The organism is Paenibacillus riograndensis SBR5, from assembly GCF_000981585.1.
In the GTDB taxonomy this organism is placed as follows: Bacteria; Bacillota; Bacilli; order Paenibacillales; family Paenibacillaceae; genus Paenibacillus_AQ; species Paenibacillus_AQ riograndensis.
In genome coordinates this window covers 7,684,173-7,914,858 of the sequence record NZ_LN831776.1, presented here as the reverse complement: position 1 = coordinate 7,914,858, position 230,686 = coordinate 7,684,173, and the positions used below count along the sequence as shown (strand labels likewise).

Sequence of the window (230,686 nt, the reverse complement as noted above, 5' to 3'; positions counted from 1 at the left end):
GAGGTATCACATATGAGTTATGATGGAGGCAGCTATGACGTAGTGGTCATTGGCGCAGGCCATGCCGGCTGCGAGGCAGCCCTTGCCGCAGCACGGATGGGCTGCCGTACGCTGATGATTACAATTAACCTGGATATGGTGGCCTTCATGCCTTGCAATCCGTCCATTGGCGGTCCTGCCAAAGGGCATGTGGTGCGCGAAATTGATGCGCTGGGCGGCGAAATGGGCCGCAATATTGATAAAACCTTTATTCAGCTGCGGATGCTTAATACGGGCAAAGGTCCAGCTGTACATGCATTGCGTGCACAAGCCGACAAATTCCTGTATCAGCATGCGATGAAGGAAACGATGGAGAACACACCGAATCTGACCCTTCGTCAGGGAATGGTGGAAGAGCTGATTGTAGAGAATGGCAGATGTGCGGGTGTAATTACGAAGACAGGTACAGTGTACCACAGTAAAACGGTCATCCTGACAACAGGAACCTATTTGCGCGGCAAAGTAATCATGGGTGAGCTGACTTATGAGAGCGGCCCGAACAATCAGCAGCCTTCGGTGAGACTTTCCGAGAATCTGCGTGAGCTTGGTTTTGACCTTGTACGTTTTAAGACAGGCACACCGCCACGGGTGCATAAGGATACCATTGATTTCTCCAAGACCGAGATCCAGCCGGGGGACGAGAAACCGAAGTTCTTTTCTTTTGAAACCAAATCATCCGATAATGAACAGCTTCCCTGCTGGCTGACTTATACTTCCGAGGTTACCCATCAGATTATAAATGACAACCTGCACCGGGCTCCGATGTTCACAGGTATTATTGAAGGAACAGGTCCAAGATATTGTCCTTCTATTGAAGATAAGGTGGTCCGTTTCAGCGATAAATCACAGCATCAGATATTCCTGGAGCCGGAAGGAAAAAACACTGCGGAATATTACGTCCAAGGGTTGTCCACCAGTCTTCCGGAAGATGTTCAATTAGCCATCCTACGCTCTATTCCGGGAATGGAAAAGGTTGAAATGATGCGCAATGGTTATGCTATTGAATATGATGCAATGGTTCCAACCCAGCTCTGGCCTTCACTGGAAACCAAACGTCTGCCCGGGCTGTTCACAGCTGGACAGATCAATGGTACCTCCGGTTATGAGGAAGCGGCAGGACAAGGTATAATCGCCGGGATTAATGCGGCACGCAAGGTTCAGGAGAAGGAGCCTGTTGTGCTTGACCGCTCGCAAGGGTACATTGGCGTACTGATTGATGATCTGGTTACCAAAGGAACCAATGAGCCATATCGTCTGCTGACCTCACGTGCGGAATACCGCTTACTGCTTCGCCATGACAATGCGGATCTGCGCTTGACACCTATTGGTTATGAAATCGGTCTAATTCCCAAACAGCGTTATGAAGCTTTTCTGGATAAAAAAGAACGGGTTGAGCGTGAAATTGTACGTCTCCGGGAGACAAAGGTCAAACCTGTGGAGGTTAATGCCGCACTTGCCGAATATGAATCTGCACCTATTGTGGATGGAAGCAACTTACTGACCCTAATGCGGCGTCCGGAAGTTGCCTATAGCTTTGTTGACCTTGTTTCTCCTTCTCCTGAAGGACTTGATGAGGAGATGAAGGAACAAGTGGAGATCCAGATTAAATATGCTGGTTACATCGAAAAACAGCTACTGCATGTTGAGAAGCTGCAGAAGATGGAAAAAAAGAAGATTCCAGATGATATCAACTATAACGAGATTCACGGATTGGCAATGGAAGCACGGCAAAAGCTGACCAAAATCGCGCCTATATCAATCGGCCAGGCATCGCGCATTGCCGGTGTAACACCGGCGGATATTTCCATTCTTCTTGTGCATTTGGAGCACTATAACCGTGTAACGGCAGCGAAAGGATAATCTATGGATAACACTGCAGTGCAGTTTACCGCTTTATTGCAAGCACAAGGAATCACATTATCACCAAAGCAGCTGGAGCAGTTCGAGCTATACTTTTCAGAGCTTGTTTCATGGAATGAAAAAATGAATCTGACAGGCATAACCGAACGCGAGCAGGTGTACATGAAACATTTTTATGATTCACTTTCCCTGGCGTTCTTCATGAATATGGGGGAGGTCAACACACTGGCAGATATCGGCTCCGGTGCCGGATTTCCCGGAATTCCCTTAAAAATCTGTTTTCCGCATTTAAAGCTAACGATCGTGGATTCTCTCAGCAAACGCATTTCTTTTTTACAGCATGTCTGTGACACGCTGCAATTAAAGAATGTGCAGTTGATCCATGGCAGGGCAGAGGATGTTGCACGCCAGTTCATTCACCGCGATGCTTATGACTTGGTTACAGCGCGTGCAGTTGCACGCCTGGCGCTGCTGAATGAATTTTGTCTTCCGTTCACACGTAAAGATGGCTTGTTTGCGGCGATGAAGGGTAATGATCCGTCGGAGGAGTTAACAGAAGCTAAGCGCAGCTTCAAAGAGTTGCGTGCTGAATTACAGAAGGTGGAGTCATTCACACTTCCTGTTGAAGAGTCGGCAAGGCATATTGTTTTCATCCGTAAGACAGGAGCTACACCGGCAAAATATCCGCGCAAAGCAGGAACGCCTGCCAAAGCTCCGCTGATCTGATGTTTCACGTGAAACATTTACCATTCATATCTGGTGTCTACAAAATCAAGCTTCCCATCCTTGGGGGCTTGTTTTTTTGTTTTTCCACCTATATAAATTGAACTTGAAAACATTACAATGAAGGGAAAAGTGGCGGAGGAGAAGTTTGGAACTGTAGGAGCGGTAGCGTCCGCCTTTGTCTGCAGATTTCCACCGTTAATAACGGAATACAATCAAGAAATCTGTAGACAACAGCGGCCGGAAGTCCAAACATTCTCTGGAGTCACGACCAATCCCAATTAGAAAAATCACAAGTTCAATTTATATAGTTGAAATGTAAACAACAGAAAATGCAGGAAAAATAGGTCTCTTTGGAGAATAGGATTATGGACTAAAAAGTGATAGAATAATATAGTAAGACTTTTCATGCGAAGGTGAATGAAGCGCTGGAGAATCTCCAACATACCTGAGGCGATACGGGTATCGCTGCTTCGGAAGCATATGCTCCTTTTGAGGACGGCATAGCCGTTTCTACTTGCTGTACGATAAGCTTTTCGCTAGGCAAGGTCAAGAAGATCGTACTATAACGAAATTAGGTGGTTATGAACGGAATGAAAGAACAATTCACCAAGCTTTTTGGATTTACCGAGCGGAGCAGCGGAGAAGAGGTCAAACAGATCCCGGTTCATGAGGTCATCAGCAGTCCATATCAGCCAAGGACGATTTTTGATGACGAAAAGATAGACGAGTTATGTCAGACTATCAAAACTCATGGGGTTATTCAGCCAATAGTTGTTCGCGTGCGTGATTCCCTGTATGAGATTATTGCCGGAGAACGCCGTTGGCGGGCAGTTAAAAAGCTGGGCATGGAAACAATCCCGGCCATTGTTCGTGAGTTCAATGATTCCCAGGCTGCTTCTATTGCTCTAATCGAAAATTTGCAGCGTGAGGGTTTGACCTCAATCGAAGAGGCTATCGCTTATCAAAAGTTAATCGATCTTCATCAGTTGACTCAAGAAAGCCTGGCACAGCGGCTTGGCAAAAGCCAATCAACGATTGCCAACAAAATTCGCTTGCTGCAGCTCCCTGAACAAGTGAAAACAGCATTGATGGAAAGACAAATCACGGAACGGCATGCGCGTTCACTGTTGTCGCTGGACAGTGTAGAAATGCAACTGAAGGTGCTGGGTGAAATCATTGCCAAAGGGCTGAATGTGAAACAGACAGAAGCCCGCATTGCCTTTTATAAAGAAGTTTCAAAGACTAAAAAGTCAAAACGGGTTTCCTACACGAAGGATGTTCGTCTCGCTCTTAATACAATTCGCCAATCCATAGATATGGTTACTGGTTCGGGAATGGAGATTAAAACCTCCGAAAATGACCGCGGCGACCATTACGAGATTGTTATTCAAATTCCAAAGAGATAAATGGTTTAAAAAGCTGAAGGCGGCCCTGAGGTGATTGGCCGCCTTTTCTGTGACCTGAACCGGCGCCTCTTGCCAAAAGATCAAACATGAAGCTAATCCTGTAAATTTGCCTATATTTCTCGTAAATTGATGCCACAATTCAACAGGCGATTGCGCCGTTACAACTCATGACCTACAAGATGATTCTTTCTAACAATTCGAGGTGAAATTAGTGTCCAAGATTATTGCCATAGCAAATCAAAAAGGTGGTGTCGGTAAAACAACGACCTCTGTCAACCTGGGTGCCGGAATGGCTACCTTAGGAAAAAGAGTGCTTCTGGTTGATATCGATCCACAAGGAAACACTACTAGCGGCGTTGGCATCAACAAAGCGGATGTAGCAAATTGCATTTATGATATTCTTATTAATGAAGCAAATCCACAGGAAACGATATTGGAGACCCAGATCGAAGGTCTGCATATTATTCCGGCAACGATTCAATTGGCAGGTGCAGAGATTGAATTGGTGTCTACCATTTCCAGAGAGCTGAAGCTGAAGAAAGCATTGAATGCGGTCAAGTCGAATTACGATTATATTATTATCGATTGTCCACCTTCATTGGGCATTCTTACCATTAATTCACTTACAGCTGCAGATTCTGTGATTATTCCAATTCAATGTGAGTATTACGCCCTGGAGGGTCTAAGTCAACTATTGAATACTGTACGGCTGGTTCAGAAAAATCTCAATCCTCATCTGAAGATAGAGGGAGTTCTATTGACGATGCTGGATGCCAGAACGAATCTGGGGATTCAAGTTATCGAAGAAGTGAAAAAGTATTTCCAGGAGAAGGTCTATAGAACGATTATTCCTCGTAATGTGAGATTAAGTGAAGCCCCATCACATGGACAATCGATAATTACGTATGACAATCGCTCTAAAGGAGCGGAAGTGTACCTAGAGTTGGCAAAGGAAGTGATCTCTTATGAGTAAGCGTTTAGGGAAAGGTCTAGATGCATTAATACCATCCTTGTCAATCAACGAAGATGATAAGGTTGTGGAGATACCTTTAGGGCAGTTGCGGGCGAACCCCTATCAACCGCGGAAGGATTTCAATGAGGATGCGATCCAAGAGCTGGCTGAATCGATAAGACAACATGGAGTGATCCAGCCGATCATCGTCCGGAGTGTTCTGAAGGGTTATGAAATTATCGCCGGTGAACGCAGATTCAGGGCATCGCAGTATTGTGGAAAAGCAACAATTCCTGCTGTTGTACGAAGTCTCAGCGATCAGCAGGTTATGGAAATCGCACTAATTGAGAACCTGCAGCGCGAAAATCTTAATGCGATGGAAATTGCCGTAGCTTATCAAGGGCTGATGGATCAATTTGCGCTTACCCAGGAAGAGCTTTCACTAAAGGTGGGAAAATCCAGATCGCATATTGCTAACTTTTTACGTCTGCTGTCCTTGCCAGAAGAAGTGAAGGAATATGTTTCACGTGGAACAATTTCTATGGGGCATGCTAGAGCTATTGTAGCGCTGAAAGATCCTGAAACGGTTAAACAACTGGCAGAGCAATGCGTGGAACAACAATGGAGTGTTAGAGAACTGGAAGAGGTTGTGAAGAACCTTGACCGCAAACCCGCCGGAGCGATTAAAGCGAAAGTTGTGAAACGTGATCCATACATTGATAATGTAGAAGAACAATTGCGTGAAAGATTTAAGACGACAGTAAAAATAAAACAGGGCAAGGAAAAAGGGAAAATTGAATTGAACTATTACAGTGCCCAAGACCTGGAAAGGCTGTTGGAGTTATTGGGTAATTGATATGGATATCTTTGTCTGAAAAACATATCCTGAGATATCCCTTAAAACGGATATGGAGGGGTATGTTTTTTAAAATTATAAGGTAAGGGTGAGGAGATGGAGGAGCTCGTTTATTTGGATCATGCGGCAACATCATGGCCGAAACCGCCTGAAGTTGCCGCGGCCATGATGGATGCGTTGCAAAACTCCGGTGCAAATGCCGGACGTGGAAATCATTCGCTGGCGATTGGGGCAGGACGGGTGATGGTGAGAGCGCGGAACAAACTCGCTGAACTATTTTCTGTCTCCAATGCCCAGGATATTGCCTTTACCCAAAACACCACAATGGGGCTAAATATGGCTATACAGGGTACACTTCAACCAGGGGATCACGTGATTACTACAATGACGGAACATAACTCCGTGCGCAGGCCTTTAGAATTTTTACGCCAGACGTTGGGCATTTCTATTGATTATGTGCAGGTAGACCCTGAAGGGCAGGTGGACCTGCTTGAACTGCAGAGAACCTTTAGAGCTAACACCAAAATGATGATATGCAATCATAGTTCAAATCTGCTGGGGAGTATTCTGCCAATTGGGGAGATCGGTGATATTGCCCAATCTAAGGGTGCCTTGTTTCTGGTGGATGCGGCTCAAAGCGCCGGTTCTTTAACCATTGATGTAAAAAAAATGAATATAGATCTGCTTGCCTTTCCTGGGCATAAAGGTCTGCTGGGTCCGCAGGGGACAGGAGGACTGTACATCGCGCCTGAACTGGATTTGATCCCGCTGATGCAGGGAGGAACCGGGAGCCAGTCGGAAAATAGCGGACAGCCCACTGTCCGTCCTGACCGCTATGAGGCTGGGACCCAAAACGGGGTGGGCATAGCCGGACTGCTGGCGGGAGTGACCAAAATAATGTCGCTCGGACCGGAAAATATTCACCGCCAAGAATGGGAGTTAACTCAGAAATTGATGGAGGGACTGTCCGTTATTCCTGGAATCCGGCTGCTCGGGCCTAAAATGGGTTCAGAGCGGAGCGGGATCGTATCCTTCGTGGTTGAGGGGCAGGATTCGGCTGATATCGCTCACCGTCTGGACCGTAGATATAATATTGCGGTGCGGGCAGGCATGCATTGTACTCCGCTAGCTCATAAAGCCGCATATACATTAGAAAGTGGAGCCGTGAGAGCAAGTGTGGGCGTTACTTCGACAGAAGAGGAAGTTGACCGGATGATAGCTGCCATGCTGGAAATGTACGGCCACACAAGTGTAAGATGAGATGCAGTGGAAAACTGGACTGTCCTTTGTTAAGAAAAGTAAAGCATTATTATTAAATAGAAGATGGATGATGTAGTGCGTGCAAACAGGTGGGTTCTTATATCTATACAGAAGGATGGTTCAACCATGTCGGAGTTAAATGAAATTATTAGTGAGCAGCTGTCAATGTTTATCATGGGTTTTGCGCTGATCATCGTCGTGCTGGCAATTGTATTGATGATACAGGGAACGAAGATCCGCAAAATGCGGCGGAAATATGAAGCTATGATGAACGGCAATGGAATTGAAAATCTGGAGAGTTTATTGATCGATCTCAAAAATCAGGGGGATATGCTGGAAGAAGTTCAACGCGAGCAAAAAACAATAATCGAGGCAGCACAGGTCAAACTCCGCGGCATGAAGTCAAAGGTTGCGGTGAAACGGTACAATGCTTTTGGAGAGCGGGGGAATGACCTGAGCTTCTCGCTTGCTATCATTGACGACAACCGCAGCGGTGTAGTCTTGACCAGTCTGCATAACCGCGAAAATTCGTATATCTACTCTAAACCGCTGGAGGGCGGGGAATCGCAGTACCCGCTGTCACCCGAGGAAAAGGAAGTTATCGCTCTTGCGTCGCAGCAGAACTAGCATGGAGATTCCATTGTTTTAAGGCGGAATAGAGACTGGAAGCAATGATATCCGACAATCGCATGACCAGACTTAACCTTGTATTCTGCAGGACGAAGTACTCCATAAACCCGCCGACATTTACAATTCCGGTGAGATGAATATCTCCGACAGGGGGAAGCTGCTTATTCACCCCGGCTCCGGGCCTCAGCGGACCATCAACTACCTGAATGCAGCCGACACTGGCGGAATGGCCCAGGCAGGCATCGATGCCGATGATGAATGGGTTGTTGTGCTTTTCGTGAATAAGGGTAAGGGTTTCTTCTAAATTTACAGCGTGCACAGGCTCGTCTAATGTCCCGTATAAATGAAATAGGGGGCTGTGGAAGCGGGCCAGTGCAGTCCCGACAAGGGGCCCGAGCGAATCGCCTGTAGAACGGTCTGTGCCCACACAGACGATAATGATGGGTGTGTCCGCATTGGTGCGGGAGAAATGAAACAGCAGCCGGTGCGTAATGGCGGAATAGATATTGGGATCAGCATGTGATATTTTTAAGCAAGACGGTTCCGGCAAAGGGACAGCTTTCGAAGAAGAATTCATATATGATCTTCCTTTCTAGGCGGAGCAGATGTAAAAATACCAGCAAGGTTAGCAATTGGCCTATCAGCTTGATAGCCTGCTAATGTTCCTAGTATATGGATGAAAAATGTTTTTTATACTTCGCGGAAAAGAGATAGGACGATAAACCCAGAAGGAGACTTGCACATGGATGAGGAACTCCTGATTGCTTTTGACTCGACCCAGCAGGCGCTGCGCGCAGAGATGCTGCTTGAATACGCAGAGATCGAAATTGATATTTTTCCTACTCCGAAGGAGATTACGGCCGGGTGTGCAATGTCGATCCAATTTTTTCGCGGAGCACTGGGAGAGGTCCGGAAGATTGTAGCAGAGCAGCATGTTGAAATCCGCGGAATATTTAGAGAGGCGGAAGAAGGCGGATACGCATTAATTGGGGAAAAGGAGGGGTTAGATGAATAGGTGGATGCTTGAGACCTTGACTGCCGGTGATGCGGTAAAAGAAGCGGTGCGGTTCAAGGATAGGGTATGGAACTGGGTAACAGATGCTGAAATGTGGGCGGATGTACTATTTGCAGGACTGCGTATTCTTTTAATCTTTATTTTGACCCGGATCATTATAAAGGTCGTATATAAGGTGATTGACCGTTCAATGGAAAAGGAGAGCCGTGGAAGACTATTGGGAGATAGCCGCAGATTCTCAACTGTTGGCGGGCTGCTGAAAAATGTGGTTACGTTCATTTGCAACTTTGTAATGATCATGCTGGTTCTTTCTGAGTTCCATTTCGATTTGGGACCCTTATTGGCGGGAGCCGGAGTAGTCGGACTTGCCATCGGGTTTGGCGCGCAAAGTTTGGTCAAAGATGTCATTACAGGCTTTTTTATTATCTTTGAGGATCAGTTCGCAGTTGGCGATGTGATTCAGACCGGGACCTACAAAGGGACGGTAGAAATGATTGGCCTCAGAACGACGAGACTGCTCAGCAGCACCGGTGAGGTGCATATTATCCCCAATGGCACCATTATCAACGTAACAAATTATTCGCTGGCCAATGCGCTCGCGGTAGTGGATGTTCCTGTAAAGATCGAACGGGGGCTGGAGGCTACGCTCGCTCTGATCGGAGAAGCGCTAAAGGGGATAGAAGAGCGGAACTCAAATGTCATAGCCTATCCGAATATTCTGGGGATTCAGTCGATGAGCACCTCGGAATATGTGATTCGCGTAGCGGCTAATTGTCTCCCGAATGCCAGGGATGCAGCAGAGCGGCAAATTCAGAGCGATATCAAGCGGGCATTGGAGAAACAGACGGCGCTGGAGGCGGCTAAGGCCGAGCAGGAGGCGCGTGAACAAGCGGAACAGGCTGAAAGGGCCGCGAGGGAAATGGAGGCCTTGGAGGCGTCGCAGAGCGGGCGCGAATCATCGGGGGTCAGACCTGACAGACAGGTTGCCGCCACGCATGAGGGTGAAAAGGGGGAGAAGTAATGGAACGGAAGATTTTTGGGCTTGGCGATATTGTTCTCATGAAAAAGCCGCATCCTTGCGGCACCAATGAAATGGAGATCATCCGGATGGGGATGGATATCCGGATTAAATGTACCGGCTGTCATCACAGTGTGCTCATTCCCCGGGCTAAGTTCGAAAAAAATATGAAAAAAGTGCTGCGTTCCGCCGGGGGTGAAAACCACGAATAATTAACCTTGCAAAAGTAAAACTGGCATGGTACAATAAATCTTGCTGCGGAGAGGTACCCAAGAGGCCCAAGGGGGCTGACTCGAAATCAGTTAGGCGTGTCACAGCGTGCGTGGGTTCGAATCCCACCCTCTCCGCCATTTCAGTTCTACATACATTCACTTATGAATCCTTCGTTGAAATTACGGAGGATTTTTTTATTGTTGAGGAAATTATGCAATGTAAAATTTAAGAAAAAACAAAAGAGGGACCTTTTCGGGTCCCCCTTAAGAGGCAGTACATCAATGATGTTCGGATTTTATCTGTCTATAGCCGCTAAAGTGATGCAGGTTTTGCCAGGCTTAACCCTTTTTTAAGGGGCAGCCTTTACTCTCCCCGACTTACAATAGATGCTGATTCAGAATCCTTGTGATTGTGTTCGTCTACGACGTCCAACGGAACCACACCTCTCTTTTGTACTGCCTGGGAATAGTATGTGCCATGATGCTTTTTTTATACATGCAGCGTAAAAAAATTAATGAACCCGCGCCTTTTCAGCTTTTTTCCACTTGCGGTTTTTGTTAGAGGTTTCGGGGAAGGTGTCACCCTTCTTCATTTCAATTCGTTTGGGGTGCTGAATTTGGGTGTGAAAGCTGCGTGCTTCGCCTACCTCCGTATAGATGCCAGGATTGGGGGCTTTGTCGCCTTTTTCGTATTCGGTTTGCTCGCCCATCGAACCATTCCTCCTTAACAAAAGTGAGTATTGCTGTGTTATTGTGTGCGTGCGGCCCGCTCTTCATGTAACCAAAAAGTACCCGTGAAGCTTTCTTCATAAATACTACTTGCACTCTTCTGGACAATTTGGTATATTATTTTGGTGCGAGTCTATGTTTGTGCTCGTTCCTTGCTCCTGACGTGATCAGGGGCCGCAGACCATAAGGAGGTGAAAATTATGCGCAAATATGAAGTCATGTACATTATTCGTCCTGACATTGAACAAGAAGCCGTTCAAGCAGCAGTCGAAAAATTCCAAGGCATCATCTCCAACGGCGGAGAAATTACAAAGCACGAAGTGCAAGGTAAACGCCGTCTTGCGTATGAGATCAAGAAATTCCGTGATGGCGTTTATGTTTTGGTTAACTTCACTGCAGAACCTGCAGTAGTTACTGAATTGGAACGTATCATGAAGATTTCCGACGAAGTCATTCGTTATCTCATTACGAACGACGTTGCCTAAGATCTGAACAAGCTTTGTAGCGAATCGCTTATAAGGAGGGGACAGAATTGTTGAACCGTATCATTCTGATCGGTCGGTTGACCCGTGACCCGGAACTTCGTTATACTCCTGCTGGTGTTGCTGTAACGCAGTTTACGCTCGCCGTAGACCGCAACTTTACGGGCCAGAACGGTGAACGCGAAGCGGACTTCATCCCGGTGGTAACCTGGAGACAGCTGGCTGAGACCTGTGCCAATTACTTGCGCAAAGGACGTCTGACAGCGGTGGAAGGCCGCATCCAAGTACGGAATTACGAGAATAACGAAGGCAAACGTGTATACGTTACTGAAGTTATTGCCGATAATGTCCGTTTTCTGGAATCCTCGCAGAATCGTGAAGGCGGCAATGCGCCAAGCAGCGGGAATGTACCTGAAGAACCATCTTATGGTGGCGGCGGTAACAGTGGACGCGGAAATAACAATAATTTCTCGCGTAACAACAATAATCAAGATCCTTTTTCGGGCGATGGAAAACCGATCGATATATCGGACGATGATTTGCCATTTTAATTAGGAAAGGACTGAACTGACATGGCTTTCAAACAAAGAGAAGGCGGAGAAAACGACAAAAGACCGGCACGTCGTGGTGGACGCAACAAGCGCAAAAAAGTGTGCTACTTCACTGTGAACAAGATTACTCACATTGATTACAAAGACACTGAGCTTCTGAAGAAGTTCATCAGCGAACGCGGAAAGATCTTGCCGCGTCGTGTAACAGGTACAAGTGCAAAATACCAACGCGCTCTGACCATTGCTGTAAAACGCTCGCGTCAAATCGCGCTGCTGCCTTACACAACGGAATAGGACGTTTTACGAAGCAGCCGACCACTCGGCTGCTTTTTTAAATTTCAGAAATCTGCAGTTTGCAGATCAGACATTTGACGCAGACAGCGGAATGTAGTAAATTACAGGTATCCTATAACTAAAGGGGAAATTTTGATGTTGGTGAGCGTTCTTAACTAAGCAATTTCATATCGTCTGACCCGTAAGCTGCACAGGGCTCGCTTTATCCACAAGGCGGGTTGTGTTTGGGTATGTCCGGCAGGATGTATTCCAGTTTCGGCAGGATGGATGAATTAGTTAAGGACACACGCGAAGCGTCATATGGCCTCTTTACGGCTGTTGTTCTCTTTGTGAATTTAACCGTGCTCTTGCAGCACGGTTTTTTCTGTTTTCAGGCTGAATTTCCCCTAAGTGGAAACTGACTGAAACACAAAGAGAATGGCAGCAGCAGATTGAGGGCAAGGACCGCCGTAGTGGCAGTCTTTGCCCTTTTTGCGTTGGGGCAGAACAGAAGCCCGCCCTGGGAGCCAGGCGGGGTATAAGGAGGAAAGGTACCCATGAATACAGACAGCCAAATCACACTGCAATACGAGGAAATGAAGCAGGATCTTGGACGTTATGCAGTATCTTATGAGGGGAGGAAGGCGGTGAGCGGACTTGCGCCTATGACCTATCTGCCAGCGGTTCACCGGGCGCTGGATGAAACGGCTGAGGCAAAAGAGCTTCTGGAGAAAGGGGCAAGCGTACCGATTCCTTCTCTGGAGGGAATGGAGTGGCTGATGTCTCTGCTGGGAACCGGGTATTTGTACAGCGAGAAGGATTTTATGGCGGTCTCAGTGTTTCTGCAAAGCTGCAGCCAGCTCCGTAAATACATGCAGGCCAAAGAGCAGAGTGCCCCGCGAATTGCATCCTATGCGGCGTCTCTGGTGGAGCTGAGCGGAGTGCGGGAGGAGATTGAACGCTGCATCCGGTTAGGGACCATTGACGACCACGCCAGCAAGGGGCTGGAACGGGTCCGGAAACGGTTGACTGTGGCTAAGGACCGGCTGCAGCGAAAGATTGAAGCTGTAATGGCCAAACACCAGGGAATCCTGCAGGAGAATCTGGTTAGTATGCGTGGCGGGCGGTATGTGATTCCAGTGAAACGGGAATATCACAAGCAGGTAAAAGGAGCGGTGCTGGATCAGTCCACCAGCGGGCAAACTGTTTTTGTAGAGCCTTATGAGATAGCTTCGCTGCAAGGGGAGCTTGAATCGCTGGCTGCTGAAGAGGCCAGGGAGGAGATGCTGATTCTAAGCATGCTGACTGGCCTGCTGGAGCAGGAACAGGCGGCGCTGCGGCTGAATATTGAGATCACGGGCAATTACGATTTTATCTTTGCCAAAGCCAAATACGCCCGGACGATGGGGGCGAGAAGTGTGGCTCTGAACGACCGCGGCTATCTGAGAATGAATGGGGGCAGGCATCCCAAGCTGGAGGGAATGATCCCCATCAGTCTGGAGTTCGGCAACGGATACAAATCACTAATAGTCACCGGCCCCAATACAGGCGGCAAAACCGTTGTGCTCAAGACGCTGGGACTATTAACCTTGATGGTGCAGTCCGGTCTGCTGGTGCCTGTAGAGGAAGGCAGCGACTTTACAGTGTTCACGGATGTAATCAGTGTAATCGGCGACGGGCAGAGCCTGACTCAGTCCCTGAGCACCTTTTCGGCACAGATGAGGAGTATTGAGGGAATGCTTAGAGATGCGGGCAGGGGCGTACTGCTGCTGATCGATGAGCTGGCGGCGGGTACGGACCCGGGGGAGGGTTTTGCGCTATCCATTGCCATACTTGAGGAATTGAACCGTAAAGGCGCAAATATCATAGTGACTACCCATTTTAATGAGCTTAAGGTTTTTGCAGCCTCTACCAGCGGATTCCAAAATGCACGGATGGAGTTTGACAAGGACACCCTGCAGCCATTGTACCGGTTGACGATTGGGGAAGCAGGTGAAAGCTATGCACTTCAGATTGCCGAAAAGCTGGGTATTCCGGAGACCGTTATCCGGCGCTCGCAGCAGCTTGTAGAGCAGCAGCGCGAAATGGATGGGGACAGAAGTCACTGGAACAGCCTGAACCGTACAGGACACCACAGACCCGGTGAAAGAGCCAAGCAGGAGATGCAGCGTACAGAAAGGCACCCAACCGAAGCAGCAGGGCCGGTCAAAGCTCCAGCAGCTGAACAGAGGCCTGCCGAAGAAGAAGGTGATGGCAAGGCGCCGAAAAAGGATTTTGAAATCGGTGATGCTGTGTATGTGAATCCGCTGGACAGGATGGGGATTGTCTACGAGACAAGGGATGCAGTGGGAATGGTAGGTGTCATGGTCCAAAAGCAAAAAATGAGATTCAACCACAAGCGCCTTAAGCCATACCTCTCGAAGGAGGAGCTGTACCCTGAAGAATACGATTTTGACATCATTTTCGAAAGCAAGGAAACACGGAAAAAGCGCAAGCTGATGCGGAAAAGGCATGTGGAGGGACTAAGCATTATCCACGAGGAAGAAGAAAAATAATGGCTGCGAAAAAGCTTGAGGCCTGCCTGTAAGGGCGGGCTTTTTTCTCTAAAAGCTTCACTTTAGGACGAAAATTGTATATTCTCAATAATGTAGTCTTAAATATTATGACAATGAAACTTTAAGAATATAAAGAAAACTTTTTTGGATAACGCTTACATGGTGGAAGGGAAGAATAATATGATGAAGCGCAGATATTGCGGGCTGGTGCTGGCGATGGCGTTAATGCTATCGGCTTGCAGCGGGATAGGCTCGGAGCGGCTTTCCTATGGAGTTCTTTCGAATAAGGAGGCGGAGGTGCCTGCAGCTGGAGGAACGGTTACATACGGATATTCCTCTCCGTTTCAAGGGCTGTTTGAACCTGCTTTTTATGAAGGCGAGGATGACTACCAGGTACTGGAGTTCATTACAGAAGCTATGTTTCGGGTAAAAGATGACTTAACCACGGTTCCGGGCATCGCTTCCTGGCAGGAGTCAGACGATCATACCGTGTTCACGTTCAGAATAAGGCCAGGCGTCCGGTGGCACAATGGCGATGAATTAACGGTAGAGGATTGGAAATTCGCGCTAGAAACCATTGCCAGTCCAGAGTATACAGGGTCACGGTATTATAGTGTAGAAATGATTTCAGGCGCCGAAGCCTTCCATAAGGGAAAAGCCAAGGAAATCAGCGGTATTAAGGTAATCGATCCCTACACCCTGAGAATAACCATGAATAGTGTAAGGGTAAATGCGCTGGATAATCTTTGGCCGTACCCGATGAACAAAAGGGTGTACAGCGGGATCGCGGTTAAGGATATGCCGGACAGTGATCCGGTGAGAAAGCATCCCATCGGCATTGGCCCGTTTGAGGTGACCAATATCCAGCCTGGACAGCTGGTGGAGATGAAGGCCTTTGAGGATTACTATCAGGGAAAACCGCTTTTGGACGGTGTGACGTATAAAGTGTTCGATGATAAGGACATCGTGAATCTTCTCGATGAGAATGTCATTGATATGGCTACTGCCCCGCGTGATGCGTATGCCTCGCTGAAGCAGCTGGACCAGGTGAATATTCTGCAATCGCCAGAGCTGTCTTATGAATACATAGGATTTAAATTTGGATCTTGGGATCATGAGTCCCAGAAGATTGTCATGGATAACCCGAAATTCGCGGATAAACGTCTGCGGCAGGCTATGTATTATGCGCTGGATCGTGAAGGGATCATTAACCAATATTCCTACGGTCTCGGCAGTCTGATTGAAACACCGGTCCCCAGCTCAAGCTGGGCGAAGATTCCTGATTCAGAAATCAATACATATCCCTACAGTCCGGAGAGGGCTAAGGCGCTGCTGAATGAAGCGGGATATGTGGACAGGGATGGCGACGGATTGCGGGAGGACCCGAAAGGCGCTCCATTTGTTATTCATTATGATGCAATGACGGGAAGCACAACTGCAGAAGCACGGACGCGCGCTATTCTGCAGAATTGGCGTGATGTTGGACTGGATGTACGGTTAAATGGCGGGCAGCTTAAGGATCTTAATACTTTTTATGAAGCTGTAGAGAATGATGATCCCTCAGTCGAGCTTTTCAACGGAGTATGGGGGCTGGCCAGCGACCCGGACCCGTCCGGGTTATGGAGGGAAATTGATCTGTGGAATTATCCGCGCTTCAGTTCAAAACGCAATGAAGAATTGATCCGGGAAGGCGTGGGAATCAAATCTTATGATAAAGAGCACCGCAAGCAGGTCTATTACGAATGGCAAAAATTAGTGAATGAGGAAGTGCCGATGATCTTTTTTGCTGAGCGCATAAATATAACGGCCGTCAACAAACGTCTGCAGAACGTAAAGGTTAATTCGATGAGCAACATTATTGACCCGCAGACATGGTGGATACAGGAAGAAAATTAACAACAGCGAAGCTCTGGAGCCGCCGCCTGGTGCAGGCGGATACTGCAGCTTTGCTGTTTTTTTTGCAAAATACGAATCAAAATCAAGTTTTGTGCGTCATATACTTTATAGAATACAAGTAGCTCCAGTACTAAACTTGTCGTTATTTGTTGTTTCTTTTTGGGCGCCAAGTGATTACAATAGAAATATTGTTTATGTGTCAAAGGGGTGTTTCCAAGTTTATTCTACAATTAGAATGACCCGAATTCCTGAAAGGGGGGAATCATAACACTGAATCGGGGCAACCCATAACAGCCAAGAAAAGCCCAACCATGACTGCCTGGAACCCTCCCGGCAAGCATTGAAAATAGATCGCGAGCAATCATATATACATTCCACCATAAAGAAGGAATCAAAAATCATGAAAAAATTCAAAAAAATGAAAAAAAGATATATCATCCTGATTGCTGCGCTGGTGGTAATCATTGGCGGCGGCTTCCTGTTCCAAAAACCGCTGGCCGTACTGGCCTTTGATCTTTTTCTGTCGGATCGGGTCGAGGATAAGCTGAAGCAGGAATCCTACCAGCCTCTCGTTAATGACGGCACTACTACGGTCAAACCCGAACCGGTTGTTTACAAAAGCGACCCGTTCTCTCTAATGCTGCTGGGGACAGACCAGCGCGAGAATGAGACTGCCCGTTCGGATACGATGATCTACGCGGTTATTCGTCCGGAGGATTACAAGATTCTGCTCATCTCCATACCGCGGGATACCTACACCGAGATCATTGGCCATGACGACAATAAAAAGGATAAAATTACGCATGCCTATGCTTTTGGCGGGCAGCAGATGGCCAAGGACACTCTGGAAAACCTGCTCGGACACGATATTCAATATTATGCCACCATTAATTTTCAAGGCTTGAAAGATGCGGTGGATGCAATTGGCGGCGTTCCGCTGCCGATCAAAAAAGATATTGTGAACAAAGGCAAGGATCATGAAAAATTCACCATCAAAGGCGGCAAGTCCAACTATAATGGGGAAGAGGCGCTTAATTATACCCGTTACCGTGAGGACAGCGACTTCAACCGCACCAAACGGCAGCAGGTTTTCATTGATGTCGTTGCGAACAAAATGCTGTCCATCAGCCAAATTGGAAACATCCCGGAGCTGCTGGACATTATGGGCGATAACTTTAAGACGGACATTCAGCCATCGATGATTATCAGCCTGGCCAAAAAGTTTATGGGCGGCAAGGATATGGACATCTCCAGCTTCACTGTGATGGGTGAGGGCGAACGTATCGGCGGAATTTATTATGATATTGTAGATGAAGAGGACCTCACTGAAGCTAAGGCCATGATTGACAATTGGATGAACGCCAGCACGCCGGTAGACCAATTAATCGAGCCGGGAAAAGCGCAAAACGCGCTGGAGCCTGCGGCTACAGCCGCAGCACAGTAATCCCCCCTAAAAAGAATAAGCAGGAACTGCAGCAGCCATATACAATCTTAATGGCTGCTGCTTGCTGTTCTCATGGTATAATGGATTGGAACGGATAAATTGGCTAAGACGTATAAGTACGGATGAATAATAATGCCTTCGGAACTCTTTGAGGAGGATCAAGAGATGAATATTGCGTTTTTTTTACTTCCGAAACAAGAGGTCGCCTGCGTAACCCTGGATTCAACGCTGCGCCAGACTCTCGAACGGATGGAATTTCACCGCTATACGGCAGTACCGATTCTGAACCGGAATGGAGAATATGCCGGGACGGTAACGGAAGGCGATCTGCTGTGGTATATGAAGGATTCAGGTGGAGCGGTGACTTTCGAAAATGCTTCAAAATATCTGTTGAAGGATGTTCCGCTGCGGATGAATAATCTGCCGGTGTCCATTGATGCGGATATGGAGGATTTGATTAATCTGGCCAAGGTGCAGAACTTTGTGCCCGTGGTCGATGACATGAACCGGTTTATCGGCATTGTCCGCCGGAGTCAGATTATTGAGTATTGCGAGAAGGTGGTTTCCCGCCAGTCGCAGGAATCGTTATAAACTTTTATTACCGGCAGTTGAGTAAGATGTACCAAGGCCTGTATTTCCGGCGGTCACGGAATGCGGGCCTTTTTTGAAAGCGCAGCCCTTGAATTTCCGGACGGTGGACGTCCCGTGTAGCTGGGAAATATTTATGCTATAATTGAGAATAATGTTTTTTGCCGGAGGTAGAGAGACTGTGCCCAATGTGCCGAAGGACCTGGATGTGGCGAAACGCGCCAAAGTAATTGAATGGTTGAAGACTGAAGTAATTGATCAAGTCTCACGGTTGTTTAAAGCGCTCTGGGAAGGCAGCACCGCGCGTGTAGGAGACAGTCTGGCCAGCCTGATCATGAGCTCCTACATTCTGGGACGCAGACTGGGCATCCCGTATCGCGAGCTTGACGATCTTCTGATGGAGAAGCTTAGAAAGCACAGGCAGGAAGGGCATCAACTGGAAGAGTGGTACCAGGATATATCTGCATTAGAAGATCATATGCGTAAGAGGTGAATACTGTTGAAATTTCGTTGGACATCGGTGGCATGGAGCATAGCGTATCTTCTGTTGCTGCTCTCGTTATCAACCCCACTGCTCATTATCACTACACTATTTATGATTATACCGGCAGTAGTATTGTTCACTACTCTGAATACAAAGCAGTTTATTATTCATATTCTGCCTGTATTGCTGATTGTCGGTCTGATCACACCCGTCTATGTCTTAATAGCGGTCTATTTCTTAATCCCCGCCTTGGTGATGGGACGGTGGTATAAGAAACGCTCTTCAGCGATGTCCACTCTGCTTGCCGGAATGATTACCATCCTTGGCGAATTCCTGCTGCTGCTGCTGCTCGGGACAGCATTGTTCAATTTTGACCTCACCACCTATGTGAATGATGTGCTGCAAATGGTGAATTCACCGCTATCGGAGCTGGGGGCCGGCAATCCGCTGATGTCCGAATTGAAGCTCTCCTCGGAGGACGTAAGTACAATTAGCCATATGACTGTCCAGATCATTCCAATGACACTGATCATCAGCTCGTTTATGATAGCTGTGATCACGCACTCCATTGTCCGTCCGATTCTGAACAGCATGGAATATGCCGTTCCGCGAATGAAGCCGGCCCGTGAGTGGAGACTGCCGAGATCGTTCATCTGGTATTATCTGCTGGGTGTCGTGCTCAGCCTCGTGTTTGGGGGGGCAGACAGCGGATTCATGCCGATGATATCGGATAATCTGCTGCCGCTGCTAAGGATTGCTTTTATCATTCAGACCATCGGGTTCCTGTTCTTCCTGGTCTATGAGCGGAAATGGAGCAAGGTTGTGGCGCTCCTGCTGGCAATCCCCGTAATTTTGATGCCGGGGCTGTGGATTATCGGTATAGTCGACCTGGCGTTCCCGCTGCGCGAGCTTGTGACGAAATCGAAACGATAGGGTGAGAGCTCATGCCAAAATTTCTGCAAAGACGCTGGCACGGCTATCATACCGTATGGGCGTTTATGCTGCTGCTGCTGCTAATTATAGTAGTCAGTTTCTATAACTGGGTTATTGGTGTCGCCAGTCTGTTTCTGGCCGGGACCCTCTGCTTCTCCATGCTGCAGGCAGAGCTCTCGTTCCGGCGGAATCTGGTGGAATATATCAATGGGCTATCCTTTCGAATTAAGCGGGTTGAGGGTGAAGCGGTCAGTATGCTTCCGCTGGGCATTATCCTGTACAGTGAGGACCGTAAGGTGGAATGGAACAACCGCAGCGCTGGTGATATTTTTTCACGGAAGTCTTTGGTTGGAGAAGAAATTGAGGAACTGCTGCCTGACGTTATGCCTTCCGCGGCTGGACATGTACCGGCCAAACGGGAAGCTTCCAAAGAAAATGCACTGAAGGAGATCCGGAAGGAAATAGCAGTGGATGAAAGCCATTACCAGGTGGTAATCATCCCCAGTGAGCGCCTGCTGTATCTGTATGATATCACTGAGCTTGTAGTGCTGCGCGAACGCTATGAGGAGGAAAGGCTCGCAATCGGCATTGTGATGATGGATAATCTCGATGAAGCGGCCCAAGGCATGGACGATCAGCAGCGCACGTCCCTGATCGCCAAGGTGGCCAGCGAGATTACGGAGTGGAGCAAGCAGTTTGAAGTGTACCTGCGCCGGCTGTCTTCGGAGCGGTATCTCATGCTGCTCAATCACCGCAGCCTGCAGGCGCTCGAAGAAAGCCGGTTCGTGATTCTGGATGAGGTGCGGGAAATGACCGCAGATCTCAAGGTGCCGATGACGCTGTCCATCGGACTCGCCTATGGTTCGGAGTCTGCCAGTGAGCTCGGGGCGCTGGCACAGTCAAGCCTGGATATGGCCCTCGGCCGGGGCGGAGACCAGGCGGCCGTGAAGGCAGGCCAGCGGCTGTCCTTCTATGGCGGCAAGAGCAATGCAGCGGAGAAGCGCACGAGAGTGCGGGCCCGTGTGATTGCGCATGCCCTGCGCGATCTGATGCAGGAAAGCGACCGCGTGCTGATCATGGGCCACCGGACGCCTGATATCGATGCGGTAGGGGCTTCAATCGGTCTGCTGAAGGCGGCTCAGATGTACAATGTGGAAGCTAACATTGTGATGGAGACACCGAATCCGTCCATCACCCGGATGATGGAGCAGATCCGCCGGGATGAGGGGCTGAACAAGTCCTTTATTTCTACGGAACAAGCTCTTCAGGTCATGACGGAGCACACCCTGCTGATTGTGGTGGATACCCATAAGGCATCCATGACAATGGAGCCGCGCCTGGTGCAGTATGCCAGCCGCATTGTTGTCGTTGACCATCACCGCAGAGGTGAGGAATTCATAAATGATGCTGTGCTGGTCTACCTGGAGCCTTATGCCTCGTCTACCTGCGAACTGGTAACAGAGCTGCTGCAGTACATTCATGACAAGATCAAGCTCAGTCCGCTGGAAGCTACGATGCTGCTCGCCGGAATTACAGTGGACACCAAGCATTTTGCGCTCCACACCGGCTCCAGAACCTTTGAAGCCGCAGGGTTTCTGCGCCGGGTCGGGGCGGATACGATTCTGATTCAGCGGATGCTGAAGGAGGATCTGCAAGAGTATATTTCCAAAGCGGAAATTATCAAACATGCCCGGATGGTGTATGATCATATAGCGCTGGTTGTGACGGAGCCGGGGATGAAGATTCCGCAGCTGCTGATTGCCCAGACGGCGGATACACTGCTGGGCATGACGAACGTGGTGGCTTCATTTGTCATCAGCGAGCGGCCTGACGGCCTTATTGGCATCAGCGCCCGGTCGCTGGGACGGATGAACGTGCAGGTTGTTATGGAAAAGCTGGGGGGCGGCGGCCACTTGTCCAATGCTGCCGTACAGCTTGAAGGAACAAGCAAGGAAGCAGAAGCCAGACTGCTTGCAGTGCTGGCCGAAATTGAAGCGAAAGAGGGGCTGTTCGAATGAAGGTCATTTTCATAAAAGATGTTAAGGGTCAAGGAAAAAAAGGACAGGTTAAAGAGGTATCAGAGGGCTATGCATCCAACTTCCTGCTGCCGCGGGGTTTGGTTCGCCCGGCTACTGAAGGCAACGTAAAGACGCTGGAGAATCAGGCGGCTGCAGAAAAGCGCCGCAAGGATCAGGAGAAAGAGGAAGCTGTTCAGCTGGGGAAGAAGCTTGATGAACTGACGCTGACGCTGAAGGCCAAAGCAGGCGAAGGCGGCCGGCTGTTCGGTGCCATTACCAGCAAACAGATCGGTGAAACGCTGACAGCTGCCCACGGCATTACCATTGACAAACGCAAAATCGAACTGAGTGATCCAATCCGCCATGTGGGCACATTTCAGGTAACGGTGAAGCTGCATACTGAAGTAAAGGCTAACCTCACGGTTCAGGTAACGGAGGAGTAAGATGGGTGGAGATCTCTTTTTCGATCGGATTCCCCCGCAGAACCTGGAGGCGGAGCAGGCCGTAATCGGTGCTGTGCTCCTGCAGGATGAAGCGCTGATTACCGCGATGGAGCGGGTGAATACCGAAGACTTCTACGATAAACCGCATCAGATGATATTTGAAGCGATGGTGCAGCTCGGAGAAGAGAGCCAGCCGATTGACCTGGTTACACTGACGTCCAGACTGCAGGACAAGGGACAGCTTGAGGATATCGGCGGAGTGAGCTATCTGGCGAAGCTGGCACATGCGGTACCGACTGCGGCCAACGTCGATTATTATGCCCAGATCATTGAAGAGAAGGCGATGCTGCGCCGTCTCATCCGTACAGCAACTCAGATTGTCAGCGAAGGTTATACCGGCGGGGAAGATGTAGCTAATATGCTGAGCGATGCCGAGCGGCGGATTCTGGAAATCTCCAACCGGCGCAGCGGCAGCGGGTTTATTGCGATCCGTGATGTACTCATGCAGGTGTTTGACCGTGTAGAATTGCTTCATCAGAATAAGGGCGGCACTTCAGGGATCCCTACCGGCTTTGTGGATCTCGATCATATGACCAACGGCTTTCAGCGCAATGATCTGATTATTGTGGCTGCCCGGCCTTCTGTAGGAAAAACAGCGTTTGCGCTGAATATTGCCCAGAATGTAGCGGTGCGGGCCAAAGAGACTGTAGCTATCTTTAGCCTGGAAATGTCGGCGCCGCAGCTGGTACAGCGTATGATCTGCGCTGAAGCCAATCTGGATGCCAATATTATGCGTACCGGTGACTTCAAAAGCGATGATGACTGGTCGAAGCTGACGATGGGCATTCAGTCGTTATCCGAATCAGAAATCTATATTGATGATACTCCCGGTGTTACGGTTACGGATATCCGGGCCAAATGCCGCAGACTGAAGAAGGAAAAGGGCCTCGGCATGATCGTTATCGACTATTTGCAGCTCATTCAAGGGCGCGGCAAGGCCGGCGAGAACCGCCAGCAGGAAGTATCGGAAATCTCCCGTACCTTGAAGCAGATTGCCCGTGAGCTCGATGTTCCGGTCATTGCCCTGTCCCAGCTCAGCCGTGGGGTAGAACAGCGTCAGGATAAACGTCCGATGATGAGTGACCTTCGTGAATCCGGTTCGATCGAGCAGGATGCCGATATCGTGGCCTTCTTATACCGTGACGATTATTATAACCAGGATACCGAGAAGAAAAATATCATCGAAATTATTATTGCCAAACAGCGTAATGGTCCCGTGGGCACCGTAGAGCTTGTGTTTCTGAAAAATTTCAACAAGTTCGTCAACTACGAGCGTGCTCATAACGAACCGTTTGCAGGTTAGGCAGTTTTCGCACAATATCCGAACGATCACACATTTCCTTGTGGGATCGTTCGTTTTTATTTGACTTTAAAAAGTCCCGCTGTTACACTGATTATTGTGCTTTAGCGGGTTAAACCGCTGGGCGTCCGGAGGGCTGCGTACATAAGAAGCACGTACAGAGCCCATATTATGAAAAATAATGGTGCTAAAGCGAGCACCTACGGAGGAATGAACATGTCAACGGTAGTCGTCGTGGGAACACAATGGGGAGACGAAGGCAAAGGCAAGATCACGGATTTTCTGGCAGAGAGCGCAGATGTGGTCGCCCGGTATCAAGGGGGTAACAATGCCGGTCACACGATTCTGATTGACGGGAAGAAATTCAAGCTGAGCTTGATTCCATCAGGCGTATTTTACAAAGAGAAAACTTGTGTCATCGGCAACGGAATGGTTATCAACCCTGAGGCTCTGATTCAAGAAATTAATTATATTCATGAGAATGGCTTTGACACCAAGAATCTGGTGATTAGTGACCGTGCCCATGTCATCATGCCTTATCATATGCTGCTGGATGCACTGGAAGAGGACCGCAAAGGCCCGAACAAGATTGGGACTACCCGAAAAGGGATTGGCCCGGCTTACATGGATAAGGCCGCCCGCAACGGTATCCGTATTTCTGATCTGATGGATGCAGAGGAATTCGAGCTGAGACTGCGCCACTTAATGAAAGAAAAGAACCAGGTGATTACTCAGGTATACGGAGCTGAAGCGCTGGATGTAGAAGAGGTTCTGACCAAATACCTCGAATATGCAGAAGTTCTCCGCAGCTATGTTACGGATACGTCTGTTGTGCTAAACGATGCTATTGATGCCAATTCCAAAGTGCTGTTCGAAGGTGCGCAAGGTGTAATGCTTGATATCGACCAAGGAACGTATCCGTTCGTGACTTCATCCAATCCATCTGCAGGCGGGGTCTGCATCGGTTCCGGCGTAGGTCCGTCCAAGATTCAACAGGTTATCGGTGTCGCCAAGTCCTATACTACCCGTGTTGGCGATGGCCCGTTCCCTACGGAACTGAATGATTCTATCGGCGACTATATCCGTGAGACCGGACATGAGTACGGTACAATCACTGGGCGCGCCCGCCGCGTAGGCTGGTTTGACAGCGTAGTGGTGCGCCATGCCCGCCGTGTCAGCGGAATCACCGGTTTGTCCCTGAACTCGCTGGACGTTCTCAGCGGCTTGGAAACCGTGAAGATCTGCACAGGCTATAAATACCGTGGGGAAGTTATCACTCACTATCCGGCCTCGCTGAAAATGCTGGCGGAATGCGAAGCCGTCTACGAGGAGCTTCCAGGCTGGAGTGAGGATATCACTACGGCGAAGACGCTGGCAGACCTGCCGGTAAATACACGGAAATATGTGGAGAGGGTATCGGAGCTTACTGGCATCCCGATCTCAATTTTCTCCGTAGGCCGTAACCGCGAGCAGACTAATCAAGTACTGCCGATCTATATCTAAGCTTGAATATCCGTTTTATCCTTTGAGGGGCCTCAGTTGAGGCTCCTTTTTCAAAATATATTTTTATGTTTTGGGGAAACTGACTTCCCCTTTAACTGTAATACAGTGTGAAAAAATGTGGATATCTTGGAAGCCTCACAGGAATATCCGCGATGCAGGAGGATAGGGCTCCATCCGCGGACTGCAGCGGACAGAGGAGCCCTTATTTTGCCAAAAATCTTACTTTTTCAGTAGTTACGGACTCAGGAGCCGTTATAACGTTCGATGGAGCCTGGAATAAAGGGGAAAGGGAGAAATAAAGGCATCTCTGTCCGTTAGTCCTGCGGAATAGCCGAATCTTCTCTCCATAAAGGCTCTCCTGTCCGTAACGGCTGCGGATCAATCGCGAAGGAATAGAGCGATCCGTCTTCACCGGCTTCCTCGCAGGTGCTAGTTGGAAAAAGGGAACTTATTTTTCCGAAAATCAAGAAATTCTGAGATTTAAGTGGAAAAAGTAAAACTAATTGGGCCACATTTCTGGTCCAATGGCGAAATGGGCTGAATTAGTGTCCCTTTTTCCACTTCATCTGCCCGAGGATAGGGTACTTCGGCAAATTAGTTAACCTTTTTCCACTTAAAAAGTTGCCGTAGAATTCATGGGGAGTCGTTCTCCCGGTAACGCTAGAACCAAGACGGCTGCGCTGTCCCGTGAGAGGACGCACAGCCGTTTTGGTTATGTTATTCAGACAGTCTCTTTATCCGCCCAGACGTTTCCCAGTCTCTGTTCTAGTCAATACTGGAAGAATAGAAGAACCAAAGGCCTGATTCTCCGGAGATTGGCAATGAACAGAAGAAGCAAGGGAGAGATGAAGATGAAAATCGTAAAACATGCGCTTGCCGTCTGCCTGATTATGGTGCTGGCGAGTGCGCTATCCATTTTGACCACAGCCTTTGTCGTCAATACGTATATTCAATCCGTACTGGCAAGCTTTGATATCAAGCTGGACGGGCCAGAGCCGGGTATCGGCGGATTCATGAAAAGTCTGACTGGGATGAACTCAAAGCCTGCCTCAGACCAAACAGAGGAGCAGAAAGTTACAGCCCCCCGTGATCAAGAGAAGGATACAAGCGGGGCGGACGGTACCGTCAGCAGCGATGTAAACGGCAGCGGCAAGAAAGCAGGGGAGGAAGATGCCCCTGAGGATGCTCTGCCTGTGATGGGGGAAGCGTCCATTAATGAGGAGCAGAGCGGAAGTGCCCTTGATCAGAAATTGGTAATGACACCAGAGGCGATGAAGGACTTGAAGAATAATTTGCCCGCCGATGAAAAAACCAATATTTTCAATATTTTAATGGCAAAGCTGCCGCAGGAGGAAATGCAAAAAATATCCAAGGCAATGGAGGATGGCCTGACGGAGAGTGAAGTCAAGGATCTGCAGCAGGTCATAGCGAAGTACGTAGATCAAGAAGAATACGATACCCTAATGAAAATGCTTACACCGGAAACTGCTGGCCCTTCGCAAAATTAAAACTGTCACTTTTTGGACACGGGCACGCTGTTTAATCGTCATACTTTTGGGAAAAACCCGCTAAATTGGCGGGTTTTGTCGTGTGTGTAAAGTTGAAATATTTCTCCCGGCTGTGGTACAGTAAAAAAGGACTACAAAGGGTTAATTTTTTGTAACCTTTTTCATGTGCCTTACAACTTGATTATTCACACTAACGCAAATAGAAAAATAAATGCTCCAGCATATATAAAAGGGGACGTAAAACAAAGCTTGACCGCTCTTTGCAGTGGGAATGGGCGGACTGAAAGGGAGAGTTTCATGAAGGGATTTAAGTTCATGCGCCAGGTGGGGAAGCTGCGAAACGAGGACGCGCGTTCCGTAGAACCCGGTGCAGCAAGTCAACAGGGCAGCGATGCCGCTAGCGATACTGATGTCTTTCATCAAGAAACCAAACCCCGGAGATTACGGCGCTCCTGGATTGCGGCCTCCGCTGGTCTGGTGCTGCTGGGTGCCTTTCTGGTCGGAGCCGAAAAAAGATATGTGACCGCCAATACGGTAACTTATTACAAGGTTCTGGTGAAGGGCGAGGAAATCGGCAAAATTAGCCAGGAGACTGAGCTCGATCAGCTGTTTGAACAGAAGCGGAAGGAATACCAAGTAAAGTATCCCGAGTCGGTGATGGTACTGCAAACGGACGGGATTACAACAGAAGCGGAAAGAGCTTTTAAACCCCAGATTGACAGCCGTAAAACACTGGATAAGCTGGACGGTATGCTCAAAGCTTATGCTGTAGGCGTCCAATTAACGGTAGACGGTGAGGTGCTTGGAACCGTAAAGGACCAGGAGACTGCAGCGGCGGTATTAAAAGGTGTGAAGGAGCACTATCTGCCGCAAGCTGAAGCATCCACAGGAGCCCGGCTCAAGAAAACGGCGGCTGCAAGTTCGGCCAAGGCATCGAATACAGGCGCTGACACCATAGAATCCGCGGCGATCCGGGAGAAAGTGTCCATTGTGCCGGTCAAAGCCGATCCGAACAAGGTTTTAAGTGTAGATGAAGCGGTCAAGGCGCTTACAGAGGGAAAAGAAGAGCCGTTGACGTATACGGTCCAGGAAGGCGATACGATCTCGGGAATCGCCAAGCTGTACGATACGACACAGGCTGAGATTTTCAAGAACAATCCTACGGTTAAAGAACTGACACTGCAAATTGGGGATACTCTGCAATTGACGGTACCACAGCCCCCCCTTACGGTTGTTACCGTAGAGCAGGTGGCGGAACAGGTGGTGACCGAGCCGGAAGTGATTGTCCGCACGAGCGATCAGCTCACCGCCGGCAAGAGCAAAGTGGTCCGTCCCGGACAGACCGGTCTCAAAACCATGCAATACCGCTTGACCAAAGAAAATGGACAGGTCGTCAAGGAAGAATGGCTGGGGCAGACCGTGGTGCAAGCATCACTGCCGGAAGTGGTGTACCGTGGAACGAAGGTGGTCGGAGAAGGTACAGGGATGTTCGCCTGGCCCGTTAGCGGGGCGACGATTTCCAGTAGCTACGGCGAACGTTGGGGCCGCGTACATAAGGGCGTCGATCTGGTATCCGGCAACCGTACAATCAAAGCAGCCGATGCTGGGACGGTCAGCTTCGCTGGCGTTCAAAACGGGTATGGCAACGTGGTTATTGTGGATCATCATAACGGTTATATCACGTATTATGGACATCTTAGCAGAATTTCAGTCTCTCAGGGACAGCGGCTTGAGCAGGGTTCACCCATCGGAATCATGGGCAGCACCGGACGTTCAACCGGAACACATCTGCATTTTGAAATCCGCAAGAACGGGACCGCGATCAATCCTATGAAGTATCTGCAATAATTCATATCTTAAGCTCAGGGCCGTCCGATTTCGGGCGGCTTTTAAAAATTCAAGCGTTTATATGTTTCACGCCAGGGCAAGATTGCTTATCGTAGGGTGTGACGCCAGGACAGGTATGTTAAAATAGGAGCATCAATGATAAGTTTGGTTAGAAAGGTGAAGCGGAGCATATGCAGATGGGGACGATTCTGGTAGTAGACGATGAACAGCCTATTGCTGATATATTGAAATTCAATTTGGAAAAAGAGGGCTATGAGGTGATCTGCGCCTTTGACGGCAACAGTGCAGTAGAGCTGGCATTGTCCAAACGGCCCGATCTGATGCTGCTCGATCTCATGCTTCCCGGCAAGGACGGCATGGATGTCTGCCGTGAGGTGCGTTCAGCGCATCTGGATATCCCGATTATTATGCTTACCGCCAAAGACGGGGAGATAGACAAAGTACTGGGACTGGAGCTTGGCGCAGATGATTATGTGACCAAGCCGTTCAGCACGCGGGAGCTGCTGGCCAGAGTCAAAGCCCAAATGCGGCGCCAGCATAAGCCGGCTCCCTCGGAAGCTCTCAGTGAACCGCTGGAAAGCAAGCAGGGGATACATCATTTCGGCCTTTTTGTGGATACCGATATGTATATGGTCTACAAGGAGGGCGAACCGCTCGATCTGACACACCGCGAGTATGAGCTGCTCTATTATATGATCCGCCACGCCGGCAAGGTAATGACCCGGGAGCATTTGCTGCAGGCCGTATGGGGCTTCGAGTATTTCGGGGATGTGCGGACCGTCGATGTGACGATTCGCCGTCTGAGAGAGAAGATTGAGGAGAATCCCAGCAAACCGGAGTATATTTTTACCCGGCGCGGACTTGGTTATTTGATGCATAGCCCCAAAAGCGGAGGGCTGTGATGAAGGGACTGTCCTTTTTCCGGACGATACAGGCCAAGCTTATTATTATTTATGTGCTGCTGATTCTGATTGCCATGCAGCTGATCGGTGTGTATTTTGTCAGCTCGATGAAGAATTCACTAACCGATAATTTCACCAAGGATCTGAAGGCACGGGCGGAGATGCTGTCCATTCTGACCGCCGATAAGTTCGGCAGCGAAGCCGGAACGGCAGATGAAGAGACCGCTGTGGAGAGTCTGCGCGGAATGGTCAACAATCTGTATATCAATGGTGCCGAAATTCAGGTGCTGGATGCAAGCGGCAAGATTATCACCACTTCGGTGCCTTCGCAAAATGACTATGTGGGCCAGCGCAATACACAGACGGTAGTCAGCCGTGCCCTGCAGGGAATCAGCGACAACGAGGAATATATTATCGCGGATGATAATGTGCGCAAGAAGGTAGTCGCCAAGCCGGTGCTATCCGGTGACAAGGTGGTTGGGGCGATTTATATTGCTGCCGATATGAAGGATCTGTATGCCACCATCAGCCGGATCAACAGTGTATTTCTCTCCGGGCTGCTGCTGGCGCTGGCGCTGACAGCCGTTCTTGGTGTTATTCTGGCGCATACGATCACCCATCCGATCAAGGAAATGACCCGTCATGCCACCGCTGTGGCGGAAGGACGCTATAACCGCAAGATGCCGGTGTTCGGCAACGACGAGATTGGCCAGCTAAGCCAGGCCTTTAATTATATGACAGGCAGACTGCGGGATGCCCTGTCCCAGAATGAAGAGGAAAAGGAGAAGCTGGCCTCCATCCTTGCCAATATGAGTGACGGCGTTGTTGCCACCGATGAGAGCGGCGGAGTGATTCTGATGAACACCCGGGCAGCACATATGCTGGGTTCGGAGGGTCCGCTTCCCGAAGGCGCTCCCTTGGATGAGCTGCTGGGCCTGGATCATGAGCAGTCCGGCTCGCTTGCCCAGGGCAATGCCCAGTCAGCCATGCTTCATCTGTCCCCAATGGGCGGAGAGGATCCTAACATTGTGCGGGTGACCTTCACGCCGATTCACCGCCGGGAAGGCGGAGGGATTGCGGGGACGATTGCGGTTCTGCAGGATGTTACTGAGCAGGAAAATCTGGAAGAGTCCCGCCGCGAGTTCGTGGCGAATGTGTCCCATGAGTTGCGGACGCCGCTGACGACCATCAAAAGCTATGCTGAAGCCCTGGATGACGGCGCACTTGAAGATCCGCAGCTTGCTGTGCGGTTCGTTGGCGTCATCCGCAATGAAACAGAGCGCATGATCCGTCTTGTGACAGATCTGCTGCATCTCTCACGCCTGGATTCGAAGGAATCCAGCCTGCGCATTCAGCAGACGGATATCTCCGAAATGCTGGAGGATGTGGCCGACCGCTTCTCCTTTCAAATCCGCCAGAAGCGGATTCATATCAGTACCAGAGTCCGTGAGGATGTGGCGAGTGCCTGGCTTGACCGGGATCAAATCGACCAGGTACTGGGCAATCTTGTTTCCAATGCGCTGAAGTATACGCCGGAAGGCGGGATGATTCAATTGGAAGCCTTGAAGAATGAAGAGGGAATGCTGGCGATATCCGTCCGGGATTCCGGTATAGGTATTCCCAAGAAGGATATCGAACGGATCTTTGAGCGGTTTTACCGGGTGGACAAAGCCCGCTCCCGCAATATGGGGGGCACAGGCCTCGGGTTGTCCATTGCCCGGGAAATTGTCAAAGCGCATGGCGGCTCCATATCCCTCCAATCCGAATTGAATGAGGGCTCACTCGTTATCTTTACCTTGCCTTTGAAGCAGGAAGGGGGGAGTGCGTCATGAAAGAAAAAGTAAAATCCTGGATTCTTACACTGCTCGTATTTGGAAGCCTTGTAGAGAGCTATTATCTGATTTACCGGCTGCCGGGCAGTGATTCTGCGGTCATGTCAGAGAATTTGTATGTAAAGACTGACAATATGGGGCCGGAGGAAAAGGTAGAGAACCTGCTATATCCCGACAAAATGATTATTCATATGGGGCAGAGCAAGCATACGCTTTTCTATCCCAATACTACCTTCTATAATCTGATTCTCAACCGCCTGAAAGGCCGGGGCTTTGAGAGCTTCCAACGGCGGTCGGTGCAGGACTTCGACTGGAACAAAATCCGGAATGAAAATCCGGGCATCGAGCTGTCGTTCGGTTCAGGCATTCCCGTAACCCTGCTGCAGCGTGTAATGCAGCTGTCGCCGGATTCGCTGTTTGAAGGGGAGAGCATTGACCGGATTTGGATTTACAATATCAAGAATGATTCCAAAGCGCATGCTGTCTTCTTCAGTACCCGGGGCGATATCGTGTATGAAGCGGCCAAGGCCGATCTCACAGTGCAGGATGTGCAGCAGCATGTGGACTTCGGCAGCGACCTGACGAATTATAAGGCTGTGAACGGTGATTATTATGTGCCGGCAGCGAAGGTATCCATGGTTGAAGTTGAAATGCCGCTGGGCATGTATACCATTCAGCAGATGCAGAGCAATCTTTTTTTTGATGCGGGAAGTACCCGATATATTCCGGAAAAAGACGGCTCTGAGATTTATACGGACAGCAAACGCAGTCTCCAGGTGGACCAAGAGCAGAACTGGATGAGCTACAGCGATCCGGCTGCTCTTCCAGCCGGAGAGAGCACACCGGCCAAGGATGCGCTGGAGGCCGTTGATTTTGTCAATGAGCACGGGGGCTGGAATGGAACCTACCGGCTGGCGGCAACGGAAGAAGGCAGGCAGGAGCGCAAAGTCTCCTTTCAGCAGTTCTATGGCTCTTCACCTTATGGCTCATATCCGATTATCAGCCAGCCGCAGCTGCAGTACGGGGTAATTAATCTGGAACTGCAGCAGGGAACTGTATCCTCTTATGAGCGTTCGCTAATGTTTGTAGATGAGACCAAAGCGGTTAAGAGAATTGTGGACCTGTCGTTTGGAGAAAGGCTGGAGAACCAGTTAGCGCGGCTCAGTCAGGCATCAGTGGTGAAGGAGCTTACCCCAGCCTATGTCCCCGAAGTACAGGGAGAGAAGCTTCGGCTGATTCCGGTATGGCGGGTCACGCTTAACGACGGCACTGTGCTCACGCTGAATTAAGCGTGCAGCTAACAAAAACATTTGAGGAGGACAAGGTATGGACTGGGGAAGAGCAAAAAATGTGCTGATATACGCCTTTCTGGTGCTGAATCTGCTGCTGTGCTACCAGCTCTGGATTGATCTGCGGGATCAGGCCAGCGCCAACCTTGATTTCACCTCCTTGTCCCAGGACACGCAAGCTGTCATGGAACAGAAAGACATCCGGGTTCTGTGTCCCATCCCGGCCGCCACACCGCAGCTGCCGGACATTACGTACCATTATTCTGGTGAGGAGCAGAACGAACCGCCCGTTGAGCTTAAGGAGCCGGTAGACAGCAAGCTGATCTATTCCTCATTCACCGAGCTTAGCACTGCATTGCAGGGACAGATCCCGGACATCGCCAATTACCGCTTCGATTCACAGGAAAGCGAGGTCGGCAAGTTCGTGCTTCATCCGCTGGTAGACAAGAAGTGGTCGCTGTTCAGGGTTAGGCTGGAGCTGATTAACAGTGATCAAAAAATAATCGCCTACCGCTGGCCGAAGATTGAGATTGGAGCCGGCAGCAGTGATAATGTGCAGAAGGTGCTTCCGGCCTCCCAGGCGCTCAGCAGTCTGATTGAGAAATATTTTCCGGAAAATTCAGTGGTGAAGGAAATTGAGCTCGGATATTACGGGGAACTGTTCAATTCCGAGAGCCAGGTAGCTTCGCCCATGTGGCGGTTCATGCTGGAGAATGGCAATGCCTACTACGTAGATGCCATAAGTGCGGACATTATCAGTCCCAAGACAACAGAGTAGAAGGAGCAGGGGAGAGAAATGGGAATATCTTTTACAGTGCTGTCCAGCGGTTCTACCGGGAATGTGACGGTGGTGCGCAACGGCGAAACGACACTAATGATCGACGCAGGCCTCAGCGCGAAGCGGATTGACGAGCTGCTGGCCATGCGCGAGCTGACCGGACAGGATATCGATGGAATTCTGGTTACGCATGAGCATTCGGATCATATTAAGGGACTCGGGGCGATGGCGCGCAAATATGATCTTCCGATCTATGCCAACACGAACACCTGGGGGGCGATTGAGAAGGGAATCGGCAATATTGCCGAGCAGAACCGGGTTGTTCTGGAGACGGGGCAGTATAGGGATTTCGGCAGTCTGCGGGTAGAGTCGTTCGCGATCTCGCATGATGCGGCTGAGCCGGTGGGGTATAACTTTTATGATGGCAAAGAGAAGCTGTGTGTGGCGACAGATCTGGGATATGTGAGCGACAAAGTGCGTACGGCGATCTCGGATGCCGATGTCCTTGTACTTGAAGCCAATCATGATATCGAGATGCTGCGGATGGGACGTTATCCCTGGAACACGAAGCGGCGGATTCTCGGCGATTTGGGCCATCTGTCCAATGAGGCGGCTGGTGCGGCGCTGAGTGAAATCCTTACAGGGCGGACCAAACGCACGTATCTGGCACACCTGAGCCGGGACCACAATATGATGGACTTGGCCAAAATGTCTGTGCGCGGAGCGATGGAAGACCGGGGCTGTTTTTTCAAAGACAGCGAGTTCAGACTCTGCGACACCTACTATGACCGGCCTACGCCATGGGATAAGGTGAGTCAGTCATAAGCTGATCCATATCCGTAATCTTGCGTTCCAGCTCCTGGCGTGAGAAGAAGCCCTTGTCAATCAGCAGCTCGATGATGGCGCTCTGGACAAGAATGAGATGATAGTGCTCATCTTTAAGATCGCCCAGCTTGCCGATAAATTGCACCAGATCCATACTGGCCGAAAAAGATTCCATTAGTACTCCTCCTTAAGCTGTAAACGGGTCAAAGCATGAAATAATTTACATGGATTTTACGTCAGAAAAAATACGGTACGACATCTGTGTGTGATACAATCAAATAGTAAGAATGGGATAGGTGTTCAGCTCCCTCGCTTCTATTATTGTAGTCTTTTAGGCTGCAAAATATTCCTGAAAAACAGTAATAATAAATCGCTAGGTTGCAAGAGTCGGAAGACAGATGTGTTGCTCTACCCCTGTACTTATATGGTGAATAAATAAGATGAAACCTTTTAGCGCTTCCTGGAGTCTAAGAGAAGATGAGGTTAACTCGGGCGTGGTTGCTTGGCGTTCAAGTCTTGAATGCAATAGCAATAGAGGGGAGAGGATGTAACGGTGGGACTGTTTGATGATGATTTCTATTCCACGAAAGTATCACGGCGCAGAAGCAGGATGCATGATGCCTCAAGCGGATCGGGCGGGCATAAATGGCCGCGCAGATCGCGGAGGGGGCTGGCTACATGGCAGGTAGCGATGATCTGTTCTGTAGTCAGTGCAGTGACGGCGGTGCTTCTGTTCAGTCTGGTGACAGGACAGCTGACCCATGAAAAAGCCGAATCACCGGCGGTAATCGGTAAGGTTGCTGCGAGCAGCGGTGATCCCTATGACCGGATTATTCAGGCTGCCGCTCTTGTACGCCCTGCGGTAGTAAGTATCATTAATCATAAGGAAGATAACAAGGAACTTAATATTCTCGATGAATCCGCACTCGGGTCGGGAGTTATCTATAAGAAGGACGACGGCAAGGCATTTATCATTACGAACAACCATGTGATTGAAGGCGCCGGCAAGCTGGAAGTGGTTACGGTCAACGGGGAGACCCGCAAGGCAACCCTTGTTGGGGCGGATAAAGTCAGCGATATTGCAGTACTCTCCATCGATGCGGAAGGCATTAAAACGGTTGCCCAAATCGGTGATTCTTCCAAGCTCCGGCTGGGGGAGACCGTCATTGCCATCGGCAATCCCCTGGGGCTGGGGGATACGCTGACCTCAGGTATCGTCAGTTATACAGAGCGGACGATTCCTGTATCCTTGAACCAGGATGGTGTATATGACTGGGAGCAGGAGGTCATTCAGACTGACGCTGCGATTAACGAAGGCAACAGCGGAGGTGCGCTGGTCGATCTGAATGGCAAGGTGATCGGTATCAATACCATGAAGATATCCGACACTGGCGTGGAAGGGCTAGGTTTCGCAATTCCGGCCAACCATGTGATGGAAACGGCGGATGAGCTGGCAGCCAAAGGCAAAATCGCCCGCTCCTACTTAGGTGTCTATTCGGTTGATCTGAACAATCCTTATGTGCCGCTGGCGGAGGATCAACGCAAGGAGCTGAACCTTCCGGACAGTGTAAAGGACGGAGTCGTTGTACTGGATGCGGTTGGACCAGCGAAGGTTGCCGGTTTACAGTTGAATGATGTAATCACGAAATTCGATAACCAGTCCATTACCTCTACGCTATCCTTGCGCAAGTATCTCTATGATCACACCAAGATCGGGGATGAGCTCAAGATTACCTTTTACCGTAATGGAGAAGTGAAGCAGGTCACGGTAAAACTTCTTGAGAAGCCGGAGGAATAAAAGCCGGTCGGGCAGTATATAATAAAAAGGCAGTCACATAAAGGAAGCGGTCAGGCCGTCCTTATCATTTTAGATTTTTTTAAGGACGGCACCCGTTTCTAAGCTGTGATTATGGGGTAAATGATAACATAGAGATTCAATAATTAAATGTATTTAGTACACTGGCAGCCCTTACATTGGAAAGTTAACCTAATAACTGAAAAAACGGAGATATTCGGATATGACTGCTTGCCTTTGTTATGGAGGTGTGGTAACATGAACTTAATCATATAATTGATACCTAATTCTCGTATTGAAAAGGGCTGTCAAGTGGAGTACAACCTTTTTCAATGTGTGAATTTTTTCTTTGTTTGAAGATAAAAAGAACATATTAATTTAAATTTGTGGAGGTAACACACATGCAAACAGGTACAGTTAAATGGTTCAACGCAGAAAAAGGATTCGGTTTCATCGAAGTTGAAGGCGGAAGCGACGTATTCGTTCACTTCAGCGCTATTACTGGCGACGGCTTCAAAACTTTGGACGAAGGCCAACGCGTTGAATTCAACGTTGTTCAAGGCAACCGTGGACCACAAGCCGAAAACGTTGTAAAACTGTAATAATAGAAGCTACCGTCCCCGCTTGTGAGAGTTGGGACGGTCTTTTTTTACAATATAAGGAATGATATGCCTTGTGCAATAAAGGTCCTTATATTACCCGTGAAACGGTTGCCGTCCTTACTATCAAGGACGGCAATGTCGTTTCTACTTGTCTGGATTCTCTGGCTTGTGACATAAAGGAAGGGAGGAACGGCAATGAACTACCGGAAGAAACCTTTGGAGGAAGTACCGGAGGAAAATACCGCAATTTGGGCCTGTACCAACGATGGATGTAATGGATGGATGAGGGATAATTTTGCATTCGAGCATGCGCCCTCTTGCCGTCTCTGTCACTCCCCCATGGAGCGCAGTATGAAGATGCTGCCGCAGCTGCTCAATTCCAATGGCGATCTGAAATCGCTGAAGAAGGGTATTTCCATTACCTGACCAATGCCTTTATGAGTCAAGACTTCTATAGAACAATGAACACATCCAAGACGGTTAAACCGTCTTATTTTTTTTGCTTTCTGGAGGTAATATTGTGATATTTGTCACAAATTTATTGAATTCTAAGCCCAAATAGGGTGTATAATGTGATAAATATCACACTTTGCCCTTTGGATTTTTGACAGAATAGACATATCGAATGGGAAGAAGGAAGGGGAGAAATATGGATACAGTGATGCTGTCGCGTATACAATTTGCGTCGACGACAATTTTTCATTATTTCTTTGTACCGGTATCAATTGGACTCGCGCTCTTGATTGCAATTATGGAGACGATGTATGTCAGAAAAGGCAATGATGAGTACAAACGAATGGCGCAGTTCTGGGGAAAGCTTTTCCTGATTAACTTCGCTGTGGGCGTAGTAACAGGAATTTTGCAGGAGTTTCAGTTCGGGATGAACTGGTCGGATTACTCGCGTTTTGTCGGTGATGTCTTTGGGGCTCCGCTGGCGATTGAAGCGCTGCTTGCTTTCTTTCTGGAGTCTACATTTATTGGAATCTGGATTTTTGGCTGGGATAAGGTATCCAAACGCGTTCACCTGCTCTCGATCTGGCTGGTAGCGCTCGGAACCATGCTGTCGGCTTTCTGGATTCTGCTGGCTAACTCGTTTATGCAGCATCCGGTAGGTTTTGCTGTCAATAATGGACGGGCGGAAATGAATGATATCTGGGCACTCGTTACGAACGGACAATTGCTGGTCGAGTTCCCCCATACGGTGCTGGCCGCTTACGCGACAGGGGCATTCCTGGTAACGGGAATTAGTGCATATAAATTGCTGAAGAAGCAGGATGTTTCCTTTTTCCGCAAATCGTTTGAGATTGCTGCGATTGTCGGCATCATTTCCTCATTTGGCGTAGCCATTGCAGGTCATGCTCAGGCACAGTATCTGGTTGAGACCCAACCGATGAAGATGGCTGCTTCCGAAGGACTGTGGGACGACAGCGGTGACCCGGCGGCTTGGACGGTTATTGCAAATATTGACCCTGATAATAAGATAAGCACCCATGAAGTGAAAATTCCATATATGCTGAGCTTTCTCTCCTACAGTAAGTTTTCGGGATCTGTTAAAGGCATGAATACGCTGCAGGCTGAATATGAGCAGGCATACGGTCCTGGTGATTATATTCCACCGGTCCGCACGACGTTCTGGAGTTTCCGGATCATGGTTGCTGCAGGCTCGCTGATGATTTTGCTGGGGGTATATGCCATTTACCTGATGTGGCGCAAGAAGATGGAACGTCCGAATACCTGGTTCATGCGCTTTATGTTCTGGGGGCTGCTGCTTCCGCCGATTGCCAATACGTCGGGCTGGATTATGACAGAGATGGGGCGTCAGCCGTGGACGGTATTTGGATTAATGACCACAGAGGATAGTGTATCGCCTAATATTACGAGCGGACAGGTACTGTTCTCGGTGATTTCTTTTACAGCAATCTATGCAATCCTTGGTTTAGTGCTGGTTGGCTTATTTATCAAGGTAATCAAAAAAGGTCCTTACGCCATGGATAACGATCACGGCGAATCCCATGATCCGTATAACAAGGAGGGATCCCATGCTTTCTCTTAATGAATTATGGTTTGTGCTGATTGCCGTGCTGTTTGTCGGTTTCTTCTTCCTTGAAGGCTTTGACTTCGGAGTAGGGATGGAAACCCAGATTCTGGCCAAGAATGATACGGAGCGCCGGGTGCTGATCAACTCGATCGGGCCGTTCTGGGATGCTAACGAAGTATGGCTGATTACAGGCGCCGGGGCGATGTTTGCCGCCTTTCCGCACTGGTACGCTACGCTTTTCAGCGGATTCTATATTCCTTTTGTGTTCGCGCTGCTGGCGCTGATTGCCCGTGGTGTAGCTTTTGAATTCAGAGGCAAAAGGGATTCGCTGGCCTGGCAGAGAACCTGGGATGTCTGCATTTTTGTAGGCAGCTTCCTGCCGCCGTTCCTGCTTGCTGTAGTGTTCGCCAGCTTCATCAAAGGGCTGCCGATCGACGGGGATATGCAGATGTATGCCGGATTCTTCGATGTAGTGAATGTTTACACTGTAGTTGCTGGTATTACAGTAGTGATGCTCTGCCTCGTACACGGCCTGATGTTCACTACGCTTCGTACGGTTGGTGATTTGCAGGAACGTGCACGCAAGCTGGCGCAGAAGCTGTTGTTCCCGCTGGCCGCGCTGCTGGTTGCTTTTGTGGTTATGACGTATTATATGACGGATGTATTTGAACAACGCGGAGGGCTGCTGCTCGTCATCGTTATTCTCGGCATTGCCGCGTATGTACTGTCTGGCTTCTTCATGAGCAAGAAGAAAGACGGGCTGGCCTTCGGAATGACCGGTGCAGTTATGGCCTTGTCGGTAGTTTCTGTCTTTGTCGGACTGTTCCCGCGGGTGATGATCAGCTCGCTGGACCAAGCCTTTAACCTGACGATTACCAACGCCGCTTCCGGCCATTATTCGCTGAAGGTGATGACGATTGTAGCGCTGTCGCTGCTGCCGTTCGTGCTGGGTTATCAGATCTGGAGCTATTTCGTCTTCCATAAACGGGTTCACGAGAAGGAGCATCTTGAATACTAATGGATAAAAATTTGCTTGGGTACAAAGGAGTTAAGCCGGTCTTTCTGATCGTCGGTTTCCTTACCCTGGTGCAAAGCCTGTCCATTCTTCTGCTGGCCAAGTCGCTGGCAGAAGTGGTCTCTGCGCTGTTTGCGGGAGAACCGCTGAAGGAACAAGGGGCGAAATTGCTCTTGTTCCTTCTTGCGTTTCTGGTGCGCCATGCCAGCGCCATGCTGATGAGCCGTGTATCTTACCGCTTCGCGGAGGCAACCGGCAGCAGCATGAGAAGACAAATGATGGATAAGCTGTTCCAGCTGGGGCCAAGGCTGGCAGGCAACCGGGGAACCGGTGATCTGGTCACGCTTGTGCTTGAAGGAGTCACGAAGTTCCGGACCTATCTGGAGCTGATTATCCCCCGGATGGTGGGGATGGCGGTTACACCGGCACTGCTGCTGGTGTATGTCTACACCCAGGATACATCAAGCGGTGTTATTCTTACCTTGACGATGCCGATCATTATTGTCTTTATGATTCTAATCGGGATGACGGCCCGCAAGCAGATGGACCGTCAATTGAAATCGTACCGCACCTTGTCCAATCACTTTGTGGATTCGCTGCGCGGTCTGGAAACGCTGAAGTTCCTCGGCCGCAGCCGCAGCCACAGCGGGAGCATCGCCGCGGTCAGTGACCGCTACCGTTCGGCGACCATGCGTACGCTGCGCGTGGCTTTTCTCTCTTCGTTCGCCATGGACTTCTTCACGATGCTGTCTGTGGCTTCGGTAGCCGTAAGCCTGGGGCTCCGGTTGGTGAATGAACAGATGACTCTGGTTACCGGACTGACGATTCTGATCCTGGCCCCGGAATATTTCCTGCCGGTGCGGCTGGTTGGTGCCGACTTCCATGCTACACTTGACGGCAAGGAAGCAGGAGAAGCGATGAAGAGTATGATTGACCGGGAAACGGTGGAAGCCAAGCTGCTGGATGCTGCTGGAGATGCGGCTGCAGCAACAGATACAGCCAAAGTCAAAGCTGCTGTATTCACCTGGCAGAAGGATAGCGTGCTGGCCCTTCATCAAGTGGGCATAAAATATGAAGCAGACGGAATCGCCTCACTCTCCGGTGTGGATCTGGAGTTTAGAGGGAACGCCAAGATTGGAATCATTGGCGAGAGCGGTGCCGGGAAGTCTACGCTGGTGGATATTCTGGGCGGGTTCCTGCATCCCACCTCCGGCACGATTGAGGTGAACGGCAACAGGGTCACCGCGCTTACAGATGAGGAATGGCGCCGGCAGACCTCTTATATTCCGCAGCGCCCTTATATTTTCAGCGGTACGCTTGCAGATAATGTGCGCTTTTATTATCCTGAAGCCACCACTGAAGCGGTTGCCGGAGTGGTCGCTGCTGCGGGCTTATCCAAGCTGGTGGCAGCACTCCCCGACGGATTGGACGAAAGGATTGGCGGCGGCGGGCGTTCGCTCAGCGGGGGGCAGGAGCAGCGTGTAGCGCTGGCCCGCGCCCTGCTGAGCAGCCGCCCGGTCATGCTGCTGGATGAGCCGACCGCTCATTTGGATATCGAGACGGAGTACGAGCTGAAGGAAACGATGCTGCCGCTTTTTGAGGGGAAGCTGGTATTCCTGGCTACTCACCGGCTGCACTGGATGATCGATATGGATCTCATTGTCGTCATGCAGCAGGGGCAAGTGGCTGAGGTCGGCACACATCAAGAGCTTGTAGCCCGCAAGGGTGCTTATTATGAGCTTATTCAAAGCCAATTGGAGGGAATCCATTGAAACGTGAAGGATGGTTTGCTCCCTATTTCAACTCTTATTTCTGGCGGTTTCTCCTCATTATTGTCTTGGGCGCGCTGACTATTTTCTCCGCCTCTTCCCTGATGTACACCTCGGGGTTCCTGATCTCCAAGGCTTCCATACCGCCGGAAAATATTCTGATGATCTATGTACCGATCGTCGGCGTGCGGACCTTCGGGACCAGCCGGGCGGTGATCCACTATGTGGAACGGCTGGTCTCGCATGATACGATTCTGCGGATTCTCTCGAAGATGCGTATCCGGCTGTACAATATTCTCGAGCCGCAGGCGCTGTTCCTGTCTTCGCGCTTCCGTACCGGGGATATTCTCGGTATGCTCGCTGACGATATTGAATATTTGCAGAATGTATACCTGCGTACCGTATTTCCGAGTATTATCGCGCTTTTGATCTATGCTGCGGCCATCATTTCGCTGGGCACGTTCGATGTGGCGTTTGCGCTGCTGATGGGGCTCTACATGCTGGTGCTTGTAATTGTCCTCCCGCTGATCTCCCTGCTGCTCACGCAGTCGCGGCAGCGGATGGTGAAGCAGGAGCGCAACCGGCTCTATCAAAAGCTGACTGACGCCGTGCTGGGCATGGGCGATTGGATCATCAGCGGACGGCAGAGTCAGTTCGTGGCCAGCTATGAAGCGGACGAGAGACTGGTCGCCCGCACAGACGGAGCCCTCCGCAGATGGGCGCGCGCCCGGATGTTTATCGGGCAGGCCGTTGTGGGGATCGCCGTCGTGTCGATCATCTATTGGGCCGCCGGAGAGTATCAGAGCGGTGCCATCGCCGGAACGCTGATTGCCGCGTTCGTGCTGGTGGTGTTCCCGGTGGCGGATGCCTTCCTTCCGGTCTCGGAGGCGGTAGAGAAGATTCCACAGTACCGTAATTCGCTGGAGCGGCTGAATGGTGTGGAAGAAGCAGAAGGGGCTACGCCGGGAGCCGAGGCCGCAGCTCTTGCAAAGACTGCTGCCGGGAAGATCCAGTCAACCCGGCAGGTGCATATCCAGTTGAAAAACACTGGATACCGCTATGCCTCCGGGGAGGACTGGTCCATTCAGGACCTGAATCTCGATATCCCGCAGGGACGGAAGATTGCCATTATCGGCCGCAGCGGAGCGGGCAAGTCCACGCTGCTGAAGGTGATCCAGGGAGTGATTGCCCCTTCTGTAGGGTCTGCTGTGATTAATGGCATCGCTGCTTCTGCCTACGGGGAGGACATTCCGAAGCTGATTGCCGTCCTTAACCAGAGCCCGCATCTGTTCGACACAACAGTGGCGAACAATATCCGGCTGGGCAAGCCGGATGCTTCGGACGAAGAGGTTAAGCAAGCGGGAAAGCTTGCTCAATTGGATGACCTGATCTCCTCGCTGCCTGAAGGGTACGATACACCGGTGCGTGAGGCCGGACAACGGTTCTCCGGCGGGGAACGCCAGCGGATCGCCCTGGCCCGCATACTGCTGCAGAATACCCCTGCCGTAGTTCTGGATGAGCCTACCGTCGGCCTTGATCCGCGCACAGAACGCGAGCTGCTGGCCACGATGTTCACCGCAATGGCGGATAAGACGCTGATCTGGGTAACCCATCATCTGGTGGGTGCGGAGCAGATGGACGAAGTGATCTTTATGGAGAATGGGACCGTGGAGATGCGAGGCACCCATGCTGAGCTGCTGGCGCGTGAAGCCCGATACCGCAGACTATATGAGCTGGACCGGCCGGCCGGGTTCCTTGCACAGCAGGACGGGAAGTAGAAGGATATTGCACATTTTAGAGAGGCTCCATTCGCCCGGCTTGGGTGGAGGGGGCCTTTTTTCACGGAGCATATCTCACCTTCGCTCCTTGCGGCCGTATATAATTGTTTATAACAGGCGTGATACAATGGAGTAATTACATATATAACCAAAGATGAGGTGGAAGCATGTGAGCTCTGTCTGAGAAATAAGATAAGATCACCATCCCGGAGTCTCAGATGAGGAGAGATCAGAAATATGGAATTAACGTGGGAGCTGGACAGCCTGTACCCGTCTTTTCAGTCGGAGAAATACTGGCAGGACCGAAGGCTTTTGACAGAATATACAGAGCGTTTGATCGAATGGGCGGCAGGACACTTTCAGAACCGAACGCAGAACGAGAAGGAATTGGCACAAGCGATCGAGCAATTTTTAAAACAATATAATGCCTACAAAAGGGTCTACCACTGTCTATTCAGCTATGCGGAGCTAAGGTTCAGCCTGGACAGAAGCGATGCGGAAGCGATGAACAGGATGGATGAGCTGGAGGACGCCGCAGCGGCGGCCGGGGAGGCCCATGCAGGCTTCAGCAAATGGCTGGCAGGTGTAGCAGATCTAAAGGCGGTAATAGCTTCGTCCGCATATCTTGCCGGGCATGAGTTCTATCTGTACGGGCTGCAGCGGCAGTCAGAGCATTTGCTTGGCGAAGAGGCTGAGTCGGTCATTGCCCGTATGCAGAGCACCGGCTCCAAAGCCTGGGAGAGGCTGTATATGCGGACACTATCCATGCTCCGTATGGACGTACAAATCGGGGGACAAGCCCGGAGTTTGTCGCTGGCTGAATTGCAGAATCTGGCCTATGACGGAGACGCAGGGGTAAGGAAGGCTGCCTATGAGGCTGAGCGCGAAGCATGCCGGAGTGTGGAGGAGCAGAGCGCCGCCTGTCTGAATTCCGTAAGTGGAGAAGCGCTTGCAATCTACGGGCTGAGAGGATATGCATCACCGCTGCATAAAGTGCTGAAGGCATCCAGAATGAACCGGAAGACGCTTGAGGTAATGTTGGAAGCCATAGAGGAGAGCCTGCCGTTTTTCCATCAATATTATATGAAAAAAGCAGCGCTGCTCGGTCATTCCGGACCGCTGCCGTTTTATGATGTTTTTGCTCCGTTAGCTGAAGAGAGTTCAGCCAAAATCACCTACCCGGAAGCGGGGGATGTGATTGTCTCCGGCTTCAGCGCATTCAGCCCGGAGCTGGGCGAATTCGCCCGCAAGGTATTCCGGCAGCGCTGGATTGACGCCGAGCCAAGAGAAGGTAAAGGCAATTTCGGGATGTGCGTCGATATTTTTCCGATTGGCGAAAGCCGGATCATCACCAGCTTCACGGGGAATTATATCGATGTCAGTGTGCTGGCTCACGAGATCGGGCATGCCTACCACAGCAGCTGCCTTGCTGGCGAGACTATGGTGAATACGGATTATCCGGTACCCGTTGCCGAGACGGCGTCGATTTTTTGCGAAAGCCTCATTCATGAGGAACTGCTGAACATGGCAGCTGAAAGCGAAGCCTTGGCTATTCGGGAACGTAGTCTGTCTGATGCGGGTTATTACATTGTGGATTTCTACGCCCGTTACCTGTTTGAGAGCCGGCTGTATGAACGAAGACAGTCCGGTCCTCTGTCCGCCCATGAACTGAATGACCTGATGCATGAATCGATGGTGGCTGCATATGGCGGCAGCGTTGACCCTGCGACTTTCCATCCTTATCAGTGGATCAGCAAAGCCGGATATTATATGGCAGGCAATGAATTTCTGAACTTCCCCTATTCATTCGGGCTGCTGTTCTCCAAGGGACTCTATGCGCAGTATAAGAAGCAGGGCGGAGATTTCGCAGAACGTTACAGGTCTTTTCTGGCAGCTACCAGCAAAAATACCATCGCGGATGCCGCAGGACTGATGAATATCGATGTGGATTCGCCACAATTCTGGCGTGATGCGCTGGCGTTGATTGCGGAGGACATTCAGGAGTTTGTGGAGAGTGTGTAAACTCGGCTGCGGGAGTTCCTTTTTGCGGGGAAGTATGGTAGAACAGTAGAAGAAGTATATGCCCGCGGGGCACAGAAAGGGATGCTTGATGGATGTATGTAGTATGTAAGGAACATGTGGAGCTGGCTATCGACAAATTTGTGGACGAATACGAGGATGCACCGGATATTGTGGATCTGAAAGAAACGGAGTTCTCGGATTGGGACCCGCCAGCGAAATGTGCGGAGTGCGATAAGAACGCTGAGGTTCTGGTAGTTTAGAGCTGCCTTACTTCAGGATAATGGGATCAACTATTCAAAAGCGGGCCGTGTCCCTGGATGATCATTCATCCGGCGATATCCGGCCACTCTTGATCAGGCTTGCCCTGCAGCTGTAAAGTGAGCTGCAGGGTATTTTGCATTTTGCCGGAACGGTGTCCGTTCAAGCTTACGCCTCAGCCATTTCTTCAATCCGGCTCCCGCTGCTCCGGCGGTATGCAAAGGCGGAGACAATGGCGATGACGGCAGCAATGGAGAGTCCCCAGTAAATGTTGGAGTAAGCTGCAGACAGGGACAGCCCGTGCTGCCATTCCAGAGCACTGGCGGCCATAGCAACACCGAAGGCACCGCTGAAGAACTGGAGCAGCTGAAATAATCCCATCCCTGAGCCAATCTGCGAGGAAGGCAGAACGCGGGAGATTTCATTGGATACACTGCTGGACAGCGTGGTGAAGGCCAGACTCATAATCATATACACGAACATCACTGCTATCCATGAATGCCCGGCAAATAGAGCAAACAGTACGGTAGCGGTCAGCACCAGCAGCGGCACAAAGCGCAGGATGCCTCCATTGCCGAAGCGGTCAATGATCCGGCCTACCGACCGGGATACAAAGATCGCAAGCAGGGACCCGGGGAAAATGACAAACCCCGCATGGCTTGCAGTGAAGCCGAACCGGTGAACCAGAATCTGCGGCAGCAGGAACAGCGTTGCAAAGCTGCACAGATAGGAGGCGATTCCGACCAAAGAGAGTACCAGGTACGGGCGGTTCTTGAAAAGAGCGGGCATAACAAACGGATCAGAAATGGTGCGGATACGGCTCACGAACAAGAAAATAGCAGCTATTCCGGCAACCAGCGCAATCCACAGCCCGCTGGTCAGGAACAGCAGAAGCCCGGTGGTGCCGATGCCGAGGAAGACCCCTCCAAGTGCGTCAAATGAGCCGCGGCTCGGCAGTTCTTTCGGCAGCAGCACCAGAAACAGCGGCACAAGCAGCAGGATAATAGCGGTAACGGCAAACAGCCAGTTCCAGCCAAAATACTGGGTAATCGCTCCGCCTGCAACAGGACCAAGTCCCAAACCAAGCGAAACAGAGGACATAATCGTCGCCATTGCCTTGCCCCGGCGGCCCAGCGGGACATACCGGGTGAACAGGACAAGTGACAGCGACATAACGGCACCAGCACCGGATGCCTGCACAATCCGTACAATCAGCAGCACAATAAAGTTCGTGCTGAAGAATCCGGCAACCGCCGCGAGGCCGAGTGTCAGCAGGCCAATCGTCAACAGTCTGCGGATTGGCAGAAAGTCGGAAAGTCTGCTGTAGGTAATCGAAGCAATGGAGAACATAATGGAATACCCGGTCACGATCCAGGAAGCGGCGGAGGCTGAGATGCCAAAGGTCTCGGTTACATCAGGCAATGCCAGATTGAACATGGCCGTGTTCATAATAACCAGAACAACCGCAACACTGAATAGAAACGTCAGCAGCCCTTCCCTGGGAAGAGTGGCTTCCACTGAAGAATCTTCTTCCGCAGCAGCGGAGATTGTATTTACTGAGTCCATGTGATGGCCACTCCTTTTTAATGTTTAATAGTTCGATTATGTTCGAACATTTGAAATATAGCATGCGTTGATATAAAATGCAATTAGGAGCACGATAAATTTTTTGCAACCATTTGTATGACAAAAGGGGATATTATCCATGAAGATACTATTTCATCCGGAACGCAAGGACATTCAGCTTGCCTCCGTACTGTATGCACTCAGTGATCCCATTCGCTTATCCATCATTTCAGATATCAGGAACAATGGTGAACAGGCCTGCAACAGCTTCAACGTGCCGGTCGCCAAATCGACGCTGTCCCACCATGCCCGGACACTGCGCGAGGCGGGGGTTGTGCATACCCGTGTTCAAGGCACTCAGCGTATACTGTCCTTGCGTACCGAGGACTTGAATGCCCGGTTTCCGGGCTTGCTGGATTCGGTGCTGAGCGCTTATGAGGCCAATGGGCAGCCTGCGCTGGAGACGGAGGCAGAGGAGAGCAGCAACTGAGGGTTAACTTTTTCATGTTCAGCACATCTGAGTGGAATTTCCACGTGGAACATTTAAATTGCACCAAAAAACCACCTGATTCGACATTCCGAATTAGGTGGTTACATAGGATAGTTTTTTTATAGCTGGCGTGTTATTTCAATTCAATCTGCCCTTGTTCCGTTCCCCAAAAGCCTGTTTGAACATCAATCAGGTTTATTCCCCCTTCACTTCACTCATCAACGCATGAGTATTTCCCTCAGAATCCCGGAAGAACGCCATCCAGGTCTCGGTTTGGCCCATTTTGTTCACCATATGGGGTTCGCCGGTAAAAGCTACTCCCTTACCGATTAACTCTGTATACATTGCCTGAATATCTCCAACTTGAAAATACACAACGGAGCTGGCATTGGCGAACTCTGCTGTCTCCGGAAGGCTCAACAGCAGCCGCAGGCCGCCGAGTTCAAAGAAGGCCATACGGTCCGTCTGAAATAGCAGCGGAAGGCCCAGCAGGTTTTGATAAAAATGTACCGCTCGTCCTATTTCTTTCACAGGTATCCCGATTTGCCCCACCTTGTGGATCCTATTCTTTTCCACACTGCATTGCTCCCTTCTTCATCTCATGACTTCTTTATATAATAATAATTGTTTTTTGAACAATGTCACATTTTCAAGGGATGCTTCGTTGTACAGGTTGAAAGGGGGGAGAGAATTGAATGATGCAGAGCTGCGCCGGATAATAGCTGACGTGCTGGAAGGGAACATCGAAAGGTTTGAGGAGATCATGCGAACCTATCAAAAAGCGATCCTGCTCTATTGTTATCACATGCTGGGGCATTATTCGGAGGCTGAGGACAGCGGGCAGGAGGTGTTTCTGAAGGCCTTTCGTGCTTTGGGCAAATATAACCCGGATATCCCCTTCGGTGCATGGTTGTATACGATTGCCTACAATCAATGTATTGATGTGATCCGCAAGCGGAAATTGACCAAATATCTGCGTCTCTTACACCGGGATGAGCGGGACAATAGACACGTAGATCAACAGATTGAAGGCAAATATCTGGATGAAGCGGTGCAGCAGGCCTTGTCAAAATTATCGATAGAAGAGCGGAATTTGTTGATTTTGCGCTGTGTGGAGGAAATGAGCTATCAGGAGATTAGTCTGATTCTTCATCACAGCACATCCAAGCTGCGTAAAAAATATGAGCGTTCGGCCAAAAAATTCCGGAGGTATTATGCTTATGCGAAAGGAGAAGGAAGCTGTGAGATTCGACAAGGATCAGGATTTGAAGGAACTTCTTCGTAGCCCGCAGTTCAGTGAGACAGACTTGTCCGGAAAAGTGATGAAGAGGTTGTATGCCGGACAGAGCGGAAAGGAGCGATTCCTGGTGAAATATAAGGTCAGCGTGATGGTCATAGCGGGAATGCTGCTGACAGCATCCTCGGGTTTTGCGGCGGTTCAATATCAATCCTTGAAGAACAAACAGGGGGAAGTTACTTATCAGGTCAAGCCTGCCAAGGAAGCTTCTGTTCCTCAGGAAGAAGAATTACAACGTTGGAAAATCAGCCGTGACTTAGGGGATAAACTGCTACAGGAGGGTTCCGCAGCTGTTTTTTATGTCGTTGCCCATAATCCCAACAGGCAAATGGACACCCGGTTTAAGCCGGTGACGTTTACCGACCTCTCTGTACTCCGCAGCAAACTGTCCAGCCAGCCCGTTGTCATTGCAGACAGCTTAACAGGCAACTATGCCTTCAAAAGCGCCAGGGTATTCTTTAAACCGGTTAATATGGTGAATCCGCCTACTCCGGAAGAAGAGGCTGCTACGGCAGAGAAGCTCCGCAAGCAGGCTGAGGCATCCAAGCAGGAATATGCAATGATGCCTGTGGAGTTATCCAATGAGCTTCTCAATATTAGAACGGTCTACGCTCAAGGGAAGAATGAAATAGCTGTGACTATTGTCAAATCCAAAGGTGAGTTTACAGCATACGTAGATGAAAAAGTCGATTTCACCTCGGAAAAAGTGGTTGTAGATGGGGTAGAAATGATATATACCAAATATAAAGGCGGAAATTCTATAGTCTGGACTGCTGAGGTTCCGGGCAGTACAGAACTTTATCAATATCAGATTGACGACATGAGCGGACAATATCTCAGCAAAGCCGACATGATCGAAATCGCCAAGCTATATCTAAGATAAAAGCCGAACGATCCTCCGCAGCCTGCGGTCAGGATCGTTCGGCCGTTTCTTAGGGCAAGGGCGAGGACGGTGAAACGGCCAAGCTCAACGGGGATTCAGTTTCACCTGCGAGCCCTTGCCGCCGGATTGAATTCCGGTGTCTTTGACACCGGCTTCTTTTAGGTCGGCGACCAGCCGCTCAATGACCGCCTTGGCGGCAGCAGCCTCTTTTGCGCCGGAGGCCTTCACGACAAGCTGCACCGGCTTGCCGGAGCGCAGATGCTTGTCCGCCTGCCGCAGCTTGGTGTCGTAATCATGCTCCTCGATATGAGCGGTAAAGCGCAGCTCTTTGACCTTCTCTTTCTTGCCGTGTGCACTTGCTGCCTGAGCGGAACCCGACTTACGCGCAGTCGTTGTCTCCTTCTGTGCAGCCGCTTTGGCTTTGCCCTTCGCCATCAAACTGCAGGGTGGGGGACTGCTCATCAGCGAGGTGCAGACGAGATCTGCGCCTGCCGCCTTGGCCTTGGCCAAAGCTTCCGCTCTGGAGACAACCCCCAGCTGCTCGCCCCGAAGTCCTGTAAGCACCACCTCGGATGCTCTGATCTGCTCATTTAACAATACGGCCATGCCACGCAGCCTCCCTGTACACATTGATAGAACTATCATATACGTAAAAGGGCTTGCGGTTCAAATGTGGGAATTATACCAGGGCTTGAAAAGCATCTGCCATTCGGATGAACCAGAACGGGCAGAGAGCAGCAAAGCCATGAGAGACTGGAGCGGCCGAAAGTCCACATATTCCACGAGTACCGGTTATATCCCCCTAATAAAGATTACATATTCAGTTTATATAAGAGGAGTCTATCTTGCAGCAATGCTGGATCGTTGCGTGTTTTGGACAGGCATGTGATACACTACAAAGGACAGATTCACTGGCGGGCTTCGCAGTGTCCCGAAAGAAATTACAGTATCCATGACGGAAGCAGATAGATGGAGGATTTATGTTCATTCAAATCATTAGCGTAGGCAAACTAAAGGAGAAATATTTGACGCTCGGCATCGCAGAATACGCCAAACGGCTGACGCCTTACCTCAAATTTCAGATGATTGAGGTGGCGGATGAGAAAGCACCGGACAACCTCAGCGAGGCAGAGGTTGTTCAGGTGAAGGTGCGCGAGGGCGAACGCATCCTCGCGCACATTAAGAGCGAGGCGCATGTCATTGCGCTCGCGATCGACGGCAAGCTCTGGAGCTCGGAAGAGCTTGCCGCAGAGCTCGACCGGCTCGGCACCTACGGGACGAGCCATGTCGTCTTCGTCATCGGAGGGAGCCACGGGCTCTCCGATGACGTTATGCGCCGCGCCCAGCAGCGCATGAGCTTCGGGCGCATGACGCTGCCCCACCAGCTCATGCGCCTGGTGCTCACCGAGCAGATTTATCGTGCAGTGAAGATCAATCGGGGGGAACCGTATCATAAATAGAGGCAAGTTTTTTTGAACTAATTAGGATACGTGTAGATAACTTCGCTCGAGCGTCTGTAAACCATCATTGTGCTTTGGGGCGCGAATTGCGTTCATTGATTAAAGCTAAGCTGCGCCGCGGAAGAATACGGCAAATCAGGGTCGTCATATAGTTGATGCGCCCGTCAATGATGTAGCCGCTGTTTCGGTCGACTCCGCGAAATCCGGCTTGGACGACTTTTTCTGGTGTGGACAGTGTGTTGTTCTCCACCATATCCCGGCTGCCAACTGCATCGAAAAATCCAGTATCAGTCGCACCCGGGCATAGGGCCAGTACACGAACACCGCGTTCGCGGGTTTCCGCCCACAGTGCTTCGGAGAAGGATAATACGAATGCCTTGGTAGCCCCGTAAACGGCCAAATAGGCACAAGGTGCAAACGCAGCCATTGAAGCCACATTTACAACGACCCCGTCTTTACGTCCCAGCATGCCCGGCAGGAAAAGATGTGTCAGTTCGACAAGCGCAGCGGTATTCAGCATAATCTGTTCCTGCTCGCGCTCCGGGTTTATATCCTCAAACCGGCCAGTTGTGCCAAATCCTGCGTTATTGATAAGAATATCAACTGTAACGCCGAGTTCAGAGATCGATTTCGCTAGTAGACGCGGGGCCTCTGCCTTGGACAAGTCGATGGGAAGGGCATATGCCTGCACGCCGTGCGTGCGTGTAATTTCACTGGCCAACGCCTCCAGCTTATCTTTGGAGCGTGCCGTCAAAATGACGTGGCAGCCTCGCGCTGCCAGTTCTTTGGCATACACTTCGCCAATTCCAGAGGAAGCGCCAGTGATCAAAGCGACTTTGCCAAGATAGTGATATGAGTTCATATAAGAATCCCCTTTAACGTTGAGTTTTGTTGATTATATCAACGATAAAGGGGCGTTAACCACAGTGTCTCTATACTATTAACAGGACTAACAGGCTAGGACAACTCAGCGGCTTGGGACAGCAGAAGGGAGAGCTTCTCTTCTGTGCCAGAACCAGGCATTGGAACGAAAAAGCACCAGTGCAGCCCGGGATCGTTGTCGATCGCTGCGGCGCAATGGATAGTGAACGCCAGCTCCGGTCCGTCCGCAAGGCGGCATTGTACCGGGACGGCGGTAGTTTTGTGCCGAATTTCATGCCATTCCCACAAACGCAAGAATTCCTCGCTGTTCTTCAAACGGTCGAATCGATTCATGAACATCGGGTTCTCTTTGTTCTGGTCGAAGCTTGCCCGAATCAGGCCCGTCATGTAACGGGCGAATTCCTCCCAATTTATCAGCCTTTTGGGGTATTCCGGGTCCAGAAACAGCAGGGTTGCCATGTTTCGTTCTTTTTCCGGCAGACGGCCAAAATCGGTGATAACAAGCTTTGCTCCCTGATTCCAAACGATCACGTCCGCAACTTCATTTGCAATGAAGGAAGGATAACGCAATTGATTTACAAGGTTTTGCAGAAATTCGGTATTGTGTGGTTCCGGTTTCGGCGCTGTATATGAATTGGCTGGTTCCGGCGCAGCCAGGTTGAATAAATGCTTCCGCTCGTCCTCATCCAGTTGTAGCGCTTGGCTGATATGGGATAAAACCTCTGGGGATGGATTTCTCTCACGGCCCTGCTCTAGCCAGGTATAGTAGGTAACACTAACATTGGCGAGAAATGCGACTTCTTCCCTGCGAAGTCCAGGGGTGCGCCTGCGGCCAGGGAATGGCTTAATCCCCGCCTCTTCAGGCTGCAGTCGATAGCGGCGTGATTTGATGAATTCCCCCAATGCGGAGGAGGTATGATGATTGTCCATTACTGATGCCTCCTTTATTCACGATTTCCGTAAATCCCTCCAACCTTATCATATTTGAACGTCGGACGGAGCACAAAGGCAAATAAGGCAAGTTTTAGGCTGAAAATAGCCAATCATTCGCAGTGTGTTACGCAGGGAGCCCTGTTTGTATGTATCTCAGGCGTTCCGAGAATCACGAAAGGATTCTGACAGATATAGAGGAAGGTCTGCGTGAAAAGCAATATTCGACCGAGAAGTATGAATTAATGGAAGATCGGGCCGGGGTTTTGGACAAGTATGCCAAGAATGAGTAAAGGGATCAAGGCTGCATAACCTTCACCATCTGCGCCTCGAATTCCGCGTAAGTGATTTTACCCAAAGCCAAATCCATGCTATGAAGGTATATCTGTTCTGTTTTCGAATAGTCGCGCTCCACTTTCAGCGACTGCTCCTCCCCCGGGAGGGGCTCCAGGACATGACACTTGTTCGAAAAAGCTTCGAAATAGCGGTAGCCGAATTTGCGTTGCGAAACCGCGTTTATATGAATGCCATCAGGATTCGCGGTCAACTCTGCCGCCGTTACAAAATAACAATTTTGCTGTTCGTTAGCGAAGCGCTGCAATTGTTCATTGACCTGTCTATACTCTGTCGCTTGCTGTCCAAAACCAGTCTTCCCAAGGAAATCACCAAGTCCGCCAATGATCAACGGCACCTCATCAAGATTCAATTCGTTTCTTAGGGTCTCGATGATAAGGGTTAATTTCTCGTAATAAGTTTCATGCAGCGAATGATAACTGTCGCTCTCACCCTGGTGCCAAAGAATTCCGCAGATTTGACTGGACCGCAAGGCGAAGCGAGCTTCGGACAAAGCATGCTGAAAAAGGATGCCCTCCGGATGCCAATCATTCAAAGAACTGCCACCTTCTGCACAAGGAATCAAACCAATTTCTTCATCAGAATTGGCTTTCGACCAGGCATCGGCGAAAGACGCCGCCAGGCTTACACCGGAAACCGGACGGTCATAATTAATCGGCTCTGTCATCATCTGCCACTGTCCATTACGCAGCATTTTTATTTTTTCATGATATATAGGGTCGACTTCATGCAAAAATCCACGGCCTGCCATATTAGATTGACCCAACATTAAAAATGATTTTATCATTTAATCTTCATTCCTTTACATAACTATTATAGACTAATTGAATCATTATATAGTCTGATTAGACTAAAATCAATTAATGATCACTATGCCTGGTGTTGGGTTAGTGACGGTTGCCGGATCTATAGACGATCGGAATGTGACGGCCCGCATGTTGGTATACCAAGCCATTGCGGACCGGGTTCAGGATATCAAAAAAATGCTCGAACGCTACTGACAAACCGCTGTCAGTAGCGTTGTTGTATGCTGGATTCAGCGTAAGAAAAAGGAGCTGGGTTCAGCAATGAATACGAAAGAAACGTTGTGTAATTTTGAGGAAACGGTCACGGTTCTCCATCCGTCTTCCTATTGGATAGGCGTCGTCTCGGCATCGCATGTACAACGCGGGGTTAGTGGCGGCTTCGCCCAAATGTGTCACGGTAAATCTGCACCATTACGCAGAATGCAACCTGGGGATTGGCTTGTGTACTATTCTCCTCGAACGGAGATAGGAGACGGCGAGCCGTTGCAAGCATTCACCGCCATTGGCCGGGTTTTGGACGACCATGTGTACGAATATGCGATGTCCGCGACGTTCGTACCTTACCGGCGGAATATCGAATATGTCCCCTGCCATGAAGCAAGAATCGAAGGCTTGCTTGATCGGCTGTCCTTCACCCGCGGCAAACGGAATTGGGGCTACCCGTTCCGTACCGGCCACTTTGAGATAAACCAAGAAGATTTCTTTACTATCGCGGAAGCGATGCATGCGGCCATCCAATAAAGAGATGGCCTTTTAACTTGCCGTTACAGACAGCGCGGGGAACCGTATCATAAGTAGGGGCAAGTTTTTTAAATTAGAAGCTTGAAAAAGCCTATTAAAACATGTTGAGCAACATGAGTATAGGAGAGCTTTTGCGGGAGAATCCTGAAGAAGTGCTACCGGGGCTGGATACAATTCTGCGTGCCGCGCTGCGGCATGGACTGAATGTGGAAGAGTTGCTGGAGACGTTTGCGGAGCAGACAGCTGAATTCGGTACATATGAGGATGAGGGCAATCGGCGCTCTTCGAATTGCTGCGGGATTGGGCGACGGCAGAGCAGGTGCTGGAGGTTCAGGGGATGATTAAGGAACGGTGACCCAAGGCGGTTCGCCGTTCCGTTCATGAATATGATGCCTTTACCTACGGTAATTTCATTAAACTCCCTTTCATTGGCGTAACGTATATGGCACAAAAGTTGAAAAAGAAAAGCGCACCTGGTGAATAATTCATTTGCCAAGCAGAAAGACCACCCGTTTTATACGCATGGATGTAGCCTTGAACCAGCGATTGCATCGGAGTTTGGTCCGGTTACCCAAGGGTGATTAGAACGAATCAGTTAACGCACTTCTGCCCTGGTGATCACAAGCCCCCTTCGTTTATCTGCGGAAGGAGCTTCAGGAGCTTTGAGGCCTATCTTTGTAAGAACGCTCTTGGGGAGTGCTGCTGCTGCGGGTGAAGAAGTGCTCCACCAGCAGAACGGCGGCCAATACAATTTCAACCAGCATAATACCGGCAAGCCCGTCGAGAATCGCATGCTGCTTGATGAACAGCGTGGACAATATAATCATCCCGGACATCCCCCCGATCAGGAGCATGTTCCATTTGTTCCGGAAGCCGCTGCTGGCGGTTAGGCGGAACACCATGTAGCTGGAGAACACATGGATACTGGGGAAACAATTGAACGGCTGGTCCCGGTGGTACACAAAACGCACGATCAAGGTAAAGACGTCATGGCCCACCAACTCGGGGCGTGGCACCGTTGTTTGAACTACAGAGTAAATTCCGTAACAAATGCAGGCGCATACGGTATAAATCAACAAAGCACGGTAATACACACGCAAATCGTTCTTGAAGAAATAGTAAAGACATAGATAAATATAAAAGATCCAAACGGAATAAGGCAGTGCAAAATATTTGACGAAAGGGATGGCGTTATCCCATGAGGTCATCAAATGATAGACTTTGCCTCTCGGCTTGTTGACCCATGCATACATCTTCCCGAGCACCGGGAAAATCAGCATCAACAGCAGCGGTGTATATTTCCAATTGCGTAGCGACACTTCTCAACCTTCTTCCAACGAATGATAAAGCTATCCCCCATTATAGTTGATTTAAGCAGGAATAAAAATAACCATTTCGTCTCCGTACTCTCGCCTTCCGGGTTAACTTCGCTGGCGCCCTTTTTTTTCTTGCGGAAATTTCAACCGCTTGGCGCAAAAACGTGATTAAACGGCCTATCCCCATCGGAAGGCTGAGACAATCTACGAACTGTCAGCCCGGTGGAGAAACAACAGGGAGCAGGAGCGGAATATACAGTGGGTAGAAAGGTTTCGTAGAGCGTTGAGTCCCTTTGTTAAAGGTGATTATGTGAATTTTCCCGATCTGCATATTAAGAACTGGCCCAAGGCGTATTATGACGAGAACTTTGGCAGATTGAAACAGGTGAAACGAAAGTACGATCCTCATAATGTGTTTCATTTTGCTCAGAGTATTCCAGTGGGTAAACAGGTCAGAAAATGACAATACGCACACCAGATCGAATTAAAACAAGGAGATGTCGGCGGCAGCTCCTTTAGCAATTTCGCCGATAGATCCGTTAAGCTGAACCGTACCATAAGTAGGGCGAAGTTCAGGTGCCTTTACATTTACCAATCCAAATGCTATCATGCAAAAATGACGTTAACGTCATGTTGATATCTTGGAAGGAGTGATACATCATCACCCGCATGCGCATTGGCGATTTGACAGAACGGGCAGGGGTAACACAGCGCACGGTTCGCTATTACAAGAGCATCGGATTGCTTCCTTTAGGCGAGCGGGAAGGCACGCTCACTGGAAGAAGCACTAGGAATAGCTGAGCGCGGCGGGGTTGACCCCACAGCAGCGGTCAATATGCTTACCAGCATACTGTTTACCGCTCCAATTTATCAAAACTATGGCAAAATGATAGCCGAGAAGTCATCCATATCCGAAAGTAAAATTCCGCAGAAAGATGTCGGCCTCTTGCTGTTGGCGGCGCAAAGGGCACAAGTTCCAGCCCCGCTTTCCAGCCTGCTGCTTGATTGTTGGAGAACGGAGACCAGAGCAGACCCTAAGGCTGCGGTCGATGTTATTCGCACGAAAATATTTCACGTTACAAAGTGAAAATGTATTTTATGACTTTATAGTTATTAAGAATTTGAAGGCTGCCGTTCGGCAGCCTGTTTAGAGGCGTAATGTCAATGAATATTTAACAACTTTATTCAGATCACAAGGGTTGTAGCTTTTCCGCTGTCGGATTAACTTAATCAATTGGATGATAAAAATAAATATCATGATTTAGTTGAGAAAACAAAAGCGATTGAGCTGGACATGATTCATGAGAAAACTGAATTTGGACTTGGCTGATTATAACGTATTCAAACTTGTATCACGGTTTGATACATTAACCTTCACAAAAGAGGGTTCTCCAGACGTGACTGCGTTGTTCACCTCTAAAGGAACGATCTATTCTATTAAAATTGCCCCCCGTTAAGCCGGCAGGTATCAAAAATGATTCTGGAGGAATTCAATTCCGGAAGGAGATTGGACAGCACGGAGAACCGTACCGGTTGAGGAATACTTTGTATATTTTAATATGTAAGAGCGGATGGGGATGATATATAATATTTCATAGAAATGATATCCGATGAGTACAGAATTTGATGTTGGAGGGGTGCAGGTATGGGCATGGGAGTAAAATTAGAAGGAATCACTGTTTTGGCGCTTGATGTTCCTAGATTGACTAGATTTTACCGGGATGCCCTGGGATTTAAGGTTCTAATTGAAGAAGAACATTACACTGAATTTGAGAATGATGGCGTTCGTCTGGCCATTTTCGCGGCACCCTTAATGGCAGATAACACAAACGGCCACCATTCTTTTGTAGAAGAGCGTAGAGGGCAAGCTTTTGAGCTTAACTTCGAATGTGATTCTCCTGAGGATGTCTATGTTATGTATGATGATTTTGTTTCAAAAGGGGCTACAGGGATAACAGCGCCGAAGGTGACGTCCTGGGGGCACACCACGGGCTTCTTTGCAGATCCAGAAGGCAACATTCATTCCCTTTTTGCAGTTAACCCCATTACGCCGGAGAATGCCTAAGAAATACATTGATTTGCTGAAAGAGCCATCCTGCAAAGGATGGTTCTTAAACTTGCCGTTACAGACAGCGCGATGAGCCGTATCATAAGTAGCACGAAACTTTCAAAGATATAAAGAGAGTACTAATCCCTTGTGGGTTTCACCTGCACGGGGTTTTTCCATGTGATTTTATGCCAACAACATTGCACCTGAACTAAGTTTTGAGTCTGATCTGAACGTAGATTTCTTCCAAACGTGCTTAGGATCTGACCCTGAAGACGGTGCTCAAAGTTAGCGCAGGCTGGCAGCGCATAATCCGGCTCAGAGCTTTGCAAGGGGGATTTATATATTCGCCGGGAGGGGCTTATGAAGGAGAAAGTGATCACTCAGACGAATATGTCTGAAAAGGTAATTGATAAGGTGTTTCGCAAATATGTAGTATCAAAAATAAATTCCACCCAGAGGAGGAGACGTTATCCAACGTCACACACAATCATGCGAGTCGATCGATTGCTCTCCATGCTGCTGATCATCTCCGGTAAAGGTGCGGTAACGGGCAAGGAGCTTGCCGAGCATTTCGAGGTATCCTTGCGGACGATCTACCGGGATATCGAAAAAATAAGCGAAGCCGGCATACCGGTTGCATCGTCCAGCGGCAAGGGCGGAGGATACTATATTATGGACAGCTATAATATAAGCAGCCTCTTTTTAAACCGGGATGAGGCTCATACGTTTGTAGCTGTAATGAAGAATTTACACTGCTATTTTGGCAGGAACGAAGCTTTTAATGACATCATGTTAAAGGTTGAACATACCTATAAGCGGGAGTCGAATAAGGACAAACTGACTCTGGATATGTCCCATTTCAGCATGGAGCAGGAAATTAAAGAGTACATTGGGATCATAAACAAGGCCATCACGGAAAACAGGCTGCTGGTGTTCGACTATATCAACAGGGATATGGAATACCTGGAGCGAACGGTAGAGCCAAGCTCGATTGACTTTCGCCACGGCCATTGGTATGTGATAGGTTTTTGCCGGGTCAGAAAGGACTACCGTAGATTCAAGCTCGTGCGGATCAAGCAATTGGAGCAGGGGCCGCCTTTTGCCAAAAGAGAGCTGTCGCAAGACCGAATCGCCGAGGTCATTGAGCACAGTTATTCGCAGCGGGACATACAGGTTGTGTTGAGATTCACTTCGCGGATTGGCGTGCAGCTTACCGAGTATTTTCAGAAAGAGAAGATTAGCCGAGGTGCAGACGGCTTCTATCTCGTTTCGGATACTTTTCCTTATGAGGAGGGCCTGCTGAAATTCATTCTAAGCTTCGGCAAGGAGTGCGAGCTGCTGGAGCCTCGTGAATTACGGGCAGAGCTGCAGCAATATATGCGAAATATACTTCTATCCTACAATGACTGACGCCCTGGTGTCAGTCATTGTGTTCTATAGTAGGGATATCGACGGGAGGAATACATAACGCCCGCTATAACTAGGCTAGGAGTGAAATGACTAAATGAAAGCTGCAGCGCGAGGTGTTGGAGGCGATTAAAAGGATGCTGCTTAACGGTGTCCGGATTTTTGACGAGGAGGAAGACGAGCGCGTGGCCAACATTGTGGCCAAGATGACTTTGGAGAGTAAATAATACATACGGAGGTAACTAAGTTTGTGTACCCACTACTATTTCAGTTGGTTTAATGATTTTTTACCAGAGAGGCTGGTCCAATGTCTGCATGAGGATATTCAAGATAGACAATCGCTTGTTATGATTAGCGCTCAACCGTCTGATTATGAAAGTGAGCAGATTAACTTTGATGATATTTCTGAATGGACATGGTTAAATCAGGCTAATCTTATTTTTGATGAATATCATTTCATTGATTATCGCATGCAGAAGGAAGAGGCCCAGCGATTCCTTCAGAACGCTTCTGTCATTTTTTTATGCGGTGGAGATCCTGTTCAGCAGAACGATTTTTTGGCGGAATATGAATTATCGGATGTTATGAAGAACAGCGACGCCGTTATAATGGGTGCCAGCGCCGGTGCGCTAAACATGGCTGCACAATGGTTAAGGTTGATAAACACTGGCTATGAAGTTGAAACAAGTATTATTTATGATGGTATTGGCTTTGATCATTTTGCCTATGAATCTCATTCTAAACGCGACTACGCCACGTTTGTTCAAGGCTACCTGTTCCCCTTGTCTGAAAAGATAGATGTTTATGCGGCAGAACAGGAGAGCGCTATGCGAGTAAAGGACGGCAAAATAGAAATAATGGGTCCTGTATATTTAATTTCCCGTTCAAAGATTCAGAAATTGGTTGAGACGCTCTAATAAGGTCGGATTGCTCATTTTATTGAACTAACGGGAAACATTAGTTTAGCAAGGCGTTCTTTACAAAGAGGAGGCCATTGTTGCGGGATTGGGCGACGGCAGAGCAGGTGCGATTTCCGTTTTTACCGAATCACTGGCCGCCGAGCTGGCACCGCTTCACATTACGGTTAACGCAATCGATCCCGGTGCTACCGATTCCGGCTGGATGTCCGAAGAGGTGAAAAATGCACTCCTGCCGCGATTCCCGATGGGCCGGATCGGTCTTCCAGAAGATGCAGCCCGTTTGATCGCTTTTCTGGCAAGTGATGATGGCCAATGGATTACCGGCGAAATCATTCATTCTAGAGGCGGCTTCTGAAAGCGAACTCAAAAAGGGCCATCCGAGAAGGATGGTCCTTAAACTTGCCGTTATAGACAGCGCGGTGAACCGTATCACAAATAGTGGTAAAGCGAAAAGCGGAGGTTTTGGTTAGTCTTCAAGAGTGCAATATTATTTTTTGAAAGTGTAGTAACAGAAAAGGAGCCATCATTCGAGTCATTCGATGGCTCCTTTTCTTTTCTATCTCGCCAGCTACTGTTCGTAAGCATTCATCACTTTAATTATCGATTGAAATATCTGCGGCTTTTAAGTGTCCATGAGTTAGAATTTTTCCGAATTGAGAAGCGAGTTCCTTTGGAGTATAAGAAAAATCATTTTTAACCCACCATATTACAATGCCCATAAAAGTAGATGCGATATATTGGAGTAATAATTCCTTTGAAATCTTCAGGGGAGTATTATCCAAGCCATCTTCCACTGTATTTTTTATAATTTCCTCCATTTTTGATTGAAGACCACAAATTCTATTCTCATCAAGTAACAATGCTTTGTAAAAGGGAATATTGTCCTGAATTTTCTCCAGTATGGTTTGCATTAATTGCTCAAGCTTAGAGCCACTAACTGGAGATTTACTGCTCGAACAAAGATTGAGTGTACTCTTTAGTTCTTCTATTAATTCGTCCATAGATGCATTTAACAAATCAGGTTTGTTCTGATAATGAAGATAAAATGTATTCCGGTTAATCATCGCCTTATCGGCAATATCTTGAATCGTAATTCCTTCGTATCCCTTTTCGGTAAGAAGCTCTATAAACGCCATTTTTATCGAATGTTTGGAGCGAATGATACGCAAATCGGTTTTTTTGTTCATTGTGACTCATTCCCTTAATTTTTTTGTTAGATATACGACATTTGAGCTGAAATTGCATTTTATCTCTCAAAATCAGAAATATTAAATATTGAATGCTGACCTTTTATTAATCATAATAAACAAAAGATAAATATACAACACATTGACCATTATTTATCTTATTGATCATTAATTCTAATTGATAGGGAGATATCAAATGAAAACTATAGCTATTGTTGGAGCAGGAGCAGGTTTAGGAATGTCCATTGCGAAGAAATTCGGACAAAATGGTTTTCGCGTAGCTCTTATTTCCCGAAATGAAGAAAAGTTGAACCAACTGGTTATTGAATTAGAACAATTGGGAATCGAAGCTGCTCCATTTCAAGCGGACATATTAAATAAAGAACAAATTGAGGTGGCCTTTGCCGCTATTAAAGAGAAATACGGATTTATTGATGTTCTTGAATACAGTCCAACGCCGAGCATCAACACAGTAACGCCAACATTAGATGTAACAGAAGAAAATGCGTTATACCAATTTCAATTTAATGTTTTAGGTGCGTTATCCAGTGTTCGGCAAGTGCTGCCGGAAATGCTGGATAAGCAAAGCGGGGCCTTATTATTTACTACTGGAGGCGCTGCAATCCACCCGGTACCGATGATGGGTAATGTCGGAATTGCAATTTCAGGACTTCGTAATTATATCTTTAATTTGAACAGCGAATTAGCTGACAAAGGTGTTTATGCGGGTCACCTTTCGATCGGAATTTGGATGCAGCCGAACTCAGGAGTTCAAGACAAAATCGCTGATATTTGGTATGACATGTACACCAAAAGAGACAGAGTAGAAGAATTTATAACTGAAGATCGAGTGTGATTTGAATAATTTATGATGAAGGAGGGTTCAATTCAAGAATATGAATATCACCATTTTTGGTGCAAGTGGTGCAATCGGACAGCTTCTAACACGATTAGCTCTAGATCACGGAGATTTCGTTACGGCATATGTTAGAAACGCCCAAAAAATCAGCCTCAAACATCCAAATTTGAGCCTTATACAAGGGGAACTTTCGAATGCTTCTACCATCGAAGAGGCTGTTGCTAAATCAGATGTCGTAATCAGCACATTGGGACCAGCATCCGATATGTCACGAAAGCTTAAAGGCACGCCGATTGCTGACGGACACGAACTGATGATTAGGGCTATGAAGAAACTTAACAAAAAAAGGTTAATTACACTTGCGACGCCAGCTTTGCAATCAGATGACGATAAGAAAAACATTTCGACAATACTTCCAGGTGTGATGGCCAAAGTTTTCCTTCCAAATGGTTATGCAGAGATGAAGAAAATGGAAGGGATTATTAAACAATCGAACCTTGATTGGACAGTTGTCCGAATTATTAACCCCAATGTTAAACACAAAGGGCAATCATATGATTATTCACTCGGAGATAAATCGGCTAAATTATCGGTTTCCAGGGAAAATGTTGCTAAAATCATGTACGCTGCCACCCGTGACAACCAATTGATTAGAAAAATGCCTATTGTTTATAACAAATAAGCTCGAAAAAATGTAGTATTCACCAAATAGTGGTTAGTGAAGGAGGATTCAAAATGAAAATCGAGATATGGTCAGATTATGTTTGTCCATTTTGTTATATTGGTAAACGGCGATTAGAATCTGCACTGGAGCAATTCGCTCATCAGAATGAAGTGGTGATTGAATATAGAAGCTTTGAACTTAATCCGCAAGGATCCATGTACTCGGGCAAAAATATGCATCAAATCCTTTCTGAAAAACATGGTATGAGTATCGAGCAAGCGAAAGAGGCAAATGCTAAGCTTGGACAACAAGCGGCGATGATGGGTCTGGTGTATAATTTCGACCAAATGAAGCCCACCAATACGTTTGATGCTCATCGTCTAACCCAATATGCCAAATCGGTTGGTAAAGATAAGGAATTATCCGAGAAGCTGTTCTATTCTTATTACACGGAAGCCAAGCTGATTAGCGATCATGATACATTAGCAGATATTGCAGAATCCGTTGGAATGAATAGGGACGAGACAATGGAAGTTCTCCATGATCCATCCAAATATGCTAACGAAGTGCATTCAGATGAAGCTACAGCAAAACAATTAGGGATAACAGGAGCCCCTTTCTTTGTTATTGATAGAAAATATGCAATTTCCGGCGCACAACCCATTGAGATATTCTTAAGCGCCCTTAACCAAGCAGCTCAATAAATAAGCCCCGCACGAATCATGCACAAGCCATTGGCTTGTGCTTTTTGCCGTAGCTTAAGTGTAGTTCTTATTTTATGATCAATGGTGCTAAGTTTGAGCGGTTATTGAAGCAGGAGGTAAGGATAATTTATGACTGAATTATTAGCGCCAGCAGGTAATATGGAAGCTTTGAAAGCTGCCATATCTAATGGTTGTGATGCGGTATACTTAGGCATGCAAAAATTTGGTGCACGTGCTTACTCATCTAATTTTGATGTGGAATCGTTACAAGAGGCTGTTACGTATGCGCACCTGAGGGACGTTAAAATCTATGTTACGATGAATACCATCGTGTTCGAAAACGAAGTTGAAGAGATGAAAAAGCAGATCCGCGAGTTAAATGAAATCGGTGTGGATGGCATTATCGTCCAGGACCTGACGGCTTTCGACTATATCGTTAACAACTTTCTTGATATGGAAGCACATTGTTCCACTCAGATGGGGATAGACGATTTAGACGGAACTTTATTATTTAAAAAACTTGGTGCGAAAAGAGTTGTTCTGTCCCGTGAGGTTGAGATTGAAAAAGTCAAAGAGATCAAAAGAGTAGCTGACATCCCTTTAGAAATTTTCGTGCACGGTGCTTTATGTGTATCTTATTCGGGAAACTGTCTAATGTCAGGATTAACCGGCTTTCGGTGCGCAAATCGCGGAAGATGTGTAGGTTCATGCCGTAAGGAGTATGAGCTAATCGATAAGACAACAGGTACATCTTTAGGGAAAAGCTATATTCTATCTACTAAGGACTTGAATACGATCGATTATACCCATGATTTACAAGAAATCGATTCTCTGAAAATAGAAGGCAGAATGAAAGTGCCTACGTATGTGGCTAATGTTGTATCCAAATATCGCATGGCCTTAGATCATAATATCACCGCAGAAGATAAAGAAAATCTGAAAAAAACCTTCAACAGGACATTTACTAAAGGATATTTGTTTCACGAAGATCGAAGAAATATTACAAACATCTCAAGGCCTAATAACTTTGGGTATCCCATTGGAACCATCAGCAAGATTGAGAAAGACAGGTATGAAATAAAGCTTACACGTCCTATAAATCAAAACGATACCATCCGAATAAGTCATGGCAATGAAGATGTTAATCTAACAGTTGCCAAACTGTACAATAAAGACGGCGGCTTAATCAACACAGCAGATGATGTCTGCTATATCAAAATCAAAGAAAAGATGTCTATGGGAGATGTAGTATATAAAACGAAGGATTTTTTCTACCACAAAGAATTAGAAGCATCACTGGAAAAGGAATTTAAGCGGTTCAACCTGGATATTAGAGTATATGCACGTCCAGATTCAAAGCTCGTCATAGATGCGGAGGGCTTAGGCTTTAATTATTCCTATGAAAGTGAGGAAATGCTAGGCGGGGCCATTAATAATCCAACAACCAAAGACCAGGTCATCAAGCAATTCTCCAGATTAAATGATACGATATTCGAGCTCCATCAGGTCGATTATGAGGAATGCAATGCGTTTATTCCAGCTAAACTGTTAAATGCTGCAAGAAGAGATATTGTACTGGGCTTATATGACTTGAAGCTTAACAGCCAGCAGAAAAGAACCAAGACTGTGTCTGCAAAAGAAAAAATAAGCTTTGCCCCTGTAACACCATACCTTACGGCCTCTGTAACGAATAAGGTACAGTATGATGCTTGCGTGAGCTGTGGAATTAAGGAGATCTATTTTGACAATGTGGTTAGAAGAAATCAGAATGATTATAAGGAAAAAGAAGGGCAGCTGCTGATCGGAGGGTATGGTGGAATTTATCACTACAGAGACACCAATCCGTTTGTTACGGACTATTCTCTAAATGTTGTTAATGCTACTAGCTGCTATGAATTATATAGATTAGGTGCAAAACGCGTCACTTTATCGTATGAATTGAATAAGAGCCAAATTGAAGATTTAATGATTGCCTATTATAAAGAAAATGACGGCTATCCTGCACTGGAAATGATTGTATATGGAAAGACTCCTTTGATGTTCACCAAATATTGTCCGATGAGAAAAATGAATCAATGCAGAGTTTGCAAAACGAAGAGCTATCAGTTAAAAGATGAGCACGGAACGTTCCCCATCATTTCCCATGAGGATTGTACAACGACTCTCCTTAATGGGAAGACGCTTAATCTTTTAGATGAGCTGCCAAACATCAAAGGAATTGAGGCGCTGAGATTAAACTTCACAGTTGAATCTAAAGAGCAGGTTGTGCAAGTCATTCATATGGCCTCAGGCAAATTAAATGGCTCAATGAATAATGCTGTCTTTAATCAGGAAACAGACACAAGAGGACATTTTAATAAAGAGATTGTGTAGGTAGCCTTGAGAAAAAACTCGCAGGAGCCTGTATTTTCAGCATAGAGGCGGGTCGGAGATTACCCTTTTAGGTTTATGAAAGTCGATAGACGGTTTTCTTATTTCTTTTTCTCCAACTCCGCCTTTAGTCTTGCATTCTCTTCCAACAGCTTTTGAACGTCAGGGAGATCCTTGCCGGAAACCCAGCCATACAAATCGTCTCTTGCTGCATACTCCGGCAATTGATCACGAAGTACCATTTTAATGTGCCGTACATCTTCAACGTAATAGGTAGGGACTTGTTCCATGACTGATTGCTTAAACTCTTGAAACTTCTGATAGTGTTCAATTGCTGTGAAATCGTATGGCAGTTCTCTTAATCTTTCATCTGTGACAACAAAAGCAAATCTAGGTTTTCCCGTTTCTCCGGCATACTCATATTCCCATTGCGTATAGCTTTTGGATTCATCATCAGGGAGCGTTAAACCATAGAACCCACCGAGAATCAGGATATATACGTCGGACTCGTCGATCCATCTCTTCCTAATGTTCATTGGACTTTCCTTGAAAAATTGCTCGACTCCAGCAGGGATATGACCGGCTTGAAGTATGGCTTCAACAGCGGTATGTCTTTCCTCAATAAGATCGTAGTAAGTAGCCGATATATAAATTTGTAATTTTTTTCTCATAAGCCCACCCGAATATGAAAGATTTAATATATTAAAATTAACTCTAATCGTATCATAAACGGCGGCAAGTTGGATCCATCTATTGTACCGGATGATGCAGATCGAGTGGTTATTCACGATATCATTTATTATGAACTTTGTCTTGGCATTATAAATGAACATTCAAAGAAAAAATATTTAGAGATAATGGATCGTCTTATCCATAAGGGAGCGGAGGCTGTTATTCTCGGATGTACGGAAATCACAATGCTCATTTCGCAAGAAGACTGCAATATCCCGATTTATGATACAACACGACTTCATGCCGAGGCTGCCGTTGATGGGTCACGGTTCTCCATCCGTCTTCCTATTGGATAGGCGTCGTCTCGGCATCGCATGTACAACGCGGGGTTAGTGGCGGCTTCGCCCAAATGTGTCACGGTAAATCTGCACCATTACGCAGAATGCAACCTGGGGATTGGCTTGTGTACTACTCTCCTCGAACGGAGATAGGAGATGGCGAGCCGTTGCAAGCGTTCACCGCCATTGGCCGGGTTTTGGACGACCATGTGTACGAATATGCGATGTCCGCGACGTTCGTACCTTACCGGCGGAATATCGAATATGTCCCCTGCCATGAAGCAAGAATCAAAGGCTTGCTTGATCGGCTGTCCTTCACCCGCGGCAAACGGAATTGGGGCTACCCGTTCCGTACCGGCCACTTTGAGATAAACCAGGAAGATTTCTTTACTATCGCGGAAGCGATGCATGTGGCCATCCAATAAAGAGCTGGCCTTTTAACTTGCCGTTACTGACAGCGCGGTTCGTTTATCTGCGGAAGGAGCTTCAGGAGCTTTGAGGCCTATCTTTGTAAGAACCCTCTTGGGGAGTGCTGCTGCTGCGGGTGAAGAAGTGCTCCACCAGCAGAACGGCGGCCAATACAATTTCAACCAGCATAATACCGGCAAGGCCGTCGAGAATCGCATGCTGCTTGATGAACAGCGTGGACAATATAATCATCCCGGACATCCCCCCGATCAGGAGCATGTTCCATTTGTTCCGGAAACCGCTGCTGGCGGTTAGGCGGAACACCATGTAGCTGGAGAACACATGGATACTGGGGAAACAATTGAACGGCTGGTCCCGGTGGTACACAAAACGCACGATCAAGGTAAAGACGTCATGGCCCACCAACTCGGGGCGTGGCACCGTTGTTTGAACTACAGAGTAAATTCCGTAACAAATGCAGGCGCATACGGTATAAATCAACAAAGCACGGTAATACACACGCAAATCGTTCTTGAAGAAATAGTAAAGACATAGATAAATATAAAAGATCCAAACGGAATAAGGCAGTGCAAAATATTTGACGAAAGGGATGGCGTTATCCCATGAGGTCATCAAATGATAGACTTTGCCTCTCGGCTTGTTGACCCATGCATACATCTTCCCGAGCACAGGGAAAATCAGCATCAACAGCAGCGGTGTATATTTCCAATTGCGTAGCGGCACTTCTCAACCTTCTTCCAACGAATGATAAAGCTATCCCCCATTATAGTTGATTTAAGCAGGAATAAAAATAACCATTTCGTCTCCGTACTCTCGCCTTCCGGGTTAACTTCGCTGGCGCCCTTTTTTTCTTGCGGAAATTTCGACCGCTTGGCGCAAAAGCGTGATTAAACGGTCTATCCCCATCGGAAGGCTGGGACAATCTGCGAACTGTCAGCCCGGTGGAAAAACAACAGGGAGCAGGAGCGGAATATACAGTGGGTAGAAAGGATCTGGAGAGCGTTGAGTCCCTTTGTTAAAGGCGATTATGTGAATTTTCCCGATCTGCAGATTAAGAACTGGCCCAAGGCGTATTATGACGAGCGCAAAACATGACGTTAACATGATGTTTATTATCCTTAGGAGGTTAAATTCATGAGTGAATGATCTTAAGACCCGATCAGAATCCGGTGTATAAGTTCGTGTACCATACACACAAGGGTTGTAGCTTTATATGTAAGAGCGGATGGGGATGATATATAATATTTCATAGAAATGATATCCGATGAGTACAGAATTTGATGTTGGAGGGGGGAGGTATGGGCATGGGAGTAAAATTAGAAGGAATCACTATCTTGGCGCTTGATGTACCTAGATTGACTAGTTTTTACCGTGATGTTCTGGGATTTAAGGTTCTTGTAGAAGAAGATCATTACACTGAATTTGAGAATAATGGCGTTCGTCTGGCAATTTTTGAGGCGCCATTAATGGCAGATAACACAAACGGCCATCATTCTTTTGTAGAAGAGCGTAGAGGGCAAGCTTTTGAGCTTAACTTCGAATGTGATTCTCCTGAGGAAGTCTATATTATGTATGATGACTTTGTTTCAAAAGGGGCTACAGGGATAACAGCACCAAAGGTGATGTCCTGGGGGCACACCACGGGTTTCTTTGCAGATCCAGAAGGCAACATTCATTCCCTCTTTGCAGTTAACCCTATTACGCCGGAGAATGCCTAAGAAATACATTGATTTGCTGAAAGAGCCATCCTGTAAAGGATGGTTCTTAAACTTGCCGTTACAGATTAGCGCGATGAGCCGTATCATAAGTAGCGCGAAACTTTCAAAGATATAAAGAGAGTACTAATCCCTTGTGGGTTTCACCTGCAAGAGGGATTTATATATTCGCCGGGAGGGGCTTATGAAGGAGAAAGTGATCACTCAGACGAATATGTCTGAAAAGGTAATTGATAAAGTGTTTGTAGTATCAAAAAATAAATTCCACCCAGAGGAGGAGACGTTATCCAACGTCACACACAATCATGCGAGTCGATCGATTGCTCTCCATGCTGCTGATCATCTCCGGTAAAGGTGCGGTAACGGGCAAGGAGCTTGCCGAGCATTTCGAGGTATCCTTGCGGACGATCTACCGGGATATCGGAAAAATAAGCGAAGCCGGCATACCGATTGCATCGTCCAGCGGTAAGGGCGGAGGATACTATATTATGGACAGCTATAATATAAGCAGCCTCTTTTTAAACCGGGATGAGGCTCATACATTTGTAGCTGTAATGAAGAATTTACACTGCTATTTTGGCAGGAACGAAGCTTTTAATGACATCATGTTAAAGGTTGAACATACCTATAAGCGGGAGTCGAATAAGGACAAACTGACTCTGGATATGTCCCATTTCAGCATGGAGCAGGAAATTAAAGAGTACATTGGGATCATAAACAAGGCCATCACGGAAAACAGGCTGCTGGTGTTCGACTATATCAACAGGGATATGGAATACCTGGAGCGAACGGTAGAGCCAAGCTCGATTGACTTTCGCCACGGCCATTGGTATGTGATAGGTTTTTGCCGGGTCAGAAAGGACTACCGTAGATTCAAGCTCGTGCGGATCAAGCAATTGGAGCAGGGGCCGCCTTTTGCCAAAAGAGAGCTGTCGCAAGACCGAATCGCCGAGGTCATTGAGCACAGTTATTCGCAGCGGGACATACAGGTTGTGTTGAGATTCACTTCGCGGATTGGCGTGCAGCTTACCGAGTATTTTCAGAAAGAGAAGATTAGCCGAGGTGCAGACGGCTTCTATCTCGTTTCGGATACTTTTCCTTATGAGGAGGGCCTGCTGAAATTCATTCTAAGCTTCGGCAAGGAGTGCGAGCTGCTGGAGCCTCGTGAATTACGGGCAGAGCTGCAGCAATATATGCGAAATATACTTCTATCCTACAATGACTGACGCCCTGGTGTCAGTCATTGTGTTCTATAGTAGGGATATCGACGGGAGGAATACATAACGCCCGCTATAACTAGGCTAGGAGTGAAATGACTAAATGAAAGCTGCAGCGCGAGGTGTTGGAGGCGATTAAAAGGATGCTGCTTAACGGTGTCCGGATTTTTGACGAGGAGGAAGACGAGCGCGTGGCCAACATTGTGGCCAAGATGACTTTGGAGAGTAAATAATACATACGGAGGTAACTAAGTTTGTGTACCCACTACTATTTCAGTTGGTTTAATGATTTTTTACCAGAGAGGCTGGTCCAATGTCTGCATGAGGATATTCAAGATAGACAATCGCTTGTTATGATTAGCGCTCAACCGTCTGATTATGAAAGTGAGCAGATTAACTTTGATGATATTTCTGAATGGACATGGTTAAATCAGGCTAATCTTATTTTTGATGAATATCATTTCATTGATTATCGCATGCAGAAGGAAGAGGCCCAGCGATTCCTTCAGAACGCTTCTGTCATTTTTTTATGCGGTGGAGATCCTGTTCAGCAGAACGATTTTTTGGCGGAATATGAATTATCGGATGTTATGAAGAACAGCGACGCCGTTATAATGGGTGCCAGCGCCGGTGCGCTAAACATGGCTGCACAATGGTTAAGCTTGATAAACACTGGCTATGAAGTTGAAACAAGTATTATTTATGATGGTATTGGCTTTGATCATTTTGCCTATGAATCTCATTCTAAACGCGACTACGCCACGTTTGTTCAAGGCTACCTGTTCCCCTTGTCTGAAGAGATTGATGTTTATGCGGCAGAACAGGAGAGCGCTATGCGAGTAAAGGACGGCAAAATAGAAATAATGGGTCCTGTATATTTAATTTCCCGTTCAAAGATTCAGAAATTGGTTGAGACGCTCTAATAAGGTCGGATTGCTCATTTTATTGAACTAACGGGAAACATTAGTTTAGCAAGGCGTTCTTTACAAAGAGGAGGCCTTACCGCCAAGGAGGGCCTTAAAGCAGCTTCCGTCTTCTAAGATAGGCCCAGATCAAGAGTACCGCTACTAGGGCAATAATTGCACTAATGGTGATAGACCTTGTTAGTTGATTATTATTATCCGCATTATACTGGGAGGCAATGGTTCCCGACCCATCCTTCTCGTCATTAGATGAGTCGTTCTGCATCTTCTGCAACACATCGATTAAATGTTCCGGTGCCTGAGGCTCCGAATTACTGGTCAACCCTTTTAATTCTGCTGAAGAGGCTTGTTGTGGAGCAATGACCAGTTCCTGATTGTCTTTCTTGAAAGCAGCTATATACTCGTCCCGCTCACGGATAAGTGTAGGCTCGCTCACTTCACCCTCAGCTAGAAGAGATTGAATAGCGTAGGCCAAAGTATCAGGATTCCCTCCAAATTCAGTAACTTGAAAGGATCCGTTTGAATTCTTTTGAATGACCATTTTAGATTTGGGTGTCCCGTCCGATAAAACAAGAAACTCCCAGTTCTCTTGGGGCGTGGCCGTTTCAATCAGACTATCGGAAGCCGTCCTAAGCTTAGAACCATCAATGAAATGAATCTGCATGCCTTCACCTACGGTAATTTCACTAATCTCTGCTTCATTGGCGTAACCGTATCCTTCAGGGTCCTTAGACAGCCCCTCTTTAATCAGGGCTAATCCTTCTGTATTCGCAAAAGAAACAACATCTTCAGTTACGGTCTGAGCCCATGCAGGCGAGAGTAACGTCAGAAATAAAAAGAATGAAGCTAAAGTTAACAACATTGTTTTCTTAATGGGAAGCCCCCCTTAAATATATTTGCTGAAGCCATGAAGTCCCCATCTCCAGGTTCTATCGTAGCTGGAGCCACCTTTAACGTTGGTGTATAACATGGAGGTTTTGTTGCATTTTTTCGTTCCTAAATTACAGCAAGATGTGGAAAGTCGAGCGAAACCCGTTATGTTATTTTATTTGCAGAGAAGGAATGATCAAGTTCGAGCAAAGAAAGGAGCAGACAGAATGACGAGCGAGCCGCGATCTTACAAATCAGAATCGGTAGGGAGTTTTTTGATAGGCGCATAGATATGGTAGGTCGAATCCAGATGGTGAACGTCATCAAAAGCTTGAATGAGTTCAATATCGGTTTCTGCCGTTTCTTGCCTGGAAATCTTTAGAAATCTGGCGTAGTCGCTTTTCAGTACATCTCCAATGTCAAGTATTTCACCACAATAGTTGAACCTTGCACAAAAAATCTGTGGCACATCAACCGTGAAAAAATAAGGTTTATCAATTTCAATGCTGCTTGGGATCCCAAACAGCACCTTAAACCGAGTTGAACCGGGTTGACAGTTTGAATAAATGACATAACAGGGACCATGTATGGTTTCATCAATATGACTCAACAGCATTTCTGAATGTGCGCGGATCTTCTCCTTGTAATCATCATTGGCTAAATTCACTTCAAAAGCGATCCCACTGATCCGGGTCTCCTTGAATTCGGTCAGGGTGAAATCCGTGACGATATCACCGTTAATGTTTTTTATAGGTCTCTTCACCACTGCAGGTATGGGGACAGGAGAGAGGGTTGTCAGTCCTGTTTTTAAAGAACTTGGAGCCACACCGTATTGTCGTTTGAAAGCACGAGTGAATGAGGCTTGCGTACCGAAATTGAGCTGATAAGCAATATCGGTTAGAGACCTGTTATTGTTTTGAATAAAGGTTAAAGATGCATTCAATCTTCTGGATAGAATGTATTGGTTCAACGAACAGCTCATCATAGCAGAAAACAGCCGATGAAAATAGTATTTAGACATGTTGAAGGTATTGGCAACGGATTCTACGGTTAAGGACTGTTGTAAATGGCCCTCGATATGGATCAAAGCACGTTCGATGACTTCGTTATGGTCCATAATAACTCCTTATATCAAGTTTTTGTAGGCAAGTATACCATACGTCCATCAGCAAATAAATTTATTGTCGTAGGAGGCAAAAAAGATGACGCGAGACCGAAGGAATGCAAGGATACTGGGGATTTTTTATATCCTTGCTGCAGTGACGTCAATTATAGCGGTTGTTTTGTATGGGCCGGTTTTGTCAGAACAATGGCAGATGGCCGTGGCAAATGGATCGGAAACGAAGGTCTTAATCGGTGTATTAAATGACCTCTCACTTATGGTAACGGCTGTTGGTACAGCAGTCATGCTGTTTCCCTACGTTCGGCATTGGAATGAGCATCTTGCACTAGGGTATCTTTGTTTTCGGTTTATGGAAGCTGTTTTTATTGCGATTGGTCTCGTAAGTATATTGGGTTTGTTACAACTTAGTTCATATTATGATACAACTAACTTAGCAAGTAAAACCAATTTTGAGCCCATAGGACTGTTGCTGCAGTCGATTTATCGCTGGACGGCTATGTTGGGTCCAAATTTCATGTTGGGCATAAATACTAGTCTGTATAGTTATTTGCTTTATCGAACAGGCTATGTGCCTAAACCGTTAGCGGTTTTCGGAATGATTACAGCGGTTATGGTATTTTTAGCTGGTTTGCTGCAAATGTTTGGGATCATCGGACCCTATTCGGCGGTAAAAGGATTGATGGCGCTCCCTGTGGGCGTTTACGAGATGAGCTTGGCCGTCTGGTTAATTGTGAAGGGATTTCATGGGGAGAACCTTGCTAAATTGAGAGCAAAAACAGCTTCTTCGTCTTTAGTAAAATAATCGAAAGTTCTTTGATCGGGAGATTAGAGGTGATGATGACAAAATTGCCGTAATAGGGGATTTGGTGCTCTCAAAACATCACCCGATTTTGACTTATGCAAATCCTCAGGAATGGCTGAATATTTGGAGCAGGTCGAATTGCTAGATGTGAGCGCCGCGATAAATGCGGCTTACTCATAACCGATGAAAGGGGCACCCATTAGGGTGTCCCTTAAAGCGATATTCCGTCAAGAAACTCACGGCTATAGATGTCGGAGATTCTGTCCAGCACACGCTGCACTTGTTCTGTAAATTTCAAGTCCGCAACCCGATCTTTCAACAAAAACACGCCGGTCTCATTGCGGTGTTTGCCGAGGGCTCCCTCAAATAATAGGTTGGCGCCATGGGTAGGCGGAGAGGAAAAAACCTTCATAAACAGTTCAAACCATGCGGTCAGTCCGGAATCCTTTCCTTTTCTTAGCGTGTTGTTAATTCCCGGGTCAACGCTCCGGATCTTGATGCCTTCCTTGGCAAGTTGTGGTGCGACGGCTTGAGTCCACAACGAAAGAGCTAGCTTTGAAGTCGCATAAGGGCCATACATTTTGCGGAAGGTTTTGGGATGCTCTAAGTTTTCGATCGAAAACTCCTTCGTAAATCTAAGCACCTGCGATGAAGTGTTAATCACCGTTTTTAAGCTGCCGTTTTTCAACAGTTCCTTCAATTCCATCAGAATAATATAAGGAACGACCGTCAACAATTCATAATGCATTTCGCGGCCTTGTTTCGAATAGCGCAGCTCACTTAAGCCTCCTCCGGCGTTGTTGAACAAAATATCAATCCGCTGCTCCTTGCTTTTGATTTCTTCCAAAGAGCGTCTCAAGCTGCCATAATCGGTGAGATCCTTCACTTTATAGGCTCGGAGCCATCCGTTCTTGAGGGCATTTTGAATGAGCATATCGTCCGCCGGAAAATCGGAACGGTTCAAAGTAATGACCTGCCAGTTCTGCGATAGAAGTTTCCGGGCTAATGCCAAGCCGATTCCCTGGCTCGCTCCTGTGATCAGTGCGATATGTTCTCGTTGGTTCGTATTCAATGGATGTCCCCCCCCCTCATATTTCAAAATACTCTCCACTTATTTGCGCACATCAGTCGGCGGTAGGCAGTAGAATCAGTTTGCCGTGGGCACGCCCACTCTGACTGATTTCGAGGGCTTCGCAACCACACGAGCACCGCGCATGAGGGCGATCTGGACGGCGGCGAAGCCTACGGTTGTGCCGGCTCCGTGTACGAGTACGGTCTGGCCCGATCTCACCCCGAGAGTATCAATCCCCCGGTAAGCGGTTTCGACCGCCATTGGCAGTGCTGCGGCCTGTACAAAGTCGAGCCCAGCCGGCATGCGGAACCAGTAGTACATAATCGCTCGGTCCGCCGCACCGGCGCTCGATCCGCCCATGAAATCCGCGGCACCAAGAACAGCATCACCAATGGCGATACCGGTTACGCCCTCTCCAACCGCGTCTACAAATTCAAACGGTCTGTTCTTCCAAGAAAAAGGGGCTTCAGATCTGGGAGCCGCCTCCGTCGACAGGGAACTCAGCCCCGGTGGTATAGGTGGCGTCAAATGCTAGGAATGCTACGACTTTGGCGACCTCGACTGGATCGCCCAAACGCAACATCGGGATCTGCTGTGTCATCTGTGCCTTTGTCTGTTCGGCAGCTTCTTTCGGCATTGCCTTCTCTAAGATACCTGTGTCAATGACGCCAGGACTGACTGCGTTGACGCGAATATTTCGAGGCAATAACTCGCGTGCCAGACTTCGAGTCATGGAGCGTAGCGCCGCTTTACTAGCTGCATACGCACTGAGCATGGGGAGACCCACTACGTTCACGATTGAAGTAGTAAGTACTACCCCGCTTCCTGTGCTCAGGAGTGGAGCGAGTTTTTGTACGGTGAAGTACGGCCCTTTGGCGTTGATTGTAAATATCTCGTCGTACGTTTCTTCGGCCGTTGACTCGAAAGGGACAAAGCCAGTGACACCTGCGTTAACGAACAGGGCATCTATCGTGCCAAATTCAACCTTCACTCGATCGGCCAACGCGGCGATATCCTTCAATGAGCCGGCATCACTCAAGAACGCGATTACGTTGTTGCCGAGTTGTTCACGAGCCGCGTCAAGCGTCGCCTGAGTACGTCCGGTAATCAGCACGTGTGCTCCTTCATCCACTAGCAACTTCGCTGTCGCGAGGCCGATTCCACTGCTGCCTCCCGTGATCACGACTTTCTTACCGGAGAATTTGCCCTTACTGGATAGTTCCATTTGAATCGTCCTCCCTTTGTATAATCCGCAATCGGATGATTAGGTACAGGAACGATTATACAACAGTGACTTTACTAAGTAAACTAAATTAACTGGATTAGTTAATATAATTCATTTAATTATTACTGTTAATAAAAAGACAGCAAATTTGTTATAATGCATTTGATACTTATCACAGGGAGGGGCATTTATTCGTGAGAAAAGCCGTTAGTGTGGAGACATATATTGAAAAAATAAAGCCCGTTATTAGAAGAACAAAATTCAGCCAACTCAAAGTCGACGATCTCGCAAAATATATGGATATCAGCAAAGTGACACTATATAAGTATTTTGCCTCCAAAGATGACATCATCGAACAGGTTGTAGATTATTACATTGATTACTCGAAGAAAGCTGACGCCACGGCTAATGATGATTCCGTCTCCTTTTTGGAGCGGTTTCAAATCACGTTTTTACAATCTTTGATGTGTGCCGTGTATATCTCTGATTTGTTCTTGCAAGATCTGAAGGAATTTTATCCGCACCATTTTGAGAATCTGTCAGTTGCCCTGCACAATCGGAATAAAAACTTACAGGCTTTTTTTGAATCTGGAATGGAGCAACAGATTTTCAACAGATTGAATGCCGTATTGTTTATGGTTCAAGATGACGCTGTGCTGCGGCGCTTTATCGAGCCATCATTTTCGATTCAGTATGATATCACCTTGAAACAGGCAATTATGGATTACTACCACATGAAGCAGTATCAATTGCTAAAACCCGAATACCTGAAGATGATAGACTACTCCAATATGGAGGGGAAAATCGTTCATATTTTGCAAACCATCTCATAAGTGAGCCGCCTGCGCATGTCACGACGAAAAATAATTGGTAATCGGTTGAAGTTGTCCTCGACCTGGGCTAGGAGTGTCGCCGAAATTGCCCCGGCGTGGACGCGAGAGTGTCACTGCTCGCCGCGGTGCTGGAGCGGAATCAGTGCTATTCGCCGCAGACGCGCACTCGGAACTATCGGGGCGTACTCATCGATCTGGCAAAACAGCGCGTAGCCTCGCCGTTTGCTTCGCTGTAGTCGCACTGTACCGTAAAATGAAGACTGCCCGAGTCAGCATATCATGGTCAGGACTCGGGCGTTTTTTTTCGGCTCTTCTTCTTCCATGATAAATGGCCTCTTGAGGACAAGGACCTTCAGATAGGAAGTTGCGGCACCAACAAAATGTTGCTATAGGATCGTGGACTTACTTTAGCAATGCTTCCAACTGTTCGTCGGTCCCCAAGTTTTCGAGTGGCGTAAACACTCTCATTGCAAAAGCGCTGCTCTCAGAGATTGTAAACGTATGGTAATGGAAAGTCAGCAGGCCAGCTTCAGGAAGACTAATTATTTGTTCCCCTTCCATAGTACCGGAAACATCTTGTCGATCCCATAACGTCCTGAACTCCTCGCTCCTGTCATATAGCTTGTCGAATAGCTCCTGATACCACGAATCGTTCATGTACTGGGCAAACCGGCTTCTGAAATGAGCCACCATCGTAGAGGCGACATCCTCCCAGTTCACGATGCGTGACTTGCTGTCCTCCACCTCGAAGACGCGCCAAAGTATATTTCTTTCAAGTTCAGGCGCTCGGCTTAAGTCTCCGCACAAGGTACCCGATATTTTGTTCCATGCGAGAACGTTCCAGCGTTTGTCGATAATGTAGGCCGGGTAGGTTCCCATCCTGTCCAGAATCTGTTGCAAGGTAGTAGGAACGGAATCATCCGCTTTGGGCTGAGGAGGCAAGAAACGATTGGCCAGTACGAGAAGATGGTTGCGTTCGTCGTTGCTAAGCCGTAATGTTCGTACCAAGCTTTCCAAGACTTGCTCAGACACATGAATGTCCCGGCCTTGCTCCAGCGCGGTATACCATGGTAAGGAGATACCTGACAAGCTTGCCACTTCCTCCCGTCTCAAGCCCGTTGTACGACGGCGCGATGTTTCAACTAGCAAACCCGCCTCTCTCGGCGATAGACGCAATCGGCGTGACCGGAGAAAGTCGGCCAATTGTCTACGTCTTCTTTCATCATTCATCACGAAGTCACCTCTTCATATGGTGATAGATTTTATAGTAGTATTCATGACAATACTATAAATGCAGACCTGTTTGTCAGTTCTATGATTACATTATAATCGCCTTATCGTCCGCATAGAAGGCGAGCTGGAGATTAAGGTCAATTCAATCATCGAATACGAAGGAGAATTATATGGCTAAAACAGAGCAGATCGAACGTGGGCATAGTTTCAAAGGCAAACGTGTTGTTGTTCTTGGAGGAACGTCCGGAATCGGGTTTGCAACGGCCGAAGCCGCTGCACGGGAAGGGTCATCCCTGGTCGTCGTGTCCAGTCAAAAGGAAAGAGCTGACCGTGCCGTTTCGCGTTTGCCCGAAGGTACCGAGGGGTATGCGGTTGATCTGACGAATGAGGAACAGGTTCGTCAATTTTTCAGCGAAATCGGGGAATTCGATCACTTAGTCTTTACTGCCGGCGACCCATTGATGGTAGAAAGTCTCGATGTCATCAATGTCGATACGGCGCACCGATTGTTTAACGTACGATACTGGGGAGCGTTTATGGCCGCCAAATACGGTAGCCGAAACATCAGACAGGGTGGTTCAATCACATTGACTTCCGGCGTTGTTGGAGTTCGTCCGCAGAAGGGGTTTACTGTCGCAGCCAGCATATGCGGCGCTGTCGAGTCGCTCACCAGGGCGTTGGCCGTCGAGCTGAGTCCGCTTCGCGTTAACGCCGTTTGCTTTGGCCTTATGCGTACCGAGCTGTGGGACGGTATTCCTGAGGAACACCGGAACGCAATGTATGAAAACGCTGGGAGATCGTTGCCAGTTGGGCGAGTCGGCGAACCGGAGGACGGTGCCGAGGCGTTTCTCTACTTAATGCGTGAGAAATACTCCACCGGTCAGATCATTGTCGTGGATGGCGGTTCTACTCTGGTTTAAGTTTCCTTTAAAATGAACGATAAACGTAAGCCTCTCCCACCAAAATCCAAGCGGGAGAGGCTTTCCCTCAACATTTCTCCTCAGCAAACGAACTTCGCGTCTTGTTGTTTATACAATACTTTAAGAGACCGCAAAGCTGCCACGCGGCACATTTAGGCGCTTTTTTCGCTGATAGACCAGTTAAGCTGAACCGTATCACAAGTAGCGGCAAAGTAGCGGCAAGAAATTTCTATTGATATATAGATATTTAAGGCCAGATTCTCCATTTTATTAAATAGGAATTGGACGGATCGCTCAAGCCCTCTTTAAATATGATAAATGACCATATCTTAGTTCATAGTGGATTGAACTATTTTACGATTCAAACTGGGCGTTTGCCGTTACTAGGATAGGTGTCCCTAAATAGAAATAAGCTAATGAGAAAGGCTTATCTCATGAGCAGGGCTGGTGTAAAGAGATGGCACAAAAGTTGAAAAATAAAAGTACACGGTTAACCGGAAGGATCGTAATTCCGGGCAAACCGTCATACAATACTGCCAGAATGGAGTTCAAAGGAGATTATGTGAATTTTCCCGATTTGCAGATTAAGAACTGGCCCAAGGCGTATTATGGCGAGAACTTTGGCAGATTGAAGCAGGTGAAACGAAAGTACGATCCTCATAATGTGTTTCGTTTTGCTCAGAGTATTCCAGTGAGTAAACAGGTCGGAAAATGAAAATACCACACCAGATCGAATTAAAACAAGGAGCTGCCGACGGCAGCTCCTTTAGCAATTTCGCCGATAGATCCGTTAAGCTGACTCGGAGTCAGGTGGCTTGGGTCCGGGCTTTTCCTTAAGCCTGAACATCCTCGTGCGGTTCAAGGCGCTAACTGCCGTTCCATTACGCTGAACGGCAGTTGGGGTTTTTATCCAGAAGCATTATAATAGTAGCAAATATAGTTATAGCCAGGAGGGAGGCTTAGTATGATTCCATTAGACGACGTAGACAAATGCTACCCATTAATAAATGAGCGTGCACACCGTTTTTTGAGCGAGCAGGAACTGAAGCAATATCGGTCCATCCCACAAAACGAGGTTGAACACCAGCTTAAACTGTTGCTGGAAAGTCCGATTGCCCATTTTACCGTTGTAAATGAAGTCTACTTCAGAGCGCGCTGGGCAGAGGTTTTTGAAGCGCTGCAGTTAGGAGATGACCTGACATTATTGGAGGTGGCTTCGGGCGATGCAGATATGGTTCCCCAGGTCATGGCACGGACCCATCCGAACAGTACATACATAACAGCCAATATGAATAAAAGCCTCACCACCAGTTTGCTGGAGAAAACGATGGGCCTTCCCCTGCATATGAAAATCATAGAGGAAGATGCGGCTTATATCAATAAACATCTGCCTTCCGGGTCGGTGGATATTATCGTTTTTCAGCATGCGGTCAATGATATCATCCAGGCGATTTTGTGCGGACAGGCTGGAATCGACACCATTCATACGGATTGGATGGAAACTTTGCCGGCCATGATCAAACTTCTTCAGCAGGAGGTTGCCTCAGGTACACTCGAAGTTCATGCCATGCAGCCTTTTATCACCTTGATCCACACTTTATTGAAATCCCTGCGGACAGATGGCGTTATCGCTATGAATCATTATATGTTCCAATTGGACCTTGACTGGGGTTACCCGGTAGATTTGTTTGAGAATATCATCCCCCTGACCAGACGCTGGTTGAACGGGATTCAGGGTTGCGAAGAGATTTTTATTCCCGGTTTTGACCGGTAATGGTGGATCTTTTTGCAAAAAAGATAAGGATGCTCCACAATCGCTGTGAACCGTACCATAAGTAGAGGCAAGTTTTTCTCGTACTACATAACGATATGGGAGACTAATTTTTTCTTGTCTACAGCAAAGGCCCCTTCCGCCGTTTGGCGGAAGGGGCCTTTGCCAATGTAGGTATAGTTTTAACTTGATGCTTTGTACTTCACTAAGAAATACGTCTCACTGCGGGTGGCGACGAGGTTATGCGGTTTCGTTTGATGTTATAAATCTTTTCATTAAATTAGAAAACCAAAAATATTGAACATACGACAAAGAAGTTAGAATTTAAAGCGTTTTCAATCCCTTTTATAATCAAGTTATGATAAAAGAAAGGGGTTACAAAAATTGACTAACTTATTTTACAAGCCGGACGGGGCTTGGGTGGGAGACCTGATCCCCTTTTACAAAGACGGCAGCTTCCGTTTGTTCTATCTTCATGATTGGAGAGATAACAAGAAGATTCATGGAGAAGGAACCTCCTGGTTCGAGCTCCACACAAGCGATTTCGTGCACTATGAAGAAGTGGGCGAAAAGCTGAAGCATGGAAGTGTGAGCGAGCAAGACCTCAACTGTTATACCGGCTCGATCATCGAAGCCCATGGGGAATATCATCTGTTCTACACCGGTCTCAATCCGAATCCGGAATTCATAGAGGACGGAGTGCCGCTCCAATGCGTCATGCACGCCGTGAGCACGGATATGGAGTCATGGCGGAAAATCCCCGAAGATACCTTCTATTCCGACGGGATTCAATATGAAAGACATGACTGGCGCGATCCCTTTGTATTCTGGAATGAAGAGGCGGGGGAGTACTGGATGCTTCTTGCTGCAAGGAACAAAGAAGGTCCTTCCCGGCGCCGGGGGAGCATCGGACTCTGTGCTTCCAAGGATCTCAAAAGCTGGGAAATCCGGCAGCCTTTCTGGAATCCGAAAATGTACGTGACGCATGAATGCCCGGACTTATTCCAAATCGGGGAATGGTGGTATCTGGTTTACTCCACGTTCTCGGAACGGTTTGTCACCCATTACCGCATGAGTAAATCTTTAAGCGGACCTTGGACGGCGCCGAGAAACGATGCGTTTGACGCCAGAGCGTTCTATGCTGCGAAAACATGGAGTGACGGAAATAAGCGCTACGCTTTTGGCTGGGACCCAAGCAAGGAAAACGAGAATGATTACGGCGATTGGCAGTGGGCTGGAAACTTGGTCGTACACGAACTTGTTCAAGAACAGGATGGAACGTTAACGGTTCGTATCCCGGAGACGGTTTCCCATCATTTTTCAAATAAACAAGCAGCCAAGTGGGATTCGCGGATCGGGGAATGGGAGGAGTCGGAGGGGCGTATAGAAACGGCTGCGAACGAGACATACTCTTGCATATCAGCCGGCTTCATGCCCGAAACTTGCAAGATTTCGGCCGAGCTGTCCTTCTCGGAAGGGACGAGAGGCTGTGGCATCTTGCTTCGCGCAAGCGAGGATCTTGACGAGGCCTATTACATTCGCCTTGAACCCATTCATAACCGCCTGGTGTTCGACATGTGGCCCCGGCGGGAGCAGGGTGAGATGCAGTGGCATATCAAAGGGGATCATCCTCATGCGGTAGAGCTGGAAGTACCGATAGAATTGCAGGCCGGTACGGTTTATAATATCGAGATCGTTGTGGAGAATTCCGTTTGCGTAGTATATTTGGCCGATCAGGTCGCCATGACTACACGTTTGTATAATTTGAAAACCGGCAGCTGGGGCTGTTTTGTCCAGGAAGGCCGGGCGGTTTTTGAACAAGCATCCATTTCGGTTCCTAACTAACAGGAGGTCTTCTAAATGAAACGTTATGTCAAAAGGCTGGCTCTTGCGTTACCGCTGGTTGTCCTGATGGCGATGGTGAGCGCATGCGGAGGCGGAAATAATAATAACGGCGCTGCGGCAACCGGATCGGCAAATCCGCCGAAGGTGGACAAGAAAACATACAAATGGTTCGTGGCCCGAGGTGTAGACAGCCCTCCAGCCGTTACGGTAAAGGAAATTGCGGACAAGTTTTCCCAAACACATCCGGAATTCGAGCTGGTTCTGGAAGGTACGGGGGATCGCCCGTCCTATTTGCAAAAGCTGCGGACATTGATTGCGAGCAACGAGATGCCCGCTATGTTCGATACTGATCCGGATGCCTATGCTTCCAAGCTAGTGCAGCAAGGCAAACTGGTGGATATGAAAAAACTGCTGGAGGAACTAGGGAAATATCAGGATTTCCGCCCGGTGGCCTTGCAATATCAGCAATTCGCAGACGGTAGCATGTATACTTTCCCGCTTGAATACGGAATTGAGGTATTCTGGTACAACATCAAGATGTTTAAGGATCTTGGCCTTGAGCCGCCGAAGACGTTCGATGAGTTCATGAAGGTTGCCGAGACGCTGAAGCAAAGCGGGGTTACGCCGATTGCCGTCGACGGCAAGGATAAATGGCCGGTTCTCCGGTACCTGGCGTACAAACCGTTCCGCATGACAGGCAATGATTTTATTGAAAATGTAAAGCAAGGGAAGGCATCTTTCAAGGACCCTGCCGGCATGGAAGGTATTAAGTTCGTGCACGATCTGGGCACCAAAGGGTACTTTCAGGAAGGATTCACTGCAACGGATTACACCGCAGCGCGCGACTTGTTCCTGGGCGGCAAAGCCGGCATGTATTACATGGGTTCATGGGAAACTATGAACTTCGTAAATGATAAAGTAAGCACAGAAATGAAGGATAATATCGGTTTTTTCCGGCTTCCCATGATGGAAGGTGCCAAAACGGCTGAAAATGATTATTTCATCAACTCGGGCATCGGCGTTGCCTTCAACCAGGAGACCTTCGATGATACGATGAAGGAATTCGTCAAATTCCTTCTGGAACAATATCCGAAGGCCTATACGGAAAAAGGCCAATTCTCGCCTTTCAATTATTCGCTTGATCAAGAGCAAGGGATGCCGGAGCTCTTCTATAAAATACAAGACGAAATCGCGAAATCCGGCAACGTCTTTGCGGTCCCGTGGGATACGCGCCTTGACCCGGCCACGAATGAGCTGCTCGGCAACGAATTGAATGCCTTGGCTCTGGGAGCCCATACTCCGGATGATTTTGCAGAACTAATGGATCAGGCGATTAAAGAAAATGCGCCAAAATATTTCAAATAGCGATGCTAAACAGGCGGCCAATCAAAAAGCCGGTTGGACGCCTGTAAGTAAAATAAAACTAAAATTAGGGAATGAGCAAGCATATGGATAAAATCCTGCGCAACCGCAAAGCCGCTCTCGTCTTCCTGTTGCCTGCATTATTGGTGTATCTGCTAACCGTTCTGGCTCCCATCCTTTGGTCGATGTATTTCAGTTTCTTCTCCTGGGACGGAGTTTCAGATATGCTCTATATCGGCTTTGACAATTACGCCAAGATGTTTGGCGGCGACAAGACATTCTGGAAGGCATTCAGCAACAATCTGATCTATGTTTTCATTATTGTAGCCATGCAGGTGTTTCTTGGTTTGTTGGTAGCCATCTTGCTGACCAGCATCACCAAGGGGAGAGAATTGTTCAAGACATTATATTTTGCTCCTGCTATCATCACGTCAGTAGCCATAGCACAGTTGTTCCAAAATGTGTACTCGTTTGAACCGGTCGGAATCCTGAACTTTTGTCTGCAGCAGATGGGTCTTGGAGACTGGAGCAGGCCTTGGCTTTCCGACTTGAAGTGGGCTCTGAGTGCCGTATCGGTACCCGAAGGTTGGCGTTATATCGGTCTTTATATGATTATCTTGTACAGTGCGTTAATTTCCATTCCTTCCGATATCGAGGAAGCTGCCAGAATGGACGGAGCCTCTTCTTGGAACCTGTTCCGTTCGATTAAAATGCCGCTGATTAAGCCAGTGCTGATGGTTTCTATCATTATGGCTACTACGGGAGCGCTAAAAGGATTTGACATCCCGTATCTCATGACGAACGGGGGACCGGGCCGCGTAACGGAATTGTTGCCGACTTATATGTACAAAACCGCATTCTCCAGTCTGGACTTTGGTTATGGCAGCGCGATGGCCGTATTTATCGTCGTTGAAAGCCTCATTGCAGTCGCCTTTATCAGACGGATGATGGACAGTAAGGAGACCTGATGATGAAATTTTCCGGTTATACTAAAGCGGTTCTTGTGGTAGTTTCCTTTGCTCTGCTTGTCATTCAAGTGTATCCGCTTGTCTGGGTGTTCATCTCCAGTTTTAAGGCGACTACCGATTTTTCCGGTGATAACCCGCTCAGCCTGCCAAGCCAATTCACCTTCGGAAATTATTACAGCGTGTGGAATAAAGGAAATTTGGGGACTTATTTTTCCAATAGTCTCATCGTCGCCGTGACGACCATCATACTTGTGATCCTGTTCAGCGCCATGGCTGCTTTCGTTATTGAGAAGATGTCTTTTAAATGGAGTCAAAGCGTGTTGTTTCTATTTCTGTGCGGCATTATGATCCCGATTCAGGTCGTGCTCATACCGCTGTTCATTCTTTATAACAAAATAGGAATTATCAATACGCTCACATCTCTCATTTTGCCCCAAGTAGGGTTTGCACTGCCGATCTCGATCTATCTTTTCGTGAGCTTCTATAAATACATTTCGAATGAGATCATGGAGGCCGCTGTCATGGATGGCTGCGGAGTGTATCAGGTTTTCTGGCGGATGATTTTCCCTCTATCCCGGAATACGATAGTTACGGTTGTCGTTATGAATCTGATCTTTGTCTGGAATGAGTTTATTTTCGCGAATACGTTTATTCATGACCTTAAATCACGGACCATTCCAGTTGGCTTGATGGATTATATCGGACAGTACGGTTTAACGGATTGGGGAGCCACCTTTGCTGCAATCAGCATTACGACCATCCCGACAATGGTGGTTTACTTCATTTTCAACAAGAGCGTTATTTCCGGTATGACCGCAGGTGCGACTAAAGGTTAATCTCCCATATGCCTTTGACTGAAGGTATACTGATAGTATCAGGTTGCCACTCTTCTTGGTCAGGGGGATTTCATGAGCATAAAACGGCTGTTCCTGTCGATAAGTATCCGAAGCAAGATTATTATTTTGTCCATAGCCTGTTCCTTGCTTCCGCTGGTCCTGATCGCTTCCTTAACCTTTGTCTATTTAAGCAAAGTGATCGAGAACAAGATGTCCGATACCACCTCGAATTTGCTGGGCTCCATCAATTGGAATATCCAGACTTTCGTGAATGATGTTGAATCGATTTCGAAGCTGATGTTGTCTTCCCGGGATGTTCAGAACTTCCTTTCCTATACTAAGAATGATTTCAAGGAGATCTATGACCTTCAAAATGCGACCCGCAGTCTGATCGTCAATATTACCAACAATAAATCCTATATTCGTTACGTTTACGTTGGCAGCGGGCAAAGGGAACTGATTACCACAAACCAATGGGACAGATTAACTTATGACAATATCTATCAGGCGGTCTCACGGACAACATGGTATCAACAGGTGGGGGAGATGGGCGGCCGGGGCTTGTGGCTGAACAGCGATGAAGTCCGGCTGCTCAAGGGCAGCCCGAACCTGCTGCTGTACGGCAAACGGTTAAACAATCTTGAAACGCTCGAGCCGATCGGCATGTTGATTATTTCCATCGATAGACGGGTCTTCGATGAAATGTTCAAGAACATTTCCAATGCTGAAAAAGGGGATTTGATGATCCTGGAGCAAAACAAAATCATCTATTCTAATTCCGGTAACAATGATTTAAAAAAAGTTCCCCAAAAGGATTTGAATCAGATCTATGATTTGCCTGAGCGGGGGAACCGCATCGAAACGATGGGCGGAGAACGGTATGTCATCACCTTCGAAACGAATCCGGTAACCCAGTGGAAAGTGGTCAGCATGATCCCCTATTCAAGCATTAACTCGGAAATCATCCTGATTCGTAATGTTACGCTCTCATTGACGCTGGTAGCTTTCCTGCTTGCCGCCTACGGCGCTTATCTCATCTCGAAGCGGATTACCAAACAGTTGACTTTGCTCACTTCTGTAGCAAGAAAAGCGGCAAAACGCGATGAAATTGAAGGAATCCTGTTTGTAGAAGAAGATGAAATCGGTAAAATCGGAAATCAATTCCTGCGAACCTTCCGTACCAACACGGAATTGTCGGACAAATTGATCGAAGCCAAGCTTAAGGAGAAGGAAGCTGAGCTTCATGCGCTGCAGAGTCAAATCAACCCTCATTTCCTATACAATACGTTGAATTCCATATATCTAATGGCGGAACGAATCAGTGCCAAAAACATTTCCAAAATGGTCATGTCCCTTTCGAATATTTTTAAATTAAGCTTGAACAACGGGGACTATATTACAACTGTCGGCAATGAAATCGAACAAGTGAAAAATTATTTAGAGATTCAGAACATCCGCTATAAGGGGAAGTTCGAGGTGATCATCGACCTCGAGCCGGGAATCGAGCACATCCGCATGCTGAAGCTGCTTATTCAGCCGTTGGTAGAAAATGCGATCTTTCATGGAATCGAGTTGAAGGAGGGCAAAGGGAGCATTGTCATTCGGGGCCGGAGAGAAGGGGCAATCCTTATATTCGAAGTTGAGGATGACGGAGTGGGTTTTGATCCTGTTGATATGCAGCCAAGGGGATATGCCTTAAGGAACATACAGGAAAGGATCCAATTGCATTACGGCCAAGACCGTGGAATCCGCATAGACAGTATTCCGGGTGCCGGAACCAAAATCACCCTTGAGATCGGTATAATGGATTGAGGTCGGGCTATGAAGGGGGACATGACTTGTATAAGCTTTTTATAGCGGATGACGAACAGCTTGTAGTGGAAACGTTGTCGGAAATGATCGACTGGGATGCATTCGGAGTACGGATCATAGGGACGGCAAATAACGGCAAACAAGCGCTGGAACGGATTCTTCAGTCGGATCCGGACATAGTCCTGACAGACATTCGGATGCCCGGCCTGAACGGTCTTGATCTAATTCGTACCCTAAAGGAGAATGGCCGCAAAGCGGAATGCATTATCGTGAGCGGCTATTCCGAGTTTGAATACGCCAAAGAAGCTATTGAACTGGAGGCGGTGGATTATCTGATCAAGCCTGCAGAGCTTGATGAAGTGGCAAGGACCGTCTCAAGGGCAATTCAGCGTCTCGGGCGCAAAGCGGATCAAACGGGGAATCACCCTGAGCTTCGAATTGCAAAAGCATTAGACCGGGCGGTGTTTACCGATCTAATCGTCCATGGGAAACGTCCATCATTCGATCAAACGCCATACGGACAATATGACCAGTTTGCAGTGATCCTGATCGGCAGCCCGGCGACTCTTTTGCTCGAACGAATGAAGGACAAGGGCATTGCCGATGCTCTCCTGAGCTTTTTGGCGAACCGCGGAATCGTCGTCGATCTGCTCTACGAGCAGCAGAAAGTCATCTTATTATGCATGGCGAACCTGAAGGAAGACGCGCCATTAACGGAAACTCTGATAGCTGCAGCCGCAACATTTTCGAATGACGGCTCATGGGACGATACTTTAATGTCGTTTGCAATCGGTCCGGTTGTAACCGAAATAATGCATATGCATGTCTCGTATTTGGCAGCCTACAAGGCATGTCAAATGGGGTTGTTCTTCGGTGCTCCGGTAATGGACGCAAGCAGCTGGACGGAGATTACCCGCATTTCCGAGAGAATAGTCTCCGATTGGTCTAATCAAATACAATCCTTCATCCGTTACGAACAAAAAGAGTTCGAAGCGATGCTAGAACGTTGGACGGAATGGGGGACCAAGCAATTAATCGCTCCTGATACCCTCAAGAAGACAGGTGCCCAGTGGGCGAACCGGCTGCACGATCTGATCGGGCAGGACTATGGAATCAAGATCGAGAGAGTGACCGGAGACCGCACCCGGCTGATTGAAGAGATACATGAAGCGCCGGATTGGGCATCTTTGAAGAAAATATGTGTGGATTTGGCGCAGAGTGTGCAATTTTATTTGAACGTAACGAAGACTACCCTGAAAGAAAAGGTGGTTCATGAAATCAAAGCTTACCTTGAATCCCATTATCATGAGAATATCCAGCTCGATCAATTAGCAGAGCGGTTTGACCTCAACGCTTCCTATGTAAGCAACTTGTATTCTAAATCAACCGGGCAAACGATTCTGGAATATGTCACTTTGCTGCGCATCCGGCAAGCGAAAAAGATGCTGAGGGGAAGCAGCTTCAAAATCTCTAAAATATCCACTAATGTCGGATATGATAACCAGCGGTATTTCTGCCAAGTGTTCAAGAAGCATGTAGGCGTTAGTCCCAGCCAGTATAGAGAAGAGCATATGATAAAAAGCGAAGGGGATCAATCTCCAATTGGATAATGGAGTCTTTTGACTATTTTCGATTTTTCCCAACGGCTGCCTTTTTCGAGAAATTCGGGACAAATGGCTGGTCTAATGTAATTTGCTCTTCATATCGCCCCATGCTAGAACCTCCCATGATGATCTTTACTCTATAAGAGTATACACGTCCAGTTATTCCAGGTTGTGATTAGAATCACGTACTCTTATTTGCATTTTTTTGCATGATATGTGGGATAGCGGGTTCGGGAAAGAGCTTCGGTGGGTCTTTTGGTATGACCGAAAAAAGCTTCTGGCTGAGACTATACGACGATTATTGCAGATATGCGGCCTGGAATGTTGTCATGGCGGGGATGGCCGGGTAATAGAGAGGATTAGAACTTTTGAATTGGCTTGATTCAACGTGGGAGCCAAGGAGACGGAGGGACCAATCATGGCGGCACAAGCAGTATCAGGTATCAGCCCAGTACAAAACATTGCACCTTACGGCGGAACACAGAGCGATGTCAGTTCCCTGGAGAAGCAGCGAAACCAGCTGATGATGGAGCTGGACAAGGCGAACGCGGCGCAGGGCAGCAAGATGCAGACTCCCTATCTCCGGGAGCAGCTGCAGCGGCAAATCCGGCTGCTGGAGGCTAGACTGGTGCAGAAAGGCGGGAGCAGCGCCCCGGTCAATTTCGTACCGGTTTCTCCGCTTCAAGACCATCTCCCGTTCTGGCGGACTGAAGCAGAGGGGAGCCTTAAAGGCAACGGTCTAACTGATCCCCGGACGGCGACGGTGAACTCGGAGGGACATTTCGACGCGTTGATTTAGACCAGAAAGAGAAGGTACGGAAAACCCGGTAATGAACCGGCTTTTCCGTACCTTCTTGCTTTTAGAGGCGGCGGGGTATCAATTCTACTGTACTAAACTTTCCAATTCCGGCTGCAATTTGTTCCGCAGAACATACAGCATGACGGCACCGACAAGGAAGGCAGCGGCATCCGCAATGACAAGCGACCAGACCACCCCGTGGAAGCCGTTCATTTGATTGGCGATATAAAGCACAGGAATCAGCGTAACTCCTTGAATAATTGACATAATAAACGCGGCTGTTCCTTGCGCTGTTGCCTGGAAGACCCCGGTAAACAGAGTGGTCATCCCTGTAATGAACAAGGATAGGAACGTTACATGCAGAATGTAGCTGCCCATTTCAATTAATTGCGGGTCGTTTGTAAAAAGACCAATTAAATGGTCGGAAATCAAATAGACAACGATGCCGAATACGACGGCTAGCCCCACGATTGCTTTAATCGTAAATCCAATGGTATTCTTCATGCGCAATTTATCCGCTGTAAAAGAGAAGGCAATGAGCGGCACAACTCCCTCGCATAAACCCATCAGAATAAACTCAGGAAACTGCAATAAACGTGATGAAATTCCGTAAGCCGCCACGGCTGCATCCCCATATTCGACAAGGAAATGGTTAAAGATGAGCGACATTGCGCCCAAAAAGATGCTCATAATAAAGACCGGAACTCCGATTTTGAATACATTGCCCAGAATGTCCTTGGTAGCCTTGAACCATTTTACGGAGATCGTTAAGAATTGGCTCTTAGATCCCATATGGAAGGCGTAATATATACTCGCAACCAAGTTGGAAATGACCGTAGCCGACGCAACGCCGATCACGTCCCAGTGGAACACGAAGATGACGAGCGCATCAAGAATGATATTTACAACAACACTGAGAATCATACCGATCATAGACGTCATGGCTGCACCCTCAGAGCGCACGAGATTCTCCAGCGTGAAGAATAATACGACAAATGGTGAACCGATAAGCATAACCGTGACATAGTCCTTCGTGAATCCGAAGGAGTCAGGCGTTGCCCCCAGGCCGTGTACGATTAGTTCGATCAATGGGAGACCCACAGCCATCAGGATAAGTCCGAGAACTAAACTGCTGTAAAAAGCGAATGAAGACACATGCTTTACGTCATCATATCTCTTCTCCCCCAGCAAACGGGAGATGAATGTGCCGCTGCCCATGCCAATCAAATTGCCCAGCGCCATAATGATTGCGAATAACGGCAAGGTTAGTGCGAGTGCGGTTAACATAGCAGTATTATGGAGTGTACCAAGGAAATAGGCATTCAAGATGGAGTATATGACATTCATTGATGTGCCTAACATCATCGGTACAGCGAAGTGAGCTACGGCCTTTGCGACCGGTGCTTTTTCAAAGTAATAGAGGTTTTCTGCATCCATGTTGGATCACTTCTTTCTTTGTTTTTTCTAGTCTAACAGTGTTAGATTGAACCTTACAGTGTTAGATGATATCATGAACCTATAAACCTGTAAAGCATAAACTTACACTGTTAGATAAAAGGGCGGATAATGATGAAAAAGCAGCAGCCTCAAATTTCGGAGGACAGGATTCTGGAAGCCTCGTGGGAGCTTCTTGGAGAGGAGGACATCGAGAAATTCAGCATGAGACGATTGGCCGACAGGCTGGGGATTCAGGCTCCCTCCCTGTACTGGTACTTCAAGAGCAAACAAAATCTTTACCAGCGCCTGGCCAATCAGGTATCGAAGATAATCCTGGAGGAGTTCCACTCCGAGGGGGACTGGAAGGAGCAGCTGACAGGGCTTGCCGTAACCGTACGGAGCGTGCTCAGCCGGTATCCCTGCTCTACGCAGCTGATGATGATGACGCTGCCCCACGAACCGGACATCATCCGGTTCACGAACCGTATGCTGCTCTGCGTGGAATCGACGCCGCTTGAGCAAGCGCAGAAAATGCAAGTGGTGACTACGCTTGTGAACTATGTTTTCTACTTTGTTCTGGACGATTATCAGCATGAGCGCAATGTCTCCGCGATCCTTAAGGAGCAGGGAGCGGCTCCGGGTGAGGAGGTGATTCGCCTTCTGGACTCGATGAGCGACACGGATGCGGGACTGTTTCGGAGGCTGTTCACGAACGGACTGTTCGAGCTGATGGGGACCGACGGGGCATTTGAGTTCGGCTTGAAGCTGATTCTGCTCGGGATTGAGCAGGTGATCAAGGAGCAGGCGCGTTAGGAACTGTAATAATTATTCCAGAGTATAGAAAATATTGACTTTTTATATTGAAATCTATGAATAAATGGTATATTATGGTGCTGTACTCGCGGTACGCCAATATTTAATTATTAGGAGGAACCGGAAAACTATGAAAAAACGCTTGTTTGTTGTTTTGGCAACGGTTGCAGCTTTATCCCTGGCAATACCTATGAGTGGATTTGCACAGTCCAATCCTACAGATGTAACAAGCTCCTCCACACAGTCGAAGGCTTTCAAAGTTGATAAAGCCAGAACGATCCAGGGCTTCGGCGATGTAACTGCACAAGAGTTGATTCATTCCGAAGATACCTTCGTGAATAGTGGTGGAGAAAACGATTACTACGAAAGCTACAGTACGTCGATGGGGAATACCATTCGCTATTACCTGCTTGACGAAGGAAAAAAAGGTTTGACGATTAAAATTTATTATGCTGATGCTGATTACAACACGACCAGCTTGTATGCAAGCGGATCTACTTCTGCCTCTAATAATTGGACGGTGCTTACCGAAATCCCTGCGCCTTCCAAGGATACAAACTTCGTTGTTCGCATTGTTTCCAAAGATGGCTCCGGTGGCTATGAATACGGTTTCCAATCGGCGATCCGTGCGTTCTAAATGGATTGAAATAACGGAAAAGAGATTGCTTTTCTAAGCAATCTCTTTTCCGCGTTCACCATGTTCATCTTATGAAACTACTTTATTTGCTAAAGGGAGATAGGGTTAATGTTAGGAAAAGTGAAAAGCTTTATATTTGGTTTTTTCGCTTGCTTGCTCATCACAGGAACAAGCGCTTATGCGATGGAGCCAACGATGGCCGGAATCTATCTTAGGAAAATCACGTATATGTTCGACGGAATCGAGAAAAAGCCTCCGCAAGGATCGGAAGGGTTTATTTATCAAGGTTCGATCTACGTTCCTTTGCGGTTTGTCAGTAAATCGTTGAATAAAGATATCGAATGGGACGATGCCAAAAGCACGGTTTGGATCGGGAAAGGTAATGCTGATGATTACTTCTCGCACCAGATACCCACTAGAGTTGAGGGGGATTTAAAGTTTGAAATTGGTGTTGCTAATATTGGGGGCAACAAATACAGCCATAGAGGCTATAAAGTTTCTTTTCCCGAAAAGAGCAATCAAGGGATGCTTCAATTTAACCTTGCAGGCCAATACTCCAAATTTGATGGCTTTTTGGGAATTGATGATTCCACCAAAAACAGTACAGCATTAGGGACGTTGAAAATTATAGGGGACAATAGAGAATTACTTAGCTTCACGAACTTGAAGGGTGGGGACCAGCCTAAACGATTCGAAGTCGATTTATCTGGGGTTTCCACGTTGCAAATCTTGTATACAAGGGACACCGGATCGGATCTTACGATTGATATTGCCGATGCTATTTTACATCACAAATAACCAGCCTGGAGGAACATAGAATGAAAATAATCCGTCTTCTTAGTTCTTTTTGTCTGATTACTGTTATGTTAACAAGTGCGGGGGCATTAGCAGCTTCTGAATCTAGTGATCCAAGCATTGCGAAAACTTACGATGGAACGTATCTGGTGAAATTAAACAGTGTGACGACTCCCCCGAATGATGTTATTGAGAAGCTGGGAGGGAAGCTTAAGAAGATAAGTGAGTCAGGGGATATAGTTATGGCCGAGCTATCCGGGTCCTCTCTTTACGAACTGAAGAATAGTCCAGATGTCCAATATATTGAACCGAACTATGAAGTAAAGACAGAGGTCGAAGCTGAGAAGATAGAAAGTGTAACGGAAACGATCCCTTACGGCATTCAAAATATCCATGCTATTGAAGCACAGCAAGAAGGATACACAGGCAAGGGTGTGAAGATCGCCGTGCTAGATTCCGGGTATAGCCAGCATTCAGATGTGAAGGTGAAGAGCGGATACTCTTTTATCACGAATTCTGAAAACTATGATGATGATTTTGGCCACGGTACCCACGTTGCTGGTATTATCGCCGCGTCGATGAATGGAGAAGGTGTGGTTGGAGTCGCACCAATGGCCGATATCTATGCAATCAAAGTATTAGATCAGGGTGGCCGGGGCTCCTATTTCACCCTTATCGAGGGAATTGATTGGGCCATCAAGCACAAAATGGATATTATTAATATCAGCTTTGGCGGTGAGAATCCATCACAAATTCTGGAGGAAAAAATCCAAGAGGCGTATGATGCAGGTATCCTTATCATTGCAGCTGCAGGTAACGATGGGTATATGGGTGATGACACAATCTTGTATCCGGCAAGGTACTCTACGGCAATTGCAGTCGGGGCGATTGACTCGAGTAACAAAAGGGCATTTTTTTCTGCTAAAGGTCCGGATTTAGACCTCGTGGCTCCCGGTGTAAAAGTATTAAGCACGCTGCCAAGTAATCAGTACGGGATGAAATCGGGGACATCTATGGCCGCTCCACATGTAACCGGTGTTGCCGCACTGATTTTGGATAAGAACAAAAAGCTTAGCCCGGGCGAGGTCGCCGATATTTTGGAGTCAACAGCAGAACCGTTGGGAGTGGTCCCGGAGTATGGTCATGGGATAGTGCAAGCTAAAGAGGCCGTAGATCAGACTGCCTGGAAATAATAATCTCCATTTTATTCTCTAAAAACGCGATTGCAAAAGCGCTTTAAAAATTGCTTTTGCAAATGATGAGCCTGTTCACCTCTCCACATTTATGTGTGAGACCAATCGGGTCAATCTGACGGTCCACCGGGCTAAGTAGGTTAATGGGTTATAAAGAAAACAACACGTAGTGTGATATGCACTCGTGTTGTTTCGTTTGAAGTCTTTTGAAAAGGACGGTTTTTAAACTGGGCTTTCACCCAAGCGCCCTTTCCGCGAATGCATATGATGATTATGCCTACTCATTGAAAGGAGTGATCACATATGGGGGTTTTTCCAACACCAGGACCTGGCGGAGGGTTTTCGGGATTCCCGGGTGGGCCTGGCGTGCCGGGAGGGCCGGGGTTTCCGGGCGGGTTTCCGGGGGGTGCACCAGGGGGTGTTCAAGCGCCGACAGCGCCTCCACCGCAATTCGTACCGCAAATGCAGGCTACCACATTTGCCATCGACCCCGGAGGGATCAGACGCTGCCTATTCCGCAACACATACATTTGGCTGAATAATGGCGAGCAATTCTGGTTTTTCCCGGTATTCGTCGGGCGTACTTCAATTGCAGGGTTCAGATGGTTTGGTTTCTTCTGGGGGTACTTCGGCATTGATTTGAATCAGATTCGCTCGTTCACGTGCTTCTAAGGCTTTTGAACGCCTGACTGGCGGATGCTGCGGTTTTTTTCATACTACAAAATAATGGTGTACCTCGAGGGGGGCTTTTGCCGATTCACAGCAAAAGCCCCTTCCGCCGTTTCGGCAGTAGCTGCATGAACACCTCGATGCTTCATTACAGGATGGCAGTTTAAGTGTGTGGCTGGTACTAAAGGAATTGTTCTAATCATATTTCTAAAAGGGGGAAATAAGAGTAGGGGGTGCAAAAGTTAGTTGAAAAAAGTAAAGGTTAGTTTACAGCCCATTGTAAGTAAGATCAATATGCCCACTGTTTTGAAAACAGCTATACTTCCAGGGGATTCAATTGAAAGATTATTTATTGCAACCCAAGTAGGAGAGATCTTTTACATAGGAGACGGAGTTATAAGGACTTTTTTAGATATTCGCCCTCGAATCATAAAACTAGGCGGTTCTAGAGGAGGGTATGATGAGCGGGGGTTGTTAGGGTTAGCGTTTCATCCCGATTTTTATTATAACGGTCTGTTCTATCTTCATTTTTCCGTAGCCGGGACCCAAGGTCCAGGTGCAATTCCGGGTGCTCCGCTTGAATCTTTTAAGCCTAACCCGTGTGATTCCGGAACTTTAAACCTCAGGTGGACGAATAGAGAAATGTATTATGATCATATCGATACAGTTGAAGAATGGAGTTTACAACCGAATGGCCAACCTCAAAGACGGCGGACATTACTTAACCTAAGGAGACCATTTCTTAATCATAATGGCGTCAATAGCTTAAACTTTTCACCTGAAACTGGAAAGCTTGTTTTAACAACTGGAGATGGCGGATCAGGCTTTGATCCATTTAATTTAAGTCAAGATAATATGGAAATAGCGGGTAAGATTATTGAAATTGATGTAGTTGAGGAAACGCTGATCTATAATCCGCCCGTAGCTACCCGGTTTAATGAACTTCCCGTACCTATTCAAGAAACGCTTACGGTAATTGCCAAGGGCGTTCGCAATGTACCAGGCATTTCATTCGAAAAGGTTTATAACCGGTATATCAAATATGTGGGGAATGTCGGACAGGACTTGGTCGAGTCGATTTTTTCATTCGTTCATTATAAGCCAATCCCGGTCACCCAGCTTGTTCAGGCTTCATTAGGGAACTCTGAGCTTGGCCAAGAGGGACTGATTAACCTTGGCTGGCGGGGGTGGGAAGGTGCATTTCCGACTACGGTTATAAAGGGCTGCGCTGCAAGCCCAACTTTGGATGAGAAGACTATTGCTTATTACAATGAAGCAGTAGAAACCTCAGTGAGGCGTCTTCAGCCTCTAATCAGTTATTTTCATAAAGATCCCCGGCCTGATAAGTTGGGAGGAACCGCGCTTACAGGAGTTCAGGCTTATTTGGGGAATGGCATCCCCGGTTTAACAGGAAGCGTTGTGTTTACCGATCTTGCCAGGGATGAAGGGGTTCACCCTCCCGTTAGAGGGTTTTTAGCTTATGCCAGGGGACAAACAGATTGTAAATTAAATGACTTTAGTATTATTGAAACCGATTATAATTTTGGGTCGGGGTCCGCTTATTATGTAAGCTTAGGAACAAATCTGGATCAAACCAGACTATACTTAGGGGTATATGGCTCCATGAAAGTTGCTGATTTTAACCAAGGTACTGTTTTTGAAATGACTCCATAAACACCGTATACAGAAACGGCCATCCCACAAAGGATGGCCTTAAAGATGAGACTGGAATGGAACATTAGCTCCAATTCTGGGTATGGCCCGTCCATTTGCGTGTGACGTCGATGATAAGAAGTGCTGTTAGTTTCTGGTTTTAACAGCTAACCCACTAAATGATATGGGTCCTACAACATCTACTTTTGTATTTGCAGTCCGGTTTTCAGCTGTGACTGTGTAAGTATGAGTACCTGCTTTCACATTTCTATCTTCAGCTTGGAAGGTAACGATATAATTTTGCTCTGAACCCGTAGATTCGATACCTTGCTGTGTGTTGAAAATTTCTGTTTTACCACGGAAGACTCTAAAGCGAATCTGCCCAATGCCTGTGATACCTTTGACACCAACAGATACTATCAAATCTACCCGGTTTGGTTGAGCATTCACTGGAATCCGTATTGCAATCGTGGCTATGCCAGATTTTTGCGGGGAACGCCGAATAGTAAATGATTTGGCCGGGTTGAAGCGACTAAGCGACTGGACGGCGGCTTTATCAAGGATACGTACCATATGATCAACTCCTCTTTTTAATACTCCAATTTATGCAAGAGTCAGAGGGAGTGATTGGGTAGATTTAAGATGAGTAGTAGTAAAGTGAAGTCCATATTATTTAGGGCAAGAAATAAACTTAGAGTTCATTTAGACAAAGAGGGGGTAACGTATGAAAAGAGAAGAGTTATATAGGGAGATCGGATTAATTGATGAAAATTTAATTGAAGCGGCCGGACACAGCAACTTCATCCCTTTTTGGCAGATGATAATCAAAAAATCTCCGATGCGGCTGCTTTTGCCATAGATATTTTATCAAAAAGTTATCGGAGGTTATTCCTTCACCAAATCAGAAGTCAATTGCGGTCGCAACATGCTCTAATAAGAGTGAATTCGTTCAAATTATGAATATAGTCTGTGCAAAAAGGGGTCTTGTAGGCAGGATAGTTGAATAAGAATACCACGGCAGCTGACCAGAAAATCAGCTGCTGTTTTCATTAACCTAAGCAAGATGGAAGAATCTACAACTGGATCTTGCATATCATTTTAACATCTGTTATATATGTAATATAACAAACATTAAAATGAAGAGGGTGGTTCGATATGGAACGGCTTAGACATGTCAAAATCGCACATGGTTAATGATTGCCTGCGCCATTGCTTGCGCGTTGCTGATGCACGGCATAATCGGCCCTCTCGCTTTCTGATGGATCGCAGAAACTACCATAAGGAGGGATATTCTTGTTCATAGAGCTCGACCTGCAATCGGAAACTCCGATTTACGCTCAGCTGATCGATCAATTGATTGAAGGGATCGCGTCTGGCGAGTTGAAGCCGGGGGATCCGCTGCCATCGGTCCGGAGATTGGCGGAGGATTTGGGGATCAATCTTCATACCGTCAACAAATCCTACAATTTACTCAAGCAGGAGGGCTTTCTTCAAGTACACCGGAAAAAGGGCGTTATCGTTCAGCCCGACGGAATGCCCGGCGTGACGGAGGCGTTCGAAGAGAAGCTCCGGCAGCAGCTGCGGTCTCTTGCGGCAGCAGCTGCGGTACGAGGCATGTCGGAAGAGGCATTCACGCAGAAGAGCAGGTCAGTGTACCGGAATGCCATTACAAATCGCGGGGGGGAACAGCGTTGACTGTACAGGAGACGATCTTCATATCCGGCTTTTATTTGTTTATCGCGTTGATGATCAGCATACAGGCCTATATCGGCTTGCGGACCCTGCTGTTCGGCATCACGCTGCCGGCGGAGGCCCTGCAGGATAGGGGCGTCCGAGGCATTCGCCGGAATTACGTTTTGCTCACCGGCGGTTTTGCGGTCATCCTCGGAGCAGCTTGCTTTTTAGTGACCCGTCATGTAACGACGAGTCGGAGCTTCCTGTATTGGGCGGCAGCCAGCTTGCTTTTAATAATGATGTCGTTCTTCGCCATTCGGATCAGCCGGATGTCCGCGCAACGTTTGAAGGCAGCCAGAGGCTGGCATGTTGCCGTGCAGACAAAGCGTGCAGCAAGCCTCGCAGCCGGCCGAACGCAGGGTTCGGTGCTGAGCTTTTGGTGGTATTCCGCGCATGTCGCCGTAATGGCGCTATGTATCTTCTTTGTCGTTGTAAGATGGAACGCGATTCCGCCGTCGTTTGCGACGCATATGGGGCCGGACGGCCTTCCGGATCAGTACACTTTCAAATCCGTACGAACCGTGTTCATGATGAACATCGTGCAAGCACTGATGATCGTGTTCTTCGCCGGCTATAATCTGATGATCAGCCGTGCCAGGACATCGCTGGACCCTCAGGACCAGGAAGGATCGTTACGGAAACAGTTGAAGCTCAAGAAAATCCACTCGATTTCGGCTTGGGGCATTTCGCTGCTGGGAATTGTAAACATAGGGTTGCTGCAAGCCGTAATACTGTACGGCTGGAATCTCAATCTGCTCGTGCGCAGCAACATCTCGTTCTTAGTATTGTTCTTCTTGACGCTAATCGGCGTCTTGCTTTACCTGCGCTTCAGAGGTCTTGATCAGATAAGAGACGTTCCGTCGCAGGAGGAAAGGCACTGGAAGTGGCTCGGCAGCATTTACGCGAACCCTGAAGACCCGGCTTTATTCGTTCCGGATCGGTACGGATTCTTATGGACGATCAATATGGCTAATCCGCTCGGTAAGACCGTAGCTGCTGCGATGATAGCCGTTCTGGTAACCGCCATTCTCGTAATCATGTTCAATTTTCGATAAATAAAGCAATCTCGGAAGGAGAGTTTACATGAAGAAAAACCGGTGGATAATGGGAGTCTTGCTAGTTTGCTGTCTGGTGCTAAGCTCCTGGGACGGCAACACAGCACTGGCTGCAATGCAGAACATAGAAGCGGCACTGAATACATCCAAGGTGATCGAGTCAAGCTCTGTACCGTTAACCGTGCTAACGGCGGAAATGGACCTGCCCTCGAACAAGGCTGTAATCACCTACGAAGCAACCCGGAAAGCTGCCCAGGAGAAGGCCGATCTCCTCACAAAAACTTACGGTACGAACAGCGTGCAGTACGCCATTATCGATCATGGCAACATCGTCGTATCCGGCCAGTCCGGCAAAAATGATGAGCAGGGACAGAAGCCGCTCACGAAAGAAACGATGTACGGGATCGGCTCAACGAGTAAAATGTTTACTGCGGTTGCCGCCATGCAATTGGCCGAACAAGGGAAAATCAATCTCGATACGCCGGTCGTCCAGTATATCCCTGAGTTTAAGATGAAGGATGAACGCTACAAGCAGATTACGCCGCGCATGCTGCTGAATCATTCTTCCGGACTGAACGGATCGTCGCTGACGAACGCTTTTTTATTCGAAGATAACGATACTTACGCTCACGACACATTGCTGGGGCAATTGGCCGGTCAGACCTTAAAGGCAGCACCGGGCGCTTATTCGGTATACTGCAATGACGGGTTTACGCTGGCCCAGATTCTAGTCGAGCGAGTCAGCGGCATGGACTTTACCTCTTATATCCATCGATATATTACGGAACCTCTGGGTATGGCCCATACGAAGACGCCGCTGGATTCTCTGAGCACAGCAAAGATGGCGGGACTCTATTACCCTGCCTACAGAGGGCAACTCCCCAACGAGACAAGCAACGTGATTGGAGCGGGAGGCATATATTCCACGGCGGAGGACCTGGTTCGGTTCTCGCAAATTTTCACGGGGAAGGCGGAAGGAATCTTATCCGGTAAATCGTCGGCGGCCATGGCGCAGGACGAGTACAAAACGCCTTTGTGGCCTGACGATGAGGCCAGCTCGTTCGATTACGGATATGGTCTCGGCTGGGACAATGTCAATCTGTATCCTTTTAACGAATACGGGATGAAGGCGCTGACCAAAGGCGGGGACACGATTCTCTATCACTCATCGCTCGTTGTGCTTCCCGAGCAGGACATGGCGGCAGCTGTTATCACTTCCGGCGGGAGCAGCACAGCCGACCGGTTGATGGCAAACGAAGTCCTGCTTCAGGCGCTGAAAGAGAAAGGAACGATTTCCGAATTCAAGCCTGAGAAGTCATACGGCGCGCCGGTAAAGGCTGATATGCCGGAGTCCGTGCTGCAGTATTCGGGGATCTATGGCGCGACGAATACAACGGTTAACATTGATATTACGAAAGGCGGCATCTTGTCCATCACTTCGGAGCAGTCTCCCGGTACTCCGGCCCAGACCTTCGGGTATTCGGCGGACGGCACGTTCCGGAGTGCAGACGGGAATACGAAGCTCAGCTTCGTGACGGAGGAGAACGGCCGCACCTACCTATGGATACGTCAATACGCTTCATTGCCGGGTCTTGGGCAAATGTCTGCATCCGTGTACAACGCCGAGAAGCTCCAGCCCCAAGACCTTCCGGCACAGACCAAAGAAGCCTGGATTCAGCGCGACGGCAAGAAGTATTATCTGCTGAATGAGAAGTATACGTCACTCGTTTACTTGATGATGCAGCCCATCCAATTGAATGTGTCGAAACAATTGCCGGGGTACGTGTTGGATAAGCGAATAACTGGCCCGAATACAGCCGTCTCCGAATTGCAAATTCCAGGAATGAGCGGGCGTGATCTCTCTGGTTATACTTTTTTTACACAGGACGGCGTTGAGTACCTGGATCTTGGTGGAAGCATCTTAGTAAACGAAGCTGCCGTGAAGCCCATCTACGTCGCTAAGAAGTCAACCGTTACGATTCCGCCCAGCGGATACGCCCGCTGGTATACGATAAGCGACAAAGACGGGGGCAAGACCGTTAAGGTGAGCATGTCCTCGGACGCCTCCTTCGCCGTTTATAATGCAAAGGGAACATGCAGCTACTTCAGTGTCATCGGAGGCAAGGATAAGGTCGAACTGCCGGCGGGAGGATCGATTGTTTTCGCCGGGGATGCCGGCACGAAGTTCAAGATTTCCGTGCAGTAATTCATTCCAAAAGGTGAACACAGCAAGTCAATGAAAAGGCCATCCCGCAAGGGATGGCCTTAAAGCTTGCGGTTATAAACAGCGCGGTGAACTGTATCGCTTTAAGGGAAATAGAAAGGGACTCCATGAAGGAATCCCCCCTCCGATTTTCACCTGATAAGCTGCTGCCTGAATCGAGTATGCATGCTCAATAGGAGCGATATAGTCATATGATTTGCTCGTCGTAAGGCGGGTAAGCAGGTTAAAGGAATCATGGTTGATACGGTCAATCGTGTTTTAGACGCTGTTCTACAACTCCAACGGAGCAAACAGTAAGAAGAGCCAGTCTCCAATGGACTGACTCTTCACCATGTCACTTTCATTTCTTTTTTAGAGCAATGATTTCAGCCTCAGACAGCTCAGAAGCCTTAGCTATAATAGCAGGATCTACCCCGAGTTTGAGAAGCTCCAGAGCCATCTGGACCGCTTTCCTTTTCTCGCCGCGGGCTTCGCCTTCAGCCAATGCTCCTTCGATCATGGAAGCTTCGTCATGCAGATACTTTTGTCTGTCTTCGTACAATCGGCGGGCCTCGGCATCCTGACTAAGAAATTCTAACGTGTCCATGGCTTTTTTCAAAACAGGCTCGTTCATCGTCAGCGCCTCCCAATTGGATTTATCGACACCCTTCAAGAAGAGCAACCAGTTGACCAGTCCCCCGCTCTCCACAGGAGCCGCATGATTGTCAAGCTTGGGTAATTCAAGAAAATGCAGTTCCATGTCATCTATAAGCGGGATGCCGCTTCGATCTTCACGCAGATGGAATACATTATGATATTGATTGTTAGGCAAGAAGGAATAGTTCAGAATGTTGATGGTTACACATTTCTTCAACACTTTATAAGACTGGCCTTCTTGAAGCTGTCCGCTGTATAGCTTGCTCCAATAGAAAAGGGTACGCTTCTCAGTATCGTATTTGTTGAATAATTGCATCTCAACATTAATAAGTTCCCCGTCCGCTGTTTTGCCGCGAATGTCTAATATCGACTGCTTGTCGCGGGGAGCGTCCTTTTCGGTATAGGGATTCAGCAGGATGATCTCTGTCAAAGGCGGTCTGTCAAAATAGTATATCATGCTCACAGGTTCTTAGACACACACCAAGCAGACTCGGAAAAGTGAACTCAAGGCCTGTGTGAACAGTTATATGATAATGTAGCGGAGTATCTGATTCATCCGAGTTTACCCTAAAAACCATACTGTGAACCGTACCACAAATAGATGCAAGTTTTCATTTGGCCAATCATTTTATATAGTAAAAGGTGGAAATAAGGTGACGCAAGGAATAGAGGCGCTGACGGCGGAATAGTCGAAAGATGCGAAACGATTTCATAAGACTAGGAATAAGGGGTGGTATGGATGATCGTCCTGAAAGATATCGGAAGGTTCGAGGAATTGCCCGAAATCGCTATGCATATTTACAAAGGAAATATTCCGGCTCTGCAGGCTGCAATTGCAGCTGGCTGGGATATTGAAGAGGGTATTGTACTTAGCAAGCATACCACGCTTAGTCCGTTGGATCTGGCACTTGTCTCGCAGCAAATGGAGGTTGTAAAGCTGCTGGTGGAGCACGGCGTCAACCTGAATGTTCATCATCATCCGGCTTTTTTGCGGGCTGTCCGCTATTGCAGGGAGGACATCGTCCGCTACATTGCAGCGCAAGGAGCCGAGATGGACAAGCTTAATCAAACGGGTTCAGGTGCATATTCACAGGCCTACTATGGCAACAAAAACAATATTCCGCTCATTCATGAGCTGGGATTAGATATCAAGCTGCATGGCGGTCCCGTATTGCGTCAAGCTGTATCGGACCATGACCTGAAGACTCTCACATATTTGCTCGATCAGGGGGTGGACATCAATTATAATAAACCGGATATGGTCTATCCTTATCAAGCGACTCCGTTGACTGTGGCTGCACGTATGGGTAATATGGCCATGGTCAAATTTTTGATTGAACACGGCGCGGACGTTACTATGGCGGAAAAAGACGGCGATCGGCCGTATACGATTGCTGTCAGCAATAAGCATACCGTCATGGCTGATTATTTGAAATCGCTGGAACCGGCTGATTTTCATAATGTGGAGAACAAGAAGCATGAGCTAAAAAAATATAAATTAACCGATGAATTGGTTAGCTTTCTTACAGGAGACAAGCTGCGCCTTGAGCTGGCGCAAAATGAATACGAAATCGGGTATATCGACTTTTTCACATTGACCGATACGATTGAGATGAAGGTTGGCAGACAAAAGCTGCTGCGTCTTTCAGCCGATATCGATAATTACTCTGACCTGCAGCTGGTATGGAACCCGAAGAAAAAAGGCCTGATCGGCTGTTATGACGTGGAGCACCAGACTTATGCTGATTTAAGCAGCTTTACAGAGTTCCTTGCGCAGCCTGAAGTGTACCTCATGAAGTTTCTTGAGGGAGAGTTGGAAAATGACTATTGAAAAACAAATGAATATTTTAGTCCAGAGAACAGACTGCATTCATTATTATGCGGAACCGGCCAGCGCAGTACGATAAAGGATGAAGGGGGAGAACTGCATGATTACGCTCAGAAAAATCACTCTGGAAAACCGGCGTGCTATGTTTAACTTGGAAGTTTCAGAGGACCAACGGCAATTTGTTGCGTCTAATCTGTCAAGCGTGGCGTCTTGTTATGTTCTTGTAACCAATGGGGGACATCCATTCCCGTTTATCATTTACGCGGATGAGCAGCCGGTCGGATTTGTTATGTTGGCTTATGGAACCACCGGATATGACGAACCGTCAATCGCAGAAGACAACTATTGCATCATGCGACTGATGATTGACAAACAATACCAAAATCAGGGTTATGGTAGGGAAGCCATGGGTAAAATTTTGGAGTTTATTCGCACTTTTCCGGCAGGGCCAGCACATTATTGCTGGATCCCTTATAAATCAGATAACATCGCTGCCAAAAAGCTTTATGAAAGCTTCGGCTTCCGTGACAATGGTGAAGTCTTCAACAATGAGTCAATAACCGTTTTGCAACTCTGATTTGCTGCCCAACCGTGAACCCAGATCGGGCACAAAAAAAGAGCGAATAAGCAAATGCCTTATTCGCTCTTAAAGATTTAGTAACGGTCGTTTCTCTAATTAGTTGATAACGACATATTCCAGACCAACCAGCTTGGCATAGGTAACAATCTGGTCGGTTGTCAGGTTCAAGGACACTACGGTGTGGTGGCCGCCGCCGTTCTCAATCCAGGCTTTGACCCCATCCTGGAAGTTCGGCTTCACCTTCCACAACACACGTGCTACCGGAAGCTTCGGAGCAGGCACTGTCGGTTCGAAGGCCTCCGCTTCGTTGATTAGCAGCTTATAATGTGTGCCGAAGTCAGCCATGGATACAACTACGCCTTCTCCTGCCTTGCCGTCAAATACGAGACGGGCCGGATCTTCACGGTCGCCAATGCCTAGCGGCGAAACAACGACCTTCGGCTTGCTGCTGGCCAGACATGGATCTACCTCAAGCATGTGGGATTGCAGAATGGCTTCCTGGCCTGCGGCCATTTCGTAGGTGTAATCTTCCATGAAGCCGGTGTTCTGGTTATGGCTCATCACTTTCAGCAGGCGGTCCAGGGCGGCAGTCTTCCAGTCTCCTTCGCCGGCGAAGCCGTAGCCTTGTGCCATCAGGCGCTGCACGGCAAGACCCGGAAGCTGCTTCATGCCGTGCAGGTCTTCGAAGTTCGAAGTGAAGGCGTTATAGCCGCCATGATCCAGGAAGCGTTTCAGGGCAATTTCATAGCTGGCCTGTACTTTGACGCTGGCTTCCCATGCTTCCTTGCTGTAAGTGCCATACTCGAAGTCATACAGCTCTGCATATTCTGCAAACAGCGCATCAATTTCTTCTTCCTTCACAGCCTTTACGTACTCCACAAGATCGCCAATACCATAGTAGTCAACGGTCCAGCCGAATTGGATTTGGGCTTCGACCTTGTCGCCTTCCGTAACACCAACGTTGCGCATGTTGTCGCCAAAGCGGGCAACCTTGATGCTGAAGCTCTCGTTGTAGGCAACCGCTACGTCCATCCATGCTGCGATTTGCTTCTGCACTTCCGCGCGCTCCCAGTAGCCTACTACCACTTTGTTTTGCTTGTTCAGACGGGCATTGATGAAGCCGTATTCGCGGTCGCCGTGGGCAGCCTGGTTAAGGTTCATGAAATCCATATCAATGGTAGCCCAAGGAATGCTCTCATTGTATTGGGTTGCCAAGTGAAGCAACGGCTTCTGCAACAGTTTCGTTCCGCGAATCCACATTTTTGCCGGAGAAAAGGTGTGCATCCAAGTGATGACGCCGGCAACCTCGTCACGATAGTTGACTTCTTTCATAATGGAGGTGATTGTGTCCGCGCTGACGGCCAGATCCTGCAATACGAGCGGATAAGGCAGAACACCGCTTTTATTGAGCGCATCAGTCATAGCCTGCGCATGAGCCTTAACTTCTCCCAGTGCCTCTTCCCCATAAAGATGCTGCGATCCTACAACAAACCAGAATTGCTTAGCGCCTACTATTGACATAATGCTCATCCTCTTCTCTTATTTTGATGATTTCAAGTCCAATGTATTTCAATTATTTCTGGCCGTAGTAAGCGTCTTTGCCATGCTTCCGCAGGTAATGTTTATCCAGAATCCGCTGCGGCAGCTCTTCGGCAAAGTGATTGAGCTCCCGGGCAAACAGATTCATCTTGGAGACTTCCTCCAGCACCACGCTGTTCATCACTGCGGAATGGGCATCCTTGCCCCAGGTAAACGGAGCATGACCCTTAAGCAAGACACCGGGCACCGCCATAATATCCAGACCCCGCTGCTCAAAGGTTTCGATGATGACACGTCCGGTTTCCGCTTCATAGCCGCGGTCAATCTCCTCCTGGGTCAGGAAGCGGGTACAAGGAACGGAGCCATAGAAGGTATCCGCATGCGTAGTCCCCATGACAGGAACATCAAGACCGGCCTGAGCCCAGACTGTTGCCCATGTCGAGTGTGTATGCACGATGCCGCCAATCTCTGCATAATGCTTGTACAGGACGGCATGGGTTGGTGTATCGGAGGAAGGCCTGAGATCGCCTTCAACCACATTGCCGTCGAAATCCACAACCACCATATCGCTTGGCTTCATTTTGTCATAATGAACACCGCTCGGTTTGATTACGAACAGGCGGCTTGCCCGGTCAACCGCGCTTACATTGCCCCATGTGTATTTGACGAGTCCGTGCTTAGGCAGGTCCAGATTGGCCTGGAATACCTCTTCTTTCAGTTGCTCTAACATGTTACTCCCTCCAGTTCTCTACCAGATGATCTACAGCGGCCTGCTCAATTGCAAGACCGTTGCTGTAGCGTTCCATGAACAGTTCAAAACCAGCAACATCAGCGCTGTCCGGATGAATCTCGTGTCCTTCGGCAGCCTTAAATACTTTGTCTGCAAGGAAGTCATCCAGAGGTTCCTGCTGGCCTTTGGTTGACATGTAAGCAGCCAGAATCGCCATTCCCCATGCTCCGCCTTCTCCGGCTGTTGCCATGACAGAAACCGGGACGTTCAGTGCGGCTGCTAACATTTTCTGCCCGACGATTGGGGTTTTAAACAGTCCCCCGTGAGCCAGAATACTGTCGATAGCAACATTTTCTTTCTTGGTCAGAATGTCCATTCCGATCTTCAAAGCGGCAAAAGCGGAATACAGATGCGTCCGCATGAAATTGGCCAGATTGAAACGGCTCTCAGGCGAGCGGACAAACAGCGGACGGCCTTTCTCCATCCCGGTAATATTCTCACCGGAGAAATATCCGTAGCTGAGCAAGCCTCCGCCGTCGGAGTCCGCTTCCAGCGCTTTTTTGAACATCACACTGAACAGCTGGTTCGGGTCCGCCTTTTGCCCCATTGCTTCATAGAACTCGCGGAACAGACCCAGCCATGCATTGATATCGCTTGAACAGTTATTGGCATGAACCATCCCTACCGGACTGCCGTCCGGCGTAGTTACCATATCAATTTCCGGATACACGGCCGAAAGATCCTGCTCCAGGACAATCATCGCAAAAACCGAGGTGCCTACGGAAATATTGCCGGTCCGTTTTCTGACACTGTTCGTAGCCACCATACCCGTACCGGCGTCGCCTTCCGGAGGACAGAGCGGAATGCCCGGCTGCAGGTCACCGGACGCATCCAGTATCTTAACGCCGGCTTCGGTTAAGACGCCTGCCTGCTCCCCTGCATGGCAGACCTTGGGGAGCAGGTCCCGCAGCTTCCACGGGTAGCCCTTGGCGGCAATAAGTTCGTCAAATTGCTTAATCATCGGGGCGTTATAATCTTGCGCGGCTTCATCAATCGGGAACATCCCCGAGGCATCCCCGATGCCAATGGCCTTGCTGCCGGTCAGCAGCCAGTGAATATAACCGGCCAAGGTCGTTATGAACCGGGCATGAGGCACGTGTTGTTCCCCGTTCAATATAGCTTGATATAAATGAGCAATGCTCCAGCGTTCAGGAATGTTGAACTTAAAGGTATCCGATAATTCCTTTGCGGCAGCACCAGTGGTTGCATTGCGCCAGGTCCGGAACGGAACAAGCAGCTCCCCCTTGTCGTCAAAAGCCATATACCCATGCATCATTGCCGAAAATCCTATGGAACCGGCTGTTGTAAGGGTAACACCATATTTCTGCTCAACCTCCAGCTTCATTTCGCTGTAGGCGGTCTGCAGCCCCTTGATAATGTCCGCCAAATGGTACGTCCAATAGCCGTCGACCAACAGATTTTCCCACTCATAGCTTCCGGAGGCGATTGTCTCAAAACGATAATCAATCAGCACTGCCTTGATACGTGTGGACCCAAATTCGATACCAAGTGAGGTTTCTCCCTTGAGTATCGCTTGCTTGATGTTCTGATCCATGCTCACGTGACTCCTCTCTGACCAAACGGTTATAATATCACAATAGAAAGAAGGCGCTTCCTTTATTAACAGACTTAGTATATTTTTTGTTCGTACATTTGTCAATGGAGTAGATAAGATATACCTACAAATATCGTACAAATCTGTCTTTGTCTCTACTCTTAAAAGTTTTTTCTGTTTATACCTATGGACTATGGATTATAATGAGCTAATATTCATGCTATTATATGTACGTACAACTATTACAGACAGATCCGTTTGCATTTGAACAATCATGAAAGAAGTGAGGAACGTGAAGACCAAATATCAGGTTATTTTTGATGATATAAAAAGCAATATTCTATCGGGAGCGTATACTGTAGGCGAACAAATCCCCACCGAATCAGCATTGCAGGAAATGTACAACGTTAGCCGGCAGACGGTTCGGAAGGCGATTTTAGAACTGTCCAACGAGGGTTTTCTCAGAAGTGAAAAAGGCTCCGGCACGTACGTCAGCCACCAGTTCCGTTCCAAATCCGCAGGCAGCTCCAATAATAAAACGATCGGTGTGATCACGACCTACATCTCGGACTACATCTTCCCGTCCATCATCCGCGGGATTGAGGGCCGGTTAAATGAGGATAATTATTCGCTTTTGTTAGCCAGCACCAACAATGATGTCGCCCAGGAAAAGAAAGCGCTGGAAATGATGCTGTCCTTCGGTGTAGAGGGTCTGATTATTGAACCTACGAAGAGCAATCTGTACAACCCCAATATCGCCTACTACCTGTCGTTTAAGGAACAGGATGTCCCCTTTATCATGATTAATGCCTATTATGAGGAATTGGAGGTTCCGTTTTTTTGTCTCGATGACGTCCAGTCCAGTTATCTGGCAACCAAAGAGCTGATCTCCAAAGGGCATACCCAAATCGGGATCATTGCCAAAATGGATGATTTGCAAGGAAAATACCGTATGAAAGGCTATATCAAAGCGCTTGGAGAAGCCAAATTACGGTTTCACCCCGAGCAGGTGCTCTCCTTCGATACCGAGACGAAGCAGGCGTTGTCCGCCAACCTGAAGAACTTCCTAAGCGAAAATAGAGAGGTGCTAACCGCAATTGTCTGCTATAACGACGAGGTAGGCCTGGAAGCTGTAAATGTCTGCAGGCAACTGGACATCGCTATTCCGGAGGATTTGTCGATCATTGGCCAGGACAATTCTTATATTGCCAAGAACGCCAGCATTAAGCTGACGACCTTAACACATCCCCAGGAACAGATGGGGCGCGATGCCGCAGAATGGGTCATTAAGAAGCTGCAAGGAAAAAAGGATCTGCGGAACAGCACCTACTACCAGCCTGTGTTGATTGAAGGCGAAACGGTAAAAGCGCTGGAGTAGACTGGAGCCCCGGGGGAAACCCCGCAATGCTCAGGGGATGAGGCGGACACCTACAAGGTGTCCGCTCTTTTGTGTCGGGATATTATCGCAGAGTAATGAACGTTCAGCATAGGCTGTACGTATTATAAATATTCTGCTGGAAAGGCGTACAGGACGAGATATACGCTTTTCCAAAACCACATACACCAATAAAGAGGTGAAGGGAAATGCTCACAATCACACATTTTACCAAGAGTTATAAGGGGGGTAAAAAGGCCGTAAATGACCTGAACTTAGTGGTCGAGCGGGGCGATATTTATGGCTTCATCGGACATAACGGTGCAGGCAAAACAACAACCATCCGGGCAGTAGTTGGTGTGCTTGATTTTGAAGAAGGGGACATTGAAATTGACGGTGTCTCCATTAAGAAAGACCCGGTAGCCTGCAAGGCGAAAACCGCGTACATTCCGGATAACCCCGATCTGTACGATCATCTTACCGGCATCCAGTATTTGAATTTTATTGGTGATCTCTTTAGGGTATCCAAGGCGGACCGTGAGCGGCTCATTAAAAAATACAGCGATGCTTTTCAGATTACGGCAAATTTGGGGGATATGATCTCATCGTATTCCCATGGTATGAAGCAAAAACTTGCCATAATCTCTGCTCTCATTCATAAACCCAAGCTGTTAGTGCTAGACGAACCTTTTGTCGGCCTTGATCCAAAGGCAGCCCACATGCTAAAGACCATCATGGTAGAGCTGTGCAGCAGCGGCAGTGCGATCTTCTTCTCAACCCATGTGCTGGATGTGGCAGAGAAGCTCTGCAATAAGATAGCGATCATCAAGGGAGGCCAGTTGATAGCCCATGGCAGGACGGAAGAAGTAAAAGGCAAGAATAGCCTGGAAGATGTATTCCTGGAGCTGATAGATAATGATTGATATATGGAGATTAACGAAAATCCAGCTGCTCTCTTCATTTGGATTAAACAAAGCTCTGCATACCAAAGATGTTAAGGAAAGACGCAAAGCGCTTCTGCTGAGCACCGGTATTCTGGCGGGTGTGCTTATGATAGCAGCGGCTTCCTTTGGGTACAGCTTTATGATGGCGCTGGCTTTTGAACAAATGGGGCGGATGGATCTGCTGCTGGCCATTATGATGACTGTTACTTCTCTTGTAGGGTTCTTCACAACGGTCTATAAGGCAAGCGGTGTATTATTCAGCTATAAAGACTACGATTTGGTGATGTCGCTGCCAATCAAGACGAGTCATGTTGTTGCAAGCCGCATTCTTCAGCTCTATGTGCTGAATTTGTTTTTTACGGTGATGGTCATGCTGCCGGCAGGTGCGGTCTATGCTGTAAAAGTAAATCCTGGAGCGCTGTTTTATCTGTATTTTCTAATAACACTCTTATTTATCCAATTACTGCCGATTATTGCTGCAACGGTTATTGGCTCAGGCATCAGCTGGATCTCTTCCCGGTTTAAAGCGAGCCGGATGATCAGTCTGGTGTTAACCTTTGCTGTAATGATTGCACTCATGGTGGGTTCATTTGGGATGAACGGGAACGAGCAGGCGCTTGCTGATATGGGGACTGGGCTGGCCGAGATGATATTTAAGCTGTATCCTCTTGCAGCCTTGTATGTAGATGCTGTTTGCTCGTACCGGATGGGCGCATTGTTATTATTTATCGCGCTATCGGTACTTTCATTTATGATATTTGCTGCTGTACTTGGTACAAGATACAAAGCTATTCATACAGGGTTAACGACCTATCATGCAAGCAGTAAATATATAATGAAGCCGCTAAAGGTATCCTCTCCGTTTCGTGCGCTGTATAAGAAGGAGCTGCGCCGGTATTTTAGTTCTTCTATTTATGTACTGAATACAAGTATGGGTATGATTCTTCTGCTGGTACTGTCGGTTGCTTTATTGTTTGTCAGCCCGGAGAAGCTGGGGGAACTGATCGAGATTCCACAATTATCCCATTATCTGGGTACGGTGGCTCCCATCATAGTTTCCTTGTTCGTAACTTTAAGCTGTACAACGTCAAGCGCCATTTCTCTTGAAGGTAATCGTCTATGGATACTCAAAAGCTCACCCGTATCGAAACAAAGCATATTGCTTAGCAAAGTTGCCGTGAATCTTACCATTACACTGCCGGTTGTGGTTGTGGGCGGTGTACTGCTTATGATATCGCTGCGTATGGGATGGGTTGAAGGCTTATTATTGCTTGTCATTCCTTCGCTATATGCTTGTTATTCAGCGATGCTGGGCGTTATTATTAATTTGAAATTGCCTAAGCTGGAGTGGACAAGTGAAGTTGCGGTGGTCAAACAGAGTGCGGCTGTCCTTGTATCCATGTTCACAGGAATCATAAGTCTATTAATTCCGTTGGGGGTATCCCTTCTTTTGGCTCATGTGAATGGCAATCTCATGTTGTCGGGTGTGGGAATGATTATGATAGCGGGATGCATAGCAATGTTCAGATATATACAGACAAAAGGGGAGCGGTTGGTTCAGAAGCTGTGACACATCTAACGGAGGGTTCTCGCACATGGCTAAAACCATTGTAGACAAATTAAATTTACAGAAATTCCAAAAGGTTGCTGTATTGTACAGACCCGAGAATGAAAATAGTTTAACGGGGTTAGGAGACCATGATACCGAATTAACAGCCAGCCGGTATGATCTCATTTTTGCCTACGTGCTTAATATGGAGTCGCTACAGGATCTCGTCAATCAAGTGATTGATCACAACTATTTAAATAAAGGCGGCTATTTGTACGCAGCTTATCCCAAAAAGGGGAATAAGGTTTATTCAACCTACATTCATAGAGACAGCCTTTTTGCAGGAGTAGGAGCCGATGAGGACGGCTATATCGGAGAGAGCAGCCTGAAGTTTGCGCGTATGGTGGGCTTAAATGAGGTGTTTACCGTTGTCGGGTTCAAAGAGGAGGCAAGGAAGAAAAAGGATGCGTCCTCCAAGCCGAGTCAACGTGTGGACGATTATACCTCTATGATCCCTGCTGTGGAAAAAGAGCTGCAGGATAGTCCGGAGGCGCTGGCTCTTTACCAATCCCTGACTCCCGGCTACCGGAAGGATTGGGCCCGTTATGTATACAGCGCCGTACAAGAGGAAACTAGAGCAAAACGGCGGGCAGAAATGAAAAAGATTTTAGGTGAGGGGTATAAAAGCGTCGATTTGTACCGGAGAAAGCCGTAAGCAGGGCAGGAAGGCTATTCTGGAACCGGAGGGAAAAATAGTCTATCATATATGCTGAAGAACATAAGATTGATAGCTGATTACAGACAGTATAAGGAGATTAGATGAATAATTCGATTCATATTCTCGTAGCCGAGGACGACAGTGACATCAGCTCGCTGCTGTGCAGCATTATAAGAAAAAGCGGTTACGTGCCACAGCCTGCCTTCTCCGGAACGGAGGCGCTGCTCTATCTGGAGCAGCGGCAATGGAGCATGGTACTGCTTGATCTGATGCTGCCGGGAATGACGGGCGAGGAGCTGCTCCAATGGATCCGCGTGCGGGGCGGTGTGCCGGTCATCATCATTTCGGCCAAGGGTGAGCAGCAGACCAAGGTGTCAGCGCTGCGCGGAGGTGCAGATGACTTCATTACGAAGCCTTTTGATATCGAGGAAGTTTCGGCACGCATCGATTCCCATCTGCGCCGCTATGCGCAGATTGCTCCGCCGGCTGTGCCGAGTGTACTGCAGCATAACGGACTTGTGCTTGACCCCGATTCCAAAACGGTGATGGCAGAGGGGGCGGAGGTTGCACTGACCGCCCGGGAGTACGAGATTGTTGCATTGCTTCTATCGGCACCGAAAAAGGTATTCACCAAAGCCAATCTATACGAAAGCGTATGGGATGAGCCATACTACGGAGACGACAATACGGTCAACGTCCATATGAGCAATTTGCGGAGCAAGCTGGCGAAGGCTGCGCCCGGCAGCGAATTTATCGAAACGGTATGGGGCATGGGCTACCGGCTGAAGCCTTAAGACATTCTTAAGAATTGGCTTTAGCCCCTCTTAAGTTTTCGTTTCTATACTTGGTCTATCACATAAGGGAGGCCAAGACGACAATGAGCGAATATGTATTGCAAACGAATCAATTGACTAAGAAGTTCAAAGGCAGCGTAGCGCTGGATAAAGTGAATTTGTCTATCCGCAAAGGCTCCATATATGGCTTTATCGGGCAGAACGGGGCCGGAAAATCGACGCTGATGCGCATCGTCACCGGACTTGCTTTTCCGTCCGGCGGAAGTATCGAGCTGTTCGGCGCCAGCGACGAGCTGGCGTTGACCCAGGCCCGCAAGCGGATGGGGCTGATTATCGAGAGTCCCTCGTTGTTCCCCCACATGACCGCCGCCGAGAATCTGGAGGTGAACCGGCTCCTCCGGGGTATCCCCGGCAAAGACTGCGTCGCAAGGATGCTGGAATTGGTTGGGCTGCAGGGAACAGGCAGGAAGAAAGTGAAGAATTTCTCGCTTGGCATGAAGCAGCGGCTGGGTCTGGCAATCGCCATGCTAAGCGACCCGGAGTTTCTAATTCTGGACGAGCCGACCAATGGGCTAGATCCGATGAGCGTCATTGAAATGCGCGAGCTGCTCAAGCAGCTCAATCAAGAACGAGGGTTAACGATTCTGATCTCCAGCCACATTCTGAGCGAACTGCATTTGCTGGCCAGCCATTACGGCATCATTCATCACGGCAGGCTGCTGGAGCAGCTCACTGCCCAGGAACTCAACGATAAATGCCAGCAGTACGTGTACATCAAAGCGGATAATCCGGACAAGGCGGTAACGGTTATTCAGAACGGGCTCCGCACCAACGATTTCGAAGTGATGCCGGATGGGGCCATCAAGCTGTATGGACACATGGAGCAGCCAGGCAAAGTATCGTCGGCGCTGTTCTCCGCAGGCCTGGAAATCGAGCAGTTTATGCCGATGGGCGAGGACCTGGAGAGCTATTTCATGAAGCGGATCGGAGGTGCCGGCCATGTATAATCTGATCAGATCCGAGCTGTTCAAGCTGCGTAAGGACAGATCATTCCGGGTGCTGCTGCTCGTAACCGCCGTTCTTTCATTGGCCTATCCGCTGCTCTACTATTTTGACAATAAATCGAGTGGACAACCGCAGTTCACAGGAGCCGAATTCCTGATTAGGTTTATGGCAAGCAATGGCTATATGATCAAATTCGGCGTAGCAGCGCTGGCCGGATTCTTCATCGCGAGTGAGTATGCAACGGGTGTCATGAAGACGATCGCATCGTCGGGCAACGACCGGGGACGGCTGTTCACCGCTAAGCTGATCGGCTTCTCGGTGGGTGCCATGGCTGTCTCTATAGTATTTCCGGTCGTGAGTACAACTGAAGTTTCGCTGCTGTCAGGTTTCGGTCATCTGCCGGAGGGGGTGGACGCGTTCTTCATACCGCGGGCCCTCGGACTGACACTGCTGTACACTGCAGGCTACGCGGCGATCGGGGCGCTGTTCACTGCCATATTCACCGACAGCGGCAAGACAATCGGCTTCTCAATGATTTTCTTCCTAATGATTGATTTGATTTTGGGGGGCTTGGGTAAGTACATCCCTTTCTTTACTACAGTGTATGATTATTCCATCTTCAAGCTGATGGGCGATATTAGCAAGCCCAGTATCGGCAGCGGCGATCTGCCGGCGCTCCTGCTTGTGCCATTGCTGACGATTGTCGCAGCCGGGCTGCTCGGGATTCTAGTGTTCCGCAGGAAGGAAATTAAATAATAAGGAGAGGGGCGGGAGAGACTTGCTTATCCTAACGCTCGTATCGGTTACGGTGGCGGCTCTTCTGCTTGCCCGTCTGCTGCTGATGAGGAGGGAGCTGGGGCGGATGACGGCGCAGCTGCGCCGGTATAATAAGGGGACAACCGGTAAAAAAATAGACGTGTCTCTATTCGACCAGAGGCTCGAAGCACTTGCGGGTGAAATTAACCGCCAGTCCGATCTTGTAGTCGACGCAGAGGCCCGCAGAAGACGAACCGAAAATGAGCTGCGGCAGGCGATTGCGAACATTTCCCATGATATCCGTACTCCTCTGACCTCCATATTCGGCTATATTCAACTGCTGGAAGCAGAGCCTATTACGTCCCAGGAGAAGCACGAATACCTCACAATTGTTAAAAATCGCACGAAACGGCTGCAGGCGCTACTGAACGATTTCTTCGAGCTGTCCTTAATCGAATCTTCGGATTATCAGCTTAAGACCGAGCGGATCGAAATGAATGTCCTTCTGTCAGACATTCTGGTCGGTTTCTACGACCGGTTCAACGAACGGAACATTACGCCGGATATCCGGCTGCCGCAGGAAGCGGTGGCTATATATGCCGACGAATCCGCCGTGCGGAGGGTCGTTGAGAATTTGCTTATCAATACGGTCAAGCATGCGGCCGGCCATGTGGAAATCTGCTTCGAGCACCGGGAGAAGACAGCCGAATTGCGGATCGTGAACGAAGCGAAGGAATTAACCGACATCGATGTAAGGCTGCTATTCGACCGCTTCTATACGGTCGACCGCACCCGGTCTGCCCAAGGATCGGGCCTTGGCCTTTCCATCGCCAAAAGCCTCATGGACAAGATGAACGGCACACTGACAGCGGAGCTGCACGGAGGCAACTTAACGATGACCTGCCGTTGGAAGCTTACTTTAGCAGGGGAAGCGGTGTAGCTGATGTGTCCAATATTTTAATTATAGAAGATGATGTGGCGATGAGTATATGTGCTCAAAATACTTTAAGGGACCCTGAAGGCCACTTCCCTTTCCAGCCGCATGGAACATGTCCTTGCTCATATATCTCTAACAGTTGAAAGTAAAATCCGGGCTTCACCAAACTACTGTAGGCATGCTCCATTAAAATAGTGATCAAGTCCCATTCTATACTTTCGTATACATTAGGGCTAAGTTTGTTCTTCATTACATAGTAATGAATATCCTTTAGAACTCCTTCCCCTAACATTTTTTTGACCTCCAGCGTAATTTTATTCCACTCTCTATATTCCTCTCTGAACTGTTCATGAAGAGCTAACGTTAGATCATTTCGGACGTTCAGCTTCATATTATCCCAACTGAAATTCATTCCTTTCTCTGCCTCTCTCCATCCCTTTACTGCTATAAAATTATTCTTAGATATAGATCTATCTATGGGTTTGCCACAATGTTCGAACCAATTTATTTTCACTAATCTATCATTATAAAAATCGTTGACTGAATTCATCTTATGCACCTGCTTTATTTAGTAATCAGGAGTACTGTGTTTTTATCATACATCGCCTTGTCCTCCAATGATATTGAAAAAGTTGCATTTCTACTTTCAATGATATTAACAATATGTTATTATCATAATGTAATTAAGATATGGCTGGTTTAAAGATGCACAAATCGGGTGGAAGCGGAGGGGATGCAAGTGAATAAATCGTGGGGCGGCTGGAATCTGTTTGAATTGTCGTGGCTGGTGTTATTTACCGCAATTGCTGTGGGGTTCACGGTGATTTCTAAGGATTCTGTATTCGGATTTACGGTCTTTGTCACCGGGGTGCTGTGCGTGGTGCTCGCAGCGAAAGGCAACCTGATGAATTATGTGTTTGGCATGTACAATACGGTCGGTTATGCATACTTGGCTTACGTGAACGGTTTGTTTGGCGAGGTTATGCTCAATCTGCTCTTCTTTGTTCCTATGAATGTCGTCGGCTTCTACATGTGGAAAAATAACAGCAATCACGGCAAGCTGTCCATGCGCCAATTGGAGCTTAAGGGTCTGCTTCTTGTGGGGGCGGTTTGCATCGCAGGCTGCCTGCTGCTGGGCTTCGGATTATCTTTCATACCGGGGCAGAACTCGCCGTATATTGATGCTATTACGACAGTGTTATCCGTTGCGGCTACACTTCTGATGGTTCGAAGATTCAAGGAACAATGGCTGGTCTATATCGTCCTCAATATGTTCACGGTACTGCTGTGGGTGATTCGAATGCTGGAGGGGAGCGGGGAAGGCCTGCTGATGATTGTCATGTGGAGCGCGTATCTGGTTAACGCTGTATACGGCTACTACAATTGGAACAAGGGAGCCAGGGAGGTGGCGGCATGAAGACACTTGGTTTAACGCTTGGGAAGTTCGCCCCGCTGCATAAAGGGCATCAGTTCATGATCGAGACGGCACTGCAAGAGGTTGATGAACTGATTGTAGTGATCTATGAGACGACGGTGACAACGATCCCGCTGCATATCCGGGCGAACTGGATTCGCAAGCTCTACCCGGCGGTCCGGGTGATCGAAGCCTGGGATGGTCCGGACGGGTATTCGGACGACCGGGAGCATGAGATAAGGGAAGAGCAATATATTCTGGGGCTGCTGAACGGTGAGCAAGTGACGCATTTCTACTCCAGCGAATTTTACGGAGAGCATATGAGCATCGCTCTGGGCGCTGTGGACCGGCGGGTGGATGAAGCCCGGAGGCGGGTGCCGGTTTCAGCCACCATGGTCCGTTCTGATCCTTACAAGTACCGGGCATATGTGAGCGATATCGTATATCGGGACTTAATAACAAAAGTGGTTTTTGTGGGAGCGATGTCGACGGGGAAATCCACGATCACCGAAGCATTGGCACAGCGGTACCACACAACCTATGCAGGCGAATACGGGCGCGATTATTGGACGGAGCATCAGGTGGACCGCAGAATCGGCCTTAAGGCGTTCGATGAAATCGCTGTAGGCCATATAGAGCGCGAAGAGCAGGCTTTGCTGCAAGCGAATAAATACCTTTTTGTCGATACCAATGCGATCACGACTTATATGTTTGCCCTGGATTACCACGGCCGGGCGCCTGAACGCTTAACCCGGATCGCCTTGGAAAATGCGCAGCGTTATGACCTTTTTTTCCTGTGCGACGATGATATTCCTTACGAGGATACATGGGACCGCAGCGGGAATCAGAAGCGGCATATTTTCCATAAGCAAATCATTGCAGACTTGAAGGAACGGCGGATACCCTATATTACGCTCCGGGGCAGCCTGGAGGAACGGATGTGCAAGGTAGATGAAGTGTTGGCAAAGTTCAAGCCCTACTCTAATTATTTTGGCGAGCTCGGTAATTAATGTTATTGACAAAAGATCCGGCTATGATTACTATTGAAAAATATTTACACGAAGTTGACATCAAAAAACTAAAAAACTAAAAAGCTAAAAGCTATGATTGCTATGGATCACACTATAGCAGGAGCAGCTTCTGGAGAGACCGTGGGGATTCCCCGGCGCCGAAGGGTTCATAATCTCAGGCAAAAGGACAGAAGAGTACTGGATAATTCATTTGTTGTTCTGATCACCGTCAGAATCACTTATGTATTTTATTTATTATTCTTATGACCTTGAGAGATTGGAGCCCATCCAGTCTCTTTTTTTATTGTCAGCATTTCTTGTTCATCTTTTCACATGGGAAAATTATTTAGATTTAGAGGGGGAGTTCGAAGTGGCACCACAAGAACTAAAGAGGGATTTAGAGAATCGGCATGTTCAGCTCATTGCAATTGGCGGGACCATCGGCACCGGATTATTTTTAGGATCGGGCAAAGCGATACAACTGGCAGGGCCATCCATCATCTTTGCGTATTTGATTGTGGGGATCGCCGTTTTTTTTGTGATGAGGGCTTTGGGAGAACTTCTGTTGTCTAAAGCAGGTTATCAATCCTTTACAGACATTGCCGAAGACTACCTCGGACCGCGGGCGGCGTTTGTAACCGGATGGACCTATTGGTTTTGCTGGATCATGACGGCGATGGCTGATATTATCGCTGTTGGCGTGTATGTCCAGTATTGGTTTGATATCCCGCAATGGGTCCCTGCTGTCATCTGTTTAATCATTTTATTAGGACTCAACTTATTAACTGTCAAAAATTTTGGTGAATTGGAATTTTGGTTTGCCTTAATCAAGGTAGTGACTATTCTCGCATTGATTGCCATCGGGGTTATTTTGGTGGTGATTGGATTTAAAACAGATGCCGGAACAGTGGCTCTCAGCAATATTTGGACACATGGGGGAATATTCCCCAACGGAATTTCAGGCTTTTTGCTTTCCTTTCAAATGGTTGTGTTCGCCTTTGTCGGTGTGGAATTGGTGGGTGTATCGGCAGCGGAAACCGCAAATCCGGAAAAAAGCATTCCGTCGGCGATTAATAAAATCCCTTTAAGAATTCTGTTTTTCTACGTGGGTGCGATTATCGCCCTATTATCCATCAACGCATGGACGGAACTGACTCCGGCAGAAAGCCCTTTTGTAAAAACATTCAGTTTAGTGGGGATTCCCATTGCCGCAGGCATTATTAACTTTGTCGTATTAACTTCAGCCGCGTCTGCCTGCAACAGCGGGATGTTCTCAACGAGCCGGATTCTATATAATTTGAGCAGGAATGAGCAGGCTCCCGCCCATTTTGCCAAGCTGAATAAAAACCATGTGCCAAGCAACGCATTGCTCGTATCTACGCTTGTCTTGTCGGTTGGCGCTCTTTTGAGTAAGCTTATTCCGGAAACTGCCTTTGGAATCGTGACCACCATTAGTGCCATTTGTTTCATCTGGGTCTGGGGTGTCATTCTAATCTGTCATTTGCGGTATAAGAAAACAAAGCCGGAATTGCAGGCCAGATCAAAATTTAAAGCCCCGTTGACACCCTTTATTAATTATGTTGTCCTTGCGTTGTTTGCTGCAATCCTCATTATTATGCTGTTTGCTGAAGAAACGCGCCCGGCCTTATTGTTGACGCCGCTATGGTTTATTCTATTGTTTGTTTTGTATTCTACGAATAGAAGAAAGAGGGAAAAAACAAATATCCAAGGTTTTGAGCCTATGGAAAGATAGCCGGGAATCCCTTTACAGTGGTTTTTGGGTTAATCCATGTCGCCAGGATGCCATCATTTACCACAAAACCATTTTGCTTCTGCTTCGTCCAACTGTATAGGTACAAATCTATACAAAAGGTGATGAACATATGGATAAGCGCAATGCTGCACTTCTGTCTCTGTTAGCCCTTTCACTCTATTCCTCCGGCGTCGTCCATGCAGATGCCCGGCCGCAGGCCGAGGCCCGGGCAATCTCCGTCTATCTGGACGGACAGCGGCTTCAATCCGGAGTCCAGCCGCTGAATCTAAACGGTACAGTGTTAGTACCGATGCGCGGATTGTTTGAAGCACAAGGGGCCAAGCTGTCATGGAACAACGTGGATAAAACGGTCACCGCAATCAAGGCGGATACCACGCTTACGTACCGGATGGGAGCGCTGACTGCCGAGCTGAACGGGCAGACACTGAGTCTGGCGGCTCCCGGTCAAATTGCCGGAAATACGGCAATGATCCCGCTGCGCTTCGTCAGCGAAGCCTTGGGCAACAAGGTAGACTGGGTACCCGGCACCCAATCCGTGCAAATCTCCTCCGGGATTATTTATGAAACCTCGGTTCTCCATGGAGTCAACCTGCGCAGCTTACCGGATGCGAAGAGCGCTCCCGTAAGTCCGGAACTGCTCTCCGCAGGTACGAAGGTGCATGTGGTGAGCGTTGTCGATGCCCTGTGGTTGAAGGTGAAGACCGGGGACAACCAGACGGGATACATCTCAGCCAAACCGAAATATACGGATTACACCAACAGCTCACTTGCGGAGAAGCAAGCGGAGGCTTTGATTGCTTACGGCAAGACCTTCCTCGGCACGCCGTATGAGTTCGGCGCTTCACCAGACCAGACCGCGACCTTCGACTGCTCTTCCTTTGTGAAGCGTGTATTCGAGGATACCCTGTCCATCGAGCTTCCCCGTGTATCCTATGACCAGGCGAAGAAAGGCAAGGAGGTCGGGCTGGACGGGCTGCGTCCGGGTGACCTGCTGTTCTTCAGCGCACGCGGTTTGGACATCGGCCATGTAGCGATATACGCCGGGAATAATCAGATCCTGCATACATACTCAACCAAGCTTAACGTGCATGTGGAGGCCTTCGACGGACAGTGGAAGAAGCGGTTCGTAACCGCCCGCAGAATTTTATAGGACAGCACCTAAGGTCTTTCACCGATAAATTTGTTATTCATGCAGAAGTGTACATTTTTGGAATAGTAAAACAATTGCACTAAAGCATATTCCAACACAATCGCAAGTCTACGGTTGGCTGTCAGATGCCGGATTCAGCATTGAGCGTACCTATCTGAATTATACGGCTGAACCCATACCGGAACCGATTATTGAAGCTGTAAATCGCGCAATTATCTGGGCAAGAAAGTTATAATTGGACGAATCAGGCGACAGCAAAGAGAGGCCATCCCCACATAGGATGGCCTTAAAACTTGCCATTACTTTTTAGGGTTACAGAACGATACGGTATGAGAGGGTTTTACTTGCGGAAAGCCAAAGTCTCCTCCGCCGTTTTAGCGAGCATGGAGGAAATGGAAATGGAGATAGAAAACCACGAACAAGCAGCGCATACCGCTGCTTGTTCGTGTAATTGTACGCATTGTTTCATTGTTTGCTTGTGACGGATTGTATGCCATTCGCAGACTGACTTCGCATCGAGAACGATAATATAGCCGGAAGGAGTGCGATTGCAACACCAATTGCGCCAGCCACGCCGATTGATTGCAAGGAAAATCTTTCCACAACAAGACCGCCAATGGCAGCTCCGACAGCAATCCCCAACTGGATGAAGGATGTATTCAAGCTCAGAAGAATGCCCGCTGCGCTTGGTGCCAAGCTAATCATATAAACTTGTTGAATGGGACCCGTAGACCAAGCAAAAAACGACCATAACAGCAGCAACGGAAAGACAGCTATAGATGTATGGGCAAAGAGGGACATAAGGATCAAAATACCAGCGTGGATCATTAAGCTTCCATTCAGCGTACGCGGAATACCTAATTTATCCGCACCATAACCTCCAGCCTGGGCGCCCAGCAAACTTGCTATGCCGAATGAAAATAGCGCGATGCTCACCATCCCATTGCTCATACCCGTAATGTTCATCAGAAATGGTGTAATAAACGTGTAAATGATCGTATAACCGACCATCCAAAAGAAGCTAATCGACAAGGTTAATAATAGCTGCGGCCTTTTCAACAGGGCGAGTTGTTCTTTAAGAGGCACATTTGCCTCTCCCTGCGACTTTGGCAATGCCATTAAAATGACCAGCATCGCGATAAAACTAAGAAGGCCGATTCCATAAAAAATCATTTTCCAGTCGTAGGTGCTGGCAATGACTCTTCCCAGAGGAACGCCTAAAATAAGCGATAGATTAAATCCCATCATGATAGTTGCTATGGCGGAGCCTTGTTTTCCAGGTCCGGCAATTTGAGCAGAAACAGTTAGGGCAACCACGGTAAAGACACCTGTACTAAGAGCTAAGACCACTCTCGCACCAACAAGCATCGGATAGCCCGTCGAGACCACCGTAATTAAATTCCCTATAAAAAAGAGCGCCAAAGCAGCCAGCATAAGTGTTCTCCGGCTTAGTTTAGAGGTAGCCGCAATGAGAATCGGAGTACCAACCGCGTAAGATATGGAATAAACCGAAATGAGTTGGCCGGCAGCAGCAATGGTTACGCCTACATCCCTGGAAACCAGATCCAATATCCCGGCAATTACAAATTCCGAAGTTCCCACTAAAAAACTTATAATCGCTAAAATATAAACTTTCCACGATTTAATCATTTGATTGTTCCCCTTTCTAATTCTATATATCTAAACATATAGAAATTATAACGATGAAGGATTGGAATGCGGAAGCTTACATATTCTGAATCTCCAAATCCAGTGGCAAACGTTTTTCCAAAACGGTTTCCCTCCCTCAGTATTCTATAATTCTAAATATATAGAAACGATACTTAAAAAAATTTACGCCAGTAAATATGGCGCAAACTTCTTTGCCACTTCTTGATCAACGCTGTAGTGAATAAACGAACCGTTCTTTTGCGACTGGATTAAACCCGATTCCGTCAGCTGCTTGAGATGATGGGATAACGTTGAACCGGCTACGTGTCCAAGCTGTTCACCGATCGCGGTAACGCATTGATTCTCTTGCTTGATTAGCATTAAGGCAATTTTTAGTCGTGTAGGCTCACCTAGAGCCTTGTATACTTTGACAGCTTGCACCAGATCGTGATCTACATCAGCCATTAAATTCTCCTTTCCACCATCATTTCTATATTTATGGAATTACAGAAATGATATTACCACCTAATGACTGCTGTGTAAAGTGAAGATTTGGCTGTTTGTCAATCGTCTGTGAAAGTGTCACCTTAACTCGTTCGAGAAAATGCCCACTTTTAAGTGTGGCCGAAGCGCTCACCAAAGCGCTTCGGCTCTATTTTCGCCGATAGAACCGTTAAGGAGAATCGCATCATAAGCAGGACAAAATATTGGTGAAAAACGCTTATGAGTGTGGAATTGGTGAAGAGAAAAATCTTCGGGTGACATGTGGGTATCGGGATAACGAAGTTCCGGAAATCAGGTAAAAAGTAGGTAGATTAGGGACAAACGAACTTTATAATGGAAATAAGATCTATATTATTGAAGGAATTGCAAAGTTTATCAAAGGAGTGCGTATATGTCTTTAAATCAACAGCGTCACAAGGAATCAATGAAGTATCTAACGACTGCCCCCCTTCGTGAAAATAACGCTAAGTTTATCAGTGCAATAAGTGATATAGCCTATGAGTCTTTAACAACAGACGAAGCAGTTTTGATAGAGCGGTTGTATTTTAAATTGAAAAATCTCGCACTACGAAACCAAATTCTGTACGGTCTAATCCGGTGCAAGGAATTGGAATTGAAAGATTTTTTTCAGAATGCCTATAAGAAAGAACGGTATTTGGACATGAGACTGCTCGCGGTCCATGGATTAGCATATTATGCCTCAGAAGATCGGGCAGGCTGGATTGGCGGGAATGCACCCGAATTTTTTGACGGCCAATCAGACCTCATTCACGAAGGAAACCAAAAATATATTTTTTATCTGAGCCTCATCCATCCCTTTAAACCGGAGAGTATGATTTCGATCTTCATCCCTGAAGACTATGAGGAGTATTTGGAAAACAACATTTATCCTAATTGCTCGATCAAGGCGATTGAACATCCCATTTCAACGGAAAGTACCGAAGCTATGTTTACTAACCCAGGTCTTATAAAACACGCCATTTCAGGCGGGGAACTAAGCAATGACGAAAAATCGATGGATCAGTCTTTTTTGATCAAAGTGGGCGGCAACCCGAGACTGATTCAAAATGAAGACTATTATTTGACGAAACTGAAGGAAGAGTCAATTTCTTTTTTATTTCAAGTAGACGAAGAGGGTTACCCCGAAACGTTGCTTCAAGAGGATTGCAATTATCCTTTTGGTTTTGGTTCACTCTATATTTACGCCAAAATGGGGACGACGGAGGTCCAACATCCAGTAGCAGGTTTTTGGCAATTCTCTTGAGCGCGATTGACGGATTCACTTTTCATGAGACGGTAAGGGGGACCGTATATATCGGATTTGAAAAAATTGTATTCCCCAAACGTCGTAATACTTTTACCCTGTTGGCATATGCTCAGGTGTGGGATGATGGGTACATCAAAGGTTCGGGGTTACGGCTTCTGAACGTTGATCTTCAGGCTATTGCGATCCTTCCTTCTACTTCATTGGCGAAATTAGGGTCGCAGCTTTCCTGATGCACTTCTATCACGAGAGGAGGCGTCCAGGCTATCATATTCCTTCCTTCTGCTGAATCTTCCAATGATATTAGGGATATGGCTTTCCTGGACACTTTTTATGATGATAAATACCATCTTTTTGCGCAGAGCAAACAAACTGATTGTAGACGAAGGAAAAGGGCCGGACCGGCTCCCGAGGGCTTATTTGGCAACAGCCGCGAAAAATATGGAGACGCTTGGGTTTACCTTCTCACGCCCTTTGATGCGCGCTTTGTCTACCTTACCCAAAGAGCAGTTCGAAGCATTGTACGATCAAATGATTGCTGACTTAAGGGCAATGGTAGGTGCGCATGTGAAATACTGTCCGATGTATCCGGCGTTCCCAATGCAAGTGATGCAGGCGGATGAGGCAGAGCTGTATCTAAATGCCTTTTATTATTATCTTACTTTGGATTTGCCTGAATATGCGGCTGCAGACAGACCAGCATTGCAGGACCAGGTAAATCTGAAAGTGATTGATCTGGGAAGCACAGCGGAGCTGCACGCCCTGATAAGCCAGCTTATACAGGCTAAGGGATCTATCTCTGAAACAGACAAAAAAGATATTGATACAGTTCTGGAGTTCGCAGATCCGGAGGCAATGAATGAGATTCTCCCGTCCGGGATTCCATTCAAGGAGAATGCCGGATTCGTAGCTGCTTCCTTACTGAAGCATGAGAAGGCCAATGTAGAGCAGATTGGAAGATATTTTACCACCGCTACGGATGTGCTTCGGCTGGCTGTGGCTTGGTCGGATGGCGATGTCAGTCTGGCTGAAGCAACGCGGTTCCGTAAATTCAAGCGGCGTGAAAGACGGCTGCTGCTTGGACTGCTGGAACGCTGCCACCCTATTACAGAGGATATGCTGAGATACAAGGAGCGCTGGATTCGGTTAGGCGAAATCCTGCACCCCTCTGAATATAAGCACCGTTATATGCGCTGTGAGGAAGCTTTTGATATTTTACGCAATAATAAACCCTTTACGACCTTTAACGGAAGTGTAGAACTTGCATTCAAGTATCGTCAGATCTGGACGTTGCTCGATCTGTTGATGCAGCGCCCAGGTGAATTTGCCAGAAGATTAGATCAATTATTGCGGTCAACCGAATACACGGAGTATGTCGTGCTGGCATTTGGTGAAGTGGCGAATCAAGTATCGACGCCTGTACTGCTTCAGGTGAAAAATCATTTTGCCCGCCGCCATGAGTCGCATGAGCTGCGTGTCTTTTTCCCTAAAGGAAATGTTGCCAAGGCCTTTGCTGTTCCCGATACCCTCCCGGAGATTGATGAAGCGGCATGCCAAGACCTTGTGCAATGGTGTGAACGGGTGCTTATGGAGCGGTTCTCCTTGCTCCCGCCTCTGGGGAAGACATATGTCGATGAACGGTTGCAGGATTATCATGTGCCGTTTTCCCAAAGATCCGCAAGCAAAGCGCTGCATACGATTGTCCGGGGAAGCCGTGTGCCGATGATGGAGGGGGATACCGTCCGTTTCTTCAGCTGGTGGAAAGAGGGGACAGTGAACGGTACGCCTACAGGCCGTGTGGATATTGACCTGTCCGCAGTCTTGTATGATCATAATTGGCAGTATGTTGAGCATATTTCTTATACGAACCTGCGGTCCTCCAAATACAAGGCCGTTCACAGCGGAGATATCGTATCCGCCCCTCAAGGCGCATGCGAATTCATTGATCTGCACATTCCCTCCATCGTGGATTATGGCGGACGTTATATAGTGGCAACTCTCCATTCCTACACTAACCAACCCTACTGTAACCTGCCGGAGTGCTTTGTGGGCTGGATGATGCGCAAGAAACCCGGTTCCGGTGAGATTTTTGAGCCTGCTACGGTTAGCAATAAAATCGATGTCACCGCTGATACGGAGATTGCCGTTCCCGTTATTCTGGATCTGGTAGAACGCAGGATCATCTGGACCGATCTGTCTCTGACCAGACACCCGCATTACTACAACAATGTGGAGGGGAACCAAAAAGGCATGGTCTTGATAGGTAAAGCTATGATTGATTTACGGAAACCGGATCTCTACGATTTATTCCACCTCCATTCCAAGGCAAGAGGGGAGCTGGTAGCTGCGGCGGATCAGGCCGATACGATATTTTCGGTGGACACGGGCGTTACGCCATTCGATATCGAGCGGATTATGGCTGAATATGTGGTTTGAGCGCAACAGTCTGACCCTTCAACGGGTGTAGGTTGTCTTTCCACCGGATATTCAGGGAACGGGAGGTGAACAGGTCCGCTCCGTCCGATACCTGGTAATGCAGGTGCGGCTCGCTGGAGTTGCCGGAATTGCCGGCCTTCCCGATCACATCGCCTGCTTTGACTGCATCACCTTTCTTCACGGTGACCGAGCCTTGCTTCAGATGGGCCAGAAAGCTGTATTCCCCGCCATGGTCAATGACCACCACATTGCCGGCGGGCTCTTTTTCATTCATGACGCCAACAGGCGTATTATCGGGAATGTCGTTTACGACTTCGGTAACGACTCCGTCAGCGGGAGCGGTGATCTTTTGCCCATAAGCATGATAGCTCTCATTGCGCAGCGGATCTCCCTCGTAGGAGAACCCATTGACCGCCTGCACGAAGTCATAAGCATACCGCTGGCTTGCGTACTCATAGTGGTAGTTGTTCAATACGTTGCTGCCACCCCAGAATACTAGCCACTCCCCCTGGAAAGGCAGGGCCATAGCGGTTTTGGTCAGTGCGTTATCGGAATCGGGATAGGTGGACAGCCCCGTAATGCTCAGACCGAGAATCGTACCTGAATCATCAAAGACGGCGATGATCCCCTTGTCGCCCGCCCCGCTAGTCCATACCCGTTGTTCGCTGCCGTTCAGTTGCATTACCGTGGACGGGTTAAAGGCTGTAACCCCCTGAATGAAGTCCGAACCCATTTCCGCAACCTCAGCTTCGCTGATTTGCTGCTTAAATTCAGGACTGAACCGCTTATAAATTCCGCTGTAATTTCCGCTTAACAGAGCTTGCGCCAAATCCTCCGGCTGTATATCCTGTTGTCCGCTGGCACCTGTTTCTGGTGATGCGTCCGGCTTAGTCTGCGCTGCATTTTGTGTAGAGGCTGTAGATGATTCAGGCCGTTGATTCATTGTTTTTTCTCCTCCGCATGCTGATAATAAGACGGCCAGAACCATGGTGCCCGCCATCATTGTACTTACTTTTCGCATTTCAGGTTCCTCCCCTGACTGTTGTGTTCTTCTTGCCTCTTCATTGTAAACGGCCTATCTTGATTTTATTGAAACGCTTTATTAACGGTAACTTAACTATGGAGCGCTACCGTTGAGACGAATTAAGCTATTGTTAAGGTTGAGCAGTCAATTCTTGCGGAGCCAATCATGTTATGATAGTTGCGACTATGTAATGGAGAGGGGAACCGGCATGAATCATGCTGCCATTCTGCTCGTCGATGACGAAGAGTCCATTATCGGGCTGATCAAGACGGTGCTGTACAAAGAAGGATTTACGGATATCGATTCGGCAGGGACAGGGGAAGCGGCAATTCTCGCCTGCCAGAGCAAGGTATATGACTTGATTGTACTGGATGTGATGCTGCCGGGACGCAGCGGTATTGATATTTGTCCTTTTTTGCGGCAGACGACAAATGCGCCTGTGCTGTTTCTGTCTGCGCGTACCTCCGATTTTGACAAGCTTACCGGCTTTGCTGTCGGCGGCGATGATTATATGACCAAACCGTTCAATCCGCTGGAGCTGGTGGCTCGGATCCGTTCGCAGCTGCGCCGTTACCTGGGGATGGTGGGCGGGCCGGAACCGGCTCAAGTGAATGCGCTCCATAAACAGCCTTCTGAGGCTAATGACAGACAGGGGCGGCAGCCGGTTCAGCATCATCTCCGCTATGATTTTGGACGGTTTCAGGTAGATGAAGCAGCGGGCGAACTGAGAGTAGAAGGGGAGGTGGTCGCCTGTCCGGCGCTGGTGTTCCAATTGCTGCTGTTTTTCTGCAAGCATCCCAACCGGCTGTTCACCAAAAGCGAGCTGTACGAACGGGTATGGGGCGAGGATGCGCTTAGTGACGATAATACGGTCATGGTCCACATCCACCGGATCCGGGAACGCATTGAGCTGGAGCCGGCAAATCCCGTATTTCTGGTCAACGTCAGAGGACTGGGGTATAAGCTGGTGCAGCATAGCGGGAGGGACAAGGAACAGGCATGAAGATAAGAAGCCGGCTCACGCTTAGATTTGTGCTGCATTCGGCCATTGCCGGATTGGTAGTGCTGCTCATTGCGGCAGTAACCGTCTATTGGGTGCTGATGCGGCTGTCAGAGATCAATCTTTCCGATAATTTTGCTTCAGTTGGTTTGGAGCGGCTGGTGGAATCCTCTAAGTTAGGCGAGGACGGGATAGTTTTTGACCGGAAGCTTCTGGAGCAAGTGAAGCACAATAACGGCTGGCTCCAGAGTCTGGATGAAAACGGAAAGGTGGAAAAATCCTACAACAAGCCTTCCGATGTTCCTGTGCAGTACAATCCGGGCGAGCTTGCCGCCTATTGGAGGCTGCAAAAGGATTTTCCTTATGATGTCTACCTCTGGATTCAGGAGAAATACGGCAGAGTGTACACACTTCTCTATGGAGTACCCAAGGAGCTAGAGCCATTGCTGCAGGCGGTCAGTGAAGAGGGCTCAGCCTATCTGGATGGCAGACTTATCCTCCCCGAAAAGATAGGGAGCAGGATTCGGGCACGGGGAGGCTACGCCCAGCTGCTGGACCCGGAGGGCCGCGAGCTGGCAGCACTCAACCGGCCGGAATCCATTCCGGGCACCTACACTGTACAAGAGCTTGCTCTGCGTTCGAAATATCCCGAAAGATATGAATATCGCATGGATTTTGCCTATGATGAGAATACCGGGAGGACCTGGGTGGTAGGGTTGCCTAACAAGGCAGAAGGGCATTCTTCTAAAAACCCGCTGATCTCCGCAGAAATGCGCATTGTGCTGATCGGAATTGCCGGGATGCTGGGAGCGGTCCTGCTGATCTTTGCGCTGCTGTCCTTCTTGAATGCACTCCGCTTCGGTACGCCTATGTTCCACATGCTGGCTTGGCTCGATTCCCTCGGGCGGGGGGCTTATGACGAGCCTGCAGACCGCAATGGACGCCCGCGCAGCCGGCTCAGTTCAGGCAAATGGCGGCGGCGCTATTCTACTTTTGCTGAAGTCATGCTGTCCATGGATCAGCTGACTGTCATTCTGCGGCATGATGAGGAGCGGCGGCGGCAGACGGAAACACTGCGTGAAGAGTGGATTACCGGCATCACCCATGACCTCAAAACCCCTCTTTCCTCCATAAAAGGCTACGCCCATTTACTCGCGGAGGATGCTTATGACTGGTCCCCGGAAGAAGTCCGCAAATTTTCTGCCATCATGCTGGAGAAGTCGGCCCATATGGATACGCTGATCAGTGATTTGGCTATGACGTACCGGCAGAGATCGGGTATTCATGCCCCGCAAATGGAAGAGGTGGAGATGAATGCATGGCTGGGCAATGCCTTGATACAGGCTGCAGCCAATCCGGAGTATGGAGAGGGGCGGATTATTTATCAAGCCCCTGATCAAGAGATTACGGCCAGCATCTACCGGCCCTGGATGGAGAGGGTAGTCGGCAATTTAACCGCCAATGCCCTGCTGCACAATTCTTCAGACACCCGGCTTACTGTGACACTAAGCGAGGGGGCTGACGGCGGGCTGACGATTATTTTCCGGGACAACGGCCAGGGGATGGATGAGCAGACGGCGGCGAATTTGTTCGAACGGTATTACCGCGGGGGAGATACGGCTTCCACAACCAACGGATCGGGCCTGGGTATGGCAATCTCCAAGGGACTGGTTGAAGCGATGGGCGGACAGATCACCGTGAGCTCAGCACCCGGCAAAGGAACGGAGATCCGGCTTAGCTGGGATGCCCAGAAGTAGGGCGGATGGGCAGCAGATGTCCGGCAGGAGTGCTTGCGGAGCGGAGAACGGTGAAGCTGCCATAGGATTAGGGGCTGGTATTGCTAAGGTACGACCTGCCCCTATCTCCTTCGCAAAATGATGTGATGGAGCATTTACAATCAAGAAATCTGCAGATGGACAGCGGCCGGAAGTCCAAACATTAAGAGTCCTTAACTGGGCTGTTATTTTCGGCTTACGTTTCCGCCAATGGCCCCAAGCTTAATTTCACCGTTTCCGGTCTGGGAAATCACCGCGTCGCCTGTAACGTGATCCAGCTCCAGGGACCCGTCTCCGACAGCAGCCTCGACCGAGCCTTCTACCTGGGTTACTGCAATATGTCCATTGATATTATGGATATTAACATCCGTCTCAATATTGCGCACGGTGATATCGCCGTCCCGGTTGGAGAGCGTTACCGGGCCTTTGGTGTCGATTACCTCTAAATCCCCGTTCACATTGTCAACCTCCAGCGGGGCTGAGAGATCAGCCACCTTAAGCTTGCCGTCCCGGTGCGAGTCCACTTCCACAGCGAGTTCACGCGGAAGGGTAATCACCAGATCGACAGCCCCGGAGCCCATAGCCAGCATCTGGCTGCCAAAGGAAGCATCCAAATAAGCAGCAGCCCCTTCTGCCCGCAGCTTCAGCTTCAATTTATCCATACTTATGCCTTTGGTGGTGACCACAGCGGTGACCTCAATCGTATCCGTATCTGCGCCGCTTACTTCAATTTCTCCGTTGCGGTTGTCTATGACCAGCTTCGTCAGCTTGTCAGCCTCCAGTTCAAGCTTTTGCGTTGACGATGTTTCTTCGCCTTTGCTGCAGGCGGTTACCAGCAGCAGGCAGCCTACGATCATTAATCTCCATGTCCAGCGCATTCGAATTCCCCTTTTCTAAAAATAATATGGAAGAACATTGTGTATCGTTAAGAGACATCACGTTTGACGAACAAGGTATGCGAAAGAAGATGCATGGCTGCCAGATGAACTCCTATAAAAGCCAGAGAGAAGCCGAGGGTCATTCCTTTTACCGCCGGGTCACCCAAGAAATAACCGCTTAGGTCTGTATGGGAAAAAATAAAGAAACGGGTCCACGGCCAGCCGTTCATGGCGATGGCCATAACAAATCCCGCCACGGAGACGAACAAGGGAATGACAATAGCAAAGATAGAACTGCGGAAGCCCGCAGATATCATAAAAGCCAGCGTCACTGCAATCAGCAGAAACGGAAGATGGGACAAGTAACTGCCAAGGATGGAAAGCAGCATGGGCGTCTGGTGCACGGTGTGATCCTTCACATACATATAGCTGTCTCCCAGACCGCCCCAGCCGAACATGATTCCCCCGAACAGCAGGGAGAGCAGCAGGCCAACCAGCGTCAATCCCAGTCCGAACAGGAGTGCGGCAATATATTTGGCGGTATACACCTCTGTCCGGCTGGCCGAGCGGGTCAGCAGCAGCTTGATCGTGTCGGACGCAAATTCGGCGGCTGCGATCTCTCCGGCAATAATGATCGAGATCAGCGAGACGGCAAAGATAATGTTCCCTGAGAGATCCCCTGCAAAGCTCCAGGCATTCGTCTCAGGCGGCAAATTATGCTGCAGGGCGTACTCGTTCAGCAGAATATTTTTCTCTGCCTGCCGGATCTCAATCTGGAGCGCATCCGGTTCGGCAGCTTCCGCTGCCAGCCGGTGATTCTCCTGCTCAAGCTGCGACCTCCAGTCCGCCGCTGCGGCGCCCCCATCCCCGGCACGCACGTTGATGATCTGAAGGATGACGAAGACCGCAACGAGAGCAATGAGCACCCAGGTGCGTTTTCTTTTGTAAATCTTCATATTTTCATTCAGGATATAGTTGATCAGCTTCAATGTCCTTGCCCTCCTGTAATCTCAAGGTATTTGTCTTCAAGGGTCCGCTTTACCGTGTTCACCCCGTATACGCTGATGCCTGAATCCAGCAGCTTCTGACTGATTTCGGGAATGCGGTTCTTGGGAAGTCGCACGCGAAGCTGGTTGTGGCCGGCAGTAATTTCCGCGCCTGACATGACCGCTTGCAGCACCTGAACCGCCAGCTCCGGCCGGTCCACCTCAAACTGTACAAGCGCGTCATCCTCCTGAACCAGCTCCGACAAGCGATGCACTCCGATCAGCTTGCCTTGCTGAAGGACGGCAACGCGGTCGCACATCATCTCCATTTCGGACATCAGATGGCTGGAGATCAGGATTCCAACATTCTCCTTGTGGGCCAGATTCTTCAGATGCTCCCGCAGCTCGTGAATGCCCGCTGGATCGAGGCCGTTGGTCGGTTCATCCAGCAGCAGCAGGGAAGGCTTATGCATCAGGGCTACGGCCAGGCCGAGGCGCTGCCGCATCCCCAGCGAGTAGGTGCTGACTTTGGCAGAAATGCTCCGCTCCAGCCCTACAAGTGAGATGATCTCCTTCAGCCTGTCCGTTGTGACGCCCGGACTCATTCTTGAGAAGAGGATCAGATTGTCATATCCGGATAAATATTTGTACAGATCGGGCTGTTCTACGATAACGCCAACCTTGCCCATGGCTGCGGAGAACTGCTGCCCGGTATCAATTCCATCAATAATGACCTGGCCTTCCGATTTGGAGACAAGCCCCACAATCATGCGGATTGTCGTTGTTTTTCCAGCTCCGTTGGGGCCCAGCAGGCCCATGATTTCCCCTTTTTCCATTTCCAGTGATACATGGTCTACAAGAGTTTTGCGGCCAATGACCTTGGTCAGATCGCGTATTTGAAGCAGCGGCAAAGCTACCCCTCCCTTTTCCAAATGATTGTAGTAGGATATAATTTTGCATAATCGCTTAGCTGTATCCCGCTGCCCTTAACCTATCAGGCGGCCTGTCATATTGACCAGTTACTGCGTGTCATAGGATGGATGTGACACCAGATCAAGCAGAATTGGAGTTGCTGATTGATGCAAAAGAATAAAGCCCGGTGGGCTTGGCAAGATCTAACCGTTCTGCTCCTGCGCCTGTTATGGAGCATGGCCGTCATTATATTGATGTATCAGGATAAACCGGATTTTCCGCTCTTGCTTGTGCTGCCAGCGGTGTTGCTGGGCGGCGTAGTTCCCTCATGGGTTGGACGGAATTTCACAACGCGGTATGCTCTTCTGGAATTTATATTGGCAGGCGGGATCGCGCTGGCGCTGGCGTACTATTTTGGCTTAACGCGATTGTTCCTGCCGGCCGTGCTGATGCTTGCTTTCCATACCCGGGGCAAGGCGCACTTCTACACACTTCCGCTTACCTTATTGTTGTTCAGCTTAAGCGCCGGACCCACAATACAGGCGGGCCTGTCGCATCCGCTCATCTGGCTGAGCCTGTCGGACGGCTTGTTCGTGTATGCCGCCGGTTATGGACTGCAGGTGGGAGCTAAGTCGATCAACGGAATCCGGCAAAAACTGGCGCTGGTCAACGAGCAATACGCCATTCTGGAGCAATATTCTTCTCAGATTGAGCGCATGACCCTGCTGGAGGAACGTTACCGGATGGCGAGGGAAGTGCATGATACCATTGGGCACAGCTATACCTCGATCATTCTGGGGCTTGAAACGCTGAAGCCGCATGTAGCTTCCCAGGAAGGTGAGCATAAGCTTCAGGGAGTACTGGAGCTGGCCCGCAAGGGGCTGGACGATGTGAGGCTGCAGGTCCACCAGATGGACCCGCTGGAGGAGCCGGTGACCCTGGACCGGGCCTTGATGCAGATCGCGGGGCAGTTCGAATCCAATACGGGGGTCACCCTGTCGTTCCGTACGATGGGCGAGCCTTATGCAGTGATTAAGCAGGCCAAGCATACGCTAAGCCGTTCGCTGCAGGAGGCGCTGACCAATGCCAGCAGGCATGGGCAGGCCAGCGCCATCCGGGTGGTTCTGCAATATGATCCGGCCCAGCTCATGCTGCAGATTCAGGATAACGGCAAGGGAACTGCACAGCTGCGCTACGGCTTCGGCCTGACGGGGATGAAGGAGCGTCTTGCGGCATTGCAGGGCAAGCTCTATATCGATTCCCAGGAGAATGACGGTACGCTGGTGACCTGCATCATCCCTAACCAGACGCAGGAAGGTGAACGGCGGATTGATATCCTGCTGGCAGATGACCAGCCGCTGGTCCGCGAGAGTCTGAGGCTGCTGCTTGGAGAGGAAAAGGATTTCCGGCTCCGCACAGCCGCGAGCGGCAAGCAGGCGCTGGAGCAGTGCGCCGCTGAGCAGCCGGACATTGTTCTGATGGATATTCATATGCCGGAAATGGACGGCCTGGAGGCTACCCGGCAGCTTAAGGAGAAGTGGCCGGAGGTCCGGGTCATTATCATTACAACCTTTGAGGAGATTACCTATGCGGCAGAAGCGCTGCGGCTTGGTGCAGAGGGGTATCTGCTGAAGACGCTCCATCCTAAGGAATTGGCCGCGACCATCCGGCTGATCTACGGAGGCGGGACCATGATCTCGCAAGAGGTGGCCCAGCAGCTGTTCCAGGATCAGCAGCTGGAAGCCCCGCTGAATCCGTATGACCTGACCGAGCGGGAGCTGGAGGTTCTGCAGGAATTAACGGAGGGACTGCGCAACAAGCAGATTGCCCAGAAGCTGCATTTGTCGGAGGGGACCGTAAGAAACTATATTTCTGCGATTTACTTGAAACTGCAGGTGGGCGACCGCGACGAGGCTGTGGAGAAGAGCAAGAAAGAACAACTGGTGCAGCAGCCTCGAATATATCAAAATTGAAAAACTGAACGGCTGCGCCGTCCCTAACCGGACATGCAGCCGTTCAGTTTTATTAGACTTGCCTGGGTAGCAAATAAGAGAGCAACATTTCAAAAATTACTCTGTGATATAACTGTATTGAATTCGGATAAAGGAGATGAGAGCATGGGCAGGTTGGAAGGTCAACTCGCTTTAATCACTGGAGCAAGCCGGGGAATCGGGCGCAGTATCGCATTGCGTCTGGCACAAGAGGGCGCGTATATTGCCGTGCACTATGGAAAAAGGAGAAGCGAGGCGGAGGCCGTTGTTCACCAAATCAGGCAAAGCGGAGGGAACGCATGCGTGATTGGCGCAGATCTGGGCACTCTCGATGGCATTCGCGATTTATTTTCGTCGTTAGATGACGTTATTCGGGAACAAACGGACGGCAGCGGATTTGATATTCTTGTCAATAATGCCGGGATCGGCCAAATGGTTACCCTGGAAGAGACGACGGAAGAATCTTTTGATGAAGTAATGAGGATCAACGTCAAGGCGCCGCTTTTTGTTACCCAGCAAGCTTTGCCGCGTCTGAAGGACGGCGGGCGCATTATTAATATTTCATCCTTTGTGACACGCGCAGCCTCTCCAAGTGTGTTTTGCTACAGCATGTCAAAAGGGGCCATCGATACGTTCACGCAGCTTTTGGCCAAACAACTGGGGCCCCGCAATATTACAGTCAACGCTATCCAGCCGGGCATTATTAACACAGAGATGAATGCAGGAACATTGCAGAACCCGGAAGGCCAGAAGTATGCAGCCGGCCTTTCCGCCTTCAACAGATGGGGAGAGCCCGAAGATATCGCTGATATTGCTGCCTTTCTGGCTGCGCGGGACAGCCGCTGGGTAACCGGCCAATTGCTTGATGCAAGCGGCGGATCACACCTGTAGGTCCACCTTTTGGCACCGCCGTATGCGGACCCGTATGTACTTGTGGTGTAAGAGGACGGGGGCTTGCCGCCCCCTACTCGATTTCTATCCGGTCTCGCACCTCACTGTATTCCTGCCATAAAACTTCTGAAGTTCTGAACGATTTCTTTGGAACGGGTATGGTGCAAATAATGCTCCCCTTCCAAGGTCATGACTTTACCATGTACAGAATCTTTGATCTGTTCTTTATGCTTGGGCACCCAGTCCGGTACATCCATATTATCGTCTGCCAGGAAGAAGATTACTGGAAGATCCGCAGGGAAGCTGAAGGACTCTGCAGCTTGAAAATTATGCTTGAAGTTCTCGCTTTCACTGATGATATTTGGGTTCATCATATTTTTGAGAGAGAGCATGCGGATCTGCGCTTTGGTTTCAGCATCCACGGCAGGTGCAATAATCTGGTCAGGGTTCAGTTTCACCAGCAACCGGTAGAAGCCTGAGTTTTTGAGCAGTTTGTAGGCTCCTGCCGGAAGCTCCTCCAATCCGCCTTGCGTCGGAAAGCTGCTGTCGATCCCGACAAATGCGGTAACCTCGTCCTTATATTGGTTCACATAGTCCAGTCCGTAAATTCCGGCAATGGAGTGGCCCATCAGCGTGTAACGGTGAATATTCAATTGCTGCAGGCATTCATGAATTTCAGCAACGATGTTTTCGATGGTTCGTGCTTTATCACTGACCTCACTTAGTCCATAGCCAAAGGGCTCGATCACTACCACTCTATAAAATGGGGATAGTTCTTTCACAAGCGGCTGGTAATCAAGCCCCGGTGCCGCTGTCCCATAACCAGGCAGGAGGACGACGGTTTCTTCGCCTTTTCCTTGAATCGTAACATTCATGTTTTTCCCATCCACAGAGACAAGCTGGCCATAGGTTTTGATTTTAGCTGCCTCCGATTTGCTGCTGATCACATTCACTATATAAACAGTCCCCAGAAAAAGCCCGGTTAATATAAACAAGGATATGATTGCTTTAAGTAAAAAAGAGAAGATTTTCCTCATCTGCCCATCCCCTTCACGATCTGATTCATCCATTATAACAAGCCAGTCTTAGAGGCAACGTAACTCTACCTTTCTTGAAGCTTAACTATAATAAGCCACTAAGAGGTGGAGTTAAGTTTCCGTTAAAGTGGAGAAATGGATACTGACAGTGTTGGGGAGCTCGACAGCCAATGTACGAACCTCTTTTGAACCTGGTAATCATCATAACTCTCCGTTTCGTTTCATTCTTGTGCTCCCAAAAATGTGTCAGGTTGACCCCGGGAACAGGTTTTTGGGAAAATAACCGCGACAGCATCAGCAGAGTCATGCCGTATGACGAAGATTCACGTGCGCCCAGCACTTCAAGAACACCGGCGTCGCAGGCAACCTCCTGATCGGCTTTCATTCTCCTTACGGCCAGCCAGACAAAAGGGTTGTACCAATGCAGCCCTATCGACAGCGTCCACAGGAAGTTGAACCACAAATCCTTACGCTTGTAATGGGTAAGCTCATGCATCAGGATGTGTGTCAGCTGATTCGAATCGGCGATCACGGCAATATCCTCAGGCAAATAAATTGCAGGCCGTAATAAGCCGTGAAGACAGGGGCTGCGCAGACTGCTTGTCTCATAGATGGGAACCGTTTGATGAAGATTCAATTTTTTTGTGCACGCTTCAAGAATAGGGAGTACCTCTTGGGTGACGGGCTTGCGGGAGTTTCCAACTCTTTTTCTGAATACCAGCACGCTCCACAAGTAATATCCGCCCAAAAATAGAAGTCCGCCAAACCAGACAAGCGCCCCGATAGTTATCCAATGTTGTCCAGCCTCTTTTTCCTCATAGATTTGATCTGCAAGGGACGGTTGTACTATAGCTGGAGCAGGCACAGCGTGCGGGAACAGATTGAACAGGCTGACAGGGCTTTGCGGAGCAACTGGAACAAGCAGCTTAATCAACACAAAGAGCCACAGTATATGAACGATTCTAGGGCCGGAAAAGGTTAAAACGCTACTGACATACCGTTGTCAGTAGCGTTTTTCTATACTCATAATAGATAGTTTATAAAGGAGCTGTTAGAAGAACATGAATACCACCGAAGCATTACAGCGTTTTGAAGAAACTGCAAATCACTATATTCAGGAATTAGATAGTTTCAGCATGGAGCAGTTGAAGCGTCAGCCTGCGGAGGACGAGTGGTCGCTTGGACAAATGTATCAGCATTTAATTAACTCGGCGCTGTATATGCAGCTTCGCAATATTGAACAATGCTTGGCCTCTAGCGAGGACGCTGCAGCCCCTATAACGGTAAAAACTAAAGAAGGCACAGCTATATTCGATCAGGGAAGCTTTCCGCCAATACGTGTTCATGTCCCGCCATCCCCGCAGTACACCCCGGGGCAGCCAGAGAGCAAAGAACAGCTGATTCAGGGATTATATACAGTGATCGGCCGCATGAAAGAAATCCTGCCACAGCTTGAAAAGGGGACTATGCAGAATACGGTGCCCCATCCGCGATTCGGTCCGCTCAATGCACAAGAATGGTTTTTGCTTATTGAAATGCACTACCGTCATCATCTGCTGCAGATGGGCCGGTTGACACAATTTTTGGAAGGCAGCGCATAACAACGGTAGAGAAAGATATGATTATTTTCACTACTTAATTAGGTCTAAAGGGTCCGCTTTAAGTACTGGAAATGAATACCGATAAAGATTGTAAACTCCCCGGGTCCTATTGTAAAATCAAGGAGTTGTCGAATTATGGTCTAAAATACCATCCTTAGGACCTAATAAGACGACAATACTCAATGATATTTTACATAAAAAAGGGGAGACGACAATGCTATTCCATGCAGTACGCCGTAAAGCCAGTCTGATGATTGTATTTGCTCTGTTAGTAAGCACCCTTATGCCACATATGGTATTTGGTGAGGCTGCGCAGTTCAAAGACATCGCTGGCTCTTATGCGCAAAAGGAGATTCAATCATTAGCAGAAGCAGGAATAATCTCTGGATATGAAGATAACGCCTTTAAACCGAATAAGGCTATGTCACGCGCAGAACTGGCTAAAATTATCGTCCTGTCCCTCGGTTTGAAAGTAAATGGTGACCAGGCGGCACCGTTTAAAGACGTTGACTCGAAAAGTTGGTACCGCGGCTATGTAGGTGCACTCGTAGAGTCGGGTATCACGGAAGGAACATCGGCGACTACCTTCAGCCCTAATTCAAATGTCACCCGCGAAGAGCTGGTCGTGTTTTTCATCCGAGCTTTCGGATTGGAGGATACAGCGAAGAAGCTTCCGGTTGATAGCAAGCTGTCGGATATCTTAGAGGTATCCGAATGGGCAAAAGCGCAAGTATCCCTTGCCTTCAAAAATGGCTTCATCAACGGGGTCCAAGGCAGTGACGGGACGCTGAAATTTAAACCGAAAGAGCATGCGGAGCGCCAGGCCCTGGCTCGTCTGGCTTATGAGTTCAAAACCAATAAGTCAGTGTATGTCGAGAAATCCAAGCAGCTTCTTGCTGAAGAGGCTGCCAAGGGTCAGAATCCCGTAGAATCCCCGGCTGCAACCCCGGCTGCAACCCAGGTAACAACTGACCGTGGGACTTCTGGGGGGGGTTCTGCACCGGGAACCTCTGCACCGGCAACTCCAACCCCTGCACCGACATCGCCTGGACCAGCAACACCTGGACCAGCAACGCCTGGACCGGCGACGCCTACACCTACACCGGCAACGCCAGCACCTGCACCGGTAAGCGGTCTCCAGATTGTGGTGAAGGGGGAGAACACAGATGCCATTTATGCGGAAGAGCCAACCGAAGTCATATTCCGTTCATCGCTTAATTCAGCGGAAACGGTAAATGCGAGTGTCTATAAAGTAGATGACAGCGGCAAAGTGATTTCCCAGATCATCTCACTGTATGATGATGGTTCGGCAGATCATGGAGACAGTCTTAAGGCAGACGGGATCTACAGCGGCAAAGCAGTATTGACTGAAAGTACGGAGGGCTACATAAATCTGCAGGCGTTTGCAGGAGATGTGCCGAGCAGCACAGTCTTTAAATTATCTGTAATGAAGCATCTTACGGATGAACAGCTTGCACAAACAGAAATCATTGAAAATAACACGCAGGCTAAGCTTGATCATCTGGCCACTGAATATGGCGATGTGCAAAAAGCAAAGGAAAAAACAGTGGCATGGCTCAAAGCACAAGACGAAGTAGAGCATGCTGGTATTTCGGGTGAGGGAGGAAGCATCTGGTATTTGCTGGACAACGGGATTCTGGGGGGGATATCCGCCGCGCCTGAGAATACTAAAGGGTTAAGCAGTACCATAGAAGAGGCTTCGTCCAGTAATGCATTGGCAGCTGAGGCGCTAACGCAAAACGCGGAACAAACCGTAGCCACAATAGGAAGCAAGCGGGTTGCTGTGATTTCTCCATTTTCCAGCAAGCTTACATCATCGACAGTTTATGACGCTGTATATAATAGCTTCAACCAGTCGAATCACTCCTTCCTTGCGGAGAGAGTAAAAGATACCGCGGCGAACGTTAACTTCTTTAAAAGACTGAATCAGTATGGAGTCGTGGTTTTAGACACTCATGGGGATACCTTCTATGATGAAACTGTGCTCCAGAAACTCCATAATAAATACGGTATTGATTTCAAATATGCCGGACCGCAGGTAATGTTTCTGACAGGAGAAAAGGCGACGGCAGAGAGCAAAAAAGCATATGAGCTGGACTTGAAAAAGGGAAGACTGGCAATTGTCTCCGGTTATTATGCTATTACGCCTTCTTTTATTACACGGTATAACGATATGCTTCCTGGTACGATCGTATATAATGGCAGTTGCCGGAGCTCATATAACGATTCCATGGCAGATGCGTTCATTAACAATGGTGCTGGCACATATTATGGGTATACAGATTATGTAAAGCTTGCTTATGATCAGGCAATTGCCCAATCCGTTTCCACCGCATTGGCCGGTGAGAACATGACAACCAAAGAAGCTTTTCAGGCAGCAGTGGCGGCCCATGGAGCAAACGATGGTTTGGCAGCGTTCGCCATGAAAGGAAGCAACATAGGCGTTAAGACAGAAGGCGTGATCAACGGAACCTTTGAAAACGGAAACTGGACCGGCTGGAATGGAAACGGGGATGTCCGGGTGATCTCCAAGCTGGGGCCGCTTAAGCCGACAGAGGGGAACTACATGGCTATTATCAGCACTGGCCTTGGGTTTGAGAACAACGATAACGGAGGCTACGACTACAATTCAGATAGTTATATCGAGCAAAGTTTCATAGTTCCGGCGGGAGCCACGACCTTATCGTTCGATTACAACTTCATTTCTGAGGAACCTAAGGAATACGTTGGAACCAAATACAATGACACTTTTAAAGCAACGGTAACTTCAAGTGTATACATCAATACGGCTTCCGTCATTACCTCTCACGTGAATGGTGGCAATACGGTGACGTCCAATGTCTATGGTGACGAGTCCGTTATTATCGGCACTGAATCGATTAATGAATCCACGGCATATTGGATTGATGAGAACAAAGTAGCGATTGATTTCTACGGCGGGGATCAGACAGCATACATGACGAATTGGAAGCATGTACAATTCGATGTAAGCCAATTTGCCGGTAAGGCTTCAATTGTCCTCCGCTTCCATGTTTGGGATCAAGGAGACAGTGTCTTCGATACGGCAATACTAATTGATAATGTAATATTAAAATAATCAAAAAACGGCTGGATCAGGGAAACCTGAAACCAGCCGTTTTTTTATGGGGAAATAAAGCCAATGGCTTGCGCGGTGAATGGGCTGTACGCCCGGTACTATAGGCTGCTCATGTAGTACTGGTGTTCAGTCTTAACCTCAAAGCCCGCATTGCGGTATAGATTCAAGGCCCGCTCATTATCCGTGACAACACTTAGACGAATCTGCTGATAGGGTTTCTGTAATAAGAGCTCCAACGCAAGGATAAGAACGTTCTGTCCAAGCCCTTTTCCTTGATGAGTGGGCAAAATACAAAAATCATGGATGATCGCCGTATTTCCATTCAAGTCATTGAAACGGATAAGCCCGACCCGGTAATGATTCATCCAAGCGACATAAGTGGCACGGCCCGGTTCATTGGTTCCGGTGAAATATTTGCGCGTCCAAGCCTCCGGGTCGCCAAAAGCCGCAGACGAGCAGGCTACCATAAACTCAAAGTCTTCGGGCCGGGCGGGAAATAGAGATAGATCGGAAGATACTGGGCTGTTAATTTTCATAGGCTTCAATGTCATCAAGTATTCAGAGCGGTTAAAGACTGCTCCAAGAGACTGCACAGCGGCAAGTCCGGCCTGTGAGCCTTGAGGAACCCGGAAGCAGAGAGCTTCTATGCCTTGAGGTTTCATATCCTCGGCAGCACGTTGGAGCAGGCTGCGGAATACTCCCTGGCGGCGGTGCCCCGGATGAACGATGGCATTGATATTCGCGATGCTGCCGTCAGCGGTATACCAGCTAAGCAGGCCGATGATTTGATTGTCCTGATAACACAGGATTCCGTGATCTCCACCGGCTTTGGCGAGATGCTCAATGCCTGCATTGATGTAGAAAGAATCTGATTGGCTGCAATCCTGCTCAAGCCGGGTAATGCCAGCGATTTGTTCCTTGGAATGATAGAGCAGGGGAACGATGTTTTTGGACATGTAATCTCTCCTCTAAGGTTAAAGGTCTTTCAACTTTACTATAAACTCCTCTACTTAGCCTATATCTTTCGGAATCATAGTTTAATAGGTCATTGCTGCTTATTATATACCCAAGCTCCTTTATAGCTTGTGCATAAAATGTAAAGAGAACTCATTTACACCAAATCCGAAGATACTAACTTTATAAGCAGGGGGTATGTTTTTATGAAAGGATTAATTTTATGCGCTGGCCGGGGAACCAGACTGCAGCCTTCAACCTATACCAAACCAAAGTGCATGTTGCCTGTTAACGGGGAGTATATTCTTGTCTCCATTATTAACAAGCTTGTTGCCGCCGGAATTACCGAGATTGGAATCGTTGTGAACCATACGCAGGGAGAGATCCGGCGGACAATCGGGGACGGGGAGCGGTGGAATGCCTCGTTAACCTTTCTTATGCAGGAAGAACCTATGGGGCTGGCGGATGCGGTGAAAAGCGCGAAGTCATTTATGGCGGATTCCCCTTTTGTATTGATGCTTGGCGATAATTTGTATGAAGGTGATATAGCGCCTTTAATCCGGTCATTGGAAACAGACAATGCTGCGGCTTCAATACTGCTTCAGCAGGTTAAGGACCCTGGTCAATTTGGTGTCGCTGCCGTCCATGCCGGGCAAATTATCGGTTTGGAGGAAAAGCCTAAATACCCCAAATCCGATTTGGCTATTGTTGGCGTATACGCTCTTACTGCAGCGATCTGGCCGGCAATGGACAGGCTAACACCCTCCCCGCGTGGAGAATACGAGATGACGGATGCCATTCAGTTGTTAATAACAGAAGGCGGACATGTGGTGTACAGCATAGCGGCTGAACCGTTTTTTGATATCGGAACCCACGACAGATGGCTTGAAGCGAATCGCTACAAGATGGGTCAAGATCCACAGAACTTTGTAAAACCATCCGGCATGCACAGCTCTGTCCAGTGGATTCCTCCGGTTAGGATTGATCCGACCGCCACCGTGATGAACAGTGTGGTTGGACCTTATGTGTATATTGGCCCGAATAGTGTGGTCGAGGATTGCATTCTGTCCAACAGCATTTTGACGGATCAGGTGACCTTGTCCCATGTTCATGCGGAGGGAAGTGTTTTTGGCTCCTATGTTCATCTGGCTGAACAAGAAATCCAAGAGCAGCCGGCCCGCCATATTCTAGGCGATCGTGCATCAGTCACAAGAACTCAAGCGGGCTTGCAGAACGATTCAAAATAAAATGGGTAAGAACTGGGGAATAGTCCAATCCGGTCACCAGGGTAAACATACACTTAAAGTAGTCGAGTGCATCAAGTAACTGTGCATTAGTATACTTTAAAAGGTAGGTGATCTTTGATAATGGTTGAATTGGTTTTAACGATTAACGATAAAGATGGAAGTTATACGGAGCATGCGGCTGTAGTTCTTGCCTCAATTTTTTCCAAGACCGAGCAAACGATCAATGTGCACATTGTGCATGATGATTCCTTAAGTGAGGAAAACAAGGTAAAACTCACTCAAATGGTCGATGTATTTCATCACAACATCTTTTTTTATCATGTTACAATTCCTGGAGATATGCGGGAAGTGGCAGCAGGCGTGCATAAAATCGACTACTGGACAATGGCCAGTATGTATCGTTTGCTGCTCCCGATAATTATTCAGACAGACAGAGTGATTTATCTGGATTGCGACATTTTGGTCAATATGGATATTAATGAACTATGGAGCATTGACCTGGGAGATCGTTATTTGGGTGCAGTATTGGATCAAGGGGAAAACTTGCTGGAGTACTTTACCTCCATGGGACTAAGCGCGGAGCTCTATTTTAACTCAGGCGTCATTCTGTTTCACCTGGACAATATCCGCAAAAAAGACAACTGGTATGGAGAAATGCTTAATTTCCTGCGTAATTTTCCAAAGATGACAATGCCAGACCAAGATGTTCTGAATGCGGTGTACAGCTGCAACTATTTACAATTGGACCAGTGTTTTAATACGTTCGCGCAGAATGAACTCGATTTAGAGCATAAAATTATTCATTTCGCCGGAGAAAACAAATGGTGGGATGCAGATTCACCTCATGTAACGTTATACAATAATTTCCGTGCCATGACCCCCTGGGGTTGGGGAGGAGGGTATGCGCCGGAGCCGGTTATCGAGGCAGCTTTCGAGCCGGCTCTGGCTGACATCCCGGTGGAACCGCCTGCTCCGGAAGTTCATTTCCCTGAACCTCCGGTTCAAGAATTTCAGTTTCTGCCTCCTCCGGTCCAAGAAGCCCAGTTCCTGGCTCCTCCGGTTCAGGACATTCAGCTTCCAGCCCCTCCGGTTCAAGACATTCAGCTTCCGGCCCCTCCCGTTCAGGAAATTCCGGTCGCTGAAGCGCCTGCTCCGCCTCCGGATAACCTTCCAGTGAAGCGGCACAGACGGAAAATCCGCAGAACCCTGCGGCTGAAACGCAGACTGAGAAGAAAAAGAATCATCCGCGCCAGATATCGTTCGATTAAGCGCGCAAGACTGATTAAGTACCGGTATGTAAAGAGAAGAATTCTGAAACTGAGAAGGAAAAAACTGCGGACCGTGAGCAGAACGGGAAAACTGCGGACCGTGAGCAGAAGAAAACATGTAATCAAACGGCTTTCACTGAGAAAAAGCAGACACTCTCTGAAGCGTAAGCATCAGCGTAAACTTCATAAAGCAGGCTGATGGGCATAGTCCGTCTTTGAGATAGCAAGCGCCAAAGAAGCAGAATTGTCGGGGATTTGGACAGATCTGCTTCTTTATTTCGCCCAGATACATATAGAGTGCCCGTTTTCCAATAACAACGATACTGTGTGCGTTTATACGATCTCCATTTAAAGTATGTAAACGGCAGGAAGGGGTAACGGCATATCCACAAAATAGAGAATAAGCACATATGCGGCAATATGATCATGAAATGATTCCGTTTTCTATAAAAAAATAGATAAATATTAAAATTTATAAATAATAGTGATACACTAAGAATAGGTCTTCTTTAATCCATTAAAGGTATGCGGCTTTGGCTGCATCCTAGCTTGTATGGCGCCTAAGCAGGAGCGCCTTAATCCTTCCTGCAAATCCGTAGGGTAGAAGGACGGTAAAAATGAGCAACCGACAAAAAACAGATGTTATTTTAATTGGTGCCGGAATCATGAGTGCGACGTTAGGTTCACTGCTAAAAGAATTAGTGCCGGACTGGAAAATCACAGTGTTTGAGCGGCGGGCGGGTGCAGGTGAGGAGAGCTCTAATGAATGGAATAATGCAGGAACCGGGCACTCTTCGCTCTGCGAGCTGAACTACACCGTAGAGCAGCCGGATGGCTCCATCGATATCAGCAAAGCTATAAAAGTGAATGAAGAGTATCAGTTTTCCAAGCAGTTCTGGTCGTATCTGGTGAAAAGCAAGCGGATACAGCATCCGCAGGATTTTATCGTACCCGTGCCCCATATGAGCTTTGTGCAAGGGGAAGCCGACGTGACCTTTTTGAAAAAACGATTTGAAGCGCTTTCGCAAAATCCGCTGTTTCAGGGAATGGAATTTTCCGAGGATCCGGAGCAGCTGATGGAATGGATTCCGCTTATGATGAAAGACAGAAGAATTAACCAGCCCATCGCGGCGACCCGGATTGAATCAGGTACGGATGTGAACTTTGGCGCGTTAACGCGCATTTTGTTTGACCACTTACAGAGTAACAACACGGATATCAGATACCAGCATAATGTCGATGATATTAAACGTGCCGGCGACGGCTCCTGGGACCTGAAGGTGCGGAATCTCGAGAACGGTACCACTACGCGCCATTCCGCGAAATTCGTCTTTATCGGCGGCGGGGGCGGGAGTCTGCATTTGCTGCAGAAATCCGGTATTCCTGAGGGGAAGGGCATTGGAGGCTTTCCGGTGAGCGGGCTGTTTATGGTGTGCCAGAAGCCGGACATTGTTGCACAGCATCATGCCAAAGTATACGGAAAAGCTGCACTCGGTGCTCCGCCTATGTCTGTCCCGCATCTGGATACCAGAGTCATCGACAAAAAAGAATCGCTGTTCTTTGGGCCGTTTGCCGGCTTCTCGCCAAAGTTTCTGAAATACGGTTCGGTGTTTGATCTGATAACTTCTGTAAAACCGGGTAATCTTACCACAATGCTGGCGGCAGGTGCGAAGAATCTTTCATTGACCAAGTACCTGATCGGGCAGGTGATGTTATCAAAAGATCAGCGCATTGAAGCCTTACGGGAATTTGTCCCGGGCGCCCAAAGCGGGGATTGGGACCTGGTAGTGGCGGGCCAGCGCGTGCAGATCATCAAAGATACGGCAGCCGGCAAAGGCACGCTTCAATTCGGCACCGAAGTCATAAGCAGCGCCGATGGGTCGATAGCCGCATTGCTGGGTGCTTCTCCCGGTGCTTCTACCGCCGTTTCGGTCATGCTTGAAGTCATTGGCAAATGCTTTCCGCAGCAGCTCAAGGCGTGGGAGCCGAAAATAAAAGAAATGATTCCTGCCTATGGCGTCACTCTTATGGAAAACCCTAAACTGATCAACGAAATTCAGAAATTAACGGACCGCTCCCTAAATCTGACGAGCAGAGCAGGGGAGGTTGAAAAAAAGGCTCCTATTTCAAGTTCTTCGTAGGTCATATGCACAGTGATCGGATAGAACAGAAAACACCCGATTCCGGCTGACTAGGAATCGGGTGAATGCTGAGGAACCTTATTTCAATGGCTTGATCACAATATTGCTGAAAACCGCTGTGCCGCCGTCGGAAAACAGTGTGATCCCCTTATCGTCTAATTCAGGAAAAACGACATTGGAATATACGACGGAGCCGTCATCAATAAACACTTCAACGCTCGTCCGATCCACAAGAATCTTCAGGTGGATCTTCTTTTTGCTTACATCAAAGGGAGCTGTGCTTTCCAGATATTTTCCGCTTTTGTCGGGATTCCCGGTGTAGGCCCGATTGACATAAGTGTACCCGGCCTCGGCAAAAACTCCTACATCCACATGACGGCTTTGATCCGCTGATTCCCGAAGTCTGACACCGGCATTCTTAAGCTCAGACCAAGTGATATCGGTGTTAAGCTCGTACGAATCGCCCGTGACAGGAAGTGTCTTAGAGCCCTTCACATCGAAGCGCTCATAAGTGGCTACCTCCTTGGCCGTTTGGCTTAAGGCTTCAAGAGGTTCTGACACAAGCCGATAGCTGTCCCCGCCAGCCTGCTTCAGTTCAATTTGACGGACAATCGAATCCATTCCGTTGAAGCCTTCCCGCATCGTCGGCGTATGCTGGGCATATTCCCAATTATTCATCCAGGCCATAGCGTAACGATGATGGGTGGCGTCGCGGCTTGTTCCATCCTCAAAGGTTACGGCACCGTACCAGTCAAAGCCGTAATCCAGCCACTGCGGCTCCTTCCGGTCAGGGAGAAATGCCACGCCGTCGAAATCTCCTGTCCAGTAGGCATAGGTGTTGGGTTTCCCTGAGTCAATGCCATTGGCGCTGGCGCCGAGCACCCATTTATAAGCCCCGTCCTCCGCATGCATCAGGTAAAGATCCGGGCATTCCACAATTCCGATACCTTCTGTTACGAAACCGCTCATATAGTGCCAGGCTTTTAAGTTCTTGGATTCATACAAGCCTATTTTTGTGCCTTCAGCCAAGACCATGACCCATTTGCGGGAGAGGTCATCCCAAATGATCTTTGGATCTCTAAAGTCGGCTGTTCCCGGATTGGGCAAAACGGGAGCATGTCCGTAAGGGCGAAAGGTGTATCCGTGGTCGGTGCTGTACCACAAATATTGCTCTTGCTGCCCGCCATCGGCGGAGGGCTGGGTCATAATCGCGACAACAGCCCCTTTTCCGAAACCGGCTGATCCTGTCACATCCACAACTACCGACCCTGACCAGGGATCACCATTGGGGGTTGTATACTTGGGGATGGCGATTCCCTCATCTGTCCAATGCACCAGATCAACAGATACCGCGTGCCGCCATTCAGTACCATTTCCAGCGGGATAGTCGCGGTTGTACAGATAGTAGTAATGGTATACCCCGTCCAGATAAACAGGTCTTTGCGGATCGTTCATCCACTTATCGGGTGTGGTAAAATGGTAGGCCGCCCGATAGGCCGGCGGTGAATGAGAAGGGGCGGCCTCCTCCGGGATATTGTTCCTTCCGGAATAGTAAGCCGCCGCCCCTATAGCGATGATAAGGCCCAAGCCAATCGCGGCTAAAAGGGAATGCTGTAGCCATACACGCTTTTTCGGGTTCAAAAGGCTACTTCACCGTCAATTGTCCTTGTTCAAGGACACTGTCTTTGACAACCGAAGTTTTCGAGCCCTTAATATTCACGAGGAAGCTGGGCGCAAAAGTGGAATGCTGCTCGGCATACAATCCCCGGTTAGTCATATAACTGGTGATGACCACATTATTTCCTTCGGCCTGCGGGATGGCGAAGTGAGAGTATGTCCAGGTAAGGTCGTTAGGATCAAGGTTCATGTGCAGCACAAGCCCGCTTCCGTTCAACGGTTTATAAGGACCGGTCAATGAATCTGCTACATAGCCCAGCATGTATACATCATTGGCGCCGATTCCGTCAATGGTCATTTTGGAGCCCCGTGAATCCGTGAACAGGTACCACTTGCCATTCATTTCAAACACGTTCGCCCGTTCAATTTCATCGGTTACGGTATTGGAGGCGATGAGCGGCTTCATTACTGATTTCAGGGTGTAGTCGTCATTCAGCTCGATAATCCCCAGTGATCCGTTCGCTAATGCTGCCAGCGATTTCTTAGGGCCAGACAGCAGCTTGTTTTTTTCATTCTCGAAGAAGACCTTGCTTCCTTCGTAGAAGGATCTGTTGTACAGCGATTCTTCGCCCTGGTAACCCGTTTCCGTACCGGTATTCGATTCAAAAACAAGGTATTTACGGCCATTATCCTCAACATAGTGAGGATCTCTTAAGGTATGGTTATCCGCATAATCGCCTCCACCGAAAGCCTGATCCACATTCTGATAGAACTTTCCGTCTCCGTCAAAGACCGATTTGAAATCTTCCACGCCATCCACCTTCAGCGTATCCGCATCCGGCTTCGACACATTCACCTGCGCTGTGGTCAGGGTCTGCTTGCCAAAAAATCCGTGTGCCGGGTCCCAGCCTTGGCGGTTGGTATAGAACAGGCGGACTTTGCCATCCTTCGTCAAGGTTGCGGAACCGGACCATTCTTCGGCTTGCTTGTTCAGAATCGGGTCGTTTGGAACATATTTATCGCTGTCCTTAAAAACTCTGCCGGCATTTTTCCAGCTGTTAATGGAGGTGTCACCCACTTTTTGATAGAACATGTAGATGAAGGTGTCCCATCCTTTTTTGGGGTCTCCCGCCAGCGCAAACACGATATGATAGCCATTATATTCGGCAACGGTTCCGTCCGCATTTTGCAGCGGCCAGCTATCCCAGACATCCAGGTCGATGGCGTTGCCCCACTGATCCGAGCCTTTTGCAGAAGAAATATTCTGGATTGAAGCGGCATTGAACGCCGGAACCTGAAATTGCCCGCTTTTTTGTTGTTCCGGTATTTTCAGCATGTCCTCGCGGGTGATATGGGAAAAACCGTAGCTTTCTTTGTAATCCCCACTGTTATTCCCCTTATAATCTCCATTGTTATTCCCCTTCGCCAGAGCCGAAGCTCCGCCACCTGCAAGTAAAGCTGTTGCAAAGGTTACTGCTGCTGCTTGTCGTGCCATCTTTTTGATATTCATATTTCCCTGTCTCCTTTTCTCTGATCAAATTTTCTCTTAAACAGAAAAAAGACCTAAAAATACCCTTGGGGACACGCGGACGCATCGATTCCCAAACGGATTTTTAGGTCTTGCCTGCTTAACAGTAACAATCCCGACATATTTTGTTGTCGCGTTAATTCTATAATTTTATAACGGATAATAGCTATAGACTGATACTCCTATTTTTTTAGGATAAAAAACAATCATTTTTTGTTATTTATTATAGTATCTAGGGTCTATGGGCCTAAAATATTAAATTAGGATATATTACCATTTCCCGACCGGGTGTTGATCCGGTTGATCTCCATAGCAAGACATACCCGCTGACTGTCACTGAGAACATAGCTATAATCCTCCTCAACCAGCCTGCTGATCTCTGTGGCCTGCACATAAGCCAAGGTATAGCGCTCTTTGGCAATCCGTACAATCTCCGGGTTCAGCTCGCTCAGCAGCTTGCCGTTTTCATCGGTCCGCAGGATATTTTCCAGCTGGGTCACCAACCGCTCATAGTTGGCAGAACCCCGTTCCAGCGTAATGCCGGCGGCCTGTTCCACGCCTTCAGCAAGATCGCGGATCATTGCCGCCGTTTCGGCAGCGGACCCGCGGACCCCGGCGTTTTTCCAGGCGGTATGGATATGCATCGCGATGTATCCCACCTCATCCACGGGGATATCCACCTGCAGGGCTTCACGAATAATGCTCTTTGCATGCAGCCCAATCTGGAACTCTCTCGGGTATAAAATGCGGATTTCATCCAGCAGCGTGTTCTGGATCATCGTTCCTTTGCGGATCCGCTCCAGAGCAAAGGAGAGATGGTCCGTCAGCGCAATATGAATATGTTCATTGAACGTCACTTCCAGCTCATGTTCAGCATACGTAATAATTTGTTCCGATGCCGCAATCTCCTCTTCGGGCAGTGTACCCAGCATTTCCTGCAGATGCCCGTATTGATCCGGGTCGTCCATAATAAACACTTTCTCAACAAGGGACGGATCAATAATATCGTTTTTCCTTTTCTGAAAAGCAATCCCGGATCCCATGACAATCTTTTCTTCGCCGAGGTCGTTCACTACAACCGCGTTGTTGTTCAGAATTTTTTTGATCTTCATGTTATTCTCCTATGCTTTTTTGTTCCATCACCAGACGGCTCGTCAACACCAAGGACCCAGGTAACCGCAAAGGCTGTTGCCGCTGCCAGCAGAAAACCGGCCGCATAATGGATAACATTCAGCTGTCCAAGCTGGACGGTAAAAGCGAACATCGGAATTCCGGTCAGGCCGAACGAATCGGCCGCCACCTGATGAAAGGCAACATAAGCGCCTCCTGCAGCCCCTCCTGCCGCAGCGCCCAGGAAAGGGCGGCCAAGCTTCAGGTTGACCCCAAAGGTAACCGGTTCGGTAATTCCCAAGAAGGCGGTGATTGAGGCGGGCAGCGCTATTTTGCGCAATGCCGGGTCCCGGGTTCTGGCATACACAGCCAGTCCGGCCGCACCCTGCGCGATATTTGCCATAGACCAGATAGGGAGCAGAAAATTGACGCTGATATCTGGATTGGTGATCAGTCCGATCTCTATGGCCTGAATCCCGTGATGCAGGCCGCTCACAACGAGCGAGCTGTAGATTCCGCCAAGCAGCAGGCCAAACACCGTACCGCCCGATCTGAATACAAGCTCCAGCATGCTGCCGAGAGAAGCGCTAAGCTCAGAGGTCAGCGGTCCGATGGCCAGGATGGCAATCGCGCCTCCGGAGGCCAGGCTTAGAAAGGGGATCAGCATCGGCGAAGCTGATGCAGGAAGCATCCGGCGCAGCCCTTTCTCGATCAGCGTCATTACCAATACCGCAAGAATTGTGGGAATGACCGCGCCTTGATATCCGAACTGCGGCGCGATCATTACATCTGCGGAGCTTACCGGGGCTCTGCCGAATCCGGTGACATGCAGAAGACCGGGATGGGTCATGACAAGGCCGATTACGGCACCGAGCGGCGGCGTGCCTCCAAATCTCTTGGCCGTATGATAACCGAACATTACCGCCAGCATCTGAAATGCCGATCCGGTCAATAAGGACAAGGTCCGAAACGCGGCACTATCCCGCGGGGCCCAGCCGAAAACCTCCATCATGCTGAGCAGACCGAGCAGCAGTCCGACCCCGACAAAGAGCGGAATCATGGGCACGACGATGTCCGAGAAGAAGCTGACCGCATCAGCTATCTGTTTTAACACGCCCTGCTGCTCCTGACGGTTCTTTTGGGACAGATCACCGGTACCCTCCGGCTGCTGCTTGGCCCCGCCTTCTTGAAGGATGCGGACAACCTGACGGTGGACCTTGAAGACATTGGCCGATCCCAGAATAATTTGCAGCTGTCCGGTGCGGAAGAATACGCCTTGGACCTCCTGTATGCCCGATAGTCCGGCCTCATCCACCCGGGAGCTATCCCGCAGCCTAAGGCGAAGCCGGGTTGTGCAGTGAATGGCTTCCAGCACATTGCCGGCGCCTCCCGACAAGCCAATCAGGCGTTCAGCCAATTCCCCCGCCGGGCTGCGGGTTTCCTTTGTAGTCAGTCCATCTTGTTCTATGGGGATATTGTCATGGGGCATAGCAGCGCCTCCTCAAAACATAAAAAAAGACCTTCAGAGCCAAGCATCGTTCCTTCCTTTCCAGAACGGCCGATCATGGCGCTTATCAGGTCTTTGCCTGCCTCCAAAAGTAACAACTTCGTAATATTTGGATGTAATCCTATTGTGACAATGATTGTTTCCAAAATCAATGGTCAGGAATTACCACCTTGCTGCGGTAAAGCAGGTATTCCGACTCACTCCTTCACTCTTTGGCCTTTCGAACCGGAGCTGCTGGCAGCCCGTATCAATCATTTGCAGGAATGTTCCCGTGGACCGTTGAATATAAAGTGGATCGTTGAATATAAACCGGAAGCAAAGGATCGAAATACAGGCGTATTCCGAATACATCCAAGCCGCAGGAGGAGAACAATATGAAGTCTGTCACTGTTCAAGGTCTTACGGAAAAGTTCCATTTGGAAGTGCTGGCGGGTGCCAGCCGTATGGACCGCGAAATTACCCGTCCAAGGACGCATAGACCGGGGCTGGAGTTTGTCGGCTATTTTGATTTTTTTCCCATGGAGCGGGTACAGGTACTCGGCCGTAAGGAAATCAACTATTTATTGACACTAAGCGTAGAAGAACGCAAGCTGCATATCGGGAACATCGTCAAATATCATCCCCCGTGTTTTATCGTGACGTCGGGGCAGCAGGAGATTCCTTATTTGACGCTGTTTTGCAACCAGGAGGGGATTCCGCTGCTGCGGACCGGGGACACCACAACGGAGTTCATTGCCAAGCTGGACAGCTATCTGGTGAAGGCGCTGGCACCCGAGCTGTCGATCCATGGGGTATGCGTGAACGTATCAGGCATAGGCATTCTGCTTAGAGGCAAATCCGGGATCGGCAAAAGTGAGACTGCACACACCCTTATCCGCAGAGGCCACCGGTTCGTGGCGGATGATATTGTGGTGCTCAAGAAGCTGGGCCCGTCAACGCTGCTCGGGACACATAATGAGACCACACGTGAATTCCTCGCGCTGCGCAGCATCGGCCTGATCAATGTTGTGCGCCAATACGGACGCAAGGCCTTTCAGGACGAGACGCGTATTGTGCTTGATATTGAGCTTTGCCCATGGCGGGAAAATTCGCTGAACAACGAGCTGGAGCTGGTGCCCCAGTTCACGGAATATCTCGGTGTCCAAATTCCGCATATTGAGGTCCAGCTTCAGCCGGGGCGCGATGTAGCCGGATTAATTGAGGCAGCGGCTAACAACTGGTACCTCAAGCAGCTTGGCTACAGCGCCGCCGAAGAATTCATGAAGCGGATCGAAGACGGGATGCAGTCCTAAGGAGATACTGAAGGGCAAGCTCCGCTAACCGGAATGATCTAGATGAAAGCCGTTACCCTTTGGAGAGGGGACGGTTTTTTAAGTTGTGGGAGCAGGTGAACAGTTCTAGTTGGAAAAAGGGAACTTATTTCTCTCGGAAATCAACAATTGTGAGATTTAAGTGGAAAAAGGGAACTTAATTGGGCCATATTACCGAATTAAGGGCGAAATGTGCTGAATTAGTTATCCTTTTTCCACTTAACCTGCGGAGAACAGGGCGTTCGAGCAAATTAGTTATCCTTTTTCCACTTGGAGCTGCTGAAGGACAGTCGATACCGTCCTTTTAAAGGCCGGAAGCCGTTTCTGCTTGAATAAGCATAATCCGTTCTACAGGCAGGAAAAAATATTCCGCAGCAGCCCGCGCTTCCTTGGCGGAGTCTTGAGCTTCTTAGCGGCAACGGGATGCAGCTCATCATGCGAAGAAAGGGAGGGGGCGCCAGGCTTCTGGATAGTTTCCAGGGATACGGCTAACTGCTTGATCATTTGGCGCAGGTCCTCAAGCTCCGCGCGCTGCTGGAGCAGCTGGACTGAGACTACCTCGTCAGCTTTGTGATCCAGTGAGCGTTCGATATAATCGATCCGGGACAGCATATCGCCCATAGGCCAGTCCTGTGTGTGGTGGAGCGGGTTCTCCTGTTGGGATACAGGCGGCTGGATGCCTGCTGCGGAACCCAGATTCATATACTCTAGCACTTCCCCGTGATTGATGCGCTCTTTAATCGATTTTAACAGACTAATCTCCTGCTCTGAGAATATATAATGTCCAAACCGGTCCTTTGGAAAATAATCAGGGAACATGGCAGCCCAGCGTTTGATGGTTGTCTGGCTGACAGACAGCAGCTCTGCGGCATCCTTCGTTTTCAGCATTTCCATATCAATTCCTCCAGTTCAGGTAGTCTTGAAACGGATACAGGCCTTGAAATGACTGCATCTATTTCCTCTTGCTATGAACAATTCGTTGTTCATTAGCGGCTCCCTGCACGGGTGACAAAGGAAGTGCTGATTCGATAAACAAAGTGGTATTACGAGCAATTATTTAGGGGGTATTCGCCTGAAACAGACTATTTCTGTATGAGGTGAGCGGAGCCAGCCAGACCGTGCCTGTTCCCCGGTACACATTGACCAGACCCTCGCCGGAAGCGGCAGAGCCGAGCCGGGTTTTGCCCGATTTCTCGACGGTGAAGTCCAGCGTGTTCGACCACATTAACGCAAAATTGCCATCGACCTTCAGCACATCATTCTGCAGCTCAATGACGACGGCTTCCTCGGAAGGAATCGGTGCTTCCAGGGCCAGAATTCCTTTGCCTTTGGCGCTCAGATTGAACAGCCCTTCTCCGCCCAGTGCGGCGGAGGAAAGGCTCTTGCGTGCGGTGACGGCGAGCTGGAGTGAAGATTCACAGGCCAGGAACAGGCCGTCATCAATGACGATATGATCGTTGTCGACATCAATCAGCCACAGATATTTATAGGTGGTTTCCAGCAGAATCGTACCGGTGCCTTTGTAGAGAGGTTTAATCGCACTGGTCCCGGTTGCGGCACTGGATACGATATTTCTCATCAGGCCGCCGACCCCTTTTACCCCTGAGGTCATTTCAATATTGCCGACCATATACTGCATCGCCCCCGCGCTCAGGGTAACCTCGCTGTTATTCAGCTCTATCATGAGCTGCTTGTTGCGCATATTGCTTTTGCTCATGAAGAAGTTGGACTGTGCTTCCGCCAAGGTGGTGGTGCTCAAATCTTCTTTGTATTCGATAACCGTAAATCCGCCGAGCTGTTCCTTGATCACAACATTGCTGTTATCTTTCAAATTATTGATAGTGTAGGCCATATTGATCTTCTCCTCTGCTGGCAGTGATGTCGTAAGCGTAAGCAGTTCTGCTTCGAAGTTAAGGTATTCGACACATAAGTTCTATCTCCTTGCCGGCAACTGGCGATAGGGATGATGGACAGCTGTTAGCGTACCCTAGAACCCCCTCACACTGGAGGGGGTTCTTTGTTTATGCTTTTTGAAGGTGCGGCTGAAATAGTAAATGTCGTTGAACCCGGTGGCTGCGGCGATTTCGGAAACGGTAAGCTGAGTATGGCGCAGCATGTAGTCGGCCCGGTCCAGCCGGACAGCATTGACATATTCGGAGACGGTATGTCCCGTCAGCTCCTTGAAGAGCCGGCTGAAATGGAAGCGGCTCAGTCCTGCCAAAGCTGCCAGGCCCTCTACGAAAATCGGCTCCTGGTAATGGGTGTCAATATGGCGCAGCACAGGTGCGAAGCGTTCAATGGTCTGAATGCGCCGGGTCTGTTCGGCCTGTGACAACTCGGTTACGCCATGTCTGCGCAGCAGCAGCGCAAGCAGCCGGTACAGCTCAGCCTTCACCGCCAGCTCATAGCCGAATTCACGGCGTTCAAGCTCACGGATAATGGTTAGAGCACAGCCGGAAATATGCTGGTCTCCGGAGACATGGTTGCTGAACAGGAGCCGGTTCTGCCGGATCGGTGCGATGAACTTGGTCTCGGCAGAATCACTGGCGGCGCTGTGCAAGAGTGCGGTGTCCGCAATAATGGCGTAATAGAGCAAATCATCCGAAGCGCTGATGCCGTAATGCAGCTCGTTGCTGTTCACGGCGATCAGATCGCCGGCCCGGACGGAGAACGGCGTCCGTCCGCATTCGAACACAGCCTCGCCGCTCTCAATGAACAAAAATTCCAGATGCTCATGCCAGTGATGGGGGAACGTCACAACTCCCTCCCTGTCGAAGCGCTGGGTATGGACTTTGATCGGAAACCCGGGGTCCGGCATGTCCATAGGCTCCCGAAGATGTTTATCATAATTCAGCATTTCTGGATATCCTCCTCCCACAGCACAATTGTACAAATAAGACCGCAAGGCTCTGCATGGTGTTCATGGTTGAAATCATTATAATACGAATCAGAAGTGATGCAAATCAAGGAAAGAAGGTAATGGATATGATCAGGATTGGCGTAATAGGAACGGGCTCCATTTCAGGCATGCATCTGAATGCCTACCGGAACAATCCGCAGACGGTTGTATATGCGGTGTGCGACCTGAACGAAGAGCGCGCAAGGGCGGCAGCCGCCGAGTATGGCGCCGAAAAAGTGTATACGGATTACCGCGCGCTGCTGGCAGATTCCGGCGTCGATGCGGTCAGTATCTGCACCTGGAACAATTCCCACGCCGAGATTAGCATTGCGGCGCTGAAGGCCGGCAAGCATGTGCTGGTGGAGAAGCCGCTCTGCCGCACGCTGGAGGAAGCTGTTCAGGTTCAGCAGGCAGTGGAAGAGAGCGGCAAGATTTTGCAAGTGGGCTTTGTGCGCCGCTACGATGCCAACGTCCAGCTGCTTCAGAAGCTGGCGGGGGCAGGGGAGTTCGGCGAAATTTATTATGCGAAGGCGACAACCTTGCGGCGCCTGGGCAATCCGGGCGGCTGGTTCTCTGATATCGAACGCTCCGGCGGTGGGCCGCTGATCGACATCGGAGTCCATGTGATCGATTTATGCTGGTATTTGATGGGCCGCCCGAAGCCGGTTTCCGTAAGCGCCAACACATACCGGAAGCTGGGCAACCGGGCTAATGTGGAGAATCTTTCTTTCTATAAAGCTGCCGACTACGATGCGGCGAACAACACGGTGGAGGATCTGGCAAATGCGCTGATCCGGTTCGAGAACGGCGCTTCGCTGCTGGTGGATGTCAGCTTTACGCTGCATGCCAAGGAAGACGGGCGGTCAGTGAGCCTCTACGGTGAGAAAGGCGGCTTTGAAATCGATCCGGAGACGGTCATCGTCAGTGAGCGGGCGAATACCATCGTTAATATCTATCCGCAGACCGATCATAAGGGATTTGATTTCAACAGTGCATTCCAGAACGAGATAGATCATTTCACTCATTGCGTGCAGAGCGGCTCGCAGCCGCTAAGTCCTGTACAGGACGGGGTAGCAATCATGAGGATTCTTAGCGGGATCTACGATTCGGCAGCCAAAGGTGAAGAGGTGAAATTATGAAGCTGGGGATCAGCACCTATAGTCTGCATTCGGCTTTTGCAGCCGGAGAGCTGACACTGAAGGGCGTCCTTGAGACGATTGCCGATCTGGGAGCAGAACATGCGGAGATTGTGCCCCTGGGCTTCAATCTGATCGACAATCCGGAGCTGGTGGGTGTCATCCTCCAGACAGCAGCAGACCGTGGCCTCGAATTGTCCAACTATGCGATCGGAGCAAATTTTGCCGGGCTGGAGGCAGCGGAGCGGCGGCGGGAACTGGAGCGGGTCAAGCGGGAAGTGGATGTATGTGCGGCACTTGGCATTCAGCGGATGCGGCATGATGTGGCTTCTTCACCCGATCTGTCGATCGTCCGCTTTTTGGAGGAGCTGCCGCAGCTGGCCGAAGCCTGCCGTGAAATTGCTGATTATGCATCCGGCTTCGGCATTACAACCAGTGTGGAGAATCATGGATATTTCATTCAGCACAGCGACCGTGTGCAGGCGCTGGTAAATGCCGTGGGCCGGGACAACTTCCGCACGACACTGGACGTTGGCAACTTTCTGTGTGCCGATGAGAATCCGCTGATCGCTGTGGCCAGCAATCTGAAGCTGGCTTCCATGGTTCATCTCAAGGATTTCTACATCCGTCCACAGGACCGGCATCCGGGAGAAGGGTGGTTCCAGTCCTCCGGCGGGAATTGGCTCAGGGGTGCTATTGTCGGCCAGGGCGACATAGATATGCCGCGTGTGCTCCAACTGGTGAAGGAAAGCGGGTATGACGGCTATATCTCCATCGAATTCGAAGGGATGGAAGAATGCCGCAAGGGAACCAGGCTGGGTCTGGAATACGTCAAGCGGACATGGAACGCACTCTAATCAACGACAAGGGAGGATTACTGCTATGGCTAGACCTGTGATTACTAATAAAATCGGTGTCATCGTAGACAGCTTTCAGGTTGGAGTGAAGGAGGGCTTGCGCAAGGCGAAGGAAGCGGGCGCTGATGGCGTGCAGATATATGCGGTGCAGGGTGAATTTGATCCGGCGAATCTCTCGCCGGCTGCCCGCCGTGAATGGAAGGATTATATTGCTTCGATGGGGCTTGAAATCTCTGCCCTTGTTGGCGACCTGGGAGGCCACGGCTTCCAGGACCCTGCGCAGAACCGGGCCAAAATCGACAAGTCCAAACGCATTATGGAGCTGGCCAAAGAGCTGGGCACGGATATCGTGACTACCCACATTGGTATTGTTCCTCCGAACCGGGACAGCCAAATCTACGAAACCATGCATACTGCCTGCGAAGAGCTTAGCCGGTATGCGCATGAGATGAATGCTTACTTCGCCATTGAGACCGGGCCGGAAACCGCCGCACATTTGAAAATGTTCCTGGATGGGCTGGGCACAAAAGGGGTTTCCGTCAATTTTGACCCGGCCAATATGGTCATGGTGACCGGAGATGATCCGGTGCAGGGCGTTTATGCCCTAAAAGACTACATTGTGCATACCCATGCCAAGGATGGCGTCAAGCTGGCAGAGATCGATCCGCGTAATGTATACGGCCAATACGGCTATGAAGCACCTGCGCTGGACCATGAAAAAGTCGCGGAAATGGCAGAGACCGGCCAGGCATTCCGCGAGGTTCCGCTGGGGACAGGGAGTGTGGATTGGAACGGCTATCTTCAGGCGCTGAACGATATCGGCTACAAAGGGTACCTGACGATTGAACGCGAAGTCGGCAGCAACCCGGAGGCGGACATCCGGTTAGCCGTTGAATTCCTGAAAGGGTTCCGGGCATAGCAGATCAATTGTGAATTTACTCCAAACGGCTAAGCTGTCGATGAAGGACGGCATAGCCGTTTTGCCCGTTTGGGGGAAGTAACCGTAATATAGCGGTGCATTCCATTTTACAAACAGTTATTATATTATTGTTAATGCACCAACGGGAGGGAGGACAGGCCATGAACAAAGAAGAACAGGTCAAAATGGAATTCAGGGACTTATTTAACAAGATGGCTTGGCTGAATAAGACGAAGATGGAAGTCAGCCTTAAGGGGTATAAGCCTTCTGAAATACATTGCATTGAATCGATTGGAAGAAATGTAGACTCGAACGTGACAAAACTTGCCGAGTCTTTGTATATGACTAGAGGTGCCATAAGTAAAATCACTAAGAAGCTCGTAGAAAAAGGCTTGATCGAAAGCTATCAGAAGCCGGATAACAAGAAAGAAATCTATTTTAGGCTTACTGGGCAAGGGGAAGTTATTAACAAAATCCATGAGGACCTGCACAAAGAGTTTCAAGAGCGGGATAAAGCCGTATTTGAGCATGTAACCGAGGAGCAATTTGACAATATGCTTAGCTTCATGGAAAAGTACAGCAGGCATTTGGACGCAGAAATAAAGAAACAGGGTATCGGTATTAAGTCGGAATAAATTAAAGTGACTCTATCCATCATCCCCGGAATTCTTCCAAAACCTTGGATTTGTCTCCATGAATCTTTTCCAGGTGATCCTCTCCCCAATAGCATAAATGGTCTAGCGCAGGTTTTAATCCCCAGCCGTAGTGCGTTAACTCATACTCCACTCTAGGAGGAATCTCATTATAAACCTTTCGTGTAACGATCTCATCCTTTTCCAGGCCTCTGAGCTGAGTGGTCAGCATTTTTTGAGTAACGCCGGGCATTAACCGGCGAAGCTCAGACGTTCGTTTACGTCCCGTCATCAAATGGTAGATAATTAAAGGCTTCCATTTTCCTCCCATTACTTCTAAAGCCGCTTCCACTCCAACTTGATACTTCTTTTGAACGTTATTTTTTGTATGTTCAGTCATCTCTTAATCCTCCATTTAAAGGCTAAGTTTGCTTAGAACACCCTAGGGTACTTCCATGTTCCTATGGCACCTGTATCACCCAATAGAACTTAAAAGTGCGTACTTCCAGATCAATTTCCTACTGTTTATAATAGCATCAGCCATTGATCATGGCTAGAAATCAGCTGCTCCAAGAAAGGTAGTGAAGATACAAGCATGAAAGTATTAAGCGTTGTTTCACACCCGAGACAAGATTCCTTGACCTTTGGGGTGGCCGGCCGTTTCGTACAAGGTCTTGCCGATGCCGGCCACGACTATGAGATATTGGATTTGCACAGGATTGGTTTTGATCCTGTTTTACAAGGAGCAGATGAACCTGATTTGTCAGCTGCGCAGCAATCCTTTTCCCCTGAAGTGGAAATGGAAATAAGGCGGATGAAGGAGCATGATGCTTTGGCATTTATTTTTCCGCTTTGGTGGTGGCATTTACCGGCTATGCTAAAGGGGTATATTGACCGTGTATGGAACAATGGGTTTGCGTACGGTTCGAATCACCTTCATCATCAGCATGTCTTGTGGGTTGCTTTGGCCGGCGTTTCGAAGGATCAGATGAAAAAGCGCAACTATGATGAAATGATTACTCATCTGCTGAATGTGGGAATTGCAGATTATTGCGGTGTTCCCAATTCCAAGGTTGAATTCTTATATGAGACCCTGGATTCACATCCCGGTCATTACGAAATGCTGCTGAACCAAGCCTATCACTTAGGTTTGAATTACGCCAAGGATCATTAAACTTTGCTTTTGAAACCACAGGCAGCCGGCCTCGATTGAGCGCAGGCTGCATTTTTATTGCCGTTTATTTTGTTGACAAGGAAACAAAGTTATAATACGATAATTTTGTTTCCGAGGAAAATAAAATGATGGCTTTTGTGGGGGAGGATTCAAATGTTCAAATTTAGATCACACAAGGAACAGGACACGGATCAAACCATAGATAAACACGCTTTAATATTCGGTCTAATCGCTGTGTTTCTTTGCGGAATAGGCTTCAGTATCATAACACCTGTCGTCCCATTCTTGGTGCAGCCATATATAAGCAATCCGGGAGAACAAGCTATAGTGGTTACGCTGCTGACCTCTGTTTATGCAGTCTGCGTGTTTTTTGCGGCTCCTGTGCTTGGTGCTTTGAGCGACAAATATGGCCGTCGTCCATTGCTCCTGATATGCCTTTTGGGTTCTGCAGCCGGGTACTTTGTTTTTGGCGTAGGCGGAGCTCTATGGGTACTATTTGCCGGGCGTATAATAGAAGGTGTAACAGGCGGGAGCATAAGCACGATCTTCGCATATTTTGCAGACATCATTCCTGCAGAACAGAGAACCAAGTACTTTGGCTGGGTGAGTGCGGTTGTAGGTGCAGGTACCGTCATTGGCCCGACTCTAGGCGGATTACTTGCCAGGTTTGGTTATGCTGTACCCATGTATTTTGGAGCAATAATCACTTTATTGAATGTCGTTTATGGATTCTTTTTTATGCCTGAGAGCCTTGACAAGAATCATAGACTGAAAGAGATTGCCTTGGTAAGACTGAATCCATTCACACAGCTTGCAAACATACTTTCCATGAAAAGCTTACAAAGGCTGCTTGTCTCTGCGTTCTTACTGTGGATCCCCAATGGATCTTTACAGGCGGTTTTTTCACAATTTACGATGGATACTTTCAACTGGAACCCTGCACTAATCGGGCTTATGTTTTCAATCATGGGCTTCCAGGACATCCTTTCACAAGGGCTCGTAATGCCAAAGCTTTTGAAAAAACTTAGTGATCAACAGATAGCGGTGCTTGGGATGGTTTCGGAGATGATTGGCTACAGTCTTATTGCGCTGTCTGCGTTGTTCTCCTTCTACCCCCTTCTTATCGCTGGAATGTTTATATTTGGTTTTGGGGATTCGGTCTTTGGGCCATCATTCAACGGGATGCTCTCCAAGTCTGTTGATTCCAGTGAACAAGGAAGGATTCAAGGAGGCAGCCAGTCTATTCAGGCTTTGGCAAGAATGCTCGGGCCTATTCTTGGAGGCCAAATCTATGTGTCACTTGGCCATGCCGCACCCGCTGTTATGGGGATGATCCTTATAGGAGCGGCTCTACCCGTTTTATACAAGAGAACGCTGCCCTGACATTAGATGTCTGGGCTTTTTTATGATGTATCTCTTTTTTTGACATAATACAACCTATAATATATTATACTTTGAGAGGTCTATGTATTATAACGGAGGGGGAATCCCCTGAATGGGAGTGTAGGAATGAAGTTGAATAATTTGAGTCAAAAACCGCTGTACTTTCAGCTTAAACAGATATTAAAAGAAGACGTAGAACGTGGAGTATATAAGGCTGGCCAGCAGCTGCCGCCGGAAGCGGAATTATGCGAGATGTACGGTGTAAGCCGGATCACCGCCAGAAGAGCGATTACGGACCTGGTAGAAGAAGGGATTCTGCATCGGCAGCAGGGAAAAGGAACATACGTTAAAGAGGCAAAGGTTATGCGTGAGCTGATATCGGTGGGAGGGTTCTCTGAGCTTACCACAGCATCGGGGAAAACACCAAGCTCGCAGATTTTATTCAACAAGGTTATTCAGGCAGACGAGAAGCTGGCCAAAACCTTCAACATTGCACCTCATGATCCCATACTTAATGTCCACCGGCTGCTCTTCATTGATAATGAGCCTTTTATTATCGAGACCTCCTATTACCCCCTTAATCTGCTCCCGGATCTGGAGAAGCATATTGGAGAGAGTGCATCTACCTACAGTATTCTTAAGAAGCGATACAACGTGGAATTGTGCCGGTCCCAAAAAACACTTGAGGTCGTAGCTGCATCAGAGTACGATGCGGACCTGTTCCGGTGTGACCGGGGAACCCCGCTGTTTGCCATTGAAAAAGCAAGCTTTGATAAGACGGATCGGCTGATTCATTTATCGAATTCCTTATACATGACCAACAAGGTGATTTTTACGATAGATACCAAAAAAAGCGGAACTTTCTAATCGTTCATCGGATACGGGAGGAAAGGGAATAAATTACTCTTAGAAACATGTATTATGTAAATTTACATTACATAATACATGTTTTTTTGTTTGAATTTTTATTAAATTCCCGTATCATGTCATGAAACATAACTCATGAAAACGCTATCCAAAAAATATAAGATTGACTTAACACTATTGATAATGGTATATAATATAATATTACAACATATAATAAGTTGCTCATCTTCCTGAACATGAATGCTATCTCAAGAAGGAGGGGGAAAATGCGGGTTGCGGGTGTTGGCTTCAATTGTATGGACATTTACGACAATTTGCAGAGGTATTATCCGACCGGAAACAGCGTGGACTTTATAATTCACATGAGCCGGTTCGGGGTTCAGAGTTCCATGGTAAGTGCCGTGGGTGCGGACAAGCATGGGGAACTGATGATTGAGGTCCTGCGCAGAGAGAATGTGGATGTCTCCCATCTTCATGTGGAGGAAGGAGATACTGCGATTTTCAAAATGGACCTCAATGGAAATGACAGAGTGCACAAGGAAAAGCTTGCGGGGGTTATGGAGAATTTTGCGCTTACGGAGGATGATATCGCCTTTGTGCTTGAACATGGGATGATTCACACCAATTTGTCCGGAAATATTATTGAATGGCTCCCCCGGTTCCGCGCCAGCGGCGTCCTTGTAGTATTCGACTTTACTACCAAAGTCAACTCTATTCCGGAACCCATTCTGCCGGATGTGGATTATGCCTTCTTCTCCTACGATCAGGACGATACCTGGATTCTGGAATATATGAAATGGGCGCAGGCTCTGGGACCCCGGGTTGTGGTAGTCACTCTGGGGGAGAAAGGGAGCATTGCGTATGACGGACAGTCCTTTTTCCGGGAGGGCATCCTTAAGGTTCCTGTAGTGAACACGGTGGGGGCGGGGGATTCCTTCTGTGCAGGCTTTATGTACGGGGTTATCCAGGGCAGGTCCATCCCGGATTCATTGCGTATAGGAGCTGAAACAGCTGCTGCCGTGGTTGCCAAATTCGAGCCTTATTGAGAAAAAAACTATTGAAAGGCGGTGCTTAGGATGATTATTGATGTGCATACCCATCCTATTTTTTACAAAGATATTTGTGAAGACCCTGAGCAGTTGAAGTTCCGCAAGGAGCAGTTCGGCATTTACAAGCAGTCTCCCTATTCCATTGAATCGGTAAAGATTGAGATGGACTATATGAATGTTGATAAATCGGTACTGCTGCCCGAGGATCTGACCACACAAAGCGGCGGCTGTATCGTGACTAACGAAGAGATCGCCAAGCTTGTGAGTCTGGAGCCTGACCGGTTCATCGGTTTCGCGAGTGTTGATCCCTACCGCAAGGATGCGGCGGCTGTGCTCGACTATGCTTTTAAAGAGCTGGGGCTGAAAGGACTCAAGCTTCATCCATCGAAGCAGAGATTTTATCCTTACGACAAGCTGCTGAAGCCCATCTATGAGAAATGTCTTGAGTACGATAAACCCATTATGTTCCACGCCGGAATGACCTGGCAGCCTGATGCTCCGGCCAAGTACTCCCACCCGCTTCATTTTGAGGAGGTTGCCATGGCTTACCCCGGGCTGCGGATGTGTCTGGCACACTTCGGGTGGCCGTGGATTCATGAGACGGTAATGCTGCTGCTGAAATACCCCAATGTCTATACAGATACTTCACTGCTGCACATGGATAATGCAAAGGATTTCTACGAGCAGGTATTTACACGGAATATGGGTCCGCTATGGATTGAACGAAACCTGAAGTATCAGGTAATGTTCGGTACCAACAGTCCAAGGTTCAGGGCCAAACGCCTGCTGCCTGCTCTGAAGGGCCTGAACTTCCGCCCATCCACACTGGAGAATATTTTGAGCGGCAACGCAATGCGATTTATCGGAGGGAGTGAGCAGAGATGGTGAATACCAAATGTATTGTGCTCCAGACCAGATCAGAGTTCCAGATGATTAAAATTACAGAGGAAATCAGGCAATTTGTCGCCGGCTCGGGTATCAAAAATGGCTTGGCCGCTGTGATTACAGCTCATACTACAACCGGCATTATGGTCAATGAAGGTCTTGAATGTGTGGAAACAGACATTGAGGAGACCCTGGACAGGCTGATTCCCAAGGATGCGCCCTATGCCCATGCCCACTTTCTTCCCAGCTATGGGGCAACCGGCAGCAACTCCCCTTCTCATCTAAAATCTATGCTGTCCGGCAATAGCTGCCTGTTCGTTGTCCAGGATGGAATCATGGTTACCGGGGATGCACAAGATGTATATTTTGTGGAGTTCGATGGCCCCAAGAGCAGAAAAGTCTACATTCAGGTTATGGGCGAGTAAATCCTGGAGTTTCCGCTGGAATGCTTTCTGATTCCAATGGCTGGGATGCGCTTACATGACAATGCAGCGTCCGGGGATGAACTTTCTGGCATTTATGCGTTGATTGCAGTACACACAATTCTAGTGAAGTGAGGGATTTGAGATGAAAAAAGCGGTAGGCAACAAGGCAGCAATCACATTGTTAATGGTTCTGGTATGTATACTTGCTCTGGCAGGCTGCGGCAATAATGCAGCGTCCAACACGGGGAGCGCGACCAATGCAGCCCCGGGAGCTTCCTCTGAACCTACGGCTTCTTCCACGGCTCCTGCCACATCAGATTCCCTTGCTCTCCCTGAGGCTGTAAAGGAAAGAGGAAAGCTGGTTGTGGGTGTTAAAGTAGACTATCCGCCGCTTGGATACCTGGATGAGAATGGCAATAATGCCGGTTATGAAATTGGCGTTGTGCGTAAAATGGCTGAATATGCCTTCGGTGATCCTAATGCCGTAGAGTTTATCCCGGTCAATGCCACTAACCGCATTCCGTATCTTACCTCCAAGAAAATAGACTTTATTGCAGCTACGCTGGGAGTAACTGAAGAGCGGAAAAAGCAGCTTGATTTCACGACCACATTCTTTGACGGCGGCGCCGTTACAGTTGTTCCCCAGGACAGCGGGATTACCTCTATCCCTGATCTCGCCGGAAAGAAGGTCATTGTAATCAAAGGGTCCACAGGCTCCACCTACCTTGAAGAAAATGTGCCGACTGCGGAGCAGATGAAGATTGAGAGCAACGCGGATGCCTTCCGCGCGCTGAAGGATGGACGGGCCGATGCCATGTTCCATGACGCCGTGCTGATGTCTGAGTTCATTAAGACTTCACCGGAATATAAAATCGTGGGTGAACAGGTGGCCTTTGCCCCCATGGCGATGGGTGCACGCAAGAATGAACCGGAAATGCTGAATTTCCTTAATGGCTCCCTCGAAAAGATGAGACAGGAGGATTACTTCAAGGTATTGATTGAAGAGTATTTGCCAAAAGCAGGCGATCTCGATCCAATGGAAATGATCCCGCGTCCATAAAGAGAATTTAGGAGGCTATAAGATGGAGACGAACAAACCCAAATTGACGATCCGCAATCTGCACAAACGGTTCGGGGAGCTTCAGATCCTCCGGGGGGTCAATTTTGAAGTATTTTCCCAGGAGGTCATAGTTATTATAGGTCCCAGCGGATCAGGAAAAAGCACGCTGCTCCGCTGTATCAACGGCTTGGAGGGAATTAACGACGGGCAGATCTTTATCGATGAGGCTGCGATCGAGTATACCCCTGCTTCCCTTCAAAAGGTCCGCCAACGGATCGGGATGGTCTTTCAGAGCTACAATCTCTTTCCTCATCTTACCGTCATGGAGAATTTGCTGCTCGCTCCATTAAAGGTGCAGAAGAAAACCAAAGCGGAGGTGCTGCCCCGCGCCGAGGAACTGCTGAAGCAGGTAGGCATGTCTGATAAAGCGGACAGCTACCCTTCGCAATTATCGGGAGGACAGCAGCAGCGCGTAGCCATTGCCCGCTCTCTGGTGATGAATCCGGAAGTCATCCTCTTTGACGAGGTTACTTCGGCACTGGACCCTGAAAGGGTCCGGGATGTGCTGGATGTAATGAAGGCGTTGGCGCATACCGGAACAACTATGATCATCGTTACGCATGAGATGGGCTTTGGCCGCGATGTGGGTGACCGGATTATCTTCATGGATCAGGGTGTAATCGTGGAACAGGGTCCGCCTGAGCAAATATTCGGCAATCCCCAGGAAGAGCGGACCCGGCAATTTCTGCGCAATGTGATGTAAAAAGGAGGGTGAGTAGGTTGAGCTTTGACTTCGGCTATATCATTCAAACGCTGCCCGTGCTTATGGTAGGCCTTAAAATGACGGTGTTTATCAGCGTGCTGGCTATCCTGTTCTCACTCCTGATTGGCCTCAGCGGGGCTGCAGCCAGAACACTCAAGGTGCCGGTAGTATCCCGGATTGTAGCTGTTTATGTAGATATTATCCGGAACACCCCTCTTCTGGTGCATATATTCTTTGTTTATTTTGGTCTCCCCGTAATAGGCATTAAGCTGGATGCAGTGACTGTGGGCATTGTTACCCTCTCACTGTGGGGCGGAGCCTTTGCGGTCGAGAACTTTCGTGGAGGCACAGACGCCGTATCGAAATCCTTGATTGAATCCGGCGAGTCCCTCGGGCTCAGCAGATGGCAGGTGGTGCGGCATATCATCGTCCCTCTGGGGTTCCGGATCAGCTTTCCGGCCTTCTCCAATACAGCGGTTTCCGTGATCAAGAACTCGGCCTACATGACGGGGATCGGTGTCGTCGAGCTGACCTTTGTGGCGGTGGACCGCATGGCCTATGATTTCAAAACCTATGAAATGCTGCTTGCGATTGCAGTCATTTATTTAGCGCTGATCTGGGGAGCCTCCTATCTGTTCAGCAAGATCGAAAGAAGACTGGATTTCAACAAAAAGACGGTGAAGGGAGGAAAGGGCCGTGGAGGTTTTGTTGAAAAACTCGCACTTTCTTTTAGAAGGGGTAATTAACACGCTGCTTCTAAGCATTAGCTGCCTGTGTATTGCGCTGATTATCGGGATTGGTGTGGGCGTGCTCCAAATGGCAAAGAACAGACTCGTCTCGTCGATTGCCAGAGGCTACGCGGAACTCTTTCGGGGGCTGCCTATCGTCATAACCTTATTCATTGTCTTCTTTATGCTCCCGGAGGCGGGGATATATGTCAATAGCTATATTTCAGCAATGATCGCACTCAGTGTCTGGAGCAGCTCCAACATATCCGTAGCTGTGCGCGGAGCGATTCAGTCGATCCCTCCTACGCAGTTCGAAGCGGCTCATTCCCTCGGTCTGAGCTCTGTGCAGACGATGCGGTATGTTATCCTGCCGCAGGCATTCCGCCGGATGCTCCCGTCGATTATCGGGCTTTTGTCCAATCTGGTGCAGTCCACTACCCTGTCGGTTTTGATAGGAAATCTGGATTTTCTCAAGTCTGCCCAGCTCGTGATTGAACGGGTGGAGATCATGCAGGGAGGTTCAATTGCTTTTCAGATCTATGTGCTGGTGCTGTTGGTCTATTTTGTTATCTGTTACCCCTTGTCCATGTGGGCTAAACGTTTGGAGCGTTCGTACCGCTAACGGCTAAACACTAGGCAATTGGAACCTTAACCTGCTGCAGCCGGAGGGGCTTATGAAGATTAGCTACCGGAAATATTCCCTGCATGTCTATAATTATTTTTTCTACATTGCTTACGCTTCTTATCTGCCGTTCATCAGCTACTGGTTTGCGGAGGATGGATTATCGACACAGCAGATCGGACTCATCTTCTCTATTGGTCCTTTGGTCGGATTTTTGGTCCAGCCGCTCTGGGGCATGCTCATTGATTATTACGGCATGGCTAAATGGCTGCTGCTCATCAGCACAGGAATTACCCCTTGGGTCGTTATAGCCTACCGGTTTGCAGGGCATCATTTCTGGCTGTATATCGTGATATCCGTTGTGCTGGCAGTCTTCTCTTCCGCTACTTTACCGGTGATTGATGCCGTTACTGTGCGCCATGCCAAACATAACTCGCTTAGCTATGGAGCCATTCGTGTGGTGGGTTCGATCAGCTTCGGCCTGGCTGTGGCCGTATTCGGCCAGATGTATGAGCATTTCGGAATATCCACTGTGTTTGCTGCCTATATCCTCACCATGACCTTAGTCTGTCTGCTAACCTTCTCCATCCCGGGAGACAGAAAGGGGCGTCCGAAACCGGAGATGGCGGGAAAAGGGGCGCCGCGAAGCGGGATGACCGCCGGAATGATCACCTTATTAAAGGAACCGAAATTTGTATGGTTTCTCATTCCTGTATTTTTGGCAGCGATTGGGCCGCAAATGAATAATGCCTTTTACTCCGTATATATCAGCCATTTTGGGGGAGAGGCTTCGGCGAAAATCGGCCTGCTCTATACTGCTGCATCTCTGACAGAGATTCCGGTCTTTTTATTCTCAGGTTATATCATCAGGAAATTCGGCTATGTCAAAATACTGACGGCTGTTTCACTGGCGGGTGCGCTCCGATGGTATGTGCTTTCGCTGGAGCCGTCATTTGAAATTCTAATGGCTAACCAGATGCTGTCAGGACTTACCTATGCCCTGTTTCTGTCGGCAGGTGTGAACTATGCCTATGACAACAGTTCGGATAGGGCAAAGACAACAGCGCATTCCCTGTTCGTTGTTGTCTATACGAATGTTGCAGGAATTGTAGCCAGCAATGTAGGCGGATGGGTCGTTGAACGTGGAGGCTATTCTCTTTTGTTCCAGGGAGCTGCTGTCATGAGCCTGCTTGGAGCAGCGGGCTTTGCCTCGCTCGGAAGAGTGAAGAGACGTGAGGGGAGACTAAAGGTATGATCGACATTACCGACCGGATTTTTTTGGCTCATCAGGGTGGTAAAATACACACCCGGCCCAATCTGCCGATCCTCAACCATGATGATCTGGCCCGAATATATACTCCCGGGGTAGCTCAGGTATGCACCGCGATTCATGAAGACCCGGAACAGGTATATGCACTGACGGTCAAGCGGAATATGGTTGCCGTCGTGACGGATGGAACCGCTGTGCTGGGACTTGGCAATATTGGCCCTTATGCTGCTGCTCCGGTCATGGAAGGGAAGGCGGTGCTGTTCAAACAGCTGGCTGGAATCAATGCCTTTCCGATCTGCCTCGATACCACGGATACCGAGGAAATTATACGTACGGTAAAAGCGATTGCGCCTATCTTCGGCGGCATTAATCTGGAGGATATCAGCTCGCCGCGATGCTTTGAGATTGAACGCCGTCTGGAGGAGGAGCTGGATATTCCGGTGTTTCATGATGATCAGCATGGAACAGCTATTGTAGTCTTGGCAGGTTTGATCAATGCGTTGAAGGTTACCGGCAAACAAATAGATCATGTCCGTATTGTTGTTAATGGCGTTGGAGCCGCAGGGGTATCCATTTGCAGGATGCTGCTTGCAGCGGGTGCCCGGCATCTGGTTCCTGTCGATCAGGAGGGAGCGCTTATAAGAGGCGGGAATTATGCTCATCCCAAGTGGCAATGGCTTGCCGGGCAGTCCGGGGTCGAGGATCAGCCCGGTACGCTGCAGGAGGTGATTGCCGGTGCGGATGTTTTTATCGGCGTCTCCCGCGGCGGCATTCTGCAGCCGCAGGATGTGCAGCGCATGGCCCCCTTGCCTATCGTGTTCGCTATGGCAAATCCCGAACCCGAGATATCGCCTGAGCTTGCTCTGCCATACGCCGGAGTATATGCTACCGGACGAAGTGATTATCCCAATCAGATCAACAACGTGCTGGCTTTTCCGGGCATCTTCAAGGGGGCGCTGGAATGCAGGGCACAGCGTATCAACGACCAGATGAAGCTGGCAGCCGCCCAGGCGATCGCAGCGGTGGTTAAGGATACCGAACTGAACGCAGCGTATATTATTCCCAGCCTGTTCAACGATCAGGTCGTTATTAAGGTAAGGCAAGCTGTAATTGAGGCAGCGGTATCAAGCGGCATTGCAAAGATTATCCCGCCAGGCTTTGAAATATAAGGGGTGAAGGGGGCTCTCCGCTTTGTTGAACAAACTTGTCAGGGTTGAGCATGATTTTCTCGGTGAAATGGAAGTTCCCGCCGATGCTTATTATGGAATTCAAACGCTGAGGGCCATCGAGAATTTTCCGATCACCGGCTACTCTATTCATGAACGCTTAATTACCTCCATGGCCATGGTCAAGAAGGCTGCAGCCCTTGCCAATATGGATATCCACCGCCTACCCTCACGGATAGGGCATGTAATCGTACAGGCTGCGGATGAGATAATCGCAGGGGGATGGAGTGAGCAGTTTAAGGTAGATCCCATACAGGGCGGGGCGGGCACATCAATCAACATGAATGCTAATGAGGTGATTGCGAACCGTGCGATTGAGCTGCTCGGAGGAGTGAAGGGCGATTACACCATGATCAGTCCTAATTCACATGTAAATATGTCGCAGTCTACCAACGACAGTTTTCCCACAGCTACTCATATTGCCGTCCTCTATTTGATCGATGAACTGCTGGTGACCATGGCAGGCCTGCACGGTGCCTTTGTCCGGAAGGCTGAAGAGTTTGATGGCATTATCAAGATGGGCCGGACCCATCTTCAGGATGCGGTTCCCATCCGGCTTGGACAGGAGTTTGCCGCCTATGCCAGAATGCTGGAAAGGGATTTGGTACGGATCAGGCAGACCAAGTTCCATTTGTATGAAATCAACATGGGGGCCACTGCCGTAGGTACCGGATTAAATGCTGACCCCCGCTATATAAGCAAGGTTGTAGAGTTGCTGGCCGATATAAGCGGTTATCCGTTAGAAAACGCAGCGCATCTGCCCGATGCCACCCAGAATACGGACGTCTATACGGAGGTTTCTGCTGCGCTCAAGATCGCTATGATCAATATGTCCAAAGCAGCCAACGATTTGCGGCTTATGGCTTCGGGGCCACGGGCGGGTCTGGGGGAAATTAAGCTTCCTGCCCGGCAGCCGGGCTCTTCCATCATGCCGGGCAAGGTGAACCCGGTAATGTGTGAGGTTGTGAATCAGGTGGCCTTTCAAGTTATGGGCAATGACCATACGATTTGTATGGCCTCGGAAGCCGGACAGCTTGAATTGAATGTAATGGAGCCTGTGCTTGTATTTAATTTGCTCCAGTCTCTAAGCATTATGAACCGTGCGTTAGGTGCTTTTCAGCAGCACTGCATCGATGGAATTACAGTGGATAAAGAGAGATGCGAAGGTTATGTCAAGCAAAGCGTAGGGGTGATTACTGCGTTGAATCCTTATTTGGGCTATGAAGAAGCGGCAAGGATTGCGCATGAAGCGATTCAGACAGGAGAGTCTGTCCGTTCGCTTTGCCTGCGGTATAACCTGCTGAAAGAGGAAGAGCTGGACCGTATTCTCAACCCCTACCGCATGACAGAGCCCGGCATCGCAGGTTCGGTGACTTAGAATAACCTGCAAAGGCAGGTTGACTTCACTCGATTGTAATGTTATATATTATAATATAACAATATATAACGAGTATAATAATGGAGGTAATCATGCAATGAGTACTGTAGACAGATTAACTAAAGCGCAATTCCAAGTGGAAAGGATTCTGGAGGCTTTTAAGCAGAAAACCATTAATAACGTCTTTTATGTGGCCTGCGGCGGATCGTCTGCCCTGATGTATCCAAGCAAGTATTTTATTGACCGTGAATCCAGTAACATTACAGCAGAAATCTATAGCTCCAATGAGTTCATATACCGTAATCCTAAGTCACTTGGAGCGGACTCGCTGGTCATCCTTTGCTCTCATAAAGGAAAAACGCCAGAGACTACGGATGCTGCACATTTTGCTAAATCCAAGGGAGCCCTTGTAGTTTCACTGATGTATGTAGACACCGCTCCGCTGGCTGATGAATCGGATTTCATTGTTAATTACAGCTGGGCGCCTCCGGGGGAGCTTGATCCACTTCCCGAGATCATGAACTATTCCATTTTGTACCGTCTTACCATGGGGCTTTTATATGTGCAGGAGGGAAATGAACTGTACTTGAAGCTTCTAAGCAGTTTGGAGAACATGGATACGGTGCTGGAAAAAGCCAAGGTACAGTATCTTGCTCCAGCCAAGGCGTTCGCCGCCGAATATAAAGATGAAAAAATAATGTATACCATGGCTAGCGGATCAAACTACGGGATTGCGTATTCCTTTGCAATTTGCATCCTGATGGAAATGCAGTGGATTCACTCACATGCGATTCATGCCGGGGAATTCTTTCATGGCCCGTTTGAAATCCTGGACAAAAATGTTCCATTCATATTATTGATGGGCCTTGATGAAACACGTCCGATGGAAGAGCGGGCCTTGAAGTTCCTGAAGGAACACGGGGAAAAAATGCTGGTGATCGATGCTGAGCAATTTGATTTGACCGGCATAGAGGAAGAAGTGAAGGGTTATATCGCCCCACTGGTGATGAACCTTGTATTGCGTGTATACGCGGTTGAGCTTGCCAAGGCTACCGGGCATCCGCTGGAAGAAAGACGTTATATGTTCAAGGTTCCTTATTAAGCCGGATAAATAACAAACTTCTTTTATGAACATAAGATTCCGTAAAAGAACTCCTCCTTTTCGCAAAGAAACCCAGGTCATTTATGATCTGGGTTTGCTTTATATTGTATTAACAGTTTAGTGACGGGGAGCGTGATGGTTAGAAAATAAAAAATACCAACCCATACTGCTGCCGCGCCGCCTCTTCAAATAGATCGAACAGGGACTGCAGATGAGGCAGCAGATACTCCTCAACCAGCTCTTCATAGGTCTCATCATCTGTCATTGGAAAGGCCAACAGTATCAGCGACTGTTCATCGAGAGCTTCCACGTCCATATCCTGAAGGCTTGTCCACTTCTCGAAATCGATTCGTTCCTCCAGGCGCTCAGGCTGTCTAAGACCGGGAACCTGTACAGCGATTTGGGCTACCATCTCTGCGGGCAAATAGAATGCGCCATACTCCGTAACCTCGCTGTCGACCCTGTACTGTTCCTGTATAGGAACGAGTGGGACATCGGGGAACATGCCTGCGATCAGGCTCCAGGTTTTGTCGATGTCCAGTCTGGGCCCCTGGACACGGCCTGCCAGGATTTCTTCCAAATTGTTTTTTTCCATATAATACGCACCGGTAATACCCATATGTATATCTCTCCTCATTGGGAAGTTGTTCCTGTACGTCTATTACCCAAAAATCATGAGAATAATTCTATAAATATATGCTCGTGATCTCGTCCGCGCTTACCGGCTTACTATAATAGAAGCCCTGGGCATTGTAGCACTGAATTTCCTTGAGCAGCGCAACCTGCTCTTCGGTCTCCACGCCTTCGGCGACGATGGTCAGCCCAAGCTGCTTGGCCATCGAGATAATCATCTCGGCAATAGCCCTGCTGTCGGTGTCTGTAGTGATTTTGCGGACAAAGGACCGGTCAATCTTCAGGCAGCCGATAGGAAGACTCTGCAAATAGCTGAGTGAGCTGTAGCCTGTCCCAAAATCGTCCATCGATACGGAAATCCCGGCTCTCCGGAGATCATTCAGGATGCTGATCACATGTTCTTCGTTGTGCATCATCGCACTCTCTGTAATCTCCAGCTCCAGCAGCTGGGTGTCGAAATCCAGCTCATGGATTGTACTCATAATCGATTGAAAAATATCCGGTTTCATCAGATGAATCTGCGAAACATTCACGGCCACGGGAACGACCTGGCGGCCCTCCTGCTCCCAGGTTTTTACCTGGGCACAGGCCGTGCGGAGCACCCACTGCTCCAGCGGAATAATGAATCCCGATTTCTCCGCCAGCGGAATGAACTCCAGGGGAGGAATCATGCCCAGAAGGGGATGCTGCCAGCGCACCAGCGCTTCAAGACCAACGATTTCACCGCTGCGGATATCGATTTTGGGCTGGTAGAACAGCCTGATCTGGTCATTGTCCAGCGACTGCTCCAGATCATTCTCCAGAATAATCCGCTCCAGACTGGTCTGGTCGCGTTCCGCATCGTAGAACTGGTACTGGAAGCTGCCGTTCTCCTTAGCGCTGTACATTGCGGTATCGGCGTGCTTCACCAGTGAGTCGGCATCCAGCCCGTCCTCCGGAAAGCGGGCGATTCCTACCGAAGCAGACAGCTTGACCGAATGGTTGCCCACTTCAAAGGGGTGGGCGAACTCTTCCACGATGCTGGCAGCGAGGGATTCCATCTCTGCCCTTGAGCGCAAGTGGGGCACCAGCACTGTGAATTCGTCCCCGCCCATCCGTGCGATGCTGCAGGAGGAAGGGAGGCAGCGCTTCAGCTTGCCGGCCGCCTGCTGGATGACCTTGTCGCCGAAGGAATGGCCAAATAGATCATTGATCCGCTTGAAGCGGTCCAGGTCAATGAAGAACAGTGTGAACGGGTAAGCGGGAACGCCGGTATGCTCCGTATGTTCAAGCAGCAGATTGTGGAAGGAGCGGCGGTTTGCCAGCCCGGTCAGCTCATCAGAATAGGCGAGATGGCGGATGGTTTCCTGGTCCTTTTTATTCTTGGTAATGTCTTTAATGATGCTGTAGATGCCTACCGGCACAGCTTCAACCACAATCGGCAGCGAGGTGAGCCAGAAGGTCAGCATACCGCCGGCGGGATTTCTCAGCTCCAGCTCGATGGTGCTGGATTGCCCGCGGAGAACATGCCGGTAATGATGCTGGGCCAGTGCATGGTATTCCCCCTCAAAAAGATCCGAGAAATGCCTTCCGACCAGCTCCAGGCCGAGCTGCCGGGCGAGCAGCTCGGCCTTGCGGTTCAGCCCGGTGACGATCCCCTGGGCATCGAATGCCAGCACACTGTCCGGGTTGTACTCAAACAGCGACATATAGTGCTGCTCTGTCTCTATGATTCTGCGGTTCTGGCGCTCCTGCCGGGTGTCTCTGTAGGCATCCGGAATGATGTACAGGCCGCTGCAAATAAACAGCGTCAGGATGTAGGGAGTCAGCTGCAGATAACTTCCCGGAGCGGGATTCCCGACCGGAAGCACCGAAAAGGCGCAGAGCAGCGGAATTAACAGCAGGCCTGCTGCACAGAGCACAATGCCGGGAACCGTAGCCTTGGAATGAAGCTGATACTCGCGGTTGCGGTTCGAGATCACCAGGACACGAAGGATGGCCAGGCACAGGCTGAGCGCGGAAGCTGCCGTCATGAGGACGAGTACGGGCTTCCAGACCACATAGTCACGGAACAGAAAGATGATATTCAGATAATCGAACACCAGAATGATGCCGGCAATAGCCAGGCTGATGCTGAAGTGGCGGCCAGCATAGCTGCGGGGCATACTGGAATACCAGATGCCGAAGTAAGTGGCAGCCCAGCAGCCGGCCATGGTGAACAGGAGATGCAGTATGTAATATTCCGGAGCCAGGGGCAGATTAATAGATAAAGGGATCAGAATATGGGAAGCGCTGAAGGTGGCGGTTCCCAGCAGTATCATCTTCGTCCGGGTGAAGCAGACCTGCAGGCCTTGGGCATGAGTGCGGAAGGGAACCGTTCCGAAAACAATGAGAGTGCAGGCCGCCAGGCTTGCCAGCAGTGCCAGAGCCAGCTGCAGCCAGTTCATATTCAGGAGTTCTAAGTATAACATCGGTGTACCTCTTTCATTATGTAGATATAATATAAAAGTTAAATTATGTAGGCCTTTTTTCATAGGACATTTATCGTAATTAAACCATAAAGAGAGCAATTTAACTGCTTTTATGACCGAAATACGAAAAAACAATGGCATATGGCCGCCAATTTACGTTAGCGGTTTTTGCAGGCTTTGGTGTGTGCATATGCGTACCCCATAAAATCCGGGGCGTCCGAAGCCGGAAAGATAAACAGCTTTAAAAAAATTGTCCAACTTTTGGTTTATTCTGTATATAATCGAAGTGCACAGCAGAAAAATTCCGATAAAATAGTTATAGGAGTTGTCTGGCAAGACAAACTGAGAGGAAGTTAGCCATTGTTTGAAACCTTACTTTTAAATTTCCTGTTCTTGTTGTTTCCGGTCTTAATCGTGGTGATTTTTTTTGAAAATAGAGCATATCCGTACAACAACAGGCTTCTGGTCTTCATGTCCGCGGTAACGATGATTTTATGCATTGCCAAGCCGATTAAGCTGGAAATGGGATTTATTTATGATCTCAGATATATTCCGTTTATTCTCGTGGCTCTGTTTGGCGGATACCGGAGTGTGTTTCCACTGTACTTGATTATGAACATTTACCGGTTCTACCTGGGGGGAGCGGGGACCTTCCCTTCCTTCCTGTTCTCAACGGCGGTGCTGCTGCTGGTCCCATATCTCAGCAAACGCTTTATCAAGCTGTCTTCCAAACGCCGCATCCTGTGGGCAGTGGTCATCGCTGCGTTAACCATGGGGCTGTACCTGATTAATCTGGGATTGATCACGGACAAATTGGATCAGCAATTCTGGATACTTACGGTCTATGCCTTGTTGACGCATGGTGCCGTTATGAGCATTATTATGATTCTCATCGAGCAGATCATTACCAATATTAAAAACCGTGACCGGATTCTGCAGTCTGAACGCCTCAATGTGGTCAGTGAGCTGGCAGCCAGCGTGTCGCATGAAATCAGGAATCCGCTTACGGTAACCAGCGGTTTCCTGCAGCTGCTGAATAAATCGAATACGATTACACCGGAAGAAAAGGGTTATGTCGAATTATCCTTGCTGGAACTGAACCGGGCGGAGAAGATCGTCAGTGACTATCTCTCTTTTGCCAAGCCGCAATCCGATAATATGGTGTGTTCCAATATGAAGGCTGAAGCCGAGTATACCAAGAACATCATCATGCCTTACGCAACCATTCATAAAGTGGATGTTCAGTTCAATTTCAACAACACCCTGAATAAATGTTATGACAAAAACCAGATTCAGCAATGCCTCATTAATCTCTACAAGAACGGGATCGAAGCGATGAGGGAAAAGGACGGGGGCACGCTCACCATTGATATTTCGGAGAAAAAACAAAACATCGTCATCAGTATTCAGGATACCGGTATCGGGATGACCAAGGAAGAAATCTCGCGTCTCGGCAAGCCGTATTATTCCACCAAAGAAGAAGGGACAGGCCTCGGCATGCTGATGGCGTACAGCGCTATCAATAAGGTCAAAGGGATTATAGAAGTGGAAAGTGAAAAGGGGAAGGGCACGACCTTCCTGATCACCATCCCCACTTAAGCGTTCTATGGCAGACACCTGTCCAATAATGGTAAAGTATTTCTTAAGCAGAGAATTTTTCAGGAATCCAACCGGGAGGCATAAGCAATGAGAGAAGAACTTATCGCACAATTAAATAAGTGGCATGAGGAGGACAAATATCAGGAAATCGTAGACCGGATCAAAGAAACGCCGACGATATTGATTGATGACGAGCTGGCCACCCATTTGGGGAGAGCACTGAACAATCTCGGGCGGTACAAGTCGGCACTGAAGTGGTTCATGAAGACTGCGGACAAGGGTAAAAAGGACCCGCTGTGGCATTTCCGTGTGGGATACGCCCATTATTATCTGGATGAGCTGCAGGATGCGATCCGGGAATTTGAGATTGCACACAAGCTGGACCCCGAAGATGAAGATACCATTCAGTTTCTGGAATGGAGCCGCAAGGAGGCTGCTGAAGCCCCGGCAGATAAGGAATCTGACGAGGAAGAGGAATAGCGGCTTATTTCCTAAGCATGAAACGGGCAGCCCCCATCTGAACCTCAGATGGGGGCTTTTTGTCCGGAAGAGGTGGAAATGCTACAGCCTTTTTGCAGGGAATCCATGTGCTCTGCTTCGCCAAGCGATTAGAAGTGCAAAACTCAGCAGAATGAACAGCACCCAGGGAAAGGAGCGGACTCCCGTTGTTTCAAGAAGAATACCACCGATCACACCGCCGCCGCCAATCGCCAGGTTCCATGCCGTCACCAGCATCGACTGAGCCACATCCGCACTCTCGCGGCCGGCTATAGCAATGGCTGTCTGCAGCAGAGTCGCGGCTCCCCCGAAGGTTAGCCCCCAGACTGCAGCCACCAGACAGATCACGCCAGGCTGGTTGCTGACTATGCCAAGCAGGACGGATGCCAAGGCAAACGCAGCCAGGCTGACCAGAACCAGCGGCCGCAGATGGCGGTCGATCCATACACCGATCAACCAAATGCCAAGAAGCGCTGTAATCCCGAAAATAAGCAGAACCAAGTCCATACGCCCGGTAAACCCCGTCTGGGTAAGATAAGGTGCAATATAGGTATACAGGATGTTATGTGCCAGTACCCACGCCAGCACGACTAACAGTACCGGGCGAACTCCCGGGGCAGTGAAGACCTTGTGCAAAGGGAGCCGTTTGCCGGCATCTTCTCCCGGATAGTCCGGCAGCTTCCAGAGCACCCAGACGGCCAGCAGCAGCGCGGACAGCGACAAGATTCCGAAGACACTGCGCCAGCCGGCAAGGTCGCCGAATAAGGTGCCGGCAGGAACACCGAACGCCAGAGCAAGAGGTGTTCCTACCATTGCAACGGCCATAGCGCGTCCCTTCAGCGGCTCCGGCACCATGCGCCGGGCATAGCCTGCGGACATTCCCCATAGGACACCGGCAGATACGCCCGCGAAGAAGCGCGCTGCCAGCGTCAGCGTATAGTTAGAAGAAAATGTGGTAACGGTGTTGAAGACGAGAAAGCCAAGGATACACAGCAGCAGCAGAGGTTTCCGCCGCCAACCGCGCGTCGCGGCGGTTAATGGGATGGCTGCTGACAGTGAGCCAAGCGCGTATAAGGTAACAAGCTGACCCGCCATGGCCTCTGTCACTCCAAGCCCATGAGTGATCTGGAGCAATAAACCGGCGGGGACTGTTTCGGTAAGAATACAGATGAAGCCAGTCATAGCAAGGGCGAGCAAGCTCCCCCAAGGAAGCCGCCCGGAAGCTGGAGTGCCGGGAACTGGCGGGGAGGCGGAAGCTGTGGTGCTGCTCATTGTGTACACCTCTCTAATGATAGTATTTATTTGTTCAATCTGCCGTAGACGGCGTTGCAGAGGTCAATGGTAAACGGGCCTGACATCCCCTCCAATGCGGTGTTGGTGAAGGCTGCCACGCTTAGCCGCTGCTCCGGATCGACGAACCACGAATGCCCATAGGTGCCCCCCATGCGCCATGTGCCAGGCGATTCCGCAGTGTCTGCTGCAACAGGGTCTTTCAGCACCGTAATCCCCAGGCCAAAACCTCGTCCTGGCCAGAAGGGCATGTGCAGATCCCCAATCTGATTGGTGGTCATTTCACGGACCAGAGGTTCCGGCAGCAGAGGCGCTCCACCCTTGCGCAAGGTTTCCAGCAGATGCAGAAAGTCTCCGGTACTGCCGACCATGCCGGCTCCCCCGGAATGATAGGCGGCAGGGTCGAGCGCCCGTCCAGGGGAAAGCCGGAAGCCTGCTGTACCCTCCATAAAAGCAAGGCTGTCCGGATTGTGCAAAGGCCGCAGACCGGGAACGTCATCGGCATAAGCGGTGGCCAGCCGCTGCGGGTCCGTTGCAAGGAAGCCGGTGTCCTTCATGCCGAGCGGCCGGGTTACGAGTGCATCGATAGCTTCGCTGAGCGTGGTTCCGGCAACCCTTGCGATCACAGCCCCCAGCACATCTGTTGCGATAGAATATCTCCACTGGGTGCCTGGCGTATAGAGCAGCGGGGCTGAGGCGATCCGCCGCAGATTCTCATCCAGCGTGATGCCGGGCTGATCCATGCCATCGGATACCCCGGCCTGCTCATAGGAGCCCCCCTCTTCCTGGAAGAAACGGTAGGTCAGACCAGCGGTATGCGTCATTAAGTGACGGATCGTGATTGCTGCGTGTTCGCCGTTCTTCAGACGTGGCTGAAACTCCGGCAGCCAGCGGTCCACCCGGTCATCAAGCTGCAAGCGGCCTTGGGCCACTAGTACCAGCGCAGCTGTAGAGGTAATGGGTTTGGAAACCGATGCGAGCCGGAATAAGGCATCTTCCCGCATGGGCTGGTTCAGTTCGCGGTTCGCAAATCCGGCCGCCCGGTTATATATGAGCTCCCCATCTACCGCCACCTTGATGACAGCACCAGCCAGGCGCTTGTCGGTAAGCGTCTGGTCAATTACTTTATCAATGCGTTCCGGGAGGCGGTCTAGGTTAATCGTGTTCGAATGCAGTATACTCAACAGTGATCATCCTTTCGTTATAGTTAAAGCAGCAATTGCTTTACTATTGTAAGTATATTATATAAAATTAGTTAACAGCCTTACATAAGGCACTAAAGCTATAACTGCCGTTCGGCGGTTAAAAACAAGGCAGTTTGCACAAGGCCCCTTAAAATTAAAGGAGTTGAATGGGATGGACCATACGGATAAGCAGATTCTGTTTCACCTTCAGAGCCAAGCGAGAATATCTATGACAGAACTCGGAAAATGTGTGGGCCTATCACAACCGGCAGTGACGGAAAGGGTTAGACGTATGGAGGAAAACGGGGTGATCAGCGGGTACCGTACCATAATCTCTCCCGAAAAGATTGGAAAACATGCGGCCGCCTATATGCTGTTCCACTCCAGAGAATGTACCGCCTTCATGGATTTCTGCCGCTCCTCTCCGGAGGTCGTTGAATGTTACCGGATCAGTGGAGAGCACAATTATCTGTTAAAAGTAATGACCGATTCCACACAAGCCTTGGAGCAGTTCGGCAATGAATGCGATAAATACGGGAACTATACCATTCTAATTGTGATGTCATCGCCCATTGATCATAAATATCTTATTCCTTCGCTGGAAGGAGCAAGCCCAAACCTGCTTGAATAGCAGACCTGCCCGAATGGAAATGTTTAACTCCTCCCCTTAGAGGGGAATAAAGAATAAATGCTTAAGGAGGTACATACATAGTGGAAGAAAATTTGCTGGAGCAGTTGGCGCAGTGGCATGAAGAAGATGAATTTGCCAAAATCGTAGAAGCCATTATGGACATTCCTGAACCGGACAGGGATTATGTGCTCATTGGCCAGCTCGGCAGGGCACTGAACAATCTGGACCGCTACAACGAAGCGCTGGAACAGCTGCTGAGCATTGCGGAGCAAGGGGAGCAGGACCCCATCTGGCACTACCGTGTGGGGTATGCCTATTACTATCTGAAGCAATACGATCAGGCAGTCCGTGAATTTGAGCTTGCCGATGAGCTGGAGCCTGGAGATGAGGCAGTTCTTCAGCTGCTTGACTGGAGCCGCCGGGCGGCCGGGCGGGAGGCGCGGGAACAGCAGCGTTTTGCGGCTGCGCAGTCCAGCGGTGGAGTTCGTTCCGGCGGTGGGCGCTTTGATCCCCGGGAGTTCGTTGACTTCTGGGAGGATAGCGACTATGCGCTGGAGTCGTATGTGTCCGAGCCGCCCACGGACGAGCTGATTGCTTCTGTGGAGCAGGAGCTGGGGTATAAGCTGCCGGCTTTTTATATTGAGATGATGAAGCAGCATAACGGGGGCGTTCCCCGTGACACCTGTTTCCCTACGGAGGAAGGCACCTCCTGGGCCGAAGACCATGTGGCCATTACGGGAATTATGGGCATCGGACGGGACAAGACCTATTCGCTGTGCGGAGATTTAGGCAGCCGGTTCATGATTGAAGAATGGGGGTATCCCGATATTGGCGTGGTGTTCGGGGACTGCCCGTCCGCAGGACATGATGTGATCATGCTGGATTACCGGGCCTGCGGCAGGGAAGGGGAACCGGCAGTGATCCACGTGGATCAGGAAGCCGATTACGAGATCACCTTTCTCGCCAAAGACTTCGAGAGCTTTGTACGCGGGCTGGTGAACGAAGAGGTCTTCGATACATCCGAGGAGGACAAGGCGGACGATCTGCGAAAGGTAGCTCATGGGGCCTTCTCTCCCCTGCTGGCGGAGCTGTGCGGCAAAGTCACGGAGATAGAGAACATCGAGGGCATAATCCGCAAGATCTGTACGGCTATTGTTGAAGAAAAAGGGCATTTTTCTCTCCATGCCGATGAGCGGTCTACCTTGATGTACGATGTGCAGTTCTGGATATACATCAAAGCTTACCCGGATACGAACCGCGGCGAATACCTGGAGGCCTACTCAAAAATGATCGCGTTCGGCGGCGAATTCGGAACCGGCGGCTATGCGCCGGCGTTCATTTCCGATTGGCTGGATGACCGCATCCGGTCGGGAATGATCGTAGAACGGGGCGGCGCGCTTGCCTTCACGGACGAGGCCAAAGAGGAACTGCTGCACAAGCTGAAGAACGTTGCCGTGCCCGCTGCCGGAAAGGTTGCCCCGTTCATCCTGGTGGAGCAGGAGAATGGCGGAATGTCCGTCATTCTGAGTGTGGGCACCTACTTGGCCGATCTGTTCGAGTCGCGGGCAGAAGAAGGCTTCGAAGGCAACGGCTACGATTGGTCCTCCCTGGCGGCCGTATATCTGGAAGAGCAAATGCCGGAGCTGGCGGAGACCGTTCATTTTGACCCGGAAGCCGATATGTTCTGCGCATACTCCGGGAATAGGGAAGCTATCCTTAAATTTGCCGCCGGGTTCAAAAAAGCCTGCGAAGATGAGTCCCTGATCCGGGACCTGTTCTCCCGCGCCGAGCTGGACTGATAATTCCCCTGTGGCCGGGCTTTGGCCGACTATTATCTGTCTTCTTCTACTGAAACAGTGCCGTCCTTATGCAAGGACGGCACTGCCATTTCTGCTCACCCATTCCGTGAACACAACAAAATCCTTCTCCACCTGATCGGCATACCCATAAGCCCACCGGGAGAGATAACGGGCAAAAGCATCCGGGTCCTGCCCCATGGCCTTGGCGATTTCCTCCTCGCTATGATAAGGAAGAATCCCCTGGTCTACATCTATATCGGCCCGGGCATGCATTTTGGCGGTCAGGCAGCCCATCCCCTCAAGCACACGGTTCATATCCTCTGGACTGGAGATGTCTTTCAGCTTCAATCTTTTTTTATAAGGCGAACGTTCTCTTACATAAAAATGTCTTCCCTCCAGCGTAAGAAAACCCAGATATGGATCGGCCTTGTGGTGCATGGCCTGCTGTGTCGCTGTTACACGCTTCCCCTGATGTCCAAAATACTGCCAGAAGGATTCGGAATAGGGCATGAAATAGGCTGGCACCGGCACCCGGACCTCTTTTACCTCAAGAACTGTATCGTCTGTATCCTCGTGCTCCTGTCCACCCTCAATGAGGATGTAATAGCGGTCCAGCCCAATGGAGGCGGTTCCTGAGCCATGCTTGACGGCAATGTCCTTCATCCGGTAGTGATTCTCGTCCTGGCTGCGGGAAGTGATGGTCTGTATATAGAATGCCCAGGCGCTCTCCAGAAGGGACTGTTCGGCCTGCCCCGGAACGGCCAGCTCGGAATTCTCCAGAAACACCCGGCCAGTCTGCATTTGAGCCGTAACCTTCTCCAGAAAATGTGCCTGTCTGCGTTTCTCCAGCTTGCGGAGGAGCTTTTTCACCGGACCTTTGGCCCTTCCCTCATCCATCACATAAGTGGCTGGGTTGTCCTTGCCCTGCGCGAACCGGCGGATCTGTCTGGCATAGGCCTGTACGAAGCGCTCAATACAGCTTAGCTGTTCAGCTTCACCGTAACCGAGCTGTCTGCCCACCAGAGCGATACTGCCCGCCATGCGCAGAAGATCGTAGAGATAAGAACCCACATAGCCCTCATCGAAATCATTGACGTCATAGACGATTTCCCCGTCACTGCTACGGATCGCGCCGAAGTTCTCGAAGTGCAGATCCCCCTGAATCCAGGTAGGCCGGTCCTCTGCAGTGTGGTACGGGAAATACTGGCGGGTTGTATCGAAATAGAATAAGTAGGCACTGCCCCGGTAAAAGGAAAAAGCGCTCTGCGACATTTTCAAATATTTCTCCGCCCGTTTCTCCGGGCTGAGCCCCATAATGCTGCCGTCGAATTCATCGAAGATAGAGATCAGCAGATCCTTGCGCAGTTTGGTGCGGGTGCGGATGACGCCTTCGGTAATGGACTTGTCGATCATGGGAAGCCTCCTATGCCGTGATGGAATAAAGATGGGAGAAGAACAGAATCATGGCGTTGGTTTTATTTTTAAAAGGAATACACATACAGCTTCGTTTGCAGCGTATCTCTACAGGTGACTGTGCGGACCGGCTGCATATCCGGCAGGGCGAAAAAAACACTGATTACTACCGCCCCGGGGGGAAGCTCCTGCCTGAACTTAACTGCCAGCCGCTCCATCGCGCCGGGGAACAAATAGCAGATAACCATATCGGCATCGGCGTACGAGCCGCGGTAGATATTGCCCCGGATGAAGCGGAGCCGGCCTTGAAGCGGTTCCCGGCCGTTCCCTGAATGTTGGAGCCGCGCTGCAATCAGCGCCAGCAGCTGCGAGCCCCACAAGGGGAGGCTTGAATTCTCAATGCCGGTCAATCTTTTGCCCGGACAATGCCGGATGATATCCAGCCCCAATGTGCCCCAACCGGACCCTGCTTCGACAATTGTGCCATAGCCGGGCACCCGGTTCACCTCTCCGGCAACCGCCAGCCTTACAGCCTTCGAGGCGGGCATCGGGGAGATCCCGTTCCTCCAGGTGTCTACGACGATCCACATCACAGACAGGAGTACAGCAAGTGCCAGAAGCCAGGTAATGATTTGGAGGATGAGCATGTAATCCGTTCCTCTCTTTACACTCTATGAACAGAATTTCAATGTTTCTGTTATTATAAATCCCCTGCGGCTGCATCACCAGCTTAAAACTTGATGATAGACAAGCACGGATTGTCTGCGAATGCTGGAATCAGAGGTAAAAGTACCTTTGAATTCGCCTCAGGCAGGCTAAGTGGTGAAATGAGAGGTAAAAGTACCTTTGAATTCGTCTCAGGCGGCTTAGATGCTGAAATGAGAGGTAAAAGTACCTTTGAATTCGGCGTAGATGAGCCAACCCAAGCCGCCCAATAGAGTAATTGTAATTCTAAGAATATTTTAAATATTCCTTGACGGGAATATTCCTTTTAGGGTATATTATAAATGTACCTAAACAATAATAAATGCTTCACAAAAGGAACGTCGGAAAGATGGACACAACGACATTTAGCGCATTAGCCGAACCCACCCGCTTGCGGATGGTAGAAATGCTGAAGGACGGACCGCTGAGTGTAGGCGAGATTGCCGAACAACTCGGGCTCCGCCAGCCTCAGGCCTCGAAGCATCTGCGCGTCCTGCTGGAAGCCGGGCTGGTTGAGGTAGAGGCGCAAGCCAACCGGCGGAACTACAGGCTGCGAACAGAGCCGCTGGAGGCACTGGATGCATGGCTTGAAGCCTACCGGAAGATGTGGAATGAACGCTTCGACAATCTGGATGAGTACCTGCGGCACCTGCAATCCCAAGGCAAGGAATAACAATGAACGTTACTTACAGGAGGGAATTGAAATGTCCAAAATGATTTCCAGAGTAGAAGGCCTTGAACTGGTTCTTGAACGTGTATTCGATGCACCCCGCGAGCTTGTATTCAAAGTATTCTCCGAGGCGGAGCATTTGAAGCAATGGTGGGGCCCGCGCGGCTGGATTGTTCCCGTTTGCACCGTAGATTTTCGTCCGGGCGGCATTTGGCATTACTGTATGAAGTGTGTCGACGAGAAGCAGGGGGACTTCTTCGGAATGGAGTCCTGGGGCAAAGGGGTCTACCATGAAATTGTTGACGGGGAGAAAGTCGTCTACACCGATTACTTCTCGGATGCGGAAGGCAATGAAGCCGAAGGCATGCCGTCCACACTGGTTACGATGCTCTTTGAAGAATATGACGGAAAAACAAAGCTGGTAAGCCGTTCGAAATATGAATCGGCTGAAGCGCTCAAGACGGTCATGGATATGGGTATGGAGCAAGGCATTACCGAAACCTGGGACCGCCTCGAAGAGCATTTGCAGTCGGTTAAATAGGCAAGAGCAACTCGAAATGAATTTCCTCCCCGCAATTCCCCGGCTCCCGTTTCTTTTGAACCCGTTTGGAAATAATGGTGGGGAGGAGGCTGGAAAATGAACTATGCAGAGATTCTGATGAGAACCATTCTATCGGTGGGCCTGCTGCTGCTAATTCCCAGAATACTAGGCAAGCAGACCCTTTCCAATATGACGTCCAACGATTTCGTGATCAGTATTACGCTTGGCTCCTTGGCGGCAAATCTGGCGTTCAATGTCAATCTGAAATTCACCTATCTTGTCCTGTCCATTGTTGTTATAACGGCTACCTCGTTCCTGCTCTCCTTCATTGCCCTCAAAAGCCGCCGCCTGCGCAGCTGGATTTCCGGTTCCCCCACGGTCCTGATCGAGGAAGGCAAAATCATGGAAGCCAACATGCGGAAGATCCGCTATACCATGGATTCGCTGGACCAGGCGCTGAGGAAGAAGGAGATTTTTAATATTGAAGAGGTTGATTATGCCGTGCTTGAGGATAACGGACAGGTTTCTGTTCTCAAGAAGGAAGCGTACCAGTCCGTCACGAAGCAGGATCTGGGGCTGGCGCTGAAACCGCAGGTTTTTCCCGTGGAGCTGATTATGGACGGCAAGCTGGTTGAGGACAATCTCAAGCAGCACGGCCTGACCCGGGAGTGGCTGGAGAAGGAGCTGGACAAGAAGCAGAAGGGGAAGACGCTGGCAGATGTATTCTATGCGGTAAAAGGCACGCAGCAGCAGCTCGTGTTCGATTTCTATGAGGACGGGCTGCAGCAGCCGCTGGATCGGGAGTAGCCATGGGAGCGTTAAGCGGAAACAGGAATAAATCTTGCAGCTGGCGCAGCAATACAAACCGGGGAAGCACAGGCTTCCCCGGTTTTTTGGCAGCCCTGTAATGTAGATGCAGGAGCCTGTTGTGGCGGTTCTGTTTTACCACGCGTAAACCCCGTTAATATCCAAAAACTCACCGTTGTGACGTTTGCCGTCCGTGGCATAGCCTACAATAATGGCCGCCCCGGCTTCTTTGGATTTTCCACCTTCAGCATTGCCGTTTAAGTCAGTCTTCGTAAACCCGGGAGTTACGGCGAATACCTGAGCTTTGCTGTTTTTTAATTCTATGGCCATGGCTACCGTCATCGCATTGTTTGCCGTTTTGGAGGAATTGTAGTCGAACGCATTCAGTGCGTATTCCGCATTCTGCATAAAGTGCAGTGACGCCATATCGGTGGAGACGTTCACAATCGTTCCATCATTTTCTGTAATTAATGGGAGAAGACGCTGATTCAAGCGGAAGGTTCCGAAGAAGTTCACTTCAAAGGCCTCCCGTAAATGCTCTTCCTGAGTATTGCTGAACGAGCTGGAGAAAGCGCCCGGCATACCTGCATTGTTAATTAAAAGTGTTAACCCGGGATAGTTGTTCCGGAGGGTACCGGCTGCCTGTTCAATACTCTCCAGACTTGTCATGTCAATCTGCAGGAACTCCACATCCAATCCTTGGCTGGTTAATTCAGCAACGGCTGCTTTCCCCCGTTCGATGCTGCGTGCGCCCAGCAATACTTTCCAGCCTGCTTCACCAAGCTGTCTGGCGATTTCGAATCCAATCCCTTTATTCGCACCCGTTACCAAAGCAATTTTTGTCATGGTTATCCTTCTTTCTGCGGAATAGTATCTATCACAATTCGTAGCTTACTATGCTACACTAAGTGTAGGTCAACACTAAATGTCAGGAAGTGATTAAGATTTTTACGATAGGACAAGTCGCCGCAAAAGTAGGGCTCAACATAGGGGCAATCCGTTTTTATGAGAGAAAGGGTCTGCTCGATCCGGTTGTCCGCAACGAACAGAACAATCGGCTGTATACCGATGACGAGATTAATTGGCTGATCTTTCTTAGATGCCTGCGTGAAACCGGAATGAGTGTAGAGGAGATTAAGAAGTACTACGACATGGTCAAAGCCGGAACATCCACCTTGCCTGAGAGGATCAAGCTCATCCAGGACCAGAAACAAGCCCTGCTGGACGATATCGACAAGAAAAAAGCTCAACTCGTTCACTTGGAGCACAAGCTTGAGCGTTATTACCGCGGGGAGAATTATTAAAGCTCAGACTGGGCTATAGCCAGCATTCAATTGCACTTTCTACAACAGATGATCCTTAAATCAGCGGGGAAATGGAATCTATTGCACTCTGTACAGCAGAATCGGGCGAAAAAGTCGCTTTTGGCTCCAAATCAAGAAATCTACTGCACGAAATACAGCAGAATGCGATTCGCCGCAAGAATCTTAGCTTTCTATTGTAGAAAGTGCAATCACACGGAAAGTGAAGCCAATTCCTATATAGATAGATTTATTCCCAGCAAGCGATTAATTTATTGATGAAATCATCGAAGCTATGCATAGAAGATAACAGGTTCACATTTTTATCGTCCGTCAATATGGTGGCGAGTGCATCGAATACATCGCGGAATATTTTTCGGTCCTCTCCGCTTACGGTGAGTAATAATACAATTTTCACGGTAGAAGTATCCCATTGAATTCCATTTGGATTTAAATAAATGAACATACCTGTTTTACGGGAGTCCATTTTTATCGCATGAGGGATAGCAACTTGTCCGAACGCAGTAGATGACATGGCTTCCCGCTCCATAATTTTGCAGAAGAAATCATCGTCCGTATAACCGTCTTGATTCATAATTTGACATATAAAACGTAAAACGTCTTCTTTGTCAGACCGTTTTGTAGAGCTGCAAAAATGCCTTTCGTCCAAAAAGGATTCTAAATTGATTTTAAACTGATTTTTCTTTTTTTGTTCTTTTAATTCAAAAATTTTGTCCGATACTTTTTCCCGGTCGCTTTCGATAAAAAATGGGGTAATCACGACATAGGGCACTTCCGGAATCTTATGCAATTGGGCAGAGGAAATAATAAAATCACTTGTTGCATGACTCAAATCGCTCTCATCCGTTACAATCGAGTGAATCGAAATATCATCGCCAAAATACTGCTGTAATTTATTGATGATTTGCACATTCATATTGTAGTAAAGCGGAAACAGCACCGTGCACGAGATTTTTACGTTCGATTGCCGCTGCAATTCAATGGCATACCCCAGGTGAAAAGCCAAATAAGCAATTTCATCATCGCTAATGGTATAACCGGTTCGTTCTTTAATCACATGTGAAGCATGAACAGCGCAATCATAAATGAGCGGACATTCTCTTTTGATACTGTTCGTTAATGGATTTTTCGTTGAATGATGATTTTTTAATCTCATTAAAAGGTTTTTTACATGTAGTGTAAAACGTGTAATAAAATCAGAATCGGCGATACTGATATAGTAATACTTGTCCAGGTCAACGGCTATTTCACTTACCAAATCAATGCAATCTATACCGGCGATATTTTCCAGGTCGCTTACTTCAATTTGCGTAAAGTTAACATTGGTCCCATTGCACGAAATTAAGATCGCCAAGTCAGCGATTTCTTCTTCCGGATAGGTTACATGAAAATACGATTCTAATTTTGAGGCGATTTCTTTAGCGATTAAAAATGCGTTGTTGTCCATGCTATAATTCAAGGTTTTATTTAAAAACTGAAAATCATGTTTCATTCTGTCCAATGCAATGGTGATGTGGATAATCACGTCGGTTAAATAATAATCATTCGTAAAAAAGTGATGCGCAGAAAAGGTTCCAATGACAACTTCCCGAATGTAATCGATATTTAACTCTTTATAAACTCCTTTGATTTTATCAATATCAATAAAACTTCCATTAGCCTCTTCGTATAAAATACTACTCATTAACTTGCGTTTATCTTTTTCTTTCCCCTGTAAACGAACATGATCCTTAATCAACTGCAATTCCAAATTATTCTTGGTAAGTTTTTCTTTGACCAGCTTTAAATCAAGTCTAAGCGTTGATTCGCTGATAAAAAGAGCGTCACTTAAATCGTAAATGTAAATGGGCTCATTGGTTTGCACCAGTTTTTTCAGAATATAAGCCATTCTTTCGGGTTGGGTTTGCGGGATGGCTTTTTGTTCACTGGTTAGAAACCTGTTTACTTGATGGGTATCAACCTTATAACCTTTATTCGACGATAGGATTAACCCGTGGTGAATAGCATTAATTTCACTGATATAAGATTTGATGGTGCGCTTGGACACGTCATATTTGCTCGCCAAACTTTGTGATGATACCCATTTATTGTTTTGTGAGCTTAAATATTGAATCAAATCAATATACTGCGTTTTCATGTTGCATCCCTCGCTTTAAAATGTTGCACCATAGGGGTGCAGTTTTTTATTTGAGCCCGTTTCGGGGTTTGTATTATAGTTTGGTTGTAACAAAGATAGCGCTGTCAAAACATTATAAATAAAAGCAAGGAGGATTACCATGGCAAATTCAAGCGAAATGTTACATGTGTTGTTGGTTTGCGGGTCGGGAGCAAGCTCCGGTTTTATGGCTGCCAATATTCGCAAGGCCGCCAAAAAGAGAAACCTGAATATGGATATCATAGCCAGAGGGGAAGCGGAAATCGAAAATTATATCGATGATATCGATGCTTTGTTAGTCGGTCCCCACTTGGCTTATATCGTTGATGAAATCGAAGAGCTTACCAGAGATTCCGATGTCAAAGTGCTCTTAATGAAGCCTTCTTATTATTCCACCTTAGATGGGGAAGCCGCTTTAAATGATTTGCTGAGCGAATTGAAAATTTAAAGGGGATAACAGAAATGAACAAATTAATAGAATGGCTGAAAAATGACTTTTCTCCGAAGATGAATAAAGTCAATAACAATGTATGGGTTATCACACTTAAAGATTCTGTTATGCAGCTATTGCCTTTTATTCTTTTAGGATCGGTATTTTGCCTTCTGACTATACCTGGAGATGTGTATCATATCAAAAACTACCCTGACTTTTGGGTTCCCTTTGGGTGGACGATGGGCATGCTTTCGCTGCTGGTTTCTTTCCTGATTCCGTTCAACTTGATGGAAAAGAAGAAGCTGAGAAAACAGCGCTTTATTGCCGGATGTACAAGCCTGATTACTTTTTTGATCATCGTTACTCCCCAAGTTGTAAAGGACGGTACGGTTGGTTTCAAGCATAGTTCTTTGGGAACCGGCGGCATGTTCGTTGCTATCATTGCCGCTCTTATCACGGGTTATATCATGAGTCTGTTCGGAAAATTCTCGTTTTTCAAAGAAGAATCCGTCATCCCGGACTTTGTCAGAGCCTGGTTTGATTCCATGCTTCCGATTGGGGTAACTATCATTCTGGCCTGGGTGTTGGTCGATCTCGTTCATATTGATATCTACAACATCATTTTGAATATTTTTATGCCGTTGGCGAGCGTGGTAGAGACGCCTTGGGGATTCATGCTAATTTTGTTTATCAGCTGTTTCTTATATTCCATGGGGATTTCCAGTTGGATTCTAACCCCTGTCACCAAACCGATCTTTCTGGCGGCTATTATGGCCAACGCTACCGCGGGGGCGCATAATCTCGTAACAGCCGAAACGATTTATTCAGCATACCTGTGGGTTGGAGGCGTGGCCTGTACGTTGCCGCTGGCCTTTATGCATCTGCTTTCTAAAAGCACCAAGCTAAAAGCGCTGGGACGCGCAAGTTTGGTACCATCCATCTTTAATATCAACGAGCCTTTAGTGTTTGGTTCAATCGTATGGAATCCCATTATGATGCTGCCGATGTGGATCAATGGTTTGGTCTTGCCGTTGATCGTTTGGATCGGAACCAAAGTCATTCACTTTGGCCCCATCCCGAAAGTGGTTTTCGATATGTGGTACGTTCCTTTTCCAATCTCTACGTGGGTTACAACGGGAACCATTACAGGGATTATCCTGATGCTTATCGTTGTCACGGCAGCTACGCTGATTTGGTATCCATTTTTCAAAGCCTACGAAAAGCAAGAACTTGAAAAAGAATTGCCGCAAGCCAATTAATCTGTTAAGGAGACTTTATTATGACTTCTGAAGAAGTGGCTCAAGATGCAATGCAAATCATTTTGCACGCAGGGGAAGCAAGAAAGCATTGTACGGATGCGCTAAAGGATATTGAAAAAAGCGACTTTGCCGGGGCTAAGGAGAAGATGAAATTAGCCAATGCGGAAATTGTCATCGCTCATCGCGTGCAAACGAATTGCATCCAAAAAGAAACCGAAGGGGCGAAAGGGGAGTACTCCGTTTTATTTGCCCATGCCCAAGACACGTTAATGACAATTTATAGTGAAATTAATATTGCCAAGCGGTTAATTGATATTTTCGAGAGCTTTAATCAGAGGCTGACCCAACTGGAAATGATCAATAAATAAATAATCAATAAAAAATGAAAGGAAGTAATAAAATGAAGAACATTCCAACAGGATTCCCATCCGATTTTTTATGGGGGGGAGCCGTTGCCGCCAATCAACTCGAAGGTGCTTACAATGTAGACGGAAAAGGTTTAAGCGTAGCAGATATTAATGAATATATGGATGGAATTCCTTTAGATAAGAAGTCGAATTTGGAGCTGACTACGGACTATATTAATGAAGCTATTAAAAGCGAAGACCGGATTTTCCCGAAACGTTGGGGAATTGATTTCTATCACACCTATAAAGAAGACTTGAAGCTGTTAGGGGAACTGGGACTCAAAACCTTCCGCACCTCGATTAACTGGACAAGAATTTTTCCGAATGGCGACGAAGCTCAGCCTAATGAAGCAGGCTTGAAATTTTATGATGACCTGATCGACGAGATTATAGCGAACGGCATGGAGCCGATGATCACCCTATCGCATTATGAAATGCCGCTTCATTTAACAACGGCTTATAAAGGGTGGTACTCCAGAGAACTGATTGATTTATTTGTCCGTTTCGGCCAAGTGGTTTTTGACCGGTATCATAAAAAAGTGAAATATTGGATTATTGTCAATCAAATCAATTTGATTGATCATGAATCCTTCAACCACCTGGGCATTGCGGAGGATGTGGTGGAGGATTTGGCCTCCGCCAAATACCAAGCCTTGCATCATGAATTTGTTGCCTGCGGCCTGATCACGAAATATGCCAAAAGCCTGGATTCCAGCTTGCAAATCGGGATGATGCTGTGTGGGGGACCGGCTTATCCGGCTACCTGCCGGCCGGAAGACATCTTTGCCACCGTGCGCAGAAATCAAATGGAGTACTTTTTCTCCGATATTCTGCTTCGCGGATATTATCCGGGTTATGCTTTCCGTTATTTCGCCGACAATAACATCACTGTCGAATTTGCAGAGGGCGATGAAGAGGCACTGAAAAATACGGCGGACTTTATGTCCTTCTCCTACTACTATACCCGCATTTATGATGCAGAAAGCATGAAGAACAAAACAGGACCTTACCGCAATACTGAACTTCCGGCCAACCCTTGGGGATGGACGATTGATCCGATCGGTCTGCGCACTTTTCTCAACCTGTTTTATGACCGGTATCAGTGCCCTATTTATATCACGGAAAACGGGATCGGCTACCATGACACCTTGGAAGAAGACGGTTCCATCCATGATTCCTACCGGGTTGACTATTACCGGGCCCATATTGAACAAATGAAAGAGGCCATTAAAGACGGGGTGGATTTAAGAGGTTATTATGCTTGGGGCCCAATTGATATTATTAGCTGTTCTTCCTCGGAAATGAGCAAACGCTACGGATTTATTTATGTCGACCAGGATGACCGCGGCAACGGTAGTAAAAAGCGTCTCAAAAAAGACAGTTTTTCTTGGATGCAAAAAGTGATCGCTTCCAATGGAGAAAATTTAGATTGAGGTTGCGCAACTTCCCGGCCCTAAGGAAATTTGGCGGACGATTGCTGATTGTGGTCGTCGCCACGGCGTTAAGCGCACTAGCCGTTAATTTATTTATCGAGTGCAATATCGGGTCTGATACCTTAACGGTTTTGTTGGATGGATTGCATAAAAGTCTCGGAGTTAGTGTCGGTCTTGCAAGCTTTTGCATAAGCATTGTTTTTCTGGCCGCAGGTCTTTTGCTAAATCGAACATCGATCGGTTTTTCATCCGTCATGTACTCCTTTTTGGTCGGGCCTTTGATCAACTGGATTCATCCGTTTATTGCCAATATGAATTTGGCGGATTTATCGCTATTCATAAAAATAGTCATTGTCATCCTGGCTAACCTTTGTTTCTCCATCACTTATGTATTGTTGATGAATTTTGGCAACGGCATGTATGCCATAGACGCTGTTTTGCGATATATGGAGTCAAAATTCGGATTGAGGTATGCTTTCGGCAGAATCGGCGCAGATGCCCTCTTTTTAAGCAGTGGATTCTTGTTCGGCGGGATCGTGGGAATCGGAACGGTGATCGCCTTTGCGTTAACGGGGCCGGGAACTGTACTGCTCGAAAAAATGCTATTTAAATTTAGAAGGATCTATAAGCTGAGATAAAAAAAGCAATTTCTATAGAAAGAGGAGACGGAAGCTATGGTGAAAAAAACATTTACTGTAACTGATGAGCTGGGAATACACACGCGTCCGGCGTCAATCTTAGTTCAAGCTGCAAGCAAATATAATACGGAGGTGAACATCGAATATAACGGCCGAACCGTTAACCTGAAATCGATTGTGGGCGTGATGTCTTTGGGGGTTCCGCAAGGAGCTCAAATTCAAATTGCTGCGGCTGGCTCCGATGCGGATAAGGCGATCGAAGGGATTGAAGAAGCTTTGAAAAAGGAAGGGCTCGGCGAACCATGCGAAATCAGTTGAAAGGAATCGGGGCCTCATCCGGCATAGCGATCGCCAAAGCCTATCGTCTGGAGGAGCCGGAGCTCCACATCTTAAAGAAGAATGTCAAAGATAAGGAAGCCGAGAAACAGCGGTTGGAGCAAGCCATCAGCAGGTCAAAAGCAGAGCTTGAGAAAATTACGGAATACGTAAACTGTGAGCTTGGCGCTGACAAAGCAGAAATTCTCGCTGCCCAGCTATTGGTGCTGAATGACCCGGAACTATTAAATCCCGTGTTCGAAAAGATAAGCACGGAAGGCGTAAATGCGGAGTTTGCCTTAAAAGAGTCAGCCGACAGATTTGTTTCCATGCTGGAATCCATGGATAACGAGTATATGCGGGAACGCGCCAAAGACATCCGCGATGTAACGAATCGGGTGACCGCACATTTATTAGGCGTGCAAATTTCCGATCCCAGCCTGATTTCTGAAGAAGTCATCATCATCGCCGGGGATTTAACCCCTTCAGATACCGCGCAGCTAAACCGCCGGTATGTGAAAGGTTTTACGACAGATATCGGGGGCCGCACTTCCCATTCGGCGATCATGGCCCGCTCCATGGAAATCCCCGCTGTCGTCGGTACAAAACAAGCTGTTTCAATGATTGAAAACGGGATAATGGTCATTGTTGACGGTTTGGAAGGTGAAGTCATCATTGACCCGTCATCAGAAGTCATTGCTCTATATGAAGCGAAAAAAGTAAAATACGAAGCGCAAAAAGCACTGTGGGCGAAAGTAGTTCATGAGCCGACGGTGACTAAAGATGGCGTGCATGTCGAACTGGCCGCAAACATCGGTACACCGGCTGATGTTAAAGGGGTGCTGGCAAATGGCGGAGAGGCGGTAGGGCTGTATCGTACGGAGTTTCTTTATATGGGCAAGGACCGGCTTCCGACAGAGGAAGAGCAATTTAATGCCTACAAAACCGTTCTTGAAAAAATGGACGGAAAACCGGTTGTTGTCCGCACACTGGACATCGGTGGAGATAAAGAGCTGCCCTACTTAAATCTGCCGAAAGAAATGAACCCGTTTTTAGGCTTTAGAGCGATTCGTTTATGCCTGGAGGAACAGGATATTTTCCGTACACAATTACGTGCATTATTACGTGCCGGCAGCTATGGAAACTTGAAAATCATGTTCCCTATGATTGCAACAGTTTCTGAATTCAGGGAAGCCAAAGCCATTCTTATGGAAGAAAAGGAAAAGCTTATTGCCAGCGGCGTAAAGGCAGCGGATAACATTGAAATTGGCATGATGGTTGAAATTCCGTCTACAGCCGTAATGGCGGATCAATTTGCCAAAGAGGTTGACTTCTTAAGCATTGGAACCAATGATTTGATCCAATATACCATGGCTGCCGATCGTATGAATGAACGTGTATCCTATTTGTATCAACCCTATAATCCAGCGATTCTACGGCTGGTTTCAATGGTCATTGACGCGGCGCACAAAGAAGGAAAGTGGGTTGGGATGTGTGGAGAAATGGCAGGCGACCCGATTGCCATTCCTCTCCTGGTTAGTTTAGGGCTTGATGAGTTCTCCATGAGTGCAACCTCAATCCTTCCGGCACGTGCACAAATCAAAGAGCTGTCTAGTGAACATGCAACAAGCGTTAAAGAGGCCGTTCTATCCATGAAAACTTCAGAAGAAGTTATTGAGTATGTCAAAAGGACATTCGATATCCATCAGGTGTAAGCCGGATTCGATAGCCTTTTTCCAACTAGCGCTGTCGAAGTAGCAGGTGAGCAGTGCTAGGTGGAAAAAGGGAACTTATTTCTCCCCAAAATCAACAATTGTGAGATTTAGGTGGAAAAAGGACACTTAATTGGGCCACATTACCTCTCCGGGAGCGAAATGGGCTGAATTAGTGATCCTTTTTCCACTTAACCTGCGGAGAATAGGGTGCTCGAGCAAATTAGTGATCCTTTTTCCACTTGGAGTTGCCGAACATAAAGGGTTCTCCAGGCAACGCCAAAACGGCTATGTTGTCCGGTGAAGGACTGCGTAGCCGTTTTGTTCTTTGTATAGCTAACAATTCTATTCAAAGGTTAAGAGAGGATAGTCAGTAAAGTTTTACTCTTTAATGTTTTTTTGCTCCCACTCCATAACCCATGGTAGCAATCACTTCCCGATTGATTTTAGTGATTGCTGCTATTTCCTCTGTACTCCTATCACTTATTAAGGTCATATGCTCATCTAACGCCTTACGGCGGTCGGTTTCATCCTCAAAACGAAAAATTTCTACAGCCGGAACTTGGAAGGCGGTTATTATTTTCGCCAGAGTCTCCAAAGAAATGTTACGGTCGCCTCGCTCTACCCCACCTATGTAACTGTAATGAAGGGATGCTGCTTCAGCTAGTTGTTCTTGCGTCCATCCTTTTGCTTTTCTGAGCTCACGTATCCGATTTCCTACACTTTCTGGTAAATTCATTGGATCTCCTCAGTACGCCTAATCCACAAAAGCTCCCTTAACCTCTCTAACAATCCTATTCAAAGTATTTATCTGCTTAACACTCAACTCACTAACAGTAACTGCATATTCATCAATTGCTCTCCTCTGTGCGGCTTCAACCTCATTCAAATCATCATGATTTTGAAACAACTCCATCGGTTGAATTTTCAGTGCTGTAACTATTTTCTCCAGTGTATCAATAGAAAAATTCCGTTCACCACGTTCTACTGCCCCTATGTATGCATCATCCAGGTTGGATAGTTCTGCTAATTGCTGTTGCGTTAATCCCTTTGCTTTTCTTATAACCCGAATTCTGTCTCCGACTGTATTCCGTAGATCTATCATATATGAATCACCTTTTCCGAAGGTTAAGAAAGGATAATCAAGCGGGGAGAGGAGGACGGGGAGCATATGATGATAAACAGACAACTAACCTTCATCATATTTGTATTTGCAGCAGCAACGAAGGTATCGAAATAAAGTCTTACTCTTTAATTTTTTTTTCTTCCCATTCTATAACCGTCTTCAAAACATTCAATGCCATATTTTGATCTTCCACCGAACGTTCAACAAGCAGTTCTACAATTTGTCCAAGAGCGTCTTGTTTCTCCATTGGCCCAATGTACCTGAATAACTCCTCTAACGAAATGTCTAGACCTCCAACCACTTTCTCCAAGGTCTCAAGCGTAAGGTTCTTTTCTCCGCGTTCGACTTGTCCCACATAATTCGTATGTAAACTGGACCGTTCTGCAAGCTGCTCTTGCGATAGGTTCATTTCTTTACGTAATCTTCGGATGCGTTCTCCAATTTTTTTTACAAGCTCTGACTTGGATTCATCTGGCATTTTGGCTCACCTCATGACAAGCTTAACTGAGTAAGTATGTCTTATTAACACACTATAGATTGTATTTGACTTTTAAATAATACTTATAGATAATGAATATGCATTCCATTATTTCCTTTAAGTTCAATAAAATACGTATCGAAGAAATCAGAACTATATCCTATCTAAACGAAGGAGGCCCCACCCGTGCGTCCTTCCATTCTGAAATCACTCAAGCCGGATATTATTGTTGAAATGCTGGAAATGGCTTATCGCTTCGAGGATTGGGACAAGATGCTGAATACGGCGGGTATTCTGTACAGCTATGCGCAGTGCATCTATGAGGAGCGGCAGTATCACAAGGCTAAGAAACTTCCGGTGCCGATTGTGGATATGGAACGTCCGCTGGTGTATTACTTCGGATTCAGTCATCTGATGCGGGGCATCGTTTGCCAGAAGCAGGGGAAGTATGATGAGGCCAGAGATTCCATTTACCGCTATGCCGAGCTTGGCTGGATAGAGGATTTGGGAGTGGAAGGGGAGGAAGTCGCCGAGGAGTTCAGATATTTGGCCCGTGCCAACCTGTACATCGTGGAGATTTTGTCGGGCAAAACAGAATTGCTGGAGGGGTATGCCCGATTCCTGCAGGATAATCCCGAGGAGCTGTTGCCGGGGTTGGGGACAATTTTGCAGGCTGCGGTGCAGTACGGTCTTGATGTGGATGATCTGCTGCACACATTCGCTGAACAGAGTGATGGGTTCAGGGAGAATGAGGATGCAGGCAATCTCTCGCATTATTTCGCTATTGTTATCACTTTGCGTTATATCATAAGCGGGCAGGCAGATTGCAGGAGGCGCTGGAATGGACGATACAATCTTTAAGACTGGCCCATCAGTCCAGGCATGACGGGAATTTCAAGCGCTGTCTGGCGTTGTTCGAATCGCTGCGTGAAGACGTTACCGAAGAGCAGGCTCGGCGATATCATGAGGTGCTGACGGAGTGTCTGGGCCAGGTTGTTTTGGAGCTCCCGGAACTGCATCATGCGGGTGTACTGTCGGGGGTGGATTCGCCTTCTATGAAACGCTAATCTCTCTTTTACTTAATTTCTTAAATGCAGAGTAATCCTGATCGGACTTAATAAAACTTAATATTTTTTCGGCGCATTCTGTTGGACTCAACTCTCCAGTATTTACTTCAAGGTCATATTCAGTAAAGGAATATATTTTGTCGTACTGGGAATTTGCTAGTCCAATCTCACGATCTCCTCTGATTTGCTCTCTTCTTGTGAGTTCTTCTTTCGAGCATAATACGCCTACAAACAATGTAGGATGGTCAAAAAATAGATCAAGGAAATCATTAAACCGCTTGTCATTGTCGATTACGGTATCGACGATGACATTCAAACCCATTTCTGAAAACAATTTAATTGTTGCATAGTACACTGAGATTATGGGATCAAAAAGTATTTGTCCGACATCTTCCACTTCTCTTGTAGGTTCAATATCCGGATATTTATTATCAATAAAATCATTGTAATTACCAAAAAAATCATCTATGGATAAATGATGAAAAGGAATCTCTTTCTGATTTTTCAGTTCCATAGAAATACTAGTCTTTCCAGAACTTGAAGTTCCGTTCAACAACACAATAAGTCCTTGCTTCAAACGAATCACCCTCACATATAAGATTTGCGTATCATTCAGACAAATTCCTTGTTAACGTAGTGCGGCATGCCTTTTTTTATAATACTCGATAATCGAAGCATGTGGAATTTCGCCTACCTCTCCTACCAAAGTACGAAAAGCCATGCCGTGTCCAGTAATGATCACCTTTTGAAATTCGAGATATTTGTCAATTACTTTCTCCATACGGTTCTTCAGTAGTTCTTTAGTTTCCCAAAGCTTGTTAATCCCAGGAGGATAGACTCCATGATTAGCATCATAATCGTCCCCCAGTTCTTTAAGCCTCTCCAATGAGTCATATTCAAATGTTAAGTCGGGCTGCCATTCCCTTAAATCGAATTCAACCATTATTTCTAAACCAAGTTCCTTTGATAGAATAGCGGCTGTTTGAAGTGCTCTTGGGTAAGGGGAAGAGACAATAATTTCGGCTTCTTTTAAACGTTGATCTTTAGCGGTCAAATATACTTGGTTAATTCCTTTATTCGTAAGAGGAACCAGGTCCCGGCCATGTCCCTTTAATTTGTAGTGTTCATTTATGTCCCACTGAGGTTCACCGTGGCGAACGAGATAAAATTGCGTCATTAAAATCCCCCATACATTCATTTTTTTGTATTAATCTATATGAGATAAGTACAATATTACCATAATTCCCCTCCCGAACCACGACACACAGTTGTCCGATTTCCCCTCTTATAATGAACCTATCTTAAAGGATAAGGGGACGAGAGGTATGGATGGGATCGTTAGACATGATGTGAATGAGGAGTATGCGTATTCCGGATTTGTGGAGGCAGGGGATTTTATTTTTCTCAGCTTCTGTGTAGGCAATGTGGGCGGGACGGTGGAGGAGCAGGTGGAAGGTGCGCTGGATGATATGAGTAGCCGCTTGCAGCAGGTGGGGCTGGGGCTTGCGGATGTGGTGAAGCTGGATATTTTGCTGCGGGATGTGTGGGATATTCCGGTGATGGAGACGGTGTTCAAGCGCAGATTTCAAGGCAAGTACCCTGCCCGGAAAACGATCTCCACCGAGTTCGCGCATGTCGGCGGGCCGGATGGGCTGAAGGTGCAGATGGATGGTGTGGCGTATCGTCCACGCGCTTAGCGTTTGGAGGGTAGGAAGAAAATGCCCCCAATATGAACAGCAGCTCCTCCTGTACGGAGTGAGCTGCTGTTTGGAATGCCTTAAAGTGGCAGTGGGGGGAGGAATATAGCATTAACACTACCTTACGGATTCATAAGCACCCGATGAACGCCCTGGCTTCCTCCCGGTGCGGTTCCGAGATATAAATATCCACCCTGGTTTACGGCAGTGGTGATGCCATACAATGTACCTTCAGGATCATGCCAGCTATTCACAAGTTCCCCTTCGGGTCCATATTCCGCGACCAGTCCATGCTTCACCGGCGCACTGGCTCCATTTAACAAGGATTGTGGAACTTTGGACATTGTAGCCGCTAACCAGGGATGGCTATGCATGTAGTCGGCAAAAGGCAACCGGGTTGTGAATACCCCTACCCAGAAATGTCCATGTACATCACGTGTGATGTTGTCCGGGAAACCAGCAATATTGTCTGCAAAAATATCCGAGGTGCCTTGCTTGGCCCCCTTCAGCCAGTATCGGGTCAACTGATAATGATACGATTCGGCCACGAGCACGAAATCTTCGTCAGCAGATAAGGCTACCCCATTGGCAAAATATAAGTCCCGAAGTAAAACGGTCGTCTGCTTGGTCTGCGGATCATATTTCAGCAATCGTCCATGCGGTTTGTTCTCGGCAATTTCTTTGAACATGACCTTGCCGTAGTTAGAGGTATCCGAGAAATAGATCGATCCGTCCTGTGCGATGTCCAGTTCGTTCGCCAGGTAGATGGGCCCTCCCTCTACTTCTGTGGTTAGTACTTGAATATTTCCCTCCGGGTCAATCGACAGCAGCCCTTTTTGAATATCTGTCACAATGAGATTCCCCGCCGCGTCGAATTTCAGTCCGTTAGGTGTTCCATGGGTATCGGCGAACACTTCAGCCGGCTGCGCCTTGCCCTCTGCGTCAAAGGCCACTCTGTAAATTTTGCCGTCGGAGTCCCCCGTATACAGCCGTCCTTTGGTATCAAAAGTGATGAATTCCGGGAACTTGGCGCGGTCTGTAACCAGCTCAGCCGAGCTGAGCTTGCTGTTTTCTTTCCAGGGTCCCTCTTTCTCAAAGGAAGGGGCGGCAGGTGCAGACCATAACGCTGGATCTACCGGAGCAGGTATCAGCAGAAAAACAGCGATTCCCAGCACAATTACCCCGAGCAGGGCCAAGCTCCATCTGCCGACTTTTTGACGTGTTGAACGTTTGCGTTGCTTTGGTTCTGTGGACATTATTAATCCTCCTTATTGTTTGCGGGGGCTAAGCATGCCCTGGGCCAGCCGCAGACTTTGTCTGCGGGTCATGAAACGGGAAATTTGGGCACCCAGATAATTCCGGAGTCCCGGAACAACATACTGTTTCCCTTTTTTCATAGCGCGCAGTGTAACTTCCACTACACGTTCCGGCGTATCCTTCGCACCGACAGAGGCGTCCTCTGTGCCAACAACGTTGAAGAAATTCGTCTCCGTCGACCCTGGGCACAAGGCAAAAAATTGAACGCCACGGTCACGATTCTCCCACCAAAGGGCATCGGTAAAGGACAAGACAAAAGCTTTGGTCGCCCCATAGACGGCCATATAAGGCAGCGGCTGAAAGCCTGCGGTAGACGAAACATTGATAACAGCGCCAGCGCCTCGATGGAGCATCCCCGGAAGAAATAAATGAGTCATATCCACTACAGCGGCGACGTTGAGCATCACTTCTTCATGCTGGCGCTCGCCGGAGATTTGCTCGAACAGACCATGGGTGGCAAAACCTGCATTGTTAACCAACAGATCAATGTTCAGGTTGAGCTGCTGGCACTTCTGATACAGCTCTCCGGCAGCGCCTTCGATGGATAGATCCTGGGGAACCACCTGGCACTGAATTCCATAGCTTCGGGTCAATTCTGCTGCAAGCGTATCAAGTTTGCGTTTGGATCTGGCTACAAGCACCAAATGGCTGCCTTCCTTTGCCAATTGTCTTGCGAACTGTTCGCCGATTCCCGAAGAGGCCCCAGTGATTAGCGACCATTTCCCTTTAATATTCATGAATTTCGCCCCTTTGTTACGATGTTTTATTTTAGAAACGTTGTTACTAGGTGTCAAAAAAAAGATAGTGAAGCTTGTGAACATAAATTCATAACTGGTAACACTGTTTCCTATGAGAATCATAGTAACCAAAAGGTTCATGTGTGTCAAATCTTTTTTTAAAACTTATGGATCAATTGACAACCCTCCTGCAAATGGTTAGAATGCCTGTTAGAAGCTCAGTAACCTTGTTTCTGGTCAATAACAAGATAACCGAATGAAGGTGATCCTTATCAGTAACGAAGACAAGCCTTCACCATCCACGGGGCGGGTATTAAAAACATATCAGGAAGCCCGTCTGCAAAATACGGAAAACCTCCGTAAGCTTGTAGTTGATGCGGCCGCAGCCATTCTGCAGGAAGAGGGGCCTGAGGCCGTCACTGTGCGCAGAGTATCGCAAAAGATGGGCTGCTCTACCAAAATCATTTACAGTTTGTTCGTCAATAAAGAAGGTCTGGCTCAGCAGCTGTATCTGGAGGGCTGCAAATTGCTGGCCCAGCGTTTTGAAGAAGTACCGCCGTCCTCTGACCCCTTGCAGCATTTGCTGGATTTGGGCGAAGCCTTCTGGCAGTTCGGGCAGGAATATACCAGCTACTACAAGCTGATGTTTGGAGGGGCTTTTGCCGAGTTCAAGCCGGATGCGGAGAGTATGCAAGGGACGATGACAGCCATGAGCCGCTTGTTGATTCTAATCAGCACCGCCCAGCAGCAGGGACAGATTTCGGACAAGGAAGAGACTCAGACCATCGTGAGCACCATATGGGCTTCGCTGCACGGCGTAATCCACCTGTATATGGGCGGGTTCCTTGGCGATGCCGATGCGGCCCATACCGTCTACAAACAAACAATAGTTTTGCTGTCCCGATCCTTGTTTGCAGTATCCAAGCCATAGCGGATTACTCCTGACAGCCCATCCCTTCAAGGGATGGGCTGTTCGATTCGTTCCGGCACAAGCGCAATCAGCTTATCGCAAAGGCGGTTTTATCAGCAGCAGTAGCCTTGGCTGGCCGACTCCGGTGGTATATAGTAGAGGGACAATTTGCAGGCAGAGGAGCGAACAGGGGATGATTGCATTAATCTTGGCTGCGGGGTATGCGACCCGTCTCTATCCGTTAACAAAAGATACGCCGAAGCCGCTGCTGCCGGTTCAAGGAAGCCGTACCATTCTGGATTTGCTGCTGGACCGTCTGGAGGTGCTGGATGAGGTTGCGGAGGTGCTCATTGTGACCAATGACCGGTTCTTCCGGGCTTTTGAGCAGTGGAGTCAGAAGTACAGAGGGACAAAGCCGATTCGTATTCTGAACGACGGCACCACTTCACCGGAGGGGCGGTTAGGGGCGATTGGCGATATCCAGTTTGCTATCGGGCGGGAGCAGATACAGGATGATCTGCTGGTTCTGGCGGGCGACAATGTGCTGGGATTTGGCCTTGAGGAATATTTGAGTTATTTTCACCAGGTGGACAAGGATTGTATTCTGGTCCGGACGGTGGACGATATCCGGGAGCTGCGCAGTGTCGGAGTGGCTGAGCTGGATGCCGAGATGCGGGTCCTTTCTTTGGAAGAAAAGCCGCAGGCGCCCCGGACGAACATTGGTGTATTCGCACTCTACATCTATAAACGGTCCACGCTGCCGCTATTCTCCCGTTATCTGGCCGAAGGGGGCAACCCGGACGCGCCGAGTTATTTTCCCGAGTGGCTGCATTCCCGACAAGAGATCAGGGCCTACTATACGGAGGGCGCGATTGATGATGTCGGCACCCCTGAAGCTTATGCGGAGATGCGGGCTAGGCTGGGGAAACTGGCTGAGTGACAAAGGTTAATCTAAGAGCGGTTCATCCTGTTGGGGATTGACCGCTCTTTTTGCCTGGGTATGACGTAATGTATGCAAAAATTCTAGCGTAAAATAGCGTTGCCAAGAGCCATTGCCAAGGTACACCGGAAGCCCCGGCAAGACTTCAGCAGCCACCTGCGAGGCCCTTAATCCGCTCCAGATCATTGCTGCACAGCACATCAAGATTGGCTGTGATCTTCTCCTTGCTCCAGTCCCACCATTTCAGCTCCAGCAGCAGGGCAATGAGTTCATCGTCGAAGCGTTTTCTAAGCATGCGTGCCGGATTCCCGCCGGCAATATGATAGGGAGGCACATCCTTGGTTACGGTGGAATTGGCAGCGATGATGGATCCGTCGCCAATGGTTACACCAGGCATGATGGTGGCGTTCTGGCCGATCCACACATCGTTGCCGATGACGGTATCGCCCTTGTAGGGCAGGTCCGCCAGCTCCGGCGTGGCTTTCTCCCAGCCGCCGCCCATAATGTTGAAGGGATAGGTCGTCACTGAGCCCATCCGGTGATTGGCGCCGTTCATGATGAACTCGGTGCCGCGGGCGATGGCGCAGAATTTGCCGATAATCAGCTGGTCCCCGATGAATTCATAATGGTGGGTGACACGGCTTTCAAAAGAGACAGATTCGTCAGGATCATCATAGTAGGAGTAATCTCCGGCGATGATATTGGGGCGGGTGACGGTATTTTTGATGAACCGGACTTGCTTAATATTGGGGTTAGGATGAACTGCGTTCGGATCGGGTCCTGTAGAATGCATAAGCACACACCTTTCCTGGATATCGGATGCGTTAGTCCGCATATGCCTTCATTATAACCCAAGCCAAACGGCGGTTCAGCCCGGAATAACCGGGTGAACCGCCGTTTGGCTGAACTGCCGTTCTTTAACTACTCATGGGAATGCGCGGCCTCGTCCTTAACTTCCTCGCGGAAGCCTTTAATGCTTTCTTTACGGCGTTCGTTTTTTGCTTCGATTTGTTCACGTTCTTTGCTGCTGATCTCAGAAGAGAATTCGTTTAAATAGTCTTCAGCTTCATGCAGGTTCTGCATGGTGTGCTGAATGCTCTGTTGTAAATGCTCAACGTTATCCGCCCGGTTATCCGGTTTTGCCATTTGGGGATCGCCTCCTGTGATTAACGCGCCCGCAAGGACGCTAATCTGTAGGGTGATCGTTGCCGGAAGATTTTATGCATTGATGTGCTTCAATGCTGAACCCTGATGGCCGATCCATGCCCGCCATTGCTGCTTCAATAGACATCCCGCACGTACCGCTTGGTTAATGACATTTCTTTTACATAATCATGGGCCTCATCCGCAGTCCTGCCGCCATGCTGCCGGATCACTGTCTTCAGCGCGGCATCCACTTCTTTGGCCATTTGCCGGGCGTCTCCGCATACATAGAAATGGGCGCCTTCCTGAAGCCAGGCCCAGATTTTTGCCCCATGCTCCAGGATACGGTGCTGTACATAGATTTTCTCCGCCTGATCCCGGGAAAAGGCCGTATCCAGCCGCTGCAGGAAGCCTTCCTCCCGAAACGCCTCAAGCTCCCCGCGGAAATAGAAATCACTGTCCTCCCGCTGTTCGCCGAAGATCAGCCAGTTTTTGCCCTTGGCACCGGATGCTTTGCGCTCCTGCAGGAAGCCGCGGAACGGGGCGATGCCTGTGCCCGGTCCAACCATAATCATCGGGGCATCGGGGTTAACCGGTGGCCGGAAATGGGCATTCTTTTGAATGAAAATTGGAATCTCTGTATCTTCTGTAGCGAGGTCCGCGAGGAACGTGGAGCATACTCCCTTGCGGACGTTACCGTTATTCCCATAGCGTACAGTAGACACTGTAATATGAACCTCGTCCGGATGGGCTTTCGGACTGGACGAAATGGAATACAGGCGGGGCTGCAAGGGCTTGAGCTGTTCCAGAAACTCCTGAGCGCTGAGGGCAACCGGAAATTCCTGCAGAACATCAATGAGCTGGCGCCCCCAGAGCCACTGCTTCAGCTCCGTCTGGTTTTCGCTTTGAAGGAGCTTGATGAGCTGCCTGTTCTGTGTCCGGTCCCGGATGAACCGGAGCATCTCCGGAGCAATGCGGGCAATCTCAAAATGACGGTGCAGCGCTTCGTTGACCGGCAGTTCTCCCTGGCCTGCAACCATTACCGGAGCAGAAGGCTCAATGTCCAAGGTGTGCAGCAGATCATCAACCAGGCCGGGACAATTGACGGGCCATACCCCGAGCGCATCACCTGCTTCGAACTGCACACCTGCGGACTTCAGGTCGAAGGCGTAGTGGCGGGTTTCTTTTTCAGATCCGGCCTTATTCAGCTGCTGTTTGAACAGGAGCCGTGACGGGACCGGGTGATTCCGGTGATATCCGCGTTGGTCCGGGTTCGGGGAAGCCGGGCCGGAGGCAGCAATGGAAGCGGAGGAGATGCCGCTTGCTGCGGCTAGTCCAGAAGGCTCCGGGCGGCCTGTGAACCCGCGAAGCAGTTCCGAGATATCCTTTGTCCATGCATCCGCCTGTTCCTGATAGTCCGTATCGCAATGGGCACAGTCCAGCAGCCGAGACGCGCCAAGCTCCTCCAGCCGGGTATCCAGATTTTTTCCGAAGCCGCAAAAAAGATCATAGTTAGAATCCCCGAAAGCGAGCACGGCGTACCGCAGATCCTTCAGCAGAGAAGCATTCTCTGCCCTAAGTGCCTGGTAAAAGCTTTCTCCGTTGTCCGGAGGATCTCCGGCTCCGAAGGTGCTGGCGATGAACAGCGCAAACCGGGTTTTCGCCAGATCGCTTACAGAATATTGATTCATATTTACCAGCCGTATGTCGTAACCGGCCTGCTGTAATTTCTTCGCGCAGTCAATGGCTGCACCTTCGGCATTTCCGGTCTGTGAGGCCCAAAGGATGGTTACGGGAAGCTTGCCTGCTGCCTCAGCCTCTTCGGAGGCTGCCCCTGAAGAGGCTGGACCCGAAGGCATTACCTGCCGGGAATGCGGTTCCGCTCCGGGAAGCGGAGTGCGGGAGAACATTCCCGCCAGCAGACCGTCCACAAAGTAGCGGGTGGATGGCTCAAACGGTGCGGTGGCCGGCAGAACCGGAATGCCGGAGGCAGACCGGCCAGCCTCGGTGCGCAGGCTCGTGATGAAACCGGATAGATAAGCCTGTTCCCGGCGATCCAGGGTCATGGCCGTAGGGGCTTCAAGGCCAAACAAGCCTGCAAGCGCATCAAGCTGCTTCATGGTTACGGCCTCCTTCAGATGGGCGTTCTCAGCGGCGGCTGGCGGTACGGGCTGATTCCCGCCCATATCCGGCGCTTGCGGCTCCCCGGACAGCTGGCCCGCAGCCTTGACCAGCGACACGGAACAAAATTTCAGCTCAGGCTGTAAGGACAGGGGATCGACGGCATCATTCGTGACGTCATTGACGGCTAACTGGGCACCAAAGACATCATTCCAGTGGAAGGGGGCGAAGCAGTTGCCCGGGCGCACGCGGTCGGAAAGGACGGCCGGAAGAACCGCCTGGCCCCGCCGCGAACGAAGCTCTACCGGCTGGCGGTCCTTAATTCCAAGCGCCTCAGCATCTTCCGGGTGAATCTCCACAAATGGACCCGGGTTCAGCTTATTAAGCTTGGGAACCTTGCCGGTCTTGGTCAGCGTATGCCATTGATGCTGCAAGCGGCCGGAATTCAGCACAAAGGGATAGTCGCTGTCAGGCATTTCTGCAGGCGGCATATACGGGCGTGCCCAGAATACAGCTTTTCCGCTGTCTGTCGGAAATACGATATCTGGAACGCTGCCATCAGCAGGCTCATTAAGGGCAGTGCCGCCCTGACGGTTCAAGTACCGGATCGGGTTCCGGTCGTTCGGCTGGTCCGGCGCAGAGGGCCACTGCACAGGCGTTTCCCGCAGCCGTGCATACGTGGCTCCGCGCAGGTCGTAGCCGGTCTTCGGATTCCAGGCCTGCTGGATTTCGGCATAGACCTCTGCCGAAGATTGGTAGGCAAATGCCCCGGCATAGCCCATTTCAGCGGCTACCCGGGCAATCAGCTGCCAGTCAGGCATGGCCTCTCCGGGCGGCTCGACGGCTTGCTGCATCAGGGTCAGATTGCGCTCGGAGTTGATCATCACGCCTTCGCCTTCGGCCCACAGGGCCCCGGGCAGCAGGATATCCGCATAACGGTTAGTCTCGGTGTCGAGGAAGCTGTCCTGCGTAATAACCAGTTCAGCCGCCTCAAGGGCAGCGATGACCTTCTTGCGGTTGGGAACCGTAGCCACCGGATTGGTGCAGATGATCCAGCAGGCTTTGATCCTGCCTGCAATCATGCTCTCAAACATGGAAATGGTGCCGCCGCTGGCATCCGACCGAAGGGTGCCTTGGGGGATTTCCCACAGCTTCTCTATGAAGCTGCGGTCAGCCTCAGACACCAGGGAGCGCTGCCCGGGGAGGCCCGGCCCCATGTAGCCCATCTCCCGCCCGCCCATGGCATTGGGCTGGCCGGTGAGCGAGAAGGGGCCGCTCCCCGGGCGGCAGATCGCACCTGTGGCGAGATGCAGGTTGCAGATGGCATTCGTGTGCCAGGTGCCGTGAATGCTCTGGTTAAGACCCATGGTCCAGCAGGACATCCACTCCGGCGCCCCGCCAATCCACTCGGCAGCCTGCCGGATATCGGCTTCGGGGATGCCGGTAATTTCGGACACTTTATCCGGCGGATAGTCCTCCAGAAATGCCTCCATACTCTCAAAGCCGGAGGTGAACCGGGCGATGAAGGCCGGGTCTGTGTGTCCGTTCTTAACAAGCAGATGCAGCAGTCCATTCAGCAGGGCAAGATCCGTGCCGGGCCTGATCTGCATGAACAGGTCTGCTTTGTCTGCGGTTGCGGTCCGCCGGGGGTCCACGACAATCAGCTTGGCCCCGGCCTTCACCCGGTCCATCATCCGCAGGAACAGAATCGGATGACAATCGGCCATATTGGCGCCGATAACGAAGAATAAATCCGTCTTATCCATATCCTGATAAGAACCCGGAGGCCCATCGGCTCCCAGGGAGAGCTTATATCCGTTGCCAGCGCCCGCCATGCATAAGCGTGAATTAGACTCAATATTGGGGGTACGGATGAAGCCCTTGGCCAGCTTGTTGATCAGATACTGGGCCTCCAGCGACATTTGACCTGACACATACACGGACAGGGCATCCGGGCCATGTTCCTCCAGAATGGCCCGCAGCCGCTGCGCGGTATCACGGATAGCTTCATCTATTTTCACTCGTTCAGGCCCGGCTCCGCGATCCTGGCGTTTGTAGGCATATTCCATCCGGCCCGATTCCGTGAGTGCGGCTGCCGCCGTGCTGCCTTTGGTGCACAGCCTGCCGAAATTGGCCGGATGCTCCTTATCTCCGGTGATGCTGACTACGCGGTTACCCGACACTTCGAGTATGATCCCGCAGCCAACGCCGCAATAAGGACAGACGCTTTTCACTTTGCCCGTTGTCATGTGAGTTCACCGCCTCGAAGGTTCTCTGGATAAATAATGTTAGAAATTGACCCCGGATTCCGCCTTCGCCCAGGATTTTTTCCACGAACGGGTTACAGCATAGAAAATCAGGGTTGTCAGAAGCACGATAGAACCGACCACCAGAAATCCGGTAACCTGTGAGCCGGTGGATTGCTTCAGCGGACCGAGAACGTAAGTCGGCAGCAGATATCCGCCAAGACCTCCGGCTGCGCCGACAATGCCGGTAATGACTCCGATTTCGCTGGAGAAGCGCTGCGGGATGATCTGGAAGACCGAACCGTTGCCCATTCCGAGGCAGGCCATCATCACGCTGGTATAGAGCAGCATCACGAGGAAGGAACTAGGCATCGACGCAATGGCGAACGCACATACAGAAACTACAGCATACAAAACAAGCAGGAGACGCATGCCGCCAATCCGGTCCGCAATCCAGCCGCCTAAAGGCCGGAAGAAGCTGCCTGCGATAACTGTGATGGTGACCAGGTAGCCTACCTGGACTTTGGTCAGGCCCCCGGAATGTACGCCGTCGCCGTACACATCATAGAAGAAGATGCTCGCATAGTTGGCGAACCCGACAAACCCGCCGAAGGTAATGGCGTAGAACATCGAGAACCACCAGGTATCGGCATGCTTGAAGACGCTGAGATAGCTTTTAAGCGGCTTGGGTGCCGGGGCATTCGGGGCGTCTTTAGCCAATAGGGCAAAAACAATCATAACGAGGACCAGGGGAATCAGCGCGATCCCGAACACGCTATGCCATCCATAAGCCTGGGCGATCTGCGGCCCGAAAAAGGTCGCCAGCGCCGTTCCGCTGTTCCCGGCTCCGGCAATACCCATTGCGAGTCCCTGATATTGCGGCGGGTACCAGCGGCTGGCGAGGGAGAGGGAGACGGCAAAGCTCGCCCCTGCAAAACCGAGCAGGAATCCGATCATATGCATCTGCAGCAGGCTGGTTCCGCCCAGCCAGCCCCACAGGAGGGGGATAATGGTGAGGAACATTCCGAGCAGGCCTGCTTTTTTACTGCCAATCCGGTCAGCCAGGATGCCCATCGGGATGCGGAAGATCGAACCGCCGAGGATGGGGATGGCAACCATGGCCGCTTTTTGAGTATCTGATAATCCGAAATCCTTGGTGATATAGAGCGACAGGGCTCCACACAGCACCCAAATCATAAAGCTTACATCAAAGTACAAAAAAGCTGACAATAAACTCGGGGCGTGACCCGCCTTACGAAAACCTTTTGCTTCCATCGCTGACATCCTCCTTTGAATAACCCCAAGTAAATGAACCGGCAAAAAAAGGCCGACTGACAGAACCCGCACATCTGCGGATTAAGTTCATCGGCCCCATTGCCATTGCAGCCACACCATCGTGACTGACTGAATAATTATTGAAAGTAACACTCCGGTACAGCAGATTATCCGTCCACAGCATTGTGGGAACAATCTGTTGTCACCTTCAGGGACACATTGTTGTGTCGTTGAAATCTTATAATGTCAATATAATTAGCTCGATAGGAAATGTCAACAACTATAACATAAAAATTTAAAATTATTAATTTTAATGCTTTATTTAGGCATTTTAAGCGTTTTCATGTAATGTAAACTTACATTTAATCATATCCGGTCTGCTGAGTGACAAAAACGTCACCCAAATACATCCTGCTTCTATGGTTGCAAACCCAAGCTGCGTCTATGATAAGTAACAGGAAGGGGAGGATAAAGAGATGCAAACTGTGATTCAGACCCAAAATTTATCGAAAAACTATGGGACAACAGCGGTACTTAAGAATATTGATCTGATGATCCAATCGGGAGAATTTACAGCGGTTATGGGACCCTCGGGCTCCGGGAAATCGACGCTGATGAACGTGCTGTCTACCATTGACCGGTTTACGGGCGGCGAGGTCTGGCTGGAGGGGAAATCCCTGCTGGAGCTCAAAAAAAAATCACTGCGGCAATTTCGGCAGGAGCGCATGGGATTTATTTTTCAGGACTATAATCTCCTGGATACGCTGACGGCCAAAGAGAATATTCTGTTGCCGCTCTCCCTGCGCAGAGTGAAGGTGGAAGAGATGGAAGACCTGCTGCTGCCGATTGTGCGGGCGCTGAATATTGAAGAGATCCTTCATAAATATCCAAGCGAGCTGTCAGGGGGACAGAAGCAGCGGGTAGCTTCGGCGCGGGCGATCATTACCAATCCGTCCATTGTTTTTGCCGATGAGCCGACGGGAGCACTGGATTCCCGGTCCGCGACCCAAATGCTGGAGCAGCTTGCAGAGCTGAACGGGACGTTCGGGACAACGATTATGATGGTCACTCATGATCCCTATGCGGCCAGCTATTGTAAAAGGGTTATTTTTCTGCGTGACGGAGGAATTGTTAATGAGATTTACGCAGGAGACCAGACTCAAAAAGCGTTCTACGACCGCATTCTGGAAACCCAAAGCCTGATGGGGGGCAAGCTGCGATGAGTCTGCTGGAGCTTACGGTCCGAAATGTGAAGCGCAACTTCCGCCTATATTCCATCTATCTGTTCTCGATGATTGCCGGGGTCATCATTCAATTTACGTTCACATCCCTGATGTACAACAAAGATATTATGGATGCGCTCCAGAACCGGGCCAATTTCCAGACCGGTGTGGGCATCGCTTCACTTGTTGTGTTCTTATTTATCATTTTCTTTATTCTGTATGCCAATTCGTTCTTCATGAAGCAGCGTAAAAAAGAGTTCGGCATGTACCTGCTTTACGGCCTGAACGAACGGCAAATTACGCGGATGGTATTTTATGAAACCCTGATTATGAGCGCCATTTCACTATTCACGGGAATATTGATCGGGGGGCTGCTGTCCAAGCTGTTTGGGATGTTGCTGATGGATTTAATGAATTACAACCAGGTTATTTCCCTGTCATTCCCTATGCCGTCGATTGCTGCAACGATCGGTGTCTTCTTATTGCTCGCTATGATTATAAGTGTACAGAGCTACATCATGCTGAACCGGGTGCAGCTTACGGAGTTGTTTCATGCGAAGCAAAAGATGGAGACACCCGTCCGCGTGTCTTCGGCCTGGGCTATGATTGCTGTACTTCTGCTGGGCATGGCCTTTGCTCTGATCAGCAGCGGAAAAGGTTCGGTGTTCTGGCAGGACTACGCGACGGTGAGTATGATTGCTGTGACCATTGGCATTATTGCGGGCACCTTTCTGTTCTTTCGTCAACTTGCCGGCTGGCTGCTCCAGGCGGTAAGCCGCCGGAAAAAATACTATGAGGGCAATACGATGCTGTGGACCTCTTCCCTGCGGTTTCAGATTAGAGGCAACACGTTGAACTTGACCTTTATTTCATTGTTCAGTGCGGCGATTATGCTGCTGCTGAGCTTCATGACGATTAACTATAAGGTGCAGTTCGAAGCGGTGGGGAGAAACCTGCCTAATGATATAGCGTTTGAATCGCTGGCCTCTTCAACCAACAACCGGATCGACAGCCTGATCCGCAGCTCCGGCCACGAGGTCCGGTACCACCTGACGCAAGAGGCGATAGTGGCTGAGCCGGTATCGGATATGGGGCCGGCTTTTGAGAATCCCGAGTACTATACTCCATACCTGCTGCTTGTATCCGAGCAAACCTATAACGGGCTGATGCAGGAACGGGACCCCAAGCAAATCCTGGATCTGCAAGGTGAGGAAGCGGTAACCCTTGCCCAGGGATCGGACTTCGCGCAATCCTATGCCGCAAACCGGCAGCCGGAATTTAAGGTGAAGACAGATGCGGAAACCGCTTTTCGGATTATTGAGAAGAAGGACTACGCCTATCTTGGCTGGTCTTCAGATCCGGTGAGATCTATGGTCATTAAACCTGCGGTGCTCGTAATCTCCGACGAGGCTTACCGGAGCCTGCGGGAGCATGCGGACAAGAAATCTTTTGAAATCTATGGTATTGCGGATGCCGGCCGGGCCGAAGAACTCTCGAAGCAGGTCCATGCCATCGTCACGGAGACGCCGGGTGCCTATTATTCCTCGTTCGCAGACGTGTACTCCAAGCAAATTGAAGGCTCGTCGCTTATGCTGTTCTCCAGCGGCTTTTTGGCCCTGATTGCGATCTTCGCGCTTGCCAGTGTGATTTATTTCAAGCAATTGCGTGAGGCTACAGACGAACGGATGCAATATACCATTCTGCGCAAAATGGGCGTGGATGACCGGCAGATGAAAAGCGTGATCCGCAAGCAGCTGCTGTTTGTCTTTTTGCCGCCGCTGGTGCTTGGGGTATGCCACAGCTGGTTCATTATCAAGTATTACATCCTGGATTCTGTGCAGGGCTTTACTGGACTTACGGCAACCGTGTGGGGCATCATGGGGGTGTATTTCCTGATTTACGTACTGTTCTACGTTTCTTCCACGAATGTGTATTATAAAATTGTTAATGAAAACCCGTAACTCTCTATTCAAGCGATTCTCCGGTGATTGGAGGATCGCTGTTCCCTTACCGCAGCATTTTCAAATAAGGATCATGGTTTTTCGGAAAGTGGATGGTGAATTCGCTGAAGCTGCCTGCTTCGGATTCGCAGGAAATGTAGTGCCCCAGTTTTTTGGACAGCTCCTGGGCCAAATACAAGCCCATGCCTGTCGATTTTGCATAGGTACGCCCGTTGGTGCCGGTGAATCCGCGGTTGAACACCCGCGGCAGATCCCTGCGGTCAATGCCGATGCCGTTATCACGCACAATAAGCAGTTTCTCATGCGGTGTAACCTGTGTCGTGAACGATATCTCTCCTTGGTCCCCGGTATATTTCAGGCTGTTCGTGACCAGCTGGTTGATAATGAAGGACAGCCATTTGGAGTCGCTTTGCACCATTGTGGCTTGTACATCGAGCCGGATTTTGATTTTTTTGGAGATGAACGTCTTGGAATGGGCTTTAACGGCCTCTTTGACCAGCAGCTCCAAATTGCAGTTAACGATCTCGTAGTCCTGATTGAAGGTGTCAAGCTTGGAATAATATAAAGCCTGGTCGATGTAGTGCTCGATCCGTGACAGCTCCTCTTCCAGGCTGCTGTGATCGATCTCTGTCTGCTGCATCAGCCGGAGGACGGCGATGGGTGTCTTGACCTCGTGAAACCAGGAAATGATGAAATCATAATGCTCTTTCTGCTGCATTTGCGCTTCGTTCAGGGCACGAATGTGCTGGATCTGCAGCTGCTCTATAGCTTCCCGGTATCCCTCGGCCTCCAGGGACAGCGGCTCCGCATCTTCATCCGATAAGTGGCGGAGAGCCTGCACATTCTTCATGTAACGATGGAGCAAAAAGCCTGCCAGACCTAATAACAGCAGTGCCAGCGCATAGAAGAAGGTCCGCCAGTGCCATGGAATCTGCGGATCTGCGGCAAATACGGCAACCATCAGCAGAAATACGGCGGCATACAGGCCGATATACGGTTTCTCATATTTCAGGAATCGCCAGAATCTCATTCGATGATATACCCCATTCCCTTGCGGGTGACGATGAAGTCCTCCAGCCCCAGCAGGGCGATTTTACGGCGCAGGCGGTTGACGTTAACGGTTAACGTATTGTCGTCTATGAACTGCTCATCGCTCCACAGCACCTGCATCAAGCTGTCCCGGGATACAATCTTCCCGATATTTCTCATCATGGTTTGCAGGATAATGAATTCATTCCGCGACAGCTCTGCGGTCTGGCCCTCATACTCGACGGAGGAATTGGACAGATGGAATGTAAGCTGGCGGTGGGCCATCTGCAGACTCTCATCCTGGTAGGTGTAGTTGCGCCGCAGCAGCGCGCTCACCTTCGCCACCAGCACGCCAAGGTCGAAGGGCTTCTGCACGAAGTCATCCGCCCCCATATTAATCGCCATGATGACATCCATATTCTGATTGCGTGAAGACAGGAAAATAATCGGCACTTTGGAGACAGCACGGATTTGCTGGCACCAGTAGAACCCGTCGTACACCGGCAGATTTACATCGAGCAGCACCAGATGAGGCTGACTGGCGGTGAAGTCGTCCATAACCTGGTCAAAAGAAGACACCTGCGTGACCTCGTATTTCCACTTAGACAGCGTGTCGGCTACAATTCTTCTAATCTTCTCATCGTCTTCTACGATCATGATTCGAAACAATATGATTCCTCCAGCTCTGGGCATGTGATGCTGGTATTATATCATTTGTCTACACTTCTTGTGTTGGCCTTTCAGGGCAGCTGCACATAGAACGTAGTTGACTCCCCGACAACACTTTTGGCGTAAATCCTGCCCTTGTGCTGCTCCACAATCGATTTGGCAATGGCAAGACCCAGCCCGTATCCGCCCTGCTGGCGCGCTCTGGAAGTATCCGTGCGGTAGAAGCGGTCGAAGATGCGGGTCAGATGCTCGGCGGCAATGCCTTCCCCGGTGTTCGAGACGGACAGGAGCACATCGTTATTTTGTTTTTTGAGCGTGATGGCTACAGCGCCCTTAGGGTTCGTATATTTCACGGCATTGTCGAGCAGGATCATCACCACCTGCTTAATCTGCTCGCTGTTGCCCTGCACGGTCAGCTCCGGCTGGATGTCATAGTCGAAGGAGATATGCTTTTCAAAGATCACGGCCTCCATCGTCAGAATGATATTCTCTACCGCTTCGCTTATATTGAACCTGCTGTGCATCATGCCCGTCCGGGAATCATCCATCTCCGTCAGATACAGCAGGTCATTGGTCAGCCGGGTCATCCGCTCCGTCTCCGACTTAATATACTGCAGCCACTTCGCCTGATTGCCGATCGTGTCGCCGCTATTGGACAGCAGCACATCCGCGTTGGTATTGATGATCGTCAGCGGCGTCTTCAGCTCATGGGAGGCATCGGCGATGAACTGCTTCTGCTTATCAAAAGCCTCCCGGACCGGTGCAATCGAGCGGTTAGCAAAGAACCGGCTGGTGAAGTAGAGGATAATCAGCATCAGCAGGCCGACGGCGGTGAAGGTGTAGATCAGGTTGGTGAGGATTTTTTGCTGGGCCGTGATGTCCAGGAAGACGATGACCTTACCTTCGCCCGTATGCTTGACTGTGAAAATCCATCGGCTGTCATCCAGGGTGAAACGGCCGATGTCCTTGCCGATGCTGAGGGCCTCCTTCAGTGCAGCCGTATAGAACTCATCGTCCATCGTAAATTTGGAGTCCTTGTCTTTCAGATTGCCGCTCGCGTCCGTTGTCACCGTGAAGGAGATGGAACGCTCCGGCGGCGGGTTGCCGCCCTCCATAGGCCTGTTCTCTTTGGGAGGTATCCCGTCAGCGGAGCCCGGATGTCCTGCATCGCCCGGGCCTTTCTGCTGGTAGTCCGCAATCCGGTGGAGATTCATATTAATGTCGTTCTGCACATTCAGGTACATGATCACATAGATCGAGGCAAAGGCGATCAGCATAATCACGGAGATGGTGGTCAGATTGACGATCAGAAACCGGTTTCTGAGTTTTTTGAACATCAACTGGTCACCTCTAATACATAGCCGACATTTCGAATTGTGTTAATGCGCACCTCTGAATTCAGGAACACCAGCTTTTTCCGCAAAAAAGAGATGTATACCTCCACATTGTTATGCTCCGCCTCCGAGTCGAAGCCCCACAGCTTCTCGATAATCTGCTCCTTCGAGGTTATCGCCTGCTTCCTTAGGATCAGCAGCTCCAGCAGCTCATTTTCCTTCAGGTTCAGCTTGATTTCTTTGCCCTTCACGGAGAGCCGCAGGTTCGCCGTATTCAGCTCCATATCCCCCAGCTTCAGCGTGTCATCCGGGATGACCTCGCCTTTGCGCCGCAGCGCCGCCCGTATTCTGGCCATGAGTTCCTCTGACGAGAAGGGTTTGGCGATATAATCATCGGCCCCGTAATCCAGCCCCGCCACCATATCCGTTATCTCTCCCTTGGCGGTCAGCATGATCACGGGAGTGGATACGCCCCGCTGCGGAGCTTCTTCAGCACAGTAAAGCCATCCATCTCCGGCATCATGATATCCAGCAGCAGCAGATCATAGATCCCGCTCTGTGCATAGTCCAGCCCCGATCTGCCGTCATGGACCGCGTCCACCGAATAATTCTGTTTCTTCAATATTTGAGTCAAGGCTTCCGTCAGATGCACTTCGTCTTCCACTATTAATATTCTCATGGGTGTGCCCATCCTCTGCATAGAAGTTTGCTGATTACTTAAGCCATTATAGCAAGATTACCTTTAACCAACCTTAACCGGATTCCATACACCAGGAACGCTATATATGAAGGAATTCTGGCGGGCACCAGCCTTTTGTTAAGCGGGTGTAAAAAGATCACAGGAGTGTAAAACCATTTAAGATTCACTAAAGGTTCCGGGACTAAGATACATTCATAAGCAAGCGAGGGCATACATGGAACACACACATACAGCACTTATAGGTACTTATATAAAGCGAACTTGAAAAAGTAACAAAGGGGAAAAGGGATGAGGGGAAGTTTGGATACTTACGGAGCGGTAGCGTCCGCCTTTGTCTGCGGATTTCCACCGCGAAGAGCGGGATTAATCAAGAAATCTGCAGACAACAGCGGCTGGAAGTCCAAACATTCTCCGTAGTCCCAACGAAGTCCCTAATGTAAATATCTTAAGTTCACTCCATATAGAATACTTAGAAATACTCCACTATGAAAGGATCTGACCCTTATGGCGATTGAGGTATTCAACCGGTACGAGAACAAATATCTGCTGGACCATGCCGCATACCAGAAACTCTACAATGACCTGCTGGAATATATGGAGCCGGATGATTACAACAAGCAGCATGAATTCTACTCCATTACGAATCTCTATTATGATACCGCCCATGACTCGCTGATTCGCAGCAGTCTGGCGAAGCCGAAATACAAGGAAAAGCTCCGGCTGCGGGCCTACGGTGTTCCGGACCAGGACACCAAGGTGTATCTGGAAATTAAGAAAAAAGTGTTCGGCCTGGTTAACAAAAGAAGAACTTCGCTCAAGCTGCAGGAGGCTTACGATTTTGTCGCTACCGGCGTGGAGCCGGAGTACCGGGAGTACATGAACAAGCAGGTGATTGAGGAGATCAAGTATTTTTTATCCCGGTATGACCTGATGCCCAAGGTGTACCTCTCCTATGAACGCAAAGCGCTTTTCTGCAAAAACAACCGGGATCTGCGCATCACCTTCGACACGAACATCCGCAGCCGCCGCTACGATCTGAAGCTGGAGCATGGCACGCATGGCGAGTACCTGATGCCCCAGGGCCAGTGGCTGATGGAAGTGAAGGCCGAGAAGACGATTCCCGTCTGGCTGGCGAAAATGCTCTCCGAGCACAGGATGTACCGCACCAGCTTCTCCAAATACGGCAATGAATATAAACAGATGCTGAAGGCCAGCAAAATCGAAAAGGAGAGTGCCCTGTATGCTTGACTCTATATTTTCCGCCGCTCTGACGAGTGCTGAATTAACCTTTACGGACGCCGTTTTGACTATTTTCATATCGATTGTACTCGGCGGATTGATCAGCTTCACCTACATGAAAACCAACCCGGGGGGATATTCGCAAAGCTTCACACTGACGATGGTCCTGCTGCCTGTAATTGTGGCGATCATCATTCTGCTCATTGGCAGCAACGTCGCCCGTGCCTTCAGCCTTGCCGGGGCCTTCTCGATTATCCGCTTCCGCAGCGCGCCCGGCGACCCGAAGGATATTACATTTGTGCTGTTCACCATGGCTTCGGGACTGGCCTGCGGGGTCGGTTCATTCGGCTACGCCGCACTGTTCACCCTCATTCTCTGCGTGCTGATGTTCATCCTGAACCACACCGGCTTCGGGGCCAGAAAGTCGCAGCAGAAGACGCTTAAGGTAACCATCCCCGAGAATCTGGGGTATGAGGAAGCTTTTGCCGAAGTGTTCGATACATTCAATGTCCGCTATGAACTGAAAAAGATTAGAACCACCGAGCTGGGCAGCTTATACGAGCTGGTCTACGAGGTTACGATCGATGAGCATACGAGCCAGAAGGAGCTCCTGGATGCGGTCCGCACCCGGAACGGCAATCTGGATCTGTCACTGACGATGTGTCCGCCCGCCACTGACTACTAAAATTGAAGGGAACGATGACATATGAAAAATTTCCTTACAGGGAGCAAGATAGGGATGGTGCTGCTCAGTGCAGCGCTTATGACGGCGTGCAGCACGAATACAGGGGCGGGTACCAATGCCGCGAATAGTGCAGCAACCGGTACAGCCGTTACCGCCAGTGCAACGAGCGGCACCACAGACGCTGTAGAGCTGGCAAACGTCAAGACGGCGGATCTGGTAGAGTATGACGAAGACGATACCACTACAGCCTGGACGGCAGATGCGTCAACCGATATTGCCCTCGCAGGAACGACTGCAGAGATCGAAGGTGCTGGCGCTACAGCCGAGGACGGATCGGTCACGATTACGGAAGCGGGAACCTATATCCTCTCCGGATCACTGAGCGACGGGCAGATTATTGTGGATGAGCAGGCCAAAGGAACCGTTCGGCTGGTGCTGAACGGCGTGAACCTGAAGGACAGCGACAGCGCGCCGGTCTATATCAAGGAAGCGGGCAAGGTTGTAATCACTCTTCAGGAAGGCACAGAGAACAGTGTTGCCGATGGAGCAACCTATGTGTTCGCGGATGCCGGCACCGACGAGCCGAGTGCGGCCATCTTCAGCAAAGCCGATCTGACCATTAACGGAACCGGCAAGCTGACGGTTACCGGGAGCTACAAGGACGGCATCACCAGCAAGGATGATCTGAAAATTGCCGGCGGCACAATTGATATTACGGCAGCAGATGACGGCATTGTCGGCAAGGATCTGGTGGCCGTACAGGACGGCATTCTTACCATCAAGGCCGAAGGAGACGGCATCAAATCCACCAATGATGAGGATACCGCCAAAGGTTTCGTGGCCATCGCGGCCGGAACATTCGATATCGCGGCAGGCAACGACGGCATTCAAGCCGAGACTGCGGAAGTCATCGATGGCGGAACGTTCAACATCGTAACGAACGGAGGCTATGAGAACGCTGAGGCGAAGACGGGTGACCAAGGGCCGGGCGGTATGGGCGGCGGACGCGGCGGCTTCGGTAACCAGGGGGCAGTGGACGGCACCTCGGCAGCCACAACCGATGCGGCTCCCGCAGTCAACACGGCTGCAGCTGCGGCGGATACAGCAGCCGTGACTACAGCAGCGGTATCTACAGCGGAGGCAGCTGCAACAACGGCCGAAACGGAATCCACAAGCGCCAAGGGGCTGAAGGCCGGAGGAGATCTTACCGTGAATGGCGGCAGCTTCACCATTAACTCCGCAGATGATGCGCTGCACAGCAACAGCAATGTCTCCGTTACGAACGGCGAATTCAAAATTACTGCGGGAGACGATGGCATTCATGCCGACAGCCTGACCTCCTTGTCGGGTGGCACCATCGATATCACGAAGAGTTATGAAGGTATTGAAGGCGGCAATATCACCATCTCCGGCGGAGACATCCGCGTGGTCGCTTCCGATGACGGCGTGAACGTATCCGGCGGCAATGACGGCAACGCAGCGCAGGGAACTGCACAGCAGGATCAATTCACAAGCTCCGGCAGCGGCCTGCTCACAATCAGCGGCGGATCAGTAACGGTTGACTCCACGGGCGACGGGCTGGATTCCAACGGATCGGTCTCCATGACTGGCGGAACCGTGATTGTCAACGGCCCAACCAATGATGGCAACGGTCCGCTGGATTATGACGGCACCTTCGACATGACAGGCGGCTTACTGGTTGCTGCGGGCAGCTCGGGGATGGCCCAGGCTCCGGGCGAGGATTCCAGCCAATACTCAGTCAGCATGAGCTTCACTGCGGCCCAGCAGGCTGGAACGCTGGTTCATCTGGAAGACGGTGACGGCAACAACATCCTGACCTTCGCACCTTCGAAGAACTTCTCGTCCGTTGTTGTCAGCTCTCCGGATTTGAAGAAGGGCGGTTCCTACACCCTCTCTACAGGCGGAACTTCTACAGGCACGGCAGTAGACGGATTGTACGCAGACGGCGCTTATACCGGCGGCACGCAGGTCGTAGCGTTCGACATCTCCGGCAGCGTTACCTGGCTGAACGAATCAGGCGTCACCACAGCCAACACTGGCCGTGGCCCTGGAGGCGGCGGCTTCGGCGGTGGCGGCGGCACCAGACCTGAGCGCGGCGCTGGCGGCAACCCGCCCGAAGGCGGAGCAGGCGGAACACCGCCAGATGCTGCAGGTGAAACTGCAAATTAAAACACAAGCGGCCCCTCTCCGGTGGATGGAGAGGGGTCGTTTGTGTTTGGAAATCAGAGGGGCTCTTCAGAGAAAATGTTGCCGAAGAAAAGATGGAATGTATAATAGCTTTACAGAACCTGATTGAGGTTGAATGAAGGGAAGCAGCAGCTGAATGATTCCCAGGCAGCAAGGAAATACTTACACGAAGTGGGGGGCGACAATGAACTGGTTGATTCAATGGGTCGTAAGACCGCTGATGAACCGTAAGTTTTTTACGAAAATATTTGTTTCCATCTCCATCGTATCATTCGTCGGCGTGTTCAGTCTGGTGGCTTTCTATCAACAGTATTTCGAGAGAGTATTAACAGTGAATGAAATGGAGCGTGTGCAGCGTTCCATTAATCAGGCCGGTCTTAATCTGGATAACCAGTTGACCCGGATCGTCCAGAATATTAATTACTTTTTCTATTATTCCGATAATGGCTCGGAGCTCATTGAGGCCACAGACCGCAATAAGGTGGAGAAGGCGCTCGAAGCGTATAGGACCCAGTACTCAAGTGAGCTGGAATCGGTATTTCTTATGATCAAAGATGATAAAGAAGAGGGGGGAGAGGCACTGATTTATGATGAGAACCTGGACCGGGTTCCCGACATTGATTACAGGAGTCAAGCATGGTATCGGGATTTCATTAACAAGGATACGGAGCTGTGGTCCAAGCTCACCAAAGAGCATTTATTCTATCAGGACCGCTCTTATCGTACGATTTATTTGACGCTTGGAAAGTATACTGCAGAAGGCCGTGATGGCATGCTGGTGGTGCGGCTGAACGGCAGGCTGTTCAGCGATGCTTTCCGTATTCTTGCCACATCCGACCTTCTTATTGAGCTCAAGGACCCGGATGGGAATATTGTGTATTCCTCTTTGCCGGATGACATTAGCGCTAACCGGTCCCGGTATTTGCAGATGGATTCCAAGCTTAACAATAGCGGGTTTGGAGTGCAGGCGTTCATCAATCAGCAGGCGATTTCCCAAAAGGTACGAAAGGCTGAAATTGTCCAGCCGCTGGTTATTGTAATTGTTTTGGTGATTACGATGATTATTTCGTTCGTTCTGTCGCTTACACTCGTCCAGCCGATCAAAAAATTGCTGCAACTAATGAAGCATGTTGAGGTTGGCGACCTCAGGGTCCGTTTCTCAAGCAAATATACAGATGAGATTGGACTGCTGGGCCGGAACTTTAACAGGATGCTCTCTAATCTGTCCGAAATGATTGATAAAATGTACGTTGTCGAGATGGAGAAGATTAATGCAGAGATGAAACAGAAGGATGCAACAATGCTCGCTATGCAGCATCAGATTAATCCGCATTTTCTATATAACACGCTTGAAGTGATCAATTGTCAGGCGATTCTCAACGATGTCCCGGAAATTAGCCGCATGAGTAAAGCCATGGCTGATTTTTTTCGTTACACTGTTGATTCTCCCAGGATTGAGGTGGAATTATCAGTCGAAATACAGCATGTCAGAACCTATCTGGAGATTCAGCACGAGCGGTATCCTGATATTGAAATCGACCTGGATGGATTGGAGCTTTTCTACGCCTATCCAATTATAAAGCTGACAGTTCAGCCTATTGTGGAGAATGCTTTTCAGTATGGATTCATAGGAGGACGGGACTATTACCTGAAAGTCTATGCAGCAGATATTTCACCGGATACCTATGCCCTAATTATCGAGGATAATGGTGAAGGGATGCAAACAGCTGCGATGGAGGCGATGAATGCTCTTTTTGCTAAAGAATCCATGGAGTTGCCCCAGGGGAATGCCAGCAGCAGGCATGGGATTGGTCTTCTGAATGTACATCACCGCATTAGATTGCGTTATGGCGGTCGGTATGGTTTGACCCTTGCAGAGTCATTGACCGGCGGCATTTCGGTTGAGATTTTACTTCCCAAGGAGGGAAAAGAGAATGAAGATTCTGGTCGTTGATGACGAGGTTGTGATCCGGAAAGGACTCATCAAGCTGCTGGAGCAGTTCAGCAAGGGCATCACGGATATTGATGAGGCTAAAAACGGCGAAGAAGCGCTGACTAGAATCAGTGTCAACAAGCCAGACATTCTGATTACAGATATTCAAATGCCGATCATGAACGGACTGGATTTAATTGGTAGAGTGAGGGCGGTTTATCCTGAATTGGACGTAATCGTTCTGAGCGGGTATGCGGAATTTGACTTTGTTCAGCAGGCACTGCGGCATCAGGTTGCTGATTATTTGCTAAAACCGGTTACACAGGAGCAACTGAATGAGGTTATCTCCAAGATCCTGCTCAAAGATCCCGCCAGGTGGACCTCACAGATGGATGGTGAGACTATCCGCACCATGAAGACGACAGTGACTCTACTTGTGAAAAATGTAATGGCCGAGGATCAACAGGAGACGGATAAAATTATAGAGGGCTGGAGCGCGCATTGCCGCAAATGTGGTTATACCTGGCTGGAGCTCAAGCAGATGATGGGCCATTTCCAATTGCTCTTCCGCTCCGAGCTGCTGCTGAACCTGAAGCAGGCCACTGGGGATGCATTACCTGTGCTTCAACAGACCGCTTCATCGGCAGAAGAACTGTTTGAGGTGTGGAAAAACTATTTGGCAAGCGTCATTCTTTATGTATCCGAGAGAAGAGCCCCCCGGAATAAAAGAATTGTAGAGGAAGTACTGGGCCGGATTGAAGCCCAATATGGCGATGCATCGCTGAATCTGCAGGGTTTGGCCGAGAGCTGTGGGCTGACTGCCCCTTATTTGAGCAAAATCTTCAGAGAAGTAATGAAAAAGCCCATTACGCAGTATATAAGCGAATACAGGCTGGAAAAAGCCCGTGAGCTGCTGAAATACGATGCTCCTGCCAAAATCAACATAGTCGCTGAACAATGCGGCTTCAGTGACTATCCTTATTTTTCCAAGATATTCAAGAAAAATTTTGGCGTATCTCCATTGGAATATAAAGAGAAAAACGGCTGATCATGTAATGAATAGTTACATACTCGGCCTTTTTTTTTGCTTTTTTTATTAGATGAGTTTTGTAAAGACAAGAAAAGGTGTCTCTGTACATTGTTGATAGCGCTTTAAAATTATAATATGTAAAACATCAAAGCCGCAATTGTAAGATGAGAGTTAGTTTCACGTTATGTAATCTAACAAAATTTTCTTGGTAGGGGGAGAGTTTGGTATGGTGAAAAAATGGTGGTCTCAACTAGTTGTGGCTGTGGTGTTAGTTGCATTGGTCTCTGCG

Annotated in this window: 216 protein-coding genes, 1 tRNA gene, 7 pseudogenes and 1 riboswitch (1 of these 225 running past the window's edge); of the genes and pseudogenes, 159 read left to right on the top strand and 65 right to left on the bottom strand. The window is 48.8% G+C overall.

The genetic code is table 11. The features are described 5' to 3' along the window. Nucleotides 1–12: 12 nt before the first annotated feature. The 7 genes from mnmG to PRIO_RS33520 all read left to right on the top strand — a co-directional run bounded on the left by mnmG (nt 13) and on the right by PRIO_RS33520 (nt 7,726). A complete protein-coding gene (gene mnmG / locus PRIO_RS33550; RefSeq protein WP_020425727.1) occupies nt 13–1,899 on the top strand; it encodes a tRNA uridine-5-carboxymethylaminomethyl(34) synthesis enzyme MnmG in 1,887 nt (628 codons plus the stop codon). Nucleotides 1,900–1,902: 3 nt separating this feature from the next. Then, nucleotides 1,903–2,625: a 16S rRNA (guanine(527)-N(7))-methyltransferase RsmG gene (gene rsmG / locus PRIO_RS33545; RefSeq protein ID WP_020425726.1), complete on the top strand. Its 723-nt coding sequence runs from the start codon at nt 1,903–1,905 to the stop codon at nt 2,623–2,625. 590 nt (nt 2,626–3,215) lie between these two features. Next, the gene (gene noc / locus PRIO_RS33540; protein ID WP_020425725.1) at nt 3,216–4,031 is read left to right on the top strand and encodes a nucleoid occlusion protein; all 816 of its coding nucleotides are present in this window, start codon (nt 3,216–3,218) and stop codon (nt 4,029–4,031) included. Nucleotides 4,032–4,242: 211 nt separating this feature from the next. Further along, nucleotides 4,243–5,004 carry a ParA family protein gene (locus PRIO_RS33535; RefSeq protein WP_020425724.1) on the top strand — a complete coding sequence of 254 codons (762 nt, stop codon included), beginning with the start codon at nt 4,243–4,245 and terminating at the stop codon, nt 5,002–5,004. After that, nucleotides 4,997–5,839, top strand: a complete 843-nt coding sequence (locus tag PRIO_RS33530; RefSeq protein ID WP_020425723.1) for a ParB/RepB/Spo0J family partition protein — start codon at nt 4,997–4,999, stop codon at nt 5,837–5,839. Before PRIO_RS33535 ends, PRIO_RS33530 begins: the two co-directional genes overlap by 8 nt. Nucleotides 5,840–5,935: 96 nt before the next feature. Next, the gene (locus PRIO_RS33525) at nt 5,936–7,099 is read left to right on the top strand and encodes an aminotransferase class V-fold PLP-dependent enzyme (RefSeq protein ID WP_020425722.1); all 1,164 of its coding nucleotides are present in this window, start codon (nt 5,936–5,938) and stop codon (nt 7,097–7,099) included. Nucleotides 7,100–7,225: 126 nt separating this feature from the next. Beyond that, nucleotides 7,226–7,726 carry a DUF4446 family protein gene (locus PRIO_RS33520; RefSeq protein WP_020425721.1) on the top strand — a complete coding sequence of 167 codons (501 nt, stop codon included), beginning with the start codon at nt 7,226–7,228 and terminating at the stop codon, nt 7,724–7,726. Here PRIO_RS33520 and yyaC read toward each other — a convergent pair. Further along, on the bottom strand, nt 7,698–8,306 hold the full coding sequence (gene yyaC, locus PRIO_RS33515) for a spore protease YyaC (RefSeq protein ID WP_020425720.1): 609 nt from the start codon (nt 8,304–8,306) through the stop codon (nt 7,698–7,700). The genes PRIO_RS33520 and yyaC overlap by 29 nt on opposite strands. Nucleotides 8,307–8,471: 165 nt before the next feature. Here yyaC and PRIO_RS33510 point away from each other — a divergent pair, with 165 nt between their 5' ends. From PRIO_RS33510 to PRIO_RS33495, 4 genes are all read left to right on the top strand, one after another. After that, nucleotides 8,472–8,744 carry a putative Se/S carrier protein gene (locus PRIO_RS33510; RefSeq protein ID WP_020425719.1) on the top strand — a complete coding sequence of 91 codons (273 nt, stop codon included), beginning with the start codon at nt 8,472–8,474 and terminating at the stop codon, nt 8,742–8,744. Next, nucleotides 8,737–9,765 (top strand): mechanosensitive ion channel domain-containing protein, encoded by a 1,029-nt coding sequence (locus PRIO_RS33505; protein ID WP_020425718.1) that lies wholly within the window; start codon nt 8,737–8,739, stop codon nt 9,763–9,765. Before PRIO_RS33510 ends, PRIO_RS33505 begins: the two co-directional genes overlap by 8 nt. Next, entirely contained in the window at nt 9,765–9,974 is a 210-nt protein-coding gene (locus PRIO_RS33500; RefSeq protein WP_020425717.1) for a DUF951 domain-containing protein, read from the top strand. The genes PRIO_RS33505 and PRIO_RS33500 overlap by 1 nt, the downstream gene beginning before the upstream one ends. Nucleotides 9,975–10,021: 47 nt before the next feature. Further along, a tRNA-Ser gene (locus tag PRIO_RS33495) sits at nt 10,022–10,112 on the top strand. A 374-nt stretch (nt 10,113–10,486) separates the two neighbouring features. Here PRIO_RS33495 and PRIO_RS33490 read toward each other — a convergent pair. Continuing rightward, nucleotides 10,487–10,684 (bottom strand): YjzC family protein, encoded by a 198-nt coding sequence (locus tag PRIO_RS33490; RefSeq protein WP_020425716.1) that lies wholly within the window; start codon nt 10,682–10,684, stop codon nt 10,487–10,489. 219 nt (nt 10,685–10,903) lie between these two features. On the opposite strand from PRIO_RS33490, the gene rpsF reads away from it, so the two are divergent. The 20 genes from rpsF (at nt 10,904) to PRIO_RS33390 (ending at nt 34,215) form a co-directional block, all read left to right on the top strand. Then, nucleotides 10,904–11,188: a 30S ribosomal protein S6 gene (gene rpsF / locus PRIO_RS33485; RefSeq protein WP_020425715.1), complete on the top strand. Its 285-nt coding sequence runs from the start codon at nt 10,904–10,906 to the stop codon at nt 11,186–11,188. A 47-nt stretch (nt 11,189–11,235) separates the two neighbouring features. Then, nucleotides 11,236–11,736, top strand: coding sequence for a single-stranded DNA-binding protein (gene ssb, locus PRIO_RS33480; protein WP_020425714.1), 501 nt, complete (start codon nt 11,236–11,238; stop codon nt 11,734–11,736). Between the two features lie 21 nt (nt 11,737–11,757). Further along, nucleotides 11,758–12,030 carry a 30S ribosomal protein S18 gene (rpsR, locus tag PRIO_RS33475; protein ID WP_020425713.1) on the top strand — a complete coding sequence of 91 codons (273 nt, stop codon included), beginning with the start codon at nt 11,758–11,760 and terminating at the stop codon, nt 12,028–12,030. 536 nt (nt 12,031–12,566) lie between these two features. Beyond that, nucleotides 12,567–14,564, top strand: a complete 1,998-nt coding sequence (locus PRIO_RS33470) for an endonuclease MutS2 (protein ID WP_020425712.1) — start codon at nt 12,567–12,569, stop codon at nt 14,562–14,564. A 180-nt stretch (nt 14,565–14,744) separates the two neighbouring features. Beyond that, nucleotides 14,745–16,460: an oligopeptide ABC transporter substrate-binding protein gene (opp4A, locus tag PRIO_RS33465; protein WP_039785113.1), complete on the top strand. Its 1,716-nt coding sequence runs from the start codon at nt 14,745–14,747 to the stop codon at nt 16,458–16,460. A 400-nt stretch (nt 16,461–16,860) separates the two neighbouring features. Next, nucleotides 16,861–17,904 (top strand): LCP family protein, encoded by a 1,044-nt coding sequence (locus PRIO_RS33460; protein ID WP_020425710.1) that lies wholly within the window; start codon nt 16,861–16,863, stop codon nt 17,902–17,904. Between the two features lie 165 nt (nt 17,905–18,069). After that, nucleotides 18,070–18,495: a CBS domain-containing protein gene (locus PRIO_RS33455; protein WP_020425709.1), complete on the top strand. Its 426-nt coding sequence runs from the start codon at nt 18,070–18,072 to the stop codon at nt 18,493–18,495. Nucleotides 18,496–18,682: 187 nt separating this feature from the next. Continuing rightward, nucleotides 18,683–18,985 carry a MazG-like family protein gene (locus tag PRIO_RS33450; protein WP_197545483.1) on the top strand — a complete coding sequence of 101 codons (303 nt, stop codon included), beginning with the start codon at nt 18,683–18,685 and terminating at the stop codon, nt 18,983–18,985. Between the two features lie 27 nt (nt 18,986–19,012). Then, nucleotides 19,013–19,909 carry a DUF2232 domain-containing protein gene (locus PRIO_RS33445; RefSeq protein WP_231869797.1) on the top strand — a complete coding sequence of 299 codons (897 nt, stop codon included), beginning with the start codon at nt 19,013–19,015 and terminating at the stop codon, nt 19,907–19,909. Nucleotides 19,910–19,920: 11 nt separating this feature from the next. After that, on the top strand, nt 19,921–21,927 hold the full coding sequence (locus PRIO_RS33440) for a DHH family phosphoesterase (RefSeq protein WP_046506211.1): 2,007 nt from the start codon (nt 19,921–19,923) through the stop codon (nt 21,925–21,927). Continuing rightward, on the top strand, nt 21,924–22,370 hold the full coding sequence (gene rplI, locus PRIO_RS33435; RefSeq protein WP_020426898.1) for a 50S ribosomal protein L9: 447 nt from the start codon (nt 21,924–21,926) through the stop codon (nt 22,368–22,370). The genes PRIO_RS33440 and rplI overlap by 4 nt, the downstream gene beginning before the upstream one ends. A gap of 1 nt (nt 22,371) precedes the next feature. Then, nucleotides 22,372–23,733 carry a replicative DNA helicase gene (gene dnaB / locus PRIO_RS33430; RefSeq protein ID WP_020426899.1) on the top strand — a complete coding sequence of 454 codons (1,362 nt, stop codon included), beginning with the start codon at nt 22,372–22,374 and terminating at the stop codon, nt 23,731–23,733. Between the two features lie 213 nt (nt 23,734–23,946). Next, entirely contained in the window at nt 23,947–25,233 is a 1,287-nt protein-coding gene (locus tag PRIO_RS33425) for an adenylosuccinate synthase (protein WP_020426900.1), read from the top strand. Between the two features lie 851 nt (nt 25,234–26,084). Then, entirely contained in the window at nt 26,085–26,741 is a 657-nt protein-coding gene (locus tag PRIO_RS33420) for a hypothetical protein (protein WP_039785323.1), read from the top strand. Between the two features lie 297 nt (nt 26,742–27,038). Next, entirely contained in the window at nt 27,039–28,589 is a 1,551-nt protein-coding gene (locus PRIO_RS33415; protein ID WP_020425970.1) for a M23 family metallopeptidase, read from the top strand. Nucleotides 28,590–28,759: 170 nt separating this feature from the next. After that, nucleotides 28,760–29,491 carry a response regulator YycF gene (yycF, locus tag PRIO_RS33410; RefSeq protein ID WP_020425969.1) on the top strand — a complete coding sequence of 244 codons (732 nt, stop codon included), beginning with the start codon at nt 28,760–28,762 and terminating at the stop codon, nt 29,489–29,491. Beyond that, the gene (gene walK / locus PRIO_RS33405) at nt 29,491–31,323 is read left to right on the top strand and encodes a cell wall metabolism sensor histidine kinase WalK (RefSeq protein ID WP_020425968.1); all 1,833 of its coding nucleotides are present in this window, start codon (nt 29,491–29,493) and stop codon (nt 31,321–31,323) included. The genes yycF and walK overlap by 1 nt, the downstream gene beginning before the upstream one ends. Beyond that, nucleotides 31,320–32,612: a YycH family regulatory protein gene (locus tag PRIO_RS33400; RefSeq protein WP_020425967.1), complete on the top strand. Its 1,293-nt coding sequence runs from the start codon at nt 31,320–31,322 to the stop codon at nt 32,610–32,612. The genes walK and PRIO_RS33400 overlap by 4 nt, the downstream gene beginning before the upstream one ends. Before the next feature lie 37 nt (nt 32,613–32,649). After that, nucleotides 32,650–33,390 carry a two-component system regulatory protein YycI gene (gene yycI, locus PRIO_RS33395; protein WP_020425966.1) on the top strand — a complete coding sequence of 247 codons (741 nt, stop codon included), beginning with the start codon at nt 32,650–32,652 and terminating at the stop codon, nt 33,388–33,390. A gap of 18 nt (nt 33,391–33,408) precedes the next feature. Next, the gene (locus PRIO_RS33390) at nt 33,409–34,215 is read left to right on the top strand and encodes an MBL fold metallo-hydrolase (protein WP_020425965.1); all 807 of its coding nucleotides are present in this window, start codon (nt 33,409–33,411) and stop codon (nt 34,213–34,215) included. Here PRIO_RS33390 and PRIO_RS33385 read toward each other — a convergent pair. Continuing rightward, complete coding sequence (locus PRIO_RS33385) at nt 34,184–34,390, bottom strand: hypothetical protein (protein WP_020425964.1); 207 nt, start codon at nt 34,388–34,390, stop codon at nt 34,184–34,186. The two genes, PRIO_RS33390 and PRIO_RS33385, sit on opposite strands and share 32 nt — an antisense overlap. 378 nt (nt 34,391–34,768) lie before the next feature. Here PRIO_RS33385 and PRIO_RS33380 point away from each other — a divergent pair, with 378 nt between their 5' ends. The 9 genes from PRIO_RS33380 to PRIO_RS34495 all read left to right on the top strand — a co-directional run bounded on the left by PRIO_RS33380 (nt 34,769) and on the right by PRIO_RS34495 (nt 45,494). Next, nucleotides 34,769–36,013 carry a S1C family serine protease gene (locus tag PRIO_RS33380; protein ID WP_020425963.1) on the top strand — a complete coding sequence of 415 codons (1,245 nt, stop codon included), beginning with the start codon at nt 34,769–34,771 and terminating at the stop codon, nt 36,011–36,013. 398 nt (nt 36,014–36,411) lie between these two features. After that, entirely contained in the window at nt 36,412–36,612 is a 201-nt protein-coding gene (locus PRIO_RS33375) for a cold-shock protein (protein ID WP_019914582.1), read from the top strand. 195 nt (nt 36,613–36,807) lie between these two features. Further along, nucleotides 36,808–37,038, top strand: a complete 231-nt coding sequence (locus PRIO_RS33370; protein ID WP_020425962.1) for a cold-shock protein — start codon at nt 36,808–36,810, stop codon at nt 37,036–37,038. Nucleotides 37,039–37,261: 223 nt separating this feature from the next. After that, a complete protein-coding gene (locus tag PRIO_RS33365; protein WP_020425961.1) occupies nt 37,262–38,665 on the top strand; it encodes a cytochrome ubiquinol oxidase subunit I in 1,404 nt (467 codons plus the stop codon). Further along, nucleotides 38,652–39,668, top strand: a complete 1,017-nt coding sequence (cydB, locus tag PRIO_RS33360; RefSeq protein WP_020425960.1) for a cytochrome d ubiquinol oxidase subunit II — start codon at nt 38,652–38,654, stop codon at nt 39,666–39,668. Before PRIO_RS33365 ends, cydB begins: the two co-directional genes overlap by 14 nt. Further along, nucleotides 39,668–41,437 carry a thiol reductant ABC exporter subunit CydD gene (cydD, locus tag PRIO_RS33355; protein ID WP_020425959.1) on the top strand — a complete coding sequence of 590 codons (1,770 nt, stop codon included), beginning with the start codon at nt 39,668–39,670 and terminating at the stop codon, nt 41,435–41,437. Before cydB ends, cydD begins: the two co-directional genes overlap by 1 nt. Further along, the gene (gene cydC / locus PRIO_RS33350) at nt 41,434–43,212 is read left to right on the top strand and encodes a thiol reductant ABC exporter subunit CydC (RefSeq protein WP_020425958.1); all 1,779 of its coding nucleotides are present in this window, start codon (nt 41,434–41,436) and stop codon (nt 43,210–43,212) included. The genes cydD and cydC overlap by 4 nt, the downstream gene beginning before the upstream one ends. Nucleotides 43,213–43,449: 237 nt before the next feature. Then, complete coding sequence (locus tag PRIO_RS33345) at nt 43,450–45,234, top strand: M3 family oligoendopeptidase (protein WP_020425957.1); 1,785 nt, start codon at nt 43,450–43,452, stop codon at nt 45,232–45,234. A gap of 92 nt (nt 45,235–45,326) precedes the next feature. After that, nucleotides 45,327–45,494 carry a CxxH/CxxC protein gene (locus PRIO_RS34495; RefSeq protein ID WP_019914591.1) on the top strand — a complete coding sequence of 56 codons (168 nt, stop codon included), beginning with the start codon at nt 45,327–45,329 and terminating at the stop codon, nt 45,492–45,494. A 166-nt stretch (nt 45,495–45,660) separates the two neighbouring features. Here the strand turns inward: PRIO_RS34495 and PRIO_RS33340 are convergent, their stop codons facing one another. Beyond that, nucleotides 45,661–47,058, bottom strand: a complete 1,398-nt coding sequence (locus tag PRIO_RS33340) for an MFS transporter (RefSeq protein ID WP_020425955.1) — start codon at nt 47,056–47,058, stop codon at nt 45,661–45,663. Between the two features lie 139 nt (nt 47,059–47,197). Here PRIO_RS33340 and PRIO_RS33335 point away from each other — a divergent pair, with 139 nt between their 5' ends. Continuing rightward, nucleotides 47,198–47,548: an ArsR/SmtB family transcription factor gene (locus tag PRIO_RS33335; protein ID WP_020425954.1), complete on the top strand. Its 351-nt coding sequence runs from the start codon at nt 47,198–47,200 to the stop codon at nt 47,546–47,548. A gap of 195 nt (nt 47,549–47,743) precedes the next feature. Here the strand turns inward: PRIO_RS33335 and PRIO_RS33330 are convergent, their stop codons facing one another. After that, nucleotides 47,744–48,124: a VOC family protein gene (locus PRIO_RS33330; protein WP_020425953.1), complete on the bottom strand. Its 381-nt coding sequence runs from the start codon at nt 48,122–48,124 to the stop codon at nt 47,744–47,746. Nucleotides 48,125–48,239: 115 nt separating this feature from the next. Here PRIO_RS33330 and PRIO_RS33325 point away from each other — a divergent pair, with 115 nt between their 5' ends. Together PRIO_RS33325 and PRIO_RS33320 are read left to right on the top strand one after the other, a co-directional pair. After that, on the top strand, nt 48,240–48,833 hold the full coding sequence (locus PRIO_RS33325; RefSeq protein WP_020425952.1) for an RNA polymerase sigma factor: 594 nt from the start codon (nt 48,240–48,242) through the stop codon (nt 48,831–48,833). Then, complete coding sequence (locus PRIO_RS33320; RefSeq protein ID WP_020425951.1) at nt 48,790–49,728, top strand: hypothetical protein; 939 nt, start codon at nt 48,790–48,792, stop codon at nt 49,726–49,728. Before PRIO_RS33325 ends, PRIO_RS33320 begins: the two co-directional genes overlap by 44 nt. An 84-nt stretch (nt 49,729–49,812) precedes the next feature. On the opposite strand, the gene infC is transcribed toward PRIO_RS33320, so the two are convergent. After that, complete coding sequence (gene infC / locus PRIO_RS33315; protein ID WP_046506199.1) at nt 49,813–50,334, bottom strand: translation initiation factor IF-3; 522 nt, start codon at nt 50,332–50,334, stop codon at nt 49,813–49,815. Between the two features lie 374 nt (nt 50,335–50,708). On the opposite strand from infC, the gene rlmH reads away from it, so the two are divergent. After that, nucleotides 50,709–51,188 carry a 23S rRNA (pseudouridine(1915)-N(3))-methyltransferase RlmH gene (rlmH, locus tag PRIO_RS33310; RefSeq protein WP_020426025.1) on the top strand — a complete coding sequence of 160 codons (480 nt, stop codon included), beginning with the start codon at nt 50,709–50,711 and terminating at the stop codon, nt 51,186–51,188. Nucleotides 51,189–51,252: 64 nt separating this feature from the next. On the opposite strand, the gene PRIO_RS33305 is transcribed toward rlmH, so the two are convergent. Together PRIO_RS33305 and PRIO_RS33300 are read right to left on the bottom strand one after the other, a co-directional pair. Continuing rightward, complete coding sequence (locus PRIO_RS33305) at nt 51,253–52,050, bottom strand: SDR family NAD(P)-dependent oxidoreductase (RefSeq protein ID WP_020426024.1); 798 nt, start codon at nt 52,048–52,050, stop codon at nt 51,253–51,255. A 95-nt stretch (nt 52,051–52,145) separates the two neighbouring features. Beyond that, the gene (locus PRIO_RS33300; protein ID WP_020426023.1) at nt 52,146–53,000 is read right to left on the bottom strand and encodes a helix-turn-helix domain-containing protein; all 855 of its coding nucleotides are present in this window, start codon (nt 52,998–53,000) and stop codon (nt 52,146–52,148) included. Between the two features lie 149 nt (nt 53,001–53,149). On the opposite strand from PRIO_RS33300, the gene PRIO_RS36345 reads away from it, so the two are divergent. Then, a complete protein-coding gene (locus PRIO_RS36345) occupies nt 53,150–53,293 on the top strand; it encodes a hypothetical protein (protein ID WP_020426022.1) in 144 nt (47 codons plus the stop codon). A 5-nt stretch (nt 53,294–53,298) separates the two neighbouring features. Here PRIO_RS36345 and PRIO_RS33295 read toward each other — a convergent pair whose 3' ends face one another. Continuing rightward, nucleotides 53,299–54,141, bottom strand: a complete 843-nt coding sequence (locus PRIO_RS33295; RefSeq protein WP_039785373.1) for a sialate O-acetylesterase — start codon at nt 54,139–54,141, stop codon at nt 53,299–53,301. A 280-nt stretch (nt 54,142–54,421) separates the two neighbouring features. On the opposite strand from PRIO_RS33295, the gene PRIO_RS33290 reads away from it, so the two are divergent. Together PRIO_RS33290 and PRIO_RS37390 are read left to right on the top strand one after the other, a co-directional pair. Continuing rightward, the gene (locus tag PRIO_RS33290; protein ID WP_046506194.1) at nt 54,422–54,901 is read left to right on the top strand and encodes an EVE domain-containing protein; all 480 of its coding nucleotides are present in this window, start codon (nt 54,422–54,424) and stop codon (nt 54,899–54,901) included. A 113-nt stretch (nt 54,902–55,014) separates the two neighbouring features. Further along, entirely contained in the window at nt 55,015–55,242 is a 228-nt protein-coding gene (locus PRIO_RS37390) for a hypothetical protein (protein ID WP_167345690.1), read from the top strand. Nucleotides 55,243–55,554: 312 nt separating this feature from the next. Here PRIO_RS37390 and PRIO_RS33280 read toward each other — a convergent pair whose 3' ends face one another. Continuing rightward, on the bottom strand, nt 55,555–56,220 hold the full coding sequence (locus PRIO_RS33280) for a phosphatase PAP2 family protein (protein WP_052741561.1): 666 nt from the start codon (nt 56,218–56,220) through the stop codon (nt 55,555–55,557). Between the two features lie 169 nt (nt 56,221–56,389). On the opposite strand from PRIO_RS33280, the pseudogene PRIO_RS35280 reads away from it, so the two are divergent. The 6 genes and pseudogenes from PRIO_RS35280 to PRIO_RS33255 form a co-directional block, all read left to right on the top strand. Further along, nucleotides 56,390–56,680, top strand: a pseudogene (locus PRIO_RS35280) (BBE domain-containing protein); the annotation flags it as partial. A gap of 206 nt (nt 56,681–56,886) precedes the next feature. Next, nucleotides 56,887–57,018 (top strand): MerR family DNA-binding transcriptional regulator, encoded by a 132-nt coding sequence (locus tag PRIO_RS35275; protein WP_082118160.1) that lies wholly within the window; start codon nt 56,887–56,889, stop codon nt 57,016–57,018. 844 nt (nt 57,019–57,862) lie between these two features. Further along, the gene (locus PRIO_RS33270; protein ID WP_231869796.1) at nt 57,863–58,282 is read left to right on the top strand and encodes a VOC family protein; all 420 of its coding nucleotides are present in this window, start codon (nt 57,863–57,865) and stop codon (nt 58,280–58,282) included. Between the two features lie 474 nt (nt 58,283–58,756). After that, entirely contained in the window at nt 58,757–59,677 is a 921-nt protein-coding gene (locus tag PRIO_RS33265) for a helix-turn-helix transcriptional regulator (protein ID WP_046506188.1), read from the top strand. A gap of 245 nt (nt 59,678–59,922) precedes the next feature. Beyond that, entirely contained in the window at nt 59,923–60,591 is a 669-nt protein-coding gene (locus tag PRIO_RS33260) for a Type 1 glutamine amidotransferase-like domain-containing protein (RefSeq protein WP_020426199.1), read from the top strand. Nucleotides 60,592–60,697: 106 nt separating this feature from the next. Then, a pseudogene (locus PRIO_RS33255) lies at nt 60,698–60,949 on the top strand (SDR family oxidoreductase); the annotation flags it as partial. Nucleotides 60,950–61,187: 238 nt separating this feature from the next. Here the strand turns inward: PRIO_RS33255 and PRIO_RS33250 are convergent. Continuing rightward, nucleotides 61,188–61,781 (bottom strand): TetR/AcrR family transcriptional regulator, encoded by a 594-nt coding sequence (locus PRIO_RS33250; RefSeq protein WP_046506181.1) that lies wholly within the window; start codon nt 61,779–61,781, stop codon nt 61,188–61,190. A 196-nt stretch (nt 61,782–61,977) separates the two neighbouring features. Here PRIO_RS33250 and PRIO_RS33245 point away from each other — a divergent pair, with 196 nt between their 5' ends. The 4 genes from PRIO_RS33245 to PRIO_RS33230 all read left to right on the top strand — a co-directional run bounded on the left by PRIO_RS33245 (nt 61,978) and on the right by PRIO_RS33230 (nt 66,381). Beyond that, nucleotides 61,978–62,637, top strand: a complete 660-nt coding sequence (locus PRIO_RS33245) for an SDR family NAD(P)-dependent oxidoreductase (RefSeq protein ID WP_020431903.1) — start codon at nt 61,978–61,980, stop codon at nt 62,635–62,637. 40 nt (nt 62,638–62,677) lie between these two features. Then, nucleotides 62,678–63,322, top strand: coding sequence for an NAD(P)-dependent oxidoreductase (locus tag PRIO_RS33240; RefSeq protein ID WP_020431901.1), 645 nt, complete (start codon nt 62,678–62,680; stop codon nt 63,320–63,322). 53 nt (nt 63,323–63,375) lie between these two features. Continuing rightward, entirely contained in the window at nt 63,376–64,008 is a 633-nt protein-coding gene (locus PRIO_RS33235; protein ID WP_020431900.1) for a DsbA family oxidoreductase, read from the top strand. A 129-nt stretch (nt 64,009–64,137) separates the two neighbouring features. Further along, entirely contained in the window at nt 64,138–66,381 is a 2,244-nt protein-coding gene (locus PRIO_RS33230) for a U32 family peptidase (protein WP_046506177.1), read from the top strand. 98 nt (nt 66,382–66,479) lie between these two features. On the opposite strand, the gene PRIO_RS33225 is transcribed toward PRIO_RS33230, so the two are convergent. Then, a complete protein-coding gene (locus PRIO_RS33225) occupies nt 66,480–67,049 on the bottom strand; it encodes a DUF4062 domain-containing protein (protein ID WP_046507805.1) in 570 nt (189 codons plus the stop codon). Nucleotides 67,050–67,154: 105 nt separating this feature from the next. Here PRIO_RS33225 and PRIO_RS35265 point away from each other — a divergent pair, with 105 nt between their 5' ends. Beyond that, complete coding sequence (locus tag PRIO_RS35265; protein ID WP_231869795.1) at nt 67,155–67,406, top strand: aspartate/glutamate racemase family protein; 252 nt, start codon at nt 67,155–67,157, stop codon at nt 67,404–67,406. Continuing rightward, entirely contained in the window at nt 67,403–67,813 is a 411-nt protein-coding gene (locus PRIO_RS33220; protein WP_046506174.1) for an EVE domain-containing protein, read from the top strand. Before PRIO_RS35265 ends, PRIO_RS33220 begins: the two co-directional genes overlap by 4 nt. Before the next feature lie 61 nt (nt 67,814–67,874). Here PRIO_RS33220 and PRIO_RS33215 read toward each other — a convergent pair whose 3' ends face one another. Then, nucleotides 67,875–68,540, bottom strand: coding sequence for a phosphatase PAP2 family protein (locus PRIO_RS33215; RefSeq protein WP_020429261.1), 666 nt, complete (start codon nt 68,538–68,540; stop codon nt 67,875–67,877). A gap of 168 nt (nt 68,541–68,708) precedes the next feature. Here PRIO_RS33215 and PRIO_RS35260 point away from each other — a divergent pair. From PRIO_RS35260 to PRIO_RS33200, 4 genes and pseudogenes are all read left to right on the top strand, one after another. Continuing rightward, nucleotides 68,709–68,897: pseudogene (locus PRIO_RS35260) on the top strand (BBE domain-containing protein); the annotation flags it as partial. Between the two features lie 224 nt (nt 68,898–69,121). Beyond that, entirely contained in the window at nt 69,122–69,535 is a 414-nt protein-coding gene (locus PRIO_RS33210; protein WP_046507798.1) for a VOC family protein, read from the top strand. 302 nt (nt 69,536–69,837) lie between these two features. Further along, a complete protein-coding gene (locus tag PRIO_RS33205; protein WP_046506171.1) occupies nt 69,838–70,758 on the top strand; it encodes a helix-turn-helix transcriptional regulator in 921 nt (306 codons plus the stop codon). 245 nt (nt 70,759–71,003) lie between these two features. Beyond that, the gene (locus tag PRIO_RS33200) at nt 71,004–71,672 is read left to right on the top strand and encodes a Type 1 glutamine amidotransferase-like domain-containing protein (RefSeq protein ID WP_046506168.1); all 669 of its coding nucleotides are present in this window, start codon (nt 71,004–71,006) and stop codon (nt 71,670–71,672) included. 94 nt (nt 71,673–71,766) lie between these two features. On the opposite strand, the gene PRIO_RS33195 is transcribed toward PRIO_RS33200, so the two are convergent. Both PRIO_RS33195 and PRIO_RS33190 read right to left on the bottom strand, forming a co-directional pair. Then, nucleotides 71,767–72,534: a hypothetical protein gene (locus PRIO_RS33195; protein ID WP_020434276.1), complete on the bottom strand. Its 768-nt coding sequence runs from the start codon at nt 72,532–72,534 to the stop codon at nt 71,767–71,769. A gap of 255 nt (nt 72,535–72,789) precedes the next feature. Next, nucleotides 72,790–73,659, bottom strand: coding sequence for a helix-turn-helix transcriptional regulator (locus tag PRIO_RS33190; RefSeq protein ID WP_020434277.1), 870 nt, complete (start codon nt 73,657–73,659; stop codon nt 72,790–72,792). Between the two features lie 85 nt (nt 73,660–73,744). Between PRIO_RS33190 and PRIO_RS33185 the strand changes: the two genes are divergently transcribed. Next, on the top strand, nt 73,745–74,467 hold the full coding sequence (locus tag PRIO_RS33185) for a DUF4386 domain-containing protein (RefSeq protein WP_020434278.1): 723 nt from the start codon (nt 73,745–73,747) through the stop codon (nt 74,465–74,467). Nucleotides 74,468–74,678: 211 nt separating this feature from the next. On the opposite strand, the gene PRIO_RS33180 is transcribed toward PRIO_RS33185, so the two are convergent. Both PRIO_RS33180 and PRIO_RS33170 read right to left on the bottom strand, forming a co-directional pair. Continuing rightward, nucleotides 74,679–75,539: an SDR family NAD(P)-dependent oxidoreductase gene (locus PRIO_RS33180; protein ID WP_020434279.1), complete on the bottom strand. Its 861-nt coding sequence runs from the start codon at nt 75,537–75,539 to the stop codon at nt 74,679–74,681. A 466-nt stretch (nt 75,540–76,005) separates the two neighbouring features. Beyond that, nucleotides 76,006–76,764, bottom strand: coding sequence for an SDR family oxidoreductase (locus tag PRIO_RS33170; RefSeq protein ID WP_020434281.1), 759 nt, complete (start codon nt 76,762–76,764; stop codon nt 76,006–76,008). Nucleotides 76,765–76,958: 194 nt separating this feature from the next. On the opposite strand from PRIO_RS33170, the gene PRIO_RS33165 reads away from it, so the two are divergent. Next, nucleotides 76,959–77,597, top strand: a complete 639-nt coding sequence (locus PRIO_RS33165) for a TetR/AcrR family transcriptional regulator (protein ID WP_039832507.1) — start codon at nt 76,959–76,961, stop codon at nt 77,595–77,597. 402 nt (nt 77,598–77,999) lie between these two features. On the opposite strand, the gene PRIO_RS33160 is transcribed toward PRIO_RS33165, so the two are convergent. Further along, entirely contained in the window at nt 78,000–78,827 is an 828-nt protein-coding gene (locus tag PRIO_RS33160) for a helix-turn-helix transcriptional regulator (protein WP_039791476.1), read from the bottom strand. Nucleotides 78,828–79,000: 173 nt separating this feature from the next. On the opposite strand from PRIO_RS33160, the gene PRIO_RS33155 reads away from it, so the two are divergent. The 10 genes and pseudogenes from PRIO_RS33155 to PRIO_RS33110 all read left to right on the top strand — a co-directional run bounded on the left by PRIO_RS33155 (nt 79,001) and on the right by PRIO_RS33110 (nt 90,747). Next, the gene (locus PRIO_RS33155) at nt 79,001–79,750 is read left to right on the top strand and encodes an SDR family oxidoreductase (protein WP_020434284.1); all 750 of its coding nucleotides are present in this window, start codon (nt 79,001–79,003) and stop codon (nt 79,748–79,750) included. A gap of 550 nt (nt 79,751–80,300) precedes the next feature. Next, nucleotides 80,301–80,465 (top strand): annotated as a pseudogene (locus tag PRIO_RS37150) (BBE domain-containing protein); the annotation flags it as partial. A gap of 249 nt (nt 80,466–80,714) precedes the next feature. Next, nucleotides 80,715–81,524 (top strand): hypothetical protein, encoded by an 810-nt coding sequence (locus PRIO_RS33145; protein ID WP_020434286.1) that lies wholly within the window; start codon nt 80,715–80,717, stop codon nt 81,522–81,524. 381 nt (nt 81,525–81,905) lie between these two features. Further along, entirely contained in the window at nt 81,906–83,366 is a 1,461-nt protein-coding gene (locus PRIO_RS33140) for a glycoside hydrolase family 32 protein (protein ID WP_020434287.1), read from the top strand. A gap of 15 nt (nt 83,367–83,381) precedes the next feature. Further along, nucleotides 83,382–84,731: an ABC transporter substrate-binding protein gene (locus tag PRIO_RS33135; RefSeq protein ID WP_020434288.1), complete on the top strand. Its 1,350-nt coding sequence runs from the start codon at nt 83,382–83,384 to the stop codon at nt 84,729–84,731. Nucleotides 84,732–84,802: 71 nt separating this feature from the next. Then, the gene (locus PRIO_RS33130) at nt 84,803–85,696 is read left to right on the top strand and encodes a carbohydrate ABC transporter permease (RefSeq protein WP_231869794.1); all 894 of its coding nucleotides are present in this window, start codon (nt 84,803–84,805) and stop codon (nt 85,694–85,696) included. Next, nucleotides 85,696–86,532, top strand: coding sequence for a carbohydrate ABC transporter permease (locus PRIO_RS33125; RefSeq protein ID WP_039791479.1), 837 nt, complete (start codon nt 85,696–85,698; stop codon nt 86,530–86,532). The genes PRIO_RS33130 and PRIO_RS33125 overlap by 1 nt, the downstream gene beginning before the upstream one ends. Before the next feature lie 72 nt (nt 86,533–86,604). Then, on the top strand, nt 86,605–88,344 hold the full coding sequence (locus PRIO_RS34290) for a cache domain-containing sensor histidine kinase (RefSeq protein WP_020434291.1): 1,740 nt from the start codon (nt 86,605–86,607) through the stop codon (nt 88,342–88,344). A gap of 26 nt (nt 88,345–88,370) precedes the next feature. Next, nucleotides 88,371–89,954 (top strand): response regulator, encoded by a 1,584-nt coding sequence (locus PRIO_RS33115; RefSeq protein WP_020434292.1) that lies wholly within the window; start codon nt 88,371–88,373, stop codon nt 89,952–89,954. Between the two features lie 412 nt (nt 89,955–90,366). Continuing rightward, entirely contained in the window at nt 90,367–90,747 is a 381-nt protein-coding gene (locus PRIO_RS33110; RefSeq protein ID WP_020434294.1) for a hypothetical protein, read from the top strand. A gap of 84 nt (nt 90,748–90,831) precedes the next feature. On the opposite strand, the gene PRIO_RS33105 is transcribed toward PRIO_RS33110, so the two are convergent. Further along, entirely contained in the window at nt 90,832–92,184 is a 1,353-nt protein-coding gene (locus tag PRIO_RS33105; protein ID WP_020434295.1) for an MATE family efflux transporter, read from the bottom strand. A gap of 132 nt (nt 92,185–92,316) precedes the next feature. On the opposite strand from PRIO_RS33105, the gene PRIO_RS33100 reads away from it, so the two are divergent. The 7 genes and pseudogenes from PRIO_RS33100 (at nt 92,317) to PRIO_RS33075 (ending at nt 97,965) form a co-directional block, all read left to right on the top strand. Further along, complete coding sequence (locus PRIO_RS33100; RefSeq protein ID WP_039791491.1) at nt 92,317–92,997, top strand: TetR/AcrR family transcriptional regulator; 681 nt, start codon at nt 92,317–92,319, stop codon at nt 92,995–92,997. Between the two features lie 130 nt (nt 92,998–93,127). Beyond that, complete coding sequence (locus PRIO_RS33095; protein WP_020434297.1) at nt 93,128–93,634, top strand: hypothetical protein; 507 nt, start codon at nt 93,128–93,130, stop codon at nt 93,632–93,634. Nucleotides 93,635–93,742: 108 nt separating this feature from the next. Next, nucleotides 93,743–94,432, top strand: coding sequence for an NPCBM/NEW2 domain-containing protein (locus tag PRIO_RS33090; RefSeq protein ID WP_020434298.1), 690 nt, complete (start codon nt 93,743–93,745; stop codon nt 94,430–94,432). A 20-nt stretch (nt 94,433–94,452) separates the two neighbouring features. Next, nucleotides 94,453–95,622: a S8 family peptidase gene (locus PRIO_RS33085; RefSeq protein ID WP_020434299.1), complete on the top strand. Its 1,170-nt coding sequence runs from the start codon at nt 94,453–94,455 to the stop codon at nt 95,620–95,622. Between the two features lie 43 nt (nt 95,623–95,665). After that, a pseudogene (locus PRIO_RS37385) lies at nt 95,666–95,761 on the top strand (GntR family transcriptional regulator); the annotation flags it as partial. 164 nt (nt 95,762–95,925) lie between these two features. Then, nucleotides 95,926–96,294, top strand: a complete 369-nt coding sequence (locus PRIO_RS33080) for a hypothetical protein (RefSeq protein WP_020434300.1) — start codon at nt 95,926–95,928, stop codon at nt 96,292–96,294. A gap of 243 nt (nt 96,295–96,537) precedes the next feature. Further along, nucleotides 96,538–97,965 carry a PQQ-dependent sugar dehydrogenase gene (locus PRIO_RS33075; protein WP_020434301.1) on the top strand — a complete coding sequence of 476 codons (1,428 nt, stop codon included), beginning with the start codon at nt 96,538–96,540 and terminating at the stop codon, nt 97,963–97,965. 126 nt (nt 97,966–98,091) lie between these two features. Here the strand turns inward: PRIO_RS33075 and PRIO_RS33070 are convergent, their stop codons facing one another. Beyond that, nucleotides 98,092–98,517, bottom strand: a complete 426-nt coding sequence (locus tag PRIO_RS33070; RefSeq protein ID WP_020434302.1) for a hypothetical protein — start codon at nt 98,515–98,517, stop codon at nt 98,092–98,094. 151 nt (nt 98,518–98,668) lie between these two features. Between PRIO_RS33070 and PRIO_RS37275 the strand changes: the two genes are divergently transcribed. From PRIO_RS37275 to PRIO_RS33055, 4 genes are all read left to right on the top strand, one after another. After that, nucleotides 98,669–98,803 (top strand): hypothetical protein, encoded by a 135-nt coding sequence (locus PRIO_RS37275; protein WP_020434303.1) that lies wholly within the window; start codon nt 98,669–98,671, stop codon nt 98,801–98,803. 434 nt (nt 98,804–99,237) lie between these two features. Next, entirely contained in the window at nt 99,238–99,639 is a 402-nt protein-coding gene (locus PRIO_RS33065) for a GntR family transcriptional regulator (RefSeq protein ID WP_020434304.1), read from the top strand. Beyond that, the gene (locus tag PRIO_RS33060; RefSeq protein WP_020434305.1) at nt 99,636–100,733 is read left to right on the top strand and encodes a DUF5808 domain-containing protein; all 1,098 of its coding nucleotides are present in this window, start codon (nt 99,636–99,638) and stop codon (nt 100,731–100,733) included. The genes PRIO_RS33065 and PRIO_RS33060 overlap by 4 nt, the downstream gene beginning before the upstream one ends. 49 nt (nt 100,734–100,782) lie before the next feature. After that, nucleotides 100,783–102,939: a serine hydrolase domain-containing protein gene (locus PRIO_RS33055; protein WP_407944512.1), complete on the top strand. Its 2,157-nt coding sequence runs from the start codon at nt 100,783–100,785 to the stop codon at nt 102,937–102,939. A 358-nt stretch (nt 102,940–103,297) separates the two neighbouring features. Here PRIO_RS33055 and PRIO_RS33050 read toward each other — a convergent pair. Further along, nucleotides 103,298–104,032, bottom strand: a pseudogene (locus tag PRIO_RS33050) (Rpn family recombination-promoting nuclease/putative transposase); the annotation flags it as partial. A gap of 300 nt (nt 104,033–104,332) precedes the next feature. Here PRIO_RS33050 and PRIO_RS33045 point away from each other — a divergent pair. Continuing rightward, nucleotides 104,333–105,424: an ankyrin repeat domain-containing protein gene (locus PRIO_RS33045; protein WP_020434309.1), complete on the top strand. Its 1,092-nt coding sequence runs from the start codon at nt 104,333–104,335 to the stop codon at nt 105,422–105,424. Nucleotides 105,425–105,521: 97 nt separating this feature from the next. Next, nucleotides 105,522–105,998 carry a GNAT family N-acetyltransferase gene (locus PRIO_RS33040; protein ID WP_020434310.1) on the top strand — a complete coding sequence of 159 codons (477 nt, stop codon included), beginning with the start codon at nt 105,522–105,524 and terminating at the stop codon, nt 105,996–105,998. A 99-nt stretch (nt 105,999–106,097) separates the two neighbouring features. Here PRIO_RS33040 and araA read toward each other — a convergent pair whose 3' ends face one another. Genes araA through PRIO_RS33025 form a run of 3 tightly spaced genes read right to left on the bottom strand, consistent with a single transcriptional unit; the run spans nt 106,098 to nt 109,885 of the window. Next, nucleotides 106,098–107,522: an L-arabinose isomerase gene (gene araA, locus PRIO_RS33035; protein WP_020434311.1), complete on the bottom strand. Its 1,425-nt coding sequence runs from the start codon at nt 107,520–107,522 to the stop codon at nt 106,098–106,100. Between the two features lie 52 nt (nt 107,523–107,574). After that, a complete protein-coding gene (locus PRIO_RS33030; RefSeq protein WP_020434312.1) occupies nt 107,575–108,270 on the bottom strand; it encodes an L-ribulose-5-phosphate 4-epimerase in 696 nt (231 codons plus the stop codon). A gap of 1 nt (nt 108,271) precedes the next feature. Next, on the bottom strand, nt 108,272–109,885 hold the full coding sequence (locus PRIO_RS33025; RefSeq protein WP_020434313.1) for a xylulokinase: 1,614 nt from the start codon (nt 109,883–109,885) through the stop codon (nt 108,272–108,274). A 292-nt stretch (nt 109,886–110,177) separates the two neighbouring features. On the opposite strand from PRIO_RS33025, the gene PRIO_RS33020 reads away from it, so the two are divergent. The 8 genes from PRIO_RS33020 (at nt 110,178) to PRIO_RS32985 (ending at nt 117,966) form a co-directional block, all read left to right on the top strand. Beyond that, nucleotides 110,178–111,263 (top strand): GntR family transcriptional regulator, encoded by a 1,086-nt coding sequence (locus tag PRIO_RS33020; protein WP_020434314.1) that lies wholly within the window; start codon nt 110,178–110,180, stop codon nt 111,261–111,263. A gap of 206 nt (nt 111,264–111,469) precedes the next feature. After that, complete coding sequence (locus PRIO_RS33015) at nt 111,470–112,183, top strand: ABC transporter ATP-binding protein (RefSeq protein WP_020434315.1); 714 nt, start codon at nt 111,470–111,472, stop codon at nt 112,181–112,183. Further along, nucleotides 112,176–113,774: a hypothetical protein gene (locus PRIO_RS33010; protein ID WP_020434316.1), complete on the top strand. Its 1,599-nt coding sequence runs from the start codon at nt 112,176–112,178 to the stop codon at nt 113,772–113,774. The genes PRIO_RS33015 and PRIO_RS33010 overlap by 8 nt, the downstream gene beginning before the upstream one ends. Before the next feature lie 25 nt (nt 113,775–113,799). Continuing rightward, entirely contained in the window at nt 113,800–114,468 is a 669-nt protein-coding gene (locus tag PRIO_RS33005; protein WP_020434317.1) for a YdeI/OmpD-associated family protein, read from the top strand. Between the two features lie 104 nt (nt 114,469–114,572). After that, entirely contained in the window at nt 114,573–115,265 is a 693-nt protein-coding gene (locus tag PRIO_RS33000) for a response regulator transcription factor (protein WP_020434318.1), read from the top strand. Nucleotides 115,266–115,348: 83 nt separating this feature from the next. Further along, the gene (locus PRIO_RS32995; RefSeq protein WP_020434319.1) at nt 115,349–116,272 is read left to right on the top strand and encodes an ABC transporter ATP-binding protein; all 924 of its coding nucleotides are present in this window, start codon (nt 115,349–115,351) and stop codon (nt 116,270–116,272) included. Continuing rightward, entirely contained in the window at nt 116,265–117,026 is a 762-nt protein-coding gene (locus tag PRIO_RS32990) for an ABC transporter permease (protein ID WP_020434320.1), read from the top strand. Before PRIO_RS32995 ends, PRIO_RS32990 begins: the two co-directional genes overlap by 8 nt. Nucleotides 117,027–117,048: 22 nt before the next feature. After that, nucleotides 117,049–117,966 (top strand): sensor histidine kinase, encoded by a 918-nt coding sequence (locus tag PRIO_RS32985; RefSeq protein ID WP_020434321.1) that lies wholly within the window; start codon nt 117,049–117,051, stop codon nt 117,964–117,966. A gap of 55 nt (nt 117,967–118,021) precedes the next feature. On the opposite strand, the gene PRIO_RS32980 is transcribed toward PRIO_RS32985, so the two are convergent. Next, nucleotides 118,022–118,513, bottom strand: a complete 492-nt coding sequence (locus tag PRIO_RS32980) for a hypothetical protein (RefSeq protein WP_046506154.1) — start codon at nt 118,511–118,513, stop codon at nt 118,022–118,024. Between the two features lie 189 nt (nt 118,514–118,702). Here PRIO_RS32980 and pnuC point away from each other — a divergent pair, with 189 nt between their 5' ends. From pnuC to PRIO_RS32960, 4 genes are all read left to right on the top strand, one after another. After that, entirely contained in the window at nt 118,703–119,380 is a 678-nt protein-coding gene (pnuC, locus tag PRIO_RS32975) for a nicotinamide riboside transporter PnuC (protein ID WP_020434323.1), read from the top strand. Beyond that, nucleotides 119,377–120,387, top strand: coding sequence for an AAA family ATPase (locus PRIO_RS32970; protein ID WP_020434324.1), 1,011 nt, complete (start codon nt 119,377–119,379; stop codon nt 120,385–120,387). The genes pnuC and PRIO_RS32970 overlap by 4 nt, the downstream gene beginning before the upstream one ends. Before the next feature lie 120 nt (nt 120,388–120,507). Continuing rightward, a riboswitch (glycine riboswitch) is annotated at nt 120,508–120,588 on the top strand. A 169-nt stretch (nt 120,589–120,757) separates the two neighbouring features. Beyond that, on the top strand, nt 120,758–122,140 hold the full coding sequence (locus PRIO_RS32965) for an amino acid permease (protein WP_020434325.1): 1,383 nt from the start codon (nt 120,758–120,760) through the stop codon (nt 122,138–122,140). Between the two features lie 130 nt (nt 122,141–122,270). Further along, nucleotides 122,271–123,311, top strand: a complete 1,041-nt coding sequence (locus tag PRIO_RS32960) for a C40 family peptidase (protein ID WP_046506149.1) — start codon at nt 122,271–122,273, stop codon at nt 123,309–123,311. Between the two features lie 465 nt (nt 123,312–123,776). Here the strand turns inward: PRIO_RS32960 and PRIO_RS32955 are convergent, their stop codons facing one another. Next, complete coding sequence (locus PRIO_RS32955; RefSeq protein ID WP_020434327.1) at nt 123,777–124,961, bottom strand: MFS transporter; 1,185 nt, start codon at nt 124,959–124,961, stop codon at nt 123,777–123,779. Nucleotides 124,962–125,144: 183 nt separating this feature from the next. Then, entirely contained in the window at nt 125,145–125,426 is a 282-nt protein-coding gene (locus PRIO_RS32950) for an ArsR/SmtB family transcription factor (protein WP_020434328.1), read from the bottom strand. Between the two features lie 700 nt (nt 125,427–126,126). Between PRIO_RS32950 and PRIO_RS32940 the strand changes: the two genes are divergently transcribed. Then, the gene (locus PRIO_RS32940) at nt 126,127–126,729 is read left to right on the top strand and encodes a hypothetical protein (RefSeq protein WP_039791503.1); all 603 of its coding nucleotides are present in this window, start codon (nt 126,127–126,129) and stop codon (nt 126,727–126,729) included. Nucleotides 126,730–127,062: 333 nt separating this feature from the next. Continuing rightward, nucleotides 127,063–129,165, top strand: coding sequence for a TerD family protein (locus PRIO_RS32930; RefSeq protein WP_020434331.1), 2,103 nt, complete (start codon nt 127,063–127,065; stop codon nt 129,163–129,165). Here PRIO_RS32930 and PRIO_RS32925 read toward each other — a convergent pair. Then, entirely contained in the window at nt 129,143–130,186 is a 1,044-nt protein-coding gene (locus tag PRIO_RS32925; protein WP_020434332.1) for a peptidoglycan DD-metalloendopeptidase family protein, read from the bottom strand. The genes PRIO_RS32930 and PRIO_RS32925 overlap by 23 nt on opposite strands. A gap of 211 nt (nt 130,187–130,397) precedes the next feature. Between PRIO_RS32925 and PRIO_RS32920 the strand changes: the two genes are divergently transcribed. Together PRIO_RS32920 and PRIO_RS32915 are read left to right on the top strand one after the other, a co-directional pair. Then, complete coding sequence (locus tag PRIO_RS32920; RefSeq protein WP_020434333.1) at nt 130,398–131,192, top strand: response regulator transcription factor; 795 nt, start codon at nt 130,398–130,400, stop codon at nt 131,190–131,192. After that, nucleotides 131,189–132,946, top strand: coding sequence for a sensor histidine kinase (locus tag PRIO_RS32915; protein ID WP_020434334.1), 1,758 nt, complete (start codon nt 131,189–131,191; stop codon nt 132,944–132,946). The genes PRIO_RS32920 and PRIO_RS32915 overlap by 4 nt, the downstream gene beginning before the upstream one ends. Before the next feature lie 203 nt (nt 132,947–133,149). On the opposite strand, the gene PRIO_RS32910 is transcribed toward PRIO_RS32915, so the two are convergent. From PRIO_RS32910 to PRIO_RS32900, 3 genes are read right to left on the bottom strand one after another with little or no spacing between them, the layout of a single operon-like run. Continuing rightward, nucleotides 133,150–133,842, bottom strand: coding sequence for a DUF4097 family beta strand repeat-containing protein (locus PRIO_RS32910; RefSeq protein ID WP_020434335.1), 693 nt, complete (start codon nt 133,840–133,842; stop codon nt 133,150–133,152). Nucleotides 133,843–133,889: 47 nt separating this feature from the next. After that, complete coding sequence (locus PRIO_RS32905) at nt 133,890–134,831, bottom strand: ABC transporter permease (RefSeq protein WP_020434336.1); 942 nt, start codon at nt 134,829–134,831, stop codon at nt 133,890–133,892. Then, complete coding sequence (locus tag PRIO_RS32900; RefSeq protein WP_020434337.1) at nt 134,828–135,739, bottom strand: ABC transporter ATP-binding protein; 912 nt, start codon at nt 135,737–135,739, stop codon at nt 134,828–134,830. Before PRIO_RS32900 ends, PRIO_RS32905 begins: the two co-directional genes overlap by 4 nt. A 168-nt stretch (nt 135,740–135,907) precedes the next feature. Between PRIO_RS32900 and PRIO_RS32895 the strand changes: the two genes are divergently transcribed. After that, entirely contained in the window at nt 135,908–137,713 is a 1,806-nt protein-coding gene (locus PRIO_RS32895) for a helix-turn-helix transcriptional regulator (RefSeq protein ID WP_020434338.1), read from the top strand. Nucleotides 137,714–137,857: 144 nt separating this feature from the next. Next, nucleotides 137,858–138,622, top strand: a complete 765-nt coding sequence (locus PRIO_RS32890) for an SDR family oxidoreductase (protein WP_020434339.1) — start codon at nt 137,858–137,860, stop codon at nt 138,620–138,622. Nucleotides 138,623–138,723: 101 nt separating this feature from the next. Here the strand turns inward: PRIO_RS32890 and PRIO_RS32885 are convergent, their stop codons facing one another. After that, nucleotides 138,724–139,692 carry an alpha/beta hydrolase gene (locus PRIO_RS32885; RefSeq protein ID WP_231869792.1) on the bottom strand — a complete coding sequence of 323 codons (969 nt, stop codon included), beginning with the start codon at nt 139,690–139,692 and terminating at the stop codon, nt 138,724–138,726. Nucleotides 139,693–139,744: 52 nt separating this feature from the next. Then, nucleotides 139,745–140,620, bottom strand: a complete 876-nt coding sequence (locus PRIO_RS32880) for a M56 family metallopeptidase (protein WP_081487383.1) — start codon at nt 140,618–140,620, stop codon at nt 139,745–139,747. A gap of 100 nt (nt 140,621–140,720) precedes the next feature. Here PRIO_RS32880 and PRIO_RS32875 point away from each other — a divergent pair, with 100 nt between their 5' ends. Both PRIO_RS32875 and PRIO_RS32870 read left to right on the top strand, forming a co-directional pair. Beyond that, the gene (locus PRIO_RS32875) at nt 140,721–141,260 is read left to right on the top strand and encodes a DinB family protein (RefSeq protein ID WP_020434342.1); all 540 of its coding nucleotides are present in this window, start codon (nt 140,721–140,723) and stop codon (nt 141,258–141,260) included. 214 nt (nt 141,261–141,474) lie between these two features. Continuing rightward, a complete protein-coding gene (locus PRIO_RS32870) occupies nt 141,475–144,378 on the top strand; it encodes an S-layer homology domain-containing protein (RefSeq protein ID WP_020434343.1) in 2,904 nt (967 codons plus the stop codon). Between the two features lie 98 nt (nt 144,379–144,476). On the opposite strand, the gene PRIO_RS32865 is transcribed toward PRIO_RS32870, so the two are convergent. Continuing rightward, a complete protein-coding gene (locus PRIO_RS32865) occupies nt 144,477–145,334 on the bottom strand; it encodes a GNAT family N-acetyltransferase (protein WP_020434344.1) in 858 nt (285 codons plus the stop codon). A 204-nt stretch (nt 145,335–145,538) separates the two neighbouring features. On the opposite strand from PRIO_RS32865, the gene PRIO_RS32860 reads away from it, so the two are divergent. The 3 genes from PRIO_RS32860 (at nt 145,539) to PRIO_RS32850 (ending at nt 149,988) form a co-directional block, all read left to right on the top strand. Continuing rightward, on the top strand, nt 145,539–146,579 hold the full coding sequence (locus PRIO_RS32860) for a sugar phosphate nucleotidyltransferase (protein WP_020434345.1): 1,041 nt from the start codon (nt 145,539–145,541) through the stop codon (nt 146,577–146,579). A gap of 120 nt (nt 146,580–146,699) precedes the next feature. Next, a complete protein-coding gene (locus tag PRIO_RS32855) occupies nt 146,700–148,046 on the top strand; it encodes a glycosyltransferase family 8 protein (RefSeq protein WP_020434346.1) in 1,347 nt (448 codons plus the stop codon). A 418-nt stretch (nt 148,047–148,464) separates the two neighbouring features. Continuing rightward, complete coding sequence (locus PRIO_RS32850) at nt 148,465–149,988, top strand: malate:quinone oxidoreductase (protein ID WP_020434347.1); 1,524 nt, start codon at nt 148,465–148,467, stop codon at nt 149,986–149,988. Between the two features lie 78 nt (nt 149,989–150,066). Here PRIO_RS32850 and PRIO_RS32845 read toward each other — a convergent pair whose 3' ends face one another. The 4 genes from PRIO_RS32845 to PRIO_RS32830 form a co-directional block, all read right to left on the bottom strand. Then, nucleotides 150,067–151,563: a glycoside hydrolase family 32 protein gene (locus PRIO_RS32845; protein ID WP_407944511.1), complete on the bottom strand. Its 1,497-nt coding sequence runs from the start codon at nt 151,561–151,563 to the stop codon at nt 150,067–150,069. A gap of 70 nt (nt 151,564–151,633) precedes the next feature. Beyond that, a complete protein-coding gene (locus PRIO_RS32840) occupies nt 151,634–153,115 on the bottom strand; it encodes a glycoside hydrolase family 68 protein (protein ID WP_020434349.1) in 1,482 nt (493 codons plus the stop codon). Nucleotides 153,116–153,393: 278 nt separating this feature from the next. Then, nucleotides 153,394–154,245: a PRD domain-containing protein gene (locus tag PRIO_RS32835; RefSeq protein WP_020434350.1), complete on the bottom strand. Its 852-nt coding sequence runs from the start codon at nt 154,243–154,245 to the stop codon at nt 153,394–153,396. Then, nucleotides 154,242–155,732, bottom strand: coding sequence for a PTS transporter subunit EIIC (locus PRIO_RS32830; RefSeq protein ID WP_020434351.1), 1,491 nt, complete (start codon nt 155,730–155,732; stop codon nt 154,242–154,244). Before PRIO_RS32830 ends, PRIO_RS32835 begins: the two co-directional genes overlap by 4 nt. A gap of 392 nt (nt 155,733–156,124) precedes the next feature. Here PRIO_RS32830 and hprK point away from each other — a divergent pair, with 392 nt between their 5' ends. After that, nucleotides 156,125–157,042 carry an HPr(Ser) kinase/phosphatase gene (hprK, locus tag PRIO_RS32825; protein WP_020434352.1) on the top strand — a complete coding sequence of 306 codons (918 nt, stop codon included), beginning with the start codon at nt 156,125–156,127 and terminating at the stop codon, nt 157,040–157,042. A gap of 366 nt (nt 157,043–157,408) precedes the next feature. On the opposite strand, the gene PRIO_RS32820 is transcribed toward hprK, so the two are convergent. The 3 genes from PRIO_RS32820 to PRIO_RS32810 form a co-directional block, all read right to left on the bottom strand. Next, complete coding sequence (locus PRIO_RS32820; RefSeq protein WP_020434353.1) at nt 157,409–157,954, bottom strand: MerR family transcriptional regulator; 546 nt, start codon at nt 157,952–157,954, stop codon at nt 157,409–157,411. Between the two features lie 163 nt (nt 157,955–158,117). Continuing rightward, a complete protein-coding gene (locus tag PRIO_RS32815) occupies nt 158,118–158,912 on the bottom strand; it encodes an AIM24 family protein (RefSeq protein WP_020434354.1) in 795 nt (264 codons plus the stop codon). A 135-nt stretch (nt 158,913–159,047) separates the two neighbouring features. Beyond that, nucleotides 159,048–159,917: an AraC family transcriptional regulator gene (locus PRIO_RS32810; protein ID WP_020434355.1), complete on the bottom strand. Its 870-nt coding sequence runs from the start codon at nt 159,915–159,917 to the stop codon at nt 159,048–159,050. Between the two features lie 122 nt (nt 159,918–160,039). On the opposite strand from PRIO_RS32810, the gene PRIO_RS32805 reads away from it, so the two are divergent. The 4 genes from PRIO_RS32805 to PRIO_RS32790 all read left to right on the top strand — a co-directional run bounded on the left by PRIO_RS32805 (nt 160,040) and on the right by PRIO_RS32790 (nt 163,506). Next, nucleotides 160,040–161,098, top strand: coding sequence for a Gfo/Idh/MocA family protein (locus tag PRIO_RS32805; RefSeq protein ID WP_039791500.1), 1,059 nt, complete (start codon nt 160,040–160,042; stop codon nt 161,096–161,098). Then, a complete protein-coding gene (locus PRIO_RS32800; protein WP_020434357.1) occupies nt 161,095–161,952 on the top strand; it encodes a sugar phosphate isomerase/epimerase family protein in 858 nt (285 codons plus the stop codon). Before PRIO_RS32805 ends, PRIO_RS32800 begins: the two co-directional genes overlap by 4 nt. Before the next feature lie 25 nt (nt 161,953–161,977). Beyond that, on the top strand, nt 161,978–162,871 hold the full coding sequence (locus PRIO_RS32795) for a sugar phosphate isomerase/epimerase family protein (protein WP_020434358.1): 894 nt from the start codon (nt 161,978–161,980) through the stop codon (nt 162,869–162,871). A 161-nt stretch (nt 162,872–163,032) separates the two neighbouring features. Beyond that, the gene (locus PRIO_RS32790; RefSeq protein ID WP_020434359.1) at nt 163,033–163,506 is read left to right on the top strand and encodes a MarR family transcriptional regulator; all 474 of its coding nucleotides are present in this window, start codon (nt 163,033–163,035) and stop codon (nt 163,504–163,506) included. Between the two features lie 19 nt (nt 163,507–163,525). Here PRIO_RS32790 and PRIO_RS32785 read toward each other — a convergent pair whose 3' ends face one another. Beyond that, complete coding sequence (locus tag PRIO_RS32785) at nt 163,526–163,903, bottom strand: winged helix-turn-helix transcriptional regulator (protein ID WP_020434360.1); 378 nt, start codon at nt 163,901–163,903, stop codon at nt 163,526–163,528. 195 nt (nt 163,904–164,098) lie between these two features. On the opposite strand from PRIO_RS32785, the gene PRIO_RS32780 reads away from it, so the two are divergent. The 14 genes from PRIO_RS32780 (at nt 164,099) to PRIO_RS32715 (ending at nt 177,435) form a co-directional block, all read left to right on the top strand. Then, nucleotides 164,099–164,677, top strand: coding sequence for an NAD(P)H oxidoreductase (locus tag PRIO_RS32780; RefSeq protein ID WP_020434361.1), 579 nt, complete (start codon nt 164,099–164,101; stop codon nt 164,675–164,677). Nucleotides 164,678–164,830: 153 nt separating this feature from the next. Beyond that, the gene (locus tag PRIO_RS32775; protein WP_020434362.1) at nt 164,831–166,060 is read left to right on the top strand and encodes an MFS transporter; all 1,230 of its coding nucleotides are present in this window, start codon (nt 164,831–164,833) and stop codon (nt 166,058–166,060) included. A 126-nt stretch (nt 166,061–166,186) separates the two neighbouring features. After that, nucleotides 166,187–166,927 (top strand): GntR family transcriptional regulator, encoded by a 741-nt coding sequence (locus tag PRIO_RS32770; protein ID WP_020434363.1) that lies wholly within the window; start codon nt 166,187–166,189, stop codon nt 166,925–166,927. Nucleotides 166,928–167,193: 266 nt separating this feature from the next. Next, on the top strand, nt 167,194–167,973 hold the full coding sequence (gene frlD, locus PRIO_RS32765) for a fructoselysine 6-kinase (RefSeq protein ID WP_020434364.1): 780 nt from the start codon (nt 167,194–167,196) through the stop codon (nt 167,971–167,973). Between the two features lie 30 nt (nt 167,974–168,003). Further along, nucleotides 168,004–168,864 (top strand): amidohydrolase family protein, encoded by an 861-nt coding sequence (locus PRIO_RS32760; protein ID WP_020434365.1) that lies wholly within the window; start codon nt 168,004–168,006, stop codon nt 168,862–168,864. Further along, nucleotides 168,858–169,286, top strand: coding sequence for a secondary thiamine-phosphate synthase enzyme YjbQ (locus tag PRIO_RS32755; protein ID WP_020434366.1), 429 nt, complete (start codon nt 168,858–168,860; stop codon nt 169,284–169,286). Before PRIO_RS32760 ends, PRIO_RS32755 begins: the two co-directional genes overlap by 7 nt. A 142-nt stretch (nt 169,287–169,428) precedes the next feature. Continuing rightward, nucleotides 169,429–170,346, top strand: a complete 918-nt coding sequence (locus tag PRIO_RS32750) for a transporter substrate-binding domain-containing protein (RefSeq protein WP_052741559.1) — start codon at nt 169,429–169,431, stop codon at nt 170,344–170,346. Nucleotides 170,347–170,368: 22 nt separating this feature from the next. Further along, on the top strand, nt 170,369–171,109 hold the full coding sequence (locus tag PRIO_RS32745) for an amino acid ABC transporter ATP-binding protein (protein WP_020434368.1): 741 nt from the start codon (nt 170,369–170,371) through the stop codon (nt 171,107–171,109). Between the two features lie 8 nt (nt 171,110–171,117). Next, nucleotides 171,118–171,855 (top strand): amino acid ABC transporter permease, encoded by a 738-nt coding sequence (locus PRIO_RS32740; protein WP_197545379.1) that lies wholly within the window; start codon nt 171,118–171,120, stop codon nt 171,853–171,855. Beyond that, nucleotides 171,806–172,459, top strand: coding sequence for an amino acid ABC transporter permease (locus PRIO_RS32735; protein ID WP_039791507.1), 654 nt, complete (start codon nt 171,806–171,808; stop codon nt 172,457–172,459). The genes PRIO_RS32740 and PRIO_RS32735 overlap by 50 nt, the downstream gene beginning before the upstream one ends. A gap of 52 nt (nt 172,460–172,511) precedes the next feature. Then, on the top strand, nt 172,512–173,714 hold the full coding sequence (locus tag PRIO_RS32730) for an MFS transporter (protein ID WP_020434371.1): 1,203 nt from the start codon (nt 172,512–172,514) through the stop codon (nt 173,712–173,714). Beyond that, entirely contained in the window at nt 173,711–174,898 is a 1,188-nt protein-coding gene (locus tag PRIO_RS32725; protein WP_020434372.1) for an NAD(P)-dependent malic enzyme, read from the top strand. The genes PRIO_RS32730 and PRIO_RS32725 overlap by 4 nt, the downstream gene beginning before the upstream one ends. 22 nt (nt 174,899–174,920) lie before the next feature. After that, nucleotides 174,921–176,333: an aspartate ammonia-lyase gene (aspA, locus tag PRIO_RS32720; protein ID WP_020434373.1), complete on the top strand. Its 1,413-nt coding sequence runs from the start codon at nt 174,921–174,923 to the stop codon at nt 176,331–176,333. A gap of 97 nt (nt 176,334–176,430) precedes the next feature. After that, a complete protein-coding gene (locus tag PRIO_RS32715) occupies nt 176,431–177,435 on the top strand; it encodes an SIS domain-containing protein (RefSeq protein WP_020434374.1) in 1,005 nt (334 codons plus the stop codon). Nucleotides 177,436–177,574: 139 nt separating this feature from the next. Here the strand turns inward: PRIO_RS32715 and PRIO_RS32710 are convergent, their stop codons facing one another. Further along, a complete protein-coding gene (locus PRIO_RS32710; RefSeq protein WP_020434375.1) occupies nt 177,575–178,054 on the bottom strand; it encodes a hypothetical protein in 480 nt (159 codons plus the stop codon). Between the two features lie 67 nt (nt 178,055–178,121). After that, a complete protein-coding gene (locus PRIO_RS32705) occupies nt 178,122–180,518 on the bottom strand; it encodes a putative bifunctional diguanylate cyclase/phosphodiesterase (protein ID WP_020434376.1) in 2,397 nt (798 codons plus the stop codon). Nucleotides 180,519–180,932: 414 nt separating this feature from the next. Between PRIO_RS32705 and PRIO_RS32700 the strand changes: the two genes are divergently transcribed. Beyond that, nucleotides 180,933–182,117 (top strand): ATP-binding protein, encoded by a 1,185-nt coding sequence (locus tag PRIO_RS32700; RefSeq protein WP_331709858.1) that lies wholly within the window; start codon nt 180,933–180,935, stop codon nt 182,115–182,117. 87 nt (nt 182,118–182,204) lie between these two features. Beyond that, complete coding sequence (locus tag PRIO_RS32695; protein ID WP_020434378.1) at nt 182,205–182,597, top strand: tetratricopeptide repeat protein; 393 nt, start codon at nt 182,205–182,207, stop codon at nt 182,595–182,597. An 81-nt stretch (nt 182,598–182,678) separates the two neighbouring features. On the opposite strand, the gene PRIO_RS32690 is transcribed toward PRIO_RS32695, so the two are convergent. Then, nucleotides 182,679–183,887: an MFS transporter gene (locus PRIO_RS32690; protein ID WP_020434379.1), complete on the bottom strand. Its 1,209-nt coding sequence runs from the start codon at nt 183,885–183,887 to the stop codon at nt 182,679–182,681. Nucleotides 183,888–183,913: 26 nt separating this feature from the next. Next, nucleotides 183,914–185,083, bottom strand: a complete 1,170-nt coding sequence (locus tag PRIO_RS32685) for a serine hydrolase domain-containing protein (RefSeq protein WP_081487386.1) — start codon at nt 185,081–185,083, stop codon at nt 183,914–183,916. Nucleotides 185,084–185,261: 178 nt separating this feature from the next. Between PRIO_RS32685 and PRIO_RS32680 the strand changes: the two genes are divergently transcribed. Both PRIO_RS32680 and PRIO_RS32675 read left to right on the top strand, forming a co-directional pair. Next, on the top strand, nt 185,262–185,720 hold the full coding sequence (locus PRIO_RS32680) for an Lrp/AsnC family transcriptional regulator (protein WP_020434381.1): 459 nt from the start codon (nt 185,262–185,264) through the stop codon (nt 185,718–185,720). 80 nt (nt 185,721–185,800) lie between these two features. Continuing rightward, complete coding sequence (locus tag PRIO_RS32675; protein ID WP_020434382.1) at nt 185,801–187,519, top strand: Imm51 family immunity protein; 1,719 nt, start codon at nt 185,801–185,803, stop codon at nt 187,517–187,519. Nucleotides 187,520–187,585: 66 nt separating this feature from the next. Here PRIO_RS32675 and PRIO_RS32670 read toward each other — a convergent pair whose 3' ends face one another. Then, a complete protein-coding gene (locus tag PRIO_RS32670) occupies nt 187,586–188,932 on the bottom strand; it encodes a DUF2252 domain-containing protein (protein ID WP_020434383.1) in 1,347 nt (448 codons plus the stop codon). 68 nt (nt 188,933–189,000) lie between these two features. Continuing rightward, nucleotides 189,001–189,579 carry a class I SAM-dependent methyltransferase gene (locus PRIO_RS32665; protein WP_020434384.1) on the bottom strand — a complete coding sequence of 193 codons (579 nt, stop codon included), beginning with the start codon at nt 189,577–189,579 and terminating at the stop codon, nt 189,001–189,003. A gap of 90 nt (nt 189,580–189,669) precedes the next feature. On the opposite strand from PRIO_RS32665, the gene PRIO_RS36340 reads away from it, so the two are divergent. The 4 genes from PRIO_RS36340 (at nt 189,670) to PRIO_RS32650 (ending at nt 191,655) form a co-directional block, all read left to right on the top strand. Beyond that, nucleotides 189,670–189,870 (top strand): hypothetical protein, encoded by a 201-nt coding sequence (locus PRIO_RS36340; RefSeq protein ID WP_167345689.1) that lies wholly within the window; start codon nt 189,670–189,672, stop codon nt 189,868–189,870. A gap of 116 nt (nt 189,871–189,986) precedes the next feature. Further along, nucleotides 189,987–190,310, top strand: a complete 324-nt coding sequence (locus PRIO_RS32660; RefSeq protein ID WP_039791509.1) for an ArsR/SmtB family transcription factor — start codon at nt 189,987–189,989, stop codon at nt 190,308–190,310. Nucleotides 190,311–190,341: 31 nt separating this feature from the next. Beyond that, on the top strand, nt 190,342–190,848 hold the full coding sequence (locus PRIO_RS32655) for an SRPBCC domain-containing protein (RefSeq protein WP_020434386.1): 507 nt from the start codon (nt 190,342–190,344) through the stop codon (nt 190,846–190,848). Between the two features lie 96 nt (nt 190,849–190,944). Next, a complete protein-coding gene (locus PRIO_RS32650; RefSeq protein ID WP_020434387.1) occupies nt 190,945–191,655 on the top strand; it encodes a DUF421 domain-containing protein in 711 nt (236 codons plus the stop codon). Between the two features lie 135 nt (nt 191,656–191,790). Here the strand turns inward: PRIO_RS32650 and PRIO_RS32645 are convergent, their stop codons facing one another. Continuing rightward, entirely contained in the window at nt 191,791–192,501 is a 711-nt protein-coding gene (locus PRIO_RS32645) for an SDR family NAD(P)-dependent oxidoreductase (RefSeq protein ID WP_020434388.1), read from the bottom strand. A gap of 89 nt (nt 192,502–192,590) precedes the next feature. On the opposite strand from PRIO_RS32645, the gene PRIO_RS32640 reads away from it, so the two are divergent. Continuing rightward, complete coding sequence (locus tag PRIO_RS32640) at nt 192,591–192,959, top strand: MerR family transcriptional regulator (RefSeq protein ID WP_020434389.1); 369 nt, start codon at nt 192,591–192,593, stop codon at nt 192,957–192,959. A gap of 247 nt (nt 192,960–193,206) precedes the next feature. Here the strand turns inward: PRIO_RS32640 and PRIO_RS32635 are convergent, their stop codons facing one another. Next, complete coding sequence (locus tag PRIO_RS32635) at nt 193,207–195,114, bottom strand: BglG family transcription antiterminator (RefSeq protein ID WP_046506129.1); 1,908 nt, start codon at nt 195,112–195,114, stop codon at nt 193,207–193,209. A gap of 139 nt (nt 195,115–195,253) precedes the next feature. On the opposite strand from PRIO_RS32635, the gene PRIO_RS32630 reads away from it, so the two are divergent. From PRIO_RS32630 to ptsP, 7 genes are read left to right on the top strand one after another with little or no spacing between them, the layout of a single operon-like run. Beyond that, complete coding sequence (locus PRIO_RS32630; protein ID WP_020434392.1) at nt 195,254–195,580, top strand: PTS sugar transporter subunit IIB; 327 nt, start codon at nt 195,254–195,256, stop codon at nt 195,578–195,580. A gap of 14 nt (nt 195,581–195,594) precedes the next feature. Next, on the top strand, nt 195,595–196,824 hold the full coding sequence (locus PRIO_RS32625) for a PTS sugar transporter subunit IIC (protein WP_020434393.1): 1,230 nt from the start codon (nt 195,595–195,597) through the stop codon (nt 196,822–196,824). 20 nt (nt 196,825–196,844) lie between these two features. Then, nucleotides 196,845–197,192 (top strand): PTS lactose/cellobiose transporter subunit IIA, encoded by a 348-nt coding sequence (locus PRIO_RS32620; RefSeq protein WP_020434394.1) that lies wholly within the window; start codon nt 196,845–196,847, stop codon nt 197,190–197,192. A 32-nt stretch (nt 197,193–197,224) separates the two neighbouring features. Continuing rightward, entirely contained in the window at nt 197,225–198,664 is a 1,440-nt protein-coding gene (locus PRIO_RS32615; protein WP_020434395.1) for a glycoside hydrolase family 1 protein, read from the top strand. Then, on the top strand, nt 198,619–199,302 hold the full coding sequence (locus tag PRIO_RS32610) for a YczE/YyaS/YitT family protein (RefSeq protein ID WP_231869788.1): 684 nt from the start codon (nt 198,619–198,621) through the stop codon (nt 199,300–199,302). The genes PRIO_RS32615 and PRIO_RS32610 overlap by 46 nt, the downstream gene beginning before the upstream one ends. A 36-nt stretch (nt 199,303–199,338) precedes the next feature. Further along, a complete protein-coding gene (locus PRIO_RS32605; RefSeq protein ID WP_020434397.1) occupies nt 199,339–199,620 on the top strand; it encodes a phosphocarrier protein HPr in 282 nt (93 codons plus the stop codon). Further along, on the top strand, nt 199,605–201,332 hold the full coding sequence (gene ptsP, locus PRIO_RS32600; protein ID WP_039791527.1) for a phosphoenolpyruvate--protein phosphotransferase: 1,728 nt from the start codon (nt 199,605–199,607) through the stop codon (nt 201,330–201,332). Before PRIO_RS32605 ends, ptsP begins: the two co-directional genes overlap by 16 nt. A 385-nt stretch (nt 201,333–201,717) precedes the next feature. Here the strand turns inward: ptsP and PRIO_RS32595 are convergent, their stop codons facing one another. The 3 genes from PRIO_RS32595 to PRIO_RS32585 form a co-directional block, all read right to left on the bottom strand. After that, on the bottom strand, nt 201,718–202,068 hold the full coding sequence (locus PRIO_RS32595) for a helix-turn-helix domain-containing protein (RefSeq protein ID WP_020434399.1): 351 nt from the start codon (nt 202,066–202,068) through the stop codon (nt 201,718–201,720). 18 nt (nt 202,069–202,086) lie between these two features. Beyond that, nucleotides 202,087–202,434, bottom strand: a complete 348-nt coding sequence (locus PRIO_RS32590; protein ID WP_020434400.1) for a helix-turn-helix domain-containing protein — start codon at nt 202,432–202,434, stop codon at nt 202,087–202,089. A gap of 139 nt (nt 202,435–202,573) precedes the next feature. After that, complete coding sequence (locus tag PRIO_RS32585; RefSeq protein WP_020434401.1) at nt 202,574–202,933, bottom strand: helix-turn-helix domain-containing protein; 360 nt, start codon at nt 202,931–202,933, stop codon at nt 202,574–202,576. Between the two features lie 186 nt (nt 202,934–203,119). Between PRIO_RS32585 and PRIO_RS32580 the strand changes: the two genes are divergently transcribed. After that, nucleotides 203,120–203,794: a hypothetical protein gene (locus tag PRIO_RS32580; protein WP_063822400.1), complete on the top strand. Its 675-nt coding sequence runs from the start codon at nt 203,120–203,122 to the stop codon at nt 203,792–203,794. After that, a complete protein-coding gene (locus PRIO_RS37380) occupies nt 203,758–204,000 on the top strand; it encodes a hypothetical protein (protein WP_331709828.1) in 243 nt (80 codons plus the stop codon). Before PRIO_RS32580 ends, PRIO_RS37380 begins: the two co-directional genes overlap by 37 nt. On the opposite strand, the gene PRIO_RS32575 is transcribed toward PRIO_RS37380, so the two are convergent. Next, nucleotides 203,987–204,577 (bottom strand): chloramphenicol phosphotransferase CPT family protein, encoded by a 591-nt coding sequence (locus tag PRIO_RS32575; RefSeq protein ID WP_046506122.1) that lies wholly within the window; start codon nt 204,575–204,577, stop codon nt 203,987–203,989. The two genes, PRIO_RS37380 and PRIO_RS32575, sit on opposite strands and share 14 nt — an antisense overlap. A 51-nt stretch (nt 204,578–204,628) precedes the next feature. Then, entirely contained in the window at nt 204,629–205,177 is a 549-nt protein-coding gene (locus PRIO_RS32570) for a histidine phosphatase family protein (protein ID WP_020434404.1), read from the bottom strand. A 148-nt stretch (nt 205,178–205,325) separates the two neighbouring features. On the opposite strand from PRIO_RS32570, the gene PRIO_RS32565 reads away from it, so the two are divergent. Next, nucleotides 205,326–205,697: a RidA family protein gene (locus PRIO_RS32565; RefSeq protein WP_020434405.1), complete on the top strand. Its 372-nt coding sequence runs from the start codon at nt 205,326–205,328 to the stop codon at nt 205,695–205,697. Between the two features lie 122 nt (nt 205,698–205,819). On the opposite strand, the gene PRIO_RS32560 is transcribed toward PRIO_RS32565, so the two are convergent. Next, the gene (locus tag PRIO_RS32560) at nt 205,820–206,953 is read right to left on the bottom strand and encodes an SMP-30/gluconolactonase/LRE family protein (protein WP_020434406.1); all 1,134 of its coding nucleotides are present in this window, start codon (nt 206,951–206,953) and stop codon (nt 205,820–205,822) included. A 12-nt stretch (nt 206,954–206,965) separates the two neighbouring features. After that, complete coding sequence (locus tag PRIO_RS32555; protein WP_020434407.1) at nt 206,966–207,751, bottom strand: SDR family NAD(P)-dependent oxidoreductase; 786 nt, start codon at nt 207,749–207,751, stop codon at nt 206,966–206,968. Between the two features lie 256 nt (nt 207,752–208,007). On the opposite strand from PRIO_RS32555, the gene PRIO_RS32550 reads away from it, so the two are divergent. Together PRIO_RS32550 and PRIO_RS32545 are read left to right on the top strand one after the other, a co-directional pair. Next, a complete protein-coding gene (locus PRIO_RS32550; protein WP_020434408.1) occupies nt 208,008–208,682 on the top strand; it encodes a TetR/AcrR family transcriptional regulator in 675 nt (224 codons plus the stop codon). 172 nt (nt 208,683–208,854) lie between these two features. Then, nucleotides 208,855–209,601 (top strand): nucleotidyltransferase family protein, encoded by a 747-nt coding sequence (locus PRIO_RS32545; RefSeq protein ID WP_020434409.1) that lies wholly within the window; start codon nt 208,855–208,857, stop codon nt 209,599–209,601. Nucleotides 209,602–209,746: 145 nt separating this feature from the next. On the opposite strand, the gene PRIO_RS32540 is transcribed toward PRIO_RS32545, so the two are convergent. The 4 genes from PRIO_RS32540 to PRIO_RS32525 all read right to left on the bottom strand — a co-directional run bounded on the left by PRIO_RS32540 (nt 209,747) and on the right by PRIO_RS32525 (nt 216,386). Then, nucleotides 209,747–210,394, bottom strand: coding sequence for a Vat family streptogramin A O-acetyltransferase (locus tag PRIO_RS32540; RefSeq protein WP_020434410.1), 648 nt, complete (start codon nt 210,392–210,394; stop codon nt 209,747–209,749). 128 nt (nt 210,395–210,522) lie between these two features. Next, nucleotides 210,523–210,747 (bottom strand): small acid-soluble spore protein Tlp, encoded by a 225-nt coding sequence (gene tlp / locus PRIO_RS32535; protein WP_020434411.1) that lies wholly within the window; start codon nt 210,745–210,747, stop codon nt 210,523–210,525. A 134-nt stretch (nt 210,748–210,881) separates the two neighbouring features. Then, the gene (locus tag PRIO_RS32530) at nt 210,882–215,114 is read right to left on the bottom strand and encodes a sulfite reductase subunit alpha (RefSeq protein WP_020434412.1); all 4,233 of its coding nucleotides are present in this window, start codon (nt 215,112–215,114) and stop codon (nt 210,882–210,884) included. Nucleotides 215,115–215,153: 39 nt separating this feature from the next. Further along, the gene (locus PRIO_RS32525; RefSeq protein WP_020434413.1) at nt 215,154–216,386 is read right to left on the bottom strand and encodes a nitrate/nitrite transporter; all 1,233 of its coding nucleotides are present in this window, start codon (nt 216,384–216,386) and stop codon (nt 215,154–215,156) included. Nucleotides 216,387–216,862: 476 nt separating this feature from the next. On the opposite strand from PRIO_RS32525, the gene PRIO_RS32520 reads away from it, so the two are divergent. Both PRIO_RS32520 and PRIO_RS32515 read left to right on the top strand, forming a co-directional pair. Continuing rightward, complete coding sequence (locus PRIO_RS32520) at nt 216,863–217,609, top strand: ABC transporter ATP-binding protein (protein ID WP_020434414.1); 747 nt, start codon at nt 216,863–216,865, stop codon at nt 217,607–217,609. After that, entirely contained in the window at nt 217,606–219,570 is a 1,965-nt protein-coding gene (locus tag PRIO_RS32515; RefSeq protein ID WP_046506115.1) for an ABC transporter permease, read from the top strand. The genes PRIO_RS32520 and PRIO_RS32515 overlap by 4 nt, the downstream gene beginning before the upstream one ends. A gap of 46 nt (nt 219,571–219,616) precedes the next feature. Here the strand turns inward: PRIO_RS32515 and PRIO_RS32510 are convergent, their stop codons facing one another. From PRIO_RS32510 to PRIO_RS32495, 4 genes and pseudogenes are all read right to left on the bottom strand, one after another. After that, nucleotides 219,617–220,600, bottom strand: coding sequence for a sensor histidine kinase (locus PRIO_RS32510; protein ID WP_020434416.1), 984 nt, complete (start codon nt 220,598–220,600; stop codon nt 219,617–219,619). Then, entirely contained in the window at nt 220,597–221,256 is a 660-nt protein-coding gene (locus PRIO_RS32505) for a response regulator transcription factor (RefSeq protein WP_020434417.1), read from the bottom strand. The genes PRIO_RS32510 and PRIO_RS32505 overlap by 4 nt, the downstream gene beginning before the upstream one ends. An 83-nt stretch (nt 221,257–221,339) precedes the next feature. Next, nucleotides 221,340–222,605, bottom strand: coding sequence for a sensor histidine kinase (locus PRIO_RS32500; protein ID WP_020434418.1), 1,266 nt, complete (start codon nt 222,603–222,605; stop codon nt 221,340–221,342). Beyond that, nucleotides 222,605–223,281: pseudogene (locus PRIO_RS32495) on the bottom strand (response regulator transcription factor). The gene PRIO_RS32500 and the pseudogene PRIO_RS32495 overlap by 1 nt, the downstream one beginning before the upstream one ends. Nucleotides 223,282–223,806: 525 nt before the next feature. Between PRIO_RS32495 and PRIO_RS32490 the strand changes: the two are divergent. From PRIO_RS32490 to PRIO_RS32465, 6 genes are all read left to right on the top strand, one after another. Further along, a complete protein-coding gene (locus PRIO_RS32490; RefSeq protein WP_020434419.1) occupies nt 223,807–224,550 on the top strand; it encodes a polyphosphate polymerase domain-containing protein in 744 nt (247 codons plus the stop codon). Next, on the top strand, nt 224,543–225,226 hold the full coding sequence (locus PRIO_RS32485; protein ID WP_020434420.1) for a DUF4956 domain-containing protein: 684 nt from the start codon (nt 224,543–224,545) through the stop codon (nt 225,224–225,226). The genes PRIO_RS32490 and PRIO_RS32485 overlap by 8 nt, the downstream gene beginning before the upstream one ends. A 21-nt stretch (nt 225,227–225,247) precedes the next feature. Continuing rightward, a complete protein-coding gene (locus PRIO_RS32480; RefSeq protein WP_046506109.1) occupies nt 225,248–227,416 on the top strand; it encodes a carbohydrate-binding domain-containing protein in 2,169 nt (722 codons plus the stop codon). A 202-nt stretch (nt 227,417–227,618) separates the two neighbouring features. After that, nucleotides 227,619–229,388, top strand: a complete 1,770-nt coding sequence (locus tag PRIO_RS32475) for a sensor histidine kinase (RefSeq protein WP_020431538.1) — start codon at nt 227,619–227,621, stop codon at nt 229,386–229,388. Further along, nucleotides 229,369–230,415 carry a response regulator transcription factor gene (locus PRIO_RS34285; protein ID WP_020431536.1) on the top strand — a complete coding sequence of 349 codons (1,047 nt, stop codon included), beginning with the start codon at nt 229,369–229,371 and terminating at the stop codon, nt 230,413–230,415. The genes PRIO_RS32475 and PRIO_RS34285 overlap by 20 nt, the downstream gene beginning before the upstream one ends. 208 nt (nt 230,416–230,623) lie before the next feature. Continuing rightward, a protein-coding gene (locus PRIO_RS32465) for an extracellular solute-binding protein (protein ID WP_020431534.1) crosses the window boundary here: on the top strand, nt 230,624–230,686 show its beginning. It continues 1,335 nt past the right edge of the window; only the first 63 of its 1,398 coding nucleotides appear in the window; its start codon is at nt 230,624–230,626; its stop codon lies off the right edge, out of view.

What these genes read in the sequence shown, in the direction of transcription:
- PRIO_RS32500 (WP_020434418.1), bottom strand. Translation starts at nt 222,605, where the DNA reads ATGTTCAAAAAACTCAGAAACCGGTTTCTGATCGTCAATCTGACCACC.
- PRIO_RS32860 (WP_020434345.1), top strand. Translation starts at nt 145,539, where the DNA reads ATGAAAGGATTAATTTTATGCGCTGGCCGGGGAACCAGACTGCAGCCT.
- PRIO_RS33415 (WP_020425970.1), top strand. Translation starts at nt 27,039, where the DNA reads ATGAAGGGATTTAAGTTCATGCGCCAGGTGGGGAAGCTGCGAAACGAG.
- PRIO_RS32750 (WP_052741559.1), top strand. Translation starts at nt 169,429, where the DNA reads ATGAAAAAAGCGGTAGGCAACAAGGCAGCAATCACATTGTTAATGGTT.
- PRIO_RS32805 (WP_039791500.1), top strand. Translation starts at nt 160,040, where the DNA reads ATGGATATGATCAGGATTGGCGTAATAGGAACGGGCTCCATTTCAGGC.
- PRIO_RS32695 (WP_020434378.1), top strand. Translation starts at nt 182,205, where the DNA reads ATGAGAGAAGAACTTATCGCACAATTAAATAAGTGGCATGAGGAGGAC.
- mnmG (WP_020425727.1), top strand. Translation starts at nt 13, where the DNA reads ATGAGTTATGATGGAGGCAGCTATGACGTAGTGGTCATTGGCGCAGGC.
- ptsP (WP_039791527.1), top strand. Translation starts at nt 199,605, where the DNA reads ATGCGAAATCAGTTGAAAGGAATCGGGGCCTCATCCGGCATAGCGATC.
- PRIO_RS33400 (WP_020425967.1), top strand. Translation starts at nt 31,320, where the DNA reads ATGAAAGAAAAAGTAAAATCCTGGATTCTTACACTGCTCGTATTTGGA.
- PRIO_RS32785 (WP_020434360.1), bottom strand. Translation starts at nt 163,903, where the DNA reads ATGACTGAACATACAAAAAATAACGTTCAAAAGAAGTATCAAGTTGGA.
- PRIO_RS33525 (WP_020425722.1), top strand. Translation starts at nt 5,936, where the DNA reads ATGGAGGAGCTCGTTTATTTGGATCATGCGGCAACATCATGGCCGAAA.
- PRIO_RS33530 (WP_020425723.1), top strand. Translation starts at nt 4,997, where the DNA reads ATGAGTAAGCGTTTAGGGAAAGGTCTAGATGCATTAATACCATCCTTG.
- PRIO_RS32940 (WP_039791503.1), top strand. Translation starts at nt 126,127, where the DNA reads ATGAGACTGCTCGCGGTCCATGGATTAGCATATTATGCCTCAGAAGAT.
- PRIO_RS33160 (WP_039791476.1), bottom strand. Translation starts at nt 78,827, where the DNA reads ATGAATGATGAAAGAAGACGTAGACAATTGGCCGACTTTCTCCGGTCA.
- PRIO_RS32680 (WP_020434381.1), top strand. Translation starts at nt 185,262, where the DNA reads ATGGACCATACGGATAAGCAGATTCTGTTTCACCTTCAGAGCCAAGCG.
- PRIO_RS32730 (WP_020434371.1), top strand. Translation starts at nt 172,512, where the DNA reads ATGAAGATTAGCTACCGGAAATATTCCCTGCATGTCTATAATTATTTT.
- PRIO_RS33025 (WP_020434313.1), bottom strand. Translation starts at nt 109,885, where the DNA reads ATGGATCAGAACATCAAGCAAGCGATACTCAAGGGAGAAACCTCACTT.
- PRIO_RS32550 (WP_020434408.1), top strand. Translation starts at nt 208,008, where the DNA reads ATGAAGGTGATCCTTATCAGTAACGAAGACAAGCCTTCACCATCCACG.
- PRIO_RS32835 (WP_020434350.1), bottom strand. Translation starts at nt 154,245, where the DNA reads ATGAAGATCAAAAAAATTCTGAACAACAACGCGGTTGTAGTGAACGAC.
- PRIO_RS33125 (WP_039791479.1), top strand. Translation starts at nt 85,696, where the DNA reads ATGATGAAATTTTCCGGTTATACTAAAGCGGTTCTTGTGGTAGTTTCC.
- PRIO_RS33030 (WP_020434312.1), bottom strand. Translation starts at nt 108,270, where the DNA reads ATGTTAGAGCAACTGAAAGAAGAGGTATTCCAGGCCAATCTGGACCTG.
- PRIO_RS33190 (WP_020434277.1), bottom strand. Translation starts at nt 73,659, where the DNA reads ATGGACCATAACGAAGTCATCGAACGTGCTTTGATCCATATCGAGGGC.
- PRIO_RS33245 (WP_020431903.1), top strand. Translation starts at nt 61,978, where the DNA reads ATGAAAACTATAGCTATTGTTGGAGCAGGAGCAGGTTTAGGAATGTCC.
- PRIO_RS33345 (WP_020425957.1), top strand. Translation starts at nt 43,450, where the DNA reads ATGGAATTAACGTGGGAGCTGGACAGCCTGTACCCGTCTTTTCAGTCG.
- PRIO_RS32525 (WP_020434413.1), bottom strand. Translation starts at nt 216,386, where the DNA reads ATGGAAGCAAAAGGTTTTCGTAAGGCGGGTCACGCCCCGAGTTTATTG.
- rpsF (WP_020425715.1), top strand. Translation starts at nt 10,904, where the DNA reads ATGCGCAAATATGAAGTCATGTACATTATTCGTCCTGACATTGAACAA.
- PRIO_RS32885 (WP_231869792.1), bottom strand. Translation starts at nt 139,692, where the DNA reads ATGGATGAATCAGATCGTGAAGGGGATGGGCAGATGAGGAAAATCTTC.
- PRIO_RS32475 (WP_020431538.1), top strand. Translation starts at nt 227,619, where the DNA reads ATGAACTGGTTGATTCAATGGGTCGTAAGACCGCTGATGAACCGTAAG.
- PRIO_RS32725 (WP_020434372.1), top strand. Translation starts at nt 173,711, where the DNA reads ATGATCGACATTACCGACCGGATTTTTTTGGCTCATCAGGGTGGTAAA.
- PRIO_RS32510 (WP_020434416.1), bottom strand. Translation starts at nt 220,600, where the DNA reads ATGAGATTCTGGCGATTCCTGAAATATGAGAAACCGTATATCGGCCTG.
- PRIO_RS33385 (WP_020425964.1), bottom strand. Translation starts at nt 34,390, where the DNA reads ATGGAATCTTTTTCGGCCAGTATGGATCTGGTGCAATTTATCGGCAAG.
- PRIO_RS32865 (WP_020434344.1), bottom strand. Translation starts at nt 145,334, where the DNA reads ATGTCCAAAAACATCGTTCCCCTGCTCTATCATTCCAAGGAACAAATC.
- noc (WP_020425725.1), top strand. Translation starts at nt 3,216, where the DNA reads ATGAAAGAACAATTCACCAAGCTTTTTGGATTTACCGAGCGGAGCAGC.
- PRIO_RS32705 (WP_020434376.1), bottom strand. Translation starts at nt 180,518, where the DNA reads ATGTTATACTTAGAACTCCTGAATATGAACTGGCTGCAGCTGGCTCTG.
- PRIO_RS32520 (WP_020434414.1), top strand. Translation starts at nt 216,863, where the DNA reads ATGCAAACTGTGATTCAGACCCAAAATTTATCGAAAAACTATGGGACA.
- PRIO_RS32560 (WP_020434406.1), bottom strand. Translation starts at nt 206,953, where the DNA reads ATGTCCACAGAACCAAAGCAACGCAAACGTTCAACACGTCAAAAAGTC.
- PRIO_RS33070 (WP_020434302.1), bottom strand. Translation starts at nt 98,517, where the DNA reads ATGGTACGTATCCTTGATAAAGCCGCCGTCCAGTCGCTTAGTCGCTTC.
- PRIO_RS33105 (WP_020434295.1), bottom strand. Translation starts at nt 92,184, where the DNA reads ATGGATGCAGAAAACCTCTATTACTTTGAAAAAGCACCGGTCGCAAAG.
- PRIO_RS33080 (WP_020434300.1), top strand. Translation starts at nt 95,926, where the DNA reads ATGGGGGTTTTTCCAACACCAGGACCTGGCGGAGGGTTTTCGGGATTC.
- PRIO_RS32955 (WP_020434327.1), bottom strand. Translation starts at nt 124,961, where the DNA reads ATGATTAAATCGTGGAAAGTTTATATTTTAGCGATTATAAGTTTTTTA.
- PRIO_RS33375 (WP_019914582.1), top strand. Translation starts at nt 36,412, where the DNA reads ATGCAAACAGGTACAGTTAAATGGTTCAACGCAGAAAAAGGATTCGGT.
- PRIO_RS32950 (WP_020434328.1), bottom strand. Translation starts at nt 125,426, where the DNA reads ATGGCTGATGTAGATCACGATCTGGTGCAAGCTGTCAAAGTATACAAG.
- PRIO_RS37390 (WP_167345690.1), top strand. Translation starts at nt 55,015, where the DNA reads ATGAGTATAGGAGAGCTTTTGCGGGAGAATCCTGAAGAAGTGCTACCG.
- PRIO_RS32715 (WP_020434374.1), top strand. Translation starts at nt 176,431, where the DNA reads ATGAGTACTGTAGACAGATTAACTAAAGCGCAATTCCAAGTGGAAAGG.
- PRIO_RS33185 (WP_020434278.1), top strand. Translation starts at nt 73,745, where the DNA reads ATGACGCGAGACCGAAGGAATGCAAGGATACTGGGGATTTTTTATATC.
- PRIO_RS32620 (WP_020434394.1), top strand. Translation starts at nt 196,845, where the DNA reads ATGACTTCTGAAGAAGTGGCTCAAGATGCAATGCAAATCATTTTGCAC.
- PRIO_RS32670 (WP_020434383.1), bottom strand. Translation starts at nt 188,932, where the DNA reads ATGATCGACAAGTCCATTACCGAAGGCGTCATCCGCACCCGCACCAAA.
- PRIO_RS37275 (WP_020434303.1), top strand. Translation starts at nt 98,669, where the DNA reads ATGAAAAGAGAAGAGTTATATAGGGAGATCGGATTAATTGATGAAAAT.
- PRIO_RS33085 (WP_020434299.1), top strand. Translation starts at nt 94,453, where the DNA reads ATGAAAATAATCCGTCTTCTTAGTTCTTTTTGTCTGATTACTGTTATG.
- frlD (WP_020434364.1), top strand. Translation starts at nt 167,194, where the DNA reads ATGCGGGTTGCGGGTGTTGGCTTCAATTGTATGGACATTTACGACAAT.
- PRIO_RS32625 (WP_020434393.1), top strand. Translation starts at nt 195,595, where the DNA reads ATGAACAAATTAATAGAATGGCTGAAAAATGACTTTTCTCCGAAGATG.
- PRIO_RS33100 (WP_039791491.1), top strand. Translation starts at nt 92,317, where the DNA reads ATGAAAAAGCAGCAGCCTCAAATTTCGGAGGACAGGATTCTGGAAGCC.
- dnaB (WP_020426899.1), top strand. Translation starts at nt 22,372, where the DNA reads ATGGGTGGAGATCTCTTTTTCGATCGGATTCCCCCGCAGAACCTGGAG.
- PRIO_RS33460 (WP_020425710.1), top strand. Translation starts at nt 16,861, where the DNA reads ATGAAAAAATTCAAAAAAATGAAAAAAAGATATATCATCCTGATTGCT.
- PRIO_RS32780 (WP_020434361.1), top strand. Translation starts at nt 164,099, where the DNA reads ATGAAAGTATTAAGCGTTGTTTCACACCCGAGACAAGATTCCTTGACC.
- PRIO_RS32555 (WP_020434407.1), bottom strand. Translation starts at nt 207,751, where the DNA reads ATGAATATTAAAGGGAAATGGTCGCTAATCACTGGGGCCTCTTCGGGA.
- PRIO_RS32925 (WP_020434332.1), bottom strand. Translation starts at nt 130,186, where the DNA reads ATGCGAAAAGTAAGTACAATGATGGCGGGCACCATGGTTCTGGCCGTC.
- PRIO_RS32565 (WP_020434405.1), top strand. Translation starts at nt 205,326, where the DNA reads ATGGATGGGATCGTTAGACATGATGTGAATGAGGAGTATGCGTATTCC.
- yyaC (WP_020425720.1), bottom strand. Translation starts at nt 8,306, where the DNA reads ATGAATTCTTCTTCGAAAGCTGTCCCTTTGCCGGAACCGTCTTGCTTA.
- PRIO_RS32770 (WP_020434363.1), top strand. Translation starts at nt 166,187, where the DNA reads ATGAAGTTGAATAATTTGAGTCAAAAACCGCTGTACTTTCAGCTTAAA.
- PRIO_RS33095 (WP_020434297.1), top strand. Translation starts at nt 93,128, where the DNA reads ATGAAAAAACGCTTGTTTGTTGTTTTGGCAACGGTTGCAGCTTTATCC.
- PRIO_RS32710 (WP_020434375.1), bottom strand. Translation starts at nt 178,054, where the DNA reads ATGGGTATTACCGGTGCGTATTATATGGAAAAAAACAATTTGGAAGAA.
- PRIO_RS33295 (WP_039785373.1), bottom strand. Translation starts at nt 54,141, where the DNA reads ATGATAAAATCATTTTTAATGTTGGGTCAATCTAATATGGCAGGCCGT.
- PRIO_RS32545 (WP_020434409.1), top strand. Translation starts at nt 208,855, where the DNA reads ATGATTGCATTAATCTTGGCTGCGGGGTATGCGACCCGTCTCTATCCG.
- PRIO_RS33300 (WP_020426023.1), bottom strand. Translation starts at nt 53,000, where the DNA reads ATGGACAATCATCATACCTCCTCCGCATTGGGGGAATTCATCAAATCA.
- PRIO_RS32915 (WP_020434334.1), top strand. Translation starts at nt 131,189, where the DNA reads ATGAAGATAAGAAGCCGGCTCACGCTTAGATTTGTGCTGCATTCGGCC.
- PRIO_RS32895 (WP_020434338.1), top strand. Translation starts at nt 135,908, where the DNA reads ATGCAAAAGAATAAAGCCCGGTGGGCTTGGCAAGATCTAACCGTTCTG.
- PRIO_RS32820 (WP_020434353.1), bottom strand. Translation starts at nt 157,954, where the DNA reads ATGGAAATGCTGAAAACGAAGGATGCCGCAGAGCTGCTGTCTGTCAGC.
- PRIO_RS33265 (WP_046506188.1), top strand. Translation starts at nt 58,757, where the DNA reads ATGCGAGTCGATCGATTGCTCTCCATGCTGCTGATCATCTCCGGTAAA.
- yycF (WP_020425969.1), top strand. Translation starts at nt 28,760, where the DNA reads ATGCAGATGGGGACGATTCTGGTAGTAGACGATGAACAGCCTATTGCT.
- PRIO_RS32995 (WP_020434319.1), top strand. Translation starts at nt 115,349, where the DNA reads ATGAGCGAATATGTATTGCAAACGAATCAATTGACTAAGAAGTTCAAA.
- PRIO_RS35275 (WP_082118160.1), top strand. Translation starts at nt 56,887, where the DNA reads ATGCGCATTGGCGATTTGACAGAACGGGCAGGGGTAACACAGCGCACG.
- PRIO_RS32490 (WP_020434419.1), top strand. Translation starts at nt 223,807, where the DNA reads ATGGCGATTGAGGTATTCAACCGGTACGAGAACAAATATCTGCTGGAC.
- rlmH (WP_020426025.1), top strand. Translation starts at nt 50,709, where the DNA reads ATGTTCATTCAAATCATTAGCGTAGGCAAACTAAAGGAGAAATATTTG.
- PRIO_RS32530 (WP_020434412.1), bottom strand. Translation starts at nt 215,114, where the DNA reads ATGACAACGGGCAAAGTGAAAAGCGTCTGTCCTTATTGCGGCGTTGGC.
- PRIO_RS32980 (WP_046506154.1), bottom strand. Translation starts at nt 118,513, where the DNA reads ATGAATTCAGTCAACGATTTTTATAATGATAGATTAGTGAAAATAAAT.
- PRIO_RS33305 (WP_020426024.1), bottom strand. Translation starts at nt 52,050, where the DNA reads ATGAACTCATATCACTATCTTGGCAAAGTCGCTTTGATCACTGGCGCT.
- PRIO_RS33110 (WP_020434294.1), top strand. Translation starts at nt 90,367, where the DNA reads ATGGCGGCACAAGCAGTATCAGGTATCAGCCCAGTACAAAACATTGCA.
- PRIO_RS33250 (WP_046506181.1), bottom strand. Translation starts at nt 61,781, where the DNA reads ATGAACAAAAAAACCGATTTGCGTATCATTCGCTCCAAACATTCGATA.
- PRIO_RS32810 (WP_020434355.1), bottom strand. Translation starts at nt 159,917, where the DNA reads ATGCTGAATTATGATAAACATCTTCGGGAGCCTATGGACATGCCGGAC.
- rpsR (WP_020425713.1), top strand. Translation starts at nt 11,758, where the DNA reads ATGGCTTTCAAACAAAGAGAAGGCGGAGAAAACGACAAAAGACCGGCA.
- cydD (WP_020425959.1), top strand. Translation starts at nt 39,668, where the DNA reads ATGGATAAAAATTTGCTTGGGTACAAAGGAGTTAAGCCGGTCTTTCTG.
- PRIO_RS33370 (WP_020425962.1), top strand. Translation starts at nt 36,808, where the DNA reads ATGAACTACCGGAAGAAACCTTTGGAGGAAGTACCGGAGGAAAATACC.
- PRIO_RS33155 (WP_020434284.1), top strand. Translation starts at nt 79,001, where the DNA reads ATGGCTAAAACAGAGCAGATCGAACGTGGGCATAGTTTCAAAGGCAAA.
- PRIO_RS32920 (WP_020434333.1), top strand. Translation starts at nt 130,398, where the DNA reads ATGAATCATGCTGCCATTCTGCTCGTCGATGACGAAGAGTCCATTATC.
- PRIO_RS32840 (WP_020434349.1), bottom strand. Translation starts at nt 153,115, where the DNA reads ATGAATATCAAAAAGATGGCACGACAAGCAGCAGCAGTAACCTTTGCA.
- PRIO_RS33505 (WP_020425718.1), top strand. Translation starts at nt 8,737, where the DNA reads ATGAATAGGTGGATGCTTGAGACCTTGACTGCCGGTGATGCGGTAAAA.
- PRIO_RS33000 (WP_020434318.1), top strand. Translation starts at nt 114,573, where the DNA reads ATGAATAATTCGATTCATATTCTCGTAGCCGAGGACGACAGTGACATC.
- walK (WP_020425968.1), top strand. Translation starts at nt 29,491, where the DNA reads ATGAAGGGACTGTCCTTTTTCCGGACGATACAGGCCAAGCTTATTATT.
- PRIO_RS32890 (WP_020434339.1), top strand. Translation starts at nt 137,858, where the DNA reads ATGGGCAGGTTGGAAGGTCAACTCGCTTTAATCACTGGAGCAAGCCGG.
- PRIO_RS32480 (WP_046506109.1), top strand. Translation starts at nt 225,248, where the DNA reads ATGAAAAATTTCCTTACAGGGAGCAAGATAGGGATGGTGCTGCTCAGT.
- PRIO_RS32830 (WP_020434351.1), bottom strand. Translation starts at nt 155,732, where the DNA reads ATGCCCCATGACAATATCCCCATAGAACAAGATGGACTGACTACAAAG.
- PRIO_RS32605 (WP_020434397.1), top strand. Translation starts at nt 199,339, where the DNA reads ATGGTGAAAAAAACATTTACTGTAACTGATGAGCTGGGAATACACACG.
- PRIO_RS32650 (WP_020434387.1), top strand. Translation starts at nt 190,945, where the DNA reads ATGAACTATGCAGAGATTCTGATGAGAACCATTCTATCGGTGGGCCTG.
- PRIO_RS36345 (WP_020426022.1), top strand. Translation starts at nt 53,150, where the DNA reads ATGTATCTCAGGCGTTCCGAGAATCACGAAAGGATTCTGACAGATATA.
- PRIO_RS33420 (WP_039785323.1), top strand. Translation starts at nt 26,085, where the DNA reads ATGAAAATCGTAAAACATGCGCTTGCCGTCTGCCTGATTATGGTGCTG.
- PRIO_RS33130 (WP_231869794.1), top strand. Translation starts at nt 84,803, where the DNA reads ATGAGCAAGCATATGGATAAAATCCTGCGCAACCGCAAAGCCGCTCTC.
- tlp (WP_020434411.1), bottom strand. Translation starts at nt 210,747, where the DNA reads ATGGCAAAACCGGATAACCGGGCGGATAACGTTGAGCATTTACAACAG.
- PRIO_RS32570 (WP_020434404.1), bottom strand. Translation starts at nt 205,177, where the DNA reads ATGACGCAATTTTATCTCGTTCGCCACGGTGAACCTCAGTGGGACATA.
- PRIO_RS33455 (WP_020425709.1), top strand. Translation starts at nt 18,070, where the DNA reads ATGAATATTGCGTTTTTTTTACTTCCGAAACAAGAGGTCGCCTGCGTA.
- PRIO_RS32615 (WP_020434395.1), top strand. Translation starts at nt 197,225, where the DNA reads ATGAAGAACATTCCAACAGGATTCCCATCCGATTTTTTATGGGGGGGA.
- PRIO_RS33365 (WP_020425961.1), top strand. Translation starts at nt 37,262, where the DNA reads ATGGATACAGTGATGCTGTCGCGTATACAATTTGCGTCGACGACAATT.
- PRIO_RS33145 (WP_020434286.1), top strand. Translation starts at nt 80,715, where the DNA reads ATGATTCCATTAGACGACGTAGACAAATGCTACCCATTAATAAATGAG.
- PRIO_RS32485 (WP_020434420.1), top strand. Translation starts at nt 224,543, where the DNA reads ATGCTTGACTCTATATTTTCCGCCGCTCTGACGAGTGCTGAATTAACC.
- PRIO_RS33335 (WP_020425954.1), top strand. Translation starts at nt 47,198, where the DNA reads ATGAAGATACTATTTCATCCGGAACGCAAGGACATTCAGCTTGCCTCC.
- PRIO_RS33470 (WP_020425712.1), top strand. Translation starts at nt 12,567, where the DNA reads ATGAATACAGACAGCCAAATCACACTGCAATACGAGGAAATGAAGCAG.
- PRIO_RS32870 (WP_020434343.1), top strand. Translation starts at nt 141,475, where the DNA reads ATGCTATTCCATGCAGTACGCCGTAAAGCCAGTCTGATGATTGTATTT.
- rplI (WP_020426898.1), top strand. Translation starts at nt 21,924, where the DNA reads ATGAAGGTCATTTTCATAAAAGATGTTAAGGGTCAAGGAAAAAAAGGA.
- PRIO_RS33510 (WP_020425719.1), top strand. Translation starts at nt 8,472, where the DNA reads ATGGATGAGGAACTCCTGATTGCTTTTGACTCGACCCAGCAGGCGCTG.
- PRIO_RS33135 (WP_020434288.1), top strand. Translation starts at nt 83,382, where the DNA reads ATGAAACGTTATGTCAAAAGGCTGGCTCTTGCGTTACCGCTGGTTGTC.
- PRIO_RS32850 (WP_020434347.1), top strand. Translation starts at nt 148,465, where the DNA reads ATGAGCAACCGACAAAAAACAGATGTTATTTTAATTGGTGCCGGAATC.
- PRIO_RS33390 (WP_020425965.1), top strand. Translation starts at nt 33,409, where the DNA reads ATGGGAATATCTTTTACAGTGCTGTCCAGCGGTTCTACCGGGAATGTG.
- PRIO_RS34290 (WP_020434291.1), top strand. Translation starts at nt 86,605, where the DNA reads ATGAGCATAAAACGGCTGTTCCTGTCGATAAGTATCCGAAGCAAGATT.
- PRIO_RS33235 (WP_020431900.1), top strand. Translation starts at nt 63,376, where the DNA reads ATGAAAATCGAGATATGGTCAGATTATGTTTGTCCATTTTGTTATATT.
- PRIO_RS32630 (WP_020434392.1), top strand. Translation starts at nt 195,254, where the DNA reads ATGGCAAATTCAAGCGAAATGTTACATGTGTTGTTGGTTTGCGGGTCG.
- PRIO_RS33055 (WP_407944512.1), top strand. Translation starts at nt 100,783, where the DNA reads ATGGGAGTCTTGCTAGTTTGCTGTCTGGTGCTAAGCTCCTGGGACGGC.
- PRIO_RS32800 (WP_020434357.1), top strand. Translation starts at nt 161,095, where the DNA reads ATGAAGCTGGGGATCAGCACCTATAGTCTGCATTCGGCTTTTGCAGCC.
- PRIO_RS34495 (WP_019914591.1), top strand. Translation starts at nt 45,327, where the DNA reads ATGTATGTAGTATGTAAGGAACATGTGGAGCTGGCTATCGACAAATTT.
- PRIO_RS32970 (WP_020434324.1), top strand. Translation starts at nt 119,377, where the DNA reads ATGAAGACACTTGGTTTAACGCTTGGGAAGTTCGCCCCGCTGCATAAA.
- PRIO_RS32585 (WP_020434401.1), bottom strand. Translation starts at nt 202,933, where the DNA reads ATGCCAGATGAATCCAAGTCAGAGCTTGTAAAAAAAATTGGAGAACGC.
- PRIO_RS32910 (WP_020434335.1), bottom strand. Translation starts at nt 133,842, where the DNA reads ATGCGCTGGACATGGAGATTAATGATCGTAGGCTGCCTGCTGCTGGTA.
- PRIO_RS33240 (WP_020431901.1), top strand. Translation starts at nt 62,678, where the DNA reads ATGAATATCACCATTTTTGGTGCAAGTGGTGCAATCGGACAGCTTCTA.
- PRIO_RS32815 (WP_020434354.1), bottom strand. Translation starts at nt 158,912, where the DNA reads ATGGCCTACACTATCAATAATTTGAAAGATAACAGCAATGTTGTGATC.
- PRIO_RS32855 (WP_020434346.1), top strand. Translation starts at nt 146,700, where the DNA reads ATGGTTGAATTGGTTTTAACGATTAACGATAAAGATGGAAGTTATACG.
- opp4A (WP_039785113.1), top strand. Translation starts at nt 14,745, where the DNA reads ATGATGAAGCGCAGATATTGCGGGCTGGTGCTGGCGATGGCGTTAATG.
- PRIO_RS33225 (WP_046507805.1), bottom strand. Translation starts at nt 67,049, where the DNA reads ATGAGAAAAAAATTACAAATTTATATATCGGCTACTTACTACGATCTT.
- araA (WP_020434311.1), bottom strand. Translation starts at nt 107,522, where the DNA reads ATGTCAATAGTAGGCGCTAAGCAATTCTGGTTTGTTGTAGGATCGCAG.
- PRIO_RS32775 (WP_020434362.1), top strand. Translation starts at nt 164,831, where the DNA reads ATGTTCAAATTTAGATCACACAAGGAACAGGACACGGATCAAACCATA.
- PRIO_RS33205 (WP_046506171.1), top strand. Translation starts at nt 69,838, where the DNA reads ATGCGAGTCGATCGATTGCTCTCCATGCTGCTGATCATCTCCGGTAAA.
- PRIO_RS33520 (WP_020425721.1), top strand. Translation starts at nt 7,226, where the DNA reads ATGTCGGAGTTAAATGAAATTATTAGTGAGCAGCTGTCAATGTTTATC.
- PRIO_RS32690 (WP_020434379.1), bottom strand. Translation starts at nt 183,887, where the DNA reads ATGAGCAGCACCACAGCTTCCGCCTCCCCGCCAGTTCCCGGCACTCCA.
- PRIO_RS32655 (WP_020434386.1), top strand. Translation starts at nt 190,342, where the DNA reads ATGTCCAAAATGATTTCCAGAGTAGAAGGCCTTGAACTGGTTCTTGAA.
- PRIO_RS32745 (WP_020434368.1), top strand. Translation starts at nt 170,369, where the DNA reads ATGGAGACGAACAAACCCAAATTGACGATCCGCAATCTGCACAAACGG.
- PRIO_RS33010 (WP_020434316.1), top strand. Translation starts at nt 112,176, where the DNA reads ATGATTGATATATGGAGATTAACGAAAATCCAGCTGCTCTCTTCATTT.
- PRIO_RS33170 (WP_020434281.1), bottom strand. Translation starts at nt 76,764, where the DNA reads ATGGAACTATCCAGTAAGGGCAAATTCTCCGGTAAGAAAGTCGTGATC.
- PRIO_RS32635 (WP_046506129.1), bottom strand. Translation starts at nt 195,114, where the DNA reads ATGAAAACGCAGTATATTGATTTGATTCAATATTTAAGCTCACAAAAC.
- PRIO_RS32665 (WP_020434384.1), bottom strand. Translation starts at nt 189,579, where the DNA reads ATGCTCATCCTCCAAATCATTACCTGGCTTCTGGCACTTGCTGTACTC.
- PRIO_RS32595 (WP_020434399.1), bottom strand. Translation starts at nt 202,068, where the DNA reads ATGAATTTACCAGAAAGTGTAGGAAATCGGATACGTGAGCTCAGAAAA.
- PRIO_RS32590 (WP_020434400.1), bottom strand. Translation starts at nt 202,434, where the DNA reads ATGATAGATCTACGGAATACAGTCGGAGACAGAATTCGGGTTATAAGA.
- PRIO_RS33290 (WP_046506194.1), top strand. Translation starts at nt 54,422, where the DNA reads ATGAATACGAAAGAAACGTTGTGTAATTTTGAGGAAACGGTCACGGTT.
- PRIO_RS33425 (WP_020426900.1), top strand. Translation starts at nt 23,947, where the DNA reads ATGTCAACGGTAGTCGTCGTGGGAACACAATGGGGAGACGAAGGCAAA.
- PRIO_RS32875 (WP_020434342.1), top strand. Translation starts at nt 140,721, where the DNA reads ATGAATACCACCGAAGCATTACAGCGTTTTGAAGAAACTGCAAATCAC.
- PRIO_RS33090 (WP_020434298.1), top strand. Translation starts at nt 93,743, where the DNA reads ATGTTAGGAAAAGTGAAAAGCTTTATATTTGGTTTTTTCGCTTGCTTG.
- PRIO_RS32505 (WP_020434417.1), bottom strand. Translation starts at nt 221,256, where the DNA reads ATGATCGTAGAAGACGATGAGAAGATTAGAAGAATTGTAGCCGACACG.
- PRIO_RS32990 (WP_020434320.1), top strand. Translation starts at nt 116,265, where the DNA reads ATGTATAATCTGATCAGATCCGAGCTGTTCAAGCTGCGTAAGGACAGA.
- PRIO_RS32515 (WP_046506115.1), top strand. Translation starts at nt 217,606, where the DNA reads ATGAGTCTGCTGGAGCTTACGGTCCGAAATGTGAAGCGCAACTTCCGC.
- PRIO_RS33195 (WP_020434276.1), bottom strand. Translation starts at nt 72,534, where the DNA reads ATGTTGTTAACTTTAGCTTCATTCTTTTTATTTCTGACGTTACTCTCG.
- PRIO_RS33045 (WP_020434309.1), top strand. Translation starts at nt 104,333, where the DNA reads ATGATCGTCCTGAAAGATATCGGAAGGTTCGAGGAATTGCCCGAAATC.
- PRIO_RS32760 (WP_020434365.1), top strand. Translation starts at nt 168,004, where the DNA reads ATGATTATTGATGTGCATACCCATCCTATTTTTTACAAAGATATTTGT.
- PRIO_RS32930 (WP_020434331.1), top strand. Translation starts at nt 127,063, where the DNA reads ATGATGATAAATACCATCTTTTTGCGCAGAGCAAACAAACTGATTGTA.
- PRIO_RS33005 (WP_020434317.1), top strand. Translation starts at nt 113,800, where the DNA reads ATGGCTAAAACCATTGTAGACAAATTAAATTTACAGAAATTCCAAAAG.
- cydB (WP_020425960.1), top strand. Translation starts at nt 38,652, where the DNA reads ATGCTTTCTCTTAATGAATTATGGTTTGTGCTGATTGCCGTGCTGTTT.
- rsmG (WP_020425726.1), top strand. Translation starts at nt 1,903, where the DNA reads ATGGATAACACTGCAGTGCAGTTTACCGCTTTATTGCAAGCACAAGGA.
- PRIO_RS32660 (WP_039791509.1), top strand. Translation starts at nt 189,987, where the DNA reads ATGGACACAACGACATTTAGCGCATTAGCCGAACCCACCCGCTTGCGG.
- PRIO_RS32960 (WP_046506149.1), top strand. Translation starts at nt 122,271, where the DNA reads ATGGATAAGCGCAATGCTGCACTTCTGTCTCTGTTAGCCCTTTCACTC.
- yycI (WP_020425966.1), top strand. Translation starts at nt 32,650, where the DNA reads ATGGACTGGGGAAGAGCAAAAAATGTGCTGATATACGCCTTTCTGGTG.
- PRIO_RS33015 (WP_020434315.1), top strand. Translation starts at nt 111,470, where the DNA reads ATGCTCACAATCACACATTTTACCAAGAGTTATAAGGGGGGTAAAAAG.
- PRIO_RS33230 (WP_046506177.1), top strand. Translation starts at nt 64,138, where the DNA reads ATGACTGAATTATTAGCGCCAGCAGGTAATATGGAAGCTTTGAAAGCT.
- PRIO_RS32795 (WP_020434358.1), top strand. Translation starts at nt 161,978, where the DNA reads ATGGCTAGACCTGTGATTACTAATAAAATCGGTGTCATCGTAGACAGC.
- PRIO_RS33270 (WP_231869796.1), top strand. Translation starts at nt 57,863, where the DNA reads ATGGGCATGGGAGTAAAATTAGAAGGAATCACTGTTTTGGCGCTTGAT.
- PRIO_RS33040 (WP_020434310.1), top strand. Translation starts at nt 105,522, where the DNA reads ATGATTACGCTCAGAAAAATCACTCTGGAAAACCGGCGTGCTATGTTT.
- PRIO_RS32540 (WP_020434410.1), bottom strand. Translation starts at nt 210,394, where the DNA reads ATGCATTCTACAGGACCCGATCCGAACGCAGTTCATCCTAACCCCAAT.
- PRIO_RS32645 (WP_020434388.1), bottom strand. Translation starts at nt 192,501, where the DNA reads ATGACAAAAATTGCTTTGGTAACGGGTGCGAATAAAGGGATTGGATTC.
- PRIO_RS32790 (WP_020434359.1), top strand. Translation starts at nt 163,033, where the DNA reads ATGAACAAAGAAGAACAGGTCAAAATGGAATTCAGGGACTTATTTAAC.
- hprK (WP_020434352.1), top strand. Translation starts at nt 156,125, where the DNA reads ATGAAGTCTGTCACTGTTCAAGGTCTTACGGAAAAGTTCCATTTGGAA.
- PRIO_RS33210 (WP_046507798.1), top strand. Translation starts at nt 69,122, where the DNA reads ATGGGAGTAAAATTAGAAGGAATCACTATCTTGGCGCTTGATGTACCT.
- infC (WP_046506199.1), bottom strand. Translation starts at nt 50,334, where the DNA reads ATGGCCGTATTGTTAAATGAGCAGATCAGAGCATCCGAGGTGGTGCTT.
- PRIO_RS32755 (WP_020434366.1), top strand. Translation starts at nt 168,858, where the DNA reads ATGGTGAATACCAAATGTATTGTGCTCCAGACCAGATCAGAGTTCCAG.
- PRIO_RS33500 (WP_020425717.1), top strand. Translation starts at nt 9,765, where the DNA reads ATGGAACGGAAGATTTTTGGGCTTGGCGATATTGTTCTCATGAAAAAG.
- PRIO_RS33490 (WP_020425716.1), bottom strand. Translation starts at nt 10,684, where the DNA reads ATGGGCGAGCAAACCGAATACGAAAAAGGCGACAAAGCCCCCAATCCT.
- PRIO_RS34285 (WP_020431536.1), top strand. Translation starts at nt 229,369, where the DNA reads ATGAAGATTCTGGTCGTTGATGACGAGGTTGTGATCCGGAAAGGACTC.
- PRIO_RS33440 (WP_046506211.1), top strand. Translation starts at nt 19,921, where the DNA reads ATGCCAAAATTTCTGCAAAGACGCTGGCACGGCTATCATACCGTATGG.
- PRIO_RS33340 (WP_020425955.1), bottom strand. Translation starts at nt 47,058, where the DNA reads ATGGACTCAGTAAATACAATCTCCGCTGCTGCGGAAGAAGATTCTTCA.